General features: G+C 54.1%; 151 protein-coding genes, 6 tRNA genes, 1 other RNA gene and 1 other annotated feature (1 of these 159 running past the window's edge). Of the genes, 118 read left to right on the top strand and 40 right to left on the bottom strand.

Annotation, left to right across the window (positions count from 1 at the left end):
* The 6 genes from epd to ACQE3Z_RS09730 all read left to right on the top strand — a co-directional run.
* Nucleotides 1-865: the 3' portion of an erythrose-4-phosphate dehydrogenase gene (epd, locus tag ACQE3Z_RS09705; protein ID WP_250650821.1), read on the top strand. Its footprint begins 155 nt before the window's first position; 865 of the gene's 1,020 nt are visible here — the last part of the coding sequence; its start codon lies beyond the left edge, outside the window; the stop codon is at nucleotides 863-865.
* Between the two features lie 50 nt (nucleotides 866-915).
* Entirely contained in the window at nucleotides 916-2,079 is a 1,164-nt protein-coding gene (gene pgk / locus ACQE3Z_RS09710; protein ID WP_085070223.1) for a phosphoglycerate kinase, read from the top strand.
* Between the two features lie 98 nt (nucleotides 2,080-2,177).
* A complete protein-coding gene (fbaA, locus tag ACQE3Z_RS09715) occupies nucleotides 2,178-3,257 on the top strand; it encodes a class II fructose-bisphosphate aldolase (RefSeq protein WP_426973589.1) in 1,080 nt (359 codons plus the stop codon).
* 184 nt (nucleotides 3,258-3,441) lie between these two features.
* A complete protein-coding gene (mscS, locus tag ACQE3Z_RS09720; RefSeq protein WP_426973590.1) occupies nucleotides 3,442-4,335 on the top strand; it encodes a small-conductance mechanosensitive channel MscS in 894 nt (297 codons plus the stop codon).
* Nucleotides 4,336-4,492: 157 nt separating this feature from the next.
* Nucleotides 4,493-5,116, top strand: a complete 624-nt coding sequence (gene argO, locus ACQE3Z_RS09725; RefSeq protein ID WP_426973591.1) for an arginine exporter ArgO — start codon at nucleotides 4,493-4,495, stop codon at nucleotides 5,114-5,116.
* Between the two features lie 175 nt (nucleotides 5,117-5,291).
* Nucleotides 5,292-6,014 carry an oxidative stress defense protein gene (locus tag ACQE3Z_RS09730; protein WP_426973592.1) on the top strand — a complete coding sequence of 241 codons (723 nt, stop codon included), beginning with the start codon at nucleotides 5,292-5,294 and terminating at the stop codon, nucleotides 6,012-6,014.
* 235 nt (nucleotides 6,015-6,249) lie between these two features.
* Here the strand turns inward: ACQE3Z_RS09730 and ACQE3Z_RS09735 are convergent, their stop codons facing one another.
* Nucleotides 6,250-7,164 carry a LysR family transcriptional regulator ArgP gene (locus ACQE3Z_RS09735; RefSeq protein WP_426973593.1) on the bottom strand — a complete coding sequence of 305 codons (915 nt, stop codon included), beginning with the start codon at nucleotides 7,162-7,164 and terminating at the stop codon, nucleotides 6,250-6,252.
* Between the two features lie 189 nt (nucleotides 7,165-7,353).
* On the opposite strand from ACQE3Z_RS09735, the gene rpiA reads away from it, so the two are divergent.
* Nucleotides 7,354-8,013, top strand: coding sequence for a ribose-5-phosphate isomerase RpiA (gene rpiA / locus ACQE3Z_RS09740; RefSeq protein ID WP_426973594.1), 660 nt, complete (start codon nucleotides 7,354-7,356; stop codon nucleotides 8,011-8,013).
* 282 nt (nucleotides 8,014-8,295) lie between these two features.
* The gene (serA, locus tag ACQE3Z_RS09745) at nucleotides 8,296-9,534 is read left to right on the top strand and encodes a phosphoglycerate dehydrogenase (RefSeq protein ID WP_426973595.1); all 1,239 of its coding nucleotides are present in this window, start codon (nucleotides 8,296-8,298) and stop codon (nucleotides 9,532-9,534) included.
* Nucleotides 9,535-9,583: 49 nt separating this feature from the next.
* Here serA and ACQE3Z_RS09750 read toward each other — a convergent pair whose 3' ends face one another.
* The 3 genes from ACQE3Z_RS09750 to zapA form a co-directional block, all read right to left on the bottom strand.
* The gene (locus ACQE3Z_RS09750) at nucleotides 9,584-10,174 is read right to left on the bottom strand and encodes a 5-formyltetrahydrofolate cyclo-ligase (protein WP_426973596.1); all 591 of its coding nucleotides are present in this window, start codon (nucleotides 10,172-10,174) and stop codon (nucleotides 9,584-9,586) included.
* Between the two features lie 97 nt (nucleotides 10,175-10,271).
* Nucleotides 10,272-10,455, bottom strand: a non-coding RNA gene (gene ssrS, locus ACQE3Z_RS09755) — 6S RNA.
* Nucleotides 10,456-10,495: 40 nt separating this feature from the next.
* Nucleotides 10,496-10,825 (bottom strand): cell division protein ZapA, encoded by a 330-nt coding sequence (zapA, locus tag ACQE3Z_RS09760; protein WP_085070241.1) that lies wholly within the window; start codon nucleotides 10,823-10,825, stop codon nucleotides 10,496-10,498.
* Between the two features lie 168 nt (nucleotides 10,826-10,993).
* Between zapA and ACQE3Z_RS09765 the strand changes: the two genes are divergently transcribed.
* From ACQE3Z_RS09765 to gcvP, 7 genes are all read left to right on the top strand, one after another.
* Complete coding sequence (locus ACQE3Z_RS09765) at nucleotides 10,994-11,575, top strand: YecA family protein (RefSeq protein ID WP_426973597.1); 582 nt, start codon at nucleotides 10,994-10,996, stop codon at nucleotides 11,573-11,575.
* 47 nt (nucleotides 11,576-11,622) lie between these two features.
* A complete protein-coding gene (gene pepP, locus ACQE3Z_RS09770; protein ID WP_426973598.1) occupies nucleotides 11,623-12,945 on the top strand; it encodes a Xaa-Pro aminopeptidase in 1,323 nt (440 codons plus the stop codon).
* The gene (ubiH, locus tag ACQE3Z_RS09775; protein ID WP_426973599.1) at nucleotides 12,942-14,120 is read left to right on the top strand and encodes a 2-octaprenyl-6-methoxyphenyl hydroxylase; all 1,179 of its coding nucleotides are present in this window, start codon (nucleotides 12,942-12,944) and stop codon (nucleotides 14,118-14,120) included. The genes pepP and ubiH overlap by 4 nt, the downstream gene beginning before the upstream one ends.
* Before the next feature lie 13 nt (nucleotides 14,121-14,133).
* Nucleotides 14,134-15,333 (top strand): FAD-dependent 2-octaprenylphenol hydroxylase, encoded by a 1,200-nt coding sequence (gene ubiI, locus ACQE3Z_RS09780; RefSeq protein ID WP_426973601.1) that lies wholly within the window; start codon nucleotides 14,134-14,136, stop codon nucleotides 15,331-15,333.
* Between the two features lie 511 nt (nucleotides 15,334-15,844).
* Nucleotides 15,845-16,939, top strand: a complete 1,095-nt coding sequence (gene gcvT / locus ACQE3Z_RS09785) for a glycine cleavage system aminomethyltransferase GcvT (protein WP_426973603.1) — start codon at nucleotides 15,845-15,847, stop codon at nucleotides 16,937-16,939.
* Nucleotides 16,940-16,960: 21 nt separating this feature from the next.
* Entirely contained in the window at nucleotides 16,961-17,347 is a 387-nt protein-coding gene (gene gcvH, locus ACQE3Z_RS09790) for a glycine cleavage system protein GcvH (protein ID WP_085070253.1), read from the top strand.
* Between the two features lie 108 nt (nucleotides 17,348-17,455).
* The gene (gene gcvP, locus ACQE3Z_RS09795) at nucleotides 17,456-20,329 is read left to right on the top strand and encodes an aminomethyl-transferring glycine dehydrogenase (RefSeq protein ID WP_426973605.1); all 2,874 of its coding nucleotides are present in this window, start codon (nucleotides 17,456-17,458) and stop codon (nucleotides 20,327-20,329) included.
* A 49-nt stretch (nucleotides 20,330-20,378) separates the two neighbouring features.
* Here gcvP and ACQE3Z_RS09800 read toward each other — a convergent pair whose 3' ends face one another.
* Both ACQE3Z_RS09800 and ACQE3Z_RS09805 read right to left on the bottom strand, forming a co-directional pair.
* Nucleotides 20,379-21,815 (bottom strand): 6-phospho-beta-glucosidase, encoded by a 1,437-nt coding sequence (locus ACQE3Z_RS09800; RefSeq protein WP_426973606.1) that lies wholly within the window; start codon nucleotides 21,813-21,815, stop codon nucleotides 20,379-20,381.
* A gap of 222 nt (nucleotides 21,816-22,037) precedes the next feature.
* On the bottom strand, nucleotides 22,038-22,769 hold the full coding sequence (locus ACQE3Z_RS09805) for a MurR/RpiR family transcriptional regulator (protein WP_250650807.1): 732 nt from the start codon (nucleotides 22,767-22,769) through the stop codon (nucleotides 22,038-22,040).
* Between the two features lie 216 nt (nucleotides 22,770-22,985).
* Here ACQE3Z_RS09805 and trhA point away from each other — a divergent pair, with 216 nt between their 5' ends.
* Nucleotides 22,986-23,639, top strand: coding sequence for a PAQR family membrane homeostasis protein TrhA (gene trhA / locus ACQE3Z_RS09810; RefSeq protein ID WP_426973608.1), 654 nt, complete (start codon nucleotides 22,986-22,988; stop codon nucleotides 23,637-23,639).
* Nucleotides 23,640-23,693: 54 nt separating this feature from the next.
* Here the strand turns inward: trhA and ygfZ are convergent, their stop codons facing one another.
* On the bottom strand, nucleotides 23,694-24,680 hold the full coding sequence (gene ygfZ, locus ACQE3Z_RS09815; RefSeq protein WP_426973610.1) for a tRNA-modifying protein YgfZ: 987 nt from the start codon (nucleotides 24,678-24,680) through the stop codon (nucleotides 23,694-23,696).
* Nucleotides 24,681-24,905: 225 nt separating this feature from the next.
* On the opposite strand from ygfZ, the gene sdhE reads away from it, so the two are divergent.
* Both sdhE and ACQE3Z_RS09825 read left to right on the top strand, forming a co-directional pair.
* Nucleotides 24,906-25,184 (top strand): FAD assembly factor SdhE, encoded by a 279-nt coding sequence (gene sdhE, locus ACQE3Z_RS09820; RefSeq protein WP_085070265.1) that lies wholly within the window; start codon nucleotides 24,906-24,908, stop codon nucleotides 25,182-25,184.
* A complete protein-coding gene (locus ACQE3Z_RS09825) occupies nucleotides 25,168-25,563 on the top strand; it encodes a protein YgfX (protein ID WP_426973612.1) in 396 nt (131 codons plus the stop codon). The genes sdhE and ACQE3Z_RS09825 overlap by 17 nt, the downstream gene beginning before the upstream one ends.
* Nucleotides 25,564-25,615: 52 nt before the next feature.
* Here the strand turns inward: ACQE3Z_RS09825 and fldB are convergent, their stop codons facing one another.
* Nucleotides 25,616-26,134 carry a flavodoxin FldB gene (gene fldB, locus ACQE3Z_RS09830; protein WP_085072289.1) on the bottom strand — a complete coding sequence of 173 codons (519 nt, stop codon included), beginning with the start codon at nucleotides 26,132-26,134 and terminating at the stop codon, nucleotides 25,616-25,618.
* Nucleotides 26,135-26,242: 108 nt separating this feature from the next.
* Between fldB and xerD the strand changes: the two genes are divergently transcribed.
* The 7 genes from xerD (at nucleotide 26,243) to ACQE3Z_RS09865 (ending at nucleotide 34,087) form a co-directional block, all read left to right on the top strand.
* A complete protein-coding gene (xerD, locus tag ACQE3Z_RS09835; RefSeq protein ID WP_426973615.1) occupies nucleotides 26,243-27,136 on the top strand; it encodes a site-specific tyrosine recombinase XerD in 894 nt (297 codons plus the stop codon).
* 25 nt (nucleotides 27,137-27,161) lie between these two features.
* Nucleotides 27,162-27,866 carry a bifunctional protein-disulfide isomerase/oxidoreductase DsbC gene (gene dsbC / locus ACQE3Z_RS09840; RefSeq protein ID WP_250650803.1) on the top strand — a complete coding sequence of 235 codons (705 nt, stop codon included), beginning with the start codon at nucleotides 27,162-27,164 and terminating at the stop codon, nucleotides 27,864-27,866.
* Between the two features lie 6 nt (nucleotides 27,867-27,872).
* Nucleotides 27,873-29,603, top strand: a complete 1,731-nt coding sequence (recJ, locus tag ACQE3Z_RS09845) for a single-stranded-DNA-specific exonuclease RecJ (protein ID WP_426973616.1) — start codon at nucleotides 27,873-27,875, stop codon at nucleotides 29,601-29,603.
* Nucleotides 29,604-29,837: 234 nt separating this feature from the next.
* Entirely contained in the window at nucleotides 29,838-30,221 is a 384-nt protein-coding gene (mchS3, locus tag ACQE3Z_RS09850; protein WP_426973617.1) for an MchS3 family protein, read from the top strand.
* Between the two features lie 600 nt (nucleotides 30,222-30,821).
* A protein-coding gene (prfB, locus tag ACQE3Z_RS09855) for a peptide chain release factor 2 (protein WP_250652765.1) occupies nucleotides 30,822-31,920 on the top strand; the annotation gives its coding sequence in 2 pieces (ribosomal slippage) (nucleotides 30,822-30,896 and nucleotides 30,898-31,920; 1,098 coding nt in all).
* Between the two features lie 2 nt (nucleotides 31,921-31,922).
* Nucleotides 31,923-33,443, top strand: coding sequence for a lysine--tRNA ligase (gene lysS, locus ACQE3Z_RS09860; RefSeq protein WP_426973618.1), 1,521 nt, complete (start codon nucleotides 31,923-31,925; stop codon nucleotides 33,441-33,443).
* A 140-nt stretch (nucleotides 33,444-33,583) separates the two neighbouring features.
* The gene (locus ACQE3Z_RS09865) at nucleotides 33,584-34,087 is read left to right on the top strand and encodes a cupin domain-containing protein (RefSeq protein ID WP_426973620.1); all 504 of its coding nucleotides are present in this window, start codon (nucleotides 33,584-33,586) and stop codon (nucleotides 34,085-34,087) included.
* A gap of 22 nt (nucleotides 34,088-34,109) precedes the next feature.
* Here the strand turns inward: ACQE3Z_RS09865 and ACQE3Z_RS09870 are convergent, their stop codons facing one another.
* Nucleotides 34,110-34,736, bottom strand: a complete 627-nt coding sequence (locus ACQE3Z_RS09870) for a serine protease (protein ID WP_426973622.1) — start codon at nucleotides 34,734-34,736, stop codon at nucleotides 34,110-34,112.
* Between the two features lie 407 nt (nucleotides 34,737-35,143).
* Here ACQE3Z_RS09870 and ACQE3Z_RS09875 point away from each other — a divergent pair, with 407 nt between their 5' ends.
* On the top strand, nucleotides 35,144-36,307 hold the full coding sequence (locus ACQE3Z_RS09875) for an MFS transporter (RefSeq protein WP_426973623.1): 1,164 nt from the start codon (nucleotides 35,144-35,146) through the stop codon (nucleotides 36,305-36,307).
* A 290-nt stretch (nucleotides 36,308-36,597) separates the two neighbouring features.
* Complete coding sequence (gene fliB, locus ACQE3Z_RS09880) at nucleotides 36,598-37,809, top strand: flagellin lysine-N-methylase (protein WP_426973624.1); 1,212 nt, start codon at nucleotides 36,598-36,600, stop codon at nucleotides 37,807-37,809.
* Between the two features lie 13 nt (nucleotides 37,810-37,822).
* Here the strand turns inward: fliB and ACQE3Z_RS09885 are convergent, their stop codons facing one another.
* Entirely contained in the window at nucleotides 37,823-38,743 is a 921-nt protein-coding gene (locus ACQE3Z_RS09885) for a LysR family transcriptional regulator (protein WP_426973626.1), read from the bottom strand.
* A 112-nt stretch (nucleotides 38,744-38,855) separates the two neighbouring features.
* Between ACQE3Z_RS09885 and lysA the strand changes: the two genes are divergently transcribed.
* Nucleotides 38,856-40,106 (top strand): diaminopimelate decarboxylase, encoded by a 1,251-nt coding sequence (gene lysA, locus ACQE3Z_RS09890; RefSeq protein WP_426973627.1) that lies wholly within the window; start codon nucleotides 38,856-38,858, stop codon nucleotides 40,104-40,106.
* Nucleotides 40,107-40,149: 43 nt separating this feature from the next.
* On the opposite strand, the gene ACQE3Z_RS09895 is transcribed toward lysA, so the two are convergent.
* Complete coding sequence (locus tag ACQE3Z_RS09895; protein WP_426973629.1) at nucleotides 40,150-40,458, bottom strand: PTS lactose/cellobiose transporter subunit IIA; 309 nt, start codon at nucleotides 40,456-40,458, stop codon at nucleotides 40,150-40,152.
* Nucleotides 40,459-40,640: 182 nt separating this feature from the next.
* Here ACQE3Z_RS09895 and ACQE3Z_RS09900 point away from each other — a divergent pair, with 182 nt between their 5' ends.
* From ACQE3Z_RS09900 to ACQE3Z_RS09930, 7 genes are all read left to right on the top strand, one after another.
* Nucleotides 40,641-41,978 (top strand): PTS sugar transporter subunit IIC, encoded by a 1,338-nt coding sequence (locus ACQE3Z_RS09900; protein WP_426973630.1) that lies wholly within the window; start codon nucleotides 40,641-40,643, stop codon nucleotides 41,976-41,978.
* A gap of 9 nt (nucleotides 41,979-41,987) precedes the next feature.
* Nucleotides 41,988-43,415: a glycoside hydrolase family 1 protein gene (locus ACQE3Z_RS09905; protein ID WP_426973632.1), complete on the top strand. Its 1,428-nt coding sequence runs from the start codon at nucleotides 41,988-41,990 to the stop codon at nucleotides 43,413-43,415.
* Between the two features lie 10 nt (nucleotides 43,416-43,425).
* The gene (locus ACQE3Z_RS09910; RefSeq protein ID WP_250650791.1) at nucleotides 43,426-43,743 is read left to right on the top strand and encodes a PTS sugar transporter subunit IIB; all 318 of its coding nucleotides are present in this window, start codon (nucleotides 43,426-43,428) and stop codon (nucleotides 43,741-43,743) included.
* Between the two features lie 76 nt (nucleotides 43,744-43,819).
* Nucleotides 43,820-44,593, top strand: a complete 774-nt coding sequence (locus ACQE3Z_RS09915; protein WP_426973634.1) for an FCD domain-containing protein — start codon at nucleotides 43,820-43,822, stop codon at nucleotides 44,591-44,593.
* Entirely contained in the window at nucleotides 44,590-45,048 is a 459-nt protein-coding gene (locus ACQE3Z_RS09920; protein WP_426973636.1) for a GNAT family N-acetyltransferase, read from the top strand. Before ACQE3Z_RS09915 ends, ACQE3Z_RS09920 begins: the two co-directional genes overlap by 4 nt.
* A 949-nt stretch (nucleotides 45,049-45,997) precedes the next feature.
* A complete protein-coding gene (locus ACQE3Z_RS09925; RefSeq protein WP_426973638.1) occupies nucleotides 45,998-47,095 on the top strand; it encodes a hypothetical protein in 1,098 nt (365 codons plus the stop codon).
* A 12-nt stretch (nucleotides 47,096-47,107) separates the two neighbouring features.
* Nucleotides 47,108-47,545 (top strand): hypothetical protein, encoded by a 438-nt coding sequence (locus tag ACQE3Z_RS09930; RefSeq protein WP_426973639.1) that lies wholly within the window; start codon nucleotides 47,108-47,110, stop codon nucleotides 47,543-47,545.
* Between the two features lie 487 nt (nucleotides 47,546-48,032).
* Here the strand turns inward: ACQE3Z_RS09930 and galR are convergent, their stop codons facing one another.
* Nucleotides 48,033-49,034: an HTH-type transcriptional regulator GalR gene (gene galR, locus ACQE3Z_RS09935; RefSeq protein WP_426973640.1), complete on the bottom strand. Its 1,002-nt coding sequence runs from the start codon at nucleotides 49,032-49,034 to the stop codon at nucleotides 48,033-48,035.
* A gap of 184 nt (nucleotides 49,035-49,218) precedes the next feature.
* On the opposite strand from galR, the gene ACQE3Z_RS09940 reads away from it, so the two are divergent.
* From ACQE3Z_RS09940 to lplT, 4 genes are all read left to right on the top strand, one after another.
* Nucleotides 49,219-51,495, top strand: coding sequence for a molybdopterin guanine dinucleotide-containing S/N-oxide reductase (locus ACQE3Z_RS09940; RefSeq protein ID WP_426973641.1), 2,277 nt, complete (start codon nucleotides 49,219-49,221; stop codon nucleotides 51,493-51,495).
* Between the two features lie 182 nt (nucleotides 51,496-51,677).
* Nucleotides 51,678-53,399, top strand: coding sequence for a penicillin-binding transpeptidase domain-containing protein (locus ACQE3Z_RS09945; protein ID WP_426973642.1), 1,722 nt, complete (start codon nucleotides 51,678-51,680; stop codon nucleotides 53,397-53,399).
* 135 nt (nucleotides 53,400-53,534) lie between these two features.
* The gene (aas, locus tag ACQE3Z_RS09950; protein ID WP_426973643.1) at nucleotides 53,535-55,676 is read left to right on the top strand and encodes a bifunctional acyl-ACP--phospholipid O-acyltransferase/long-chain-fatty-acid--ACP ligase; all 2,142 of its coding nucleotides are present in this window, start codon (nucleotides 53,535-53,537) and stop codon (nucleotides 55,674-55,676) included.
* Entirely contained in the window at nucleotides 55,673-56,875 is a 1,203-nt protein-coding gene (lplT, locus tag ACQE3Z_RS09955; RefSeq protein WP_426973645.1) for a lysophospholipid transporter LplT, read from the top strand. Before aas ends, lplT begins: the two co-directional genes overlap by 4 nt.
* A 40-nt stretch (nucleotides 56,876-56,915) precedes the next feature.
* Here lplT and ACQE3Z_RS09960 read toward each other — a convergent pair whose 3' ends face one another.
* The 4 genes from ACQE3Z_RS09960 to mutH all read right to left on the bottom strand — a co-directional run bounded on the left by ACQE3Z_RS09960 (nucleotide 56,916) and on the right by mutH (nucleotide 59,935).
* A complete protein-coding gene (locus ACQE3Z_RS09960; RefSeq protein WP_426973646.1) occupies nucleotides 56,916-57,956 on the bottom strand; it encodes an NADP(H)-dependent aldo-keto reductase in 1,041 nt (346 codons plus the stop codon).
* Between the two features lie 163 nt (nucleotides 57,957-58,119).
* Nucleotides 58,120-58,335, bottom strand: a complete 216-nt coding sequence (locus tag ACQE3Z_RS09965) for a YgdI/YgdR family lipoprotein (protein WP_085070310.1) — start codon at nucleotides 58,333-58,335, stop codon at nucleotides 58,120-58,122.
* A 138-nt stretch (nucleotides 58,336-58,473) separates the two neighbouring features.
* Nucleotides 58,474-59,184, bottom strand: coding sequence for a TerC family protein (locus ACQE3Z_RS09970; RefSeq protein ID WP_426973648.1), 711 nt, complete (start codon nucleotides 59,182-59,184; stop codon nucleotides 58,474-58,476).
* 67 nt (nucleotides 59,185-59,251) lie between these two features.
* On the bottom strand, nucleotides 59,252-59,935 hold the full coding sequence (gene mutH / locus ACQE3Z_RS09975; protein WP_426973649.1) for a DNA mismatch repair endonuclease MutH: 684 nt from the start codon (nucleotides 59,933-59,935) through the stop codon (nucleotides 59,252-59,254).
* Between the two features lie 685 nt (nucleotides 59,936-60,620).
* On the opposite strand from mutH, the gene rppH reads away from it, so the two are divergent.
* From rppH to recD, 12 genes are all read left to right on the top strand, one after another.
* Nucleotides 60,621-61,148 carry an RNA pyrophosphohydrolase gene (gene rppH, locus ACQE3Z_RS09980; protein ID WP_085070316.1) on the top strand — a complete coding sequence of 176 codons (528 nt, stop codon included), beginning with the start codon at nucleotides 60,621-60,623 and terminating at the stop codon, nucleotides 61,146-61,148.
* A gap of 12 nt (nucleotides 61,149-61,160) precedes the next feature.
* Nucleotides 61,161-63,407 carry a phosphoenolpyruvate--protein phosphotransferase gene (ptsP, locus tag ACQE3Z_RS09985; protein ID WP_085072293.1) on the top strand — a complete coding sequence of 749 codons (2,247 nt, stop codon included), beginning with the start codon at nucleotides 61,161-61,163 and terminating at the stop codon, nucleotides 63,405-63,407.
* A gap of 162 nt (nucleotides 63,408-63,569) precedes the next feature.
* Nucleotides 63,570-64,445, top strand: coding sequence for a prolipoprotein diacylglyceryl transferase (gene lgt, locus ACQE3Z_RS09990; RefSeq protein WP_250650780.1), 876 nt, complete (start codon nucleotides 63,570-63,572; stop codon nucleotides 64,443-64,445).
* The gene (gene thyA / locus ACQE3Z_RS09995) at nucleotides 64,442-65,236 is read left to right on the top strand and encodes a thymidylate synthase (RefSeq protein ID WP_250650779.1); all 795 of its coding nucleotides are present in this window, start codon (nucleotides 64,442-64,444) and stop codon (nucleotides 65,234-65,236) included. The genes lgt and thyA overlap by 4 nt, the downstream gene beginning before the upstream one ends.
* 329 nt (nucleotides 65,237-65,565) lie before the next feature.
* Nucleotides 65,566-66,030, top strand: coding sequence for a prepilin-type N-terminal cleavage/methylation domain-containing protein (locus ACQE3Z_RS10000; protein ID WP_426973652.1), 465 nt, complete (start codon nucleotides 65,566-65,568; stop codon nucleotides 66,028-66,030).
* Entirely contained in the window at nucleotides 66,027-66,566 is a 540-nt protein-coding gene (locus tag ACQE3Z_RS10005; protein ID WP_426973748.1) for a prepilin peptidase-dependent protein, read from the top strand. The genes ACQE3Z_RS10000 and ACQE3Z_RS10005 overlap by 4 nt, the downstream gene beginning before the upstream one ends.
* 14 nt (nucleotides 66,567-66,580) lie before the next feature.
* Complete coding sequence (locus ACQE3Z_RS10010) at nucleotides 66,581-66,991, top strand: DUF2509 family protein (protein WP_426973653.1); 411 nt, start codon at nucleotides 66,581-66,583, stop codon at nucleotides 66,989-66,991.
* Entirely contained in the window at nucleotides 66,981-67,295 is a 315-nt protein-coding gene (locus tag ACQE3Z_RS10015; RefSeq protein ID WP_426973654.1) for a prepilin-type N-terminal cleavage/methylation domain-containing protein, read from the top strand. The genes ACQE3Z_RS10010 and ACQE3Z_RS10015 overlap by 11 nt, the downstream gene beginning before the upstream one ends.
* A gap of 129 nt (nucleotides 67,296-67,424) precedes the next feature.
* Complete coding sequence (recC, locus tag ACQE3Z_RS10020; RefSeq protein WP_426973655.1) at nucleotides 67,425-70,814, top strand: exodeoxyribonuclease V subunit gamma; 3,390 nt, start codon at nucleotides 67,425-67,427, stop codon at nucleotides 70,812-70,814.
* Between the two features lie 118 nt (nucleotides 70,815-70,932).
* Nucleotides 70,933-73,824: a pitrilysin gene (gene ptrA / locus ACQE3Z_RS10025; protein WP_426973656.1), complete on the top strand. Its 2,892-nt coding sequence runs from the start codon at nucleotides 70,933-70,935 to the stop codon at nucleotides 73,822-73,824.
* Nucleotides 73,821-77,363 (top strand): exodeoxyribonuclease V subunit beta, encoded by a 3,543-nt coding sequence (recB, locus tag ACQE3Z_RS10030; protein ID WP_426973658.1) that lies wholly within the window; start codon nucleotides 73,821-73,823, stop codon nucleotides 77,361-77,363. Before ptrA ends, recB begins: the two co-directional genes overlap by 4 nt.
* Nucleotides 77,360-79,216 (top strand): exodeoxyribonuclease V subunit alpha, encoded by a 1,857-nt coding sequence (gene recD / locus ACQE3Z_RS10035; protein WP_426973660.1) that lies wholly within the window; start codon nucleotides 77,360-77,362, stop codon nucleotides 79,214-79,216. The genes recB and recD overlap by 4 nt, the downstream gene beginning before the upstream one ends.
* A gap of 5 nt (nucleotides 79,217-79,221) precedes the next feature.
* Here the strand turns inward: recD and argA are convergent, their stop codons facing one another.
* Nucleotides 79,222-80,550: an amino-acid N-acetyltransferase gene (gene argA / locus ACQE3Z_RS10040; protein WP_085070352.1), complete on the bottom strand. Its 1,329-nt coding sequence runs from the start codon at nucleotides 80,548-80,550 to the stop codon at nucleotides 79,222-79,224.
* A 231-nt stretch (nucleotides 80,551-80,781) separates the two neighbouring features.
* On the opposite strand from argA, the gene amiC reads away from it, so the two are divergent.
* Nucleotides 80,782-82,029: an N-acetylmuramoyl-L-alanine amidase AmiC gene (amiC, locus tag ACQE3Z_RS10045; protein ID WP_250650771.1), complete on the top strand. Its 1,248-nt coding sequence runs from the start codon at nucleotides 80,782-80,784 to the stop codon at nucleotides 82,027-82,029.
* A gap of 86 nt (nucleotides 82,030-82,115) precedes the next feature.
* Here the strand turns inward: amiC and ACQE3Z_RS10050 are convergent.
* Both ACQE3Z_RS10050 and ACQE3Z_RS10055 read right to left on the bottom strand, forming a co-directional pair.
* Nucleotides 82,116-82,192 (bottom strand) — tRNA-Met (locus ACQE3Z_RS10050).
* Between the two features lie 49 nt (nucleotides 82,193-82,241).
* Nucleotides 82,242-82,318: transfer RNA gene (locus ACQE3Z_RS10055), tRNA-Met, on the bottom strand.
* A gap of 202 nt (nucleotides 82,319-82,520) precedes the next feature.
* Here ACQE3Z_RS10055 and mltA point away from each other — a divergent pair.
* Together mltA and tcdA are read left to right on the top strand one after the other, a co-directional pair.
* The gene (gene mltA, locus ACQE3Z_RS10060; RefSeq protein WP_426973662.1) at nucleotides 82,521-83,672 is read left to right on the top strand and encodes a murein transglycosylase A; all 1,152 of its coding nucleotides are present in this window, start codon (nucleotides 82,521-82,523) and stop codon (nucleotides 83,670-83,672) included.
* A 56-nt stretch (nucleotides 83,673-83,728) separates the two neighbouring features.
* The gene (tcdA, locus tag ACQE3Z_RS10065) at nucleotides 83,729-84,532 is read left to right on the top strand and encodes a tRNA cyclic N6-threonylcarbamoyladenosine(37) synthase TcdA (RefSeq protein WP_426973663.1); all 804 of its coding nucleotides are present in this window, start codon (nucleotides 83,729-83,731) and stop codon (nucleotides 84,530-84,532) included.
* On the opposite strand, the gene csdE is transcribed toward tcdA, so the two are convergent.
* Nucleotides 84,495-84,959, bottom strand: a complete 465-nt coding sequence (gene csdE, locus ACQE3Z_RS10070; protein WP_426973665.1) for a cysteine desulfurase sulfur acceptor subunit CsdE — start codon at nucleotides 84,957-84,959, stop codon at nucleotides 84,495-84,497. The two genes, tcdA and csdE, sit on opposite strands and share 38 nt — an antisense overlap.
* 5 nt (nucleotides 84,960-84,964) lie before the next feature.
* Nucleotides 84,965-86,170 (bottom strand): cysteine desulfurase CsdA, encoded by a 1,206-nt coding sequence (gene csdA, locus ACQE3Z_RS10075; RefSeq protein WP_426973667.1) that lies wholly within the window; start codon nucleotides 86,168-86,170, stop codon nucleotides 84,965-84,967.
* Between the two features lie 218 nt (nucleotides 86,171-86,388).
* Between csdA and ACQE3Z_RS10080 the strand changes: the two genes are divergently transcribed.
* The 4 genes from ACQE3Z_RS10080 (at nucleotide 86,389) to rlmM (ending at nucleotide 89,418) form a co-directional block, all read left to right on the top strand.
* Entirely contained in the window at nucleotides 86,389-86,613 is a 225-nt protein-coding gene (locus tag ACQE3Z_RS10080) for a YgdI/YgdR family lipoprotein (protein WP_426973668.1), read from the top strand.
* Nucleotides 86,614-86,954: 341 nt separating this feature from the next.
* The gene (gcvA, locus tag ACQE3Z_RS10085) at nucleotides 86,955-87,872 is read left to right on the top strand and encodes a glycine cleavage system transcriptional regulator GcvA (RefSeq protein WP_085070366.1); all 918 of its coding nucleotides are present in this window, start codon (nucleotides 86,955-86,957) and stop codon (nucleotides 87,870-87,872) included.
* 57 nt (nucleotides 87,873-87,929) lie between these two features.
* Nucleotides 87,930-88,325: a DUF423 domain-containing protein gene (locus ACQE3Z_RS10090; RefSeq protein ID WP_250650766.1), complete on the top strand. Its 396-nt coding sequence runs from the start codon at nucleotides 87,930-87,932 to the stop codon at nucleotides 88,323-88,325.
* Entirely contained in the window at nucleotides 88,318-89,418 is a 1,101-nt protein-coding gene (gene rlmM, locus ACQE3Z_RS10095) for a 23S rRNA (cytidine(2498)-2'-O)-methyltransferase RlmM (RefSeq protein WP_426973670.1), read from the top strand. The genes ACQE3Z_RS10090 and rlmM overlap by 8 nt, the downstream gene beginning before the upstream one ends.
* 219 nt (nucleotides 89,419-89,637) lie before the next feature.
* On the opposite strand, the gene xni is transcribed toward rlmM, so the two are convergent.
* The 3 genes from xni to queF form a co-directional block, all read right to left on the bottom strand.
* On the bottom strand, nucleotides 89,638-90,393 hold the full coding sequence (xni, locus tag ACQE3Z_RS10100; protein ID WP_426973672.1) for a flap endonuclease Xni: 756 nt from the start codon (nucleotides 90,391-90,393) through the stop codon (nucleotides 89,638-89,640).
* A 37-nt stretch (nucleotides 90,394-90,430) separates the two neighbouring features.
* Nucleotides 90,431-91,795 (bottom strand): nucleotide 5'-monophosphate nucleosidase PpnN, encoded by a 1,365-nt coding sequence (gene ppnN / locus ACQE3Z_RS10105; protein WP_426973673.1) that lies wholly within the window; start codon nucleotides 91,793-91,795, stop codon nucleotides 90,431-90,433.
* 183 nt (nucleotides 91,796-91,978) lie between these two features.
* Nucleotides 91,979-92,824, bottom strand: coding sequence for an NADPH-dependent 7-cyano-7-deazaguanine reductase QueF (gene queF, locus ACQE3Z_RS10110; RefSeq protein ID WP_085070376.1), 846 nt, complete (start codon nucleotides 92,822-92,824; stop codon nucleotides 91,979-91,981).
* Nucleotides 92,825-92,931: 107 nt separating this feature from the next.
* Here queF and syd point away from each other — a divergent pair, with 107 nt between their 5' ends.
* The 4 genes from syd (at nucleotide 92,932) to ACQE3Z_RS10130 (ending at nucleotide 95,654) form a co-directional block, all read left to right on the top strand.
* Entirely contained in the window at nucleotides 92,932-93,486 is a 555-nt protein-coding gene (syd, locus tag ACQE3Z_RS10115; RefSeq protein WP_426973675.1) for a SecY-interacting protein, read from the top strand.
* 604 nt (nucleotides 93,487-94,090) lie between these two features.
* Nucleotides 94,091-94,417, top strand: coding sequence for a YqcC family protein (locus ACQE3Z_RS10120; protein WP_250650759.1), 327 nt, complete (start codon nucleotides 94,091-94,093; stop codon nucleotides 94,415-94,417).
* Nucleotides 94,417-95,196, top strand: coding sequence for a tRNA pseudouridine(65) synthase TruC (truC, locus tag ACQE3Z_RS10125; RefSeq protein WP_426973677.1), 780 nt, complete (start codon nucleotides 94,417-94,419; stop codon nucleotides 95,194-95,196). Before ACQE3Z_RS10120 ends, truC begins: the two co-directional genes overlap by 1 nt.
* A gap of 11 nt (nucleotides 95,197-95,207) precedes the next feature.
* Entirely contained in the window at nucleotides 95,208-95,654 is a 447-nt protein-coding gene (locus ACQE3Z_RS10130) for a flavodoxin (protein ID WP_426973679.1), read from the top strand.
* 35 nt (nucleotides 95,655-95,689) lie between these two features.
* Here the strand turns inward: ACQE3Z_RS10130 and garD are convergent, their stop codons facing one another.
* Nucleotides 95,690-97,249 (bottom strand): galactarate dehydratase, encoded by a 1,560-nt coding sequence (gene garD / locus ACQE3Z_RS10135; protein ID WP_250650756.1) that lies wholly within the window; start codon nucleotides 97,247-97,249, stop codon nucleotides 95,690-95,692.
* Between the two features lie 18 nt (nucleotides 97,250-97,267).
* Between garD and ACQE3Z_RS10140 the strand changes: the two genes are divergently transcribed.
* From ACQE3Z_RS10140 to ACQE3Z_RS10170, 7 genes are all read left to right on the top strand, one after another.
* Nucleotides 97,268-97,498: a hypothetical protein gene (locus tag ACQE3Z_RS10140; protein WP_426973680.1), complete on the top strand. Its 231-nt coding sequence runs from the start codon at nucleotides 97,268-97,270 to the stop codon at nucleotides 97,496-97,498.
* A gap of 266 nt (nucleotides 97,499-97,764) precedes the next feature.
* Nucleotides 97,765-99,111: an MFS transporter gene (locus ACQE3Z_RS10145; protein WP_426973681.1), complete on the top strand. Its 1,347-nt coding sequence runs from the start codon at nucleotides 97,765-97,767 to the stop codon at nucleotides 99,109-99,111.
* A gap of 9 nt (nucleotides 99,112-99,120) precedes the next feature.
* Nucleotides 99,121-100,467 carry an enolase C-terminal domain-like protein gene (locus ACQE3Z_RS10150; protein WP_426973683.1) on the top strand — a complete coding sequence of 449 codons (1,347 nt, stop codon included), beginning with the start codon at nucleotides 99,121-99,123 and terminating at the stop codon, nucleotides 100,465-100,467.
* Between the two features lie 10 nt (nucleotides 100,468-100,477).
* Complete coding sequence (gudD, locus tag ACQE3Z_RS10155; RefSeq protein WP_426973684.1) at nucleotides 100,478-101,818, top strand: glucarate dehydratase; 1,341 nt, start codon at nucleotides 100,478-100,480, stop codon at nucleotides 101,816-101,818.
* A gap of 25 nt (nucleotides 101,819-101,843) precedes the next feature.
* Nucleotides 101,844-102,605, top strand: coding sequence for a 2-dehydro-3-deoxyglucarate aldolase (garL, locus tag ACQE3Z_RS10160; RefSeq protein WP_426973685.1), 762 nt, complete (start codon nucleotides 101,844-101,846; stop codon nucleotides 102,603-102,605).
* Nucleotides 102,606-102,618: 13 nt separating this feature from the next.
* A complete protein-coding gene (gene garR, locus ACQE3Z_RS10165) occupies nucleotides 102,619-103,509 on the top strand; it encodes a 2-hydroxy-3-oxopropionate reductase (protein ID WP_085072294.1) in 891 nt (296 codons plus the stop codon).
* An 83-nt stretch (nucleotides 103,510-103,592) separates the two neighbouring features.
* A complete protein-coding gene (locus ACQE3Z_RS10170) occupies nucleotides 103,593-104,741 on the top strand; it encodes a glycerate kinase (protein ID WP_426973687.1) in 1,149 nt (382 codons plus the stop codon).
* Here the strand turns inward: ACQE3Z_RS10170 and barA are convergent.
* Nucleotides 104,732-107,461 carry a two-component sensor histidine kinase BarA gene (barA, locus tag ACQE3Z_RS10175; RefSeq protein ID WP_426973688.1) on the bottom strand — a complete coding sequence of 910 codons (2,730 nt, stop codon included), beginning with the start codon at nucleotides 107,459-107,461 and terminating at the stop codon, nucleotides 104,732-104,734. The two genes, ACQE3Z_RS10170 and barA, sit on opposite strands and share 10 nt — an antisense overlap.
* Before the next feature lie 91 nt (nucleotides 107,462-107,552).
* On the opposite strand from barA, the gene rlmD reads away from it, so the two are divergent.
* The 8 genes from rlmD (at nucleotide 107,553) to ACQE3Z_RS10215 (ending at nucleotide 119,705) form a co-directional block, all read left to right on the top strand.
* Nucleotides 107,553-108,869, top strand: a complete 1,317-nt coding sequence (gene rlmD / locus ACQE3Z_RS10180; RefSeq protein WP_426973689.1) for a 23S rRNA (uracil(1939)-C(5))-methyltransferase RlmD — start codon at nucleotides 107,553-107,555, stop codon at nucleotides 108,867-108,869.
* A gap of 28 nt (nucleotides 108,870-108,897) precedes the next feature.
* Entirely contained in the window at nucleotides 108,898-111,129 is a 2,232-nt protein-coding gene (relA, locus tag ACQE3Z_RS10185; protein WP_426973690.1) for a GTP diphosphokinase, read from the top strand.
* Between the two features lie 63 nt (nucleotides 111,130-111,192).
* A complete protein-coding gene (gene mazG, locus ACQE3Z_RS10190; RefSeq protein WP_250650747.1) occupies nucleotides 111,193-111,987 on the top strand; it encodes a nucleoside triphosphate pyrophosphohydrolase in 795 nt (264 codons plus the stop codon).
* Between the two features lie 422 nt (nucleotides 111,988-112,409).
* Nucleotides 112,410-114,047 (top strand): glutamine hydrolyzing CTP synthase, encoded by a 1,638-nt coding sequence (gene pyrG / locus ACQE3Z_RS10195; RefSeq protein ID WP_250650746.1) that lies wholly within the window; start codon nucleotides 112,410-112,412, stop codon nucleotides 114,045-114,047.
* Between the two features lie 78 nt (nucleotides 114,048-114,125).
* Nucleotides 114,126-115,421, top strand: coding sequence for a phosphopyruvate hydratase (gene eno / locus ACQE3Z_RS10200; RefSeq protein ID WP_085070408.1), 1,296 nt, complete (start codon nucleotides 114,126-114,128; stop codon nucleotides 115,419-115,421).
* A 235-nt stretch (nucleotides 115,422-115,656) separates the two neighbouring features.
* Nucleotides 115,657-117,525, top strand: coding sequence for an acyltransferase family protein (locus tag ACQE3Z_RS10205; protein ID WP_426973749.1), 1,869 nt, complete (start codon nucleotides 115,657-115,659; stop codon nucleotides 117,523-117,525).
* A 136-nt stretch (nucleotides 117,526-117,661) separates the two neighbouring features.
* Nucleotides 117,662-118,333 carry a 7-carboxy-7-deazaguanine synthase QueE gene (queE, locus tag ACQE3Z_RS10210; protein ID WP_426973691.1) on the top strand — a complete coding sequence of 224 codons (672 nt, stop codon included), beginning with the start codon at nucleotides 117,662-117,664 and terminating at the stop codon, nucleotides 118,331-118,333.
* A gap of 64 nt (nucleotides 118,334-118,397) precedes the next feature.
* A complete protein-coding gene (locus tag ACQE3Z_RS10215; protein ID WP_426973692.1) occupies nucleotides 118,398-119,705 on the top strand; it encodes an NAD(P)/FAD-dependent oxidoreductase in 1,308 nt (435 codons plus the stop codon).
* Between the two features lie 7 nt (nucleotides 119,706-119,712).
* Here ACQE3Z_RS10215 and queD read toward each other — a convergent pair whose 3' ends face one another.
* Nucleotides 119,713-120,075 carry a 6-carboxytetrahydropterin synthase QueD gene (queD, locus tag ACQE3Z_RS10220; protein WP_250650743.1) on the bottom strand — a complete coding sequence of 121 codons (363 nt, stop codon included), beginning with the start codon at nucleotides 120,073-120,075 and terminating at the stop codon, nucleotides 119,713-119,715.
* A 305-nt stretch (nucleotides 120,076-120,380) separates the two neighbouring features.
* Between queD and cysJ the strand changes: the two genes are divergently transcribed.
* From cysJ to cysH, 3 genes are read left to right on the top strand one after another with little or no spacing between them, the layout of a single operon-like run.
* Nucleotides 120,381-122,195 (top strand): NADPH-dependent assimilatory sulfite reductase flavoprotein subunit, encoded by a 1,815-nt coding sequence (gene cysJ, locus ACQE3Z_RS10225; RefSeq protein WP_426973694.1) that lies wholly within the window; start codon nucleotides 120,381-120,383, stop codon nucleotides 122,193-122,195.
* A complete protein-coding gene (cysI, locus tag ACQE3Z_RS10230) occupies nucleotides 122,195-123,907 on the top strand; it encodes an assimilatory sulfite reductase (NADPH) hemoprotein subunit (RefSeq protein WP_426973696.1) in 1,713 nt (570 codons plus the stop codon). The genes cysJ and cysI overlap by 1 nt, the downstream gene beginning before the upstream one ends.
* Nucleotides 123,908-123,918: 11 nt before the next feature.
* Complete coding sequence (gene cysH / locus ACQE3Z_RS10235; protein ID WP_426973750.1) at nucleotides 123,919-124,650, top strand: phosphoadenosine phosphosulfate reductase; 732 nt, start codon at nucleotides 123,919-123,921, stop codon at nucleotides 124,648-124,650.
* 464 nt (nucleotides 124,651-125,114) lie between these two features.
* Here the strand turns inward: cysH and ACQE3Z_RS10240 are convergent, their stop codons facing one another.
* Nucleotides 125,115-125,399 (bottom strand): YciI family protein, encoded by a 285-nt coding sequence (locus tag ACQE3Z_RS10240; RefSeq protein WP_250650740.1) that lies wholly within the window; start codon nucleotides 125,397-125,399, stop codon nucleotides 125,115-125,117.
* Complete coding sequence (locus ACQE3Z_RS10245; protein ID WP_426973698.1) at nucleotides 125,399-126,433, bottom strand: aminopeptidase; 1,035 nt, start codon at nucleotides 126,431-126,433, stop codon at nucleotides 125,399-125,401. The genes ACQE3Z_RS10240 and ACQE3Z_RS10245 overlap by 1 nt, the downstream gene beginning before the upstream one ends.
* Before the next feature lie 256 nt (nucleotides 126,434-126,689).
* Here ACQE3Z_RS10245 and cysG point away from each other — a divergent pair, with 256 nt between their 5' ends.
* The 13 genes from cysG (at nucleotide 126,690) to rpoS (ending at nucleotide 137,877) form a co-directional block, all read left to right on the top strand.
* Nucleotides 126,690-128,105 (top strand): siroheme synthase CysG, encoded by a 1,416-nt coding sequence (cysG, locus tag ACQE3Z_RS10250; RefSeq protein ID WP_426973700.1) that lies wholly within the window; start codon nucleotides 126,690-126,692, stop codon nucleotides 128,103-128,105.
* Between the two features lie 9 nt (nucleotides 128,106-128,114).
* Nucleotides 128,115-129,023: a sulfate adenylyltransferase subunit CysD gene (gene cysD, locus ACQE3Z_RS10255; protein ID WP_426973702.1), complete on the top strand. Its 909-nt coding sequence runs from the start codon at nucleotides 128,115-128,117 to the stop codon at nucleotides 129,021-129,023.
* Nucleotides 129,024-129,034: 11 nt separating this feature from the next.
* On the top strand, nucleotides 129,035-130,468 hold the full coding sequence (cysN, locus tag ACQE3Z_RS10260) for a sulfate adenylyltransferase subunit CysN (RefSeq protein ID WP_426973704.1): 1,434 nt from the start codon (nucleotides 129,035-129,037) through the stop codon (nucleotides 130,466-130,468).
* A gap of 1 nt (nucleotide 130,469) precedes the next feature.
* Nucleotides 130,470-131,075: an adenylyl-sulfate kinase gene (gene cysC, locus ACQE3Z_RS10265; protein ID WP_426973706.1), complete on the top strand. Its 606-nt coding sequence runs from the start codon at nucleotides 130,470-130,472 to the stop codon at nucleotides 131,073-131,075.
* 56 nt (nucleotides 131,076-131,131) lie between these two features.
* Nucleotides 131,132-131,452, top strand: a complete 321-nt coding sequence (locus ACQE3Z_RS10270; RefSeq protein WP_250650735.1) for a DUF3561 family protein — start codon at nucleotides 131,132-131,134, stop codon at nucleotides 131,450-131,452.
* A 215-nt stretch (nucleotides 131,453-131,667) separates the two neighbouring features.
* Nucleotides 131,668-131,985 carry a cell division protein FtsB gene (gene ftsB / locus ACQE3Z_RS10275; RefSeq protein ID WP_085070433.1) on the top strand — a complete coding sequence of 106 codons (318 nt, stop codon included), beginning with the start codon at nucleotides 131,668-131,670 and terminating at the stop codon, nucleotides 131,983-131,985.
* A 2-nt stretch (nucleotides 131,986-131,987) separates the two neighbouring features.
* Entirely contained in the window at nucleotides 131,988-132,707 is a 720-nt protein-coding gene (ispD, locus tag ACQE3Z_RS10280) for a 2-C-methyl-D-erythritol 4-phosphate cytidylyltransferase (protein ID WP_250650734.1), read from the top strand.
* Nucleotides 132,707-133,186: a 2-C-methyl-D-erythritol 2,4-cyclodiphosphate synthase gene (gene ispF, locus ACQE3Z_RS10285; protein WP_085070436.1), complete on the top strand. Its 480-nt coding sequence runs from the start codon at nucleotides 132,707-132,709 to the stop codon at nucleotides 133,184-133,186. Before ispD ends, ispF begins: the two co-directional genes overlap by 1 nt.
* Nucleotides 133,186-134,235 carry a tRNA pseudouridine(13) synthase TruD gene (truD, locus tag ACQE3Z_RS10290; protein ID WP_426973710.1) on the top strand — a complete coding sequence of 350 codons (1,050 nt, stop codon included), beginning with the start codon at nucleotides 133,186-133,188 and terminating at the stop codon, nucleotides 134,233-134,235. The genes ispF and truD overlap by 1 nt, the downstream gene beginning before the upstream one ends.
* Nucleotides 134,216-134,977 (top strand): 5'/3'-nucleotidase SurE, encoded by a 762-nt coding sequence (gene surE, locus ACQE3Z_RS10295; RefSeq protein ID WP_426973712.1) that lies wholly within the window; start codon nucleotides 134,216-134,218, stop codon nucleotides 134,975-134,977. The genes truD and surE overlap by 20 nt, the downstream gene beginning before the upstream one ends.
* The gene (locus ACQE3Z_RS10300) at nucleotides 134,971-135,597 is read left to right on the top strand and encodes a protein-L-isoaspartate(D-aspartate) O-methyltransferase (RefSeq protein WP_085070442.1); all 627 of its coding nucleotides are present in this window, start codon (nucleotides 134,971-134,973) and stop codon (nucleotides 135,595-135,597) included. The genes surE and ACQE3Z_RS10300 overlap by 7 nt, the downstream gene beginning before the upstream one ends.
* A gap of 163 nt (nucleotides 135,598-135,760) precedes the next feature.
* Nucleotides 135,761-136,834 (top strand): murein hydrolase activator NlpD, encoded by a 1,074-nt coding sequence (gene nlpD / locus ACQE3Z_RS10305; RefSeq protein WP_426973714.1) that lies wholly within the window; start codon nucleotides 135,761-135,763, stop codon nucleotides 136,832-136,834.
* A gap of 50 nt (nucleotides 136,835-136,884) precedes the next feature.
* Entirely contained in the window at nucleotides 136,885-137,877 is a 993-nt protein-coding gene (gene rpoS, locus ACQE3Z_RS10310; protein WP_085070446.1) for an RNA polymerase sigma factor RpoS, read from the top strand.
* A gap of 96 nt (nucleotides 137,878-137,973) precedes the next feature.
* Here rpoS and mutS read toward each other — a convergent pair whose 3' ends face one another.
* On the bottom strand, nucleotides 137,974-140,517 hold the full coding sequence (gene mutS, locus ACQE3Z_RS10315; protein WP_426973751.1) for a DNA mismatch repair protein MutS: 2,544 nt from the start codon (nucleotides 140,515-140,517) through the stop codon (nucleotides 137,974-137,976).
* 308 nt (nucleotides 140,518-140,825) lie between these two features.
* Between mutS and ACQE3Z_RS10320 the strand changes: the two genes are divergently transcribed.
* Nucleotides 140,826-141,167, top strand: a complete 342-nt coding sequence (locus ACQE3Z_RS10320) for a zinc ribbon domain-containing protein YjdM (RefSeq protein WP_426973717.1) — start codon at nucleotides 140,826-140,828, stop codon at nucleotides 141,165-141,167.
* A gap of 57 nt (nucleotides 141,168-141,224) precedes the next feature.
* Here ACQE3Z_RS10320 and ACQE3Z_RS10325 read toward each other — a convergent pair whose 3' ends face one another.
* Entirely contained in the window at nucleotides 141,225-142,112 is an 888-nt protein-coding gene (locus ACQE3Z_RS10325; RefSeq protein ID WP_426973719.1) for a dihydrodipicolinate synthase family protein, read from the bottom strand.
* 390 nt (nucleotides 142,113-142,502) lie between these two features.
* Between ACQE3Z_RS10325 and pncC the strand changes: the two genes are divergently transcribed.
* The 13 genes from pncC to luxS all read left to right on the top strand — a co-directional run bounded on the left by pncC (nucleotide 142,503) and on the right by luxS (nucleotide 152,363).
* Nucleotides 142,503-143,003 (top strand): nicotinamide-nucleotide amidase, encoded by a 501-nt coding sequence (pncC, locus tag ACQE3Z_RS10330; RefSeq protein ID WP_426973720.1) that lies wholly within the window; start codon nucleotides 142,503-142,505, stop codon nucleotides 143,001-143,003.
* Between the two features lie 94 nt (nucleotides 143,004-143,097).
* Nucleotides 143,098-144,168: a recombinase RecA gene (gene recA / locus ACQE3Z_RS10335; RefSeq protein WP_085070454.1), complete on the top strand. Its 1,071-nt coding sequence runs from the start codon at nucleotides 143,098-143,100 to the stop codon at nucleotides 144,166-144,168.
* A gap of 124 nt (nucleotides 144,169-144,292) precedes the next feature.
* Nucleotides 144,293-144,802 (top strand): regulatory protein RecX, encoded by a 510-nt coding sequence (locus tag ACQE3Z_RS10340; protein WP_426973721.1) that lies wholly within the window; start codon nucleotides 144,293-144,295, stop codon nucleotides 144,800-144,802.
* Between the two features lie 137 nt (nucleotides 144,803-144,939).
* Entirely contained in the window at nucleotides 144,940-147,567 is a 2,628-nt protein-coding gene (alaS, locus tag ACQE3Z_RS10345; RefSeq protein ID WP_426973722.1) for an alanine--tRNA ligase, read from the top strand.
* Between the two features lie 246 nt (nucleotides 147,568-147,813).
* The gene (csrA, locus tag ACQE3Z_RS10350) at nucleotides 147,814-147,993 is read left to right on the top strand and encodes a carbon storage regulator CsrA (RefSeq protein ID WP_038624529.1); all 180 of its coding nucleotides are present in this window, start codon (nucleotides 147,814-147,816) and stop codon (nucleotides 147,991-147,993) included.
* A 287-nt stretch (nucleotides 147,994-148,280) separates the two neighbouring features.
* Nucleotides 148,281-148,373 (top strand) — tRNA-Ser (locus tag ACQE3Z_RS10355).
* 9 nt (nucleotides 148,374-148,382) lie between these two features.
* Nucleotides 148,383-148,459, top strand: a tRNA-Arg gene (locus tag ACQE3Z_RS10360).
* Nucleotides 148,460-148,543: 84 nt separating this feature from the next.
* Nucleotides 148,544-148,620, top strand: a tRNA-Arg gene (locus tag ACQE3Z_RS10365).
* A 71-nt stretch (nucleotides 148,621-148,691) separates the two neighbouring features.
* Nucleotides 148,692-148,768 (top strand) — tRNA-Arg (locus ACQE3Z_RS10370).
* Nucleotides 148,769-149,070: 302 nt separating this feature from the next.
* Entirely contained in the window at nucleotides 149,071-149,637 is a 567-nt protein-coding gene (yqaB, locus tag ACQE3Z_RS10375) for a fructose-1-phosphate/6-phosphogluconate phosphatase (RefSeq protein WP_426973723.1), read from the top strand.
* Complete coding sequence (locus tag ACQE3Z_RS10380) at nucleotides 149,634-150,059, top strand: YqaA family protein (protein ID WP_250650724.1); 426 nt, start codon at nucleotides 149,634-149,636, stop codon at nucleotides 150,057-150,059. The genes yqaB and ACQE3Z_RS10380 overlap by 4 nt, the downstream gene beginning before the upstream one ends.
* Nucleotides 150,060-150,090: 31 nt before the next feature.
* Nucleotides 150,091-151,695, top strand: coding sequence for a glutamate--cysteine ligase (gene gshA / locus ACQE3Z_RS10385; RefSeq protein ID WP_426973724.1), 1,605 nt, complete (start codon nucleotides 150,091-150,093; stop codon nucleotides 151,693-151,695).
* 149 nt (nucleotides 151,696-151,844) lie between these two features.
* The gene (luxS, locus tag ACQE3Z_RS10390) at nucleotides 151,845-152,363 is read left to right on the top strand and encodes an S-ribosylhomocysteine lyase (RefSeq protein ID WP_085070468.1); all 519 of its coding nucleotides are present in this window, start codon (nucleotides 151,845-151,847) and stop codon (nucleotides 152,361-152,363) included.
* Nucleotides 152,364-152,414: 51 nt separating this feature from the next.
* Here luxS and ACQE3Z_RS10395 read toward each other — a convergent pair whose 3' ends face one another.
* Together ACQE3Z_RS10395 and ACQE3Z_RS10400 are read right to left on the bottom strand one after the other, a co-directional pair.
* A complete protein-coding gene (locus ACQE3Z_RS10395; RefSeq protein WP_426973725.1) occupies nucleotides 152,415-153,701 on the bottom strand; it encodes an HlyC/CorC family transporter in 1,287 nt (428 codons plus the stop codon).
* Between the two features lie 19 nt (nucleotides 153,702-153,720).
* Complete coding sequence (locus ACQE3Z_RS10400; RefSeq protein WP_085072295.1) at nucleotides 153,721-154,509, bottom strand: cytochrome C assembly family protein; 789 nt, start codon at nucleotides 154,507-154,509, stop codon at nucleotides 153,721-153,723.
* Between the two features lie 164 nt (nucleotides 154,510-154,673).
* Between ACQE3Z_RS10400 and ffh the strand changes: the two genes are divergently transcribed.
* The 6 genes from ffh (at nucleotide 154,674) to ACQE3Z_RS10430 (ending at nucleotide 160,129) form a co-directional block, all read left to right on the top strand.
* On the top strand, nucleotides 154,674-156,035 hold the full coding sequence (ffh, locus tag ACQE3Z_RS10405; protein WP_085070472.1) for a signal recognition particle protein: 1,362 nt from the start codon (nucleotides 154,674-154,676) through the stop codon (nucleotides 156,033-156,035).
* 145 nt (nucleotides 156,036-156,180) lie between these two features.
* Nucleotides 156,181-156,429, top strand: coding sequence for a 30S ribosomal protein S16 (gene rpsP, locus ACQE3Z_RS10410; RefSeq protein WP_033739514.1), 249 nt, complete (start codon nucleotides 156,181-156,183; stop codon nucleotides 156,427-156,429).
* Nucleotides 156,430-156,447: 18 nt separating this feature from the next.
* Nucleotides 156,448-156,996 carry a ribosome maturation factor RimM gene (gene rimM / locus ACQE3Z_RS10415; protein ID WP_085070474.1) on the top strand — a complete coding sequence of 183 codons (549 nt, stop codon included), beginning with the start codon at nucleotides 156,448-156,450 and terminating at the stop codon, nucleotides 156,994-156,996.
* A 35-nt stretch (nucleotides 156,997-157,031) separates the two neighbouring features.
* A complete protein-coding gene (trmD, locus tag ACQE3Z_RS10420; protein WP_085070476.1) occupies nucleotides 157,032-157,796 on the top strand; it encodes a tRNA (guanosine(37)-N1)-methyltransferase TrmD in 765 nt (254 codons plus the stop codon).
* 42 nt (nucleotides 157,797-157,838) lie between these two features.
* Entirely contained in the window at nucleotides 157,839-158,186 is a 348-nt protein-coding gene (gene rplS / locus ACQE3Z_RS10425; RefSeq protein ID WP_085070477.1) for a 50S ribosomal protein L19, read from the top strand.
* A 323-nt stretch (nucleotides 158,187-158,509) separates the two neighbouring features.
* A complete protein-coding gene (locus ACQE3Z_RS10430) occupies nucleotides 158,510-160,129 on the top strand; it encodes a hypothetical protein (RefSeq protein WP_426973726.1) in 1,620 nt (539 codons plus the stop codon).
* Nucleotides 160,130-160,225: 96 nt separating this feature from the next.
* Here the strand turns inward: ACQE3Z_RS10430 and ACQE3Z_RS10435 are convergent, their stop codons facing one another.
* Complete coding sequence (locus ACQE3Z_RS10435; RefSeq protein WP_426973727.1) at nucleotides 160,226-160,774, bottom strand: GNAT family N-acetyltransferase; 549 nt, start codon at nucleotides 160,772-160,774, stop codon at nucleotides 160,226-160,228.
* A gap of 348 nt (nucleotides 160,775-161,122) precedes the next feature.
* Between ACQE3Z_RS10435 and ACQE3Z_RS10440 the strand changes: the two genes are divergently transcribed.
* Together ACQE3Z_RS10440 and tyrA are read left to right on the top strand one after the other, a co-directional pair.
* Nucleotides 161,123-162,202: a 3-deoxy-7-phosphoheptulonate synthase gene (locus ACQE3Z_RS10440; protein WP_426973728.1), complete on the top strand. Its 1,080-nt coding sequence runs from the start codon at nucleotides 161,123-161,125 to the stop codon at nucleotides 162,200-162,202.
* Between the two features lie 6 nt (nucleotides 162,203-162,208).
* Nucleotides 162,209-163,330: a bifunctional chorismate mutase/prephenate dehydrogenase gene (tyrA, locus tag ACQE3Z_RS10445; protein ID WP_426973729.1), complete on the top strand. Its 1,122-nt coding sequence runs from the start codon at nucleotides 162,209-162,211 to the stop codon at nucleotides 163,328-163,330.
* Between the two features lie 58 nt (nucleotides 163,331-163,388).
* On the opposite strand, the gene ACQE3Z_RS10450 is transcribed toward tyrA, so the two are convergent.
* The 6 genes from ACQE3Z_RS10450 to bamD all read right to left on the bottom strand — a co-directional run bounded on the left by ACQE3Z_RS10450 (nucleotide 163,389) and on the right by bamD (nucleotide 168,277).
* Nucleotides 163,389-164,153, bottom strand: coding sequence for an SDR family NAD(P)-dependent oxidoreductase (locus ACQE3Z_RS10450; protein ID WP_250650717.1), 765 nt, complete (start codon nucleotides 164,151-164,153; stop codon nucleotides 163,389-163,391).
* Nucleotides 164,154-164,349: 196 nt separating this feature from the next.
* Nucleotides 164,350-165,396, bottom strand: coding sequence for an ABC transporter substrate-binding protein (locus ACQE3Z_RS10455; RefSeq protein ID WP_426973730.1), 1,047 nt, complete (start codon nucleotides 165,394-165,396; stop codon nucleotides 164,350-164,352).
* Between the two features lie 108 nt (nucleotides 165,397-165,504).
* A complete protein-coding gene (pheA, locus tag ACQE3Z_RS10460) occupies nucleotides 165,505-166,665 on the bottom strand; it encodes a bifunctional chorismate mutase/prephenate dehydratase (RefSeq protein ID WP_426973731.1) in 1,161 nt (386 codons plus the stop codon).
* Nucleotides 166,666-166,688: 23 nt separating this feature from the next.
* Nucleotides 166,689-166,815, bottom strand: a sequence feature (Phe leader region).
* Complete coding sequence (locus ACQE3Z_RS10465) at nucleotides 166,767-166,811, bottom strand: hypothetical protein (RefSeq protein ID WP_418304153.1); 45 nt, start codon at nucleotides 166,809-166,811, stop codon at nucleotides 166,767-166,769. It overlaps the preceding feature by 45 nt.
* Nucleotides 166,816-166,936: 121 nt before the next feature.
* Nucleotides 166,937-167,278, bottom strand: a complete 342-nt coding sequence (gene raiA / locus ACQE3Z_RS10470; RefSeq protein WP_250652762.1) for a ribosome-associated translation inhibitor RaiA — start codon at nucleotides 167,276-167,278, stop codon at nucleotides 166,937-166,939.
* 267 nt (nucleotides 167,279-167,545) lie between these two features.
* Nucleotides 167,546-168,277: an outer membrane protein assembly factor BamD gene (gene bamD / locus ACQE3Z_RS10475; RefSeq protein ID WP_426973732.1), complete on the bottom strand. Its 732-nt coding sequence runs from the start codon at nucleotides 168,275-168,277 to the stop codon at nucleotides 167,546-167,548.
* A gap of 132 nt (nucleotides 168,278-168,409) precedes the next feature.
* On the opposite strand from bamD, the gene rluD reads away from it, so the two are divergent.
* The 3 genes from rluD to clpB all read left to right on the top strand — a co-directional run bounded on the left by rluD (nucleotide 168,410) and on the right by clpB (nucleotide 172,817).
* Nucleotides 168,410-169,390, top strand: a complete 981-nt coding sequence (gene rluD / locus ACQE3Z_RS10480) for a 23S rRNA pseudouridine(1911/1915/1917) synthase RluD (protein ID WP_426973733.1) — start codon at nucleotides 168,410-168,412, stop codon at nucleotides 169,388-169,390.
* Complete coding sequence (gene yfiH, locus ACQE3Z_RS10485) at nucleotides 169,387-170,118, top strand: purine nucleoside phosphorylase YfiH (RefSeq protein WP_426973734.1); 732 nt, start codon at nucleotides 169,387-169,389, stop codon at nucleotides 170,116-170,118. The genes rluD and yfiH overlap by 4 nt, the downstream gene beginning before the upstream one ends.
* Before the next feature lie 125 nt (nucleotides 170,119-170,243).
* Nucleotides 170,244-172,817 carry an ATP-dependent chaperone ClpB gene (gene clpB / locus ACQE3Z_RS10490; RefSeq protein ID WP_085070507.1) on the top strand — a complete coding sequence of 858 codons (2,574 nt, stop codon included), beginning with the start codon at nucleotides 170,244-170,246 and terminating at the stop codon, nucleotides 172,815-172,817.
* Nucleotides 172,818-173,298: the final 481 nt, after the last annotated feature.

Genomic DNA, 173,298 nt, shown 5'->3' on the forward strand with positions numbered 1-173,298 from the left:
CAGCCATGGTCGTTTTGCCTGGGAAGTGCGTCAGGAGCGCGATCTATTGTGGGTGGGTGAAGATACGATTCGTCTGCTGCATCAGGCGCAAATTGCCGATCTGCCATGGCGCGAACTCAATGTTGACGTGGTGCTGGATTGTACCGGCATCTGGGGTAGCCGGGCCGATGGCGAAGCCCATCTGCAGGCGGGGGCGAAGAAAGTGTTGTTTTCCCATCCCGGCGGCAACGATCTTGATGCCACGGTAGTCTTCGGCGTAAATGAGCAGGCGCTTAAACAAAGCGATCGCATTGTCTCCAACGCCTCATGCACGACTAACTGTATTATTCCGATTATTAAGCTGCTGGATGATGCTTTTGGCATCGAATCCGGCACCGTGACCACTATCCATTCCGCGATGCACGATCAGCAGGTGATCGATGCTTATCACAGCGATCTTCGCCGTACACGCGCTGCCAGTCAGTCGATCATTCCCGTTGATACGCGGCTTGCTGCGGGCATTGGACGCATCCTGCCGCAGTTCCACGATCGCTTTGAAGCGATCGCCGTGCGGGTGCCTACGATTAACGTGACCGCGATGGATCTCAGCGTTAGCGTCCGCGCAGCGGTCAGCGCGCGCGAGGTGAACGCCGTGCTGCAAAATGCCTCAGCGGGGGCTTTTAGTGGTATAGTTGACTATACGGAAATGCCGTTAGTCTCGATCGATTTTAATCACGATCCGCACAGTGCCATAGTGGACGGCACGCAAACGCGGGTCAGCGGTCACCACCTGGTTAAGACATTAGTCTGGTGTGACAATGAATGGGGCTTTGCTAACCGGATGCTCGACACGACGTTAGCAATGGCCGCAAGTGGTTTCAGGTAAGACGCGGATGCGTCTGACAAAACTTATGAGAATCAACGAGAGGGTTCACCATGTCTGTAATTAAGATGACCGATCTGGATCTTGCTGGTAAACGCGTTCTGATCCGTGCCGATCTCAACGTGCCGGTTAAAGAAGGGAAAGTGACGTCAGATGCGCGTATTCGCGCTTCGCTGCCGACCATCGAAGCTGCTCTGAAACAGGGCGCGAAAGTGATGGTGACTTCCCACCTGGGACGTCCGACCGAAGGCGAATACAACGAAGAGTTCTCGCTGCTGCCGGTAGTTAACTACCTGAAAGAGAAACTAAACGGCACCAACGTTACCCTGGCTAAAGATTACCTCGACGGCGTAGAAGTTGGCGCAGGTGAGCTGGTGGTGTTGGAAAACGTGCGTTTCAACAAAGGCGAGAAGAAAGACGACGAAACCCTCTCGAAAAAATATGCCGCGCTGTGTGACGTATTCGTTATGGACGCATTTGGTACCGCTCACCGCGCGCAGGCTTCTACGCATGGCGTAGGTAAATTTGCGCCGATCGCCTGTGCCGGCCCGCTGCTCTCTGCCGAGCTGGAAGCGCTGGGTAAAGTGATGAACAACCCGGCTCGTCCGCTGGTAGCGGTAGTGGGTGGTTCTAAAGTTTCTACCAAGTTCGACGTGCTGAACTCACTGGTTAAAATCGCTGACACCGTTATCGTCGGTGGCGGTATCGCCAACACCTTCGTGGCTATCGATAACAAAGTCGGTAAATCTCTGTATGAGCCGGATTTCGTTGAAGCCGCGAAAGGCCTGCGCGATCAGTACGCTATTCCGGTGCCTACCGACTCACGCGTGGGTACGGAATTCTCTGAAACTGCTCCGGCTACGGTGAAAAAAGTTAACGAAATCGCCGACAACGAAGAGATTATGGACTTCGGCGATGAAACGGCACAGTCCCTGGCGAAAGTGCTGAAAGAGGCGAAAACCATTCTGTGGAACGGCCCGGTAGGCGTGTTCGAATTCCCGAACTTCCGTAAAGGCACCGAAATCATCGCTAACGCCATCGCTGATAGCGAAGCGTTCTCTGTTGCTGGCGGCGGTGATACGCTGGCGGCAATCGATCTGTTTGGCATCGAAGATAAGATTTCTTATATCTCTACCGGCGGCGGCGCGTTCCTTGAGTTTGTGGAAGGTAAAAAACTGCCAGCGGTCGCTATGCTCGAAGAGCGTGCTAAACAGTAACTTTTAGGGCAGGGCTTTGCGTCCTGCCAGAACGTATTGCCCAGCTTACTTAAATGGGCGTGAATCCGTAACACGGCCGACGAAACAGGACAAAACAGATGTCTAAAATTTTTGATTTCGTAAAACCAGGCGTTGTCACCGGTGATGACGTACAAAAAGTATTTCAGGTAGCAAAAGAGAACAAATTCGCTCTGCCAGCCGTTAACTGCGTGGGCACCGATTCTATCAACGCCGTACTGGAAGCTGCTGCTAAAGCTCAGGCTCCGGTTATCGTTCAGTTCTCTAACGGCGGTGCCGCATTTATCGCGGGTAAAGGCTTTAAATCTGACGAGCCGCAGGCTGCTGCTATCGCTGGTGCGATCGCTGGTGCGCACCATGTGCATCTGATGGCAGAAAAATATGGTGTGCCGGTTATCCTGCACACCGACCACTGCGCGAAGAAACTGCTGCCGTGGATCGACGGTCTGCTGGACGCGGGCGAAAAACATTTCGCTCAGACCGGTAAGCCGCTGTTCTCTTCTCACATGATCGACCTGTCTGAAGAGACGCTGGAAGAAAACATCGAAATCTGCAGCAAATATCTGGCGCGTATGGCGAAAATGGATATGACGCTGGAGATCGAACTGGGCGTGACCGGTGGTGAAGAAGATGGCGTGGATAACTCCCATCTCGACAGCTCTGCGCTGTACACCCAGCCGGAAGACGTTGATTACGCTTATACCAGGTTGAGCGAAGTAAGCCATCGTTTCACCATCGCCGCCTCTTTCGGTAACGTACATGGCGTTTATAAGCCGGGTAACGTGGTTCTGACGCCGAAAATCCTGAAAAACTCTCAGGAATATGTGTGCCAGAAACATAACCTGCCGCACAATGCGCTGAACTTCGTGTTCCACGGTGGTTCTGGTTCTTCTGCTGAAGAGATCAAAGAATCTATCGACTACGGCGTAATCAAAATGAATATCGACACCGACACCCAATGGGCGACCTGGGACGGTATTCTGCAGTACTACAAAAAGAACGAAGGCTATCTGCAGGCGCAGCTGGGTAACCCGGAAGGCGACGATAAGCCGAACAAAAAATTCTACGATCCGCGCGTTTGGCTGCGTGCTGCACAGACTTCCATGGTTGTGCGTTTAGAGCAGGCATTTAAAGAGCTGAACAACATCAATACGCTGTAATCGCGAACTGATGATAAAAGGCCCCAGGGGGCCTTTTTTTTATGGCATTTTGCATGAAAAATGTAACCTTTATCGTCACTTATTTGGCGAAGCGGATGGTTATTGTTACCCTTGGTGCAGGGCTGCTCAGCTCTCACTAACGGTTTTCACAATCTCTTTTGGGGAAAGATAACAGGGTGAATAGATGGAAGATTTAGATGTGGTAAATGGCATCAGCAGCGCAGGCGGATGGCTGATACATAATCAGGCGTTGCTGATCGGTTATGCGGTTAATATTGTTGCCGCTTTCGCTATCCTTATTGTGGGGATGATTATCGCGCGCATCATTTCGAATGGAATAAACCGTCTGCTGCTCGCACGTCATATCGATGCCACCGTGGCAGATTTTCTGTCGGCGCTGGTGCGTTACGGCGTTATCGCCTTTACGTTGATTGCTGCGCTGGGGCGGGTCGGGGTACAGACGGCGTCGGTGATTGCCGTACTGGGTGCGGCAGGTTTGGCGGTGGGCCTCGCGTTACAAGGCTCACTCTCTAACCTTGCCGCAGGCGTACTACTGGTCACCTTCCGTCCGTTCCGTACCGGTGAGTTTGTCGATCTGGGCGGCGTAATGGGCACGGTATTGAATGTGCAGATCTTCTCTACGACGTTACGCAGCGCCGACGGTAAAATGGTAGTTGTCCCTAACGGGAAAATAATCTCTGGCAACATTGTTAACTTCTCACGCGAGCCGGTGCGCCGTAATGAGTTTATTATCGGTGTGGCCTACGATGCTGATGTCGATCAGGTGATCTCCCTGCTGCGTGAGGTTGTGGATGCCGATCCGCGCGTGTTGCAGGATAAAGGCGTACAGATTGGATTGAATGAAATGGCGCCTTCCTCGCTGAATTTTGTGGTGCGCTGCTGGAGTAATAGTGGCGAGCTGATAGATGTTTACTGGGATTTGATGAAAAATTTCAAGCGTGCGCTGGATGCGAACGGCATTGGTATTCCTTATCCGCAGATGGATGTTCATTTGCATCAGGTAAAGTCTGCTGAAGCGGAAAAAGCCAGCGCAGAAACCGTTAACGTTAAACAATAATGGCAAGCAATGGCAAACGCAGTGTAAGCCAGCGGGCGAGGTAACACCTCGCCCGCGCTGTTATTAGCTTCGCTGATATCTCATTAATTCTTTCCATTTCTCCTGCTTGTCCTGACGCTATACACTGCCCGCCATTATCCGCTTTGGGAAAAAGTTCATGTTATCCATCTACTTTCAAGGGCTTGCTTTGGGTGTGGCGCTGATATTGCCGCTGGGACCGCAAAACGCGTTTGTACTTAATCAGGGTATACGGCAGCAATATCATCTTATGACCGCCGCGCTCTGTACGCTAAGCGATATCATTCTGATTTCCGCCGGCGTTTTCGGCGGCAGCGCGCTGCTTAATCAGTCACCGCTGCTGCTGAATCTGGTGACCTGGGGCGGCGTCGCTTTTCTGTTGTGGTATGGCTGGGGCGCACTGCGTACGGCGGTTAGCGCTAATATTTCTCTTGCCTGTACCCAACTAAAGCAGCAAAGCCGCTGGCGAATTATCGCTACGCTGGTTGCGGTGACCTGGTTAAACCCGCACGTTTATCTGGATACCTTTGTCGTGCTGGGCAGCCTTGGTGGGCAACTGCCGCCAGAGGCGCGTCGCTGGTTCGCGCTCGGCACCGCCAGTGCCTCTTTTCTCTGGTTCTTTAGCCTGGCGTTGCTGGCGGCCTGGCTGTCACCACGGCTGAGTACGGTCGGCGCGCAGCGCATCATTAATCTGTTTGTCGGCGTAGTGATGTGGTTCATTGCCTTCAAACTGGCATTACAGGCGTTAACGGGCTTTTACTGAGCCGCTGGCAGAATTAAACGCGGCGCGCGGCAAAAAAGGAAACTTTTGCCACAATAAAAACTCAGAGGAGCACGCATGTCGCCCGCGGCTGGCTTGTGGCAGGCTTGCGTGGCCGTGATGGCAACTGCCAGTACGGTGCCCCGTTAATTTGTTTTGTCTTCAAGGAGGACCTTTCGTGAAACTGAAAGCACTGGCTCTGGCCGCAATGATGGTATTAAGTACCGGGCCGTTAATCGCTCAGGCGAATGAGCTACCCAACGGACCGCACGTTGTTACATCAGGACAGGCCAGCGTAGATGCCCGTCCTGACATCGCCACGCTGGCGATAGAAGTTAACGTTTCCTCCAAGGATGCCGCGGAAGCGAAAAAACAGGCGGACGATCGCGTGGCGCAATACTTCGATCTGCTAAGTAAAAATGGTATCGAGAAAAAAGATATCGATGCGGCGAACCTGCGTACCCAGCCAGAATATGACTACACCAAAGAGGGTAAATCGGTGCTGAAAGGCTACCGTGCGGTACGTCAGGTGCAGGTGACGCTGCGTCAGCTGGATAAGCTGAACGATTTACTGGATGGCGCGCTGAAGTCAGGGCTGAATGAGATTCGCTCGGTAGAGTTGGGCGTAGCGAATCCGGATGATTACAAAGCGAAGGCGCGACAGGCGGCGATTGAAAACGCCACGCAGCAGGCGGCGGCGCTGGCAAAAGGCTTTAACGCTAAGCTGGGCCAGGTTTATAGCGTGCGCTACCATGTTGCCAACTATCAGCCGATGCCAATTGCGCGTATGTACAAAGCCGCTGAGGCTGCGCCAATGACCTCTGCTCAGCAAACGTATGAGCAGCAGAGCATTCATTTTGACGATCAGGTTGATGTGGTGTTCGAACTACAGCGTAACTAGTTGAACCCGGCAGAAATGCCATCTGAATAGCCTAAAGGACTTCTCACGCCTTAGGTTGCGGAAGCAGGGCGCTTGCGCGGGAAGTGCAGGCCGATCGTAAAGACGCAAAAAACGTCATCCCTGACAGCTCGGCCCGCGCCATCCATGGCGCGGGACGCTTTACTCCTCTGCCTGCACTCCCCGAGCCTTAGGTTTTGGGCGTTAATGTGCAGGCAAGCATGTCTTTCATCGCGCCTTAACCGCTAATCGCTTTATCTTCTTCCTGACGCAATACACGATGACCATGCGCCAGCAACGCATCGGTGACCTTACGCATCAGGCGGCTTTCTGGCGCAAAGCGGTGCCAGTAAAGCATCCGGCGCTGATAAAGGCCGGGTGTAAGATCGATTAGCTCACCGCTTGCCAGCTCTCTTTCGATTTGCAGGTGTGGGATCATACAGCAGGTCGAGCCCTGACGTGCCAGCTGCACAAACGCCTCAGACGAATTAACGATATGGCAAGGCACGCTGCCGGGCGATAAATCAAAATTCTGCTGTAAAAAGGCCTGGTGCATATCATCAAGATGATCAAAGGCCACCGCTGGCGCTTTTAGCAACGCTGAGCGCGTTACGCCATTAGGAAAGTAGCGTGCGGCGAACTCAGGCGAGCCGACAAACAGGTAATCCAGCGCGCCAAGCCGATCCACTAAACAGCTGGGCAGCGGCTGCGGCTGAATACTCACGGCCCCGACAACCTCACCACGACGTAAGCGTTCCTGCGTGCGGGTTTCATCTTCCACCTGTAAATTCAGGCGTACCGGCGAATCGGTTAAAACATCTTTTAGCGCGGGCAGCAGCCAGGTCGCCAGACTGTCCGCGTTTACCGCCAGTGACAGCAGCAACGGCGTTGTGCCGCCGTTTTCATCCCCCAGCCACTCATCTTCCAGCAGCTCTACCTGATGCAGCAAAGCCAGCAGTTTTTGTCCCTGTTCGGTCGGGCGGGGCGGAATAGTGCGCACCAGCAAAGGTTGACCGAACATGTTCTCCAGCTGCTTTATACGTTGTGACACCGCCGACTGGGTGATACACAATTTTTGCGCCGCGCGCTCAAAGCCGCGCTCGCGAATCACAGCGTCCAGAGCCTGAAGCGTTCGATAATCGGGTCTTTTCATTGTTATTCTGTTCTCCTTCAGGAACGGCGGGACACTATGCCATAAAATTAATACTTTGCGGCTGCGGATAACGACGACAGTTTGTGGACTGCTTTGCAAAGCGACAAAACACCGCGTGTCCAACAGGCATTTTAGCCAGAGCTTGTTTTATACTACGCGCACACTATTAGCACAGGTTTTAAACATACCATGACGCAGGATGAACTGAAAAAAGCAGTTGGCTGGGCCGCGCTGGATTATGTCACGCCAGGGACCATTGTTGGCGTGGGCACCGGCTCGACCGCCGCCCACTTTATTGATGCACTCGGCTCGATCAAACACCAAATCGAGGGGGCGGTTTCCAGCTCAGAGGCTTCTACGCTGAAGCTAAAAGGTCTGGGTATCCCGGTATTCGATCTTAACGAGGTCGACTCTCTGGCGGTATACGTTGACGGCGCCGATGAAATCAACCCGCAGATGCAGATGATCAAGGGCGGCGGCGCGGCGCTGACGCGTGAGAAGATCATCGCGGCGGTCGCGGATAAGTTTATCTGCATCGCTGATGCGTCAAAGCAGGTTGATGTGCTGGGCGCTTTCCCGCTGCCGGTGGAAGTGATCCCTATGGCGCGTTCTTATGTGGCGCGTGAACTGGTGAAGCTGGGCGGCCTGCCGGAATATCGTCAGCAGGTGGTAACCGATAATGGCAACATTATTCTCGACGTACATAATCTCAGCATTGTGAACCCGACCGAGCTGGAGCGCGCCATCAATGCGTTGCCTGGCGTAGTAACGGTGGGGCTTTTTGCCGCACGCGGCGCCGATGTGGCACTGATCGGCGGCCCTGATGGGGTAAAAACCATTACCCAATGATCTGACCGGCGCGTCTGCCGCGCCGGTTATTTCTTGCTGAAAAACATCTTTTCTACGCACGGCATAATTTGGTGACTTATGTCACATAACGGGTGTCTGCAATGCTATCGTTCTGCCAGTAACGCGCTTCTCATCATAATCTGTTGAATCCGTCTTAATCCACATTTACCCATGCTAAGCGGCAGGCAATCGTTTGTATTGCCGTGCGCGTAAATTTTGATATTTTGGCAGAAGGCTGGCTTATTACAGCCTCTTCTGAAGTCTGCAAAATAGGGTCGGGAAATGGCAAAAGTATCGCTGGAGAAAGACAAAATTAAGTTTCTGCTGGTGGAAGGCGTTCACCAAAGCGCGCTGGATAATTTGCGTGCGGCAGGTTACACCAATATTGAATATCACAAAGGCGCGCTGGATAGCGAAGCGCTGAAAGCCTCCATTCGCGATGCGCACTTTATCGGTATTCGTTCCCGTACTCAGCTGACTGAAGAGATTCTTGCCGCAGCTGAAAAGCTGGTGGCCGTAGGCTGCTTCTGTATCGGCACCAATCAGGTGGATTTAGACGCGGCGGCAAAACGCGGCGTGCCGGTGTTCAATGCGCCGTTCTCGAATACGCGTTCAGTGGCGGAACTGGTTATCGGGGAGATGCTGTTGCTGATGCGCGGCATCCCAGAGGCGAATGCCAAAGCCCATCGCGGCATCTGGAATAAACAGGCCGCCGGTTCGTATGAGGCGCGCGGTAAGAAACTGGGTATTATTGGCTACGGTCATATCGGCATGCAGCTGGGCGTGCTGGCGGAAAGCCTGGGCATGCATGTCTTTTTCTACGATATTGAGAACAAACTGCCGCTGGGCAATGCCACGCAGGTCACGCATCTTTCCGACTTGCTGAATATGAGCGATGTTGTCAGCCTGCACGTGCCGGAAACCTCCTCTACCCAAAATATGATGGGAGCAGAGGAGCTGGCCTTGATGAAGCCCGGCTCGCTGTTAATTAACGCCTCGCGCGGAACGGTGGTGGATATTCCCGCGCTCTGCCAGGTACTGGCGAATAAACATCTGTCCGGTGCAGCTATCGATGTCTTTCCTGAAGAGCCGGCGACCAACAGCGATCCGTTTAACTCCCCGCTGTGCGAATTCGACAATGTGATCCTGACGCCGCATATCGGCGGCTCAACGCAGGAAGCGCAGGAGAATATCGGCATTGAAGTCGCTGGCAAGCTGGCAAAATATTCTGATAACGGCTCTACGCTCTCTGCCGTTAACTTCCCGGAAGTTTCACTGCCTACGCATGGCGCACACGTTAGCCGTCTGCTGCATATCCATGAAAACCGTCCAGGGGTGCTGACCGCCATTAACCAGATTTTTGCGGAGCAGGGGATCAATATCTCTGCACAGTATCTGCAAACCACGCCGATGATGGGCTATGTGGTTATCGATATTGATGCGGAACTGGATGTTGCGCATAAAGCGCTGACGCTGATGAAAGCGATTCCGGGCACGATGCGCGCGCGCCTGCTTTACTGATTACCCACGTTTATCTCTGCCGACGCCGCCTTGATTTTCAGGCGGCGTTTTACGTTTCCCACTGCCACAAACGGGAAGGGGTTAAAATCGCCGGCAACGGGATATCCCAGGCTTCGACAGGCAGCGTATCCACCTGCTGACAGTCGTGCGCCAGACCGATGGGAAGAAAACCATGGCTGCGCCAGTGCTGCAGGGTACGATCGTAAAACCCGCCCCCCATTCCCAGACGCTGTCCCTGCTTATCAAACGCCACCAGCGGCACAAACATCACGTCCAGCTGGCTGAGCGGAATAATATGCCGCACGTCCAGCGGCGGCTCCGGAATGCGTAGCCGATTGGGGATCAGTATTGTTTCCGGCGTATAGTGGATAAACAACAGGTTTCCCGGCGAGAAAGGGTGTAATACCGGCAGATAAACCTGCTTGTGCTGCTGCCAGAGCCGGGCAATCAGCGGACGGGTATTGAGCTCGCCATCAACCGACAGAAACAGCGCGATATGCTGAGCCCGATCCATCGACGCTACGTTTAATGCATGTTCAGCGACGCTATTTGCCGCGCACGTTTGCTGCTCTGCACCGAGTCCACGCCGTAAATGGCGTACATGCGTACGTATAGCCTGTCGTTCAAGAGATAAAGACATAGGGGTTCCTGCGCCAGCGGGCAATGCTGCGAATATAGCACAGAGAAGACGAAGGATTTACAGGCGAACGCAAGGCGTTACTGCTGAGGAAAAGAAAGGAATCTCCGAGATGCCGCCGTAGGCTGTAACCCTTGAACCCTTGGTTCAAGGTGAATGTGTCGTCGTAACCATTAGGCTTCCCGGACGAACCGGGCATGCACACAGGCTGCGGAGCGCCACACTCTGTGGTTTTGAAATATCGGCTCAGGGGACTGGCCCACTTGCAAACATCTCAGAGAAATTGTACTTCACCGCCACTGTATCACAGCAGGCCGTAAAGTGTTATTCGAACTTCGCACCCTGGCGTTCAGTTATGCGACCTTGCTCAAGCAACGCTTGTTCAATGGTCTGTTGCAGCATTCGAATGCGTTGTTCCATGTTAGCAGCGTAGTCCCGGGTTTTCCCCTTTTCCTGCGCCAGCTCATGGCAAATGTTCAACGCAGCGATGAACACCAGCTGCTCTGTATTTGTGACTCTAGTGCGAACTTTCAGATCTTGCAACCGCTGATTAAGATCTTCCGCCGCCGCGTTCAGCGCATCTTGCTGTTCAGGCGGACAATTCACGCGTAACGAACGTCCAAAAATCTGAATATCTACCGGTTGTGCAGACATGCCACCTTCCTGACTGATTACTGCGCCCGCATCGTTCTGAACCTGCTCCGGCTCAGAAGGGGCGCCACTATATCTACCCTTGCGTGAAGAAACAAGCCCTTTCTGGAAACCTCAAGGCACCTGGTGGTAGCATAACACGAACTTACTCCGCCAACGATGATAATGCATATGTCTACAGATAACACACAGCCGGGCTATCAGACGCTGGCATCCCTCCTGACCCAACAGGGGGTGGGAATGACGCCGGCTGAAATGCACGGCTTGATCAGCGGCATTGTCTGCGGTGGCAATAAAGATCACAGCTGGAAAGCGCTGGTGCACGATCTTGCCAACGAAGGATTAGCCTTCTCACAATCGCTCTCGCAGCCGCTACAGGCACTGCATGCGCATATTCAGGATACGCTGGAAGAAGAGGGCTTTCTGTTTCAGCTGATGCTGCCCGACGAAGACCAAAGCAGCGTCTTTGAGCGCGCGGATGGGTTAGCCGGCTGGGTTAACCATTTTCTGCTAGGGCTGGGCGTAACGCAGCCTAAACTGGATAAAGTCAAAGGCGAAGCGGGCGAAGCCATCGACGATCTGCGCACCATTGCGCAGCTTGGCTATGATGAAGAGGACGACCAGGAAGAGCTGGAGCAGTCAATGGAAGAGGTTATTGAGTATGTGCGCGTAGCCGCCTTGCTATGCTATGAAACCTTTAATCCGCCGATGCCGCCGGGCGCGCCGGAAGAGAAAAAGGTTACGCTGCACTGATGGTTTGCTATCGCCGCGCGGCGGCCTAACTCAGGGAGAAGATACGGATGATTACGCTGGATACTTTTTTGCAGCGCCGTCAGGCGCTGTTGTCGCGTATGGCTGTGGGCAGCGCGGCGTTAATTTTTGCGGCGCCGGAAGTGACGCGCAGCGCGGATAGCGAATACCCTTTCCGCCAGCATAGCGATTTCTGGTATTTCACCGGCTTCAACGAGCCCGAAGCGCTGCTGCTATTGATTAAAAGCAGTGAAACCCACAACCACAGCGTGCTGTTTAACCGCGTACGCGATAAACAGGCGGAAATCTGGTTTGGTCGCCGTTTGGGGCAGGATGCTGCGCCGGAAAAGCTGGGCGTGGATCGCGCGCTGCCCTGGGATGCGCTGGACGAACAGCTTCATCAGCTGCTGAACGGGCTGGAGGTGGTTTACCATGCGCAGGGCGAATATGAATTTGCCGATCGTATCCTGTTCAGCGCGTTAGAAAAGCTGCGTCGCGGCTTCCGGCAAAATCTGCAGGCGCCGAATACGCTAACTGACTGGCGGCCCTGGGTGCATGAGATGCGCCTGTTTAAAGCACCGGAAGAGCTGGAAATATTACGCCGCGCCGGAAAAATCAGTGCGATGGCGCATACGCGCGCTATGCAGGCCTGTCGGCCCGGCATGTTTGAATATCAACTGGCGGGTGAAATTCATCATGAGTTTACCCGTCACGGCGCACGACATCCTTCTTACAACACCATTGTTGGCGGCGGCGAAAATGCCTGCATTCTGCACTACACCGAAAACGAGAGCGCGCTGCGCGATGGCGACCTGGTGCTGATCGATGCCGGCTGTGAACTGCACGGTTATGCAGGCGATATTACCCGCACCTTCCCGGTTAACGGCCGGTTCAGTGCGCCGCAGCGGGCGATTTACAACATTGTGCTGGCTTCGCTGTACAAAGCGCTGTCGCTGTTTCGTCCCGGCACCAGCATTCGTGAGGTGAACCAGGAGGTGGTGCGGGTCATGGTTACCGGGCTGGTGGAGCTGGGCGTGATGAAAGGTGATGTGGAATTGCTGATCGCTGAAAACGCCCATCGACAGTTCTTCATGCACGGCCTGAGTCACTGGCTGGGGCTGGATGTACATGATGTCGGTGATTACGGCACGCCGGATCGTGGACGTATTCTGGAGCCGGGCATGGTGCTTACCGTTGAGCCGGGGCTTTATATCGCGCCGGATGCGGATGTACCGGCTGAATATCGCGGCATCGGCATTCGTATTGAAGATGACATCGTGATTACCGAACAAGGAAATGAAAATCTTACCGATAGCGTGGTGAAAGATGTTGATGCTATCGAAGCGCTGATGGCGGCAGCGCAGCAGGCATGAGCGTGATCATTGCCGGTGGCGGCATGACCGGCGCAACGCTGGCGCTGGCGCTTTCGCATCTGACGCAGGGAAAGATGCCGGTTACGCTAATTGAAGCGATTGCGCCGGGAGAACGCGCCCATCCAGGCTATGACGGACGCGCGATTGCGCTGGCGGCAGGAACCTGTCAGCAGCTGGCGGCCATTAATCTCTGGCCTGCGCTTGCCGACTGCGCAACGCCAATTACCCATGTTCACGTTAGCGATCGCGGTCACGCCGGGTTTGTAAACATCGATGCCGCTGATTATGGCGTTAACGCTTTGGGCAATGTGGTTGAGCTGCACGAAGTGGGAAACCGGTTATATCAGCGGTTACGTAAGGCTCCCGGCGTGACGCTGCGCTGCCCGGAGCAGGTAAGCCGCGTTGAACAGCATCAGGATCATATCAATGTTACCCTGACCAGCGGAGAGCAGCTGCAGGGGCGTTTACTGGTCGCGGCGGATGGTTCCCGTTCACGCGTGGCTGCTGCCTGCGGCGTTCAGTGGCAGCGGAGTGACTATCAACAAATCGCCGTTATCGCCAACGTGACGACGCAAATTGCTCATCAGGGACGCGCTTTTGAGCGCTTTACCGAACATGGCCCGCTGGCCTTGCTGCCGATGTCGCATGGCCGCAGTTCGCTGGTCTGGTGTCATCCACCAGCAGCGCAATCGCGTATCGATAGCTGGAGCGACGCCGGGTTTTTAGCTGAACTTCAGCAGGCGTTTGGCTGGCGGCTGGGACGTTTTACCCATGTAGGACAGCGCGCCAGCTACCCGCTGGCGCTGCAAAGCGCCAGCCAGACAGTAGCGCATCGGCTGGCGTTGGTGGGCAACGCGGCACAGACCTTACATCCGATTGCCGGACAGGGATTTAACCTTGGCATACGTGACGTGATGTCGCTGGCTGAAACGCTGGCGGCAGCGCAACGCCAGCAGGAAGACCCGGGCAGTTTTGCCGTACTACAGCATTATCGTCAACGGCGAAAGGCGGATCGCGCCGCCACTATCGGCATTACCGATGGGCTGGTGCGGCTGTTTGCTAACCGTTATCTGCCGCTGGTGGCAGGACGTAATTTTGGCCTGATGACAATGGACAATTTACCCTGGCTGCGCAACCGCCTGGCGGAGCGTACGCTTGGCTGGGTAACGCGCTGAAAAGAGGATTTCAATGCAAACTTATGATGTGGTGATCGCCGGTGGCGGAATGGTGGGGCTGGCGGTAGCCTGCGGATTACAGGGCTGCGGCCTGCGTATCGCGGTGCTGGAAAAATCTGCGCCGGAACCCTTTAACCCCAGCGAGCCGCACGGCCTGCGCGTTTCTGCGATCAATGCCGCCAGCGAACGGCTACTACAGCATCTTGATGTCTGGTCCGCGATTCTGGCGCAGCGCGCAAGCGCCTATCACGGCATGGAGGTATGGGATCGCGATAGTTTTGGCCGCATTGAATTTGATGAGCCGCAGGGCGTCAGCCATCTTGGCCACATTATTGAAAATCAGGCTATCCATCACGCTTTATGGCAGCGTGCGCAACAGTTGAGTGATATCACGCTGCTGGCACCGGCTCAGCTGCAGCAGGTCGCTTTTGGCGATAACGAAGCTTTTATCACATTGCAGGATGGCAGCATGATGAGCGCGCGCCTGCTGGTTGGGGCTGACGGTGCGCACTCCTGGCTGCGTGAAAAGGCCGATATTCCCTTAACCTTCTGGGATTATCAGCATCACGCGCTGGTTGCGAATATTCGTACCGAACAGCCGCATCAGGCGGTGGCGCGTCAGGTTTTCCATGGCGAAGGCATACTGGCTTTCCTGCCGCTGAGCGATGCGCATCTTTGTTCGATTGTCTGGTCATTGCCGCCGCAGGAAGCGACCCGGCTGCGTGAAATGCCTGCCGCGCTGTTTAATCAGCAACTGTCGGTCGCTTTCGATATGCGTCTTGGCCTGTGTGAGCTGGAGAGCGAACGGCAGACATTTCCTTTGACGGCGCGCTATGCCCGCCAGTTTGCGGCCCATCGGCTGGCGCTGGTTGGCGATGCGGCCCATACCATCCATCCGCTTGCCGGACAGGGCGTTAACCTGGGCTTTATGGATGCTGCGGAGCTTACCGGTGAAATCCGCCGCCTGCAGCAGCAGGGCAAAGATATCGGTCAGCATCTCTATCTGCGTCGCTATGAGCGTAGCCGCAAACACAGCGCGGCACTCATGTTGGCTAATATGCAGGGATTTCGTGAGCTGTTTGCCGGCAACCATCCTGCGAAAAAGCTATTGCGCGATGTTGGCCTGCGGCTGGCGGATCGTCTGCCGGGCGTTAAGCCCCGGTTGCTGAAACAGGCGATGGGCTTACATGACCTGCCGGAATGGTTACGCTAAGCGCAGCCTGCTGACAGGGCATTTACACGTCAAACCTACAGCGCGGGTTTGTAGCCCACTATCTCAGGGCCGTTCGGCCCTTTTTTGCGCCGTTAATCATCTGTTATAGCTTTTTCACGCATTTTTCTCTGCTTTGCACCAGTCTGAAGCAGCTGCACGCTTTTGGCTCGTTCGTTTGAATTATTCTAATTTAACCCCTCCGTTCGCATTATTTTTTCTAATGCGTAAAGCTGTTTGCCAGTGGCTGTTTTTAACGTTATTTATTCGCTGGCTGGTTTTTAAACTGCTTTGTTGCGCTTCTGTTGCTGGTTATGTGCCTTGCCACGCATTTTTTCAGTGAAAAGTTCTGCACAATCCCTGTGGTCTTCAACGCTGTCAGAATGAATTCGCCCTTGTTTAGCTTATGGTTAAACGGCTCATTCAGTGATAACGTCGAATGAAAGAGAACGTTTGCGTCGGACGTTTTAGCCTCTTTTAGCGTCTGATCACCCCGTTAACGCACAGGAATGTTATGAAGCAGACTCCTTTGTATCAACAGCATCAAGCGTGCGGCGCCCGCATGGTCGATTTCCACGGCTGGATGATGCCGCTGCACTATGGCTCGCAGATGGATGAACATCATGCGGTGCGGACAGATGCCGGTATGTTTGATGTCTCCCATATGACCATTGTGGATCTCCGGGGTGAAGGCACCCGGGCGTTTCTGCGCATACTGCTGGCGAATGATGTCGCGCGACTGACGCAGCCAGGAAAGGCACTTTACAGCGCCATGCTCAATGCTTCCGGTGGCGTGATTGATGATTTGATTGTTTACTTTATGAGCGACAGCTGGTTCCGGCTGGTGGTGAACTCCGCTACGCGCGAAAAAGATCTGGCGTGGATAGGCGAGCATGCGCAGCCCTACGATGTGTCGTTACAGGTACGTGACGATCTGGCGTTGATTGCCGTACAGGGACCGAATGCCCAGCAGAAAGCGCAAACGCTGTTTAGCGATGCGCAGCGTCAGGCCGTGAGCGGTATGAAGCCCTTTTTCGGCGTTGAGTCAGACGGCTTTTTTATCGCCACCACCGGCTATACCGGCGAAAACGGTTATGAAATCGCACTGCCAGGTGAGCAGGCCGCTGAATTTTGGCAGCAGCTGTTGGCTGCGGGCGTAAAGCCTGCCGGACTGGGCGCGCGTGACACGCTGCGTCTGGAGGCGGGGATGAATCTTTACGGCCAGGATATGGATGAAGGCGTCTCGCCACTGGCGGCGAATATGGGCTGGACGCTCTGCTGGGAGCCAGCCGATCGTCAGTTTATCGGGCGCGAGGCGCTGGAGCATCAGCGTGAAAAGGGCACCGAGAAGCTGGTTGGCCTGGTGATGACGGAAAAGGGCGTGTTGCGTAATGGTTTGCCGGTAATGTTTACCGATGCGCAGGGCAACCTGCAGCAGGGAGTAATTACCAGCGGCTCTTTTTCTCCAACGTTAGGCTGCAGCATTGCGCTGGCCCGCGTTCCGGCGGGTATTGGCGAGCAGGCCATCGTACAGATTCGTAATCGGGAAATGCCGGTCAACGTCACTAAACCTATTTTTGTTCGCGCCGGTAAACCGGTCGCTCAGTAACCAGTGCAGGAGAATGCAGCGATGAGCAATGTGCCAAATGAATTAAAATATCGTGAAAGTCATGAATGGGTGCGTAAGGAAGCGGACGGCACTTATACCGTTGGCATTACTGAACATGCGCAGGAGCTGCTGGGCGATATGGTATTTATCGACCTGCCGGAAGTAGGCAGCAGCTTTGCCGCCGGTGACGACTGCGCGGTCGCGGAATCGGTCAAGGCGGCTTCTGATATTTACGCCCCGTTAAGCGGCGAGGTTGTGGCGGTTAACGATGCGCTGGAAACTTCGCCGGAGCTGGTTAACAGCGAGCCTTACGCTTCCGGCTGGCTGTTTCGCCTCAAAGCCAGCGATGAATCTGAACTGGAGCAACTGATGGATGCGGAAGCCTATCTGGCCTCCATTGATGAGTAATCTCCAGCAGGCTGTCAGCGGATAATGCGCTGACCTCCAGGTTTTAGCGGTCGCTGCGGCTGGCCGCTTATGTTGATAGCGGTAGCCGCCCCTCAGGATTGACGATTCATGACTCAGACACTCAGCCAGCTTGAACATACTGGCGCCTTTATCGAACGCCATATCGGTCCCTCTGCCTCACAGCAGGAAAGCATGCTACAGGCCATCGGTGCCCCTTCGATCAGTGAGCTTATCGGCAGTATTGTTCCTGTTGATATTCAGTTGCCAGGCCCGCCCGCTATTGGCGATGCGCTCACGGAACATCAGGCGCTGGCGGAGCTAAAAGCGATCGCCAGTCGTAACCAGCGCTGCAAAACCTATATCGGCATGGGCTATACACCGGTGCTGACGCCGCCGGTTATTCTGCGCAACATGCTGGAAAACCCAGGCTGGTACACCGCCTATACCCCTTATCAACCGGAAGTCTCCCAGGGGCGTCTGGAGGCGTTACTGAACTTCCAGCAGCTGACGCTGGATTTAACCGGGATGGATATCGCTTCCGCCTCGTTACTGGATGAAGCCACCGCTGCCGCAGAAGCGATGGCGATGGCAAAGCGCGTCAGCAAGCTTAAAAATGCCAACAAATTCTTTATTGCTGATGATATCCATCCGCAAACGCTGGACGTAGTAAAAACGCGCGCAGAGACGTTCGGCTTTGAAATCCTGGTGGATAAGGCGGAGCGCGCGCTGGATCATGAGGCGCTGTTTGGCGTGCTGTTGCAGCAAACCGGCACCACTGGCGAAGCGCACGACTATAGCGCGCTGATCGGCGAATTAAAGGCCCGTAAAGTGGTGGTGAGCGTGGCGGCTGACTTTATGGCGCTGGTATTGCTGGAAGCGCCGGGTAAGCAGGGCGCGGACATCGTTTTTGGATCTGCCCAGCGTTTCGGCGTGCCGATGGGCTACGGCGGCCCACATGCAGCTTTCTTTGCCGCACGCGATGAATTTAAACGGTCAATGCCGGGGCGTATTATCGGCGTATCGCGCGATACCGCTGGCAACACCGCGTTACGCATGGCGATGCAAACGCGTGAACAGCATATCCGCCGTGAAAAGGCGAACTCTAATATCTGTACCTCACAGGTTCTGCTGGCCAATATCGCCGGTTTTTATGCCGTGTTCCATGGCCCGCAGGGGTTAAAGCGTATCGCCAGCCGCATCCATCGCCTGACGGATATTCTGGCGGCCGGGCTGCAAAAAGGCGGCCTGACGCTGCGTCATCATAGCTGGTTCGATACTCTTACCGTGGAGGTCGCGGACAAGGCGGCGGTGCTGGCGCGCGCGCTCAGCTTTGGCGTTAATCTGCGTACCGATATTTATCAGGCGGTGGGCATTACGCTGGATGAAACCACCAGCCGTGAAGATATCGCCACGCTGTTTGCTATTCTGCTGGGCGATGAGCACGGACTGGATATTGATGCGCTGGATGCCGCCGTTGCCGCCGACAGCGGTTCTATTCCGCCTGCGCTGCAGCGCCAGCAACCGATTCTGACCCATCCGGTATTTAATCGTTATCACAGCGAAACCGAGATGATGCGTTATATGCACAGCCTGGAGAAAAAGGATCTGGCGCTGAATCAGGCGATGATCCCGCTCGGCTCCTGCACCATGAAGCTGAACGCCGCCGCTGAAATGATCCCGATCACCTGGCCAGAATTCGCCGAGCTGCACCCATTCTGCCCGGCGGAGCAGGCTGCGGGCTATCTGCAAATGATCGGCCAGCTCTCGCAGTGGCTGGTGCAGTTGACCGGCTATGATGCGCTGTGTATGCAGCCCAACTCTGGCGCGCAGGGTGAATATGCTGGCCTGCTCGCGATTCGCCGTTACCATGAAAGCCGTAATGAAGGCGAACGTCATATCTGTCTGATCCCCAGCTCAGCACACGGCACCAACCCGGCTTCGGCGCAGATGGCGGGCATGACGGTGGTGGTGGTGGCCTGCGATAAACAGGGCAATATTGACCTGCATGATTTGCGTCAGAAAGCAGAGCAGGCAGGCAGCGCGCTCTCCTGTATTATGGTGACCTATCCCTCCACGCACGGCGTATACGAAGAGACTATCCGCGAGGTTTGTCAGATCGTTCATCAGTATGGCGGCCAGGTCTACCTTGACGGCGCGAACATGAACGCGCAGGTCGGGATCACCACGCCGGGCTATATTGGCGCAGACGTTTCTCACCTGAACCTGCATAAAACCTTCTGTATCCCGCACGGCGGCGGCGGCCCGGGAATGGGGCCAATCGGCGTGAAAGCGCATCTGGCACCGTTTGTGCCGGGTCATAGCGTGGTGCAGATTGATGATATGCTCACGCAGCAGGGCGCAGTATCCGCCGCGCCGTTTGGCAGCGCGTCGATTCTGCCAATTAGCTGGATGTATATTCGCATGATGGGCGCAGAGGGGCTGAAGCAGGCCAGCTCGGTCGCTATCCTCAATGCCAACTATATCGCCAGCCGTCTGCAGTCGGCGTATCCGGTGCTTTATACCGGTCGCGATAACCGCGTAGCGCATGAATGCATTCTGGATATTCGTCCGTTAAAAGAGCAGACCGGCATCAGCGAGCTGGATATCGCCAAGCGTCTGATTGATTACGGCTTCCATGCGCCAACAATGTCATTCCCGGTTGCCGGTACGCTGATGGTTGAGCCAACTGAATCAGAAGGAAAAGCTGAACTGGATCGCTTTATCGATGCGATGCTGGCGATTCGTATGGAGATCGATCGCGTGGCGGACGGCGAGTGGCCGCTGGAAGATAACCCGCTGGTTAATGCGCCGCACACGCAGCAGGAAATGGTGGGCGAATGGACACATCCTTACAGCCGTGAGCTGGCAGTGTTCCCGGCAGGCAGCGCTAATAAATACTGGCCGACGGTGAAGCGCCTGGATGACGTATTTGGCGACCGCAATCTGTTCTGTTCTTGCGTGCCGCTTAGCGATTACCAGTAAGCCTGTTTAAGTGATAAAAAAGGCCGGACTTGTTCCGGCCTTCTTGTTGTTAAAGCTGCTCGCCGTTGCTGGCAATCACCTGCTGATACCAGGCGAAGCTCTTTTTCTTTGAACGTGCCATGGTGCCGGTGCCGTCATCGTTTTTATCCACATGGATAAAGCCGTAGCGCTTGTTGTACTGACCGGTGGTGAACGAGACGCAGTCAATGCAGCCCCACGGCGTATAGCCCATCAGATCGACGCCATCTTCCAGCACCGCTTTTTTCATCTGCTCAATATGCGCGCTCAGGTAATCGATGCGGTAGTCATCTTCAATAAAGCCGTTGGCATTCGGTTTATCAATAGCGCCGAAGCCGTTTTCCACGATAAACAGCGGCTTTTGATAGCGCTCATACAGGATATTCAGCGAATAGCGCAGGCCGACCGGATCGATCTGCCAGCCCCAGTCGGAGGCCTTGACGTGCGGATTCGGCACGCTGCCTTCGAAACCGGTAATCGAGTCACCTTCGCCTTTGGTATTCGCCTGCACCGCATTGCTCATGTAATAGCTGAAGCCGATATAGTCACAGCAGCCGTTGCGCAGGATCTCTTCATCTCCGGCTTCCATTTCAATGTGGTAACCTTTGCGCGCCCATTCATGCAGCGTATAAGCAGGATAATAGCCACGCATCTGTACATCGCTGAAGACATAGCGGCGGTGCATCGCTTCCTGAGCAAACATCACATCATCCGGATGGCAGGAGAAAGGATAAACCGGCACCATGGCGATCATACAGCCAATCTGGAAATCGGGATTGATGCGATGACCCAGCTCTACCACTTTGGCGCTGGCAACAAACTGATGGTGCATCACCTGATACATCGCCTGTTCCGGTTTTTCATGATCGGTGAAGACCACGCCTGAGCAGCAATAGCCGAACAGCGGATAGTTCCAGGTGCGCTGGTTATTGATTTCGTTAAAGGTCATCCAGTATTTCACTTTGTGCTGATAGCGGTTCATGACCACTTCGCTAAAGCGCACAAAGAAATCGACCACTTTACGGTTCAGCCAGCCGCCATACTGTTTCACCAGATGCCACGGCATCTCAAAGTGTGACAGGGTGATCACCGGTTCGATACCATGCTTCAGCAGCTCATCGAACAGGTCGTCGTAAAATTGCAGCCCCGCTTCGTTCGGCTCCCGTTCATCGCCATTGGGAAAAATGCGCGTCCAGGCGATAGAGGTACGGAAGCATTTAAACCCCATCTCTGCAAAAAGCGCGATATCTTCTTTGTAGCGATGATAAAAATCTACCGCTTCATGGTTTGGATAGTTATAGCCGGGCTGTACGCCATCGGTCATCACGCGATCGACGCCGTGTGAGCCGCCGGAGAGCACGTCACAGATGCTGATACCTTTACCGCCCTGATCCCAGCCACCTTCAACCTGATGCGCGGCAACGGCGCCGCCCCAGAGAAAATCCTTCGGTAATTGCTGCTTTGTCATAAAGAGATCCTTACTGTTGCAGTAAAAAAGGGTCTGGCTTACACAGCACCCAGTGATATTACGCGGCGGCAGGAAAATATTAGTGCAGCCGTTATCAAGGGCGCAGGGAAATATAACGGTTTGATTGCAAACGTTGACCGGAGTGTAGCAAAGCGCGGAAGAATGTCACGTTATAACGAAACGTGACAAACGTGATTTGTTACCTGAGAAAAACAGCCTGTTTTATTTCGCCTGACGGCTGGCGAGTTTACGCCCAATCGTCTCGATAATATACATAACGGGCACCTGACTGGTAATATCAAAGCCGCCATTCATGCGTATTAATGGCATATGACAGGAGATATTAAAATCGGCCAGCTTAGCCAGCGAGCTGGTTTCGCTATTGGTAATGGTGATGATTTTACAGCGGTGCAGGCTGAACTGGCTCGCCAGCCTGAGGATCTCCTCGGTTTCCCCCGATATGGAAAGAATAATCGCCAGGGCATCTTTATACATATCGTTACTAACCGGATAATAGGGGTCATCAATATAATTGCTGAACTTACCGACATTAGAGAAAAAGCGTGCACCATATTTCCCTAAAGTTCCGGAGGTACCCGCGCCAACAAAAATAATACGCTGCGCCGCCAGAATATGATCCACCGCCTGGCTAATTAAATTTTCGAATTCATCGTTATTAATACTTTTAAAAAAGCTGACGATTTCATTAACGCCATAATTAACAGGGCGCTGCTGCTCCTGTTCCAGATATAATTTAAAACGAATACGAAACTCGGAATAACCGTCACACTGCATTTTTCGACAGAAGCGTAATACCGAGGTGGTAGAGACGCCAGCGGCATCCGCCAGTTCGCGAATGGTCATATACATCACCTTGTCACCGCTTTTGATCACGGTGTTGTATACCATCATCTCTGTGTCATTGAGCGTTGAAATTATACTGTGAGTAAACATGCTATATCCGCCAGTGATTCCCGCGCCATACCTTACCAGATTTTGCCTTAATCACCGACGGGCGCTTACAGGTTATAGCATGAGATAAATTTAATAAGCGTACACGTGTACACTGAAATGATAGTTAGCTAGTCTGTGTGAATAAAGCTGAACAGGGGAGACAATAACGATTCCCTTTGTATGCACAAAATATCAGCGGGATGGAGGGAGTAAGACATGGTGAATAAGAGCGGATTGTCGCCGGGATACTCGTTGGCGGAGGAAATTGCCAACAGTATCAGTCACGGCATTGGCTGTATTTTTGGTATCGTCGGGCTGATCCTGCTGCTAAGTCAGGCGCTGGAGGCGAACGCAGACGCGATAGCTATCACCAGCTACAGTGTGTACGGTGGCAGTATGATTTTGCTGTTTCTGGCCTCGACGCTATACCACGCGGTTCCCTGGCCACGCGCGAAATTTTGGTTAAAAAAGCTGGATCACTGCGCCATCTATCTGCTGATTGCCGGCACCTATACGCCCTTTTTGCTGGTGGGGCTGAAGTCTCCTCTGGCGCATAGTTTGATGGTGGTTATCTGGAGCATGGCGCTGGCGGGAATTATTTTTAAGCTGGTTTTTATCCATCGCTTTAAGGTGCTGTCGCTGGTCACCTATCTACTGATGGGCTGGCTGTCGGTTATCGTTATCTATCAGTTGGCGATGAAGCTGGCGCCCGGCGGCGTCTGGCTATTGGCGGCGGGCGGCATCACCTATACGCTGGGGGTGATCTTTTATGTGGCTGATCGCATTCCTTACAATCATGCAATCTGGCATGGCTTTGTATTGGGCGGCAGCATCTGTCACTTTTTAGCCATCTATCTTTACGTGCTGTAAACGAACAGGCATAAAAAAGGCGGCTGCATAGCCGCCTTTTACCTGCTGTTTCAGTCAGGCTTCCGCCAGCGAATAGGGCAGCGGCTGAATGGCCAGCTGGCCGCCGTCATCGCCCTGCACACGCAGTACGCTATCTGCTTCCAGGTCGTTATTCAGTACCGCCTGAACCCAAACATCGCCTGACTCCAATTGCACCGCTGCCAGAATAGTGCCGGTGCGCCGCCAGTTTTCACCCATTCTGAGTTCCAGCGCATCGCCAGCCTCAGGCACGCGTCCCGCTTTACCTGCCAGCCAGTAAAGGGCACGCTTGTTGGCGCCGCGGAATTTGGCGCGCGCCACCATCTCCTGACCGGTATAGCAGCCTTTCTTGAAGCTGATCGCCTCCAGCGCCTGTAAATTAACGGCCTGAGGGATTAGCTGCGCGCTGTTTTTTTCATCCAGTACCGGCAGGCCCGCTTCAATATCCAGCGCCAGCCACTGCTGGCTGTCGTTCAGCTGCGCTTCGCCTTCCAGCGCCTGTTTCAGCTCGCTGGCTTTTTCCACGGTGGTCACCAACAGAAAACGCTCAGCTGGAGTACTAAACCACAACAGTGTGGAATCACCATCCTGAATCACCGGCGTTTGTGCATCCGGCAAAGCGGCAAAACGGTTAGTCAGCGCGGCTCTGGCCTGAAAGCCAGCAACGCCAAGCAGCACCGCGTTGTCGTCGGCAGCGATGGTGACTTTAGAAAACACGGCGTATTTTTTTAGTTCGGTGATCTGTGTATCACGCAGGCCGCGACGCACCAGATAGGCGTAACCTTCGCCACGGTGAAACAGGCGCAGGTTGCTCCACATTTTGCCTTTGGCATCGCAGTGCGCGCAGGGCAGATGCTTTTCAGCGGGCAGAGCGGCGACATCCAGCGTCACCTGACCTTGTAAATAGGTGGTGCTGTCAGCGCCCTGAGCGACAACCAGCGCCCAGTCTTCCAGTGAAATCAATGTCAGCGGCAGACGGGATGAAGCAACCGGCTGGCGCGGTGGAAAAGTAAAGTCAGGCATAGCGAAATCCTGAAGAGTCAGTGAATACCAAAAGTGACTTCATATTAAAAGAGCAAGAGGGCTTTGCAACCTGTTTCCGGAAACAGACGCACAAATCGCTTGATAACCCTGTAACTTGCGCGTGCGCTATGCGGCACTCTACGCAGGAGAGGAATTTGCCTGTAACAGGCCGGAAAAAAAGCGCTACACTAGCCAGCATATTTAAGCTAACCGATGACAGAACACATGGATATTAACGATAAATCCCGTATTCACTGGGCGTGCCGCCGTGGCATGCTGGAGTTGGACATCGCCATCATGCCTTTCTTTAAATATGAGTATGATTCGTTAAGCGATGACGATAAGGCGCTGTTTATCCGTCTGTTGAAAAGCGACGATCCGGATCTGTTTAACTGGCTGATGAACCACGGCGAACCGGCGGACGCCGAGCTAAAACGCATGGTGCAGCTGATCCAGACTCGTAACCAGCAGCGTGGCCCGGAACGTGGTGCGGTGGCAATCTGAACTGACGCCGTCGGCATTAGCCCGGTGCGTTACCCTGGCGCTTTATTTGTCGATCGCCGCCGGACTGCTGCTGTTGCCCTGGCCGACGCGGCTGATCCCCATTGTTGTCGGTCTGCTGCTGTTATTAATCATTGAGTTACGGTATCGCCTGCATTTACAGCAGCGCTGGCGCGGCGTATTAACCACGGATGAAAACCGCTGCTGGTGCTGGCAGCAGCAGCGTGGTTGGGTAACGCGTCCGCCTTTTGTGCTGCCGTTTGGCGTTATCCTCTCGCTGCGTACGCAACAGGGGAAACGTTTTTCACTGTGGCTGATGCGGGACAGCATGAGCGAAACCAGCTGGCGAGCGCTGCGGCGTCTGACAAAAGGTTATTATTGACCGATGAATCCCGGGCAATATGCACCCGGGATAGCCTGAGCAGTAGAGCAGGTTAGAGTAATGCAGCGGTTTCCGTCAGGATCTGTTCACACCACTGCGCGATGCGTTCATCGCTTTCTTCAAACTGATTCACATCATCCAGCGCCAGACCAACAAACTGTTTGCCGTCGGCGGTAAGGGGTTTCGGACTGGTAAATTCATAACCTTCGATTGGCCAGTAGCCGACAAACTGTACGCCCATCGGTGCCAGCAGCTCATGCAGCATGCCCAGCGCGTCAAGAAACCATTCTCCATAGCCCAACTGATCGCCCATGCCATACAGCGCTACCACCTTACCGCGCAGGTTAAGCGCCGCAATCTCCTGCCATTTTGCCTCCCAGTCCTCCTGCAGCTCCCCAAAATCCCAGGTTGGAATGCCAAGGATCAGCATATCGTACTGCTCCATTAGTGCCGGAGAATCATCCTTCAGGTTATGCAGCGTCACCAGCTCCTCGCCGATAAAATCACGAATTTTCTCGGCGGCCATTTCGGTATAACAGGTGCTGGAACCGTAAAAAAGGCCAATCTTCATACGGAACATCTACTCATAAATAGCTTCAGATGGGCGCAATTGTATCAGAAGGCCGCCGCTTTCAGGCATAATGCGGAGAAATTCACACGTTTGCGCAAAGAGGCAAGAGTGCAGGATAACGATCTTATTGAACAGTTTCTGGATGCGCTGTGGATCGAACGCAATCTGGCGCAAAACACCCTGGCTTCGTATCGTCAGGATCTGCAATCGTTAATCGGTTGGCTGAAACACCATGAGCGAACGCTGCTTCAGGCAGAGGCGGCAGATCTACAGGCTTTTCTTGCCGATCGCGTGGAGGGCGGTTATAAAGCCACCAGCTCGGCGCGCCTGCTAAGCGCTATGCGTCGTCTGTTTCAATATCTGTATCGCGAAAAGCTACGGACTGATGATCCCAGCGCGTTGCTTTCTTCGCCGAAACTGCCGCAGCGTCTGCCGAAAGATCTTTCGGAAGCGCAGGTCGAACGTTTACTACAGGCACCCAGCGTTGAGCAGCCGATTGAGCTGCGTGATAAGGCGATGCTGGAACTGCTGTATGCCACCGGGTTACGTGTTTCCGAACTGGTAGGATTAACGGTCAGCGACGTTAGTCTGCGTCAGGGCGTGGTTCGCGTCATCGGCAAGGGTAATAAAGAGCGGCTGGTGCCGCTGGGGGAAGAGGCGATACACTGGCTGGAGCAATATCTGGAATATGGCCGCCCCTGGCTGCTGAATGGGCAGGTCATCGACGTGCTGTTTCCCAGCAATCGTGCGCAGCAGATGACGCGTCAAACGTTCTGGCACCGAATTAAGCATTACGCCACGGTGGCAGGCATCGACAGCGAAAAACTTTCGCCACATGTGCTGCGCCATGCGTTTGCCACGCATTTGCTGAACCACGGCGCGGATTTACGTGTCGTACAGATGTTGCTGGGACACAGCGACCTCTCCACCACACAGATTTATACGCATGTCGCCACTGAGCGTCTGCGTCAGTTACATCAACAGCATCATCCGCGCGCCTGAGGCCGTGGAACAATAAGGGAACAGGATGAAAAAAACATTTGCTATCGTCGCCTTGCTGGCTGCCGCTGTTACCGGTGTCGCGCAGGCCGACGACGCTACGATTCAGCAATCACTACGCAAACTGGGACTGCAACAGACTGAAATCCAACCTTCTCCGCTGCCAGGCATGAAGACCGTGCTCTCGGAAAGCGGCGTGCTGTATGTCACCGAAGATGGAAAGCATTTTATTCAGGGTCCGCTGTATGACGTCAGCGGCGCGCATCCGGTGAATGTCACCAATCAGCTGCTGCAGAAAAAGGTTGATGCGTTAAGTAAAGAGATGATCGTTTACAAAGCGCCAAAAGAGCAGCATGTGATTACTGTTTTCACTGATATTACCTGTGGCTACTGCCGTAAGCTGCATCAGGAAATGGCGGATTACAACGCGCTGGGCATCACCGTACGCTATCTGGCTTTCCCGCGTGAAGGGATGAATGGTCAGGTAGCGAAAGAGATGAAATCTATCTGGTGCGCGGCCGATCGCAACAAGGCATTTGATGCGGCGATGAAAGGCGACGAAGTTTCCCCTGGCGACTGCAAAATCAATCTCGATCAGCATTATCAGCTGGGCATTCTCTATGGTATTCAGGGCACGCCAGCCATCCTGCTGGAAAACGGCATGATGATCCCAGGCTATCAGGGCCCGAAAGAGATGAAACAGCTTCTTGATAAACAAAAAAGCGGTAGCTAATCAGCAGTGAATAAACCCACGCAACTCCGCCGTCGTGAGGCGGCAAACAATGCGGCGCTGCCAGCGGATCTTCATCCGCTGCTGCGCCGTCTCTATGCCCAGCGAGGCGTAATCGATGAGCGCGCCCTGGAGCGCGGCGCGAAGTTTCTGCATCCGTGGCAGGGCTTAAGCGGTATGGATCGGGCGGTTGCCTTGCTGCATCAGGCGCTGCGCGATGAGAAACAGATTATGATCGTCGGTGATTTTGATGCCGACGGCGCGACCAGCACCGCGCTGACCGTGCTGGCACTACGCAGCATGGGCGGCCGGAATGTGCAATATCTGGTGCCTAACCGCTTTGATGATGGCTATGGCCTGAGCCCGGAAGTGGTGGAGCAGGCGGCAGCGCGCGGCGCGGAGTTAATTCTGACGGTCGATAACGGTATTTCCTCACATGCGGGCGTGACCTGCGCGCATCAGAAAGGGATCCCGGTGCTGGTCACCGATCACCATCTGCCGGGCGAGACGCTGCCAGCGGCAGAAGCGATCGTTAATCCTAACCTGACCGACAGTACTTTTCCTTCAAAGGCGCTAGCCGGAGTTGGCGTCGCGTTTTATTTAATGCTGGCGCTGCGGGCGCATTTGCGTGAGCAGGGCTGGTTCGACAATGGGCTGAGCATTCCTAATCTGGCGGAGCTGCTGGATTTGGTGGCGTTAGGCACGGTAGCGGACGTGGTGCCGCTGGATGCCAATAACCGCATTCTGGTCTGGCAGGGCATGAGCCGCATCCGTGCGGGCAAGTGTCGTCCGGGGATCCGTGCGCTGCTGGAAATCGCCAATCGTGATGCGCGTCAGCTGGCCGCCAGCGATCTGGGCTTTGCGCTGGGGCCGCGTTTGAATGCGGCGGGCCGTCTGGATGATATGTCGGTCGGCGTGGCGCTGTTGCTGACGGAAGATTTAGCGCAGGCGCGGATGCTGGCCAGCGAACTGGACGCTTTAAACCAAACGCGTAAAGAGATTGAGCAGGGGATGCAGGCTGAAGCGTTGACGCTCTGTAATCAGCTGGAGCGCAGTAGCGAGGCGTTGCCTTTAGGGCTGGCATTTTATCATCCTGAATGGCACCAGGGCGTGGTTGGCATTCTGGCTTCGCGCCTGAAAGAGCGCTTTCATCGTCCGGTAATCGCCTTTGCGCCAGCGGGCGACGGCACTCTGAAAGGCTCTGGTCGCTCAATCGCCGGGTTGCATTTGCGAGATGCGCTGGAGCGGTTGGATACGCTGCATCCCGGTTTGATTCTGAAGTTCGGCGGCCATGCGATGGCTGCCGGGCTATCGCTGGAAGAGTCGAAGTTCGAGCAGTTCAGCGCACTGTTTAGCGAGCTGGTGGGCGACTGGCTGGATGCAGAAGCCTTGCAGGGCGTGATCTGGTCCGATGGCGAGCTGATGGCGCAAGAGCTGACCTTACCCACCGCAGAGATGCTGCGTGATGCCGGTCCCTGGGGACAGGCGTTTCCGGAGCCGGTGTTCGATGGCAAATTCAAGCTGTTACAGCAGCGGCTGGTAGGCGAACGTCATCTGAAGGTAATGATTGAGCCGTTAGGCGGTGGCCCGTTACTGGACGGTATCGCGTTTAACGTGGATACGCGCCTGTGGCCTGACGCCAGCGTGCGGCACGTAGAGCTGGCCTATAAGCTGGATGTGAACGAGTTTCGCGGCAACCGCAGCGTACAACTGTTAATCGAGCATATCTGGCCGTTATAAGCATAAGCTGGCATGAGGGAGCTATCTCTTCTGCCAGCGCTTTTCTTTCACTCTAATTTATTATTCGCTCATTTATTACCATCATATAATTCAAAAAACCAAGATTATTATTAATCTGTTTACATTGATACCTTTAATGATTGATTGCGGTTAATTCATTACATTGTGATCCCTGTCAATTTAATGGGATCAGGTTTTTATTACTTTGCTGCTTGAAAACAGAGACAGGTGACAATGTTTAAATTTATTTCTTTGCTATTGTTTAGCGTATCATTATCTCTTCATGCTATGAGCATTGAAGATGAGCTGGCACAGATAAAATATTTCTCTATAGGCTATAACGGATTTGTGCCTAAAAAATCAGAAGGTGAACGGCTTTATGAAAAAATAATGTCCTCAACACACAGGGAAGATATTTTTTTAAGAGTGATACATTCAGAAAAAGCCACAAAAGAAAGTAAGCTTTATGCCGCATGTGGATTATGGCTTATTAACAAAAAGAGACTTGGCGAGATTAACCCAGCACAAGGCTATGTCACCATACTTCAGGGGGATATTTTGCAAAAAAGAAAGTTTGGAGAAATCTTCTCCATAATAAAGAGGAAAGGGTGTTATTGATAAAGAAAAATGAGTGTTATTATAAGAAAGCTATTGCATGTCGAAACCCAAAAAATATCTGGTGCGATGAACCTTAATGGCTTACGTCCATCAAATAATATCTTTGACGGTAGGGGAAAAGATATGGGGGGGGGATAGATGCAAATAATAAATGCTGGAAACCAGGTACACCAACCTGGATTATGTATCCACAAGGGAATTACCCGCGTTTTTGAATGATTTTTTTCTGCTCCATAATGACTTACGGCTCTCATTTGAGAGCCTTGTTGTTATCGCATTAACGCTGAACTCAGGGAAGCGACAGGCGGGCCGTGGAGTAAAGCCTCCGCGTCAGGGATGACGCGGCGGAGTCTCCAGGGATGGATTCACGACGTCTTTATGGAACGGCCCGCCTGTTGCTGACGCCCCCGGTCTGAATACCAGCGTCGATCCGCCGCGACAACCCCGAACCGCATCCCAACGCCGCTCCGCCGCCGCGCTTTCCTCCCAAACATCAGCCCCGTTCGCCGCGACATTGCCGTACAAAACTACAATCTCACTGCCTTTTCGGTTAAACTCCCCTGTTATATCTCATGTCACTTCTTAAAAGATCCTAAAGCCATGTTTGAAATCAATCCGGTGAAAAATCGTATCCAGGACCTCACTGAGCGCAGCGACGTTCTTAGGGGGTATCTTTGACTACGATGCCAAGAAAGAACGCCTCGAAGAAGTAAACGCTGAACTCGAACAACCCAACGTCTGGAATGAACCTGAGCGCGCCCAGGCGCTGGGTAAAGAACGCTCCACGCTGGAAGCCATCGTCGACACCCTTGACCAAATGACCCAGGGCCTGGAAGACGTGGCTGGCCTGCTGGAACTGGCGGTTGAAGCGGACGATGAAGAAACCTTCAACGAAGCCGTCGCCGAGCTGGACATCCTGGAGAAAAAACTGGGCGAACTGGAATTCCGCCGCATGTTCTCCGGAGAATATGACAGCGCCGACTGCTACATCGATCTCCAGGCGGGATCCGGCGGTACGGAGGCTCAGGACTGGGCCAGCATGCTACTGCGTATGTACCTGCGCTGGGCAGAAGATAAAGGCTTCAAAACCGAAGTCATCGAAGTCTCCGACGGTGAAGTCGCGGGCATCAAATCCGCCACTATCCGTATCGCCGGTGAATATGCCTTTGGCTGGCTGCGTACAGAAACTGGCGTCCATCGCCTGGTGCGTAAAAGCCCGTTCGACTCCGGCGGTCGTCGTCATACTTCCTTCAGCTCCGCCTTCGTCTACCCGGAAGTGGATGACGATATCGATATCGAAATCAACCCGGCGGACCTGCGTATCGACGTCTATCGCGCATCCGGCGCGGGCGGCCAGCACGTTAACCGTACGGAATCAGCGGTGCGTATTACCCACATTCCAACCGGCACCGTCACCCAATGTCAGAACGATCGCTCTCAGCATAAAAACAAAGACCAGGCCATGAAGCAGATGAAAGCCAAGCTTTATGAACTGGAAATGCAAAAGAAAAATGCCGAGAAACAGGCGCTGGAAGACAACAAATCTGATATCGGCTGGGGCAGCCAAATTCGCTCCTACGTGCTGGATGATTCACGTATCAAAGATCTGCGCACCGGCGTAGAAACCCGTAACACCCAGGCTGTGCTGGATGGCGATCTGGATCGTTTCATTGAAGCAAGTTTGAAAGCAGGACTCTAAATATGTCTGAACAACAATCACAAGGCGCTGATGATGCGCTGGAACTTAACAACGAACTGAAAGCGCGCCGTGAAAAACTCAGCGCGCTGCGTGAACAGGGCGTGGCGTTCCCGAACGACTTCCGCCGCGACAGCGTCTCTGACCAGCTGCACGCTCAGTACGATGATAAAGAAAACGAAGAGCTGGAAGCGCTGAATATTGAAGTCAGCGTGGCGGGTCGTATGATGACGCGCCGCATCATGGGTAAAGCGTCATTTGTTACGCTGCAGGACGTTGGCGGACGTATTCAGCTTTACGTCGCGCGCGATGACCTGGCGGAAGGCCTCTATAACGAACAGTTTAAAAAGTGGGACCTGGGCGACATCCTTGGCGCGCGCGGCAAACTGTTTAAAACCAAAACCGGCGAGCTTTCTATCCATTGCACCGAACTGCGCCTGTTGACTAAAGCGCTGCGTCCGCTGCCGGATAAATTCCACGGCCTGGCCGATCAGGAAACCCGCTATCGTCAGCGCTATCTGGATCTGATCGCCAACGAAGAGTCGCGTAAAACCTTCCAAATTCGCTCGCAGATCATGGCCGGCATCCGCCAGTTCATGGTTGGCCGTGACTTTATGGAAGTGGAAACGCCGATGATGCAGGTGATCCCTGGCGGTGCTTCTGCACGTCCGTTCATCACGCATCACAACGCGCTTGATATCGACATGTACCTGCGTATCGCGCCGGAACTCTACCTGAAACGCCTGGTTGTAGGCGGTTTTGATCGGGTATTTGAAATCAACCGTAACTTCCGTAATGAAGGTATCTCGCCGCGCCATAACCCTGAGTTCACCATGATGGAACTCTATATGGCCTACGCCGATTACAAAGATCTGATCGAGCTGACCGAAAGCCTGTTCCGCACGCTGGCGCAGGATGTATTGGGCACCACTGAAGTGCCATACGGCGACCAGACGTTTGATTTTGGCAAGCCGTTTGCCAAACTGACGATGAAAGAAGCGATTCAGAAATATCGTCCGGAAACCAACCTCGCCGATCTGGAAGACTTTGATAAAGCGGTGGCGATTGCGCGCTCGCTGGGTATCAAAGTAGAAAAAAGCTGGGGCCTGGGCCGCGTCGTTACCGAGATCTTTGAAGAGACGGCGGAAAGTCATCTGATCCAGCCGACCTTTATCACTGAATATCCGGCAGAAGTTTCTCCGCTGGCTCGTCGTAACGACACCAACCCGGAAATCACCGATCGTTTTGAATTCTTTATCGGCGGACGTGAAATCGGCAACGGCTTCTCCGAGCTGAACGATGCTGAAGATCAGGCTGATCGTTTCCGTCAGCAGGTGGAAGCGAAAGATGCCGGTGATGATGAAGCCATGTTCTTCGATGAAGATTACGTCACCGCGCTGGAGCATGGCCTGCCGCCGACCGCTGGTCTCGGCATCGGTATCGACCGTCTGGTAATGCTGTTCACCAACAGCCACACCATTCGTGACGTTATCCTGTTCCCGGCGCTGCGTCCGTCTGCGAAGTAATTCAGGTCATCCTGCTAAAAGGGACGCTCAGGCGTCCCTTTTTATTTTGATTCCCACCCAGCGGCTTCTGCTGCTCTCTCTTGAGATTCTCTTTTTCCTTTGCCATGCTCAAAAGATTCTTTCTGTAGGGAGTTGAAAGCATGCAGCTAAAAGCGCGTCCCGGCTTTATTCGTCACTGGCAAGAACTGGAAGCGCCTGATGAAGCGCATTACAGCGGCAGTAGTGAGCACATGGGCATCGGCGCGCCGCTGGGGCGGGCGCTGGGATTAACACGCATCGGCATCCATCACGAGCGCCTGTTGCCCGGGCGTCGCCTCTCTTATCCACATGCTGAAAGTGCGGAAGAGGAGTTCGTTTACGTGCTGGAAGGGCAGCCTGATGTCTGGATCAATGGCGAACTCTATTCCTTGCAGCCGGGCGATGCGGTGGCTTTTCCTGCAGGAACGGGGATTTGTCATACCTTTATTAATAACGGGACGGCGGAAGCCAGATTACTGGTGGTGGGCGAAGCGAACAAAGAGGAAAATCGCATCCATTATCCGCTGAACCCTGAGTATGAAGCGACCCGAAGCGATCGTTGGCGCGATCCGCCGTTGCAACCCCTGGGTGCGCATAACGGGCTGCCAGATAAGCCGCGAGAGTAGGGGGCCAGGCAGGCACCGGCGCTTACGATTTTGTCTCTGCCGTCAGCCAGTCCGAAAACTGTGAATAAGGCACATAAAGCGCGGTGTTCTTATACAGCGTTTTGCCGCTTTTCTTGTCGTTAATCTTTGCGCTGTAGCCGACTATTACCCCAGCCAGCGTATCGTCAGAAGCGTTATAAACCGCGCCGCCAGACATTCCCTGTACCACGCCTGCGTCTGCCGCGACCACCACACAGCCCTGCTTATTCCAGCTGTTTTTCAGGTTGCTATTCGCCAGGTTTTTACCGGATGAAGAGACCGGCATCGCAGTATAAAAACTGTAGCCGTAGAGATTTATCCGGTCGCCCATAAAGCCGTTACGAAAGCGTGGCGGCAGATTTTTCTCGTCATTCTTATGGTAAACGATCGCCAGATCGCACTCAGGATGCCAGGCCTTAACCTTGTATAAAGAGAACTTCGCGACGTGGGCGGCGGTCAGGCTATAGTCCGCAGTCAAAGGAATTGTGGTGCCCAGCGTGCCGAGACCCAGCACCGTGGGAATGCCGGTTACGGTCATATCAACGCGCTTTTGGGCCTCTTTACTGTATTCATAATGACCGACTGAACAACCGGTCAAACTTAAAACCAGCAGGGCAAAGCTCTTACGCATAACCACTCCACGATATAATCATTAAGCGCTGTTAATACCTTGTCAGGATATCGGCAGCCGCTGCGCTTTCTTTATTGCTTAATATATCGGCTAAAAATCACAATAACGTTACATTTCGCAGCATTGAAGGATAGTGAAGAGCAACTTTATCAAAATACCGCTGTTAATCGTTAAGTGTGCTTAAAGGAATCCTCTTAAAGACGATGTGCGCTGCGTAACTGTTCAGTGCAGGATTATTGCTCGTAGCGCAATAAACCCTTGCCGGTTTCGGGGTGTTTGTCACATTAGCGCTGTGCTTTAATAGCCGCGTGGCGCAATAAATAGATGCAGCATTACAACGCGTCATCCAATCCGCTGCCTGACAGCGGCCTGCCTGGAGTCTGCAATCATCGTTTCTGGAGAATGTTATGCCTGTTTCATTACTGGCGCTGGCGCTGAGTGCGTTTGCAATCGGCACCACTGAGTTCGTTATTATGGGGTTACTGCCGGAGGTGGCGGGCGATCTGCGCGTGTCGATCCCTTCCGCCGGCTGGCTGATCAGCGGCTATGCGCTGGGCGTCGCAATCGGCGCGCCGGTCATGGCGCTGCTGACCGCACGGTTACCGCGCAAGCGCACGCTGATCCTGCTGATGTCGATTTTTATTATCGGCAACATCCTGTGCGCACTGGCTTATAGCTATAACCTGTTGATGCTGGCACGTGTTGTTACCGCGCTGTGTCATGGTGCCTTTTTTGGTATCGGTTCGGTGGTGGCTGCCAGCCTGGTTGCGCCTAATCGTCAGGCTTCAGCGGTTGCGCTCATGTTCACCGGCCTGACGCTGGCTAACGTACTGGGCGTACCGCTCGGTACCTGGTTTGGTCAGCTGTTTGGCTGGCGCGCCACCTTCTGGGGCGTAGCGATAATTGGCGTACTGGCCTTTGTGGCTTTGATCGTTAGCCTGCCGACTAATAAAGATGAGAAGCCGGTGCATCTCGGCAGTGAAATCAGTGCGCTGGCGAATGGTAAGCTCTGGCTGTCGCTGCTGATGACGGTCTGCTTTGCGGCGGCAATGTTTGCTCTGTTTAGTTATATCGCACCGCTGCTGTTGCAGGTTACCGGCATCAGCAATCGCGGCGTGAGCTGGACGCTGTTCCTGATCGGCGCGGGTCTGACGGTAGGCAATATCATCGGCGGCAAGCTGGCGGACTGGAAAGTTTCTTTCAGCCTGATCCTGAGCTTTGCGCTGATTGCGCTTTTCTCGCTGGCCTTTAGCTGGACCAGTCATGGGCTGTGGCTGGCGGAAATCACCCTGTTCCTGTGGGCGATGGCAACATTTGCTACCGTGCCGGGGCTGCAGATTAACGTGGTGCGCCACGGTAAAGAGGCGCCGAACCTGGTTTCTACCCTGAACATTTCTGCGTTTAACGTAGGCAATGCGCTGGGTGCCTGGGTTGGTGGTGCGGTTATTGAAGGCGGCTACGGCCTGACTGCGGTACCGGTGGCAGCCGCCGTGCTGGCTGCAATCGGCCTGATTGTCTGCCTGATTACCTTCCGTCGCGCCAACGGTAAAGCGCAGCCGGTAAACGCGTAATTCAACTGAGCGTTAATGCGCTGGCGGCCTCGCGTCGTCAGCGCTGCCCGCCAGGCTACTTTCCTCCATGTTGTATCCCTTTCATTGCCTTATCCACGCTGTTTCCAGACATTCTTATAAAACCTAAATCATCAATCTGCTCGCCGGGAATTGTTTGGTTATCCATCGTATAACTCTCTCTGTTATCCGAACGTGTTATGCCTAATTGCGCGCTAAAGTGTGCGCTTATATCCCATTGGGTTATTAACACTTTATGTTACCTTAGCGGTTTTATATCAGGGTGTTAATCTATGAAAGTACGCAAAATCATCACCCCAAACTTTTATAAAAAGTTCAGATGCACGGGTCCGGAATGCTTAAATCACTGTTGCCATGGATGGATTATTTACATAGATAAAAAAACACATGATAACTATATTAATTCGCGCGATGAAGAAATAAGAAGCGTGGCGAAGAACGCCCTTGCGTTAACCCGGGCGGGAAGAAAGAAATATTCCATTATTAAGTTTAATGACGAGGGAACGTGTCCTTTTTTTACAGCCGACAAGTTATGTAGAGTGCACCAAAAGTTAGGGGGCGACGCGCTCTCTCCAACCTGTGCGATCTATCCAAGGACAGAGCGTATCTGGGGCGATCAGTTACGCCGTGGCCTGACGATGGCCTGTTCTGAAGTGGTGCGTCTGGTCTTATTTGCTGAAGACAGTATGCAACAGCACGAAGAAATCAACCTTCTTGCCTCAGCGGCTAAAAGTAAACTGCTTTATAAGGATAGCTTAGGGCAAGCCAATCAGCTTATTCACCTGTTTGCCTGGAACCTGATCGCGGCGCAAAGTAACGATATTGAGGCCAACTTATTCGCCCTGGCGCAGTTTGTTTTGTATCTACAGCGTATAAATTTTGATTTGTCGGGGCGGCTTGCTGAAGCTGAAGCGTTCTATGAAGAATTACTCGCGTCGCTACACAGCGGTCAACTGTCAGTCAATAACGAAGAACGAGAGCAGTCGGCCTTGTTGAAGCTTCGCGCAATTATGGCAATTTATAAAGATATAAATACTACCACGCGGAATTACTCTCTTCGCACTGATTATATTTCTATTGCGGAATATCTTGAGGAAGAAGTTTCTAATAAAGCTGATCTGAAAAATAAATTCGCTCATCTTAATCAGCAATGGCAGCAGCTTTGTGCCACATCATGTCTGAAAGATCCTTATGTGTTGCGCAATTATTTACTTTATCAGATCTATACCAGCTGGTTTCCCGGCAAAGATCTTTCGCTTATTATGCGGCTGTTTTACCGCATGGTGATGGACTATTTCTTCCTCAAAATTTCACTTGCGGTGAAGTCGCTGTATAAAGACATTAAACAGGAGGATGTGCTTACTCTGTTTGCCGACTATTACCAGTATGTCGGCCATTCTGCCCAAACAGCGGATAACCTCGATAAAGCCATTAACGAAATAAACGGCGGAGATGATCTCTCCTGCCTGTTGCTGTTAGGTTAACTGCGCCGACCGGTTAATCAAGCAGCGCGTCGAGCTTCACCTGAAACTGTGCGGTCTCATGCTGCAGATGCTGGCTAAAGGCGCTAACCAACGCCGACGCCGGACGATGCAGCGGGCGGATCAGGCTCACCGTAAAGGGCACTTCCACACTAAAACGTCTGATGGCAATGCCGCTGGCTGCATAATCAAGCGCCGTCAGCGGATTCACTACTGAAATGCCGATACCTGCCCGCACCATCGCACATACCGACGCCGCGCTGTGCGTTTCCATTACCATCCTGCGCTGTACGTTCTGTTCATGAAACAGCGCATCCAACAGCTGTCGATAGCTATCGCTGCGCGACAGGCTGATATAGCTTTCCCCGGCAAAGTCCTGTGGCGTAAGCTGCTTGCGCGAGGCTAACGGGTGATCGGCAGGCAAAACGCAAACCTCATTTAGCGTTAACAGCTCGATGCGCTCGGTGCCGGCGGGCGTAACATGGGTTTCGGTCAGGCCGAGATCGTGGCGCTGGGCTGACAGCCACTCCTCCAGCAATGGCGATTCCTGTGGGATAATATTCAAACTGAGGTCGGGATAGCGCTGTAAAAAAGGCTGGCAGAGTGGCGGCAGCAAAGACTGAGAGAAAACCGGCAGACAGGCGATAGAGAGTTCGCCCTGGCGAAACTGACGCAACCCTTCCGCTGCGCTGATAATGCGATCGAGACCGTACCAGGATCGTTGCACCTCTTCAAACAGGCGCAGGCCCTGCACGGTAGGCTGCAAACGACCACGTACGCGTTCGAACAGGCTCAGCCCGGTTAATTTTTCAAACCGAGCCAGCTCGCGGCTAACGGTTGGCTGAGAGGTATGCAGCAGTTCGGCAGCGGCAGTGAGATTGCCGCTGGTCATCACCGCGTGAAAAATCTCTATATGCCGATGGGTGATGTTAGCCATGATCTCTCCGGAAGCGAAAGCCATATCATATTTGCATAGACTCTGCAGAAACAGATATTTTTCTCTCTAGAAGGGCTATGGCGTAATAGAGAAAATTTCAAGGAGACGTATTATGCCGCGCCCGCTCAATCACGCTGACAGCGCCCTGAACGCCGCAAATCTGCTGCCGCTCACCGAACGCTATGATGGTCCATTTTGGGCTTATGACGCTAATATTATTCGCCAGCGCATCGCCCAGCTACAGCAGTTTGACGTGGTGCGTTTCGCTCAGAAAGCCTGCTCGAATATCCATATTCTGCGTCTGATGCGTGAAGCGGGCGTGAAGGTCGATTCCGTTTCTCTGGGCGAAATTGAGCGTGCGCTGGCGGCAGGCTATGTGGCGGGTGGCGATGAGATCGTGTTTACCGCTGACGTGCTGGATAAACCCACGCTGGCACGCATTGCCGAGCTGTGCATTCCGGTCAATGCCGGATCGGTGGACATGCTGCATCAGCTAGGCGAGCGCTCGCCGGGTCATCCGGTTTGGCTGCGGGTTAATCCGGGCTTTGGCCACGGACACAGTCAAAAAACCAATACTGGCGGCGAAAACAGCAAGCATGGTATCTGGCACAGCGACTTGCCGCAGGCGCTGGACGCTATTCAGCAGTACGATCTGCAACTGGCAGGCATTCATATGCATATCGGTTCCGGGGTGGACTATGGCCATCTGGAACAGGTATGCGATGCGATGGTAAGCCAGGTTATCGCGCTGGATCGGGATATCACGGCGATCTCTGCTGGCGGCGGGCTGTCGATCCCTTATCGTTACGGTGAAGAGGCGATCGATACGCAGCACTATTACAACCTGTGGCACAGCGCGCGCGAACGTATTGCGGCGCATCTGGGCCATGCGGTGAAATTAGAGATCGAGCCGGGACGTTTCCTGGTGGCCGAGGCAGGGGTTCTGGTTGCGCAGGTGCGGGCGGTGAAAGAGATGGGCAGCCGCCATTTTGTACTGGTGGATGCAGGCTTCAGCGATCTTATGCGTCCTTCGATGTACGGCAGTTACCATCATATTTCATTGCTTTCTGCTGACGGCGCTGCTGCACAAAGAGAGCAGCGTGAAACCGTGGTGGCGGGGCCGCTATGCGAATCGGGCGATGTCTTTACCCAGCTGGAAGGCGGCAAGGTTGAAACCCGCCTGCTTCCGGTAACGGCACCGGGCGATTATCTGGTGTTTCATGATACCGGCGCGTACGGCGCATCGATGTCTTCCAATTACAACAGCCGTCCGCTGATCCCGGAGGTGCTGTTTGATGGCGGCGAAGCGCGCGAAATCCGCCGTCGCCAGACCATCCAGGAGCTGCTGGCGCTGGAGCTATAAACAGAGGGCCGTTTCTGCTGCGCTAGCGGGAACGGCCTGCTTTTTACGCCAGCAGCTCTTTACGCAGTAATACGATCTCTTCTGCCAGATCCCGGCAGAGCATAGCGTTCATCAAATGATCCTGCGCATGTACCAGGATCAAGGTCACCGGTAACTTTCCTTCGCCCTCATCAGCCCCGATCAACTGCGTTTGAATGCGATGCGCCGCTTTAGAGGCTTCTGCCGAGGCAGTCAGCGCCTGGTCCGCCTGCTGCCATTCACGTCGACGCGCTGCCTGAATAGCGCTCATTGCATGAGAACGCGCCTCGCCAGCGTTAATCAGCAGTTCCATGATGACCTGTTCAAAATCCATACTCACCTCGATTATTGGTATACCAGATTTGGGTTAATCATCATATTGGAATACCAAATAAGCGAACTGCGCTAAAGCTCACAGAAAAAAGCGTGCATTCGGCTAATTTTGGTATGCCATATCAGGGAAGGGTTGGGTTGTCACAACAGGACGATTACTCACTTACCCTGAGGTTATTGCTTATGTCTCTACAGGATCGACTGATTGACTCGCTGGGGAGCTTCGCCACGCGCTTTAACAGCTATCGCTATATTATGGCGATCAAAGCGTCTTTTATTACGCTGATGCCGGTGATTATCGTGGGCGCTTTTTCAGTGCTGATCTCTAATATGGTGCTGGATGCTAAAAACGGCCTGGCCAGTTTCCAGGCGCTCTCTTTCCTGGCCGATCTCAAACCCATTACCACCAGTATTAACTACGCCACGCTCAGCTTCCTGAATATCGGCGCGGTATTTTTAATCGGTATTGAGCTGGGGCGGATTAACGGCATCAAAACGCTGTTTCCCGGCCTGCTGGCGGTAATCTGCTTTATTGCCGTTACGCCGACCACGCTGCAGATGATGGTCGACGGGCAGATGCGGCTGGTTACCGATGTGCTGGCGAAGCAGTTTTCTGATACCAAAAGCCTGTTTCTCGGTATGTTTATCGCTATCTTATCGGTAGAAATATATTGTCGGCTGGAAAATGTTGAGCGGCTAAAAATCAAAATGCCCGATACCGTGCCGCCCAATGTTTCCGCCTCTTTCTCTGCGTTGATCCCGGCGATCATTACCGTGTCGGCTATCGCCACCTTCGGCTTTATTTTCCATCGGGTCAGTGGACTCTACCTCTACGATGCGGTTTATCGTGTGGTGCAACAGCCGCTGGAATCGGTGGTGCAGAGCCTGTGGGGCATTTTACTGCTGATGTTTGTCGCCCAGCTGTTCTGGGTGATTGGCATTCATGGCAATCAAATGATTAAACCGATCCGTGAGCCGCTGTTGCTGGGAGCGATTCTGGTGAACATGAACGCCTTCGAGCAGGGAAAAGAGGCACCCAATATCATTACCATGCCGTTTTGGGATGTCTATATGAGTATTGGTGGCTCTGGCCTGACCATCGGCCTGCTGACGGCGGTGATGCTGGCAACCAAACGTAAAGAGATGCGCGAGATCGCCAAGCTTTCGTTTGGACCAGGGTTGTTTAATATCAATGAGCCGGTAATTTTCGGTATGCCGATTATGTTGAATCCTATCCTGGCGATCCCTTTCATTATTACGCCGCTGGTAACCGGCACCATCGGCTATTTCGCGACGCTCACGGGGTTTGCGGGTAAAGCGGTGGTGATGGTGCCCTGGACAACGCCGCCGATTATTAATGCCTGGCTCTCTACCGCCGGTTCAATGGGCGCGGTGGTAACCCAGCTGGTGTGTATTGTGGTTTCGGTGCTGATCTATCTGCCGTTTGTCAAAATTGCCGCACGCCGCGCCGAAGCCGCCGAGGCGAAAGCCCTGCAGCAGCCAGAACTGGCGCAGTCTTAAGGAACAGAGATGAGCAAAGTCACTATCGATATTCCCGTGGATTTTATGCTGGGCGCGGCGGCGTCCGCCTGGCAAACCGAAGGCTGGCACGGTAAGAAGGCGGGGCAGGACTCTTATCTGGATGCCTGGTATCAGCACGATCGACATGTCTGGCATAACGGCTACGGCCCGGCGGTAGCGACCGATTTTATCAATCGCTATCGGGAAGATGTGGCGCTAATGAAAGCCTGTGGGCTGACGCACTATCGCACCTCTATTAACTGGTCGCGCTTTCTGCTGGATTATGAAACGGCGGAAGTGGATGAGGAGTACGCCCGCTATTACGACAGTCTGCTTGATGAGATGGAGGCCAGTGGCATTGAGCCGATGCTCTGCCTGGAGCATTACGAGCTGCCGGCGACGCTACTGGAAAAGTATGGCGGCTGGGGCGCGAGAAAGGTGGTGGATCTCTTTGTTCGCTACGCGGAGACGGTGTTTGCGCGCTATGCCCATCGGGTTAAACGCTGGTTTGTGTTTAATGAACCCATTGTGGTGCAAACCCGCGTATACCTTGACGCGCTGCGCTGGCCGTATCAGCAAAGTACCGCGACCTGGATGCAGTGGAATCATCATAAAAATCTGGCGACCGCGCGCGTTGTGGCGCTGTTTCGCGCCGGAGGCTGGCCGGGCAGCATCGGAACGATTTTAAACCCGGAGGTAACCTGGCCGCGTTCCAGCGCGCCGCACGACAGACATGCCGCAGAGATGTATGACCTGTTCTACAACCGGGTGTTTCTCGATCCAGCGATCAAAGGCGAGTACCCGCCAGCGCTGTTGCAGCTGTTAGCGCAGCATCAGGTTGCGTGGGAATACAGTGATGAAGATCTGGCATTGATCGCGGCGCATCGCGTCGATGAAGTGGGGTTGAATCTTTACTATCCGCATCGGGTAAAAGCGCCGTCGCGCGCCTGGCCTGCCGAAACGCCGTTTCATCCCGCTCGTTATTATGAGCCGTTTGAGCTGCCGGGCCGCAGGATGAATCCGTCACGCGGCTGGGAGATTCAGCCACGCATTGTGGCGGATATCGCCTGCCGGATGCGTGATGAGTACGGCAATTTTCCGTGGTTTATTGCAGAAAACGGCATGGGAATTGAGAACGAAGCGCGTTTCAGGAATGCACAGGGTGAGATTCAGGACGATTACCGCATCGATTTTATCGCTGAGCATTTATATGAAGCATTACTTGCCCGTCAGGCGGGCATTAACTGTCGGGGCTATATGCTGTGGGCTTTTACCGATAACGTTTCGCCAATGAACGCCTTTAAAAATCGCTATGGCCTGATTGAAATCGATTTAGAGAATCAGCGTCAGCGACGCATGAAGAAGTCAGCGCGCTGGTTTCGCCAGCTGCGTGATAGCCGCCAGCTGACCCTGACGCTGGATGATCAACCCCGATAAGGAGCCGAAAATGAAACGTATCATACTGGCCTGCGCTGCAGGTATGTCGACCTCAATGGTGGTGACGCGCATGGAGAAAGAGGCGGCGGCACGCGGCCTGAACTACCAGATTTATGCTATTCCGGAGCAAGAGTTGCGCGAGGAGCTACAAAACTATGCTGGCGAGGTAGCCGTGGTGCTGCTGGGGCCGCAGGTGCGTTTTAAGCTGGAGGAGAACCGTAAGCTGACCGACAGTCAACGGATCCCGATCGCAGTGATCGATACGCTGGCTTACGGCACGCTAAATGGCGCAAAAGTACTCGATCAGGCGCTGGCTTTGATAAACTAGCGACGTGTTGCCATCTGTTGTTACCGGTTAATCAGGCGCTACGGGATGGTGTAGTCAACGGACTAAGGGTGATGAAGTGGATAAGGGCGCAGCGCCGCAAGAGAGAAAGCAGTATCAGGAGATTGGCGAACATTTGCGCCAGCAGATTGTGGCCGGGCTTTATCCGGTTGGCTCACGCTTACCGCCGGAGCGCCATCTTGCTGAGACGTGGGGCGTGAGCCGAACCATCGTTCGCGAGGCGTTGCTGATGCTGGAGCTGGAGGGAACGGTCGATATTCGTCAAAGTTCTGGCGTGTATGTGATGCGTATTCCCAGCGCCAGCAGCGATGAAGAGGAAGCTTTTTTCCGCAGCGATGTCGGCCCATTTGAGATGTTGCAGGCGCGTCAGCTGCTGGAGAGCAATATTGCCGCTTTCGCTGCGCGCATGGCGACCAAAGCCGATATTGAAAATTTACGCCGCACGCTGGAACAGGAGCAGCGCGCAATTGCGCTGGACGATACCAGTCAGGATAACGATCGCTTGTTTCATCTTTTGCTGGCGGGTGCGACGCAGAATCAGATGCTGATGGATACGGTAAAAAGTATCTGGCGGCATCATGAAAATAATCTGCTGTGGCAGCAGTTGCGCAGGCATATTGAGACGCGCAGTTACCGTTTGAAGTGGCTGAGCGATCATCAGACGATTCTGGCCGCTTTGCGGCGACGCGATGTGATGGGAGCCTGGCAGGGAATGTGGCAGCATCTGGAGAATGTGAAGAATACGCTGATGGAGCTGTCGGATGCCGATGCGCCAGATTTTGATGGTTATCTGTTTGAGTCAGTACCAATTTTTCAGGGTAAGCTGGTATGAGCCGCTGGCATATTGTTCCGTTATCTGAGGCTCCGCAGTATCAGCCGCAGCTGGTGGAGTGGCTGTGGCAGGCGTTTGGCGATCAGCAGAGCCGCGCTTTTTTCGCCAGCGTGATAGAGAGCAGCGTGCGCGGCGCTGATTTCCCGCAGACGTTTGTGGCGCTGGATGGCGTTCGTGCCGTGGGGACGGTAGGCGTCTGGCGTTGCGATTTGATTAGCCGTCAGGATCTTTTTCCGTGGCTGGCGGCATTGTATGTGGATGAAAGCGCGCGCGGCAGTGGGTTAAGCGCGGCGCTGCAAAGTTATGCTGAAGCCTGGTGTCGGGCACGGGGTTTTCCGGATCTCTATTTGTATTCGTTGTGTGCGGATTATTACGAGCGTTTTGGCTGGCGTTATATCGGCGATGCGTTGGATTATCCGGATGTGGTGGTTCGCTTGTATCACAAGGCGCTGTGATAAGCGTTAGCGCGCGCGGGGGTTCACTCTGTTCGGTGTCTGGCTGAGTTTAGGGTGATTTCAGTCTGTTCGGCGGCTGGCTGGGTTAAGGGTGGTTTCAGTCTGTTCGGCGGCTGGCTGAGTTTAAGGTGGTTTCAGTCTGTTCGGTGGCTGGCTGAGTTTAGGGTGATTTCAGTCTGTTCGGTGGCTGGCTGAGTTTAAGGTGATTTCAGTCTGTTCGGCGGCTGGCTGAGTTTAGGGTGATTTCAGTTCGCTCAGCGGCGGGCAGGCGCTGCGTAAAGACGTCGTGAACCCATCCCTGGGGACTCCGCCGCGTCATCCCTGACGCGGAGGCTTTACTCCGCTACCTGCCCGCCGCTTCACTTGCTATTGTGCCTTTTGCTGCCGCCTTACTGACTCCTGTGCTTGTTTGCCATCGCCTTACTGGTTTTGATTTTTAAAAGGTTAAGTAAAGATAGCGGGATATAAGGGGAATGAGAGGGACGGGCAGAGTAGGCGGGCCTCCCGCGGCAGGGAAGGCGCGGCGGAGGCCCCAGGGATGGGTTTATGCCGTCCCGCCGGAACTGCCCGTCCCTCTCGTGACCGGCACCAGTAGCCTTGTTTTGACCAGCACCAGTAGCCTTGTTTTGACCAGCACCAGTAACCCTCTCGTGACCGGCATCAATCAACTTTTTCGTAACGGGAAAACATCACATTCGATATATCGTTGTGCTAGTCTTTAAAGTGGCTAAAATTAATATTTATTACAACTTATATGGTTGGTTTTAATATCCATTCTGGATTACCTTTTCATATAAACTATACCCGTTATTATTTGCAGTAAATATATGATTCAACCCATTATTCTGAAAGTGCGTTCGGGTTAAAAGAATAGATTATTCTGGCTTGAAGCAAATCCATTAATTATGTAATGGTTGGATCAGTTATTTTTACCATAAGGATATGGTGTGTGAGTTTCAGCCTGCCCGGAAACGATGTTTATTACCTGCCGCGTGACGATTTGTCACCAGAAAGATATGAGAAAATAACCAGCCCTGTTTTTTCCTGGTCCAGAATTAAAGATAAATATGTTTTTAATGACCGCCAGACGCTGAATTTTAAGCTGATTAATATGTATGAGCGCGACTTTAACGGTTATACCAACCAGCCGCCGCCGCATGGGCCGCGTGAGCAGGAAAAGCTACAAAGAATGGTATTCAGCGGCGAGGTGGTGATGCTCGGTGGGTTTTCTTTCGCAAAGGGAAGGCTGTTTTATATTGATGAGCACGGCGCACTGATTTGCCGCGACCCGCTGGCGTTTAAGTTTGACGGAGCGCGGGCTATTATCCGGGAATATAACCGGTCGGTTGCCCGCCGCGACTACAGAAAACGGGGCGGAAAACCGCGTCCCACGGTGTTACCTGCCCGCCAGACCCAAATAAAGCAGCCCACGCCGCTGAGCACTATCAACAGCAAAGCCGCCGGACGGCTGCTGGCGGCAGGTGGAATTTATAACGGCAACCCTGAAGGGTTCAGGCTGATCGCGCAACAACTGGGAGGCGAGGCACCCGCCGGTTATGACCAGATAATGTCGGATCAGACCAAAGGTTTGCTTATAACAGGTGCTTCGATAGCCGCTGGCTTAACGATGGGAAGAATATCTCCCGAGGTTTTTCACTCTTCTATAAAAACGAAGAGTGCAGCGGTTAAAGCTATGAATAAAATCGAAGGAGAAAGGGTAAAACTTAAAAATTTTGGTAATGTTAGCGACTTCATTTTTACACAATCAGCCAACCTTAACAGAAAGTTAGGAGTCAAGATTGGACAAGGACGTTTACCTTATGAGGCAAGTAAAGCTGGCATTGAGCAGGCAAAAGAAATAGTGAAGGAAACGTTAGAAAACGCAACGCAGATTAGCACGATCCTCCCCAGTTCCTCTGTCCGGGGTAAGTATGATTTAATCCATGTCTATAGTGAAAAGACAAACAGTACCGTAAGTTTAAGAGTTCTATCTGATGATAAATATGATTTTGATACCTTAATTCCTGAAAGGTCATCGAAATTTTAAAAGGGGGAGTGTATGTTGGCTAATGAATATTTTAAAGATTTTAGGTTTCGTTCTTTTTACATAGAGGATGAGATGGTTTGTCGGATGCTTGTGTTGTTTTTCCAGTGTTCTGATTCTGGTTGGGTATCGTTAAGTATTGATGAAGGCGTTTTAACCTGGACATATGAAAAAACAGAACCCGAACTTAGGGATATCAAAGATATTGACGATGAATTTGCCTGGCCGGTACAGACAGCTAATGAATTAGCCAGTTACGTTGGCAAGAAGATAACTGATATCTATGAGTACAAGCTGGAAGGAATTGAGGAAGGGAGTATTGGTGTCTATTTTGAGTGTGGAAATAAAGGGTTTAGCGTGTTAGAGCATGAGGGATGCTTGTTTTTGTTTGATGGCGTGTATTACGTTGCTCAGGGAAAAATTTTGCTATCCAGGTTAGCTCTTTCAATTTGAATGTCATGTGCTTTCTGTGGTGCTTTGGTTTTGTTCGGCTTCAGGGCTGAAGTTTAGGGTGGTTTCAGTCTGTTCGGTGTCTGGCTGAGTTTAGGGTGATTTCAGTCTGTTCGGCGGCGGGCAGGCGCTGCGTAAAGACGTCGTGAACCCATCCCTGGGGACTCCGCCGCGTCATCCCTGACGCGGAGGCTTTACTCCGCTACCTGCCCGCCGCTTCACTTGCTCTTGTGCCTTTTGCTGCCGCCTCACTGACTCCTGTAATTGTTTGCTGCCGCCTTACTGGTTTTGATTTTTAAAAGGTTAAGTAAAGATAGCGGGATATAAGGGGAAGGAGAGGGACGGGCAGAGTAGGCGGGCCTCCCGCTGCAGGGAAGGCGCGGGCGGAGGCCCCAGGGATGGGTTTATGCCGTCCCGCCGGAACTGCCCGTCCCTCTCGTGACCGGCACCCGTAATGTTTTATATAACCGGCATCTGACAAAGCCCAACCTCAGCCTGGCGGGCTAACAGAATGCCTGCGTACCAGCGTTGGGTTAAACGTATTCGTCACCTCCGGCAGCGGCTGATTATTTGCTAACGCTAATGCCAGCTCGGCAGCCTGCTGCGCCATCGTCACAATCGGGTAACGGATAGTGGTTAAACGCGGACGTACATAGCGCGACACCAGCACATCATCAAAGCCAATTAACGACATCTCCTCCGGCACGCGAATACCATTATCACTCAGCACGGCTAACGCACCCGCCGCCATCGAATCGTTATAACAGGCGACGGCGGTAAAATTCCGTCCACGCCCTAACAGCTCTGTCATCGCCTGCTCGCCGCCTACCTCGTCCGGCTCGCCAAACGCCACCAGCCGGTCATTACAGGGCAAACTGTGCTCCTTCAGCGCATCGTAATAACCCTGCAAACGCTCCTCGGCATCGGAAATCGTATGCGTCGAACAGATAAAGGCGATCTGATCGTGGCCCTGCTGAATCAAATGCCGCGTTGCCAGCCAGGCACCATAACGATCGTCCAGCGCAATACAGCGCTGCTGAAAAGCAGGCAAAGAGCGGTTAAGCAGCACCATGCCTGGCATCTGCTGCATCAGCTTCTCCAACTCCTCGTCAGGGATCTTCTTGGCATGTACCACCAACGCTGCGCATCGATGACGCATTAGCTGCTCAATCGCCTGCCGCTCTTTAACTTCATTGTGATAACCATTACCAATCAGCAAAAAATTGCCGGTCTGCCAGGCAATCTCATCAACGGCCTTCACCATCGCACCGAAAAACGGGTCGGAAACATCACCAACAACTAAACCAATGGTCTCCGTCGACTGTTGCGCCAGCGCACGCGCATTAGCGTTCGGGTGATATTGCAACGCTTCCATCGCGCTAAATACCGCCAGACGAGAATTTTCACTGGCCTTGGGCGAATTATTGATAACGCGAGAGACAGTGGCGACAGAAACACCTGCCAGTTTGGCGACATCCTTTATCGTAGCCATGAATAGAGAACCTTCCGGGGTAAACGTTTACACATACCAAGAGTGTTGCGGAAAAGACCCGCAAGTTCAACCGCACAGAATGTCAGCCCCGTCGCAAAGCGCGCCGATTATTGCGCTTTTATTTTTCATGCGGGAAAAGCTACCATGCCTCTCTTTTCCTTTCGCTGACGCCTGCACCCGCACCATGACGATCAAAAAAGTTCCACATCTCGCCCACTGGGGCGCCTTTACCGCCGTAACCGAAAACGGCCGCCTTACCGGCTGCGAACCCTTTTTTGCCGACAGTAATCCTTCACCGATGCTGCAAACTATCCCGCAACTGATCTATTCGGACAAACGTATTCAGCAGCCGATGGTGCGTCGCTCCTGGTTAAAGGCGCGGGAAAACAGCGATCGCACGCTGCGTGGACGTGAGGACTTCATCGCGGTGGGCTGGGAAACTGCGCTTGATCTGGTGGCAGAGGAAAACCAGCGCGTGCGCGAGCGTTACGGCGCCAGCGGCATCTTCACCGGATCCTATGGCTGGTCTTCAGCTGGACGGGTAAACCATGCGCGAACGCTGGTCCGACGCTTTTACTTCAACGGCGGCGGCGGGGTTGATCAAATAGGTAACTACAGTTGGGGCTCTGCACAATTCTTCCTGCCTTATGTAATCGGCACTTATATGCCGCTGACCGGACGCGTAACCGACTGGCCGAGCGTTATCGAACATGCGGAAGTGGTGTTGGCCTTTGGCGGCCTGGCGCTGAAAAATGCGCAGGTTGCATCGGGCGGAGCGGGCGAACATACCCTGAAACCAGCCCTGGAGCAGCTGGCGCGAAAAGGCACACGCGTTATTAACGTCAGTCCGCTACGCGATGATTGTCCCGCCTTCCTGAATGCCGACTGGATCGCGATTCGCCCTAACACGGATGTCGCTCTGATGCTGGCGCTGGGGTATGAAATTGAACGCCTTGGCGCGGCGGATCGTGACTTCCTGAATAGTCACTGCGTTGGTTATCCGCAGCTGCGGGAGTATCTGCTGGGACAAAGCGACGGCATAGCGAAAACGCCGCAATGGGCCAGCGCCATTACCGGCGTGCCGGCGGAACGCATCGCCGGGCTGGCGCGTCAGCTGGCGGGTAAACGCAGCTTTATCACCTGTTCCTACGCCGTACAGCGCGCACATCGCGGTGAACAACCCTACTGGATGATGATTGCGCTCTCCGCCATGCTGGGACAGCCGGGCCTGCCGGGTGCGGGCTTCTCGTTTGGGCATGGATCCATGAACAGCGTAGGCAACCCCAGAATCGATACGCCTGCACCGCAGTTGCCCACCGGACCCAACCCGGCCGGGCTGGCGATCCCGGTTGCGCGCATCTGCGATATGCTGCTGCAACCTGGCGAAAGCTATGCCTTTCAGGGAGCAACGCATCGCTATCCAGATATTCATCTGATGCACTGGGCGGGCGGAAATCCTTTCCATCATCATCAGCAGCTCAACCGGCTGGTAGAGGGCTGGCAGCGGCCAGATACGGTTATTGTGCAGGACATTGTCTGGACGGCGGCGACAAAAATGGCCGATATCGTCCTGCCAGTGACCACTACCCTTGAGCGTAACGACATTGGCGGCTCTTCGCGCGATCGCTATGTTTTTGCCATGCATCAGGCGGTTGCCCCACAGCATCAGGCGCGTAACGATTTCGATATTTTCGCCGATCTGGCTGAGCGCCTCGGCTATCGCGAGCGCTTCACTGAAAACCGTAATGAGATGCAATGGATCGCCCATCTTTACCAGCAGTGCGGTGAAGCGCAGCAGCGCAAAGGGGTGCAGTGGCCGTCATTTGAGCAGTTCTGGCAGCGCGGCTATGCCGAGGTGCCAGCCAGCGAGCGCGACTATGTTTTTATGTCTGACTTTCGCGCCGATGCTCAGGCCAGCCCGCTGAAAACACCCAGCGGAAAAATTGAGCTATTTTGTCAGGCTATTGCGGATTTCCAACTGGACGACATGGCGGGGCATCCGGAGTGGCGTGCACCGCAGGAGTGGCTGGGCAGTGAACAGGCGGATCGTTTTCCACTGCATCTGATCTCTGTTCAGCCCGCAGATCGCTTGCACAGCCAGCTGGATGCGACACCAAACGTCCAGGCGAATAAAACCGCCGGTCATGAAACGCTGTGGATGCATCCGCAGGATGCAACGGCACGCGGCATCAGCGATGGCGATGAAGTCGAGGTGTTTAACGCGCGCGGCATGATGCTGGCCGGTGTGCAACTGAACCCCGGCCTGGCACCCGGCGTGGTGGTCATCTCTACCGGCGCCTGGTTCGACCCGGGCTTTGGCGGAGCCTGGCAACCCTGGGATCGCGCCGGGAATCCTAATGTTCTGACGCTGGATATTGGCACCTCGCTATTAACGCAGGGGCCGAACGCAATGTCCTGCCTGGTAGAGATCTGTCAGCGGAAAACATTGCAAAAGAGCTGATAAATCACATAGCTGGTTACATTTTGCGGGCAACTGTTGCGAATCATTGATAGCCGCCCGTCTCTGCCGCTTGGTACATTTTAAGTCCCAGAGGTATTGATGGGTGAACATCAACAAGTTTTTGATTACACCAACCTGCGCAGATGCGCAGGTTTTTTTTGCCCGCATTAAGGTCATGGACCATGCCCCGCATACAAAAATTTCCTGGAAAAGATCAGATTAAAGCGCCGTTCAATCCGTTTCGGTTTCGCCTTATTTGTCTGGGGGTGGTGGGATGTCTGGCTGTTTTGCTGGCCCGCGTCGCCGATCTCCAGTTAATCAATCATCCAAGGCTGGAACACGAAGCGGATCAGCGTTCGTTGCGTACCGTTACTCTGCCTACGAACCGAGGCACCCTGCTGGATCGCAATGGTGAGACGCTGGCGCTTAGCGTTCCTTCACGCGATATCATTGCCGATCCGCAGCGCGTACTGGAAGCGCAACCCGATTTCACCAGCCCTAAATGGCAATATCTGGCTAATGCGCTTAATCAACGCCCGGAACAGATACAGCAGCAAATTACCGCCAACCCGCATCGCCGCTTCCTTTATCTGGGGCGTAAAATTGAACTGGGCATCGCCAAAGATATCAGCAAGCTGCATCTGAAAGGCATCAGCACCGTTTATAATGACAGTCGGTTTTATCCGATGAGCGAAGCGGCGGCACCGCTTATTGGCATTGTCGGCGCTGATAACACCGGCCTGAACGGGCTGGAAAAAGGCTACGACAAAGTGCTGCAGGGGCAGCCGGGTTTCGAGAAATATCGCCAGGATCGCGAAGGCAACATCATCGCAATGATCGATTATCAGCCGCCGAAACAGCCGCCCACCGTACAGCTCAGTATCGATAAGTTCGATCAGTACACGCTTTACAGCAAACTGCGAGATGGCGTGCTGCTGAATAAAGCCGATTCCGGTGCGGCGGTACTGGTAAAGATTGATACCGGGGAAATCCTTGGGATGGCCTCTTATCCGTCATTTAACCCGAACAACTATGCGGACGTCTCGCCTGCCCAGATGCGCAACGTGGCGATCAATGACAGCTTTGAACCCGGCTCCACGGTAAAACCATTGGTGGTAATGGAGGGGCTGGAGCGTGGCCTGGTGCGGCCTGATTCCGTGCTGGATACCACGCCGTACCGCGTTAACGGTCACCTGATCCGTGACGTTGGCCACTGGCCGCGCCTGACCATGACCGGCATCCTGCAAAAATCGAGTGACATCGGCGTATCGCACATTGCGCTGGCGATGCCGGCAGAAGCGCTGGTAAATACCTATCACGCTTTCGGTCTTGGCAAGCCCACCGGCCTTGGGCTCACCGGCGAAAGCGTCGGCTATTTTCCGCTGCATCGTCAGCGCTGGGCTGATATTGAACGCGCAACCTTTTCGTTTGGCTATGGATTACGCGTAACGCCGTTACAGATCGCCCGTGAATATGCCACGCTGGGCAGCTACGGTATTTACCGACCGCTTTCCATTACCAAAGTTACGCCGCCGGTACTGGGTAAGCAGGTCGCTAATCCGGAAACGGTAAAAACGGTGGTGCATATGCTGGAAAGCGATGTGCTGCCGGGCGGCACCGGGATCCGTGCGGCGGTGTCAGGCTATCGGTTAGCCACCAAAACCGGTACGGCAGAGAAAATGGGCAGTAGCGGTAAATATGATGGCGGTTACGTTAACTACACCGCTGGCATTGCGCCCGCCAGCGATCCGCAGGTGGCTCTGGTGGTGATGATTAACCATCCAACCGCCGGCGATCACTTTGGCGGCTCGGTCGCCGCGCCGATTTTCGGCAACATCATGGGGCCGGTACTGAAACATATGAACATTGCTCCTGATGCGCTGGTAAACGCCGCCTCACATTAATATATCCTTGCTCTTCGATATGATAAAAACCGTGCAGCCAGTGAGACTGCGCGGTTTTTTAATCTCTTAGCGTTGAGTTCAGCGTGCCTTTGCTGCATGGTTATAACCAGTTTTTTCGGCTGCTAAGGAGCTGGCATGCTTTTTAATTTCTTCCGTTTTCTGTTTCGTCTGCTGTGGCGCGTGCAGCTGCGCGGCGATCTCTCCGGGTTGCGCAAAGAAAAGGTGCTGATTGCGCCTAATCACGCGTCGTTTCTGGACGGAGCCTTGCTGGCGCTGTTCCTGCCGGTAAAACCGGTTTTCGCCGTCTATTCCAGCATCAGCGATAAGTGGTATATGCGTCTGCTTAAGCCGATGGTGGATTTTGTACCGCTCGATCCTACGCGGCCTATGTCGCTTAAATATCTGGTGCGCACGCTTAATGAAGGGCGTCCGGTAGTTATCTTCCCGGAAGGGCGCATTACCATCACCGGCTCTTTAATGAAAATTTACAGCGGCGCTGGCTTTGTCGCGGCTAAATCGCAGGCGACGGTGGTGCCGATGCGCATCGAAGGCGCGGAATATACGCCTTTTGGCCGACTCGGCGGCATCTTCAAGCGTCGCCTGTTCCCGCGTATTACCCTGACGGTACTGCCGCCCACCCTGATACCCATGCCCAATGCGCCGCGCGCCCGCGATCGTCGCGCGCTGGCCGGTGAGCACTTGCATCATATTATGATGGAAGCACGCATGGCGGTGCGTCCGCGCGAAACCTTGTTCGAGGCTCTTCTTAGTGCCCGTACCCGCTACGGCTGGTTTAAGCGCTGTATCGAAGATATTAATTTTGCGCCGGACAGTTATACCGGGCTGCTAAAAAAATCGCTGGGCGTGGGGCGCATTCTGGAGCGCTACACGCAGTCGGGCGAATATGTCGGCCTGCTGCTGCCGAATACCACCGTGACCGCCGCCGCTATTTTCGGAGCCACGCTGCGCGCACGCGTACCGGCAATGCTGAACTATACCGCCGGGGTAAACGGCCTGACCAGCGCGGTGACCGCCGCCCAAATAAAAACCGTTTTCACCTCACGGCAGTTTCTGGATAAAGGCAACCTGTGGCATCTGCCGCAGGGGATCCCGCAGGTTCAGTGGATCTTCCTTGAGGATCTGAAAGATACGCTGACAGGTAAAGATAAGCTGTGGATCCTGGCGCATCTGCTGCTTCCCCGGCGCGCGATGCTGCCGCAGCGGGCGGAAGATGCGGCGATGGTGCTGTTCACCTCCGGCTCGGAAGGCAACCCGAAAGGCGTGGTCCACTCCCATAAAAGCCTGCTGGCGAACGTGGAACAGATTCGTACCGTTGCGGATTTTACGCCGCGCGATCGCTTTATGGCCTCGCTGCCGTTGTTCCATGCATTCGGCCTGACGGTTGGCCTGTTTACGCCGCTGTTTACCGGCGCGCAGGTGTTTTTATATCCCAGCCCGCTGCACTATCGCATCGTGCCGGAGCTGGTCTATGACCGTAACTGCACCGTGCTGTTTGGTACCTCAACCTTCCTTGGCAACTATGCTCGCTTCGCCAACCCCTATGATTTCGCCCGCCTGCGCTATGTGGTCGCCGGAGCGGAGAAACTGCAGGAAAGCGTGCGTCAGCTCTATCAGGAGCGCTTCGGGATCCGCATTCTTGAAGGCTACGGCGTTACCGAGTGCGCGCCGGTGGTATCGATTAACGTACCGATGGCGGCAAAACCGCATACCGTTGGCCGTCTGCTGCCGGGTATGGATTCACGACTGATGTCAGTGCCGGGCATTGAGCAGGGCGGGCGGCTACAGCTGCGCGGGCCGAATATCATGAATGGTTATCTGCGCGTGGAGCGTCCCGGCGAGCTGGAGCCGCCAGTGGCCGACAATGGCGAAGGCGTGATGGAGCCGGGCTGGTATGACACCGGCGATATCGTCAGCTTTGATGAGGGCGGCTTCTGTCAGATTCAGGGCAGGGCGAAACGCTTTGCGAAAATTGCAGGCGAAATGGTTTCTCTGGAGGTGGTTGAGCAGATCGCGCTGAAAGCCTCACCGGAGAAACAGCACGCCGCCGCCATTAAGCCGGACGGCAATCGTGGCGAAGCGCTGGTACTGTTCACCACCGACCGCGAACTACAGCGCGATCGCCTGCAGCAGGCGGCCCGAGAACTGGGCGCGGCAGAGCTGGCGATACCGCGAGATATTCGTTTCCTGCAACAGCTGCCGCTGCTGGGCAGCGGTAAGCCCGATTTCGTCACGCTGAAAAAAATGGTGGAAGAATGACACTCCCCGTGCATGGATCTTCATTAATGTCGCGCGGCATGCTGGCGGTAATTGTTGCCCAGTTTTTCTCCGCTTTTGGTGATAACGCGCTGCTGTTCGCAACGCTGGCGCTGCTGAAAAACCAGCACTATCCCGACTGGAGCCAGCCGGTGCTGCAGATGGTATTTGTCGCTACCTATATTCTGCTGGCGCCTTTTGTGGGCCAGATGGCAGACAGTTTTGCCAAGGGACGGGTAATGATGTTGGCGAACGGCCTGAAACTGCTGGGCGCGCTGGTGATCTGCTTTGGCTTCGATCCATTTGTCGGTTATGCGCTGGTGGGCATCGGCGCGGCGGCCTATTCACCTGCCAAGTACGGCATTCTTGGTGAGATCACCAATGGCGAACAGCTGGTGAAAGCCAACGGCCTGATGGAGGCCTCTACCATTGCGGCGATCCTGCTGGGATCGATGGCGGGCGGCGTACTGGCGGACTGGCACCTGCTGGCGGCGCTGTTCGCCTGTGTGGTGGCCTACGGGCTGGCGGTCGCCGCCAACCTGTTGATCCCGAAGCTGCAGGCGGCGCGTCCCGGTCAAAGCTGGCATCCGCTGGCGATGACGCGTAGCTTTTTTCAGGCGGCACGGCTGCTGTGGCGCAATGGTGAAACACGCTTTTCGCTGTTAGGCACCAGCCTGTTTTGGGGCGCGGGCGTAACGCTGCGCTTTTTGCTGGTGCTGTGGGTGCCGGTTGCGCTGGGCATCACCGACAACAAAACCCCCACGCTGTTGAATGCGATGGTGGCGATCGGCATCGTGATTGGCGCGGCGGCGGCGGCAAAACTGGTTACGCTGAAAACCGTCGGGCGCTGTATGCCTGCAGGCGTTCTGATTGGCGTCGCGGTAGTGATATTTGCGCTACAGCATACCCAGCCGAACGCCTATGCGCTGCTGATGGTCATCGGCGTACTGGGCGGCTTTTTTGTGGTGCCGCTGAATGCGCTGCTGCAGGAGCGCGGCAAACAAACGGTCGGCGCAGGCAACGCTATTGCGGTACAGAACCTGGGTGAGAACAGCGCCATGCTGTTGATGCTGGGCCTCTATTCACTGGCGATCCGCCTGGGTGCGCCGCCGGTCGCAACCGGCGTGGGCTTTGGCGCGCTGTTTGCGCTCGCTATCGCCATGCTCTGGGGCTGGCAGCTGGCGCAAAAGCGTCGCGGATAGAAAAGTAAGCAGGCGCAGCGTTTAACGCTGCGCCGCTGTTTTACGGCGCGGGATAGGTGTAGCGCCGATGAATCGCTTCCAGTTGTTCCAGTAGCTCACCGCTGAGCGTCAACTGGTAACTGTCAATATTGCTCTGCAACTGTTCAGGCGTCGTAGCGCCCAGCAGCGTGCTGGCGACAAAAGGCTGCTGACGCACAAAAGCCAGCGCCATCTGTGCCGGATCGATCCCGTGGCTGCGCGCCAGATCGACATATTCCGCTACCGCCTGTTGAGACTGCTCGCCGCTGTAACGCGTAAAGCGGCTAAACAAGGTATTTCGCGCCCCGGCCGGACGCGCGCCGTTCAGATATTTACCGCTAAGCGTGCCGAAAGCGAGGCTGGAATAGGCCAGCAGCTCGACGCCTTCATGCTGGCTAATCTCCGCCAGGCCCACTTCAAAGCTACGGTTGAGCAGGCTATAGGGATTCTGGATAGAAACAATACGCGGCAGCTCATGCTTTTCCGCCAGCTGCAGATAACGCATTACGCCCCACGGCGTTTCATTCGAGACGCCGATATAACGGATCTTACCGGCGCGCACCTGCTCGGCCAGCGCCTCCAGCGTTTCCAGCAGGGTAACCGGCACGCTGGTATCCGTGTACTGATAGCCCAGTTTGCCAAAACAGTTAGTTTGCCGCTGCGGCCAGTGCACCTGATAAAGGTCGATATAGTCAGTGTTCAGACGCTTCAGGCTGGCTTCCAGCGCCACGCGAATATTTTTGCGATCCAGCACCTGAGCCGGACGAATACCGGCGTCACTGCCGCGTGATGGCCCGGCAACTTTAGTCGCCAGTACGATTTTGTCGCGGTTGCCACGCGCCTTTAGCCAGTTGCCGATATAGCTTTCGGTCAATCCCTGCGTTTCCGGGCGTGGCGGAACAGGATACATTTCCGCGGTGTCGATGAGGTTAATGCCGCAACTAACGGCTAAATCCAACTGGGCATGGGCATCGGCTTCGCTATTTTGCTCACCAAACGTCATGGTTCCCAATCCCAGCTGGCTGACTTCCAGCGTACTATGGGGGATACGGTGATAGTGCATTTGCCGGCTTCCTTTTGTCATTATGGGGAAAAACTTGGCGGTGCGATTTCAACAAGCACCATTTCGACTATAGCGGGCAGTGACGAGAGGGGAAAGAGGAGAGTGATGGTTCAATTTATCGATAAGCGCCGGAGGCTGTTGCAAAGTCGGCGCTTATATCTGATTACCGCTCAATGATGGAAGAGACCTCATCACCATTGATCTGCATTTCATTACCGGCCTGATCGGTATATTTGACCAGCCCCGTATCTTTATCAATTTCCGGCTTGCCGTCAGTCATAATCATATGACCATCCTTAGTGGACATGACGTAACTGCTGCTGCAACCGCTTAACAGCATCATCATGGTCAACACAGCCACGCTGGTAATCCGCTTCATTATCTTTTCTCCTGGTGGTTATTCCAACTACACAGTGTAGTAATAAAATATTTACTGCCCAGGATTAATCGCAGGATTCTGAAAAAAGCGCGGGGAAGGAAATATCCGGTCGCAGCCGGATATATTGAGGAACAGCAATTACTGAACGGATTTCTTGCCACGCAGCAGATTAAGGCTCTCTACCGCCATTGAGAAGAACATCGCGAAATAGATATAGCCCTTCGGCACATGGATATTGAAGCTTTCCAGAATCAACGTGAAGCCGACCAGAATAAGGAACGCGAGCGCCAGCATTTTCACTGACGGATGGCGATCGACAAACTCCCCGATGCCTTTTGCCGCGAACATCATTACGCCAACCGCAACCACTACCGCAGCCATCATAATAAACAGATGGTCGGACAGACCCACTGCGGTAATCACCGAGTCGAGGCTGAAAATAATATCCAGCACCATGATCTGCACGATAGCCCCGAAGAAGGAGTGCACGTTCGTTTTATGCTCCTCATTATCCCCTTCGATGCTTTCATGGATCTCCATGCTCGATTTCCACAGCAGGAACAGACCGCCGCCAAGCAGAATTAAATCACGCGCGGAAAAGGAGTGATCAAACAGGGTAAACAGCGGGTCGGTGAGCTTAATAACCCATGCAATAGAGGCCAGCAGCCCTAAACGCATCAGCATCGCGCCCATCAGACCAATGCGTCGTGCGCTATTATGTTGATTTTTGGGTAGTTTTGCCACAACCAGGGAGAGGAAAATAATATTATCGATGCCCAGCACGATTTCAAGTATGGTCAGCGTGCCGAGGGCCAGCCAGGCATTGGGATCTGCAATCCAGTCAAACATTGTAACACTGCATCCTAAACGAAAGTTAAACGGTGATTATACGCATCGCCTCACACTCTGGAAAAAATTAAAGCAAAAAATGACGGGCCAGCAGCGGGGCGGTAAAACTTTTCTTCAGATAAAAACCGCGCGGCAGCGTCATAATCGGCTGACCATGCTCGCCAATGCCTTCAGTTAACGCCTTGCTGTTGGCCGCTTTGGGACGGATCTGCAACACCTCGCCGTGGCGGGCGGTGATGCGCTCCACCTGGCCTAATACAATCATATCCATCAGCTCTTCCCAGTCACGCTGTAGCAGCTCCTCTTCCTGCTGCGTCGGGCTCCACAGCAGCGGTGCGCCAACGCGTCGCGTCGCCAGAGGAATGGCTCGATCGCCTTCCACCGGGATCCACAGTACCCGTGCCAGCTTATGACGCACGTGGCTGTTTTCCCAGGTCACGCCGCTATTGCCGGTCAGCGGCGCAACGCAAACAAATGTGGTCTCCAGCGGGCGACCCTGCGCATCAACGGGAATTGTTTTTAACTCAACGCCAAGATGGGCAAAATCACGTTCCGGCTTGCTGCCGGCGCTGGCGCCAAGATACATCTCCAGCAGCATGCCGACCCAGCCTTTATCACGACGTAAATCCGCAGGCGTGGCGATACCAGCCTGCTGCGCCAGCTCGCCCAGCGAATAGCCTGCCAGCGCCTGCGCGCGCGCCAGTAATGTCTCTTCATCTGGCGGTGGCGTAGTGAGAAAACGTGGCTCCATATTTCCTCTGTTTATTGCTCAAAAAATAACCACCTCGTTTAGGTATCTTTTCGGTAGCCTGAGGGGCGGTACAACCAGGGAATAATAGCATGATAAATCTTGGGATTTTATTTTGCCGCGCAACAGGAAGAGCAAACGGCGTTGCTGTTTTACCCACATTGTCACCGGCAATGAACAGGATCTTACACCTGGTTATCCACAGAAACGTGGGATAACTCAGCTTTTTCTCGCATACTGTTTCCATTTACAGCCTTGACGCAGGGCTTTTTTACTGGGTGCAGCCATTTTGTGCATAACTTTATCGCATATTCTGTGGATAAAATCGGCGGTGGGCGATCTTTCGCCAGTAAAGGATCCTTGCGGGTATAAACAGTACGCTCAGGGCCTGAATTGCGGCTAATAATCACAGAAAAATGTTTAAAATAAATGATTTATGAGTATTGCGTCTGCCAGGTGTTTCTACGCTATTTCACGCTTTTCCCACTCGGTTACCATGTTCTGCACAAAGCTATCCACAGAAAAAGTGAATAAGATTGGGCTTTTTAGCCGTCAGCTGTTTATAACTATGATGAAAACTGTGAGTTATCCCCCTGTTATGCGTTATTCACAGCCGCAAGCAGTGGTTTACCGCCTGTAAGGAGTATGAAACAATCAGACTATCTGAATTTCAGTTTGAGGTAGTCCCGTGATCGACGATGATGGCTACCGCCCAAATGTTGGTATTGTAATCTGTAACAGACAGGGACAGGTATTGTGGGCCCGGCGTTTCGGACAGCACTCCTGGCAGTTTCCTCAGGGTGGCATTAATCCTGGCGAAACGGCGGAACAGGCCATGTACCGCGAACTCTTTGAAGAAGTCGGTTTGCACCGTAAAGATGTGCGCCTGCTCGCCTCTACCCGAAACTGGTTACGTTATAAGTTGCCGAAACGTTTGGTGCGTTGGGACACGAAGCCGGTATGTATCGGCCAGAAACAGAAGTGGTTTCTTCTGCAGTTGATGTGCAATGACGCAGATATCAACATGCAAACCAGCAGCACGCCAGAATTTGACGGCTGGCGCTGGGTCAGCTTTTGGTATCCGGTTCGTCAGGTTGTCTCCTTTAAACGCGACGTTTATCGCCGCGTGATGAAAGAGTTTGCCGCTGTGGTCATGCCATTGCAGGAGAGTGCAACGCAGCGCAATACGCCTGCTTATCGACGGAAAAGAGGTTAAGCCACGCTGATGATGCTGACTCAGTTGCGTGAGATTGTAGAGAAAGTGGCAGGCGCTCCGCGCCTCGAAGAAGCGCTTGAGATCCTGGTAAACGAAATCTGTTTCGCCATGGAAACTGAAGTCTGCTCCATTTATCTCGCCGATCACGATCGTCGTTGCTATTACCTGATGGCGACGCGCGGACTGAAAAAGCCGCGCGGTAAGATCGTCACGCTGGCTTTTGATCAAGGTATCGTCGGGCTGGTTGGACGGCTGGCGGAACCGATCAACCTGGCGGATGCGCAAAGCCACCCCAGCTTCAAATATATTCCTTCGGTTAAAGAGGAGCGCTTCCGCTCCTTCCTCGGTGTGCCGATCATTACCCGACGTCAGCTGCTGGGCGTGCTGGTGGTGCAGCAGCGCGAGCATCGCCAGTTTGATGAAAGCGAAGAATCTTTCCTGGTCACGCTCGCGACTCAACTTGCCACACTGATCACCCAATCTCAGGTTAGCCAGCTGTTTGGTCATTTCCGCCAAAAACGCGTGCGTGCGCTGGCGGCAGCGCCTGGCGTGGCGGTTGCGCCTGGCTGGGTCGATACCACGCAGCCCTCGCTGGAGCATGTTTTCGCCGCTTCGACGCTGGATGTCGGGCGCGAGCGTGAACGTCTGTCGCAGGCGATGAGCGAGGCAAGCAACGAATTTCGTCGCTTCAGCAAACGCTTCAGCGCCAGCGTGCAGAAAGAGAGCGCGGCGATCTTCGATCTTTATTCCCACCTGTTAACCGATGCGCGGCTTAAGCAGGATCTGTTTGCCGAGATCGACAGCGGATCGGTAGCGGAATGGGCGGTGAAAAAGGTCATCGAGAAATTCGCCGCTCAGTTCGCCAGCCTGCAGGACACCTACCTGCGCGAGCGCGCGGGCGATCTGCGCGTGCTGGGCCAGCGCCTGCTGTTTCATCTTGACGATACGTTACAGGGCACCAACACCTGGCCGGAGCGGTTTGTGCTGGTGGCGGATGAGCTAACGGCAACCACGCTGGCGGAGCTGCCGCAGGAGCGGCTGGCAGGCGTCGTGGTGCGTGACGGCGCGGCTAACTCCCATGCGGCGATCCTGGTGCGGGCGATGGGCATTCCGACAGTAATGGGTGCGGATATTCTGCCTGAGCTGTTAAATAAGCGCTTGCTGATCGTTGACGGCTATCGTGGCGAATTGCTGATCGATCCAGAACCGGTACTGATCCAAGAATATCAACAGCTGGTCAGCGAAGAAAATGAGCTGAGCCGACTGGCGGAAGATGATGTTGAGCAGATCGCCAGGCTGAAAAGCGGCGAACGTATTCAGGTTATGCTGAATGCGGGCCTGAGTGCTGAGCATGAGCAGGCAATGGATAACTGGGTGGACGGCATCGGCCTGTACCGCACCGAAATCCCGTTTATGCTGCAAAATGGCTTCCCCTCCGAAGAGGAGCAGGTGGCACAGTATCAGGGCATGCTGCAGCTGTTTCTGAATAAGCCGGTAACCCTGCGTACGCTGGATATCGGCGCGGACAAACAGCTGCCCTACATGCCCATCAGCGAAGAGAACCCCTGCCTGGGCTGGCGCGGCATACGCCTGACGCTTGATCAGCCGGAGATCTTCCTGGTGCAGGTGCGCGCGATGCTGCGCGCTAACGCCGCCAGCGGCAACCTCAGCATTTTGCTGCCGATGATCACCAGCATCGATGAGATTGACGAAGCGCGTCGTCTGATCGATCGCGCCGGCAAAGAAGTGGAAGAGATGCTGGGCTATGAGATCCCTGAACCGCGCATTGGCATTATGATCGAAGTGCCCTCAATGCTGTTTATGATCCCGCATCTGGCCAGGCGCGTTGATTTTGTATCAGTGGGCACTAACGATCTGACGCAGTATCTGCTGGCGGTGGATCGCAACAATACCCGCGTAGCCAACCTGTATGATTCGCTGCATCCGGCAATGCTAAAAGCGCTGAAGTCGATTGCAGAATCTGCGCGCGAAGCGCAGATCGATCTCTGCCTGTGTGGTGAAATGGCGGGCGATCCGATGTGCGTGGCGCTGCTGATTGGTCTGGGCTATCACCATCTGAGCATGAACGGCAAAAACGTACCGCGTGTGAAGTATCTTCTGCGCCACATCGACCATGAAGAGGCACAGGTGCTGGCTGAACGCAGCCTGCAGGCGCAAACGGCAACTGAAGTCCGTCATCAGGTCGCGGCCTTTATGGAGCGACGCGGTTTGGGCGGGCTCATTCGCGGCGGCCGCTAAGGCATTTATCCACGTTTACATTTCGATGAACCCGGTATAAAACGGCTATGCTATCATGCCTGGCCGGTTTTTCCTGGCTGAGAGGCGCTGTGTATTACGCGGCGCGCAAGGAGTGAACTATCCATCGTCCAGCCTGTGGACGGATGACATTAATGGTGAAAGATGAATAGCTATCTGGCTTTCCCTCAATTCGATCCGGTGATTTTCTCCATCGGGCCCGTCGCCCTGCACTGGTACGGCCTGATGTATCTGGTTGGGTTTATTTTTGCGATGTGGCTGGCGGTACGACGGGCCAACAAGCCCGGCAGCGGCTGGAAAAAAGAGGAAGTGGAAAACCTGCTGTACGCGGGCTTCCTGGGGGTTTTCCTCGGTGGTCGCATCGGCTACGTGCTGTTCTACAACCTGCCGCTGTTTCTGGAGAATCCGCTTTATCTGTTCAAAGTCTGGGATGGCGGCATGTCGTTCCACGGTGGGCTGATTGGCGTTATCGTGGTGATGATGTGGTTTGCGCATCGTACAAAACGTCATTTCTTTCAGGTCGCTGACTTTATTGCGCCGCTGATCCCCTTCGGGCTGGGCGCTGGTCGTCTTGGTAACTTTATTAACGGTGAGCTTTGGGGCCGCGTCGCGCCGAACTTCTCCTGGGCGATGTTGTTCCCGGGTTCGCGCAGCGAAGATGTGGCACTGGTCGCCACGCACCCTGAATGGCAATCACTGCTGGCAACTTATGGCGTGCTGCCACGTCATCCTTCACAGCTCTATGAACTGGTGCTGGAAGGCATTGTGCTGTTTGCCATCCTTAACCTGTTTATTCGCAAGCCGCGCCCGATGGGCAGCGTTTCCGGCTTGTTCCTGATTGGCTACGGCGCGTTCCGCATTATCGTGGAGTTCTTCCGTCAGCCTGATGCCCAGCTGGGCCTGTTTAGCGGCATCAGCATGGGACAAATTTTGTCGATACCGATGATTCTGGCCGGCATTATCATGATGATTTGGGCGTACCGTCGTCGCCCGCAGCTACAAACAGGTGAACAGAAATGAAGCAGTATCTGGCATTAATGGAGAAAGTGCTGAACGAGGGCACGCCGAAAAACGATCGCACCGGAACCGGCACGCTGTCGATTTTTGGCCACCAGATGCGTTTCAATCTGCAGGAAGGCTTTCCGCTGGTGACCACCAAACGCTGCCATCTGCGCTCAATTATTCATGAGCTGCTGTGGTTCCTGAACGGTGACACCAATATCGCCTATCTGAAAGAAAATAACGTCTCGATTTGGGATGAGTGGGCCGATGAAAATGGCGATCTCGGACCGGTCTATGGCAAACAGTGGCGCAGTTGGGGCGCGGCTGATGGTCGTGAAATCGACCAGCTGACGAAGGTGCTTGAGCAGCTGAAAAACGATCCCGACTCGCGTCGAATTATCGTTTCAGCCTGGAACGTTGGCGAACTGGATGAGATGGCGCTGGCGCCGTGCCACGCGTTCTTCCAGTTTTACGTGGCGGATGGCAAGCTCTCCTGCCAGCTTTATCAGCGCTCCTGCGATGTGTTCCTGGGGCTGCCGTTTAATATCGCCAGCTATGCGCTGCTGGTGCATATGATGGCGCAGCAGTGTGATCTGGAGCCGGGAGATTTTGTCTGGACCGGCGGCGATACGCACCTTTATAGCAACCATCTGGAGCAGGCGCGGTTGCAGCTGACGCGCGAACCGCGTCCGCAGCCGAAGCTGGTCATCAAACGCAAGCCCGCCTCGCTGTTCGATTACCGCTTCGAAGATTTTGAAATCGAAGGCTACGATCCGCATCCCGCTATTAAAGCGCCGGTGGCGATATAACTCCGGCACGCCAGCAGCGCACACTCGCGCCGCTGGCGTCTGTTCTTAGTAGGTAACAGGCGGCTAACGCCATCCTGCGCTGTTGGTAGAGATTAGCCTGCGGCAGCTGTCGATACTTTTATAACGTCTGCTTTTCCTTCATTAATTCTCTATTTAAACAATCGACATGCGGCACTGAACCCAGCTGCAGAACCGTCATGCACCTTGTAGCGTGGCAGACGTCACAGCGCAGCGCAAACAGCTGTAAAACGATTAAAAAAGCGGGAAGCAAGACCGCAATCCATCAATATGGTACTGGTCGCGACGCTTCAGCCCGGCACAATAGCGCCATGAAAAAAACGCGTACCGATGGATTTACCCTGATGGAACTGCTGCTGGTGCTGACGATAGCCGCGTTGCTGAGCCTCGCTTCGTTGCAGAGTTGGCAAAGCTGGCAGCAGCGTCAGCGCATGCAGGAAACTGCCCGGCAGCTGCAACGCTTTTTACACGGCGTGCGCGCCTGGGCCAACTGGCATAACCGGGAGCAGCCGTTATGGCTGTTAACGGGCGAAAGGTGGTGTCTTGGCAGCGGCGCCGTGCCTGCGGCGGGCTGTGCTAGCGGCAGACGTTTACAGCTGCTGGCGCCGCATTCGCAGGTCCATATCATTGCCATTGAAGGTGCGCCGGGGTTTTACGGTAAACGCAACGTGGCAAAAGCAGGGCACATTATTTTTGGCGAAGGCTCGCTGCGCTGGCGCATGATTATCTCCTCACGCGGCCGTATTCGGCTTTGCCAGGTTGCGCCATGTTTGTGAAACAGGCTGGCTTTGGTCTGATGGAAATGATGATCGCAATGGCGTTGAGCGGCATTTTAATGCTGGGGGCGCTGCGTCTGTTGCCGCACCTGCAGCGGCAAAATATACAGCTGCAAAGCCAGATGCGTTTACAGGAAGAGCTGCAGCAAATAATGAGCGTGCTGGAAAAAGCGATTCGGCGAGCGGGTTACTGTCACGGTTTCTGCCAGGGAACACCGCTTATCATTCAACAGCGCTGTCTGTTGATCCGGTGGGATGAAAACAGCAACGGTCGCTGGGAAGGGCCGGAGCATGAGGAGAGCGAATGGTACGGATACCGGCTCCGCAATCAACGGCTGGAAATACAGCGCGGCGTGAGCAGCTGCAACGGCAGTGGCTGGGAGAGCCTGTCCGATCCGGCCACGCTAACCATTGGCGAACTGGCTTTCACCCGCGTCGGGCAGCAGGTGAAGGTGACGCTCGGCGGCGAATCATCAGGCTTTTCCACGTCAGCACTCAGGCTGCAAAGCATCATCAGCACCCACAACTTGCCTTAAGAGAAGATGGCGGCATGGCCATAGCGATGGTGCTGCTAATGCTACTGCTCGGCTCTGGCCTGCTGCATGCCACACGGCAACAGCTGGACGGTGCGCTGTCGCTGGTTACGGATGAACGTCAGTTCCTGCGGGAGCATTACCATGCGCTTTCGGCGCTGGCCTGGGGCGCAAGGCTGAGCTGGCCGACTCAACAGGGCTGGCACTGCCAGCAGCAGCCGACATATGGCTGGCGCGCCTGCATACTGCTCAGGCATAACGGTGAAGCACTGCTGCGCGGTGCCGGAGAGTCATCAACAGGGGAGGCGCTGGCGCTATGGCAGTGGCTGACGCCAGTAGCGGAGGGGCGCTGGCAACCGCTGGCACATGGCTGGCTCGATTTTTGCCCGCTTCCTCTGTCAGAGGGCTGCCTGCCTGATGTCGGGTGAAAGAGGTTTCAGCATAGTGGAAACGCTGCTGGCGTTGCTGCTGTTTGCCATGAGTTTAACGGCGCTGCTGCACTATCAGCAGATGCTGGCAGCTGGCTTTTATCAACAGTGGCAACAGCGTGAAGCGTGGCGCATGGCGGCGCTGCGTCTGCAGGGGCAGGAGAGCGAAGGCTGGCAAACCTCGCTACACAAACTGCCTGCGGTAGAGGGCTGCCTGTTATGGCGGGCCACCGCTTTCCGGCCCGGCCTCTCTGCTGTTACGCTGGACCAGCTGCGCTGCGATAATAGCGTTCCGCATCGTTGAAGCTGCCTACGGGCCTATTGTTATTCATCGTACTTTTGCGCTTTTTTTGCGCGACGGTTGCATTAGCCAATTTAAGGGGTAGAGTGTCCCCGCGCTAACGCGCCGTAGCAGCACTGAACAGGAGCCAACATGTTTACGGTTTATCACTCCAACCAGCTCGATATTCTTAAATCGCTGGCGGCGTATCTGATTGAAAACGAACCGTTACGCGACCCTTTTCAGTCCGAGGTGGTGCTGGTGCAAAGCCCGGGCATGGCGCAGTGGCTACAGATGCAGCTGGCGCAACAGTTCGGTATTGCGGCCAATATCGCTTTTCCGCTGCCCGCCTCTTTTATCTGGGATATGTTTGTGCGCGTCTTGCCCGGCATCCCCAAAGAGAGCGCCTTTAATAAAGCCAGCATGAGCTGGAAGCTAATGACGCTGCTGCCCGATCTGCTGCGTCAGGAGGCGTTTCGCCCGTTGCAGCACTATCTCAACGACGACGATGACAAACGTAAGCTGTTCCAGCTGGCTTCGCGCGTGGCCGATCTTTATGACCAGTATCTGGTCTATCGCCCGGAATGGCTGAACAGCTGGCAGCAGGGGAAAGTAATCGATGGGCTGGGCGAGGCGCAGCAGTGGCAGGCCCCGCTGTGGGCCGCGCTGGTGGAATATACCCGCGATCTCGATCAGCCAGAGTGGCACCGCGCCAACCTGTATGCGCGCTTTATTCAAAAGCTGGAAAGCAGCGAATCACGTCCGGCGGGCCTGCCTGACCGCGTCTTTATCTGTGGGATCTCCGCGCTGCCGCCAGTCTATCTGCAGGCGCTACAGGCGCTGGGCAAGCATATCGATATTCATCTGCTGTTTACCAATCCTTGTCGGCACTACTGGGGCGATATCCAGGATTACGCGTTTCTGGCGAAACTTCAAAGCCGCCGCCGTCGCCATCATCAGCAGCAGCAGGACATTGCCCTGTTTCGTGATCCCGACGCAGCCTCTTCATTATTTAACGATGCCGGAGAGCAACAGCTGACCAACCCGCTGCTGGCCTCGTGGGGCAAACTGGGGCGCGATAACCTCTATCTGCTGGCACAAATGGAGGCGAGGGAAATTGATGCTTTTGTCGATGTCCCGGAGGACACGCTGTTGCAGGCGCTGCAGCACGATCTGCTGGAGCTGGAAGATAACGCGGTGATTGGACTGGATGCGGAAGAGCTGAAAAGCAGCCATAAAAAGCGCTGCCTCGATCCTCGGGATCGATCCGTGGTGGTGCATGTCTGTCACAGCCCGCAGCGTGAAGTGGAAGTTTTGCAGGATCAATTATTGGCTATGATGGAGGCGGATCCCTCGCTGACCGCTCGCGATATTATCGTGATGGTGGCCGATATTGATGCCTATACGCCATATATTCAGGCGGTATTCGGCAACGCATCCTCAGATCGCTATCTGCCTTTTGCCATTTCGGATCGCCGCGCCAGCTTCGCCCATCCAGCGATTATGGCCTTTCTTAACCTGCTCGCTTTGCCGGAAAGCCGCTTTGCCTGTGAAGAGGTGCTGGCGCTACTGGAGGTACCGGCACTGGCAACGCGCTTTGCTATTGATGAGGAAGGGCTGCGCCGTTTGCGTATGTGGGTAGAGGAATCCGGCATTCGCTGGGGGCTGGATGATGATAACGTGCGTGAGCTGAAGCTACCGCCCACCGGCCAGCATACCTGGCGTTTCGGCATCACGCGAATGTTGCTCGGTTATGCCATGGAGAGCATGCATGGCGACTGGGACGGCATCCTGCCTTACGATGAGTCCAGCGGGTTAATCGCCGAGCTGGCCGGTAATCTGGCAGAGTTGCTGATGCAGCTTAACCACTGGCGTCAGGTGCTGGCTGAGCCGCGTACGCTGAGCGACTGGCAACCACTGTGCCGTGAAATGCTGCAAACCTTTTTTGCTGCCGATGTGAATACCGATGCTGCGCTGATGCTGATTGAAGAGCAGTGGCAGCAGGTGATGGCCTATGGTCTGCAGGCGCGCTACGTTGATAGCGTTCCGGCTACGCTGCTGCGCGATGAGCTGGCCTCGCGCCTCGATCAGCAGCGCATCAGCCAGCGTTTCCTGGCCGGGCCGGTTAACTTCTGTACCCTGATGCCGATGCGTTCGGTGCCGTTTCGCGTGGTATGTCTGCTGGGCATGAATGATGGCATCTATCCGCGTACGCTGCCGCCGCTGGGGTTTGATTTAATGGCGCAGCAGCCGCAAAAGGGCGACCGCAGCCGCCGCGACGATGACCGCTTCCTGTTTCTTGAGGCTTTGCTTTCAGCCCAGCAGAAACTCTATATCAGCTATATTGGCCGCTCGATTCAGGATAATACGGAACGATATCCTTCGGTGTTGGTCACTGAACTGGTGGACTATATTGGGCAAAGCTTTCATCTGCCGGGCGACGAGGCACTGGATGTAGACAGCAGCGCTCAACGGGTGCTGGCGCATCTGCACTGTCTGCACAGCCGTATGCCGTTCGATCCGCAAAACTTCGCGCCGCAGGCGGAGTATCGCAGTTTCGCCCATGAGTGGCTGCCTGCTGCGCGTGGCAGCGGCGAGCCGCATCCACCATTTATGCAGCCGCTGCCGCCACTGGAGCTCCGTGAGCTGAGCTTTGAACAGCTGCTGCGTTTCTGGCGGCATCCGGTTCGCGCTTTCTTTACTATGCGCCTCGGCGTGAGTTTTGCGCTGGAGCAGACCGAACTGCCAGATGCCGAACCCTTTGTACTGGATGCGCTCGATCGCTATCAGATCAACGCCCAATTGCTAAACGCGCTGATTGAAGAGCAAGATACCCAACGACTGTTCAATCATCATCGCGCGGCGGGCGTGTTGCCCTATGGCGCTTTCGGTGAACTCTTCTGGCAAACGCAGCAGGAAGAGATGACGCCGCTGGCTGAACAGGTCAGGGCGTTGCGCGCTGAAAGTCGCAGTATGGAAATCGACCTGACCATTGCAGGCGTCAAACTTAACGGCTGGTTGCCGCAGGTGCAGGATAGCGGCCTGCTGCGTTGGCGGCCTGGCGTGTTGAACTTCACCGATGGGCTGGCGCTGTGGCTGGAGCATCTGGCGTGGTGTGCGTTGGGTGGAAAAGGGCAGAGCCGCATGCTGGGACGCAAAGAGAGCAGTTGGTGCTTTGACGCGATCGATGCGCAGCAGGCGCAGGAGTGGCTTACGCGCTATGTCGAAGGCTATCGTGACGGCATGTGTTCACCGTTGCTGCTGCTGGCGAAAACCGGTGGTGCCTGGCTGGAGGCGAGCTATGACGCTAAAAACGACATCATGCTAATGGATGAGGCCACGCAAACCAAAGCGCGGGCGAAGCTGTTAACCGCCTGGCAGGGCAATTATCAAATGGAAGGCGAGGGGAGCGATCCCTATCTGCAACGGCTGTTCCGCACGCTGGAAGCGGCGCAGCTTGATGCCATTTGCGCTGCAGCCGAACAGTGGCTGTTGCCGCTGCTGCGTTTTAACCGCAGCGATACGCAGAAAAATGATGAGTAGCCAGTTTGACCTACAGTAGATGCGCCTGGCGGGAAGCCAGCCCGCCAGATTTCAGTGGTGATAGTTGTTTTGATCAGCGACACCGCGTTGGAAAAAGGATAACACTCAAGGGGATTAAATGAGAAAGTACGCTGTCTGGACAGCCAGTCTGTTACTGATTTTCACCATGTTTAGCCAGGTGGCCAGCGCTGAAAAAGGCTGGCAGCCTCTCGATCGGACCATTCAAAAGAGCAATAAAGATCCGCGTCACTATCAGGCGATTCGTCTGGATAATGAGATGACGGTATTGCTGGTTTCCGATCCCCAGGCAACGAAATCGCTGGCGGCGCTGACGTTGCCGATTGGTTCGCTGGACGATCCCGATCGGCAGTTGGGCCTGGCGCATTATCTTGAGCATATGGTGTTGATGGGCTCGAAGCGCTATCCACAGCCGGATAACCTGGCGGAGTTTCTGAAGAAACATGGCGGCAGCCATAATGCCAGCACTGCCTCTTACCGTACCGCTTACTATCTGGAAGTGGAAAATGATGCGCTGGCCCCGGCCGTCGACCGCCTGGCTGACGCCATCGCCGAGCCGCTGCTTGATCCGGTTAATGCCGATCGCGAGCGGAATGCCGTTAACGCTGAACTGACGATGGCGCGTTCCCGTGACGGACATCGGATGGCTCAGGTTGGAGCGGAGACATTAAATCCGGCGCATCCAGCGGCGCGCTTCTCGGGCGGTAACCTGGAGACGCTGAGCGACAAACCAGACAGCAAACTACAGGATGCGCTGCGTCAGTTTTATCAGCAGCACTACTCAGCCAACCTGATGAAAGCGGTTATCTACAGCAATAAACCGCTGCCGGAGCTGGCCGCTATCGCCGCGCAGACGTTTGGGCGCGTGAGCAATCGTCACGCCAGCGTCCCTGCGATCAACGTGCCGGTGGTCACCGACCAGCAAAAAGGCATTATCATTCATTACGTACCGGCCCAGCCGCGTAAACAACTGCGCCTGGAATTCCGAATTGATAACAATAGCGATCGCTTTCGCAGCAAAACCGATACGCTGATCGGTTACCTGATTAGCAACCGCAGCAAAAATACGCTTTCCGACTGGCTGCAAAGTCAGGGGCTGGCCGATTCCATTGATGCTGGCGCCGATCCGCTCATTACGCGTAACGGCGGTATATTTGGCATTAGCGTTTCGCTAACCGATAAAGGCCTGGCGCAGCGCGATCGGGTAGTCGCGGCGATTTTTGATTATCTGGCCATGCTGCGCGATAAGGGTATCGATAAACGCTATTTCGATGAGATGGCGCATGTGCTGGATATCGATTATCGCTATCCGTCGATTACGCGCGATATGGATTATATCGAATGGCTGGCGGATACCATGCTGCGGGTGCCGGTCGAGTATACGCTTAATGCCTCCTACCTTGCTGACCGCTATGATCCGGCGGAAATCAGCGCGCGCCTGAAAGAGATGACGCCGCAGAATGCGCGCATCTGGTATATCAGCCCCAACGAGCCGCATAACAAAGTCGCTTATTTTGTCGAAGCGCCTTACCAGGTAGATAAAATCAGCGCCGAACTGTTCAATAAGTGGCAGCAGGAGGCCGAAAATATCAAGCTGGATCTGCCTGCTCTGAATCCCTATATCCCCGATGATTTTAGCTTAATCCCGGCGTCTGAAAAGCCGATAACCCATCCGCAACCGCTGATTAATGAGCCGGGGCTGCGCGTCTTTTATATGCCAAGCCGCTATCATGCCAGCGAGCCGAAAGCCGATATTATGCTGGCATTACGTAATAAGGCGGCGATGGATAGCGCCCGTCATCAGGTGCTGTTCGCCCTGAATGATTATCTGGCGGGTCTGGCGCTTGATGAACTGAGCTCACAGGCGGCGGTCGGCGGCATTAGCTTTTCCACCAGCGGAAGTGATGGCGTCATTTTTAGCGCCAGCGGCTTTACTCAACGTTTGCCCAAACTGTTGGTTACCCTGCTGCAGGGCTACGTCAATTATGTTCCGACGGAAGATCAGCTGGCGCAGGCCAAGTCCTGGTATAAAGAACAACTGGATGCGGCAGAAAAAGGCAAAGCGTTTGAGCAGGCGATTCAGCCGGTACGGATGTTGTCGCAGCTTCCTTATACCGAGCGCAGCGAGCGCCGTAAGCTGCTGGATTCCATTAGCCTGCAGGAGTTGAACGACTATCGCCGCATGCTGGCAGAGCAGGCGACGCCGGAGATGCTGGTCGTGGGCAACATGACCCCGCAAATGGTGACGTCGTTGGCGCGTGAAGTTAAGCAGCAGGTTAACTGTCAGGGCAAAAGCTGGTGGCACAGCGAAGATATCCTGATTAACCAGCCGCTGCGCGCCAATATTCAGAAGGCGGGCAGCAGCAGCGACTCAGCGCTGGCTGCGGTTTACATTCCTGTGGGCTACGGTGAAGAACAAAGTATTGCTATCAGCTCGCTGTTGAGTCAGATTATTCAACCCTGGTTTTATAACCAGTTACGTACTCAACAACAGCTGGGCTATGCGGTCTTTACCTTCCCGATGTCAGTGGGACGCCAGTGGGGCATCGGTTTTCTGCTGCAAAGCAACAGCAAACAGCCCGCTCTGCTGCTGCAACGCTATGAAGCTTTCTATGCCGATGCTGAAAAGCGGCTGCGGGGGTTAAGCCAGCAGGATTTCGCCCAGTATCAGGCGGCGCTGATTAATGAACTGCAGCAGCGTCCGCAAACGCTGGATGAAGAGGCGGCGCGCTATGGCAAAGATTTCTATCGGGAAAATTACGCTTTTGATACCCGTGAACAGGTTATTGAACAACTTAAAACGCTGACGCCGCAGAGCCTGGCAGATTTCTTCCACCAGGCGGTGATCGCTAAGCAGGGACTGGCTATGCTGTCGCAGATTTCCGGCAGCCAGCATGGAAAAGCTGACTATGCATCACCGCAAGGCTGGAAAACCTGGCCGAACGTCAGCAGCCTGCAGCAGACGCTGCCGGTGACAAGCGAGAAGAAATGAGTGACAACAATCCCCAGCGGCTCGATCCGCTAACACTGCCGCTCCGTGGAGAGCGGCTTATCGAGGCGTCAGCGGGAACCGGGAAAACCTTTACTATCGGCATACTCTACCTGAGGCTGTTGCTTGGCCTCGGGCAGGATAATGCTTTTCATCGTCCGCTGTCGGTGGAAGAGATTTTGGTGGTGACCTTTACCGAGGCGGCCACCGCTGAACTGCGGGGACGTATTCGGCAGAATATCCATGAGCTGCGGCTGGTCTGCGTGCGCGGCAGCAGCGCCAATCCGGTGCTGGCAGCGCTGATGCAGGAGATTAGCGATCCTGCTGATGCCGCCGCGCTGCTGCTGGCCGCCGAACGGCAAATGGATGAAGCGGCGATTTTTACCATCCACGGGTTTTGTCAGCGGATGCTGAACCTCAACGCCTTTGAATCCGGGATGCTGTTTGAGCAGCAGCTGATTGAAGATGAATCTGCGCTGCGCCGTCAGGCCGCCGCCGACTTCTGGCGTCGCCACTGCTATCCGCTGCCGCTGACGATTGCCAAAGTCATTGCGCAGGAGTGGACCGGTCCGGAACAGCTGCTCGCCACCTTAATGCCATGGCTGCATGGCGAATCGCCAGCGTTAAAATATGCGCCGGATAGCGAAGAAACGCTGGCGCAGCGTCATGAGAAAATCGTGGCACGCATTGATAACCTGAAGGCGCAATGGCGTGCGGCGGCAGCAGATTTGCGCGAGCTGATTGAAAAATCTGGCGTTGATAAGCGGAGTTACAGTAGTAAGCATTTACCAGCCTGGCTGAATAATGTGGCAACCTGGGTAGAAGAAGAGACCCAGGGCTATACGGTGCCTAAAGATCTGGCGCGTTTTCGCCAGAGCGTGCTGCTGGAGAAAACCAAAAAGGGCGAGCCGCCACGCCATCCGCTGTTTACGGCGGTAGATGACTTCTTCGCCGAGCCGCTTTCGCTACGCGATCTGATTATTGCCCGGGCGCTGGAAGATATTCGCCTGGCAACCCGCAGAGAGAAAAAGCTACGGGCGCTGCTCGGCTTTGATGATTTGCTGAGTCGTCTGGATGAAGCGCTGCAGCAGCCCGGCGGCGATTTACTGGCGCAAGCCATTCGTGCCCGCTATCCGGTTGCGTTGATCGATGAGTTCCAGGATACCGACCCGCAGCAGTATCGTATTTTCCGGCGGCTTTATATCGCCCAGCCGGAAAATGCGCTGCTGCTGATAGGCGATCCCAAGCAGGCGATTTACGCCTTTCGCGGCGCGGACATTTTTACCTATATGCGCGCCCGTAGCGAAATCAGCGCGCACTATACGCTGGACACTAACTGGCGTTCATCGCCAGCGATGGTCGCCAGCGTCAACCAGCTTTTTTCCCGGCTGGAGAACCCGTTTTTATTCAGCCAGATCCCTTTCATTGAGGTGAACGCCGCGCCGCCCAATGAAACGCGCGGTTTCCATCTTGACGGCACGGTGCAGCCAGCGCTGCGCTTTTGGCTGCAGCCCGGCGAAGGCGTGGGCGTTAGCGAATACCAGCAGTGGATGGCGCGTCAGTGTGCGGCAGAAATCCTCCACTGGCTGCAGGCTGGCCTGCGGGGTGAAGCGCTGGTGGGCAAGCAGGGCGACCAGCGGGCGGTCAGAGCCTCCGACATTACCGTTCTGGTGCGCAGCCGCAGCGAGGCTGCGGTGATACGCGATGCGCTGGAAAGTCTTAATATCCCTTCGGTCTATTTATCTAACCGCGACAGCGTGTTTACTACGCCGGAAGCGCGTGAACTTTTGTGGCTGCTGCAGGCGGTGCTGGCACCGGAGCTGGAGCGTACCCTGCGCAGCGCGCTGGCCACCAGTATCCTGGGGTTGGACGCCGCCACCATCGACGCCATGAGTCAGGATGAAGATCGTTGGGACGCGCTGGTTGAAGAGTTTGCGGCCTATCGTCAACGCTGGCAGCAGCGCGGCGTGCTGCCTATGCTGCGTGAATTAATGACCCGGCGCAGCATTGCAGAAAATCTGCTGGCCTCAGAAAGCGGTGAACGGCGTCTGACCGATCTGCTGCATCTTGGGGAGCTGTTACAGGAGGCCGCCGCGCAGCTGGATAGCGAACATGCGCTGGTGCGCTGGCTGGCACAGCAGGTCGCGCAGCCTAACCATCAGTCCGCCAGTCAGCAGTTGCGTCTCGAAAGCGACCGTCATCTGGTGCAGATTGTGACTATTCACAAATCCAAAGGGCTGGAGTATCCGCTGGTCTGGCTGCCGTTTGCCGCTAACTTCCGCGAGGCGGCGCAGGGGCTATATCACGATCGACAGACTTTTCAGGCGTTGCTGGATTTGAGCGATGATGAAGAGAGTCTGGCGCTGGCCGAGCAGGAAAGGCTGGCGGAAGATTTGCGGTTGCTCTATGTGGCGCTGACCCGCTCTGTTTATCACTGTAGCATCGGCATTGCGCCGCTGATTAAGGGCAACCGTAAAAAAGAAGGTAACAGCGATCTGCACAAAAGCGCGGTGGGCTATCTGGTTCAGCGCGGTGAAGCGCTAAACGCCAGCGGATTACAGCAAGCGCTGTATGGCCTAAGCAACGACGCGGTAGAGGTAGTGATGCCGGAAGAGGCTACGGAAGGGCGCTGGCAGCCGGAAGGCGATAGCATGCCGGAGCTGGAGAGCCCGGTGATTTCCCGCCCGTTGCAGGATCACTGGCGCGTTACCAGCTACTCCGGTCTGCAACAGCATGGCCCGACGGTTGCGCTCGATCTGGCACCGCGTTTTGATGTCGATGCGGCAGGAGAAACCACAGACGTTGTTGCGCCAGCACTAACGCCGCATACCTTTCCGCGCGGCGCTTCGCCGGGCACCTTTCTGCATGGCCTGTTTGAAACGCTGGATTTTAACCAGCCGCCGGATGAGGCATGGCTGGCGGAGCAGCTACAGCTGGCTGGCTTTGGCGAACAATGGTTGCCGATGCTGTGCGACTGGATTAGCCGGGTATTGCAAACGCCGCTTAATCAGGACGGCATTCATCTGGCGGGATTAACGCCGGGCCGCTATCTGGTGGAACTGGAGTTTTATCTGCCGATGCATCAGCTGCTGACCGCGCCGGCGCTGGACGCGGTAATGCGTCAGCACGATACGCTGTCGGCACGCGCGCCAGAGCTGAATTTTCAGCAGGTGCAGGGGATGCTGAAAGGCTTTATCGATTTGGTCTTTTGCTGGCAGGGAAAATATTACCTGCTGGATTATAAATCTAACTGGCTGGGCGAAGAGAGCGCCGCCTATACGCCGCAGGCGATGGCGGAAGCGATGATTAGTCACCGCTACGATTTACAGTATCAGCTTTATACGCTGGCGCTGCATCGCTATTTGCGCCATCGTGTAGCGGATTACGATTATCAGCGCCACTTCGGCGGTGTGTTTTACCTTTTTTTGCGCGGAATGGACGGCAGCGCCAGTGAAAACGGCGTGTTTCATCACCGTCCGTCTGCAGATTTTGTCATGGCGCTGGATCGCCTGTTTACCGGAGACAAGGTGGAAGCGGAATGAGAAAAATCAGCGAGTTGCTGCGCGAGGCCGTAGAAAAACGCCTGATACGCGCGCTGGATCTGCAGTTCGCCCATATGCTGGCGGATGATGAGCAACCCGCGCTGATGCTGGCTGCGGCCTGCGTAAGCGCCGAGGCGGGAGAAGGACACGTTTGCCTGCCGCTCGATCATTTTCGTGACGGTCAACTGTTCGCCGGACGTCAGCCGGAGCTGGCGGCGGAAATCTGGCGCACAGTAGGTCAGCCGGAAGACTGGCAGCGTTTGCTGCTGCAAAGCCACGCGGTAAGCGATGGCTCAAAGCCGACGCCGCTGGTGGTCGCGCAGCAGCGGCTTTATTTGCACCGCATGTGGCGAGGCGAAGGCCATGTGGCGCGTTTTATCGCCACCGAGCAGGCGGTGCCCGCTTTCAATGACGCCGATTTGCAGCAGATATTAAATGAGCTGTTCGGCGATCGCCCGGACGACTGGCAGAAGATCGCCGCCGCCGTGGCCATTACCCGTCACATCTCGGTGATTTCCGGTGGGCCGGGTACCGGAAAAACCACCACCGTGGCTAAACTGCTGGCGGCGCTGATTCGCCTTTCGCAACAAAAACTGCGTATTCGTCTGGCCGCGCCCACCGGTAAAGCCGCCGCGCGGTTAACGGAGTCATTAGGCAAGGCGCTGCAGGCGTTGCGGCTAAGCGACGCTGAGCGTACAGCCTTTCCCGAAGAAGCGACCACGCTGCATCGTTTGCTGGGCGCGCAGCCCAACAGCCAGCGGCTGCGCTACCACGCCGGTAACCCGCTGCATCTTGATGTGCTGGTGGTGGATGAAGCCTCCATGGTGGATTTGCCGATGATGGCAAATCTGATTGCCGCTCTGCCAAAACATGCGCGGGTCATTTTCCTGGGCGATCGCGATCAGCTGGCATCGGTCGAAGCGGGCGCGGTATTGGGCGATATTTGCCGCTGCGCTGAAGCGGGCTACAGTACGGCGCGTGCCCGGCAGCTGGCTTTGCTTACCGGCTGTCAGCTGGATGGGGCGGACGGGGAAGATATGCCTAACGTACGCGACAGTATCTGTCTGCTGCGCAAAAGTTATCGTTTTGATGCCCGTTCCGGTATCGGCCAACTGGCGCAGGCGGTAAACGCGGGCGATGCCAAAGCGGCGGAAAAGGTTTTCGGCGCGGGCTTTGAGGATATTTGTCGCAGCGAGCTAAGCAGTGCTGAACATTACCAGCAGCTTTTAGAGCAGGGCATTGCAGGTTATGAAGAGTATTTAACGCTGCTCCAGCACAATGCGGATGCGGATGAGGTGTTGGCAGCCTTTGCCCGTTACCGGCTGTTATGTGCGCTGCGCGAAGGACCATTTGGCGTGGCGGGTTTGAATGAGCGTATCGAACGCCAGTTGCTGAAGCAGCGACGAATTCGGCGTCCGCAGGCGCAAAGCCGCTGGTATATCGGTCGGCCGGTAATGATTGCACGCAACGATAGCGCGCTGGGGCTGTTTAACGGCGATATTGGCGTTGCGATGAATGATGCCAGCGGCGCGCTGAAGGTGTTCTTTCCACTGCCCGACGGCACGATTAAGGCGGTACAGCCAAGTCGTTTACCGCCACACGATACCGCCTGGGCGATGACGGTGCATAAATCGCAGGGCTCGGAATTCGAACATACCGCGCTGGTGTTACCTAACCACTATCTGCCGGTGCTGACGCGGGAACTGGTTTATACCGCCATTACCCGCGCGCGCAGCCGGTTAACGCTTTATACCGATCGGCAAATTTTTGCGCGCGCGGTTGCCGTGCGTACCCAGCGGCGCAGCGGACTGGTGGAGCGTCTGCGCGCCCCACATCAGGAGATCCTGTTCTAAACCGGTCAGGTCAAATCGGCCATCAAGACTTTAGAACGACGCTGGTAGTTATACATTTGCTTCTTGCTTTCCGGCAGCAGCTCGATATCTACCGGCGTAAAGCCGCGCTCCTGGAACCAGTGGATGCTGCGGGTGGTTAATACAAACAATTTTTTCAGCCCCAGCTGACGCGCCTGCAAAGCAACGCGCTGTAGCAGCATTTCGCCGCGTGAAGAGCTGCGATAGTCAGGGTGAACCGCCACGCAGGCCATTTCACCAATCTGCTCATCCGGGAAAGGATAGAGCGCCGCGCAGGCGATGGTCAGGTTATCGCGCTCGATAATGGTGAATTTATCGATCTCCATCTCCAGCTGTTCACGCGAGCGACGCACCAGAATTCCCTGCTGTTCCAGCGGACGGATCAGCTCCAGAATGCCGCCGATATCGTTGATGGTGGCGCGTCGGATCTGCTCTGCGGATTCCATCACGATTTGCGTGCCGATGCCGTCACGGGAGAACAATTCCTGTAACAGCGCGCCATCTTCCTGATAGCTGATCAAATGACTGCGACGCACGCCGCTGCGGCAGGCCTTAACCGCACCGCGCAAAAAGCGCACCGTTCCTGAAAGGTAGTCACCACGCTGTTCCAGGGTTTCAATACGCGCCTGCGCCTCGTTCGGGAACAGTTCAGAAATAATATTGCCTTCATCATCCGTTGCGCCCTGCTCAGAGCAGAAGCCGATCATTTTTTCCGCTTTCAGTTTAATTGCCAGCTGCGTGGCTACCTCTTCCGACGTCAGATTAAAACTTTCGCCAGTCACCGACACGGCTACCGGGCCAATCAAAACAATGGCGTCGCTGTCGAGCTGACGGTGGATTGCCTCTTCATCAATACGGCGAATACGGCCGCTGTGGCAATAGTCGATGCCGTCATCCACGCCCAGCGGCTGAGAGATAATAAAGTTGCCGCTGACCACATTGATATGCGCGCCCTGTAGCGGCGTATTGCTCAGGCTCATCGACAGGCGGGCGGTAATATCCAGCTGCAAACGTCCGGCGGCCTGCTTAACCAGCTCAAGGGATTGCGCATCGGTTACGCGGGTATGCTTGTGGTAGACCGGTTCCAGCTGATGTGCCGCCAGGCTGGCATCGATTTGTGGCCGTGCGCCATATACCACTACCAGACGAATGCCGAGGCTGTGCAGCAGACCAATATCGTTAACTATGCTGGAAAAGTTATCATGCTCAATCGCCTCGCCGCTGAGCATAATGACAAAGGTCTTATCCCGATGGGCGTTGATATAGGGAACGGAATGGCGAAAACCCTGAACCAGTGCGGTACTACGTTCCTTCACGGCAAACCCTCTTTTGCATGACTATTCGGTTTTTGTGTATTTTTATTCTTTTGTTGCCTGAAGTGCAAGCGGCTTTTATTATCGCTTATCATTTTTCACAATCGGATAATAAGGTTAACAGGCTGCATTTAAGGCTTTTTTCCGGATGACAGCATAAAAGCGATTGGGTTAAAGTTTTCGCCACATTTTTTTCTGGCTTTTTTTTAGACACAACACAGTATCTGGAGCGGCATGTCCGAATCTAATCCCGTTATCAGCCGTCGTCGGCTGTTACAGGGCGCTGGAGCAATATGGCTATTGAGCGTTAGCCGGGTGGGGTTAGCGGCCAGCAGTCATATTGTTGCGGTGCGCATCTGGCCTTCTTCCAGCTATTCCCGCCTGACCATTGAATCAAGCGTGGCCCTGAAATATAAGCAGTTTGCCCTGAGTCATCCCGAACGTGTGGTGATCGATATTGAAAACCTGCACTTGAATCGGGTACTGAAAGGGGTAGGGCATCTGGTGCAGAAAAACGATCCCTATATCAAAACGGCGCGTGTGGGCCAGTTCGATAAAAACACCGTACGCATCGTGCTGGAGCTAAAGCAAAATGTCGCGCCGCGCCTGTTTACGCTGGCGCCGGTAGCTGGCTTCCAACATCGCCTGGTGGTGGATCTCTATTCGGCGTACGACACCCAGGACGATCCGCTACTGGCGTTGCTCAAGGATTATAATCAGGGCGATCTGGAACGTACGCAGCCCGCCGAGGCGCCGCTGCCGGGTAAAGCCGGGCGCGATCGTCCTATCGTTATCATGATCGATCCGGGACACGGCGGCGAAGATCCCGGCGCGCATGGCCTGCATAAGACGCGTGAAAAAGATATCGTGCTGAAAATTGGCCGCCGCCTGAAGGCGCTGATTGATAAAGAGCCGAATATGCGTGCTTATATGACGCGTAATGAAGATGTCTTTATACCGCTGAAGGTGCGGGTGGCTAAAGCGCGTAAGCAGCGGGCCGATCTGTTTGTTTCCATTCATGCCGATGCCTTTACCAGCCGGGCAGCACGCGGCTCCTCAGTGTTCGCGCTCTCCACTAAAGGCGCAACCTCAGCGGCGGCGCGTTTTCTTGCCCAAACGCAGAATGAATCAGATTTAATTGGCGGCGTAAGTAAAAGCGGCGATCGCTATCTTGACCATACTATGTTCGACATGCTGCAAAGCCAGACCATTACCGATAGCCTGAAATTTGGTAAGGAAGTGCTGACGCGTATCGGCAAAATTAACCACCTGCATAAGCGCAGCGTGGATCAGGCAGGATTTGCGGTATTAAAAGCGCCCGACATTCCATCGATTCTGGTGGAAACAGCCTTTATCAGTAACCCAGCGGAAGAGCGCAAGCTGCGTACGGCGCGCTATCAGCAGCAGGTGGCTGAAGCGATTCTTGGCGGCATCAAAGCCTATTTTTCAAAAGGGGCGGCGCTGGCGCACCATAAGAAGTGAGAGTACCGGGGAGCGCGCTTGCGGGCGAACCGGTTTTTTACCAAACGCCAGATACAAAAAAACACCCTTAAGGGTGTTTTAATGATTGGTTGCGGGAGCCGGATTTGAACCGACGACCTTCGGGTTATGAGCCCGACGAGCTACCAGGCTGCTCCATCCCGCGTCCGGATGTTGTCGCTTCCGTCACGACACTCTATTGCGTACTGCTTAATTGGTTGCGGGAGCCGGATTTGAACCGACGACCTTCGGGTTATGAGCCCGACGAGCTACCAGGCTGCTCCATCCCGCGTCCGTGGAAGCGCACTATACTCTTACCGGATTATGATGCAACCCCTTTTTGAAAATTAATTGGGATAATAGCGCCAGTTGTTGAATATCTCCGCGTCTTGCTGATTAATTAAACAAATGGCGCGACTCTTTTTCCGGTAACGCATTTCATTCTTATTACCCCTTTGCTATCTTGCCCTGCACGCAGCTGAGGTGAGAATACAATGAAAGGACGTTGGACGAAGTATTGGGTTACGGGCGCGCTGTTAGCACTGCTGGCGGGCTGTTCCTCTAAGCCGACCGATCGCGGTCAGCAATATAAAGATGGCAAAATCGAGCAGCCTCTGGCGCTGGTGAATCAGCCGAATGCCAAAGGGCGTCCGGTTAACGGTAAAGATTTCGGCGATCAGGTCAGTGAAATACGCTTTGCCTCTTCTTCTTTATATACACGTCAAAATAATACCTATAGCGCTATTGAGAACTGGTTGCTGGCAGGGGGCGATACACGCCAGCTGCGACTGTTTGGCCTGGATGCGTACCAGATGGAAGGGGTGGATAATTACGGCAACGTCCAGTTTACCGGTTATTACACGCCGGTTATCCACGCGCGCTATACGCGCCAGGGCGAGTTCCAGTATCCGCTGTACCGTATGCCGCCGCGTAGTAAAGGCCGCAAATTGCCGAGCCGGGCACAGATCTACAGCGGCGCGCTGGATGAGCGCTATGTGATTGGCTACAGCAATTCGCTGATGGATAACTTTATTATGGATGTGCAGGGCAGCGGCTATGTGGATTTTGGCGATGGGCGTCCGCTGATGTTCTTTGGCTATGCCGGTAAAAATGGCTGGGCCTATCACAGCGTCGGTAAAGAGCTGATCGATCGCGGCGAAGTGAAACGCGAAGATATGTCGATGCAGGCGATCCGTAAGTGGGCCGATGAGCACAGCCCGGAAGAGGTGCGTGCGCTGCTGGAAACCAATAACTCTTTCGTTTTCTTTAAGCCGGAGGAGTTTACGCCGGTGCGCGGTGCCAGCGCGGTGCCGCTGATTGCGAAAGCGTCGGTTGCGGCGGATCGTTCGCTGATCCCGCCGGGCACGGTGCTGCTGGCAGAAGTGCCGCTGCTAAATAATGACGGCAAGTTCACCGGTAAGTATGAGATGCGTTTGATGGTGGCGCTGGATGTAGGCGGGGCCATCAAAGGGCAGCACTTTGATATTTATCAGGGCATTGGGCCGGAGGCGGGGCATATGGCCGGCTTCTTTAATCATTATGGCCGCGTTTGGGTGCTGCGCGCTGCGCCGGGCACCGGCACTACGCTGTTCAGTAACGTGCAAAACAACCAGAATGGTTCAATGCTGGTCAGCGCCAGCCAGTAAACTTCTGTATAGCGGGCCGTTCTGGCCCGCTATTGACTATCAACAAAGGTTATTTCATGAGAGTTCTCTCTGACGCCTGGCGGCAGCGCTTTGGCGGTACGGCGCGTCTCTATGGTCAGGACGCATTACAGCTGTTTGCCGATGCGCACGTCTGCGTGATCGGCATCGGCGGCGTTGGCTCATGGGCGGCGGAAGCGTTGGCGCGTACCGGTATCGGTGCTATTACCCTGATCGATATGGACGACGTCTGCATCACTAATACCAACCGGCAAATTCATGCTTTGCAGGGCAATGTCGGCAAGGCAAAAACGGAAGTGATGGCCGAGCGTATCCTGGCGATCAATCCGGAATGCACGGTTCACTGCGTGGACGATTTTATTACGCCTGATAATACTGCGGAGCTGATGGGCGCAGGCTACAGCTATGTGATCGATGCCATCGATAGCGTGCGGCCCAAGGCGGCGCTGCTTGCCTGGTGTCGCCGCAATAAGATCCCGGTGGTAACCACTGGCGGCGCTGGCGGACAAATCGATCCTACCCAGATCCAGGTGAGCGATCTGGCGAAAACCATTCAGGATCCGCTAGCGGCGAAGCTGCGGGAGCGGCTAAAGCAGGATTTTGGCGTGGTGAAAAACAGTAAAGGCAAGCTGGGCATCGACTGCGTGTTTTCTACTGAAGCACTGGTTTATCCTCAGCCGGACGGCAGCGTTTGCGCTTCACGCAGCACGGCAGAAGGCCCGAAACGGATGGGTTGCGCCTCCGGTTTCGGCGCCGCTACGATGGTAACGGCTACCTTTGGTTTTGTGGCGGTATCGCACGTGCTTAAGAAAATGTTGGCGAAGGCGGCGCGTCAGGGTTAGCCGCCGCTGCGCGAACCGCCTGGGCCAGCGCGTCCAGCCCGCTGCTGCGCGAGGCGCTCAGCTGTTCGCGCAGGCCCAGCTCATCAAATAGCTGCAGCGGATCCTGCTGCAGCAAGGTTTCCGGCTGCTGCCGTTCAACGGCCGTAAGCAGCACCGCCAGCAGGCCGCGAACGATTCTTCCTTCGCTGTCACCGTAAAAATGCAGGGATCCGTCAGGCAGGCGCTGATGACCCAGCCAGACGCGATTTTCACAGCCGCTCAGCTCAATTTCCGTGCTCTTCAGCGCATCCGGCAGCGGCGGCAGCTGTTTGCCCAGCAGAATCAGCTGACGATAGCGTTCTTCCCAGCCGGGGCAGGCAGCAAACTTTTCTTTTAATGATGAAACGGTGATCAGTGCAGCAAACGGATGTGGAGCGATAAGCGTCATAGTGATTACTCTGCCAGTAAAGTGATGGCGTTATGGATGGCGCGCACCAGCGCATCGACATCCTGCAGGCTATTATAAGGGGCAAATGAGGCGCGCAGTGTACCGCTGACGCCCAGCGCTGCCATTAATGGTTGCGCGCAGTGCTGACCGGCGCGTACCGCCACGCCGCTTTCGGCCAGCAGCGTGACCACGTCGCTGTGATGAATATCGGCAATATCAAAAGAGAGCAGGCTGGATTCACCGCTGCGGAAGCTACGAAAGCCGGGAATCGCCTGTAGCTGTTCTTCCGCCAGCGTTGCCAGGCTACAGCTCCAGCGTTCTGCCGCCTCGATATCTACCTTTTCCAGCCATTCCAGCGCGGCGCTCAGGCCGATAACGCCTGCGACGTTTGGCGTTCCGGCCTCAAAACGCCAGGGGATCGGCTGCGGCGTAAAGCCATTAAAATCCACATGGCTAAGCATTTTGCCGCCGCCCTGCCAGGGAGCCATCGCTTCCAGCAGCGCCGGTTTACCGTACAGCGCGCCTATGCCCATCGGCCCGTAAAGTTTGTGGCCGGAGAAGGCATAAAAATCGATATCCAGCGCCTGCACATCCGGCGGGCAGTGCACCACGCCCTGGGCGCCGTCTACCATAACCAATGCCCCGGCGGCATGCGCCAGCTTTATCGCCTGCGCCAGATCGGGACAGCCGCCGGTCACGTTGGACATCTGGCTCAGCGCCAGCAGACGCGTTTTACCGGTTAATAGCGTGGGTAACAGCGCCATATCCGGCAGGCGATCCGGGCCCAGCGGCCATTTCACCACCCGTGCACCGGTCTGTTCAGCAACCATTAGCCAGGGCACCAGATTGGCATGATGCTCTGCTTCGCTAACGATAATCTCGTCGCCAGGCTGTAAGGTAGGTCTGAATGCGCTCTGCGCCACAAGGTTGATCGCTTCGGTGGTGCCGCGTGTCCAGATAATCGTCTGTGGATTTGGCGCATTAATCAGGCCAGCCACCTGCGCACGCGCGCTTTCATAACGCTCAGTAAGCTTACGCGCCGCCGCATACTGGCTGCGATGCACGGTACCGGCGCTCAGGCTGTAATAGTGATCGGTGGCCTCAATCACCGCCTGAGGTTTTAATGCGGTGGCGGCGCTGTCCAGATAAACGCCCGCGTTTGCCAGCGCCGGAAACTGCTGGCGGAACTGGGCGGGATTAAATAGGGTCATGCGGTTCTCATTACAATAAAGGTTTAGCTTCTGCGGCCAGGAACAGGCCGAATAGCGCCTAAGCCACTGGCAAAGCAGCAAATCCGCGTTATGCTGAAAAGGCAAGGTTTAAACTGTTTACCGCCGATTTACCAGAGCGAATGTTGCTGCTGAGCACCATTCACGCTGGCTGATTAGGACGGTTGGTTTATCGCATTTAATCTGCAAGGAGATAGAAAATGAAAAAACTCGCCGCAGTACTGGCCGCCTGTGCCATGACATTTACTTTAGCTGCCTGTTCCAGCAATTACGTTATGCATACCAATGATGGACGCACGATTGTTGCCGATGGTAAGCCTATGGTAGACGATGATACCGGTATGATCAGCTATAAAGATGCTCAGGGCAACGAGCAGCAGATCAACCGCTCTGATGTCAAAGAGATGGTAGAGATGGGCCAGTAATTTCAGGCAAAAAAAAGCACCGCTTATGCGGTGCTATTAAAATCACTATGGACAGACAGGGTAAATCTACAGGAATAAAAGGTAGCCAGGCTACCCGATCTGAAAAGCGTCAGATCAAATTGCAAACACAACATCACGACCACAAGCCAAAAGCCCTCTGAAATCAGTAGTTTCCTACCTATTCTGAAAACTTTTCGTTCCGGCTCAGGAAGTGCGGCAACTATAGGTATTTGCTGGAGCTTCCTCAACGGACAATTTATAATGTCTCGGATAAAAAAATCTAATACGTAACGCGGCGCTTTCGGGTTGCGTCAAAGTGTTTCAGCCAAGATTTGGAAACCATGTCAAAACGTCTTCCACCATTGAATGCCCTGCGCGTTTTTGATGCAGCAGCGCGTCATCTTAGCTTTACCAAAGCGGCTGAAGAGCTGTTTGTTACCCAGGCAGCCGTAAGCCATCAGATTAAGTCTCTGGAAGATTTTCTCGGTCTGAAGCTGTTTCGGCGGCGTAATCGTTCGTTATTATTGACCGAGGAAGGTCAAAGCTACTATCTGGATATTAAAGAGATTTTCTCGGCGCTTAATGATGCGACGCGTAAGCTGCAGGCGCGCAGCGCCAAAGGCGCGCTGACGGTAAGCCTGCTGCCGAGTTTTGCGATTCAGTGGTTGGTGCCGCGTCTCTCCAGCTTTAACTCAGCTTATCCGGGAATCGATGTGCGTATCCAGGCGGTAGACCGTGAAGAGGAGAAACTGGCCGACGATGTGGACGTGGCGATTTTTTATGGTCGCGGCAACTGGCCGGGGCTGCGTGTAGAAAAGCTATACGCTGAATATTTGTTGCCGGTTTGCTCGCCGCAGCTGCTTACTGGCGATAAGCCGTTAAAAACGCCAGCCGATTTAGAACATATGACGCTCTTGCATGATGCTTCGCGCCGCGACTGGCAATCCTATACGCGCCAGTTAGGCTTGCAGCATATTAATGTGCAGCAGGGGCCGATTTTTAGCCACAGCGCGATGGTGTTGCAGGCGGCGATTCATGGACAGGGCGTGGCGTTGGCGAACAATGTTATGGCGCAAAGTGAAATTGAGGCTGGTCGCCTGGTTTGTCCTTTTAATGATGTGCTGGTAAGTAAAAACGCTTTTTATCTGGTTTGTCATGACAGCCAGGCAGAACTGGGTAAAATAGCCGCCTTTCGACAATGGATTCTGGCAAAAGCCGCAAGCGAGCAAGAAAAATTCCGCTTCCGCTACGCCAATTAACCTGTTTATTTAACCGCGACGGAGTGACCCGGCGCGTTATGTTACGAGGATCGTTCGATGTCCAGTCGTGCAATGTTAATTTTTTCAGCCATCAGCGGATTTTTCTTTGTCGCTTTTGGCGCATTCGGTGCGCACGTCCTGAGTCAGTCTCTGGGGCCCACAGAAATGGCCTGGATTCATACCGGTCTGGATTATCAGGCCTGGCATACGCTGACCATTATCGGCCTGGCTGCGGCGATGCTTCGTCGCGCAAATATCTGGTTTTACTGGAGCAGCGCCTTTCTGGCCCTGGGCGTAGTGCTGTTTAGCGGCAGTCTTTATTGTCTGGCGCTGTCGCATTTGAAGATGTGGGTGTTTATTACGCCAGTAGGCGGCACCTGTTTTCTGATTGGTTGGATTTTAATGTTAATCGGCGCGCTGCGTCTGAAGAGAAAGGCAGATCGCCATGAATAAAGTGTTGTTGTATTGCCGTTCCGGTTTTGAGAAAGAGTGTGCGGCAGAGATTACCGATAAAGCGGCGCAACGTGAAATTTATGGTTTCGCTCGGGTAAAAGAGAATTCCGGCTATGTGCTGTTTGAGTGTTATGAAGCGGCCGAGGCCGACAAGCTGGTGCGCGAACTGCCTTTCAGCGAGCTGATTTTTGCTCGTCAGATGGTGGTGGTGGGTGAACTGCTGCGTGATCTACCGCCTGAAGATCGTATCTCCCCAGTGGCCGGGATGATAAACGGCGTGGTAGAGAAGGGCGGCGACCTTCGGGTCGAGGTGCCGGATACCAATGAAGCGAAGGAATTGCTGAAGTTTTGCCGTAAGTTTACCGTTCCGCTGCGTAGCGCGCTGCGTCAGCAGAAGAGTTTGCTGAATTACGAGAGCGCCAGCCGACCGGTGATCCATGTGTTCTTTATCGCTTCTGGTCACTGTTATGTGGGTTACTCTTATCCCAACAATAATTCGCCGTTTTTTATGGGTATACCTCGGCTTAAATTTCCTTCCGATGCACCAAGTCGTTCGACTCTCAAGCTGGAAGAGGCATTTCACGTGTTTATTCCGGCTGATGAATGGGATGAACGTTTGGCTAGCGGGATGTATGCGGTTGATCTTGGAGCCTGTCCGGGCGGCTGGACATATCAGTTAGTGAAACGCAGCATGATGGTGCATGCGGTAGATAATGGCCCGATGGCGCCTTCTTTAATGGATACCGGGCAGGTGACGCATCATCGTGAAGATGGGTTCAAATATCGTCCCACGCGCAGCAATATTAGCTGGGTAGTGTGCGATATGGTGGAAAAGCCGGTGCGCGTGGCTAATTTGATGGCGGAATGGCTGATCAACGGCTGGTGTCGCGAGGCGATTTTTAATCTGAAGCTGCCGATGAAGAAGCGCTATGAAGAAGTATCGCAGAATCTGGCGATGATTCAGGAGAAGCTGCAGGAGAATGGCATTAACGCCCAGATTCAGGCACGTCAGCTTTATCACGATCGCGAAGAGGTAACGGTGCATATTCGCCGCATTTGGGGCGCAGCGCCGGGCCGTCGCGACGAACGGTAGAACATCTTACACCAACGCTAATCCCGGGCGAATAGTATTGCTTCCGCTAAGGGATTAGCGATTAAGTTAACTACAAAAAGCTTTTAATAGATATAAGCGCAGAACCCAATGTAGTTGCGTCTGGTCTGGTTTAATATTCGCGACGGGGCTCTGGTTTGCAGGTCATAACCATTTATTAAAAGTGGTTTCCTCAGCCCCGGCAGCAGCCAGGACCGGGTTTCACTTCTGCAGGCGCAACGCCTTTAAATTACCGTTAAGATTAAGATCGGTACGCAGCGTAGCGACACGCTGGCTAATAAATGCCATCTCACGCTGTTCGATTAACTTTTTACGCCACTTATCTGGTACGGCATCAAGCTGTTGATAGAGCGTTTCCAGAGAACCAAACTGCTGTAATAACTGACTGGCGCTTTTGGGACCAATGCCTGCGACGCCGGGTATTTTGCTACTGCTGATGCCTGCCAGCCCCCAAAAATCGGGCAGCTTCTCTGGCGTAACGCCAAATTCCTGTTCAATAAAAGGTAAGTCCAGCCACCGTTTCTGAAAATAATCGCGAATGCGAATCTCAGGAGCCAACAGCTGACAATACCCTTTATCCGTTGAAACAATGGTCGCCTGATGGCCGCTTTGCGCCACCTTCACGGCCAGCGTAGCCGCCAGGTCATCGGCCTCATCACCTTCAGCGGACCAGCAGGAAACGCCCGCCTGACGAAACGCCATCTGCAGCTCGGGCATTTCTCGCTGCAAATCCTCCGGCATTGGCGGACGGCCCGCTTTATAATCGGGTAACAGCTGATGCCGCCAGCCTTCGCGACGCAGTTCATCATCAAATACCGCAACGGCATGCGTCGGCTGTGTATGGCCTAATAACTGCTGTAATGCCGCTACGCAACGATCCTGACAGGGCGAACCCTGCACGGCATGAATACGACGAATAAGATTGAGCGCATCAACAATTAATAAATGAATAGTCATAGTTAAAGGCGGGCAACCTGAAGCCGCCCGTTTGCGATTATTTAATGATTTCGTAGCACGGTATATAGGCCGTGCCCGGCAGCTTCATGCGGTGCTGAGCCACGAAGCCCTGCAGCAGATCGTCCATGCGATGCATAATGGCCGGGTCGCCATGAAGCCTGTAGGGGCCTTTCTGCCGAATCTCGCGGATACCCATCTCTTTCACGTTACCGGCAACGATACCTGAGAAGGCGCGACGTAAGGCCGCTGCCAGTTTTTCCGGCGGCTGATTAGGATAGAGATTAAGATTGGCCATGTTTTCATGCGTAGGCAGGAACGGAACCTGTAAGTCTGGCTCAATACGCAGCGACCAGTTAAAGCTGTAAGCATCACCGCTTTCACGACGGTTCTCTTTAACCTGCGGCATCGCTTTTTTCATCTGGCGCGCCACTTCGGTGGCATCGTCAATAATAATGGTGTAATAACGACGCGCCTGCTCACCTACGGTATTCACGATAAACTCATCCAGCACGCGGAAATAATCGGCGCTCTCTTTGGGCCCGGTCAGAATCAACGGCAGCACCTGATCGTTATTCTCCGGATTCATCAGAATACCCAGCAGATAAAGCAGCTCTTCCGCCGTACCGACGCCGCCCGGGAAAATGATAATGCCGTGAGCGATACGCACAAACGCTTCCAGGCGCTTTTCAATATCCGGCATGATAATCAGCTCATTGACCAGCGGGTTCGGCGGCTCGGCAGCAATAATCGATGGCTCTGTCAGACCGATAAAGCGCCCTTCACGGTAGCGCTGCTGCGCATGACCCACCGCAGCGCCTTTCATCGGCGCTTCCATTACGCCAGGTCCGCAGCCGGTACAGATATTGAGTTCGCGCAGGCCGAGTTGGGTGCCGACATTGCGGCAATATTGATATTCGGTGGCGTTAATTGAGTGCCCGCCCCAGCACACCACCATATTAGGGTTTTCGCCTACGTGCAGGGCGCGGGCGTTACGCAGGATAGAGAAAACCAGATTGGTAATATGGATGGAATTATCCAGATCGAGTTGCTGAAAGCGGCCTGCCGTTTCGAACTGACCCGTAACAAACAGAATATCGCGCAGTACGGCAAACAGGTTTGCCTGCAAAGAACGAATAATACGTCCGTCAACAAAGGCCTCTTCCGGAGGATTGATCAGTTCCAGTTTTACGCCGCGCTCGCGGCGTAGCACATTAATATCGAAGTTTTCAAAGCGGGAGAGCAGTTCATGGCTGCTGTCGGTCTGGCTACCGGAGTTAAGCACGGCGAGAGAACAGTTGCGAAACAGCTGATAGAGATCGCTGCTGGCCGTACGTTTCAGCATGTCGACTTCTAATTGCGACAGCAAATCCATTGAGCCAAGTGGGCTGATATGTGTAATCAAGTGCGCTCCTTTACACCCGCCGGGGTGACAAATGACACCGTGCCGTTACGATAACCGCACGGTGACGAGAAAATCCCTGGACGGTAGCGTATCGCTACCGCTGCTTCTCAGAGTAGCTTGCTGTACTGAAGTTCCTCAACCGATTCCTGTAACAGCGCGCAGTCCTGCGAGGAACTGCGCAATTTACTGACGCACCAGGCGCGAATGGCTGGGCGAAAAATCAGTATTGCTGCGCCATGGATTAATATCCAGTCCGCCGCGTCGCGTATAGCGGGCATATACCGACAGCGTCTCCGGCTGGCAGAAGCGCAACAGATCGTTAAAGATACGCTCCACGCACTGCTCATGGAACTCATTATGATGACGGAACGAGACCAGATAGCGTAGCAAGGCCTCACGCTTGATGCGCGGCCCGCGATAGCGAATTTGTACCGAGCCCCAGTCAGGCTGGTGAGTAATCAGACAGTTCGATTTCAACAGATGGCTGACCAGCGTCTCTTCAACGATCTCTTCGCCTTTGGCATCGGCCAGATAATCAGCGTTGAACTGATAGTCATCGATGCTGATATCCTGCTCATCAATGCAGAAACCATCGAACTGACCAATGGGTTGCCCTTCAATCTCTTGCAGGCGAAACAGCGCCACGCTGACTTCACCCTGCGCGCAGGCGCGTAAATCGCGCTCCAGCGTTTGGCGCACTTCGCCCCAGTCGGCAAAGCGTGTCTGATTAAAACTGTTAAGATAGAGTTTAAAACTTTTTGATTCGATGAGATTAACGCTATCCGCCCGCAGCACGACCTCGCCCACAGCAACCTGAGGAACGCCTTTCGCATTCAGCCACGAGAGCTCATACAATGTCCAGATATCGGCACCATGGAAGGGCAGATGAGTGGGGTAAAGACCCAAAGGCTCACGATTCAGCGAGCGGGGCACCGCCTGCAGCAAGCCAGGTTCATACCGATCCTGATATGCGGTTGGCTTGCCCAGCGTCAGGCCGGCAAGCGCTTGATGTTGTTCATAAGAAGACATAACGTAACCTCAAACCCGTCGGGGAAGACGAGTTGCGTCTTTTCCTGTGATAAAGAAACGGTAAACAAGGCTGTAAGTGTAACTCAGTCAGCCTGGAGTAAAAAAAGATGAATGATCTTATTGCCGCCGCGTTGCGGGACTTCACTCAATACTATTGCCAACGTTGGCAGCAGGATTATGGCCATCTGCCTGCCAGCGCCGAGTTATACGAAATTCCTTCGCCCTGCGTGACAGAAAATCGTGACGAACGCGTGCTGTGGCAGCCGCAGCCTTTTAGCCTGGAACCGCACCTTGCGGCGGTAGAACGGGCGCTGGAACTACAGCTACAGTCTTCGGTGGTGAGTTATTATACAACGCAATTCGCCGGAGATATGCAGGCGACGCTCGGGCAACGGCCAATCACTTTACTTCAGGTATGGAGCGAGACCGATTTTGAGCGAGTACAGGAAAATCTGATTGGGCATTTGGTCATGAAAAGGCGTTTAAAACAAACTCCAACCCTGTTTATTGCCACCACATCTTCTGATTCAGAAATTATATCGGTGTGCAATTTAACGGGTGAAGTGATCTGTGAAACACTGGGAACGCCACGACGTGAAAAACTGGCAGCGGATCTTCGGACGTTTCTTAAGGCATTACAACCGGTTACTGAGGTGAGTTAAGCGATCGACTTATCATACTGTGAGACATCTCTTACATTAGCTGTAAGAGATCGCCAGAAAAAACCACAAGAAAATTGAAAGTTTTTTTGTGAAAATAATGTAAATCATCAACTTAGTGAAATCTGCCTTTTCAGATTTTTGCCAGGCTTAACTGTTAAAGGAAAAGGTATCTTGTTTCCTGTGCTGGCTAAGGCAAACTGTACATTATCGGAAAGGGAATCCGTGGATTGGACAACGTCAGGGAAGGCGTTCATCAGGATGATGTGCCGCACAGGGAAAGGCGTTAAAGGATGGCTTCAGGACGAAGCTGAATATTCCAGGATGGAATAAAAGGACACCTCCAGGATGGAGAATGAGAGCCAGACAGGACGACTGGTGGGCCAGGAAAGCCAATGGAGTATCGCCATGAAGGCGTGTTTGTCAGGATGACAACAGGGAAAAGTTTTCATGGATGAGCAGGGAGCACCAGAGTAGCGGGACTGCTGCAAACGAACCGGGGGCACTGTTAATACAGTGCCCCCTTTTTTTATGCTGCGCGTTTTCCCGCCGCCCCGGCGATGCTATGCTTGCCGCCCTTAAAATTTCACCCGTTGTGAGGATGCCCATGCACCGTGAACATCAGGTTCGCCAGGGGTTGCTGGCGGTCGAAGCATTACTGAAAACGCATGCGCTATGGCAGAGCGAAGCGCCTGAGGCGGCTGCGTTCGACAGCACACAGCCGTTTTTCCTCGATACCATGCAGCCGCTGGAGTGGTTGCAGTGGGTCTTGATCCCCCGGATGCACGCCTTGCTCGATGCCGAGGCTGCGCTACCGCAGAATTTTGCTATCGCGCCCTATTATGAAATGGCGCTGGAAACCGGGATGCCGGGTCGGCGCGAGTTGCTGATTCACCTTAGCGCGCTTGATGCGCTGTTTATAACGGATCGTTGATGCTGGAAATTATCTATCAAGATGAGTGGCTGGTCGCGGTAAATAAACCGGCCGGATGGCTGGTGCATCGCAGCTGGCTGGATCGCAAAGAGAAAGTCGTGGTGATGCAAACGGTGCGCGATCAAATTGGGCAGCACGTATTTACCGTGCATCGCCTCGATCGTCCTACCTCCGGCGTTCTGCTGATGGGGCTTTCCAGTGAGGTTGGTCGTTTGCTGTCGCAGCAGTTTGAGCAGCACCAGATGGTAAAAACCTATCATGCCGTGGTACGTGGCTGGCTGGAGGGCGCGGAGCGGCTCGATTATCCGCTTACCGAAGAGCTGGATAAGATAGGGGATAAATATGCCTCGCCGGATAAAGGACCACAGCCGGCGGTAACCCACTGGTGCGGACTGGCAATCACGGAACAGCCGGTGGCAATTGGCCGATATCCTACTTCCCGCTACAGCCTGGTGGAGCTTCAACCTGCAACGGGACGCAAACATCAGCTGCGGCGTCATCTCTCTCATTTGCGTCACCCGATTATTGGCGATACCACCCACGGTGATTTACGTCAGAACCGCGGTGTGGCGCAGCATTTTGGCTGCGACCGCTTAATGCTGCACGCCAGCAGCCTGGCGCTGAACCATCCAGTTACCGGCGAGCCGCTTATTTTACGGGCCGGGCTCGATCATGAGTGGCAGCGTCTGATGCAGCAGTTTGGCTGGCAACACCATCTCCCTGATATTCCCAGGGTTGAGTTTGCACAGACGCCAGGCCAGGATAGAGAATCACATTAAGGGAGAAGTTTATGGCGCAGATAGGTATTTTCGTCGGAACGGTTTACGGCAATGCGTTGCTGGTCGCGGAAGAGGCGGAGCCGATCCTGCAAGAGCAGGGACATCAGGTACAGATTTTTGAAGATCCCAGCTTTAACGACTGGCAGCAGTATAGCGACAAAGTTGCGCTGATTGTTACGTCCACGACCGGGCAGGGTAATTTTCCTGACAGCATTGCCGGGCTGTATCACGACGTAAAAGATAAGCTGGGGCATCAGCCGCAGCTGCGCTATGGCGTTATCGCGCTGGGCGACAGCAGCTACGATCACTTCTGCGGCGCAGGGAAAACCTTTGACGCCCTGCTGCAGGAGCAGGGCGCAATGCGTACAGGCGATGTACTGCTGGTGGATGCGATGGAATCACCGGAGCCGGAAAGCGTGACCTCGCCCTGGGTAGAAAACTGGGGCAAGCTGCTGTAATCCCTCCCGCTTCGGTAAGCGTTGCTTTTCGCCGGTCAGGTTACCGGAGCGGGATTAAACACCGCCAGTGCATTGCGAATGCCCCAGCGGTCGGACCAGGTTTGCTGACGACCGCTGGCGATATCCAGAATCAACGTGAATAAACGCCAGCCCACCTGTTCAATGCTCTCTTCTCCGGTCGCAATAGTGCCCGCGTTAATGTCCATTAAATCGTGCCAGCGGTTAGCTAATGCGGTGCGCGTCGCCATTTTGATCACCGGAATGGCGGCCAGGCCATAGGGCGTGCCGCGTCCGGTGGTGAAAACCTGTAGCGTAATGCCGGAAGCCATCTGCTGCGTACCGCAGACAAAATCGCTGGCGGGCGTGGCGGCATAAATCAGTCCGCGTTTCGTGGGACGCTGTCCCGGCGACAGCACCTCAACAATGGCACTGCGTCCTGACTTGGCAATCGAGCCAAGCGCCTTTTCTACCACATTTGCCAGCCCGCCTTTTTTATTGCCCGGCGAAGGATTGGCGCTACGATCGGTTTGACCCTGACGCAGATATTCATCATACCAGGCCATCTCTTCCAGCAGTCGCTTACCGGTTGCCTCATCTACCGCGCGCGGCGTTAATAAATGTATCGCATCACGAACCTCGGTGACTTCGGAAAACATCACCGTTGCGCCGCAGCGCACCAGCAGATCCGAGGCGTAGCCCACCGCAGGATTTGCCGTTACGCCGGAAAAAGCGTCGCTACCTCCGCACTGCATACCCACAATCAACTCAGAAGCGGGGCAGGTTTCTCGCTGTCGCTGGTTCAGGCGCTGCAGGTGCCGGTCCGCCACGCGCAGGATTTCCTGCACCATCGCCTCAAAGCCGACATGACGTTCATCCTGCAAACGCACAATATCTTCTTCGCCGAGGGAGATCGCCTGTACATCATCGCCGTTAGCGGCTAACAGCCGCTCCGGCTGGAGTTTCTCGCAGCCAAGGCTCACCACCATCACCTCACCGCCAAAGTTGGCGTTCAGCGCCAGGTTATGAATGGTGCGGATAGGGATAATAGCTGCTGGCGCATTGATCGCCACGCCGCAGCCGTAGAGATGATTCAGCGCCACCACGCCATCGACGTTGGGGTAACGCGGCAACAGCTCGCGCTCAATAATGTTGACCACATAATCCACTACGCCAGCCACGCAGTGTACGCTGGTGGTAATTCCCAACAGATTACGCGTGCCGACGCTGCCATCGGCGTTGCGGTAGCCTTCAAAGGTATAACCCTCCAGCGGCGGCAGCGGCTCCGGCACGCGCGTCGCCAGCGGCAAGCTTTCCAGCGGCGGCGCTTCCGGTAGCGCTACCAGCGACTCTTCAATCCAGCTGCCCTGAGCAATATCACGCAGCGCGTAGCCAATCACTTCGCCATAACGGCGAATGGTTTCGCCACGCGCAATCGCGCTGAGCGCCACCTTGTGCCCCTGAGGAACATGTTCCGTCAGGCGCAGGCCGCAGGGAAATAGGCTGCCAGCCGATAAACCGTTGTCATTCACTACGATAGCGACATTGTCGTCTTCGTGTACCCGAATGTAGCGCGGCGTCTCTTCGAATATTTTCATTGCTTCGGTATCCAGTAAATGGAAAAGGGTGGAAAGGGAGATGGCGCTGGTGAAAACCGCGTCTTAGGTTTTTGCTGTGAAAAGTATAAGAAGCGGCAACAGGGCGAGCATTATGCAAATGACCTGGTTTCTGTTTACCGTTTAATTCATTTTCAGGCTTTAGAACAAATGCAAGTGAAGAGGCTCACAAACCCAACCCGCACTCCCGCTGGCCCTCAGCCTGTCGGCCTGAAAAAAGCGATTCCGTGAGCCGTGCCGCAGCGAATTATGCAAACGCCATAAAATAAGCATTTTTCACCATCAAATATCGGGCTTTATTCCAGTGAATTGCCCCGTTGCGCTCCATATACTTTTTCCCAGCTTTGACGACTGGTGAGACAACAGCGCTGCGTAATCGATGTTTTTGCTAACAAATAATTATCGCCATGTTTAACCCAACCTCATTCTGATACTCAACGCGAAGTGTATGCAGTCAGAGTGGAAAGTAGCGTACCGCTATATTTCAGGAGTGCATCATGAATTCATACAGCCAGGCGGAAAGCGCCGTGGAAAAAAGAACCAACGCACGATACTGGATCGTTGTGATGTTGTTTATCGTCACATCTTTTAACTATGGCGACCGCGCCACGCTTTCGATTGCCGGCTCTGAGATGGCGAAAGATATTGGCCTCGATCCGGTCGGCATGGGCTATATCTTCTCGGCGTTCTCATGGGCTTATGTGATTGGCCAAATCCCCGGCGGCTGGCTGCTTGACCGTTTCGGCTCGAAGCGCGTCTATTTCTGGAGCATCTTCATCTGGTCGCTGTTTACGCTATTGCAAGGGTTTGTTGATATTTTTGAAGGATTTACCGTTATCGTTGCGCTCTTTATGTTGCGTTTTCTGGTGGGACTGGCGGAAGCGCCATCTTTCCCCGGCAACAGTCGGATCGTTGCCGCCTGGTTTCCAGCGCAGGAGCGCGGCACCGCAGTAGCGATTTTTAACTCAGCGCAATATTTCGCCACCGTTATTTTCGCGCCAATTATGGGCTGGTTAACCTCGCAGGTAGGCTGGGCGCATGTCTTCTGGTTCATGGGCGGGCTGGGCATCATCCTGAGCTTTATCTGGTTGAAGGTGATCCACGATCCTAACGATCATCCAGGCGTTAACCGGGCCGAGCTGGAATATATGGAGAAAGGCGGCGCACTGATCAATATGGATGCGAAAAAGAGCCAGGAAAAAGTCAGCGGACGTGAAAAGTGGCTCCAGATTCGTCAGCTGATCACCTCGCGGATGATGCTCGGGATCTATCTCGGTCAGTACTGTATCAACGCCCTTACCTACTTCTTTATTACCTGGTTTCCGGTTTATCTGGTGCAGGCGCGCGGTATGTCGATTCTGAAAGCGGGGTTTATCGCCTCGGTACCGGCTATCTGCGGCTTCCTTGGCGGCGTGCTTGGCGGAGTTATCTCTGACTGGCTGATGCGTAAAACCGGCTCGCTGAATATCGCCCGTAAAACGCCTATCGTTCTCGGCATGCTGCTCTCCATATCAATGGTGACCTGTAACTATGTTGATACCGAATGGGTCGTGGTGTTCTTTATGGCGTTGGCTTTCTTCGGTAAAGGCATCGGCGCGCTCGGCTGGGCGGTCATGGCAGATACCGCTCCTAAAGAGATGAGCGGCCTCAGCGGCGGCCTGTTCAATATGTTTGGCAATATTTCCGGCATCGTTACCCCTATCGCTATTGGCTACATCATCGCCACCACCGGTTCTTATAACGGCGCGCTGATCTATGTGGGGATCCATGCTTTCATTGCGGTGCTGAGCTACCTGGTATTGGTGGGTGACATCAAACGCATTGAGCTGAAAAAAGTAGCGTAAGGAGAGGTGATGAATACGCAAAGCACGCCCGTCATTACCGATATGAAAGTGATTCCGGTTGCCGGTCATGACAGTATGCTGCTCAATATCGGCGGGGCGCACAGCGCTTACTTTACCCGCAATATCGTGGTGTTAACCGATAGCGCCGGGCATACCGGCCTGGGTGAGGCACCAGGCGGGGAAACCATCTTACAGACGCTAACCGAGGCGATCCCGCAGGTGGTTGGACATGAAGTCGGCCGCATGAACCGGCTGGTACAGCAGGTGCATAAAGGTAATCAGCATGCTGATTTCGATACCTTCGGCAAAGGTGCCTGGACATTTGAACTGCGGGTCAATGCGGTGGCCGCGCTGGAGGCTGCTCTGCTCGATCTGCTGGGCCAGTGCCTGAATGTGCCAGTAGCCGAGCTGCTTGGGCCAGGCAAACAGCGCGATGAGGTCACGGTGCTGGGCTACCTGTTTTATATCGGCGACCGGCAGAAAACCGATCTGCCTTACCTGAGCGGCGAACGGGCAACACATGAGTGGTATCACCTGCGCCATCAACAGGCGCTGGATAGCGCGGCGGTGGTTCGGCTGGCGGAAGCGGCCCAGGATCGTTACGGCTTTAAAGATTTCAAATTAAAAGGGGGCGTGCTGCCGGGCGAAGAGGAAATAGAGACTGCGCGTGCGCTGAAAAAACGCTTCCCGGACGCGCGGATTACCGTTGACCCTAACGGTGCCTGGATGCTGGATGAAGCGATCGCCCTTTGCAAAGGGCTACAGGATGTTCTCAGCTATACCGAAGACCCTTGCGGAGCGGAACAGGGATATTCCGGGCGTGAGGTGATGGCGGAGTTTCGCCGCGCCACCGGCCTGCCGGTCGCGACGAATATGATCGCCACCAACTGGCGTGAAATGCAGCACGCCATCATGCTGAACGCGGTGGATATTCCGCTGGCCGATCCGCATTTCTGGACTTTAAGCGGCGCGGTGCGCGTTGCGCAGCTCTGCGACGACTGGGGCCTGACCTGGGGCTGCCATTCCAACAATCATTTCGATATTTCTCTGGCGATGTTTACCCACGTCGGCGCGGCCGCGCCGGGTAAGCCGACCGCCATCGACACTCACTGGATCTGGCAGGAAGGCGATCGGCATTTGACCAAAGCGCCGTTGCAGATCCGTCACGGCAAAATTGCCGTGCCCGATAAGCCCGGACTGGGTATTGAGCTGGACTGGGAACGCCTGCAACAGGCGCACGAGCTGTACAAAACCTTGCCGGGCGGCGCGCGGAACGATGCAACCGCGATGCAATATCTTATTCCCGGCTGGACTTTCGATCGCAAGCGCCCGGCGTTCGGGCGCAGCAAAGCATAAGGAATCGACCATGAGCCAACAGAACGCCACGCCGAGAATTACCGCTATGCAGGTCATCCCCGTTGCCGGTCACGACAGTATGCTGCTCAACCTGAGCGGGGCGCACGCGCCTTTTTTTACCCGCAATATTGTCATCATCAAGGATAACGCTGGCCATACCGGCGTAGGTGAAATTCCCGGCGGCGAGAAAATCCGCCAGACGCTGGAAGAGGCCGCGGCTCTGCTTATCGGCCATACGCTGGGCGAATATAAAAACCTGCTCAGTCTGGTGCGCACCACCTTTGCCGATCGCGACGCCAGCGGACGCGGTACGCAAACTTTTGACCTGCGCACCACCATTCATGTGGTTACCGGTATTGAAGCCGCGCTGCTTGATCTGCTGGGGCAGTTCCTTGGCGTTAATGTTGCCAGCCTGTTGGGTGAAGGGCAGCAGCGCGATCGGGTTGAGATGCTCGGCTATCTGTTTTACGTGGGCGATCGCCGCAAAACGACGCTGCCCTACCAGAGTGAGCCGGATGCCAGTTGCGACTGGTATCGCCTGCGTCATGAGGAGGCGCTGACGCCGGAAACGGTCGTCAGGCTGGCCGAGGCGGCGTATGAGAAATATGGCTTCAACGATTTCAAACTAAAGGGCGGGGTGCTGGCAGGCAGCGAAGAGGCGGAAGCGGTAACCGCGCTGGCGCAGCGTTTTCCGGAGGCGCGCATTACGCTTGATCCCAACGGCGCCTGGTCGCTGGAAGAGGCGATTAAGCTGGGTAAACAGCTGCGCAACGTACTGGCCTATGCGGAAGATCCGTGCGGTGCCGAGCAGGGTTATTCAGGACGTGAAGTGATGGCGGAGTTCCGTCGCGCCACTGGTCTGCCGACCGCCACCAATATGATCGCCACCGACTGGCGTCAGATGGGGCATACCCTGTCGCTGCAGTCGGTGGATATCCCGCTGGCCGACCCGCATTTCTGGACCATGCAAGGCTCGGTGCGTGTGGCGCAAATGTGTCATGAGTTCGGCCTGACCTGGGGTTCCCACTCCAATAATCATTTCGATATTTCGCTGGCGATGTTTACCCACGTTGCCGCCGCCGCGCCAGGCAAGATTACCGCCATCGATACGCACTGGATCTGGCAGGAAGGCAACCAGCGCCTGACGAAGCAGCCGCTGGAGATCAAGGGCGGCATGGTGCAGGTGCCGCAGAAGCCAGGGCTGGGCGTTGAGCTGGATATGGATCAGGTAATGAAAGCCAATGCGCTTTATCAACAGCATGGGCTGGGCGCGCGCGATGATGCGCAGGCAATGCAGTTCCTGGTGCCGAACTGGCGCTTTGATAACAAACGTCCGTGTCTGGTGCGCTAAGCGCGCTTAACCGAGAGGAAACAACATGTCCTGGTCCAACTATTTTCGTCAACGTCTGCTAAGCGGCGAAACGCTGATCGGCAGCTGGTGTTCGCTGGCAAATCCTATTACCACAGAGGTTCTTGGCCTGGCGGGTTTCGACTGGCTGGTGCTGGACGGCGAACATGCGCCGAACGATATCACCACCTTTGTACCGCAGTTGATGGCGCTTAAAGGCAGTCCCAGCGCAGCGGTGGTTCGTCCGCCCTGCAATGAGCCGGTGATTATCAAACGCCTGCTGGATATTGGCTTTTATAATTTTTTGATCCCGTTTGTGGAAAGCGAAGAGGAAGCCGCACTGGCGGTGGCCTCAACGCGCTATCCGCCCGCCGGTATTCGCGGCGTCTCGGTTTCGCATCGCAGCAACATGTACGGCACGCTGCCGGACTACAACCTTGATATCAACAGTAATGTCAGCGTGCTGGTGCAAATTGAGAGCCAGCAGGGTGTGGAAAATCTCGACAGCATTGCGAATGTTGATGGCGTGGACGGCATTTTTGTCGGCCCGGGCGATCTTTCCGCTGCGCTCGGCTATCTGGGGCAGCCTGCCCATCCTGAAGTGTTAAAAGTTATTCAGCATATCTTTGCGCGGGCGAAAGCCGCAGGCAAACCGAGCGGCATTCTGGCCCCGGTCGAGGCTGACGCGCGCCGCTATCTGGAATGGGGTGCAACCTTTGTTGCCGTGGGAAGCGATCTGGGCGTGTTCCGTAACGCCACGCAGGCGCTTTGCGATCGTTTTAAAAAATAGCTTAACAAGGGGAATAGCAATGAAAGTGGGATTTATTGGTCTGGGCATTATGGGCAAACCCATGAGCAAAAACCTGCTGAAAGCGGGTTATACGCTGGTGGTTCGTGATTCCAATACGCAAAACGAGGCGGAGCTGGTTGAGCTGGGTGCCACCACGGCGAAAACGCCGAAAGAGGTCGCCGAACAGTGCGACGTCATCATTACCATGCTGCCAAACTCGCCGCACGTTAAAGAGGTGGCGCTGGGCGAAAATGGCATCATCGAGGGGGCGAAACCCGGCACGGTACTGATTGATATGAGCTCGATTGCGCCGCTGGCCAGCCGCGAAATTCATCAGGCGCTGACGGCAAAAGGCATCAGCATGCTGGATGCGCCGGTGAGCGGCGGCGAACCCAAAGCGATCGATGGCACGCTGTCGGTGATGGTGGGCGGCGACAAAGCGGTTTTCGACCGTTATTACGATCTGATGAAAGCGATGGCCGGTTCGGTTGTGCATACCGGTGATATCGGCGCAGGCAACGTGACCAAACTGGCGAACCAGGTCATTGTCGCGCTGAATATTGCCGCGATGTCAGAAGCGCTCTCGCTGGCGACCAAAGCGGGCGTTAACCCGGATCTGGTTTATCAGGCTATCCGTGGCGGGCTGGCAGGCAGCACGGTGCTGGATGCCAAAGCGCCAATGGTGATGGATCGTAACTTCAAACCGGGTTTCCGTATCGACCTGCATATTAAAGATCTCAGTAATGCGCTGGATACCTCGCATGGGGTTGGCGCGCAGTTGCCGTTAACGGCCGCTGTCATGGAAATGATGCAGGCGTTAAAAGCAGATGGCATGGGCACCTCCGATCACAGTGCGCTGGCCTGCTATTATGAAAAGTTAGCGAAGGTTGAAATTTCACGCTAGCCATCCGCACCGGTTACAGAGCCGGTCAGGCTGACCGGCTTCGTTTTCTGGCTGCGGCCAGCTCAACAGCGCTCGGACTACTTATGAAAATCGTTATCGCACCGGATTCGTATAAAGAGAGTTTATCCGCCCTGCAGGTCGCTTCGGAGATTGAAAACGGCTTTCGGGCAATCTTTCCCGATGCTGAATATGTCAAACTGCCGGTGGCGGATGGCGGTGAAGGCACCGTAGAGGCGATGGTAGCGGCCACGCAGGGTAAAATTGTCAGGTTACGGGTTACCGGTCCTTTAGGGGAGCCGGTTGATGCTTTTTATGGTTTGTCTGGCGATGAAAGCTGCGCGTTTATTGAGATGGCCGCAGCCAGTGGCCTAGAGCTGGTGCCGCCCGCGCAGCGCGATCCGCTGGTCACCACCTCCTGGGGCACCGGTGAGCTTATCGCTAACGCGCTGGATCGCGGCGTACAACATTTTATTATCGGCATCGGCGGCAGTGCGACAAACGATGGCGGCGCCGGGATGGTGCAGGCGCTGGGAGCCAGGCTGCTTAACGCGCAGGATGAGCAGATTGGTTACGGCGGCGGAGCGTTACCGCAGCTGGCGCGCATTGATATCAGCCAGCTCGATCCGCGCCTGCGTCAGTGCCGCTTTGAGGTGGCCTGCGATGTTACCAACCCGCTCACGGGCGATGAAGGGGCTTCGGCGATTTTTGGTCCGCAGAAAGGTGCGACGCCAGCGTTAGTTACCCAGCTTGATAGCGCGTTGGCGCACTACGCGGGCATTATTCAGCGCGATCTCGATATTGACGTGCTGCATATCCCCGGCGGCGGCGCGGCGGGGGGAATGGGCGCGGCCCTGCATGCGTTTTGCCAGGCAGAACTGCGGCGCGGAATCGAAATCGTTACCGAAGCGTTGGGGCTGGATGAGTTAGTCAAAGATGCCACGCTGGTGATCACCGGCGAAGGCCGTATCGACAGTCAAACCGTTCACGGCAAAGTGCCCATTGGCGTGGCAAAAGTCGCGAAGCGCTACAACAAGCCGGTAATTGGTATTGCCGGTAGCCTGACGGCAGATGTCGGCGTGGTTCACCAGCATGGCCTGGACGCGGTTTACAGCGTGATCTATTCCATCTGTACGCTGGAAGATGCGCTGAATAACGCGGCGCAAAACGTACGTATGACGGCACGCAATATCGCCGCAACCCTGAAAATCGGTCAGGCTTTTAATCAGGACTGACTCAAAATGTGGCGCGCCTCCTGCGCCACATTTTCCATCTCATCCAGCAGCTCCAGCAGCTCAGGTTCCAGCGCCATCACTTCGCCATCCAGCCGCAGGCTATGTTCAATCTGTCGGCACAGCTGTTTCATGCGCGGTACGCCGCTGTAGCTGGCGCTGCCGTGCAGTTTATGGATGATTTCCCGCAGCCCATTCTGACGGTTTTCCACCAGGCTCTGCTCGATTTTCTCCTGCACCTCCGGCAGAAAATCAAGCAGCATTTTCAGCAGGTCGCGTGCCAGATCGGGTTTGTTGGCCGCCTGACGCAGCGCCAGCTGCCAGTCAAGGGAGGCTGGAATTGCAGGCGCTTCCGGCACGCCCGGCAGAAGCGTTGGAGAGTAGCGCGCCAGCAGGTGACTGAGTTTCACCTCATCAATCGGCTTGGCAAGATAATCATTCATTCCCGCTTTGATTAAATGTTCGCGCTCGCCATCAATGGCATGGGCAGTCACTGCGATAATCGGCGTATTGGCATGCTGGGGCAGCTCACGAATCAGCTCGCTGGCACGAATACCGTCGATTTCCGGCATCTGAATATCCATCAGAATAATATCCAGCGCCTGCTGACGGGCGACCTCAATCGCTTTTTCGCCGCTGTCACACAGCACAATATTTTCCACCTGCTCCTCCAGCAGCGCGCCAATCAGCTTGAGGTTGGCGGGATTGTCATCAACCGCCATGACCGCCAACGGCAGACGCGCGCGGGCGGGCAGGTCATAGCGTTTGCGCGCCTGCAAATCGAGCATCACCGGCAGCAGCCGCGTGCGGGTTACCGGCTTGCATAAACAGGCATCGATACCGTGTGTTTTTAACTGCTCCGCCTGCAATAACATCTGGCTGGAGAGGGCCATAATTACGCAGTCGGCGCGTGCCTTCAGGCTGTTAATAAAAGCCTGTGATAGCACGCTGTCGCTGCTTTGGCAGACAGGCAAACCGATCAGCAGCATATCGTAACGCGTCTCGGTAAGGCCTTCGAGCGTCAGGCTGTAGCTGACCGTAAGCGGCATGGCGCTCAAAATATCCAGCGCCGCCTGCGCTGCGGCCGGATTCGCCTCAACATAGGCAAGACGCTTGCCGCGCAGCCCATCCAGCGCGCGAGGATCGCTGGCGGCGTTTGGATTCAGCGCCAGGCTGACATGGAACCAGAATGTCGACCCCTGGCCCAGACGGCTGTGAAAAGCGATATCGCCGCCCATCTCTTTCACCAGCTTCTGGGTAATAACCAGCCCAAGACCGGTTCCGCCGTGACGCCGGGAAATACTGGCATCGGCCTGACGAAAAGCCTCAAACAGCTGCGACTGCTGTTTCTCAGCAATGCCAATACCGGTATCGTGTACCTGCACTTCCAGCTCGACGCTGCTATTGCTTAAGCCGCGCTTTTCCACACGAATATCAATATTGCCGCGTTCAGTAAACTTCACCGCGTTACCGATCAGGTTGGTTAAAATCTGCTGCAGGCGCAGCGGATCGCCAATCACATTATCCGGCACCTCGCCCTGAACATTAATCGTCAGCTCCAGTCCTTTATCATGGGCGGAAGGCGCCAGCAGCACCAGCGTCTCATCCAGCGTGGCGCGCAGCGGGAACGGAATTGTTTCCAGCACCAGCTTCCCGGCCTCCAGCTTCGAGAAATCCAGCACGTCATTGATGATGCTAAGCAGGTTATTAGCCGAGCGTTCGATGGTATGCAGGTAGTCGCGCTGCGTGGAGGTGAGCGGTGTTTTTAAGGTCTGACGCGTAAAGCCGATAACGCCGTTAAGCGGCGTGCGCAGCTCGTGCGACATATTGGCAAGGAATTCTGATTTGATGCGGGCCGCCTCCTGTGCCCGGCGCTTGGCCAGATCCAGCTCAACGTTCTGGATTTCCATCTGCTCCAGCGTTTCACGCAGGTCAGAGGTCGCCTGATCGATATTCTGCTGCATCTCTTCATGGTAGGCAGTCAAAGACATCGCCATGGCGTTAATGCCGTTTTTCAGCATATCCAGTTCGCCAAGCATATAGCCTTCAACGCGGCTATCGAGCTGACCGCGACGAATACGATCCACCGTGCTGACCATATTGCGTATCGGACCGGTAACGTCGCGCATCAGGCGATAGGCGAACATCATGGCGATACAGAGACAAAACAGCAGCAGCAGCGTAGAGACAAACACTTCTTTATATTGCTGAAGCCTGACCGACTGCAGATCCAGCTCAATCGCCACGTAGCCCAGCGGATTACCTGTAGGCTTAACGTCCCGCCCAGGCGATTCATCCGGATAGTAATTTTCTGATACCACCGGCGTGCGCAGAACAATGACATTACCGAGGCGTTCTATCGTTGTCAGTTTAGGTGGCTTAGCGCCGCCTGACAGGCGCAGCAGTTCCTGATTCAGGTGATAGTTAGAGGTAACAAATATCTGATGATTGTTATCAAATACCGTAATGGCGCGCACGATATCGGAATGACGGCGATGCAAAAGGCTCACCAGCTGACGTACTGATTCGCGGCTGTGAAAGGTCATGCCATATTCACTGGAAACCGCCAACGGTTCGATGATATTTGCCCCGGCATCCACTAACTGGCGTTGTAGCTCGTTATAGCGATGCACCACAAAAAAAGTACTGAGCAGCAGACCAATCATTAAGGTCGGGGCCAGTATTAAAATCATCATCCTTGCCCGCAGGCTGTATTTGGTCATGATAGTCCGGTATGAGACAATTACGCTGGGCAGTAACGCCGTCAGTCAGGCGTAACTTCGCATAGCAATTATTCAGAGATTTTATTCCACTATGGCGCAATTCTACTCCGCAAAACGGCGTGTGACGACCCGACAAACAATTACGGTCACTATTCACGATCTTGATGCTTTTGGTCAGGGCGTGGCTCGCCATCAGGGCAAGACGCTATTTGTCAGCGGCGCACTGCCGGGCGAGCAGGTAGAGGTTGAGCTGCAGGAGGATAAACGTCAGTACGCACGCGGTCGTGCACGACGAATTCTTCAGCCCAGCGAGCAACGCGTTACGCCGCGCTGCCCATATTTTACCGTTTGCGGCGGTTGTCAGCAGCAGCACGCTTCGCAGGAGTTGCAGCAGCAGAGCAAGGCCAACGCGCTAGCGCATCTGCTCACGTGGGAAACCGCACAGCCAACCCGGGTAGATGAGATTATCGGCGACAGCGCTTACGGCTATCGCCGCCGTGCGCGTCTTGGTCTGCAATATCAGGCCAAAACGCAGACGCTCACGATGGGCTTTCGTAAAACCGCATCAAACGACTTGGTTTCCATCGACCATTGCCCCATTTTGAAGCCCGAACTTGATGCGCTGCTGGTGCCGCTCAGGGCCTGTCTCGCCTCGCTACAGGCAGTACGACGTCTGGGGCATGTTGAACTGGTGCAGGCGGATAACGGTCCGGTGCTGGTGTTGCGACATCTTGATGCGCTAAGCGTTGGCGATCGGCAAAAGCTGGAACGCTTTTCGCATGAGCACCAGCTGGCGTTGTTTCTGGCGCCGGATAGCGAGCAGTTACAACAGATTAGCGGCGAGCCGCCTTACTATATGTCGCATCAGTTGAAACTGAGCTTTAGTCCGCGCGATTTTATTCAGGTCAATGACGCGGTCAATCATAAAATGGTGGCGAAGGCGCTGGAGTGGCTCGATCTGCAGCCGCACGACCGGGTGTTAGATCTGTTTTGCGGCATGGGAAACTTTACCTTGCCGATAGCAAAGGCTGCACAAAATGTTGTGGGTGTGGAGGGCGTAGCAGCTTTAACAGCACAAGGTGCGTATAATGCCCGCCAGAATTGTCTTGAAAACATCACCTTTTTTCATGAGAACCTGGAAGAAGATGTGACGCGCCAGCCCTGGGCGGCGCACGGTTTTGACAAGGTGTTACTGGATCCGGCACGTGCAGGCGCAGCAGGCGTGATGCAACATATTGTTAAACTTGCGCCACAACGTATTGTTTACGTTTCCTGTAACCCGACTACACTTGCCCGCGACAGTCAGGTACTGCTGTCGTCCGGTTACCAGTTAGAAAGGGTTGCGATGCTCGATATGTTTCCGCATACCGGTCATCTTGAATCCATGGTGCTATTCGGTAAAACATAAGTATCTTTACAGGTTGCCAGGAGAGGTTATGGTTGCGGTAAGAAGCGCACATTTGAATACGGCGGGTGAGTTCGCGCTCGATGAATGGATCACCAGTCTGGGGATCGTGAACCCGCAATCAAGTGAACGACTGGCCGATACCTGGCGCTATTGTGAGTCTGTCACTCAGGCGCATCCCGATCAGGCGTTGCTGCTGTGGCGCGGCATTGAAATGGTCGAGATCCTGTCGATGCTGAGCATGGACAATGACACCCTGCGCGCCGCGCTGGTTTTTCCGCTGGCGGATGCTGACATCGTTTCAGAAGAGAAGCTGGAAGAAACCTTTGGCAAGGCGATCGTTTCGCTGGTGCATGGCGTGCGCGATATGGATGCCATTCGTCAGCTTAAGGCGATCCATAACGACTCGATGGCTTCCGAGCAGGTGGATAACGTGCGCCGCATGCTGCTGGCGATGGTGGAAGATTTCCGCTGCGTGGTGATCAAGCTGGCTGAGCGTATCGCCCATCTGCGTGAAATGAAGGATGCGCCGGAAGATGAGCGCGTTCTGGCAGCCAAAGAGTGTACCAATATCTACGCCCCGTTAGCCAACCGTCTTGGCATCGGGCAGCTCAAGTGGGAGCTGGAGGATTTCTGCTTCCGCTATCTTCATCCAGACGAATACAAACGTATTGCAAAGCTGCTGCATGAGCGGCGTATCGACCGCGAGCAATATATCGAAACCTTCGTGGAAAGCCTGCGCACCGAGATGACGCGCGAAGGCGTGAAGGCTGAAGTCTATGGCCGTCCAAAACATATCTACAGCATCTGGCGCAAGATGCAGAAGAAGTCGCTGGCGTTTGACGAGCTGTTTGACGTGCGGGCGGTGCGAATTGTCGCTGAGCGTTTGCAGGATTGCTATGGCGCGCTGGGGATTGTGCATACGCTGTATCGTCATCTGCCGGATGAGTTTGATGACTATGTGGCGAATCCAAAGCCCAACGGTTATCAGTCGATCCATACCGTGGTGCTTGGCCCCGGCGGCAAAACGGTTGAGATTCAGATCCGTACCCGGCAGATGCATGAAGACGCAGAGCTGGGGGTGGCTGCCCACTGGAAATATAAAGAGGGCTCCGGTGGACAGGCGCGCGGCGCACATGGACATGAAGAGCGTATCGCCTGGTTGCGTAAACTGATCGCCTGGCAGGAAGAGATGGCGGACACCGGCGAGTTACTGGAAGAGGTGCGCAGCCAGGTATTTGACGATCGCGTGTATGTGTTTACGCCGAAGGGCGACGTTGTGGATCTGCCTGCAGGCTCGACGCCGCTTGATTTCGCCTATCACATTCACAGCGATATTGGACACCGCTGCATCGGTGCCAAGATTGGCGGCCGTATCGTGCCCTTTACCTATCAGTTGCAGATGGGCGATCAGATTGAAATCATCACGCAAAAGCAGCCCAACCCCAGCCGCGACTGGCTAAACCCTAATCTCGGCTATGTCACCACCAGCCGTGGCCGCTCTAAAATCCACGCCTGGTTCCGCAAGCAGGATCGCGATAAGAATATCGTGGCGGGCCGTCAGATTCTGGATAACGAACTGAATCAGCTGGATATTAGCCTGAAAGAGGCGGAGAAGCTGCTGCTGCCGCGCTATAACGTGGGTACGCTGGATGAATTACTGGCGGCCATCGGCGGTGGCGATATACGTCTGAATCAGATGGTTAACTTCCTGCAGGCGAAGCTGAATAAGCCAAGCGCGGAGGAGGAAGACCGCGAGGCGCTGCGCCAGCTGACGCAGAAAAGCCATACGCCGCAGCGCGCCGGAAAAGAGAGCGGGCGAGTAGTGGTGGAGGGTGTCGGCAATCTGATGCACCACATTGCCCGATGCTGTCAGCCGATTCCTGGCGACGATATCGTAGGTTTTATTACGCAGGGGCGGGGGATCTCCATCCACCGCGCCGACTGCGATCAGCTGGCAGAGCTGATGTCGCATGCGCCGGAGCGAATTGTGGATGCGGTCTGGGGCGAAAGCTACTCCAGCGGCTATTCGCTGGTGGTGCGCGTGACCGCCAACGATCGCAGCGGGCTGCTGCGCGACATTACCACTATTCTCGCCAATGAGAAGGTGAATGTGCTGGGCGTCTCCAGCCGCAGCGATACGCGTAAGCAACTGGCAACCATTGATATGGATATTGAGATTTACAATCAGCAGGTGCTGGGTCGCGTTCTGGCGCGTCTTAATCAGGTTCCCGACATTATAGACGCCCGACGTCTTCATTAATTATCTGACATGCCGTGCCTGGCGCGGCATGTCGCTCCCGCTTATTGGTATTAAGGTTTCACTATGACTGCTCTTGATCGTCTGCTGACTATTATGCAGACGCTGCGCGATCCGCAGCACGGCTGCCCCTGGGATCGCGAACAAACTTACGCCACGATTGCCCCCTATACATTAGAAGAGACCTATGAGGTGATCGATGCCATTCAGCGCGAAGACTATGACGATCTGCGCGATGAGTTGGGCGATCTGCTGTTTCAGGTGGTTTTTTATGCCCAAATGGCGCGGGAAGAGGGACGTTTTACTTTCGATGATATTTGTCACGGCATCGCCGATAAGCTGGAACGGCGTCATCCACATATTTTCGCCGACGCGCAGGTAAAAGACAGCGAAGAAGTGCTGCATAACTGGGAGCAGATCAAACAGCAGGAGCGCGCCGGGAAGGCACAGCACTCGGCGCTGGATGATATTCCACAGGCGTTACCGGCACTGATGCGTGCGCAAAAAATTCAGAAACGTTGCCGCAGCGTGGGCTTTGACTGGAACTCATTAGGGCCGGTCGTTGATAAGGTGCATGAAGAGATTGATGAGGTGATGCACGAAGCGCAGCAGGCAGTGGTGGATGAGGCGAAGCTGGAAGAGGAGGTCGGCGATCTGCTGTTTGCTACCGTGAACCTGGCGCGTCATCTGGGCACCAAAGCAGAGACGGCGTTGCAAAAAGCCAACGTGAAGTTTGAGCGACGTTTTCGACAGGTCGAGCAGATTATTGCGGCGCAGGGCATGAATATGAGCGACGCCACGCTGGAGCAGATGGAAGCTGCCTGGCAACAGGTTAAAGCGGGGGAGAAAGCGGCAGGCTAATCAGCCTGAATGCGGCCTTTTGACTGACCGACATGCTTGTAAAGTTAACATCCCGCCGCCCCCAGCGGGGGACAGACTGCTGCGTAAAGACGTCGTTAATCCATCCTGGAGACTCCGCCGCGTCATCCCTGACGCGGAGGCTTTCCTTCGTAGCCTGTCCCCTGCTTCCCCTGGCACTGATTGCCAGAAAGGTTTTTTGCTATTCAACCTGAGTTTTAGCTTACTCGTTTCAGCTTTTAGCAAAAAATATTCGCTCACTATGACCCAAATCAACCCTCCAGACCCATTGCCCAGGTAAGGTAGGCCGTCATCAGGTGTGGCGATGGCGGCAATGATCAATTGTGAGTAAGAGGTGAATCCAGTATACTGTTTTCCCGTCCTGGTTATTCCACCGTCTTTAAACCTCAACTCTCAGGTTCAGCATGACAACGAACTATATTTTTGTGACCGGCGGGGTCGTATCCTCTCTGGGTAAAGGCATTGCCGCAGCCTCCCTCGCAGCCATTCTTGAGGCGCGTGGCCTGAATGTGACCATCATGAAACTGGACCCGTATATCAACGTGGATCCAGGCACCATGAGCCCGACGCAGCACGGTGAAGTCTTTGTTACCGATGACGGCGCTGAAACCGATCTCGATTTAGGTCACTATGAACGTTTCATCCGCACCCGGATGTCGCGTCGCAATAACTTTACCACTGGCCGCATCTATTCTGAGGTGCTGCGCAAAGAGCGCCGCGGTGATTACCTGGGCGCCACCATTCAGGTTATTCCGCACATCACTAACGCCATCAAAGAACGCATTATCGAAGGCGGCGAAGGCCACGATGTTGTGCTGGTGGAAATCGGCGGTACCGTCGGCGATATCGAATCCTTGCCTTTCCTGGAAGCCATTCGTCAGATGGCGGTAGATGTCGGACGCGAACATACCCTTTATATGCACCTGACGTTAGTGCCTTATATGGCCGCAGCGGGTGAAGTTAAAACCAAGCCGACGCAGCACTCTGTTAAAGAGCTGCTCTCCATTGGTATCCAGCCTGATGTGCTGATCTGCCGTTCCGATCGCGCCGTGCCGGCTAACGAACGGGCGAAAATCGCGCTGTTCTGTAACGTGCCGGAAAAAGCGGTTATCTCTCTGAAAGACGTTGATTCCATTTATAAGATTCCTGGCCTGTTGAAATCACAGGGCCTGGACGATTATATTTGTAAACGATTCAGCCTGAACGTGCCGGAAGCTAACCTCTCTGAATGGGAGCAGGTGATTTACGAAGAATCGAATCCGGGCGGCGAAGTCACCATCGGTATGGTCGGCAAATATGTTGAACTGCCGGATGCGTATAAATCGGTGATTGAGGCGCTGAAGCATGGCGGCCTGAAAAATCGCGTAACGGTTAACATCAAGCTGATCGATTCGCAGGATGTGGAATCGCGCGGCGTTGAAGTCCTGAAAGATCTCGATGCGATTCTGGTGCCGGGTGGCTTTGGCCCGCGCGGTATCGAAGGCAAAATTCTCACCGCTCAATATGCGCGTGAAAATAATATTCCTTATCTGGGCATTTGCCTGGGTATGCAGGTGGCGCTGATGGAGTTTGCCCGTAACGTTGCGGGCATGGCTGATGCCAACTCAACGGAATTTGTGCCAGACTGTAAATATCCGGTGGTGGCGTTGATCACCGAATGGCGCGATGAAAACGGCAACGTTGAAGTTCGCAGCGAGCAGAGCGATCTCGGCGGTACCATGCGTCTCGGCAGCCAGCAGTGTCAGCTGACCGAAAATAGCCTGGTGCGTCAGATGTACGGCTCCGATACCATCGTTGAGCGTCATCGTCACCGCTATGAAGTGAACAACATGCTGTTAAAACCTATCGAAGCGGCGGGTCTGCGCATTGCAGGTCGCTCCGGGGACAATCAGCTGGTTGAGATTATCGAAAACCCGAACCACCCGTGGTTTGTTGCGTGTCAGTTCCATCCGGAATTTACCTCAACGCCCCGCGATGGTCACCCGCTGTTTGCCGGCTTTGTGAAAGCTGCAAGCGAGTACCAGAAGCATCAAGTGAAGTAAGCGTTTTTATAACAGTGCGCGAACGTTTCGCGCACTGTTTGTCTGAGTTTTAGCTTAACTTGTACTGAGGAAAAACTAATGTCCAAAATCGTTAAAGTCATCGGTCGTGAAATCATCGACTCACGTGGTAACCCGACTGTTGAAGCTGAAGTTCACCTGGAAGGCGGTTTTGTAGGTATGGCTGCCGCGCCGTCAGGGGCTTCTACCGGCTCTCGCGAAGCGCTGGAACTGCGTGACGGTGACAAATCTCGTTTCCTGGGTAAAGGCGTCACCAAAGCCGTTGCTGCGGTTAACGGTCCGATTGCTGAAGCTATCCTAGGTAAAGATGCCAAAGATCAGGCGAACATCGACAAGATCATGATCGACCTGGATGGTACCGAAAACAAATCTAACTTCGGTGCTAACGCGATTCTGGCTGTTTCTCTGGCAAGCGCCAAAGCTGCTGCCGCAGCTAAAGGCATGCCGCTGTATGAGCACATCGCTGAACTGAACGGCACGCCGGGCAAATTCTCTATGCCGCTGCCGATGATGAACATCATCAACGGTGGTGAGCACGCTGACAACAACGTTGACATCCAGGAATTCATGATCCAGCCGGTTGGCGCTTCCTCTGTGAAAGAAGCGATCCGCATGGGTTCTGAAGTGTTCCATCACCTGGCAAAAGTGCTGAAAGCGAAAGGCATGAACACCGCTGTGGGTGACGAAGGCGGCTATGCGCCGAACCTGGGTTCCAACGCGGAAGCGCTGGCCGTTATCGCTGAAGCGGTAAAAGCAGCAGGCTACGAGCTGGGCAAAGACATCACTCTGGCGATGGACTGTGCGGCATCTGAGTTCTACAAAGATGGCAAATACGTTCTGGCTGGCGAAGGCAACAAAGCGTTCACTTCTGAAGAGTTCACTCACTTCCTGGAAGATCTGACCAAACAGTATCCGATCGTTTCTATCGAAGACGGTCTGGACGAATCTGACTGGGAAGGCTTCGCTTACCAGACTAAAGTGCTGGGCGACAAAATCCAGCTGGTGGGCGATGACCTGTTCGTCACCAACACCAAGATCCTGAAAGAAGGCATCGAGAAAGGCATCGCTAACTCTATCCTGATCAAATTCAACCAGATTGGCTCTCTGAGCGAAACCCTGGCTGCTATCAAGATGGCGAAAGATGCAGGCTACACTGCCGTTATCTCTCACCGCTCAGGCGAAACTGAAGATGCTACCATCGCTGACCTGGCGGTAGGTACTGCAGCTGGCCAGATCAAAACCGGTTCTATGAGCCGTTCTGACCGCGTAGCTAAATACAACCAGCTGATTCGTATCGAAGAAGCGCTGGGTTCTAAAGCACCGTTCAACGGTCTGAAAGAAGTGAAAGGTCAGTAATAAGACTTTTCAGCTCGCATCTGAATAATGTGACCTGCGTATTTTCTGAAAAGCCCCGTCTTGTGATGGGGCTTTTTTATTATTACGTTGTTAATTAACCAGTTGCGGTGTAAAAGCACTTTTCCAGAACTGTCTGATTTGGTTTAAGGAAGGGTTAATTCTTAACAGAAATATGTACACCTTACGTCATTAATTGTAATGATACGGAAGGTTTAAAATGAAATAGCGCGCTGATATTGACGGTCTACGCGCACTTGCCGTGCTGCCGGTGATCGCCTATCACCTGGGCGTGACCGGTATACCTGGTGGATTCACCGGGGTTGATATCTTTTTCGTGATATCGGGCTATCTGATCTGCGGCATTATTTATCAGAGTGCCATGAAAGGTGAGTTTTCTTATCTGGAGTTCTACAAGCGACGCTGCTTACGTATTTTGCCGCCGCTGTTTGTTGTGCTGATAGCCACCTTGTTGTTTGGCTATCATAACCTGCTTCCGGCGCAGTTTACCGAACTGGGCAATAGCGCTATCGCCACCACGCTTTTCTCTTCAAATATTTTCTTTTGGCAGCAGACCGGTTACTTCGCCGGCCCCGCAGAACTAAAACCTCTGCTGCATACCTGGTCTCTGGCGGTAGAAGAACAGTTCTACATTCTGTTCCCAATCGTGCTGCTGTTTGCCGTACGCTGGTTCCGTCATCGTGTTACTCAGGTCATGCTGGCCATCATCGCCGTGTCGTTTCTGCTTAGCGTGGTTGGCGTGCTGAAAAAGCCCGACTTTACCTTTTATATGTTGCCTACACGCGCATGGGAGCTGGCAATTGGCGGGCTTATCGCGGTTTCGACCCTGGAAACACGTATGGCGACCGTGCGTCAGGAAATCAGGCATCTGATGAGCCTTGCCGGCCTGGCGCTGATTCTGTTCGGCTTTTTCTGGCTCAGCACCAGCAAGCCGTTTCCGTCGTGGAACGCGCTTTGGCCATGTCTCGGTAGTTTCCTGCTGATTCTGGCGGGCCGGGAGGCCATCGTAAACCGCATTCTGGCATTAAAGCCGGTGGTTTATATCGGCATGATCTCCTACTGCCTCTATCTCTGGCACTGGCCGCTTATCGTTTACAGCAAGATGTTCCTGAATATGAATGAGGGAATGCGCGATCTGCTGGTGCTGACGCTGACCTTTGGGCTGGCTATTGCTTCCCGCTATCTGATTGAAATTCCTTTCCGTTACAAGCTGTCGAACCTGAATCCGGTAGCGGTTTCCGCCTTCTCTGTGGTCGGCCTGGTGCTTATCGCGTCGGCTACACTGTATAAAAGCCATGTCAGTAATGAGTCCGGTAAATTTTCCGATCAGGCGCTGGCGGTAGCGAAATTCTCTCAATATCGTAATACCGATGAATATTTTTATCAGTTCCGTTTAGGTAAATGCTTTATTGATGGCAACAGCGAGGCGAAAGGGCATTACGATCGCGATTTCTGCCTGAAAACTTCCGCCACGGAAAAAAATTATCTGCTGGTCGGTGACAGCCACGGTGCCCATCTTTGGCGTGCGCTTAGCCTTGCGGCAGGAGAGAGCGTTAACCTGATGCAGGCCACCTCAGCAGGCTGTAAGCCGGTATCGCACCAGTCCATCAATAATAAATGTACGGAACTGATGGATTATGTTTATCAGCAGTGGCTGCCCAACCATAAAGTGGATGGCATCATTATCTCTGCTCGCTGGTTGCCGGAAGATATCGCGCCGTTGAAAGCGACACTGGAAGCGCTAAAAAAAGTCACCAACAACATCACCGTTATGGGGCCGACGATTGAGTATGCTGAGGCGCTGCCGGATCTGCTGGCCTACCAGGAGAACGGACGTAAAGATTTAGTCTCAAGCTCTATCAACCGCAATATCAAAGGCATCGATCTACGCATGCAGCAGGCGGTAGCGGAAGAGAAGGTTGGTTATATCTCGGTATACAACATCATGTGTCCGAATGATGTTTGCCACGTGTTGGCTTCAAACGGTCAGCCAAGCGCGTTTGATTATGGACACTTTACGCTAAGCGGCGCGAATGATGTTGCGCGCCAGGCGATAGTAACGATGTACCATAATAAATTCCTGTAACAGGCAAAAGCCGCCCGGCCTGATAGCGGGCGGCTTTTTCTCTCTTCAGTTTGTGCCTTTTCTGTCCATGATATTTGGCGTCCCTCCCTTCATCTGCCATAATCTGCGCCCTTAATTCTCCTGACGTGAGTGCGTGATGCAGTACCCGATTAATGAAATGTTCCAGACGTTGCAGGGCGAAGGTTTTTATACCGGCGTTCCGGCAATCTTTATCCGCTTGCAGGGATGCCCGGTTGGCTGCAGCTGGTGCGATACCAAACACACATGGGATAAGCTGGCCGATCGGGAAACCTCGCTGGGCGATATTCTGATAAAAACGGTGGAAAGCGATGCCTGGGGCGCTGCCGATGCCGCTGCCTTATTACAAACCATCGATCAACAGCAGTGGACCGCACGCCATGTGGTGATTACCGGCGGCGAGCCGTGCATCCACGATTTAACCCCGTTGACCGACGCGCTGCAGCAGGCTGGCTTCAGCTGTCAGATTGAAACCAGCGGTACGCATCCGGTGCGCTGTACGGCGCAAACCTGGGTCACGGTATCGCCTAAGGTTAATATGCGTGGCGGTTATGATGTGCTGGACCAGGCGCTGGTGCGTGCCGATGAGATCAAGCATCCGGTGGCACGTCAGCGTGATATCGATGCGTTGGATCAACTGCTGGTTCGCGTAGAGGATGATAAAGCGCGGATTATTGCGCTGCAGCCGATCAGTCAGAAAGAGGACGCGACGCGTCTCTGTATTGCCACCTGCATTGCCCGCAACTGGCGGCTTTCGATGCAGACCCATAAATATCTCAATATTGCCTGATTAACGCCCTTGCCTGCGGGTGGTACACTTCTGTTTTCGGAATGACCACACCAAGGGAAGGGTTATGCCTCATCTACCGTTTAATCAAAACATCTCCGGCTGGCTTAGCCAGTATCCGCAACCGCATCTGTTTCCGGCATTAACCTCTTTGATCGACGCTGATTGGGTGGTGATAGGTGCCGGTTACGCCGGGCTGGCATTTGCCCGACGGCTGGCAACGCTAAAGCCCGCATGGAAAATTGCAGTGCTGGAGGCTGGCACAGCTTATGAAAGCGCGTCCGGTAGAAATTCCGGCTTTATCATCGGACTGCCACACAATATCGGTAGCTCAACGGCCGAGCTAAAAAAAGCTCATGCTTATCGTCAACTGCTGCAGGCAGGCATGCAGCGGCTGAAGGGATTAGTGGACAAGCATCACATCGAATGTGAATGGGAGAGCGCCGGAAAATATCATTGCCAGGTCGCGGCTGGACAGGAAAAGATTTTACAACGTTACTGTTCCAGTCTGGAGCAGATGGCGGAAGATTATCAGCTGCTGAATAGCGATGCCTTACAGGAGAAGCTGGGCACCCGTTTTTATCATAAAGCGATCTTTACCCCGAATACGGTATTAGTGAATCCAGCCCTGCTGATTTCTGGTCTGGCTGCTACGCTGCCTGATAATGTCTCTCTGTGGTACCACAGCCCGGCGCTGACCATCGATTATCATCAGGGCGTGACCGTTTATACTGCAACTGGCGCGGTGCGGGCTAAAAAAGCGATGCTGGGGACCAATGCCTTATTGGGGCATTTGCTGCCCGGCCTGCGTCGCCAGGCAGCAATGGCGACTTTCGCCAGCCTGACGCCGCCGCTCACTCAACAGCAGCTTGCACGACTGCCAAAAATGGACAGTTGGGGCCTGACGCCAGTAAATGCTATCGCGGGTGCCACGCTCCGGTTTACGCAGGATCGCCGTTTCCTGATTCGTCAGCATGTGATCCCTGCACTACAGGGTATGATCAGCGCACGTCAGACGCAGCAGGCGGCCCGCCTGCATTCTCAACTCTTCCACAAAATCTATCCGCAGCTTAAAGACGTAGCGTTTAGTCATTGCTGGTCGGGAACCATTAGCGTGACGCGTAACGGTGCACCGCAATGGGGCCGTATAAATAAATATCTTTATACTGCTGGCGGCTGCAACGGCGCGGGGATCTCAAAGCAAACAATTGCCGGAGAGCTGCTGGCGGATTATGCCGTGGGGGAAGATAATCCGTTGCTGGCTGAAATGCAGGCGCTGGGTAAAGCAAACTGGCTTCCCCCGTCGCCTGTGCTGAATATCGCTATCAACGGTGCGTTACAGAAAGAACGCTGGCTGGGAAAAAAAGAGCGATAAACGGTGCTTATTCGCCGCGATACACGCAACCGGCGGTGCAGGTTTCTTTGATCATGACCGCGCTAAGCAGCGGCACTACCGGTTTCATCTGTTGCCAGATCCACTGCGCCAGCACTTCGCTGGTGGGATTTTCCAGGCCTGCAATATCGTTCAGATAATAGTGATCCAGACGATCGTATACCGGTTTAAAAGCGGCCTTCAGCTCGGCGAAATCCATAATCCAGCCGGTATAAGGGTCGACATCGCCGGTGATTTCAAGACGCACCAGGAATGAGTGACCGTGCAAACGTCCACACTTATGGCCTTCAGGCACATGCGGCAGATGATGGGCGGCTTCGAACTGGAAATCTTTAAAAAGCGTAGTTGCCATAATCGGTATCTCAGTTGTTGCAAAAACCGGCGAAGTCTACCGGAAAAACAGTTTTTTCGCACCCGTTTCCCCCGCTACCGCTATTTTTAACGCTGCGCAATAAATGCTCACTGATTAACTCTTTGATAAGTAAACTCTTTAATAAGAAGCTAAAGCGTTAAGCTTTATCACCAAAAGCGTTTAGGCGTTTTGGTTATTTATTATTTCTAACCCTTATTTACCGGTTAATATGCGACTCGGTAACCTCTACGCTATCTTCCGTCTCTGAACGGTTTGGCATCACTGATACTGGAATCATCAAGGCAATGACGACTCAGGCTCCCCCAGGTTCTTTGCTCCCGCTTCAGCCGGAGCAACTCGCCCGCTTGCAGGCGGCGACCCAAGATTTATCAACGACGCAGCTGGCATGGATTTCTGGCTATTTCTGGGGGGTGGTTAACCAGTCGCCCGGTGCTGTTGCCGCCGTGCAGAGCGCGCCCGCGCCCGCCGCAGAGGCACCAGCCATTACGCTGCTCTCCGCTTCGCAAACCGGTAATGCGCGCCGTGTCGCTGAGCAGTTGCGTGATGATTTACTGGCAGCGAAACTGAATGTGAAGCTGGTGAATGCCGGTGACTATAAGTTCAAACAGATCGCTCAGGAAAAACTGCTGGTGGTGGTGACCTCTACGCAGGGCGAAGGCGATCCGCCGGAAGAGGCAGTTGCGCTGCATAAATATCTGATGTCCAAAAAGGCACCGAAGCTGACGGAGACCGCGTTTGCGGTGTTTGGCCTGGGCGACACGTCATATGAGTTTTTCAGCAAGGCCGGAAAAGATTTCGATACCAGGCTGGCTGAGCTGGGCGCGGAACGGCTGCTCGATCGCGTTGATGCTGATGTGGAATTTGCTGCTGATGCGGAAAAGTGGCGTAAAGAGATCGTTGCGCTGCTGCAAAAGCGCGTTCCCACCGACACGCCGGCGCAGGCCGTTGCTACCGCCAGCGGCACTTATAATGAAGTTTTCACCACGCCCTATACGCGTGACGAACCGCTGGTCGCCACGCTTTCGGTTAACCAGAAAATTACCGGCCGTGGCTCCGATAAAGATGTGCGCCATATTGAAATCGATTTAGGCGATGCCGGGCTGCGCTATCAGCCGGGCGACGCGCTTGGCATCTGGTATGAAAACGATCCGGCGCTGGTAAAAGAGCTGACTGAACTGTTATGGCTGCGCGGCGATGAAATTGTTGAGGTGAAAGGGCAAAGCCTGCCGCTCTCACAGGCGTTGCAGCAGCATTTTGAGCTAACGGTTAACACGCCGCAAATCGTTGAGCAGTACGCCAAACTGGTACGCAACGAAAAGCTGCTGGCGCTGGCGGCGGATAAGGCCCAGCTGCAGCATTATGCGCAAACCGTACCGATTGTGGATATGGCGCGTCAGGCACCTGGCGAGCTGAATCCGGAGCAGTTGCTGTCGCTGTTGCGTCCGCTGACGCCGCGCCTCTATTCCATCGCCTCTTCACAGGCTGAGACGGAAAACGAAGTGCATATCACCGTCGGCGCGGTGCGTTATGAAATTGATGGTCGCCCACGTGCGGGCGGCGCTTCCAGCTATCTGGCCGACAGGCTGGAGGAAGAGGGAGAAGTGCGGGTGTTTATCGAGCATAACGATAACTTCCGCCTGCCTGCCGATCCTGATGCGCCGGTGATTATGATTGGGCCGGGTACCGGGATCGCGCCGTTCCGCGCCTTTATGCAGCAGCGTGAAAACGACGGTGCCAGCGGGAAGAACTGGCTGTTCTTCGGCAATCCGCATTTCACCGAAGATTTTCTTTATCAGGTGGAATGGCAGCGCTATGTCAAAGAGGGGCTGCTGACCCATATTGATTTAGCCTGGTCGCGCGACCAGCAGCATAAAATTTATGTTCAGGACAAAATCCGCGAGAAAGGTGCGGAAGTGTGGCGCTGGCTACAGGAAGGCGCACATATTTATGTCTGCGGCGATGCCAACCGTATGGCAAAAGACGTTGAGCAGGCGTTACTGGAAGTGGTAGCCGGGCAGGGCGGAATGGACCTTGAGTCGGCTGATGAGTTTTTAAGTGAGCTGCGCATTGAGCGCCGTTATCAGCGAGATGTTTACTAATGAGTGAAAAACACCCAGGACCGCTGGTCGTCGAAGGAAAACTCTCCGATGCGGAGCGCATGAAAAAAGAGAGCAATTTTCTGCGCGGGACGATTGCCGAAGATTTACACAATGGCCTGACCGGCGGCTTTAGCGGCGATAACTTTCTGCTGATCCGTTTTCACGGTATGTATCAGCAGGATGACCGAGATATTCGCGCCGAACGTGCCGAGCAGAAGCTGGAGCCGCGTCACGCGATGATGCTGCGCTGTCGTTTGCCGGGCGGCATCATTACGCCGAAGCAGTGGCTGGCGATTGAGAAGTTCGCAACGGAAAACACACTATACGGCAGCGTCCGTCTAACGAACCGCCAGACTTTCCAGTTTCACGGCATTCTGAAAAAGAATGTGAAACCGGCGCATCAGATGCTGCACGAAGTGGGGCTGGACGCGATCGGCACGGCGAACGATATGAACCGCAACGTGCTGTGCAGCTCTAACCCGGTGGAGTCTGAACTGCATCAGGAAGCGTATGAGTGGGCGAAGAAAATTTCTGAGCATCTGCTGCCGCGTACCCGTGCTTATGCCGAGATCTGGCTGGACGAGAAAAAGGTCGCCACCACCGAAGAGGAGCCGATCCTCAGCGCAACCTACCTGCCGCGTAAGTTTAAAACCACCGTTGTGGTGCCGCCGCATAACGATGTCGATCTGCACGCGAACGACCTGAACTTTGTCGCCATCGCCGAGAACGGCAAGCTGGTAGGCTTTAACCTGCTGGTAGGTGGCGGTTTGTCCATCGAGCACGGCAATAAAGAGACTTACGCCCGTACCGCCAGCGAGTTTGGTTATCTGCCGCTGGATAAAACGCTGGCGGTTGCCGAAGCGGTGGTAACGACTCAGCGCGACTGGGGCAATCGTACCAATCGTAAGAATGCCAAGACCAAATATACCCTTGAGCGCGTTGGCGTTGAGACGTTTAAAGCAGAAGTGGAGCGTCGGGCCGGGATCACTTTTGAGCCGATCCGTCCTTATGAGTTCACCACGCGTGGCGATCGCTTTGGCTGGGTGAAGGGAATTGATAATAAGTGGCATTTAACGCTGTTTATTGAAAATGGCCGTCTGCTTGATTATCCGGGACGTCCATTGAAGAGCGGCATTGCGGAGATTGCCAAAATTCATCAGGGCGATTTCCGTTTGACTGCCAATCAGAATTTGATTGTGGCGGGCGTACCGGAAAGCGAGAAGGCACGCATTGAGGAGATCGCTCGTTCGCATGCATTAATGGAGAGCGTGACCGCGCAGCGTGAAAACTCAATGGCCTGCGTCGCGTTCCCGACCTGTCCGCTGGCGATGGCGGAAGCGGAGCGTTTTCTGCCTGCCTTTGTGACGCGTGTGGAAGAGATTATGTCGAAGCACGGCGTCGGCAATGAGCATATTGTGTTGCGCGTGACCGGTTGTCCTAACGGCTGCGGGCGCGCCATGCTGGCGGAGCTGGGGCTGGTAGGTAAAGCGCCGGGACGTTATAACCTGCATCTTGGCGGCAACCGCAGCGGCACACGTATTCCGCGTATGTATCGTGAAAATATCACTGAAGTTGAGATTCTGGCGCATATCGATGAGCTGGTAGGTCGTTGGGCGCAAGAGCGCACGCCGGGCGAAGGCTTTGGGGATTTCACCATTCGCGCCGGTGTTGTCAAACCAGTGGTCGATCCAGCCCGGGATTTCTGGGAATAACGGAGGGGATGATGCCTGTACTCGATCTTGCAGCACTGAATGAGTTACCGAAAGTTGAGCGCATCATGGCGCTGGCTGGGGTGAATACGCAGCTGGAAGCGCTGTCCGCCGAGGATCGCGTGATCTGGGCGCTGGAAAACCTGCCGGGTGAGTTTGTTCTCTCTTCCAGCTTTGGTATTCAGGCGGCAGTATCGCTGCATCTGGTTACGCGCCAGAAGCCAGACATCCCGGTGATCCTGACCGATACCGGCTATCTGTTCCCGGAGACGTACCGCTTTATTGATGAGCTGACAGAGAAGCTGGATCTGAACCTGAAGATATTTCGTGCGGAGCAGTCGCCGGCGTGGCAGGAAGCGCGTTACGGTAAGCTGTGGGAGCAGGGCGTGGAAGGGATTGAGCGCTATAACGAGATCAATAAGGTTGAGCCGATGAATCGTGCGTTACAGACGCTCGGCGCACAGAGCTGGTTTGCCGGTTTGCGTCGCGATCAGTCCGGCAGCCGTGCAAATTTGCCGGTGCTGGCGATACAGCGCGGCGTGTTTAAAGTGTTGCCCATCATCGACTGGGATAACCGTCAGGTTTATCAATATTTGCAGCAGCACGGTTTGGGCTATCACCCGCTGTGGGATGAAGGCTATTTGTCCGTGGGCGATACGCATACCACGCGCAAGTGGGAGCCGGGTATGGCCGAGGAGGAGACGCGTTTCTTCGGTTTAAAACGGGAATGCGGGCTGCATGAGTAAGGTCGTGCAGCGAGTTTAAGAGAAAGGCGGCTGAAAGGCCGCCTTTTGTTTTCAGGAGGCTTTACTCCGGCCCCATTCGCCGCTTCCCTATACATCGGCGCTGTCTGTTTGCCGCTGGCTTAGCTTTTGTGCAGCCTGTTTACCGTTTCTTGAAAATGCAGATGATTTTCACCACTGCTAATGTAGTAGTGACGCTTTTTTAAGGTTAAGTATCGTAAGTGCGGAATTAGGGGAGAGGGAAGGACGGGGCCAGGAGGCGGACCTCCCGCGCCAGGGAAGGCGCGGGCGGAGGCCCCAGGGATGGGTGCATGCCGTGCCGCCGATGGCCCCGTCCTTCCCGCGACCGGCACGGAGTTTGTTACAGACCGGCACGGAGTTTGTTTCAGACCGAAGCCGACTTTGCTTTAAATACACCGGCACGGAGCCTACTTCAGACAAAACAGCCGCGCGCACTCCGCTAACGCTTAACCCTCAGCCAGCGCCTTTAACGCTTCTGAGGTCAGCGAAATATTCACCTTCATCACCTCATAATGTGCCACTGCTACAAAAGGATCTTCTGCCAGAATTGTATCCAGACGATCGCGATCGATATCCTTCGCCATAATCACTCCGCCGCTGCGTGGATCCTTACGGCCTGCGGCGATAAAAACCTCAGCAGCAAAATAACGTTTCAGCCAGTCAACATGCGCTTCGGTCAGGGCCTCAACCTCTTCAATCGGGCGATGGTAGCTCAGATTAATAATGTACATTATGACTCCTTATGAGTAGCAGGTGGATTAGCCAGCTCGTTAATCAAAGGAAACAGAATCCGCACGCTATCGCGCGCTCGCGCGCTGATGCGTCCAGGTAACCATCGATCAAGATAATTCAAATTATCCCGCGCGGTCTGATGATGACTGACGCCCTGCGGAAAATGGCGAGAAATGGCCCGCTGCTGCGTCCCATCTTTCTTGCCTAAATCCCAGTTCGCAGCACGCACCGTCAGCAACGGAAAACCCGCAGCATCAAAAGCGTTAGGCAGTGGATAAGGCGCGCTATGGGCTGGACGCGTGGCGGCGTTAATACCGTAACGATGAGCAATATCCAGCGCCCGATCGCGCGTCTGTTTGATCACCGCAGAAGCAGTATTCTTTCCGCTGTTAAAATAGAGCCGATCGCCCACAATCAAACTATCAAGATCGATCACTAACAGCGTATTCTTGCGATCGGCGGCTTTCATCCGTGAGATATAGGCATCCATACCCTGTAAATCATCCTGATGAGCGCTGAGCGCTACAAAACGCACGCCGTAATGCAGCGGCTTATGACTAAGCAGCTGCGCCAGCTCCAGCATCACGCCAAGCCCGGATGCGTTATCATCCACCCCCTGAAGACGCAGCCCGCCGATATCCTTCTCGGTTTCCTCTTCGCTCACTGGCCGCCAGGTATCCAGGTGCGCAATCACTAAAATCTCCTGCGGTACCTCTCCGGCACGCGCAGCAATCACCGACGTGGCGGTAAGATTGCGCCAGTGCGTCTTGCCATTATTGTCGCGCCAGGGGCCCCGGGTTTTAAAATCGCGCTTATCGCTCTTATAACCCATCTCTGCAAACTGTTGCTGAAGATAGTTGGCGGTCAACAGCTCTGCCGGACTACCCGCCATGCGGCCAGGAAACCAGGTGGCGATATGACGTAATTGCTGCTCTGCAAACTGGCCGGGAACCGGGGTGCTGGCGCTAACCGGCAAACTGATGCCGCAGCTGAGCAACGCGGCCAACGCGCTCAGGCGGAGCAAGGAAAACATACCATAGTCCTTAGACGTCATCCGATGACGCGAAAACGAAATAATTTTGCTTCGATAGTATGAAATTGTGATGCAGATTGCACAATTTCAATTGCTCTTAAATACCCGAAATATCATCTGTTAAGCACCTTTTATGCAAAGCTTTGCCAGGCCTATATTCCATTCAGTAACTACTCATTCCAATTCGTAATTTCATCTGCCTGAAGCTGCAGTCGTATAGTCGCGTTAACTTTTTGTTATTCAATATAAGGTCGACGTGGATTATCTCCCTATATTTGCCGATCTAAAAGCCAGGCCGGTGTTGGTTGTCGGTGGCGGCGACGTGGCGGCGCGCAAAATTGAACTGCTGCGGCGCGCTGGCGCGCAGGTCCAAATCGCCGCGCGCGCGCTTTGCCCGGAACTCCAGACGCTGGCGGATAACCAGCAGGTTGAGTGGCTGGCAACCCAATTTGAAGAACAGCAGCTCGATCGGGTTTATCTGGTCATTGCCGCAACCGATAACAGCGAACTGAACGCTCAGGTTTTCGCTGCGGCTAATGCGCGTCGGCTGCTGGTTAACGTCGTCGACGATCAACCGAAATGCTCCTTTATCTTCCCGTCAATTGTTGACCGCTCGCCGCTGGTGGTTGCTATCTCCTCCAGCGGTACCGCGCCGGTTCTGGCACGTATGCTGCGTGAAAAACTGGAAGCCTTGCTGCCGACTAACCTCGGCGCAATGGCGCAGGTAGCGGGCGAATGGCGCGACAAAGTCAAACAGCGTTTCAGCAAAATGTCCGATCGCCGTCGCTTTTGGGAGCGCGCCTTCAATGGCCTGTTTGCCAGTCAGATGGCGGCCGGCAACGTGCAGGGCGCAAAACAAACGCTGGATGCGCAGTTAACCGATGAAACGTCTCATCAGGGCGAAATTATTTTAGTGGGCGCAGGGCCAGGCGATGCCGGGCTGTTGACGCTGCGCGCTTTGCAGGTGATGCAGCAGGCGGATGTCGTGCTCTATGACCACCTGGTAAGCGAGGAAATTCTGGATCTGGTGCGTCGCGACGCCGACCGGCTGTGCGTGGGTAAACGTGCTGGTGCGCATTCAGTGGCGCAGGAAGAGACTAACCGCTTACTGGTATCGCTGGCCAGCAAGGGCAAACGCGTGGTGCGCCTGAAAGGCGGCGATCCCTTTATCTTTGGTCGCGGCGGTGAAGAGCTACAGGCCGCCGCCGCCGCAGGCATTCCTTTTCAGGTGGTTCCTGGCGTAACCGCCGCCTCCGGCGCTACCGCCTATGCCGGCATCCCATTGACCCACCGGGATTATGCCCAGAGCGTGCTGTTTATTACCGGCCATTGCCGTGCCGATGGTCAGGCGATTGACTGGCCGTCGCTGGCGCGCGCGCAGCAGACGCTGGCGATCTATATGGGCACGGTAAAAGCGGCGGAAATAGCCGGACAGCTGATCGCTCATGGCCGCGCGGCATCAACGCCGGTTGCCGTCATTGGTCGCGGCACGCGTCAGGATCAGCAGGTGCTGACCGGAACGCTTGCCGAACTGGAACAGCTGGCGCAGCAGGCGCCGACGCCTGCGCTGCTGGTCATTGGCGAAGTGGTTAATCTCCACGCGCAACTGGCCTGGTTTCAACATTCAGTACAGCAGGCCGGACGTAATTCCGCCGTTGTGAATTTGGCTTGAGGAAAAATCATGGATCAAAAACGACTGACTCATCTGCGTCAACTGGAGGCGGAAAGTATCCATATTATCCGCGAAGTGGCGGCTGAATTTGGTAATCCGGTAATGCTTTACTCCATTGGTAAAGATTCATCGGTCATGCTGCACCTGGCTCGCAAAGCCTTTTATCCCGGCACGCTGCCGTTCCCGCTGCTGCACGTTGATACCGGCTGGAAATTCCGCGAAATGTATGAGTTTCGCGATCGTACGGTAAAAGAGATCGGCGCGGAGCTGATTGTTCATCGCAACCCGGAGGGCGTAGCGATGGGTATCAATCCCTTTGTTCATGGTAGCGCCAAGCACACCGACATTATGAAGACCGAAGGTCTGAAGCAGGCGCTGAACAAATATGGTTTCGATGCTGCTTTTGGCGGCGCGCGTCGCGATGAAGAAAAATCGCGTGCAAAAGAACGTATCTACTCGTTCCGCGATCGCTTCCACCGCTGGGATCCGAAAAACCAGCGCCCGGAGCTGTGGCATAACTACAACGGGCAGATCAACAAAGGCGAAAGCATCCGTGTCTTCCCGCTTTCCAACTGGACCGAGCTGGATATCTGGCAGTACATCTTTCTGGAAAATATTGAAATCGTACCGCTCTATCTGGCCGCTGAGCGTCCGGTGCTGGAGCGTGACAGCATGCTGATGATGATTGATGACGATCGTATCGACCTGCAGCCAGGCGAAAAGATAACGCCGCGGATGGTGCGCTTCCGTACCCTGGGCTGCTGGCCGCTGACCGGCGCGGTGGAATCGTCAGCGCAAACGCTGCCGGAAATTATTGAAGAAATGCTGGTTTCCACCACCAGCGAGCGACAAGGTCGCGTTATCGATCGCGACCAGGCTGGCTCAATGGAGCTGAAGAAACGTCAGGGCTATTTCTAAGGGGACGCCAGATGAATACCGTTATTGCACAACAGATCGCCGACAAGGGCGGGGTGGAAGCCTGGCTGCACGCGCAACAGCACAAAAGCCTGCTGCGTTTTCTCACCTGCGGCAGCGTGGACGATGGTAAAAGTACGCTGATTGGTCGTCTGCTGCACGATACGCGTCAGATTTATGAAGATCAGCTCTCCTCGCTGCATAACGACAGCAAGCGCCACGGCACCCAGGGCGAGAAGCTTGATTTGGCGCTGCTGGTGGATGGCCTGCAGGCTGAGCGCGAGCAGGGCATTACCATCGATGTCGCTTACCGCTATTTCTCCACTGAAAAGCGGAAGTTTATTATTGCTGACACGCCGGGACATGAGCAGTACACGCGCAATATGGCTACCGGCGCCTCCACCTGTGATCTGGCGATTCTGCTGATTGACGCGCGTAAAGGCGTACTGGATCAGACTCGTCGTCACAGCTTTATCTCTACGCTGCTGGGGATCAAGCACCTGGTCGTAGCGATCAATAAAATGGATCTGGTGGAGTACAGCCAGGATCGTTTTGAGCAGATAAAACAGGAATATTTTGATTTCGCAGCGCAGCTGCCGGGCGATGTGGACATTCGGTTTGTTCCGATGTCGGCGCTGGAGGGCGATAACGTCGCCACGCAAAGCACCACCATGAACTGGTACAGCGGCCCCACGCTGCTGGACGTACTGGAAACGGTGGAAGTTAATCGTGTAGTAGAAAGTCAGCCGATGCGTTTTCCGGTGCAGTACGTTAACCGGCCTAACCTCGATTTCCGTGGCTATGCCGGTACGCTGGCCTCCGGCATTCTGCGCGTGGGCCAGCGCGTGAAGGTGCTGCCTTCCGGCGTTGAGTCAAGCGTGGCGCGCATCGTAACCTTTGATGGCGACTTGCCGGAAGCGGGACCGGGCGAAGCGGTGACCATCGTATTAAACGATGAAATTGATATTAGCCGTGGCGATCTGCTGGTGGCGGCGGATGAAACGCTGAAAGCAGTGCAGGGCGCTTCGGTTGATGTTGTCTGGATGGCGGAACAGGCGCTGACGCCAGGTCAGAGTTTTGATGTGAAAATTGCCGGTAAAAAAAGCCGTGCCCGCATCGAAAGCATCGATTATCAGGTCAATATCAATAACCTGACCCATAACAACCAGATAGAGGCGCTGCCGTTGAATGGCATCGGGCTGGTAAACGTCACCTTTGATGAGCCGATGCTTCTGGATGCCTATCAACAGAATCCGGTAACCGGCGGGATGATCTTTATCGATCGCCTGACAAACGTCACCGTGGGTGCCGGAATGATCCGTCAGCCTCAGCAGCAGGCTACTGCCAGCCATGGCGAGTTCTCTGCCTTTGAGCTGGAACTGAATGCGCTGATCCGTCGTCACTTCCCGCACTGGGAAGCGCGCGATCTGCTGGCGGGCAAGCAATAAGATGGCGACGCATGACGAGAATGTGGTCTGGCACGCACACGCGGTAACGCGTGCCGATCGTCAGCAGCAGCATGGGCATCAGGGTGTGGTGCTTTGGTTTACCGGCCTTTCGGGGTCGGGTAAGTCAACGGTCGCCGGGGCGCTGGAACAGGCGCTGCATCAGCTGGGCGTCAGCACGTATCTGCTGGATGGCGATAATGTCCGGCACGGCCTCTGCCGTGATTTAGGCTTCAGCGACGCCGACCGTAAAGAGAACATCCGTCGCGTGGGCGAAGTGGCCAGGCTAATGGTGGATGCCGGATTAGTGGTGCTGACCGCCTTTATTTCACCGCACCGCGCAGAACGGCAAATGGTGCGTGAAATGCTGGGCGCAGGGGAGTTTATCGAAGTATTTGTCGATACGCCGCTGGCGATCTGCGAAGCGCGCGATCCCAAAGGGTTGTATAAAAAAGCGCGGGCGGGCGAGCTGCGTAACTTTACCGGAATCGACTCAGTTTATGAGGCGCCGGAACAGCCGGAAATCCATCTTGATGGCGAACAATTGGTAACAAAATTGACGGCGCAACTGTTAGATCTGCTGCGTCGGCGCGATATTATCAAATCCTGAGATTGCAGCGGCAAACGGCCAGAGAGCGGGCCGTGATGCGCAACAACAGGATACCTATGCATAATGTTACACCCCTGCTGGCCCGTAAAACTCACAGTGACCAGGACGACCGTGCCTGGTCCTTTCCCGGCGGCGTAATCGGTTTTGTTTCTTACTGGTGCGCTCTGGCGATCCCTTTCCTGCTGTATGGTTCCAATACGCTGTTTTTCCTGCTTTATACCTGGCCATTCTTTCTGGCGCTGCTGCCGGTGGCTGTGTTGATCGGTATCACCTTTGGTCTGCTGCTGCGCGGTCATCTTATCTGGACGTTGCTGCTGACGCTGGTCACCGTAACCTGTGTTTTATGGCTGCTCTTTTCCTGGCTAACCGGTTGGTAAGGCACGCTGTCGCTGACACCACAAGCAGCAGTGGCAGCCCTGCAAGGCTCAGGTTTATCTCCTGCCGCTGATGATCAAACGCGACCACGCGTTACAAATCTTTACCTGCAGCACTATTTTCAGGCACACCGAGCAGAAAGCGGCGCAATTTAACCGGCAGAGTGGAGTCCGGTGAAAAGTTATGGGATGATTGGGCCGTTTTTCAGGGGGCGGGGATGGGAAAACTGACGCTGCTGTTACTTGCATTACTTGTTTGGCTACAGTATTCGCTGTGGTTGGGCAAGAATGGTATTCATGATTACACCCGCGTCAGCGATGACGTAGTGGTACAACAGGCGAGTAATGCCAAATTAAAAGCGCGTAACGATCAGCTGTTTGCCGAAATCGACGATCTAAACGGCGGTTTGGAAGCAATTGAAGAGCGTGCGCGCAATGAGCTGGGGATGATTAAACCCGGAGAGACCTTCTATCGCCTGGTGCCGGATCAAAACAAACGTAACGGGCAGCAGGCTTTGCCAAATCAACAACGATAGCAATGACCACTATAACTGACGCCTGGCCGGATATTATCGCCGTGGTGCCCGCTGCCGGTATCGGTAGCCGTATGCAATCGGGGCGCCCTAAGCAGTACCTGACCATCGGTCAGTCCACCATTCTGGAGCACAGCATCGCCAGCCTGCTGGCACATCCGGCCATTAACCGGGTGATTGTCGTGCTTAGTCCGGACGATAACTATTTTCCGCAGCTGCCGCTGGCTAATGACAGCCGTATTCATACGGTAACCGGCGGGAAACAGCGCGCCGATTCAGTGCTGGCGGGCCTGCAGGCGGTTGAACAGGCTGACTGGGCGCTGGTACATGATGCGGCTCGTCCCTGTCTGGCCGCTGAAGATTTAAGCCGTTTACTGTCGCTTTGCCGTCACAGCCGCGTTGGCGGCATTCTCGCCGCACCGGTATGCGATACCATGAAGCGCAGCGAACCGGGCAAAGACGCCATCGCGCATACGGTTGAGCGGGAGGCCTTATGGCATGCGCTGACGCCGCAGCTGTTTCCTTTAGCATTGCTGCGTCAGTGTCTGGAGCGCGCCCTGCACGAAGGGGCCACCATTACCGATGAGGCCTCGGCGCTGGAATATTGTGGTTATCATCCTGAACTGATCGCTGGCCGCAGCGATAATATAAAAGTCACCCGCCCGGAAGATCTGGCGCTGGCGGCGTTTTATCTTACTCAACGACATAACAAGGAGTACGCATAATGCGTATTGGTCACGGTTTTGACGTCCATGCTTTCGGTGGCGAAGGCCCGTTGATTATTGGCGGCGTGCGGATTCCGTTTGAGCAAGGCTTTATCGCCCATTCCGATGGCGATGTGGCGCTGCATGCCCTGACGGATGCATTGCTGGGAGCCGCTGCCATGGGAGATATCGGCAAACTTTTTCCCGATACCGATCCTGCGTTTAAAGGCGCGGATAGCCGTGGGCTGCTGCGTGAAGCCTGGCAACGTATCCAGGCAAAAGGCTACCGGCTGGTTAATGTCGATGTCACTATCATCGCACAGGCACCGAAAATGCTGCCGCATGTGCCGCAAATGCGCATCAATATCGCTGAGGATCTCGGCTGCCATATGGATGATGTTAATGTCAAAGCGACGACTACTGAAAAGCTTGGCTTTACCGGACGCGGCGAAGGCATTGCCTGCGAAGCCGTGGCGCTGATCGCGCGGACGGAGGCATAATGGCTTTACCTGAATGGCAGCGGCTTTACGGCAAGCCCGCGATCCGCGGGCAGTTAAAGGCCAGCCCGGAAGATTTCATGGTGGTTGAAGATCTCGGCTACGAGGCTGACGGCGAAGGTGAGCATCTGCTGGTGCGCATCCGTAAAACCGGCTGTAATACGCGCTTTGTCGCCGATGCGCTGGCAAAGTTTGCAGGTATTCATCCGCGTGATGTCAGCTTTGCTGGTATGAAAGATCGCCATGCGGTGACTGAACAAACGCTCTGTTTGCGTCTGCCGGGTAAAGAGACGCCAGATTTTTCCGCGTTTAGTCTGGAAGGCTGTGAGATCCTGCATCTGGCGCGCCATAAACGTAAATTACGTACCGGCGCGCTGGCGGGCAATGCTTTCAGGCTGGTGCTGCGTCAGATCAGCGATCGCGCGGCGCTGGAGGAAAGGCTGCTACGTGTGCAGAACGGCGGCGCGCCTAACTATTTCGGTCAACAGCGTTTTGGTTTTCAGGGCAACAACCTGGAGCAGGCGAAACGCTGGGCCAGTAATGAAATCCGTGTGCGTGAACGGAGTAAACGCAGCTTTCTGCTTTCCGCCGCGCGCAGCGTTATGTTTAATCAGGTGGTCAGCGATCGTCTGGCGCAACAGGGCAACCTGACCCAGGCGATAACGGGCGATGCGTTGCAGTTGACCGGTCGCGGCAGCTGGTTTGTTGCGACAGAAGAAGAGCTGCCGCAGCTGCAGACGCGGATTGATAATAATGAATTGCGCATTACCGCGCCGTTACCCGGCAGCGGGGAGTGGGGAAGCCGTGACGCCGCGCTGGCTTTCGAGCAGCAAAGTCTGGCCGACAGCCTGGCGTTTATCCAGTTGCTGGAGCGGGAACGGGTAGAAGCCGCTCGCCGGGCGATGTTGGTTATTCCGCGCGACCTGCACTGGAACTGGCGCGATGATGCCACGCTGGAACTCAGTTTTTGGCTGCCAGCCGGCAGTTTTGCCACCAGCATAGTCAGGGAACTTTTCGAACAGGAAGGTAACGATGCGGATATTGCTGAGTAATGATGATGGGATCCATGCGCCAGGCATTCAAACGTTGGCAAAAGCCCTGCGTGAAATCGCCGAGGTGCAGGTGGTCGCGCCCGATCGTAATCGCAGCGGCGCTTCCAACTCGCTGACGCTGGAAACCCCCTTACGTACTTTTTCTTATCCCAATGGGGATATCGCCGTGCAGATGGGGACGCCCACCGACTGCGTATTCCTTGGCGTCAATGCGCTGATGCGCCCAAAGCCCGATATTGTGGTTTCCGGTATCAATGCCGGGCCTAATCTGGGCGATGACGTGATCTATTCCGGCACGGTAGCGGCGGCGATGGAAGGGCGACATTTAGGGCTCCCTGCGCTGGCGGTCTCGCTGGACGGTCAGCATCACTATGAAACTGCCGCTGCGGTCACCTGCGCTATTTTGCAGGGATTGCAGCGTGAGCCGCTGCGCACCGGCCGTATTTTGAATATCAATGTTCCCGATCTGCCGTTAGATCAAATCAAAGGTATTCGCGTTACTCGCTGCGGCAGCCGTCATCCCGCCGATAAAGTTATTCCACAGCAAGATCCGCGAGGCAATACGCTTTACTGGATCGGCCCGCCGGGCGATAAGCATGACGCCGGCCCGGATACCGATTTTGCCGCTGTTGATGAAGGCTATGTCTCTGTGACGGCGCTGCATGTCGATCTCACCGCCCATCAGGCGCAGGACGTGGTGGCCGGCTGGCTGACCAAAGCCGGAGTCGAGTCGCTATGGTAAGCAGACGCATCGAGGCTTTGCTGGATCAGCTACGCCAGCAGGGCATCGAGGATGAACTTTTACTGAAAGCGATTGGCGACGTGCCACGCGAGCGCTTTGTTGATGAAGCGCTGGAACATCAGGCATGGGAAAACATGTCACTGCCCATTGGCTCCGGGCAAACCATTTCGCAACCTTATATGGTGGCGAAAATGACCTCTTTGCTGGAGCTGAAGCCAGATTCACGCGTACTGGAGATTGGTACCGGCTCCGGTTATCAAACGGCGATTCTGGCCCATCTGGTCGATCATGTCTGTTCTGTTGAGCGTATTAAAGGGCTGCAATGGCAGGCGAAGCGCCGCCTGAAACAGCTTGATTTGCATAATGTCTCGACGCGCCACGGCGATGGCTGGCTGGGTTGGGCTGCACGCGCGCCGTTTGATGCCATAATTGTCACCGCTGCGCCGCCGGAAATCCCTGAGGCTCTGCTGGCTCAGCTTGATGAAGGCGGCATTATGGTTTTGCCGGTTGGGGAAGAAATACAGCAGCTGAAACGCATTCGACGTAAGGGCGGTGAGTTTATTGTCGATGTTATTGAGCCGGTACGTTTTGTGCCGCTGGTGCAGGGCGATCTCGCCTGACGGCCCGGCACCAGACTACGCATTTCTTCACAACTGATTAATAGCACGGGAATTGGGTTGTTGTTAGTATCAGCCATTCCATTCGTCAGCAATGGATAGCGAACGTGAACGCTTACGTTCGTCGTTTCAAGGCTCGTCACAGGTTTGTTATCACGGGGGATAAATGAGCACAGGAAGCCCACTTTTTACTTTGAGCCGCCTTGCGGCTGTTTCATTAATTGGATTTTGGCTGACGGGTTGTACTTCTGATAATAACGCTCAGGCTCCTATTAGTACGGTTGGCGGTCAGTCTCAGCCTCGGGGCGGTAATACAGCCTCTGGCGGTATGTTAAGCGGCGCGTCATCCTCCAGACCGGTATTTGCGTCCGGTTCGAACAATAGCAACGCTAATGTAATGACGCAGAATGGTCGTATCGTCTACAAGCGCAGTTATGAGAATATTCCGAAAGGTAGTTATAGCGGTGAGACATATACCGTTAAGCGAGGCGATACGTTGTTCTATATTGCCTGGATTACCGGCAATGATTTTCGCGATTTAGCCCAGCGCAATAACATCGCTGCGCCTTACAACCTCAATGTGGGTCAGGCTTTGCAGGTTGGTAACGGCTCAGGTTCACCGATTACCGGTGGCAATGCGATCACGGTCGCGGACGCTACGCAAGGGGGCGTGCCGACCACGCCTGGCTCAACACAAATCAAATCTTCTACAGTTGCGCAGCAACCGGTTATTACGTATTCTGATGATTCAGGAAAATCAGGTGGGGGCAAAATGTTGCCTTCAGCGGGGAATACAACTGTTGCAACGACAACAGCCCCGGTTACCGCACCGCCGACGGTAAGCAGTACAACGTCCAGTTCAACCCCTGTGGCTGGTTGGCGTTGGCCCACCGACGGTAAGATTATCGATAACTTTTCTGCTGCAGAAGGCGGCAATAAAGGTATCGATATCGCAGGATCGCGAGGACAGCCAGTGGTTGCCACCGCATCCGGTCGTGTAGTGTATGCAGGTAATGCGCTGCGCGGTTACGGTAATCTGATTATCATCAAACATAACGATGATTACCTGAGTGCCTACGCCCATAACGACACTATGCTGGTCCGGGAACAACAAGAAGTTAAGGCGGGGCAGAAAATAGCTACTATGGGTAGCACCGGAACCAGTTCAGTTAGATTACATTTTGAAATTCGTTACAAGGGGAAATCCGTAAACCCGTTGCGTTATTTACCGCAGCGATAAACGGGCAGAGCCTTGAAGTTCTGCCCAGGGATCACGGGTAGGAGCCGCTTATGAGCCAGAATACGCTGAAAGTTAATGAGTTACATGAAGATGCGGAATTCGACGAGAACGGAGCTGAGATTTTCGACGAGAAGGCTCTTGTTGAAAATGAACCTGGTGATAATGAACTAGCTGAAGAAGAGTTGTTGTCACAGGGTGCGACGCAACGTGTTTTAGATGCGACGCAGCTTTACCTCGGTGAGATTGGTTATTCGCCGCTTTTAACGGCAGAGGAAGAAGTATTTTTTGCTCGCCGCGCACTGAAAGGCGACATTCCTTCTCGTCGTCGCATGATCGAAAGTAACTTACGACTGGTGGTAAAGATTGCTCGTCGTTACAGCAATCGTGGTCTGGCGCTATTGGACCTGATTGAAGAAGGTAACCTGGGCTTGATTCGTGCTGTTGAGAAGTTTGACCCCGAGCGTGGGTTCCGTTTCTCAACGTACGCCACCTGGTGGATTCGTCAAACGATTGAACGGGCAATTATGAACCAAACCCGTACAATTCGTCTGCCGATTCACATCGTCAAGGAGTTGAACGTTTATCTGCGCACCGCGCGTGAACTGTCGCACAAGCTGGATCATGAGCCGAGTGCGGAAGAGATCGCCGAGCAGCTGGATAAACCAGTTGATGACGTAAGCCGTATGTTGCGTCTCAACGAACGCATTACCTCAGTTGATACGCCATTAGGCGGAGATTCTGAGAAAGCGCTGCTGGATATCCTGGCCGATGAGAAAGATAACGGTCCGGAAGACACCACGCAGGACGATGACATGAAACAGAGCATCGTTAAGTGGTTGTTTGAGCTGAATGCCAAGCAGCGTGAAGTATTGGCACGTCGTTTCGGCCTGCTGGGCTACGAAGCGGCAACGCTTGAGGATGTGGGCCGTGAAATCGGTTTAACCCGCGAGCGTGTACGTCAGATTCAGGTTGAAGGTCTGCGTCGTCTGCGTGAAATCCTGCAGGCGCAGGGCCTGAGCATTGAAGCTCTGTTCCGCGAGTAACAATGTTCCTGCAATAGGGTAATGCGAAAGCGGTGGTCTCAGACCACCGCTTTTTTATTGCCTGTATTCAGCGATCGCGGCTGAATACAGGCAGGTTTACAGCAATGATTTAAGCCGATAAATCCATTCCAGAGCCTGACGCGGTGAAAGGGTATCGGGATCCAGCGCTTCCAGTGCTTCAACCGCAGGCGACGTTTCTTCGACCAGCAGCGGCAGTTGTGGACCATCAGTCTTTGTTGCCGCAGCCGTGCCCGATAACGCCTCCAGCTCTTTCAGCTTTTGCCGGGCGCGCTTAATGACTTCTTTGGGGACGCCTGCCAGCGCAGCAACCGCCAGGCCATAGCTTTTACTGGCCGCGCCTTCCTGTACGCTGTGCATAAACGCGATGGTATCGCCATGCTCCACGGCATCCAGGTGGACATTGGCCACGCCTTCCATTTTTTCTGCCAGGGTAGTCAGCTCAAAATAGTGGGTAGCGAACAGCGTCATTGCCTTAATACGACTGGCAAGGCTTTCAGCACAGGCCCAGGCAAGAGAAAGACCGTCATAGGTTGAGGTTCCGCGACCAATTTCATCCATCAACACCAGGCTGTGTTCTGTGGCGTTATGCAGAATATTCGCCGTTTCGGTCATCTCCACCATAAAGGTTGAACGGCCTGAGGCGAGATCGTCCGCCGCACCGACGCGCGTAAAGATGCGATCGACCGGACCGATAGTCGCCTGCTCTGCCGGAACAAAACTGCCAATACAGGCCATCAGCACTATCAGCGCTGTCTGACGCATATAGGTACTTTTACCACCCATGTTCGGACCGGTAATCACCAGCATGCGGCGCTGCGGTGAAAGCGAAAGCGGATTGGCAATAAAGGGTTCTTTCAGCACCTGTTCAACCACGGGGTGACGGCCGCCGGAAAGCTTGATGCCGGGCTTATCGCTTAAAGTCGGACGCGTATAGTTCAGCGTCCAGGCGCGTTCAGCCAGGTTGGTTAAGACATCAAGTTCGGCCAGCGCAGCGGCGCTTTGCAACAACGCATCCAGGTGCGGCAGCAGCAGATCGAAAAGCTCCTCATACAGTGCCTTTTCCAGCGCCAGCGCCTTACCTTTAGAGGTAAGCACTTTATCTTCATACTCTTTCAGCTCTGGAATAATGTAACGTTCAGCATTTTTCAGCGTCTGACGGCGCACATAATGGATCGGCACCAGATGGCTCTGCCCACGGCTAACCTGGATGTAATAACCATGTACCGCATTGAAGCCGACCTTTAGCGTATCCAGCCCTAACTTTTCACGTTCGCGGATTTCAAGACGATCGAGGTAGTCGGTTGCGCCATCAGCCAGCGCGCGCCACTCATCCAGCTCGGCGTTATAACCCGGCGCGATTACGCCGCCGTCACGCACCAGCACCGGTGGCGTTTCGATAACGGCACGTTCCAGCAGCTCACGCAGTTCGCTAAATTCCCCCATCTGCTGACGCAACGTGGGAAGATGTCCGGCATCCACATCGGCTAACAGAGCGTTCAGCTCCGGTAACTGTTGAAACGCGTGGCGCATACGCGCCAAATCGCGCGGGCGTGCAGTGCGCAGCGCCAGGCGCGCCAGAATGCGTTCTAAATCGCCAACCTGACGCAGGATCGGCTGCAGTTCGCCACTGAGATCCTGCAGAGCGGCAATGCTTTCCTGACGTTGCGCGATCACGCGGCTGTCTCTGACCGGCGTATGCAGCCAGCGTTTCAGCATGCGGCTGCCCATCGGCGTGACCGTTTTATCCAGCACGGCGGCCAGCGTATTATCAACGCCGCCCGCCAGATTCTGGGTAATTTCCAGGTTACGGCGCGTAGCAGCATCCATGATGATGCTGTCCTGCTGGCGCTCCATCGTTAACGAGCGAATATGCGGCAGCGAGGTGCGCTGCGTATCTTTGACATATTGCAGCAGGCAGCCGGCGGCACGCAGGGCGACATGCGCATTTTCAACGCCGAAGCCGGTAAGATCGCGCGTACCGAATTGCAGGTTAAGCTGCTGACGCGCAGTATCCAGTTCATATTCCCAGAGCGGACGACGGCGCATACCGCGACGATTTTCAATCAGATCCATCGCGGCAAAATCTTCCGGATAGAGCAGCTCGGCCGGGTTAGTGCGCTGCAGCTCAGCGGCCATTGCTTCGCGGTCTGCCGGTTCGCTCAGCAGAAAGCGGCCCGAACTGATATCCAGCGTGGCATAGCCGAAACCGCGCGCGTCCTGCCAGATAGCCGCCAGTAAATTGTCCTGACGCTCGTTAAGCAGGGCTTCATCACTAATTGTACCCGGCGTGACGATACGCACTACTTTGCGCTCAACCGGGCCTTTGCTCTGCGCCGGATCGCCAATCTGTTCGCAAATCGCTACCGACTCGCCCAGCTGTACCAGCCGGGCCAGATAGTTTTCCACAGCATGATAAGGCACGCCCGCCATGGGGATCGGCTCGCCAGCGGAGGCGCCGCGCCTGGTCAGGGAGATATCCAGCAGTTGAGAGGCGCGTTTGGCATCGTCATAAAACAGTTCATAGAAATCACCCATGCGATAAAACAGCAGGATGTCGGGATGCTGTGCCTTCAGGCGAAGGTACTGCTGCATCATCGGGGTGTGGTTACCAATATCCATATCTGTCGATCCTTTCACGGTCATGTCACTCAACTTGCATGTTCCTGTTGGTCTCAGCGGCGGTCTGGGGATTCAGGCGGATCCTATCGCTAAAGTATCAAAAGCGCTACCCGACGTTAGCAGGCGTAACGTCAGAAAGGGAGGGTTATTATCTACCGCTACCCACTTCTTCGGCTCGGCTCGCAAAGTATAAGAAGCTTGTGCCAGGTCAAAAGGGCAGAGTGAATAACGCTACCCACAGCAAAATTAAGGTTATAGAATGAGCGCCTTTTTCATAACCCACTGGGTCGTAACTTTTTGAGGTTGTAATGCAGACTTTACCTTCTTGTCCTGAATGCCATTCTGAATATACCTGGCAGGATGGCGACACGCTGAACTGTCCTGAATGTGGTCACATCTGGTCGCAGCAGGAAACGGGAGCGCCAGGGGATCAGGGGCTGGTTGTGCGGGATGCCAACGGTACTCTGCTGGCAGATGGCGACAGCGTAACGGTCATCAAAGATCTGAAGGTTAAAGGCAGCTCTTCTGCGCTGAAGATCGGTACAAAAGTTAAAGGGATCCGCCTGGTGGAAGGGGATCATAACATCGATTGTAAGATCGAGGGTTTTGGCCCGATGAAACTGAAATCTGAGTTCGTTAAAAAGAACTAAGTTTTTTGCAACGTCAGGCAAAGCAGCTAAGCATTGGCTTGGCTGCTGCCTTTCTGTTTAGCTGAACAGCAGCTCGATGGCGTCGCACTGCGCCTCGCTTAAGGTTCCGCCGCTATTACGTGAGCGCGGCGTCATGTAGCCATATTTACGTGCCACCGCCGTTTTAATCGTGGTCACAAAGTCATCGCCCACCGTATAAATTGCCATCAGTTTACCAATGCGTTGCTGAAACTGCGTGAGCGCAGCCAAATCTCCATCCCGCCAGCTTTGCATCGCTTCGGCAAACATCGCCGGCACCAGATTATTTAACCCGCTAATCACGCCTGCGCCGCCAGCCAGCAGGTTAGGCAACAGATATTCATCATAGCCAGAGAGCACGGCAAAATCGCTGCGCACCTTTTTGGTTTCTTCTATTAATGAACGGTTATGTGACAGGCAATCCGTGGTGTCTTTGATGCCGATGAAATTGGGCAGTTCTGCCGCCAGTTCCGCCACCAGCATCGCATCAAGATCGCAACCGGTACGCGCCGGAAAATTATAGGCGAACCATTTGCCTTCCAGCTCACGATCGAGCTGTCGATAGTAAGCTAACAGCTGTTGTCGGGTCTGTCCGTAATACCAGGGCGGCAGCACCATTACGGCATCAAAGCCGCTCTCCCAGGCAAGATGCGCTAACTCCAGCATGTCGCTGTTACAGCTGCTGGAAATATTGGCCACCATGCTGAGACGGGACATGCTGCGGGCTTCACGTATTAATAATTTACGCTCTGCTTGCGTTAGTGAAACAAACTCGCCGATGCTACCCATCAGCAATAGCGTATCAATGCCGGATGCGTCCAGACGCGCAAAATGCTGCGCCAGTGCATTCAGATCTAAATGGTTATCTGCCGTAAATGGGGTTACCGAGGGGCACCAAACGCCGGAAAAAGCAGGCTGATTTTGCATATTGTTCTCCGCAGGCGACAATTGAAACGGTGTTTTAAATTAATCATTTTTATCTGTGCGTGTCACAGCAAGTAGCACGATAATCCAACCGCGATCTCAATTATCGTCTTTACTTAACGCTCTTTTCTGAAAAATGCGGCGTGATTTATCCATCTTGCTGTTTCATCCTGTTTAACGAACGCTGAAATAGCATCCATACTGAATCTCAATGGCAATTTCCTGTGGCGCTAATATGTTGACTAGTAACCTTGCTAAGTCAGTTCGTCGCCCGCATATAAAGCAGGAACCTGCCTCGCAAAATAACCATGCTGTCCGGACGAAACGGCAAAAAGGTGACGCCTTGCGCGCGCTTTGTTGTTAACGTTGGGCAGAGCATCCAGGGATGAGAGAATGACTGACGAACAACTGAAAGCGTTAAGCGCCCTTAACGGAAAGCTGCTGCTGCAGCGCCAGGCAAAGCTTACCACCGCCGAATCTTGCACCGGCGGCTGGATTGCTAAAGTTTTGACCGATATCGCCGGTAGCTCCGCCTGGTTTGAACGCGCTTTTATCACCTACAGTAATGATGCCAAGCAGCAGATGATTGGCGTATCTGAACAGAGCTTGCAGCAGTGGGGCGCAGTCAGCGAACAAGTGGTAAAAGAGATGGCCGCTGGTGCGTTAAAAGAGGCCAGAGCGGACTTCGCCATTGCCGTTAGCGGCATTGCCGGACCGGACGGCGGCACCACGGAAAAACCGGTCGGCACCGTCTGGTTCGGCTTTGCCACAGCAGCAGGCGAAGCGGTGCAAAAACGCTTTGTATTTCAGGGTGATCGAGAGGCTGTGCGGCGGCAAGCGGTAGCGACGGCGCTGCAGATTTTACATGATGATTTTCTCAAAAATTTGACTTGATACTGTATGATTATACAGTATAATTACCATCCAATGAACGAGAGCACTGCACACAACCGTGGCGTGCTTTACCCCGGCATGATTAGGAGTAAAAATGGCTATTGACGAAAACAAGCAAAAGGCTCTGGCAGCAGCGCTGGGCCAAATTGAGAAGCAATTTGGTAAAGGCTCCATCATGCGCCTGGGTGAAGACCGCTCAATGGATGTGGAAACCATCTCGACCGGTTCGCTTTCGCTTGATATCGCCCTTGGTGCTGGCGGCCTGCCAATGGGCCGTATGGTTGAAATTTACGGTCCGGAATCGTCCGGTAAAACCACGCTGACGCTACAGGTCATCGCCGCCGCTCAGCGTAAGGGCAAAACCTGTGCCTTTATCGATGCCGAACATGCGCTGGATCCGGTTTATGCGAAAAAGCTGGGCGTTGATATTGATAACCTGCTCTGTTCTCAGCCGGATACCGGTGAACAGGCGCTGGAAATCTGTGATGCGCTGGCGCGTTCCGGTGCGGTAGACGTTATCATCGTCGACTCCGTTGCGGCGCTAACGCCGAAAGCGGAAATCGAAGGTGAAATCGGTGACTCACACATGGGTCTCGCCGCACGTATGATGAGCCAGGCGATGCGTAAGCTGGCCGGTAACCTGAAGCAGTCCAATACGCTGCTGATCTTTATCAACCAGATCCGTATGAAAATCGGCGTTATGTTCGGTAACCCGGAAACCACGACCGGTGGTAACGCGCTGAAGTTCTACGCCTCTGTGCGTCTTGATATTCGCCGTATTGGCGCGATCAAAGAGGGCGATAACGTCGTCGGCAGTGAAACCCGTGTCAAAGTGGTTAAAAACAAGATTGCTGCGCCGTTTAAACAGGCTGAATTCCAGATCATGTACGGTGAAGGGATTAACATCTACGGCGAGCTGGTGGATCTTGGCGTGAAGCACAAGCTGATCGAGAAGGCGGGTGCCTGGTATAGCTACAATGGCGATAAAATCGGCCAGGGTAAAGCGAATGCCAGCAACTACCTGAAAGAAAACAGCGCTGTGGCTAACGAAATCGAGCAGAAACTGCGTGATATGCTGCTGAACAATCCTGTCGAGGAAGGTAAAGCGGCCGTCCCGGCGGAGAATTACGAAGATACCGCTAGCGAAACTAACGAAGACTTCTAATTCCTCACCCCGGTCAGCCTGGCTGCCCGGGGTTTTTTTGTTCTAATACTTTGTATCCTGCCGCAATTCTCGCTACCCTCGCTTTTTACTGCTTATCTCAACCTACCAACCTGACGGAAGCGTAATGACTGACAAGCCCGCAACTCCGGTCACTTTTGCACGCCTGTTGGATCGTGCTACGCGTATTCTTGCCATGCGCGATCATAGCGAAGTCGAGTTCCGTCGTAAGATGGCGCAGTCAGCTGCGCGTGCCGCGATGCGCCATGATGAACCGGCTGAGGAAATTCCGGAAGAGATGATAGAACAGGTTATCGCCTGGTGCTATGAGCATAGCTGGCTGGACGATGTCCGTTTTGCCCAACGTTTTGTTATCAGCCGCAGCCGCAAGGGCTATGGCCCACAGCGTATCCGCATGGAGCTGGCGCAAAAGGGAATAGGGCGCGAACTGGCGGAAACCGCCCTGAGCGAGGCGGAGATCGATTGGGGCGCTCAGGCTTTAGACGCGGCAGAACGTAAATTTGGCCTGCCGTTGCCGCAGGAATGGAAACAAAAATCCAAAGTGCTGCGTTATCTGCAGGCGAAAGGGTTTTTCATGGAAGATATCCAGTCGATTTATCGAAATAATGATGATTGAACCGCGATGGGATTTTACTTCCCTCGGAAGAAAATTTATCTTATTCCCACTTTTTGTTGGTAACTCTTCACGCAGCCGTGTGGAACGCCCGCCCGGTGCCAAGGGAAGAACCTTCGTTAGCGTATTCCAGGATATTTATGAGCAAGAGTACTGCTGAGATCCGTCAAACGTTTCTCGATTTTTTCCATAGTAAGGGACACCAGGTTGTTGCCAGCAGCTCCCTCGTACCCCATAACGATCCGACGTTATTGTTTACTAACGCCGGGATGAACCAGTTTAAAGACGTTTTCCTTGGACAAGACAAGCGCAGCTACTCGCGTGCCACCACGTCGCAGCGTTGCGTGCGTGCCGGTGGTAAACATAATGACCTGGAAAACGTAGGCTATACTGCGCGTCACCATACTTTCTTTGAAATGCTGGGTAATTTCAGCTTCGGCGATTATTTCAAGAAAGAAGCGATTGCTTTTGCATGGGAGCTGTTGACGTCAGCGCAGTGGTTTAACCTGCCGAAAGAGCGCCTGTGGGTGACCGTGTACGAAACCGATGATGAAGCCTGGGATATTTGGGCCAATGAAATTGGCGTGCCCGCTGAGCGCATTATCCGTATCGGTGATAATAAAGGCGGCGCTTACGCTTCAGATAACTTCTGGCAGATGGGCGATACCGGACCATGCGGCCCGTGCAGCGAAATTTTCTACGATCATGGCGACCATATCTATGGCGGCCCGCCGGGCAGCCCGGAAGAAGATGGCGATCGCTATATCGAGATCTGGAATATCGTCTTTATGCAGTTTAACCGTCAGCCTGACGGTACGATGCTGCCGCTGCCTAAACCTTCTGTTGATACCGGCATGGGTTTGGAGCGTATTTCTGCGGTGCTGCAGCACGTTAACTCTAACTATGAAATCGATCTGTTCCAGAAGCTTATTGCTTCTGTGGCAGAGGTCACAGGCAGTACCGACCTCAGCAATAAATCGCTACGGGTTATTGCCGACCATATTCGTTCCTGTGCTTTCCTGATTGCCGATGGCGTAATCCCTTCAAATGAGAACCGTGGCTATGTGCTGCGTCGTATCATTCGTCGTGCGGTGCGTCATGGCAACATGCTGGGCGCTAAAGGTAGCTTCTTCTATAAGCTGGTTGGCCCGTTGATTGAAGTGATGGGCAGCGCTGGTGAAGATCTGCAACGCCAGCAGACACAGGTAGAGCAGATTCTTAAAACTGAAGAAGAGCAGTTTGCTAAAACGCTGGAGCGTGGTCTGGCGCTGCTGGATGAAGAGCTGGCGAATCTGCAGGGCGATACGCTGGATGGCGAAACCGTTTTCCGCCTGTACGATACCTTCGGCTTCCCGGCAGACCTGACGGCTGATGTGTGCCGTGAGCGTAATCTGAAAATTGATGAAGAAGGCTTTGAGCAGGCAATGGAGCGTCAGCGTCAGCGCGCTCGTGAAGCCAGCGGTTTTGGCGCTGACTACAGCAATGTTATCAGCATCGATTCCGCTTCATCTTTCAAGGGGTACGACAACCTTGCGTTAAAAGCCGCTATAACTGCCATCTATGTTAACGGCCAGCCGGCAGATGAAATCACCGCCGGAGAAGAAGGGGTGATTGTACTCGATGAGACGCCGTTCTATGGCGAATCAGGCGGGCAGGTAGGCGATACCGGCGTGCTGAAAGGGCTTAACGCTGAGTTTAACGTAAGCGATACGCAGAAATATGGTCAGGCTATTGGTCACACAGGCAAGCTGATCTCTGGTCACCTGCGCATTGGCGATCGACTGGATGCTCAGGTTGACGAGGCGCGTCGTGCGCGCATTCGCCTGAACCACTCAGCCACGCATCTGTTACATGCTGCGCTGCGTCAGGTTCTGGGAACGCACGTTGCTCAGAAAGGCTCGCTGGTAAACGATAAATATCTGCGATTCGATTTCTCGCACGCCGAGGCGATGAAGCCGCAGGAGATCCGTGAGGTTGAGGACATCGTTAACGCGCAGATCCGTCGTAACCTGCCGGTTGAGACCCATATCATGGATCTCGAAGAGGCCAAAGCGAACGGTGCAATGGCGCTGTTTGGCGAGAAATATGATGCGCGCGTGCGCGTACTCTCAATGGGCGACTTCTCGACCGAGCTGTGTGGCGGCACGCACGCCAGCCGCACGGGGGATATCGGCCTGTTCCGTATTACCTCTGAATCAGGCACGGCCGCAGGTATTCGTCGTATCGAGGCGATAACGGGCGAAGCGGCGCTGGCGCAGGTCAACGCGCAGGCTGAGCAATTGCATGATATCGCGCAGCTGGTTAAAGCCAACAGCAGTAATCTGAATGAAAAAGTGCGTGCTATGATCGATCACGCGCGCGCGCTGGAAAAAGAGTTGCAGCAGTTAAAAGATCAGCAGGCGGCTCAGGAAAGCGCTTCGCTGAGCAGCAAAGCCAAAGATATCAACGGTATAAAATTATTGGTCAATGAGCTGAGCAATGTCGATCCTAAACTGTTGCGAACCATGGTTGATGAGTTAAAAAATCAGCTGGGCTCGGCAGTGATCGTCCTGGCGACGGTAGCAGACGGGAAAGTTTCTCTGATTGCCGGTGTAACAAAAGATCTTACCGACCGTGTTAAAGCGGGCGAGCTGATTGGTGCGGTGGCGCAGCAGGTTGGCGGTAAAGGCGGTGGACGTCCGGATATGGCGCAGGCGGGTGGTACGGATGCACAGGCGCTGCCTGCTGCGCTGGCCAGCGTTGAGTCCTGGGTGTCTGCTAAACTGTAAGGGATAAAAAAGCAGTGCGGAAAGCGCCGTGGATAGCCTCCGCTGGCGCTTTTTAATGCAAACCGTACTCTGTAATAACAAAGTCAGGTTGCGGGTAATGATTTCGGCTAAACTAACTATCAGCAGAATGTATTAGCGTGACAAGATGCGTTGATGTATTTGTCATCATCTACGTTTAGCGCTATATGATGGATAATGCCGGGGACCCGACAGGCCCGACTCTTTTAATCTTTCAAGGAGCAAAGAATGCTTATTCTAACTCGTCGAGTTGGTGAAACCCTCATGATTGGCGATGAGGTGACGGTAACGGTACTGGGAGTGAAAGGTAATCAGGTTCGTATTGGTGTGAATGCGCCAAAAGAAGTTTCAGTACACCGTGAAGAAATCTATCAGCGTATCCAGGCTGAAAAGAGCCAACCACAGTAAAAGCTATACCGAATCCCGCGCCTCGCTCTCATTACCGCGAGGCGCAATGTTTTTCCCGCCCTGTTTTTTTCTCTGTTGTTTTCCCCTGATTGTGAACTGTCTCCTGTTTCGCTGTTGATAAATCACTCTTTTTGTCGGCAAAATACGCGAATTGCGTGGCTTTTGTGCAAACAAACATTTGTTGGGAAAAATTGTTTGACTTATAAGTGCGGGAAAGTAATATGTGCGCCACGCAGTGCCGATGAGCGGAAACAAAGTTCAGCAGCACAGTTCGCAAGAACGCGTAAGGTGAGATGGCCGAGAGGCTGAAGGCGCTCCCCTGCTAAGGGAGTATGCGGTCAAAAGCTGCATCGAGGGTTCGAATCCCTCTCTCACCGCCATTTAATGATGCATCCGTAGCTCAGCTGGATAGAGTACTCGGCTACGAACCGAGCGGTCGGAGGTTCGAATCCTCCCGGATGCACCATCTCCAGGAAGTAAAGCGATACAGTGTTAGCAGCCTGTGTCACGGTGAGTTGTCAGCACCCTGTGTTATACAAGAATTTGTAATGCATCCGTAGCTCAGCTGGATAGAGTACTCGGCTACGAACCGAGCGGTCGGAGGTTCGAATCCTCCCGGATGCACCATTTTCTCTGAAGCGTTAACGTCTTCTTTAGTATTTCCTCAGGTCAGTTGCAGTTCCCCCTGTTTTTCCGATGCATCCGTAGCTCAGCTGGATAGAGTACTCGGCTACGAACCGAGCGGTCGGAGGTTCGAATCCTCCCGGATGCACCATCTTCAGATTTTCTCCTCTGTTTATTCTCTGGTACCTCTCTTCACACTCTTGCGTTACCCTTTATTCTCTCGCATTACTTTTTATTCTCTCGCGTTACCTTACAAATTTTCCTGTTGCGTTTTCTCATCACCTTCTTTAGCGACCCCCGTACGACCTCATTCAGGTTCCTGAACTCTCTGACCTTTTTCTGATTCCTAAATTTCCCAATAGATTCAAAGCATTTGCTGTTCATTGCTACCGGCGACAACCCGCATACTTTACGTTAAAGTAAAGGGGCATTTATTCACAGCCGGGAGAGGATATGTACGATCGCTATGATGGTCTGATTTTTGATATGGACGGTACACTCCTCGATACCGAGACGACTCATCGTCAGGCCTGGGATCGAGTGCTGACGCGTTATGGTTTGTCGTTTGATGAACAGGCGATGATTGGGCTGAATGGCTCACCAACATGGCGTGTGGCGGAATTTATCATTGCCAGCCATCAAGCCGATCTGGATCCTTTCCAGCTGGCTGCTGAAAAAACAGCCGCCGTGAAAACCATGCTTTTTGACAGCGTTCGTGCTTTGCCGCTTATCGAGGTGGTGAAAGCTTATCACGGGCGCAAGCCTATGGCGGTGGGGACCGGCAGTGAACATGCAATGGCCGATGCTTTGTTGCAGCATCTGCATCTGCGTCATTATTTTGACGTTATCGTTGGTGCTGATGATGTAACGCGCCATAAACCTGAACCCGACACTTTTTTGCGCTGCGCTGCGTTAATGGGCGTGGATGCTGAAAAATGCGTGGTGTTTGAAGATGCCGACTTTGGCCTGCAGGCAGCGCAAGCCGCCGGTATGGCTGCGGTAGATGTTCGCTTATTGTGAATGACATTCTGAGTTACGGTTCGTTATTTGCCAGCAGTTTTTTGAGCGCCACGCTGCTACCGGGTAGCTCTGAGGTGCTGCTGGTTACGTTACTACTGGCAGGGAATTTGCCGGCATTAGGTCTGATTTGTGTCGCAGCCGTGGGGAACACGCTCGGCGGATTAACAAACGTTGTTATTGGTCGCTTACTGCCGCCAAAGCAGGGGCGATGGCATAACACAGCAATGGCGTGGTTGCGTCGGCTTGGTCCTGCAGCACTGTTATTCAGTTGGTTACCGCTGATTGGCGATCTGCTGTGTGTACTGGCTGGCTGGTTGCGTTTCTCATGGCTCCCGGTAGTGCTGTTTTTGGCTATTGGCAAGACTCTGCGTTACGTAGTGGTCGCGACCGCAACTTTACAGGGCATGGCGTGGTGGCATTGATTCCTTCAGGATCGGGGCTACGGTAAACATTATGCTAAACAAAAATAAATTATTCTCTGAGCGGGAGGTCACTTTGATCCCGGACGTATCACAGGCGCTTTCCTGGCTGGAAGCACATCCTGACGCCCTGAAAGGTATTGGTCGTGGCATTGAGCGTGAAACGCTGCGTGTCAGGCCAGACGGTAAACTCGCGACCACCGGTCATCCGGCGGATCTTGGCGCAGCCTTGACCCATAAATGGATTACCACTGATTTTGCTGAATCACTGCTTGAGTTTATTACACCCGTCGATCGCGATATCGATCATCTGCTGGCGTTTTTACGCGATATACATCGTCATGTCGCCCGCGAGTTAGGTGAAGAGCGTATGTGGCCTTTCAGTATGCCCTGCGTGATTGAAAACAGCGATGCTATCCAGCTGGCACAATATGGCAGCTCGAACATTGGACGTATGAAAACGCTCTATCGCGAAGGTCTGAAAAACCGCTACGGCGCGCTGATGCAGACTATTTCCGGCGTGCATTACAACTTCTCGCTACCGCTCTCTTTCTGGCAGGCGTGGGCTGGCGTTAAAGATATGGAAAGCGGCAAAGATGTCATCTCTGCCGGCTATTTACGCTTGATCCGTAACTATTATCGCTTTGGCTGGGTTATTCCCTATCTGTTTGGCGCTTCGCCTGCGGTTTGTTCTACTTTCCTGCAGGGGAAAGAGAGCAGCCTGCCTTTTGAGCGCAACGAGCGCGGTATGCTCTGGCTACCCTATGCTACCTCGCTGCGCTTAAGCGATTTGGGGTATACCAATAAATCGCAGAGCAATCTGGGCATTACGTTTAATACCCTGAACGGCTATGTCGAGGCGTTGAAAAAGGCGATTAAAACCCCTTCTGAAGAATATGCGCGTATGGGCGTAAAAGATGAAGAAGGGCGCTGGTTACAGCTTAATACCAACGTGCTGCAGATAGAAAACGAACTCTATGCGCCTATTCGTCCCAAACGCGTTACGCGTTCTGGCGAGGCGCCGTCTGATGCGCTGGCGCGCGGCGGCATTGAATATATTGAAGTGCGTTCGCTGGATATTAACCCTTTCTCACCGGTTGGTGTGGATGAAACGCAGGTGCGCTTCCTGGATCTGTTTCTGATCTGGTGTACGCTGGCAGACGCGCCGGAAATGAGCAGCGCTGAACTGCAATGCACGCGGCAAAACTGGAATCGCGTTATCCTTGAAGGTCGTAAGCCGGGTCAGACCATCGGCATAGGCTGTGAAGATACCCGCCAGCCGTTAACGATGGTGGGCAAAGCGCTGTTTGCCGACCTGAAACGCGTAGCGGAAGTTCTCGATAGCCAGTCGGGATCGCCAGATTACCAGCAGGTGTGCGATCGCCTGGTCGCCTCTTTTGACGATCCTGAGTTAACCTATTCTGCGCGCATCTTACAGACGATGCTGGATAACGGCATCAGCGGAACCGGGCTGGCGCTGGCCGAGCAGTATCGTCAGATGCTGACGGAAGAGCCGTTGCAGGTATTAACCGGGGAAGACTTCACTCAGGAAGCGATACGCTCACGTCATGCGCAGCAGGAGCTGGAAGCGGCAGATACCCTGAGTTTCGCTGAGTTTTTGGCGAGCAAGAAAGGATAGAAAAGAAAATGGCCACAATCACTGTGGCCAAACTAACATCTCTGTTGTCAGGGATGATGATAACAAATGCGCGTCTTTCACTTATTCAGACGCACGGCGAACAGAAAAGTTTCATCGTTCACAAAAAAATTTTTAGCTGAGGTAACGATATGCCATTACTGGACAGTTTTACCGTTGATCATACCCGTATGGCCGCGCCGGCAGTACGCGTCGCCAAAACCATGAATACGCCTCATGGCGATACCATCACGGTATTTGATCTGCGTTTCTGCGTACCCAATAAAGAAGTTATGCCGGAACGCGGTATCCACACGCTTGAGCATCTGTTCGCAGGCTTTATGCGTAACCACCTGAATGGCGACGGCGTAGAAATTATTGATATCTCTCCGATGGGATGCCGCACCGGCTTTTATATGAGCCTGATCGGTACGCCTTCCGAGCAGCGCGTAGCTGATTCATGGAAAGCGGCGATGAATGATGTGCTGAAGGTCAATGACCAGAATCAGATCCCGGAACTGAACGAATATCAGTGCGGGACCTATCAGATGCACTCGCTGGATGAGGCCAAAGATATTGCCCGTCACATCATTGAGCATGACGTACGCGTTAACCACAATGATGAACTGGCGCTGCCGCAGGATAAGCTGAAAGAGCTGGAAATTCACTAAGCGTAAAGCATAAAAAAGGGCCGCATTTGCGGCCCTTTTATTGGCGGCGAATCAGGAGCCAATACTGGATTGCAGCGGCTGTTGAGGCGTTACCCTTATCTGCTTCACCATATTGTCCTGCACATCAAGAATATCGATATCATAGTTATTTATCTGGATGCGCGTGCCTGCCTGCGGGATCTCTTCCAGCTCTTCCAGCAGCATGCCGTTAACCGTACGCGCCTCTTCCTGAGGTAAGTGCCAGTTAAATGCTTTATTGATTTCCCGCACGTTAGCCGTGCCTTCAATCAACACCGAACCATCGCTTTGCGGCATCACTTCTTCAGCCAGTGAAGGAGACATGGAGGTTGTAAAATCACCTACAATCTCTTCCAGAATATCTTCGATGGTAACCAGTCCCTTGATATCGCCATACTCGTCCACCACCAGCCCAACTTTCTTCTTGTTGCGCTGAAATTTAACCAGCTGCACGTTAAGCGGCGTGCCTTCCGGCACGTAGTAAATTTCATCAGCAGCGCGCAGCAGGTTCTCTTTGGTGAACTCTTTTTTCTCGGTCATCATGCGCCACGCTTCGCGTACGCGCAGCATAGCCACGGCGTCGTCCAGCGAGTCACGATATAATACGATGCGTCCATGAGGAGAGTGGGAAACCTGGCGTTCAATGGATTTCCACTCATCGTTGATATTGATGCCGACGATTTCATTCCGCGGCACCATGATGTCATCCACGCTCACCTTTTCCAGATCCAGCACCGACAGCAGCATCTCCTGGTGACGGCGCGACATAAGCGAGCGGGATTCATACACAATGGTGCGCAGCTCATCTTTATTCAACGCTGAACTGATTGAACCGTCCGATTTGATGCCAATCATACGCATCAGCAGGCGGGTAATGGTATTTAGCAGCCATACCAGCGGCATCATGATAATTTGCAGCGGGCCAAGCAGCAGGCTGCTGGGATAGGCAACTTTTTCCGGATAAAGCGCGGCAATGGTTTTTGGCAGAACTTCCGCGAAAATCAATACCGCAAAAGTCAGTATGCCGGTGGCAATGGCGACGCCTGCGTTACCATACAGGCGCATCCCAACGATAGTGGCGAGCGCTGAGGCGAGGATGTTGACCAGGTTGTTGCCGATCAGCACCAGGCTTATCAAACGGTCTGGTCGTCGCAGTAATTTCTCCACGCGACGTGCGCTGCGGTTGCCGTTTTTCGCTTTATGGCGTAGCCGGTAGCGGTTAAGGGTCATTATGCCGGTCTCGGAACCGGAAAAGTAAGCCGAGACCAGAATCATCACGACCAGCGTAATAATCAGTGTGGTGGTTGAAACGTGTTCCAACGCGAAATCCTTTTATCAATCAGTGAGTGAGCAGATGCTGTAGTACGCGGCTGCCGAAGTAAGACATGGTCAACAACAGCGCACCACCACAGTTAAACCAGACGACGCGGCGTCCACGCCAGCCTTCATGATAGTGTCCCCAGAGCAAAACGATATAAACAAACCAGGCCAGAATCGACAGCACGGCTTTATCCACGTTTTCGGGGGAAAAGAGATTATCCATATAAAACAGGCCAGTACAGAGTACCAGCGTCAGCAATACGACGCCAACCTGCGTGATATGAAACATTTTGCGCTCGATGGTCATCAGCGGCGGTACATCGTTACTGAAGGCTAAGCGCTTATTTTTCAGCTGGTAATCGATCCAGGCCAGCTGCAGCGCGTAGAGTGCGGCGATAATCAGCGTGGCATAGGCAAAAAGCGCCAGCCCGATATGGATCATCATGCCAGGTGTGGTTTCCAGATGCGTAATAAACGCATTCGGCACGAAGGTCGCAAAGGCGAGATTGATAAGCGCAAAGCTATAAACAATCGGCAGCAGCAGCCAGCCACGATTACGCGAAGCGACAATGGTCATGATGATGCAGATCAGCAAACTTACCAGCGAACCAATGTTCAGCAGGCTAAGGTTTTGAGCGCCATTAACGAAGATGCGCTGCTGAAGCGCCACCGCATGCGCCGCCAACGCCAGCGTTGCCGACAGAACGGCCATGCGTCGCCAGGCGCCGTTATTCCGCAGCAGGCTGGGAATGATCAGAGCAAGGCTAAATGAGTAGGCAAAGAGCGCCAGAATCGCGAAAGCAGACATAGAATGGTCAAATATCGGAAAGATGAAGAAAAACGCAGTATAGCGCCAGCCGGAGTTTGCTCCAAACGTTCTCATTGTGGATTGCAGAGATCGCCAATGCTTCGTGTTATAATCCACCACATTGTGTCGCCCAGGCGGCTCTGTTTTATCTTGAGCGAGAGACAATGTTTGATAATTTAACCGATCGATTGTCGCAAACCCTGCGCAATATCAGCGGCCGCGGAAGGCTGACCGAAGAAAACGTCAAAGAAACCCTGCGTGAAGTGCGCATGGCGCTGCTGGAGGCGGACGTTGCGCTGCCGGTAGTGCGTGAATTTATTAACCGCGTAAAAGAGCGCGCGGTTGGGCACGAAGTGAATAAAAGCCTGACGCCGGGTCAGGAGTTTATCAAAATTGTGCGTAATGAGCTGGTTGAGGCGATGGGATCGGAAAACCATGCCCTTAACCTCGCCGCGCAGCCGCCAGCCGTGGTGCTGATGGCCGGCCTGCAGGGTGCGGGTAAAACCACCAGCGTTGGTAAGCTCGGTAAGTTCCTGCGTGAAAAGCACAAGAAAAAAGTGCTGGTTGTTTCTGCCGACGTCTATCGTCCGGCGGCGATCAAGCAGCTGGAAACGCTGGCACAGCAGGTAGGCGTGGATTTTTGCCCGTCTGACCTGAGCCAGAAGCCGGTTGATATCGTTAACAACGCGCTAAAAGAAGCAAAGCTTAAATTCTACGATGTGCTGCTGGTGGATACCGCCGGCCGTCTGCACGTAGATGAGGCCATGATGGATGAGATCAAACAGGTACACGCCGCGATTAATCCGGTGGAGACGCTGTTTGTGGTCGATGCCATGACCGGTCAGGATGCGGCAAACACGGCGAAGGCGTTTAACGAAGCGCTGCCGTTAACCGGCGTTATTTTGACCAAGGTCGACGGTGATGCTCGCGGCGGTGCGGCGCTCTCTATTCGTCATATCACCGGCAAGCCGATTAAGTTTATGGGCGTCGGTGAAAAGACCGAAGCGCTGGAGCCGTTTTATCCCGATCGTCTGGCGTCACGTATCCTCGGCATGGGCGACGTACTGTCGCTTATCGAAGATATTGAAAGCAAAGTCGATCGTGCCCAGGCAGAAAAACTGGCGAACAAGCTGAAGAAAGGCGACGGCTTTGACCTGAATGACTTTCTGGAACAGCTAAAACAGATGCGCAATATGGGCGGTATGGCCAGCCTGATGGGAAAACTTCCCGGAATGGGGCAACTGCCGGATAACGTTAAGTCGCAGATGGATGACAAAGTACTGGTGCGCATGGAGGCGATGATCAACTCCATGACGCGCAAAGAGCGTGAAAAACCTGAGATTATCAAGGGGTCACGCAAGCGTCGTATCGCCGCAGGTTCCGGTATGCAGGTGCAGGATGTCAACCGTATGCTCAAGCAATTCGACGATATGCAGCGCATGATGAAAAAGATGAAAAAGGGTGGCATGTCAAAAATGCTGCGTGGAATGAAGGGCATGATGCCACCGGGCTTTCCGGGGCGTTAAGCCGTTCCAATGTAAAGTCCCGACAGCTTGCTCACTTTAGATTGCTTTTTGCGCCAAAATGAGTAAAATTTTCGGGCTTTTTATACGACACCCGGGCCCCGTTCCTCGATGGGGCCCGGTTGTTTTATTAACTGAAGAGGATGTTATGGTAACAATTCGTTTGGCACGTCACGGCGCGAAAAAGCGTCCGTTCTATCAGGTTGTCGTTACTGACAGCCGCAACGCACGCAATGGTCGTTTCATTGAGCGTGTAGGCTTCTTCAACCCGATCGCATCTGGTCAGGCTGAAGCACTGCGTCTGGACCTGGACCGTATTGAGCACTGGGTTGGCCAGGGCGCTACGCTGTCCGATCGCGTTAACGCGCTGATCAAAGAAGCTAAAAAAGCAGCTTAATCTGTCACGGTGGTTAGCATGAGCAAACAACTCGCCACACAGCCTCCCGTTAATCCCGTTACGTTGGGAAAAATGGGAGCGGCCTACGGCATTCGGGGTTGGCTCAAAGTGTTTTCTTCCACCGAAGATGCCGACAGCATCTTTGACTACCAGCCCTGGTTCATTCAACGCGCCGGTAAATGGCAGCAGATTGAGCTGGAAAGCTGGAAGCACCACAATCAGGACATCATCATCAAAGTCAAAGGCATTGATGATCGTGATGCGGCGGCTCAGTTGACTAACTGTGAAATTTTAGTCGACTCCACGCAGTTGCCGAAGCTGGAAGAGGGTGATTACTACTGGAAAGACCTCATGGGTTGCAAAGTAGTTACCGTTGACGGCTATGAAATGGGAAAAGTCATTGATTTGATGGAAACCGGCTCAAACGACGTACTGGTCGTGCAGGCAAACCTGAAAGATGCGTTCGGTGTGAAAGAGCGGTTAATTCCGTTTCTTGATGAACAGGTTATCAAGAAAGTCGATCTCACTACCGGCACCATTGAAGTAGATTGGGATCCTGGTTTTTGACCTCCGAACAAAACGGTAATCCAACGGCGTGCTCTATGTGGATTGGTGTAATTAGCCTGTTTCCAGAGATGTTTCGCGCTATTACCGACTACGGGGTAACTGGCCGGGCAGTAAAAAATGGCCTGCTCAGCGTCCAAAGCTGGAGTCCGCGTGACTTCACGCATGACCGGCATCGCACCGTGGACGATCGTCCTTATGGCGGCGGTCCGGGGATGTTGATGATGGTACAACCCTTACGGGATGCCATCCACGCAGCGAAAGCGGCGGCGGGAGAGGGCGCTAAGGTGATTTATCTGTCACCTCAGGGGCGCAAGCTCGATCAAGATGGAGTTTGCGAACTGGCAACGCAGCAGAAGTTAATTCTGGTTTGCGGACGCTACGAAGGGATCGATGAGCGCGTGATCCAGACTGAAATCGATGAAGAATGGTCGATTGGGGATTACGTACTCAGCGGTGGAGAGTTGCCAGCGATGACGTTGATTGATTCAGTTGCCCGGTTTATACCTGGTGTGCTGGGCAAGCAGGCGTCAGCCGAAGAAGATTCGTTTTCTGAAGGTTTGCTGGACTGTCCGCATTATACCCGCCCTGAAGTGTTGGAAGGGCTGGAGGTTCCGCCAGTATTACTGTCGGGCAACCATGCTGAAATTCGCCGTTGGCGCCTGAAACAGTCGCTTGGCCGTACCTGGCTTAGAAGACCTGAACTTCTGGAAAACCTGGCTCTGACTGAAGAGCAAGCAAAGTTGCTTAGCGAGTTCCAGCAGGAATTCAGCGCGCAACAAAACTATGATGCGGAAGGCTAGCCTTCCGATAAGATCAGTTTACCCAGGATAAGAGATTTAATTATGAGCAACATTATCAAGCAAATCGAACAAGAGCAGATGAAGCAGGACGTACCTTCTTTCCGTCCGGGTGATTCCGTGGAAGTGAAAGTATGGGTCGTTGAAGGTTCTAAAAAGCGTCTGCAGGCATTCGAGGGCGTGGTTATCGCTATTCGTAACCGCGGTCTGCACTCTGCATTCACTGTTCGCAAAATTTCCAATGGCGAAGGTGTTGAGCGTGTATTCCAGACTCACTCACCGGTCATTGACAGCATCACCGTGAAACGTCGTGGTGCCGTGCGTAAAGCGAAACTGTACTACCTGCGTGAGCGTACTGGTAAAGCAGCTCGTATCAAAGAGCGCCTTAACTAAGAGCTCGCGTAAGCGACATCTTAAAGTTAATAGCAATAAAGGGGTTAGCATCAAGCTAGCCCCTTTTTTTATGCGCAAAAAAGTGTGGCTCTTTAGCCAGCTTCGCTAATTCATTGCGCCAGCCGACAGTTGTATAAAAAATGTCATAAACGGCGGAACCTCTTATGCCCGCAGTCTACACAAAGGGAATCGTGTATTAGTTGTACTGATGTTCTTTTCACCAGATTAAACACGAGTTTGAACTAACAACCTTCAGCAATCGGCGTGGCGATGACCTTATCGCAACCGAATCCTTGTTGATTTAACTCTGGAGTCTATCGAACATGACTAACGGCATTCAGCGTCAACCGGCGGTGCAAAATTTTTCCCGTCCAATCAATAACCAGACCGATGCTGCAGGCAGCAGCCAGACACAGGGCGTGCGTAGCCACGGGACCAGCGCTGCCGGGCATGCAGGCACTGTAACGGCAGCAGGAGGCGTTGATGCACAACGCCAGAAGAACATCACCGAATTGAAAAACCTGATGAAGGAATTTTTCACCGCCGGTGAAGGAATGGAAGCGCTGATTGATTCGCGCGCCACCGAACTGCACGAAATGGGTTACAACCCGGACAGCGCCCGCAGCGTACTGACGAAAGGCAAGAAGCTTGATGCTGCTACCGATGCAGCTCTGGGCGCGCTGGGCGCGGTTGCCTTTGCAACCTCCTCTTTTCCGGCAGAAGCACTGGCAAAAGTAGCGAACAACTACTTTGGTTTTCCCCCAGGCACGCTGACCGCTGAGGCGGTTAACGGTGCCATCGGCGGAGGCACGGCCATGGTACTGAAATCATTCTGGGACAAGGTATCGGCCAATGCGCAGCATGATGCGAAATGGATGGATGCTAATATGGATAAACTGGAGCCGGCAATGCAGGAAACGGTCAAACATCGCGAAGGGTTGGGCCACAATATGAAACAGGCACTATTGGGCGGAACCGGTTATAACGCACGCAATGTGATTACCGGCACGGTAGCAGCCAGCGTAGCCGGGCTGTCAGAGAAACAGATCTATGCGGCTAATACAGCAACCAGTACGCCGCTGACCGTGGCGGCGGGCGCTCTTAGCGGGTACGTACAGAACAAAGCAAATAATCTGCATGGTCCTGAGTTTCTGCTGGGACGCACCGACTGGAAAGAGCGCTTCAGGCAGCTTGATGACACTCAGGTTATGGATCAGGTTGTAAAGGGCGGCGCAAAACGGTTAGCGGACGCTGCGCAGGGTTTGGTTTCTCCACGCCAACTCGCCAAAGGTGGCATGAATATTTTGTCAGGCAATATGGTTGCCGAAACGATGGCGCTTGGCGCTGGTCTGGCGGGCGTGAATAGTCTGCGCAATATGACCCGTCATGCAATGGAGAAAGAGACGAGCAATATTAACGTGCAGCAGGCAGTCGAGCAGTTGGTTAACCTTTTTGGTGCTGCCGCTGCTTATGCCGGTCAGGGCGTCGCGGGAACCATCGCCGGTAAGCCCGTCGACACCAATGAGCAGGCGATAGACAGCTTCTTTGATAAGCATCCCGCGCTGGATATCAATAATAGCCGACGCAAGGATAACGCCGCTGAAAACGCGGCAACCGGTAATCCGCTAACGGCAAGCGCGTCAGGGCAGGGCGGAACAGCGGCTACCGACAATGATAACGCGCCAGCCGATCAGACAGTGGATATTCCTTTGCGCCCGCTAACCCAGTCAGGTAATCAGGCGATCGCTTCCTCTTCACGAGCCGATAACGCATCCCAGCAAAGCCTTGATAGCGCTTTTGTCGCCCGTCCAAAAAGTGCCAGCAGTCAGGAAAGCTTTCAGTCAGCCATTAGCAGAGCAAGTTCTCCTGAGGAGTTAAGCGCGCTTCAGGCACAGCAAAAAATTGCCGCAGCGTCAGGTGAATGGCCGTTAAAAAATACGTGATGAGCAGGCGGGCAGCTTTAAACGCTTGCTCTGCCAGTTAAAAGTTAAACAGGATAGCGGCAGATAAGAAATGGCGCGCGTCCGGTCAGGGATGACCTATAACGTAACCGCAGGATGACCCGTGATGAAATCTTCGCGCCGCAAATGATAGATCGCGGCGGTAACAGGCCCGCTGTCCAACACGATCAGCCCATAACGCAGAGCGATTAACTGTGCGCCACAGCTAATCGCCACCGCCCGGCTGGGCGCGTTGGCTTCAGCGGCTAAAATTTCAATGACGTTAATTTCAGGGCGACGAAAACCCTCTCTGGCCAGCTGCATCACAGCCTGACGGGCGATGCCTTTGCGTTGTTCTTTCTGACGTACCCAATAGCCTATAGCGCAGTGTTCACCAGGCGTTTGCCCATAGCGAATTCCGGCAGCGCCCAGAAAACGATGATCGCTGACGGCAAAAATTCCCATTTCATTTGCTTCGCCTTGTTCCCGTTGACGATCGATCAGGCGGAACCATTCAATAGCTTCATCAGGCTGATAATTCTCATGCGCCCAGGACATCCATGGTTTTAGCGAAGAGAGCGACTCATTAATTGCCGCTGCGTAGTCAGCGGCATCCGTGGCCAGCATCGGCCGTAAATAAATTTCCATGTAGTCTCCGTAGAAACATTTACTCAATAGCCAGCGGAAAAGAGAGCGTTATAAGGGCTTGTTAGAAAAAGTATTGTTGCTTAATTTCTCGCTAATAGCCTGGAGCGGCTTAACATTTCTTAAAGAACATGAACAACTGATATGTAAACTTTATTATACATAATGGATTTGAGGTTTGTCGTTGGCTTTCATGCATAAAATCATATTATTCATATGTTTATATTTATAAATTTGGCGCGTTGATTATTCTAGTAAAAAAAGATATACACATCGGTGATGGTCTGTATTTCCTGTGTTACATTATTTGCTCACCGCAATGACGAAAAGGCCAGAAAGAGGATCGCCAACATGCAAAAAGACGCGCTGAATAATGTCCATATCACAGAAGAACAGATTTTGATCACCCCGGAACAGCTGAAACAAAAGTTTCCGCTGAACGCCGAGCTAGAGGCTCAGGTTGCTGTGGCACGTCAGACCATCTCTGACATTATTGCCGGCCGGGATCATCGTCTGTTAGTGGTATGCGGCCCCTGTTCTGTCCACGATCCGGAAGCAGCGCTCGCTTATGCTCGTCAGTTAAAAGATCTTTCTGAGCAGTTGAAGGATCAGCTCTATATCGTCATGCGCGTCTATTTTGAAAAACCTCGCACTACCGTTGGCTGGAAAGGATTAATCAACGATCCCTGTATGGATAACTCTTTTGACGTGGAAGCGGGCTTACATATTGCCCGGCAGCTGCTGGTGAATCTGGTTGAAATGGGATTACCGCTGGCCACTGAAGCGCTGGATCCCAACAGCCCTCAATACCTGGGCGATCTTTTTAGCTGGTCAGCTATCGGTGCGCGTACCACAGAATCACAAACGCATCGTGAAATGGCTTCCGGGCTGTCAATGCCGGTTGGCTTTAAGAACGGCACGGACGGTAGCCTGGGCACCGCTATTAACGCCATGCGCGCCGCAGCCATGCCGCACCGTTTCGTTGGCATCAATCAGGCCGGTCAGGTTTGCCTGCTTCAGACACAGGGCAACCCGGACGGGCACGTTATTTTACGTGGTGGCAAAACCCCAAACTATAGCCCGGCGGACGTTGAGCAGTGCGAAAACGAGATGTTGAAAGCGGGATTACGTCCGGCGCTGATGATAGATTGCAGTCACGGCAATTCAAATAAAGACTATCGCCGCCAGCCTGGCGTTGCTGAATCCGCCGTTGCGCAAATCAGGGACGGCAACCGTTCCATTATCGGCCTGATGCTGGAAAGCCATATTCATGAAGGCAGCCAGTCCTCTGAGCAGCCTCGCAGTGAGATGCGTTATGGTGTATCGGTTACCGATGCCTGTATTAGCTGGGAAACTACCGCGCAGCTGTTACAACGTATTCATCGGGAGCTCAGCGGCGTACTGGCGGCGCGTTTGTCACAGGAGAGTTAAAAAGAGATGGTGGCTGAACTCAACGCGCTGCGTGATCAGATTGATGAGGTAGATAAGGCATTGCTCGATTTACTGGCTAAACGGCTGCAGCTGGTGGCCGAAGTCGGGGAAGTAAAAAGCCGCTATGGCTTGCCGATCTATGTGCCTGAGCGTGAAGCAAGCATGCTGGCTTCGCGTCGTAAAGAGGCGGAGGCGCTCGGTGTGCCGCCGGACTTGATTGAAGATATATTGCGTCGCGTCATGCGGGAATCCTATTCCAGCGAAAATGATAAAGGCTTCAAGACGCTCTGTCCTGAACTGCGTCCGGTAATTATCGTCGGCGGTAAAGGACGTATGGGGCAGCTGTTTGAGAAGATGCTAATGCTCTCCGGCTATCAGGTCAAAATCCTCGATAAAGAGGAGTGGGAGCAGGCGCCGTCGTTATTGCAGGATGCGGGGATGGTTATCGTTAGCGTGCCTATCCATCTGACCGAACAGGTGATCGCCCGGCTGCCTCCGTTACCGGACGATTGCATATTGGTGGATATTGCCTCGGTAAAAAATCGGCCATTACAGGCGATGCTGGCGGCACATTCGGGGCCGGTATTAGGGCTGCATCCCATGTTTGGCCCCGACAGCGGCAGCCTGGCGAAGCAGGTTGTGGTGTGGTGTGATGGTCGTCAGCCAGAGGCTTATCAGTGGTTTCTGGAGCAAATCCAGGTGTGGGGCGCGCGGCTACATCGCATCAGCGCCGCTGAGCACGATCAGAACATGGCCTTTATACAGGCGCTGCGTCACTTTGCTACCTTTGCTTACGGCTTACATCTTGCTGAGGAAAATGTTCAGCTTGAGCAGTTACTGGCGCTTTCGTCGCCAATTTACCGGCTGGAGCTGGCAATGGTGGGGCGGCTGTTTGCACAGGATCCGCAGCTTTATGCCGATATCATTATGTCTTCAGAAAGTAATCTGGCGTTGATTAAGCGTTACTATCAGCGTTTCGGTGAAGCCATTGCGTTACTGGAACGGAGCGATAAACAGGGCTTTATTGATAGCTTCCGTAAAGTCGAACAGTGGTTTGGCGATTATGCACCGCGCTTTATGCTGGAAAGCCGTTCGCTGCTGCGTTCGGCTAATGATAATCGGGTGTAGCCTGCGGAAGGTGTAATCCACGTAAAATTAAAGCCCGTTCTGACAACGGGCTTTTTTGTTACGCCTGCGGTGGCTGTCCGTTAGAGGCGGTTATACCGCCGTCAACCGGCAAATTAACGCCGGTGATATAGCGGGCATCGTCACTGGCCAGGAAGGCGATGGCGGCAGCGATATCTTCTGCTGCACCCGGACGACCAAGCGCAATACGCTCGTTAAACTTCGCCATCAGCTGGGCATTGTTCTGCATCTCTTCGGTCATATCCGTGATGGTCAGGCCCGGGCAGATGGCATTGACCCGCACGCCATCTTTACCGTAATCCATCGCCAGAGCGCGCGTGAAGTTAGTAATAGCCCCTTTCGCAGCATTATAGATACTCATACCCCAGTCGCCGCCCAGTCCGGACACGGAAGAGATGTTGATAACGTTGCCGCCGCTTTCCAGCAGCATTGGCATGAAAGCGCGAGTACAGTAGAAAACGCCATCAAGGTCGGTAGACATGACCTTTTTCCAGTCTTCATCGCTGGCTTGATGAATTTTTCCTGATGCATTCACACCGGCATTATTGATCAATACATCCGCATGACCGTAATGCTCGCGTACCTGTTCTGCCAGGGCCTCTACATCTTCCCGTTTCGACACGTCGGCAACAACAACCAGATGATCGCCCGCTTTAAGCGTGGCAAAGGTATTATTGAGTTTTTCCCGGGTACGTCCTGTCAGCACCACACTTGCGCCTTCTTGCGCAAAGCGTTTGGCGCTTGCCGCACCAATACCTGAGCCTGCACCGGTAACCACAACGACTTTGTTACTGAAGCGATCCATTTTGCCTCCTTGTTACTGACAACTCGCTAATCCCGATGATTAGCAGCCTGTTAAGCCTGGCATAACAGCGACACGCGGCAGCAATGAAAGGCTAAAATGAATATAAGCTTATGTTTTTAAAGGTTTATTAATCTTTAGAAATTGTTAATGCCATCAAGCTAACGTGGTGCTAACCTCGCCGGCGCGTCGTGGCTCGTTAGTTACCGCCACGATAGTGGGTATGATAAAAGCGCATATACCAGCGATCGGCCTGCTGCTGCATGTCAATATCCTGGAATTTTGCCGGATACAGCTTTTTAGCCAGCCAGAGTTCGCCCAGCCCCATTGCTTCAGGCATGGGATAGCCCCAGGCCTTAGCATATTCCGGCATCAGCCAGACGCGCTGGTGTTGTACTGCATCTATTACCTGCCAGACCGGCTGCGTTTTGATCTCATTAACCACTTGCGGATAACGATTCTGTATCAGGATCACTTGCGGGTTCCAGGCTACCACCTGTTCCATGGAGACCTGTTTATAACCGAGCACTGTCGCTGCGGCGACATTCACCGCGCCGGCATGCGCCATCATCAAACCGGTATATTTACCGGAGCCATAGGTGGTTAGCTCAGGATTAGCGATATAAACCCGCACGCGCTGGCTGTCAGGAATATCGCGCAGACGCGCCTGAATAAGCTCGCGCTGGCTGAAAGCGGCGGTTATCAACTCTTCGGCCTGCTGCGGGCGTTTAACCACCGTGCCAATCAGGCGGATGCCTGCTTTAAGCCCCTCATCATAGGCCTTATTTTCATCTTCCAGCGTCGGGTTTAGCTTTGCCAGCTGTTCCGCTTTCCCGCTGCGTAGGGAAATAGCGATCGTAGGAATGCCGAGGTGTTGAAGACGTTCAATCATGCTGCGTGGTGCATAGTTGGCGACAAACACCACCTGCGGATGGAGCGCGACCAGCGCTTCGGGATCAACATGCGTCAAATCGCCAGGCGCAGGCACGGTTGCCAGCGATGGTGCCAGACGCTCATAGTCAGCGCCCAGCTGTTCTCGCCAGTTATTCAGCACGCCGACAATCTTATCTGTTGCGCCCAGCTGTACCAGCAGATTAAGGGTTTGATGCTGTAATACCACAATGCGATCAACGCGATCGGGAATGATAACCTTACGGCCGAGCTGATCGGTAATTTCTCGATCGGCATGTGCGTATAAAGAAGGCAGGACAAGGCAGAAAAGCAGGGAGATAATTTTAAGCATCATAAGCCTCATTGATTCGCTATATACTTTATTATACAGCGTTGGGTGGGCTGAAAAATGATGCGGCGCAAATAACCCGTGCTGCCAACCCCGTCAGGTTGGCAGCATGCTTTATTGCGGATCGACCGGCACAATATTCTCGCCGGGATAGCAGCCTAATACCTTTAACGAACGGGTAATGGCACGCAGCTCCTGCAGCGCCTGCTGCATCTCATTTGTACGTAGGTTGCCCTGTACATCCAGATAGAACATCTCTTCCCACGGATTGCCGTTGATAGGACGCGACTCCAGTTTGCTCATGATAAGGTTGTGCTGACGCAGCACCAGGAGCGCCTCAACCAGCGCGCCGGATTGCTGGCCGGTGGCCATAATCAGGGTGGTTTTCGCTGGCACCTGTTCAGAAACATCAACAGGCTTACGCGCCAGGACAATAAAGCGGGTAATATTCTGCTGTTGATTCGCCAGATGACGTTCCAGTACCTGCAAATGATAAAGCTCACCGCCCGCCTCGCTGCCTAATGCGGCAACTTTTGGTGAGTTGAGCGCAGCGACTTTCTCCATCGCTGCCGCAGTGCTTTCGGTATATTCAATTTTCCAGTGCGGGAAACGGTTTATAAACTGGCTGCACTGCTGGAAGGGCTGAGGATGACTGTAAACCGTTTCGATCTGCTGTAGATCGGTCGAGCCGGTTACCAGAACACAGTGATCGATAGGCACCGTCATCTCACCGACAATCGACAGGCTGGTTTGCTGCAGGAGGTCGTAAACTTCATTGATTGAGCCAGAGCTGGTGTTCTCAATCGGCAACACGGCGTAATCCGCCTGACCGCTTTCTACTTCCTGAATAATATCCTGGAATTTTTGACAGCCGCTCTCAATTACATTTTCAAAATGGCGTGCGCCATATTTACGCGCCGCCAGATGAGAGTAAGAACCTTTAGGACCAAGGAAAGCAATACGCGCTGATTGTTGATTGGTTTGGTTGAGATGCTTTTGCAGCAGCGCCTGCTGGGTAAGAACGGAATCTTCGATAATCAGCTGAAACAGGCGCGTAATAAAATGGGCATCCAGTTGATGGCTTTTGCCAAGCGTAATTAAGCGCTCCAGCAGATCGCGCTCACGATCGATATCGCGTACCGGACGATGCGTAGCCATCTTAGCTTTAGCGACTTCAATTGCCAGCGTTCGTCTTTCAGCGAGCAAACCCAGCAAATTTTCATCAATGGCGCTGATTTTATTGCGCAAGGCCAATAGCGGATTTTCCGGTTTCATAGCTTTACCTGTCAGATGTCCATAATAAAAAAGCCTCCCGGTGTGGGAGGCTTTATTGTTCGTCTTCGCTTTCTTTTTTCTGCGACGAAACGCCTCCCAAATCAGGGGAAGGTAAAAAAGAAAGCGAAGAAAAACGAAAATTTCATCATATAACCTGCTGTTGTGGATGATGTTAAAGTAACCGTAGCCTTTTGCTACTGTCAATAAAAAACGCGCCCGCAGGCGCGTTGTACCGTTAATTGCGCCCGAATAAACAGGGGCGCATCAGAATTTATACTTCATCATCAACATCAACCGGCGTTAAGCCTTTCACACTGGCAGCGGCACGACGCGCTTCGCCTTTATGCTGAACTTTGTTTAGCTGGCGTTCCAGTTTACTGATGAGCTCATTGATAGCGGCATACATATCTTCATGGGTTGCGCTGGCGACCAGCGGGCCATTAGGCGTGTTGATTGTTGCATCAGCAACATATTCCTTTGGCGCTTTTGAAAGAACGATATGCGGATTGATTAAATGAGTCTGCCACTTTTCAAGCTTGGAGAGACGGTCTTCGACATGCTGGCGGATAGCCGGGGTGATTTCCATTTGTTTACTGGTAATGTTCACAATCATCATGTTTACCTCTCTGTCATTGCCGTCGTAGTAAGTTTAGCATACCGGGAAGAGAAGGGATTTTTGTGACGAAAATCACATTAAGCTGTCACTTTTTGTCAAGGAAATGAAATCTGTGAGGGGGTACGGTAAATGTGCTGAAACCCCTTGTAGAACCCTTTGTCACAGGGCAAACTCAGAGAGTTAACAGCAGGGAATAAAGAAAAACCTGCTGTTTTTGTAAACAAAAAAGCAGCCTGCAGGCTGCTTTTTTGCTGTGCGGCTTAATCAGGCCTGGTTTGCAGCGATAAGCTTTGCGACTTTGTCTGCCTGCGCATTCAGTTGCAGCTTGCGATAGGCATTTTCCATTAGCGGCAGCGCGGTGCGCGTCGCCTGAGTATCTGGATAATTTTTCAGCATTTGCTCAACGCGATTGACTACCGCGACATAGGCTTCGCGTTTCGTGTAGAATTGCGCCACGGAAAGCTCATATTTTGCCAGGCGATTTTTCAGATAGACTAAGCGCTGGCGCGCATCGGTGGCATACTGGCTGTTCGGCCAGCTACGCAACAGCTGAGAAAAGTCACGGAAGGCCGTGCGCGCATGTTCAGGATCGCGATCGGAGCGATCGATACCAAAGAAGCCTTGCAGAGCGGAATCGTCTAACGCCATATCCGTCAGGCCCTTCATATACAGAACATAATCGATGTTCGGATGTGTCGGGTTCAGGCGCATAAAGCGATCGATAGCAGCCTGGGCCATCGGCAGGTCAGCGTTTTTATAGTAGGCGTAGATCAGATCCAGCTGAACTTGTTGGGCGTAAGGGCCAAATGGATAACGGTTATCCAGTGCTTCCAGTTGCGTTATTGCGCCTTTAAAGTTACCGTCCTGCAGTTTTTGCTGAGCCGTTGCATAAAGCTCAGAAGGCGGACTGTCAGGCACTTGATCCTTAGAGCTTGAACAACCCGCAAGAGCCAGGCTCAACGTGGCTGCAGCCACCAGATATTTCATACGCGTCATGACGATTTGATTATCCTCAGAGTGTGTTATTGCGGAAGCTGTCCATTAAGCTCCCGATAGTGACCAGGTACGATAGCACATTATATTAAACGGCATCGCCGTGAAAACCCAACGTTAACGAAGAAGCTGTTTATGGCACAACAAGTAAAACTCACCGCAACGGTCTCCGAATCGCAACTCGGACAACGCTTAGATCAGTCTTTGGCGGAATTGTTCCCTGATTATTCGCGTTCGCGCATAAAAGAGTGGATTCTCGATCGTCGTGTGAGCGTCAACGGTAACATCGTTGATACGCCCAAGGAAAAAGTATTGGGCGGCGAAGCCGTGGCAATCGAGGCGGAAATTGAAGAAGAAGCACGCTGGGAAGCGCAAAATATTCCCCTGGATATCGTCTATGAAGATGAACATATTCTGGTTATTAACAAGCCGCGCGATCTGGTAGTGCATCCGGGCGCAGGAAATCCGGACGGTACCGTCCTGAATGCGCTGCTGCACCACTATCCGGCCATTGTTGACGTACCGCGTGCGGGCATCGTCCACCGTCTTGATAAAGATACCACTGGCCTGATGGTCGTGGCGAAAACCGTCCCGGCGCAAACGCACCTGGTTGAATCGTTGCAGCTGCGTGAAATTACCCGTGAATATGAGGCAGTTGCCATCGGCAATATGACTGCCGGCGGCGTTGTTGATGAACCTATTAGTCGTCATTCAACCAAGCGTACCCATATGGCCGTTCATCCGATGGGAAAACATGCGGTAACGCACTATCGGGTTATGGAGCATTTCCGGGCCCATACGCGTCTGCGTCTGCGTCTGGAAACCGGCCGTACTCACCAGATTCGTGTGCATATGTCGCACATTAACCATCCGCTGGTGGGCGATCCGCTGTATGGCGGTCGTCCGCGTCCGCCGAAAGGCGCTTCAGATGCGTTTATCGCAACGTTACGCGGCTTTGATCGCCAGGCGCTACATGCCACCATGCTGCGCCTTTATCATCCGGTAACCGGTATTGAGATGGAATGGCATGCGCCACTACCACAGGATATGGTCGATCTGATTGATGCGCTGAAAGCCGATACGGACGCATTTAAGGATCAGCTGGACTGGCTATGAACGATCTGATTGTTCCTGACTGGCCAGCACCAGCAACGGTACGCGCCTGCAGCACCACGCGTGCCGGTGGCGTTAGCGCGGGACCGTGGGATTCGCTTAACCTGGGCGATCACGTCGGCGACCAGCCCGCAGCGGTGCAGGCTAACCGGCAACGCCTGGTTGATATGGCCGATTTACCCGCGATGCCCTGGTGGCTGGAGCAGGTTCATGGCACCGAGGTTGTTCGCCTTGATGGAAGGCCGCCAGCCACGCGTCGCGCTGATGCAGTCTGGAGCAATCAGGCCGGAAGGGTTTGCGCGGTGATGACAGCCGACTGCCTGCCGGTTCTCTTTTGTTCTTTTGATGGTAAAGAAGTCGCGGCAGCCCATGCGGGCTGGCGTGGACTCTGCGCTGGGGTCCTGGAAAATACGCTTCGTCAGTTTTCCGCTCCGCCTGAAGAGATTCACGTCTGGATGGGCCCGGCAATAGGGCCAGAAGCCTTTGAAGTCGGCCCTGAGGTCAGAGCCGCCTTTATGGCCCATGATCCGGCGGCAGCTGGCGCTTTTCGTGCTGCTGGCGATAAATTTTATGCCGATCTGTGGCAGCTGGCGCGTCAGCGTCTGGCAGCTCAGGGCGTGGCTTCTGTTAGCGGGGGTGGACGCTGCACCTGGCATGATTCTGCTCATTTTTTCTCCTGGCGACGCAGCGGTACTACCGGACGTATGGCAAGTTTGATCTGGCTGATATAACCTTACGCCACAAGACGATCCAGGGTGCGCTTTTTTTCACCGTAATACAGATCAAAGACCTTGAAAATCTGAGGTCAGGCCTCATTTCATCTCCAGTAGCATTTTGACCTGTATTGGGAGGAATCATGCGTCTGGATCGTCTTACTAATAAATTCCAGCTTGCGCTCGCCGATGCTCAATCCCTCGCCCTTGGGCGCGATAACCAATTCATTGAACCTCTTCACTTGATGAGCGCTTTGCTCAATCAGGAAGGCGGCACTGTGCGTCCTTTACTGGCGACCGCAGGGGTGGATGTAGGTGGATTACGTAACGGTGTTGAGCAGGCTATCAGCCGTCTGCCACAGGTAGAAGGTACTGACGGCGACGTCCAGCCTTCCGCCGATCTGGTGCGGGTACTTAACCTGTGCGACAAGCTGGCGCAGAAGCGCGGCGACAACTTTATTTCATCAGAATTATTTGTTCTGGCTGCGCTTGATTCGCGCGGTTCGCTGGCGGATTTAATGAAATCCGCAGGGGCGACAAGCGACAAGCTAACAAAAGCCATTGAACAAATGCGTGGGGGAGAAGGCGTGAACGATCAGGGAGCCGAAGACCAGCGCCAGGCATTGAAAAAATACACTATCGATCTCACCGAGCGTGCGGAACAGGGCAAACTTGATCCGGTGATTGGCCGTGATGAAGAGATTCGCCGTACTATCCAGGTACTGCAACGGCGCACCAAAAATAACCCGGTGTTGATTGGTGAACCAGGCGTTGGTAAAACCGCCATTGTTGAAGGACTGGCGCAGCGTATCGTTAATGGCGAAGTGCCGGAGGGGCTGAAAGGCCGTCGGGTACTGGCGTTGGATATGGGATCGCTGGTGGCTGGCGCTAAGTATCGCGGAGAGTTTGAAGAGCGTCTGAAAGGGGTGCTGAACGATCTCTCTAAGCAGGAAGGCAACGTTATTCTGTTTATCGATGAGCTGCATACTATGGTCGGCGCCGGGAAAGCGGATGGCGCTATGGATGCGGGCAACATGCTGAAGCCTGCGCTGGCGCGCGGGGAGCTACACTGCGTTGGCGCAACCACGCTTGACGAGTATCGGCAGTATATTGAAAAGGATGCCGCGCTGGAGCGTCGTTTTCAGAAAGTCTTCGTGGCGCAGCCGAGCGTTGAAGATACCATCGCTATTTTGCGTGGCCTGAAAGAGCGTTATGAGCTGCATCATCATGTACAGATCACCGATCCTGCTATCGTCGCGGCTGCCACGCTGTCACATCGTTATATCGCCGATCGCCAGTTGCCAGATAAGGCAATCGACCTGATTGATGAAGCCGCTTCCAGTATCCGTTTGCAAATCGATTCCAAGCCAGAAGCGCTGGATCGTCTGGAGCGTCGCGTTATCCAACTGAAACTGGAGCAACAGGCGCTGAAGAAAGAGTCGGATGAGGCCAGCATCAAGCGTCTGGAAATGCTGGAAGACGAACTCAATCAGAAAGAGCGCGAATACGCTGAACTGGAAGAAGAGTGGAAAGCGGAAAAAGCGTCGCTCTCAGGCACCCAGAACATTAAAGCAGAGCTGGAGCAGGCGAAGATTGCGCTGGAACAGGCGCGTCGTTCCGGCGATCTCGGGCGTATGTCTGAACTGCAATATGGCAAAATCCCTGAGCTGGAAAAACAGCTCGCGGCAGCCACGCAGTCTGAAGGCAAAACCATGCGTTTACTGCGTAACCGGGTGACGGACGTTGAGATTGCAGATGTACTGGCGCGTTGGACCGGTATTCCGGTTGCGCGGATGATGGAAGGCGAACGCGAAAAACTGCTGCGCATGGAGCAAGACCTGCATCAGCGGGTCATAGGCCAGAATGAAGCAGTAGAAGCGGTTTCTAATGCAATACGCCGTAGCCGTGCTGGTTTATCCGATCCGAACCGCCCGATTGGTTCATTCCTGTTCCTGGGGCCGACCGGGGTCGGTAAAACCGAACTGTGTAAAGCGCTGGCTAATTTCCTGTTCGACAGCGACGACGCGATGGTGCGTATCGATATGTCGGAGTTTATGGAGAAACATTCGGTGTCGCGGCTGGTGGGGGCACCTCCGGGCTACGTAGGGTATGAGGAAGGGGGATATCTTACCGAGGCCGTACGGCGTCGCCCTTATTCTGTGATTCTGTTGGATGAAGTAGAAAAGGCGCATCCTGACGTCTTCAATATTCTGTTGCAGGTGTTGGATGACGGCCGCCTGACGGATGGGCAGGGACGTACCGTTGATTTCCGCAATACCGTGGTGATTATGACCTCTAACCTGGGGTCCGATCTGATTCAGGAACGGTTTGGCGAGCTGGACTATAGCGCAATGAAGGATGTAGTGATGTCGGTAGTGAGTCATCATTTCCGTCCTGAGTTTATTAACCGTATTGATGAGGTTGTGGTGTTCCATCCGCTGGGTGAAAAACATATCGCCTCTATTGCTAAGATCCAGCTGCAACGGCTGTACAAGCGTCTGGAAGAGCGCGGCTTTACGGTGAATATGTCTGAAGAGGCATTAAAACTGCTGGGGCAGAATGGGTATGACCCGGTATATGGCGCTCGTCCGTTAAAACGTGCGATTCAGCAGCAGGTAGAAAACCCGCTGGCGCAACAAATATTGTCTGGAAAACTGGTTCCGGGCAAAGCGATAGATATAGATGTGCAGGATGGCATTATTACAGCACGTCAATAAATCATGTAAAAATGGGCCGAAAGGCCCATTTTTGTCTCTGTGAAGTGCTTTTTTGCATGGTTTATAGGCATAGTGCGCGAAATGTGAACGGTTGAATTTATTTTTGAAATTAGCACTTGCGAGGTCTCAAGAACTCCCTATAATGCGCCTCCATCGACACGGCACAACGGCTTACGCCACGCGGTGTTGAGCGGTTCAGCAAGATGAATCGCCGGAGAAAAACTTCTGAAAAAGAGGTTGACTCTCAAAGAGGAAAGCGTAATATACGCCACCTCGCGACAACGGTATCAGGTGCCGGTCGCAACGCTCTTTAACAATTTATCAGACAATCTGTGTGGGCACTCACGGACGGGATATCGCAAAAACTATTGCAGTATCAAGTCTCAGAGTGAACACGTAATTCATTACGACGTTTTTCTTTGAGCATCAGACTTTTAAATTGAAGAGTTTGATCATGGCTCAGATTGAACGCTGGCGGCAG

The sequence above is a fragment of the Pantoea sp. FN0307 genome (genome assembly GCF_050113815.1).
GTDB classification, from domain to species: Bacteria; Pseudomonadota; Gammaproteobacteria; order Enterobacterales; family Enterobacteriaceae; genus Mixta; species Mixta alhagi.

Coding starts and splice junctions, on each gene's coding strand:
- ACQE3Z_RS10300 (WP_085070442.1), top strand. CDS start 134,971: ATGGTAAGCAGACGCATCGAGGCTTTGCTGGATCAGCTACGCCAGCAG.
- ACQE3Z_RS10090 (WP_250650766.1), top strand. CDS start 87,930: ATGTCCAGTCGTGCAATGTTAATTTTTTCAGCCATCAGCGGATTTTTC.
- ACQE3Z_RS10000 (WP_426973652.1), top strand. CDS start 65,566: ATGAAAAAAACGCGTACCGATGGATTTACCCTGATGGAACTGCTGCTG.
- ACQE3Z_RS09735 (WP_426973593.1), bottom strand. CDS start 7,164: ATGAAAAGACCCGATTATCGAACGCTTCAGGCTCTGGACGCTGTGATT.
- ptsP (WP_085072293.1), top strand. CDS start 61,161: ATGCTGACTCAGTTGCGTGAGATTGTAGAGAAAGTGGCAGGCGCTCCG.
- gcvT (WP_426973603.1), top strand. CDS start 15,845: ATGAAGCAGACTCCTTTGTATCAACAGCATCAAGCGTGCGGCGCCCGC.
- ACQE3Z_RS10325 (WP_426973719.1), bottom strand. CDS start 142,112: ATGCAAAATCAGCCTGCTTTTTCCGGCGTTTGGTGCCCCTCGGTAACC.
- mutS (WP_426973751.1), bottom strand. CDS start 140,517: ATGGATATTGGTAACCACACCCCGATGATGCAGCAGTACCTTCGCCTG.
- mazG (WP_250650747.1), top strand. CDS start 111,193: ATGACTGCTCTTGATCGTCTGCTGACTATTATGCAGACGCTGCGCGAT.
- dsbC (WP_250650803.1), top strand. CDS start 27,162: ATGAAAAAAACATTTGCTATCGTCGCCTTGCTGGCTGCCGCTGTTACC.
- truC (WP_426973677.1), top strand. CDS start 94,417: ATGCTGGAAATTATCTATCAAGATGAGTGGCTGGTCGCGGTAAATAAA.
- bamD (WP_426973732.1), bottom strand. CDS start 168,277: ATGACGCGTATGAAATATCTGGTGGCTGCAGCCACGTTGAGCCTGGCT.
- ACQE3Z_RS09945 (WP_426973642.1), top strand. CDS start 51,678: ATGCCCCGCATACAAAAATTTCCTGGAAAAGATCAGATTAAAGCGCCG.
- ftsB (WP_085070433.1), top strand. CDS start 131,668: ATGGGAAAACTGACGCTGCTGTTACTTGCATTACTTGTTTGGCTACAG.
- fbaA (WP_426973589.1), top strand. CDS start 2,178: ATGTCTAAAATTTTTGATTTCGTAAAACCAGGCGTTGTCACCGGTGAT.
- pheA (WP_426973731.1), bottom strand. CDS start 166,665: ATGAAACCGGAAAATCCGCTATTGGCCTTGCGCAATAAAATCAGCGCC.
- recA (WP_085070454.1), top strand. CDS start 143,098: ATGGCTATTGACGAAAACAAGCAAAAGGCTCTGGCAGCAGCGCTGGGC.
- ptrA (WP_426973656.1), top strand. CDS start 70,933: ATGAGAAAGTACGCTGTCTGGACAGCCAGTCTGTTACTGATTTTCACC.
- cysD (WP_426973702.1), top strand. CDS start 128,115: ATGGATCAAAAACGACTGACTCATCTGCGTCAACTGGAGGCGGAAAGT.
- rimM (WP_085070474.1), top strand. CDS start 156,448: ATGAGCAAACAACTCGCCACACAGCCTCCCGTTAATCCCGTTACGTTG.
- ACQE3Z_RS09930 (WP_426973639.1), top strand. CDS start 47,108: ATGTTGGCTAATGAATATTTTAAAGATTTTAGGTTTCGTTCTTTTTAC.
- tcdA (WP_426973663.1), top strand. CDS start 83,729: ATGAGAGTTCTCTCTGACGCCTGGCGGCAGCGCTTTGGCGGTACGGCG.
- ACQE3Z_RS10270 (WP_250650735.1), top strand. CDS start 131,132: ATGCATAATGTTACACCCCTGCTGGCCCGTAAAACTCACAGTGACCAG.
- aas (WP_426973643.1), top strand. CDS start 53,535: ATGCTTTTTAATTTCTTCCGTTTTCTGTTTCGTCTGCTGTGGCGCGTG.
- gcvA (WP_085070366.1), top strand. CDS start 86,955: ATGTCAAAACGTCTTCCACCATTGAATGCCCTGCGCGTTTTTGATGCA.
- ACQE3Z_RS09875 (WP_426973623.1), top strand. CDS start 35,144: ATGCCTGTTTCATTACTGGCGCTGGCGCTGAGTGCGTTTGCAATCGGC.
- queD (WP_250650743.1), bottom strand. CDS start 120,075: ATGGCAACTACGCTTTTTAAAGATTTCCAGTTCGAAGCCGCCCATCAT.
- rpsP (WP_033739514.1), top strand. CDS start 156,181: ATGGTAACAATTCGTTTGGCACGTCACGGCGCGAAAAAGCGTCCGTTC.
- truD (WP_426973710.1), top strand. CDS start 133,186: ATGGCTTTACCTGAATGGCAGCGGCTTTACGGCAAGCCCGCGATCCGC.
- ygfZ (WP_426973610.1), bottom strand. CDS start 24,680: ATGCCTGACTTTACTTTTCCACCGCGCCAGCCGGTTGCTTCATCCCGT.
- lysA (WP_426973627.1), top strand. CDS start 38,856: ATGCCGCGCCCGCTCAATCACGCTGACAGCGCCCTGAACGCCGCAAAT.
- raiA (WP_250652762.1), bottom strand. CDS start 167,278: ATGATTGTGAACATTACCAGTAAACAAATGGAAATCACCCCGGCTATC.
- trhA (WP_426973608.1), top strand. CDS start 22,986: ATGGTGAATAAGAGCGGATTGTCGCCGGGATACTCGTTGGCGGAGGAA.
- ispF (WP_085070436.1), top strand. CDS start 132,707: ATGCGTATTGGTCACGGTTTTGACGTCCATGCTTTCGGTGGCGAAGGC.
- ACQE3Z_RS10320 (WP_426973717.1), top strand. CDS start 140,826: ATGCAGACTTTACCTTCTTGTCCTGAATGCCATTCTGAATATACCTGG.
- ACQE3Z_RS09750 (WP_426973596.1), bottom strand. CDS start 10,174: ATGTCTTTATCTCTTGAACGACAGGCTATACGTACGCATGTACGCCAT.
- barA (WP_426973688.1), bottom strand. CDS start 107,461: ATGACCAAATACAGCCTGCGGGCAAGGATGATGATTTTAATACTGGCC.
- pyrG (WP_250650746.1), top strand. CDS start 112,410: ATGACAACGAACTATATTTTTGTGACCGGCGGGGTCGTATCCTCTCTG.
- fldB (WP_085072289.1), bottom strand. CDS start 26,134: ATGAAGATTGGCCTTTTTTACGGTTCCAGCACCTGTTATACCGAAATG.
- ACQE3Z_RS10430 (WP_426973726.1), top strand. CDS start 158,510: ATGACTAACGGCATTCAGCGTCAACCGGCGGTGCAAAATTTTTCCCGT.
- ffh (WP_085070472.1), top strand. CDS start 154,674: ATGTTTGATAATTTAACCGATCGATTGTCGCAAACCCTGCGCAATATC.
- argO (WP_426973591.1), top strand. CDS start 4,493: ATGTTATCCATCTACTTTCAAGGGCTTGCTTTGGGTGTGGCGCTGATA.
- clpB (WP_085070507.1), top strand. CDS start 170,244: ATGCGTCTGGATCGTCTTACTAATAAATTCCAGCTTGCGCTCGCCGAT.
- ACQE3Z_RS09865 (WP_426973620.1), top strand. CDS start 33,584: ATGCAGCTAAAAGCGCGTCCCGGCTTTATTCGTCACTGGCAAGAACTG.
- csrA (WP_038624529.1), top strand. CDS start 147,814: ATGCTTATTCTAACTCGTCGAGTTGGTGAAACCCTCATGATTGGCGAT.
- ACQE3Z_RS10400 (WP_085072295.1), bottom strand. CDS start 154,509: ATGTCTGCTTTCGCGATTCTGGCGCTCTTTGCCTACTCATTTAGCCTT.
- relA (WP_426973690.1), top strand. CDS start 108,898: ATGGTTGCGGTAAGAAGCGCACATTTGAATACGGCGGGTGAGTTCGCG.
- mutH (WP_426973649.1), bottom strand. CDS start 59,935: ATGGAGCCACGTTTTCTCACTACGCCACCGCCAGATGAAGAGACATTA.
- ACQE3Z_RS09905 (WP_426973632.1), top strand. CDS start 41,988: ATGAGCAAAGTCACTATCGATATTCCCGTGGATTTTATGCTGGGCGCG.
- alaS (WP_426973722.1), top strand. CDS start 144,940: ATGAGCAAGAGTACTGCTGAGATCCGTCAAACGTTTCTCGATTTTTTC.
- rpiA (WP_426973594.1), top strand. CDS start 7,354: ATGACGCAGGATGAACTGAAAAAAGCAGTTGGCTGGGCCGCGCTGGAT.
- ACQE3Z_RS09765 (WP_426973597.1), top strand. CDS start 10,994: ATGTCTACAGATAACACACAGCCGGGCTATCAGACGCTGGCATCCCTC.
- yfiH (WP_426973734.1), top strand. CDS start 169,387: ATGAACGATCTGATTGTTCCTGACTGGCCAGCACCAGCAACGGTACGC.
- ACQE3Z_RS09920 (WP_426973636.1), top strand. CDS start 44,590: ATGAGCCGCTGGCATATTGTTCCGTTATCTGAGGCTCCGCAGTATCAG.
- rluD (WP_426973733.1), top strand. CDS start 168,410: ATGGCACAACAAGTAAAACTCACCGCAACGGTCTCCGAATCGCAACTC.
- ACQE3Z_RS09895 (WP_426973629.1), bottom strand. CDS start 40,458: ATGGATTTTGAACAGGTCATCATGGAACTGCTGATTAACGCTGGCGAG.
- mchS3 (WP_426973617.1), top strand. CDS start 29,838: ATGTTTAAATTTATTTCTTTGCTATTGTTTAGCGTATCATTATCTCTT.
- csdA (WP_426973667.1), bottom strand. CDS start 86,170: ATGACCCTATTTAATCCCGCCCAGTTCCGCCAGCAGTTTCCGGCGCTG.
- galR (WP_426973640.1), bottom strand. CDS start 49,034: ATGGCTACGATAAAGGATGTCGCCAAACTGGCAGGTGTTTCTGTCGCC.
- queE (WP_426973691.1), top strand. CDS start 117,662: ATGCAGTACCCGATTAATGAAATGTTCCAGACGTTGCAGGGCGAAGGT.
- rplS (WP_085070477.1), top strand. CDS start 157,839: ATGAGCAACATTATCAAGCAAATCGAACAAGAGCAGATGAAGCAGGAC.
- ACQE3Z_RS09870 (WP_426973622.1), bottom strand. CDS start 34,736: ATGCGTAAGAGCTTTGCCCTGCTGGTTTTAAGTTTGACCGGTTGTTCA.
- eno (WP_085070408.1), top strand. CDS start 114,126: ATGTCCAAAATCGTTAAAGTCATCGGTCGTGAAATCATCGACTCACGT.
- recD (WP_426973660.1), top strand. CDS start 77,360: ATGAGAAAAATCAGCGAGTTGCTGCGCGAGGCCGTAGAAAAACGCCTG.
- ubiI (WP_426973601.1), top strand. CDS start 14,134: ATGCAAACTTATGATGTGGTGATCGCCGGTGGCGGAATGGTGGGGCTG.
- tyrA (WP_426973729.1), top strand. CDS start 162,209: ATGGTGGCTGAACTCAACGCGCTGCGTGATCAGATTGATGAGGTAGAT.
- ACQE3Z_RS10080 (WP_426973668.1), top strand. CDS start 86,389: ATGAAAAAACTCGCCGCAGTACTGGCCGCCTGTGCCATGACATTTACT.
- ACQE3Z_RS09960 (WP_426973646.1), bottom strand. CDS start 57,956: ATGCACTATCACCGTATCCCCCATAGTACGCTGGAAGTCAGCCAGCTG.
- garD (WP_250650756.1), bottom strand. CDS start 97,249: ATGAAAATATTCGAAGAGACGCCGCGCTACATTCGGGTACACGAAGAC.
- ACQE3Z_RS09805 (WP_250650807.1), bottom strand. CDS start 22,769: ATGTTTACTCACAGTATAATTTCAACGCTCAATGACACAGAGATGATG.
- cysJ (WP_426973694.1), top strand. CDS start 120,381: ATGACGACTCAGGCTCCCCCAGGTTCTTTGCTCCCGCTTCAGCCGGAG.
- ACQE3Z_RS10215 (WP_426973692.1), top strand. CDS start 118,398: ATGCCTCATCTACCGTTTAATCAAAACATCTCCGGCTGGCTTAGCCAG.
- rlmD (WP_426973689.1), top strand. CDS start 107,553: ATGGCGCAATTCTACTCCGCAAAACGGCGTGTGACGACCCGACAAACA.
- fliB (WP_426973624.1), top strand. CDS start 36,598: ATGAAAGTACGCAAAATCATCACCCCAAACTTTTATAAAAAGTTCAGA.
- syd (WP_426973675.1), top strand. CDS start 92,932: ATGAATGATCTTATTGCCGCCGCGTTGCGGGACTTCACTCAATACTAT.
- lplT (WP_426973645.1), top strand. CDS start 55,673: ATGACACTCCCCGTGCATGGATCTTCATTAATGTCGCGCGGCATGCTG.
- recC (WP_426973655.1), top strand. CDS start 67,425: ATGTTTACGGTTTATCACTCCAACCAGCTCGATATTCTTAAATCGCTG.
- thyA (WP_250650779.1), top strand. CDS start 64,442: ATGAAGCAGTATCTGGCATTAATGGAGAAAGTGCTGAACGAGGGCACG.
- ACQE3Z_RS10340 (WP_426973721.1), top strand. CDS start 144,293: ATGACTGACAAGCCCGCAACTCCGGTCACTTTTGCACGCCTGTTGGAT.
- ACQE3Z_RS09970 (WP_426973648.1), bottom strand. CDS start 59,184: ATGTTTGACTGGATTGCAGATCCCAATGCCTGGCTGGCCCTCGGCACG.
- ispD (WP_250650734.1), top strand. CDS start 131,988: ATGACCACTATAACTGACGCCTGGCCGGATATTATCGCCGTGGTGCCC.
- ACQE3Z_RS10010 (WP_426973653.1), top strand. CDS start 66,581: ATGGCCATAGCGATGGTGCTGCTAATGCTACTGCTCGGCTCTGGCCTG.
- gudD (WP_426973684.1), top strand. CDS start 100,478: ATGAGCCAACAGAACGCCACGCCGAGAATTACCGCTATGCAGGTCATC.
- garL (WP_426973685.1), top strand. CDS start 101,844: ATGTCCTGGTCCAACTATTTTCGTCAACGTCTGCTAAGCGGCGAAACG.
- ACQE3Z_RS10240 (WP_250650740.1), bottom strand. CDS start 125,399: ATGTACATTATTAATCTGAGCTACCATCGCCCGATTGAAGAGGTTGAG.
- mscS (WP_426973590.1), top strand. CDS start 3,442: ATGGAAGATTTAGATGTGGTAAATGGCATCAGCAGCGCAGGCGGATGG.
- rlmM (WP_426973670.1), top strand. CDS start 88,318: ATGAATAAAGTGTTGTTGTATTGCCGTTCCGGTTTTGAGAAAGAGTGT.
- lysS (WP_426973618.1), top strand. CDS start 31,923: ATGTCTGAACAACAATCACAAGGCGCTGATGATGCGCTGGAACTTAAC.
- ACQE3Z_RS10130 (WP_426973679.1), top strand. CDS start 95,208: ATGGCGCAGATAGGTATTTTCGTCGGAACGGTTTACGGCAATGCGTTG.
- gshA (WP_426973724.1), top strand. CDS start 150,091: ATGCTAAACAAAAATAAATTATTCTCTGAGCGGGAGGTCACTTTGATC.
- pncC (WP_426973720.1), top strand. CDS start 142,503: ATGACTGACGAACAACTGAAAGCGTTAAGCGCCCTTAACGGAAAGCTG.
- rpoS (WP_085070446.1), top strand. CDS start 136,885: ATGAGCCAGAATACGCTGAAAGTTAATGAGTTACATGAAGATGCGGAA.
- surE (WP_426973712.1), top strand. CDS start 134,216: ATGCGGATATTGCTGAGTAATGATGATGGGATCCATGCGCCAGGCATT.
- recB (WP_426973658.1), top strand. CDS start 73,821: ATGAGTGACAACAATCCCCAGCGGCTCGATCCGCTAACACTGCCGCTC.
- ACQE3Z_RS10150 (WP_426973683.1), top strand. CDS start 99,121: ATGAATACGCAAAGCACGCCCGTCATTACCGATATGAAAGTGATTCCG.
- serA (WP_426973595.1), top strand. CDS start 8,296: ATGGCAAAAGTATCGCTGGAGAAAGACAAAATTAAGTTTCTGCTGGTG.
- amiC (WP_250650771.1), top strand. CDS start 80,782: ATGTCCGAATCTAATCCCGTTATCAGCCGTCGTCGGCTGTTACAGGGC.
- ACQE3Z_RS10245 (WP_426973698.1), bottom strand. CDS start 126,433: ATGTTTTCCTTGCTCCGCCTGAGCGCGTTGGCCGCGTTGCTCAGCTGC.
- luxS (WP_085070468.1), top strand. CDS start 151,845: ATGCCATTACTGGACAGTTTTACCGTTGATCATACCCGTATGGCCGCG.
- cysN (WP_426973704.1), top strand. CDS start 129,035: ATGAATACCGTTATTGCACAACAGATCGCCGACAAGGGCGGGGTGGAA.
- ACQE3Z_RS10170 (WP_426973687.1), top strand. CDS start 103,593: ATGAAAATCGTTATCGCACCGGATTCGTATAAAGAGAGTTTATCCGCC.
- zapA (WP_085070241.1), bottom strand. CDS start 10,825: ATGTCTGCACAACCGGTAGATATTCAGATTTTTGGACGTTCGTTACGC.
- pgk (WP_085070223.1), top strand. CDS start 916: ATGTCTGTAATTAAGATGACCGATCTGGATCTTGCTGGTAAACGCGTT.
- ACQE3Z_RS09900 (WP_426973630.1), top strand. CDS start 40,641: ATGTCTCTACAGGATCGACTGATTGACTCGCTGGGGAGCTTCGCCACG.
- ACQE3Z_RS10120 (WP_250650759.1), top strand. CDS start 94,091: ATGCACCGTGAACATCAGGTTCGCCAGGGGTTGCTGGCGGTCGAAGCA.
- csdE (WP_426973665.1), bottom strand. CDS start 84,959: ATGACGCTTATCGCTCCACATCCGTTTGCTGCACTGATCACCGTTTCA.
- gcvP (WP_426973605.1), top strand. CDS start 17,456: ATGACTCAGACACTCAGCCAGCTTGAACATACTGGCGCCTTTATCGAA.
- gcvH (WP_085070253.1), top strand. CDS start 16,961: ATGAGCAATGTGCCAAATGAATTAAAATATCGTGAAAGTCATGAATGG.
- cysC (WP_426973706.1), top strand. CDS start 130,470: ATGGCGACGCATGACGAGAATGTGGTCTGGCACGCACACGCGGTAACG.
- ACQE3Z_RS09965 (WP_085070310.1), bottom strand. CDS start 58,335: ATGAAGCGGATTACCAGCGTGGCTGTGTTGACCATGATGATGCTGTTA.
- cysI (WP_426973696.1), top strand. CDS start 122,195: ATGAGTGAAAAACACCCAGGACCGCTGGTCGTCGAAGGAAAACTCTCC.
- cysH (WP_426973750.1), top strand. CDS start 123,919: ATGCCTGTACTCGATCTTGCAGCACTGAATGAGTTACCGAAAGTTGAG.
- pepP (WP_426973598.1), top strand. CDS start 11,623: ATGATTACGCTGGATACTTTTTTGCAGCGCCGTCAGGCGCTGTTGTCG.
- mltA (WP_426973662.1), top strand. CDS start 82,521: ATGAAAGGACGTTGGACGAAGTATTGGGTTACGGGCGCGCTGTTAGCA.
- ACQE3Z_RS10140 (WP_426973680.1), top strand. CDS start 97,268: ATGGAAAAGGGTGGAAAGGGAGATGGCGCTGGTGAAAACCGCGTCTTA.
- ACQE3Z_RS10440 (WP_426973728.1), top strand. CDS start 161,123: ATGCAAAAAGACGCGCTGAATAATGTCCATATCACAGAAGAACAGATT.
- ACQE3Z_RS09910 (WP_250650791.1), top strand. CDS start 43,426: ATGAAACGTATCATACTGGCCTGCGCTGCAGGTATGTCGACCTCAATG.
- ubiH (WP_426973599.1), top strand. CDS start 12,942: ATGAGCGTGATCATTGCCGGTGGCGGCATGACCGGCGCAACGCTGGCG.
- nlpD (WP_426973714.1), top strand. CDS start 135,761: ATGAGCACAGGAAGCCCACTTTTTACTTTGAGCCGCCTTGCGGCTGTT.
- ACQE3Z_RS10145 (WP_426973681.1), top strand. CDS start 97,765: ATGAATTCATACAGCCAGGCGGAAAGCGCCGTGGAAAAAAGAACCAAC.
- ACQE3Z_RS09940 (WP_426973641.1), top strand. CDS start 49,219: ATGACGATCAAAAAAGTTCCACATCTCGCCCACTGGGGCGCCTTTACC.
- ACQE3Z_RS10435 (WP_426973727.1), bottom strand. CDS start 160,774: ATGGAAATTTATTTACGGCCGATGCTGGCCACGGATGCCGCTGACTAC.
- ACQE3Z_RS10015 (WP_426973654.1), top strand. CDS start 66,981: ATGTCGGGTGAAAGAGGTTTCAGCATAGTGGAAACGCTGCTGGCGTTG.
- sdhE (WP_085070265.1), top strand. CDS start 24,906: ATGGATATTAACGATAAATCCCGTATTCACTGGGCGTGCCGCCGTGGC.
- ACQE3Z_RS10450 (WP_250650717.1), bottom strand. CDS start 164,153: ATGGATCGCTTCAGTAACAAAGTCGTTGTGGTTACCGGTGCAGGCTCA.
- ACQE3Z_RS10455 (WP_426973730.1), bottom strand. CDS start 165,396: ATGATGCTTAAAATTATCTCCCTGCTTTTCTGCCTTGTCCTGCCTTCT.
- xni (WP_426973672.1), bottom strand. CDS start 90,393: ATGACTATTCATTTATTAATTGTTGATGCGCTCAATCTTATTCGTCGT.
- yqaB (WP_426973723.1), top strand. CDS start 149,071: ATGTACGATCGCTATGATGGTCTGATTTTTGATATGGACGGTACACTC.
- ACQE3Z_RS09800 (WP_426973606.1), bottom strand. CDS start 21,815: ATGACAAAGCAGCAATTACCGAAGGATTTTCTCTGGGGCGGCGCCGTT.
- trmD (WP_085070476.1), top strand. CDS start 157,032: ATGTGGATTGGTGTAATTAGCCTGTTTCCAGAGATGTTTCGCGCTATT.
- lgt (WP_250650780.1), top strand. CDS start 63,570: ATGAATAGCTATCTGGCTTTCCCTCAATTCGATCCGGTGATTTTCTCC.
- ACQE3Z_RS09885 (WP_426973626.1), bottom strand. CDS start 38,743: ATGGCTAACATCACCCATCGGCATATAGAGATTTTTCACGCGGTGATG.
- queF (WP_085070376.1), bottom strand. CDS start 92,824: ATGTCTTCTTATGAACAACATCAAGCGCTTGCCGGCCTGACGCTGGGC.